This is a genomic window from Pseudofrancisella aestuarii (assembly GCF_003574475.2).
Taxonomy (GTDB): domain Bacteria; phylum Pseudomonadota; class Gammaproteobacteria; order Francisellales; family Francisellaceae; genus Francisella; species Francisella aestuarii.
The window spans coordinates 173,015-403,700 of record NZ_QLIS02000001.1; the positions used below are offsets into that span (position 1 = coordinate 173,015).

Genomic DNA, 230,686 nt, shown 5'->3' on the forward strand with positions numbered 1-230,686 from the left:
TCAGGACATAGATAACAACTAGAATCATATTCAGGGGAAATATTAGTATTTTCTTTTTCTGCCTGACCTTGCCAAGGCCTAGATAATCTATGTGGAGAAACAAGAACCCACTCTCCAGTTAAAGGATTTTTTCTACGATGTGAATAGTTAATTTGATTCTTTGAGTTAATTAATTTTGACATGTTTTTAAAGACAATAAATGTTCTATATCTAAAATAGTTAGTATATCATTGAATTACTTTGCTGTATAAATATTTGTCTTGCACGAGGAATCATATTATGACAAACGAAACACCAGAAAAAATTAATTTTATAACCATTAGGATAGCTTTTATAGCTGCACTTGCCGGATTATTATTTGGTATGGATATTGGTTATGTTAATGGCTCTTTAAAGTTTATTGCTCAGACTTTTAGTCTTAATATTGATCAACAAGGTCACGTTTCTGGAGTGTTGTTGGTAGGAGCTGCCATTGGCGCTCTTGTTAGTGGATTTTTATCTAAAAGGTTTGGTAGAAGGAAGGTTTTATTAATTGCAGCAGCTATATTTTCAGTATTTACAATAGTTGGGATATTTGCACCAAATTATGAAATTTTTATTTTTTCTAGGTTTGTACTTGGTAATGCAGTTGGTATAGCTTCTTTTATTGCACCATTATATTTATCTGAAATTTCACCTAAGAAATTCAGAGGTGCTTTAATAGCTATGTATCAATTAATGATTACAATAGGATTATTTCTAGTATTTTTAACTAATTCAGCACTTGAGCATACTCATTCATGGAGATTGATGTTAGTTGTATTAGCTGTACCATCTGTATTAATGTTTTTAGGATGTTTATCTCTTCCAAGAAGTCCAAGATGGCTTGTACTAAAGGGTAAAGATGAAGAGGCAGAGTTTGTTCTTAAAAAAATTAGATTATGTGAGGTAGCAGCTGCAAGAGAGCTTGAGGAAATTAAACAAACAACGCATAAGGGAGAAAAGGTTTTTTCTCTACTTAAGCATAAGTTTTTTATAAAAATAGTTCTTTTAGGAATTGCTTTACAGGCATTTCAACAATTTACTGGTATGAATGCATTTATGTATTACTCATCAGATATTTTTGGAATGGCAGGTTTTACTAACCCAGCTACGTCAACTATAGTAATTGGATTACTAAATATGTTGACTACTTTTATAGCTATTAGATATGTAGATAAATTTGGACGTAAGCCGATACTTTATTTTGGATTAACTCTTTTAATAACATCATGTTTAGTGGTGGGCGTGATTTTCAAAACACACTTTATGTATGGTGAACCAATGATGCTTTCTGAAAGTTTACAGTGGGTAGCTTTAATATTCTGCTTATTGTTCATTTTTGGATTTGCGATATCTATGGGGCCTGTCGTTTGGATTCTATGTGCTGAAATCCAACCTGTAGAAGGTCGTGATTTTGGTGTTACTGCTTCAACTATGGCTAACTGGATTTGTAATGCGATTATAGGAAACTTTGCATTAACTTGGTTAACTTTCTATCCAGCAAATACATTCTTTGGATTTGCTATATCTTGTTTAATTTGTGTGGTATTTGTTAAATTCTTTGTTCCAGAAACTAAAGATGTTTCTTTAGAGGAAATTGAGAATAATCTTAGAAGTGGAAAAAGACTAGCTCATATAGGACGTTAGACTAGTTTCTATTTGTATATATTTTATAAATAATGTATTCTTGCTTTGATAATTTGTAATTGTGTAATAAACAATAATGAGGAATAGTAGTATGAAAGCATCTGCAAGACACTTGTTAGTTCAGTCTGAAGAAGAATGTAAAAAAATCAAACAAGATATTATTGATGGTAAAGTTTCATTTGAAGAAGCTGCAAAAAAACACTCTTTATGCCCATCTGGAGCAAGAGGTGGTGATTTAGGTACTTTTTCTCAAGGTCAAATGGTTCCTGAATTTGATAAAGTTGTATTCAATGATGAACTTAATGTTGTTCATGGACCAGTTAAAACACAGTTTGGATATCATCTATTAGAAGTTACTTCTCGCGGATAATCAAATAAAACTTATCAAAGGTTTTATTTCTCACTTATATTTTTTAGGTTAAATAATAAATGGATTCTGAAATTAAAAAAGATTTTCAATCATTAGGATTGAATGAAGATATTATATCTACAGTTAAGTCATTGGGTTATGAAAACCCAACGCCAATTCAACAATATGCAATACCTTATGTTTTATCAGGTAGAGATGTATTGGGTCAGGCACAAACGGGTACGGGTAAGACAGCAGCTTTTGCATTACCTCTTATTAATAATATGGATTTAAGTTCAAATAGTAGATTGCCGCAAGTATTAGTACTAGCGCCTACTAGAGAATTAGCTATACAAGTAGCAGAGCAATTTGAAGCATTCTCAAAGAGAATTCCAAATTTAAAAGTTGTATCTATATATGGTGGTCAAGAGTATGGTGGCCAAATAAGAGCTTTAAAAGAAGGCGTGCAAGTAGTAGTTGGTACTGCTGGCAGAGTTATGGATCATATAAAGAAAGGAACACTTAAGCTAGATGGTTTAAAAACTCTAGTTTTAGATGAAGCTGATGAAATGTTAAGAATGGGCTTCATTGATGATGTTAAATGGGTATTAAGTCATATAGATGATAGTTGTCAAAGATTATTATTTTCAGCCACAATCCCATCTGATATTGCAAACATTATAAAAGAACACCTTAGAAATCCTTGTAAAATTCAAGTTAAGTCTAAGACAGAAACGGCTAATACAATTACGCAAAAATTTATAGTTATTAAAGGCTTTAAGAAGATAGATGCTCTTGATAGGATTCTTGAAACAGAAGAAACTGATGGAGTGATTATATTTGTTAAGACAAAAACAAGTACTATAGAAGTTGCGGATAATTTAAAAGCTTTAGGATATAAAGTTGCAGCTATAAATGGTGATATGCAACAAAATCAAAGAGAATATATTATCGATCAGTTTAAGAATGGTAATTCTAGTATATTAGTTGCTACAGATGTAGTTGCTAGAGGTATAGACTTAGAAAGAATTAGTCATGTAATAAACTATGATATGCCAAATGATACAGATTCATATGTTCATAGAATAGGTAGAACTGGTAGAGCAGGTCGTGATGGAGTGTCTATTGCGCTAGTTCCATTAAAAGAGATGGGCTTTTTAAGAGTAGTTGAAAGGGTAACCCGTTCAAAGCTTGAAGAAATATTTATGCCTACAGCTCAGGAACTTTCTGCTGGTAGAATAGAAAAATTTAAGGCTAGAATATTAGGTGCTGTCGAAAAAAATACTAGCTTAGAAAAATATAGAGATGCTATTTTAGAAATTAAAGAAGAAACTGGTTTAGAAACAGAGACTCTTTTAGCAGCATTGACTTTAATTGCTCAAGGTAATAAGACATTCTTCCCTAGGGAAATACAAGCTAAACAAGAGAAAGAAAGATCTCCAAGAGAAAGAAAACCAAGAGAAAGAGATAATAGAGGACAAAATACTTCTAGATTTGAGTCAAGACAAGATAGAAAACCTAGAAAATCTAGAGTTCCATCTGATATTAACTTGAGTACTTATAGAGTAGATGTTGGACGTGATAATGATATTGCACCTAGAAATATAGTTGGTGCAATAGCTAATGAAGGTGGTATAGATAGTAAATATATTTGTAATATATCTATTCAAAAAGACCATACATTAGTAGATTTACCAGCAAATTTGCCTCCTAAAGTTATAAATCACTTAAAGAAAATTTGGGTTGCGGGTAAAAAATTAAATATTTCACAAATAAGTTAATTAAATCTTAACAATTTTAGTATGCTATTTCTTGTTGTATGTATAGTAGGTCTAATTTTATTACCCATTATTAATGTATTATATGATGCTTTTTATGGAGGGTTAGACGATTATAATGATCTAAGTAAAAATAAGAAAAGCATAGGGCATTTCAGAAAGCAATATTACAGTAAATCTAAAAAAGAACTAAATGATTATAAATATTGGGCTATGTTTTTTATTGGTTCAATCCTATTCGTGATTCTGTTTATTATTTACTTTTTCTTTTCGATGAAATACTAGCTAATCTATTCTATTTAAAGCTTTAAGTATGTATAATTTATCGAACTAGCTATTTAATTATAATTTCTATAAATGAGTAACTATATCTTTATAGTTTCCGCACCATCTGGCGCTGGCAAAAGTTCCTTACTAAAAGCCTTTTTAGAAACAAAAATAGGTAAAAATGATTTTGTGGTTGCTACATCTCATACTACAAGAGAATCTCGTTTAGGCGAGACAAATGGTAAGGAATATTATTTTGTTACAGTTGCTGAGTTTGAACAAATGCTTAGGCAAAATGGTTTTATAGAATATGCCAAAGTTTTTAAAAATTATTATGGTACATCAAAATATGAGATAGACAGACTTTTATCTCAAGGAAAAAATATAATATTAGAAATAGACTGGCAGGGTGCTAGACAAGCTAGAGAAATTTATAGAGATCAATGTAAGAGCTTATTTATACTTCCTCCTTCTTTAGAAGAATTAAAAAATAGACTAGTTAAAAGAAATACAGACTCTAAAGATGTTATTAAGCATCGTATGGAACAAGCTGAAAATGAAATTTCACATGCTGATGAATATGATCAGAAAATAATAAATGATAATTTCGAAGAAGCTTTAGATAGTTTAACTAAGTATTTTATACAAAGTATAAAATCTTAATAAAACATCATAAAGGTGAGCTAAATGCTAAATCAAGATTTAATTTTAAGCAAAATAGAAGAAGCTAGAAAAAGCTTAAAAAATGAATTAATAAATGAAGAAGATAAAAGTTTATATATCCAAGAAATTAAAAATTTATTAAAGAAAAATAATGCTACTTTAGTTGCTCATTATTATGTAGATGCAGAAATTCAAAAACTTGCTGAAGAAACAGGTGGATTTGTTGGGGATTCATTAGCGATGGCTAAATTTGGTCTAGAAAGCCCTAGTGATACTTTAATAGTCGCTGGGGTGAGGTTTATGGGTGAATCAGCTAAAATCTTAAGCCCTAATAAAAAAGTGATTATGCCAATGCTAGAGGCTGAATGCTCTTTAGATCTAAGCTGTAGTAATGGGAAGTTTAAAGAATTTATTGATAAATATCCTGATAGAACTGTTGTGGTTTATGTAAATACATCAGCTGATATAAAGGCTTTAGCAGATTGGACTGTTACGTCTTCTAATGCTTTAGAAATATGTGGATATTTGCATAAACAAGGAAAGAAAATTCTTTGGGGACCTGATAAGTATCTTGGCGGTTGGATACAAGAGCAGACTGGAGCAGATATGATTCTCTATGATGGCAGTTGTATTGTTCATGAAGAATTCAAAGCACAAGCATTAGACAATCTTATATTAGACTATCCAGAAGCAGCCGTATTAGTGCATCCAGAATCTCCAGCTGAGGTTGTAAAAAGAGCTGATGTAGTTGGTTCTACGGCACAGTTAATAAAAGCTAGTCAAGAGTTAGAAAATGATAGATTTATCGTGGCTACAGATACTGGTGTATTTTATAAGATGAAACAACTATCACCCAAAAAAGAGTTTATTCCTGCGCCAACAGCAGGGAGAGGGGCAACTTGTCAGTCTTGTGCTAAATGTCCATGGATGAAACTAAATCAATTAAAAAACTTAAAAGCTTGCCTAATAGATCAAAAAAATGAAATTTTTGTAAATGAAGATATTCGTCAAAAGGCTCTAATTCCTTTAGATAGAATGGTCAATTTTTAATTCTTTAGTGAGGTATAGAAATGTCTCAAAATATTCTTAATAAAAACCAAGTTGAAAAAGTACCAGCAAACATCATAAAAGAAAGTGTAGAAATAGCTTTAAGAGAAGATATTGGTAGTGGAGATATTACAGCTGAATTAGTTGAGGATATAGATACTTCAGCTTTTTGTATAACTAGAAGTGATATGATTCTTTGTGGACAAGATTTTGTAAATGAAGTTTTAAAGCAAGTTGATTTAAATATTAAAATACATTGGCACTTTAAAGATGGTAGTAAAGTGGCTGCAGGCAGTAAGATTTTTGAACTATCTGGAAATGCTAGAAGTATATTAACTGCAGAAAGAAGTGCTTTAAATTTTTTACAAATGCTTTCAGCAACAGCTACGGAAACTTTTATATTACAAAGCTTAATTAGTAATTATAAAACAAAACTTTTAGATACTAGAAAAACTATCCCTGGATTCCGTATAGCTCAGAAATATGCAGTTAGATGTGGGGGAGGATATAACCATAGAATTGGTCTTTTTGATGCATATTTAATAAAAGAAAATCATATTAGATCTGCTGGTGGAATAGAAAAGGCTATAGCTAAAGCTCATAAACTACATAAATCTAAAATGGTTGAAATTGAAGTAACTAATTTTGAGGAGCTAGATCAAGCTATAGCTGCAAAAGCTGATATAGTTATGTTAGATAACTTTTCTTTAAAAGATATTGAAGAAGCCGTTGAATTAGCTAAAAACAATGTGTTATTAGAAGTTTCTGGTAATGTTGATGAGGAAACTATTGTTGATATAGCAAAAACTGGAGTTGATTTTATTTCAGTAGGGGCTATTACTAAAAATATAAAAGCAATAGATCTTTCTATGCAAATAGAACTTTAGCCATGATCACAAAAAAACACGACGTAGTGATCGTTGGTAGTGGGTTGGCTGGAATAGCGACAGCAACAGAATTATTATCTCAAGGTTTTGATGTTGCTTTATTATGTGATAAAGATATAGGGATATCTGCTAGTTTTTATGCTCAAGGTGGCATAGCTGCAGTAGTTTCAGAAAAAGACTCTGTAGATCTTCATACTAAAGATACTATGGTTGCTAGTGGAAATGCAGCAGAACTTGAGAGTGTGAAGTATGTAGTAGGAAATTCATTCAAAGCTATTAAGTGGTTAGAAAAAAAAGGTGTTGTTTTTGATAGAGAGGAAGGTAAATATAGCCTTCATTTAGAGGGTGGACATTCACTAGGTAGGGTTTTACATATAAAAGACTATACTGGAAAAGCTATACAAACCACTCTCCTTGAAAAAATAATTGGGCATGAAAAACTTACAGTTTATAAACAATCTTCTGCATTTAGGATTTTTAAAAAAGATAATGAATGTGCTGGGATATATGCTTATAACGGAAAGGATATACTAAAAATATTTTCAAAAAATATAGTTTTAGCTACTGGTGGAGCATCAGGAATTTATAAGTATTCAACTAATGCTTATGCTTTTATAGGCTCTGGGATGATAATGGCTCATGATGCTGGTTGTAAGTTAAAGAATTTAGAATTTACTCAGTTTCATCCTACATGTTTTTTTGATAAAAATGGTGAGCCACTTTTGATATCAGAAGCAATCAGAGGTAATGGTGCTAAACTAGAATTAGAAAGTGGCTATAGAATTATGCAATCTATACATAAACTAGAAGATTTGGCGCCGAGAGATATCGTGGCTAGACAGATTTATGTAAATATGCAAAAAGGTCACACTATTTATTTAAATGCTACACATATGAATAAAACTGAATGGGAAGATAGGTTTCCATTTATTTATCAAAGATTATTAGAAAATAATATAAATCCTGTAAAAGATAGAATCCCTATTGCACCAGCAGCACATTATAGTTGTGGAGGGATAGAAGTTAATGGCAAGTCACAAACAGCTATAGAGGGATTATATGCTATAGGAGAGTGTTCATACACTGGATTGCATGGGGCTAATAGATTAGCTAGTAATTCATTATTAGAATGTGTTGTTTATGCTTTAGCAGCTTCTAAAGATATTATAGATAAACCATTATCTTCAAATGATTCTAATTCTGATATAAATGAAGAGATAATGCTTTGTAACATGAATTTTGACACCTCTAAATATGTGCAGGAAATAAAACAAATCATGTGGGATAAAGTTGGTTTGGTTAGAAAAAAAGCAAAGCTTTTAGAAGCACAAGAAGAAATAAATGCTATATATAACGAAATAGAAAAAAAGATCTCCGTAACTAGTTTTGATAGCAAGCTAAATTTTCTATTTAAACTTGTATCAATTGCAAGATTAACAGTTGAAAGTGCTCTAAAAAGAGAGAGTAGTATTGGTAGTCATTATTTAGATTAATTTCTTCTAATAAACTGTTTTATCCGAACAGCTATAACCCCACATAACATCGAGTAAAAAATATTTATAATTAGTGGTACTAAATAACCAATAATCATAAAAAAAGTTGCATGAATAGTTAACAATGCTTTTTCTGGGGATTTATTAAGTTTTGTAGCAACCCATTGTATGAAATCCTCTCTAAAGAAAAGATCTGGAGCAACTTGTGTTTTAGTGGTGAACACAATATTTGAAAGTGCTGCCACGAAAATACCGGGATCTACTATTATTGAGTCATAATCAAGTCGACCTATTTTAAAGGTTTTATAGTAAACAACTTGTAAATGATTATATTCACAAATTATAAGCATAATAATAAATACAATTAGATATATTTTGAAATCAATTGGAGGAAGCTTATTAACTAAAACTAATTTAATAAATAAAGCTACGAATATTATAAAAATGACACCTATAACAAAAGAAATAGCATTTATATAAGCTAGGAAGACTATAATAAAAGAACAAAATATCATCCAGTTAAACAGTTTCCATACCTTTGGCTTAAGTATTGAAATATTTTCCTCAGGCTGCGTAATATCTTTATTTTCCATTTAAGTAACTCTACTATGTATTAGTATGATTTTAATCTTAAAGCTAAGTAGTAGCAAGAAAGAGACATTATGATATTACCAAAATCTTCTAGATGTACATTTGAGTTATTAGAAAATATTGATAGACATAAACAACTACTAGAAGATTTAGATACTAATCCTAAAAATAGAGAATTCTTTCCAGATGGTGCACTATCTAAAGAAGATATTCCGAAATTAATAGAAAGATTTACAAATAGTTATAAAAATTATAAAACTCCAGTTTTTATGATTTTTAATGAAAGTAAAGAATTTATTGGTAGAGCAGGATTTTCTTACTGTAAAGAAATTGAAGAAATAGAAGTTGGTTATGTTCTTGATTATAAGAGCTGGGGTAAGGGATATGCAACTGAAATTTTGGAAGCTTTATTAAGTTGGGCACATGTGAATTTAAGCAATAAGAAAATATATGCTTTTACAGGAGTTGATCATTTAGCATCAATTAAAGTAATGCAGAAGGTAGGAATGAAATTCGTTGAGAATAAAAATTTAAAAGGTATTGAGTGCGTATTATATGAATATGAAAACTAAAAAGATTACATTATTATCATTATTAATATTCTCTGTGACCGCAGTTAATGCAGATAATTTAGATACATATAGAGATCAAATAAATAATATTGATAGCCAGATAATAAAGTTAATTGCTGAAAGAAATGATATTTCTATTAAAGTTGGAGAATATAAGAAGCATCATAATTTACCTATATATGTGCCTGAAAGAGAAGCAAAACTAAAAAAAGCTCATACAAAGTTAGCAGAAGAGAATGGAGTTTCTCCAGATATGATTAATGAAATTTTTGATATAATAATAAATAATTCAAAACAATTACAAAAATAAAGAATCTTAAATAGAGGAGAGTTTATGAGTATTTATGATTTTAAATTAACAGCTAATGATGGATCAGAATTTGAATTACCAAAAGGTAAGGTTTTACTGATAGTAAATGTAGCTAGTAAATGTGGATTTACTAAACAGTATGAAGGCTTACAAGATCTGTATCAAAAGTATGAAGACTTAGAGATAATAGGTTTTCCTTGTAACTCTTTTGGTGGGCAAGAGCCAGGGTCTGATGAGGAAATAAAAAACTTCTGCTCGACTACTTATAATGTTACTTTTCCAATTATGAAGAAAACTAATGTAAATGGAAAAGATGCAGAACCAATTTATAAATTCCTAAAAGAAAATGCTAAAGGTATTTTAGGAACAGAAAAAATAAAGTGGAATTTTACTAAATTCTTAGTAAGTAGAGATGGTAATCAGATAGAAAGATTTGCACCACAAAAAACTCCAGGAGAGTTAATACCAACTATAGAAAAGCTATTAAAAAGTTCAGTTCTTTAAATCATCAATTGCTTTTAACAATTATATAATCTGCTCTTTTATATTATAATTATTTCTTTGTCAGAAGATTAAAATCAATATGATAAGTTCATCTTTAGGTTACATATCATCACTTTTATTAATTGCGAGCATCATTGTTTATATAGCAGCTAAATCAAGACGAAGATTCTTTGAATATGTTCCTGCAATAGTATTAATTTATTTTATTATCGTAATATTATCTATATGTGGATTATGGGATACAACATCTACAGAAATACAGCAAACAAAAGCAAGCTTACAGCATACTATATTACCTGTAATGTTATTTTTGATGTTAATTAATTGTGATATTAGAATAGTAGTTAAACTTGGTAGGAAATTGCTTATAGCATTCTTTGGAGCCTCATTAACTATAATTATTGGCTTTATAGTAATGTATCTATTAGTTGGGAAACATATAGCTCCAGATGCATGGAAAGGATTTGCTGCATTATCAGGAAGCTGGATGGGTGGTATGGGCAATATGGTTGCAGTTAAGCAAGCATTAAAGACACCAGATACACAAATGAGTTATATACTTTTAACAGACTCTATAAGCTATACAGTATGGTTTGCTTTCTTATTTGCATTGATTTCTAGATCTAAAGTTTTTGATAAATGGGTAAAGGCTTCTGATATTGAAGACCATGTTAATTCTATTTCTTTTAAAGAAAAAGAAAGCCATATTAATTTTGCAGGAATGTTTATATTAATTGGTGTAGCATTTACAGCTAGTTGTATATCTTATGAATTAGCAGATTATTTACCAGAGACAACATTAATCTCTACATCAACATGGGGAATATTAATAGTTACAGTATTTGGCTTTATAATGGCAATGACTCCATTAGCTAAGATTAGAGGAGATGATATATTAGCAAATATGTTTTTATACTCTTTAATTGCGCTAATCGCATCAGGTTCAAGCTTTAAGGGTTTTAGTGATGCTCCAACTTATATAGTATGTGGTTTCATAGTATTAGCAGTACATGGGATACTTATGTTAATCTTAGCTAAGCTATTTAGATTAAATTTATCAATATGTTCAATAGCTTCTTTAGCTAATATAGGTGGTATAGGTGGTTCAACTATATTGGCGAGTGCTTATGCGAAAAATCTCATATCAATAGCAATAATAATGTCATTATTAGGCTTTGCTATAGGAACAGAAGGTGGTTTAGTAGTTGCTAAAATACTATCAGGATTTTAATTATGAAAAAGATAATAGATATTAATTGCTCAGTAATAAGTATTCCATTAAATAGAACTTTTGTAACAGCTGTTAGAAGTACAAATGTTATAGATACTATCTTGGTTAAACTTACTTTAGATGATGGAACAGTTGGATATGGCGCAGCACCGGCTACAGTAGCTATTACGGGTGATACTCTTCACGGTATGAAGTTTATTATTTCAGAGTTATTTTCTCCAGTTATTCTAAATACAAACTTAGAAGATTATGAGGCTGTTTTAGGAAGGGCCTTTTCAAGAGCTATGTTTAATACTGGTGCAAAAATGGCTATTGATTTAGCATATCACGATTTATTAGCTAAGCAGAAGGGTATATCTGTACTAAAGTTCTTAGGTGGAAGTAATAATATTTTAGAAACGGATGTCTCAATAAGCTGTGGTACCGTCTCAGAAACTATAGAGAATATTACAAATGGAATAGAAAAAGGATTTTCTACTATAAAAGTAAAGGTTGGTGCTGATTTTAATAGAGATATAGAGTTATTAAAGTTCCTAGATAGTGAATTTTCTAAACAAATAAGATTTAGATTTGATGCAAATCAAGGTTGGACAGAAAAACAATCTAGACAATTTATAGAAGAACTAAACAAATATAGTATAAATGTTGAGTTAGTAGAGCAGCCGGTTAAATATCATAATTATAGGGCTATGAAAAATATTACAGAGTTTAGTAATATTCCTATTCTTGCAGATGAGTCTGTATTTAGTGAAGCTGATGCTATAAGACTAATAGAGGAGAGAGCTTGTAATATGCTAAATATTAAATTAGCTAAAACAGGAGGGATTTTAGAAGCTAAAAAAATTAAAAAAATAGCTAATGAGCATAATATTCCATGTATGATCGGTTGTATGATGGAATCACCCTTAGGGATAGTTGCTGCAGCTAGTTTTGCTTTAGCTGAAGATATTAGTATGGCTGATCTTGATGTTTTAGACTGGATTAATAAAGATTATTATAGTAATTTTGTGACTTTTGATGAGCCTAATATTATTGTTAAAGATAGTAAAGGCTATGGATTTAATATATAGCATATAAATAAATGAAAGAAGAAAAAATTATTGTTCTAGTGCACGGATTTATTAAAAATAGTAAGGATATGTTTACTATTGAGAGTTTTTTTAAGCAGCATTATGACTATATTATATCTGTTGATCTGCCTACCACTTTTGTAAGTATGGAGGCTGCAGTTACTAGGCTTTGCCAAATTATAGGAGATATTCCTAAGACAAAATCTATTACATTTATAGCTCATAGTATGGGTGGCATAATAGTTTGTAAGACTATACATAAATTACAACTTGAAAATATTGATAAATGTATATTTATAGCTACACCATTTAAAGGTTCAGGGATAGCAGACTTTGGAGATAGAATTCCTTTTTATTCTAGAATACTAAAACCAAATAAAGAGCTTAAGGTAACTGATAAGTATCTAGATATTTGTAATAGTGTAGCTGCTAAGTTTCCCGTAGGATTAATAGCAGGTAATAAGCATTCAAAACTTAATTTTTTGGCTAGGCTTTGTTTAAGTGAAGATAATGATGGTTTAGTTGATGTGGAGTCGGCTTTTGCTATAAATAGTGATGATAGAATTATCTTAAATAAAAGCCATGCGAAAATTCATCATGATACGGATACTTTAAATAAGATAGTTTCTTTTCTAGAAACAGGTAAGTTTGTATCTTAATTTTTTTAGTGTGCCAAGACTTTATATAAAAGCTTAGAAATTTATTTTATTATAGATCTATAGCAGTCTAAGTTTTATAGTTTTATGGATTTTCTTACAGAAAAACAAAATCGAGAAATAGAAGAATATGCAATTTCTAAAGGTATCAACCTTATAGATTATGCATCATCAAAGATAACAAAGTTTATCGTAAAAAAATTTCCTAAAAACTCAAAACTACTTTTTATAGTTGGGAATGGTAATAATGGTAGTGATGGGATTGCAGCTGCTATAAAGCTTCATAATGAAAACTATGATGTTGATGTCTATAGAATATTTTCAAAAGGTAATAAAGATAATCAAAACTATTATAAAAAGTTTTCCAAGCTCAAAAATACATTAAAAGAATTACCTAATATTTATGATTATGATGCTGTTATTGATGGGATATTTGGTATTGGACTAGATAGAGATTTACAAGGTGAAGTTTTAGAGTTGGTAAAGACTATAAATAAAACTGCCAAATATATTTTAGCTATAGATGTCCCAAGTGGCTTAGGGGCTTTTAATGCTAAAGTCTATGGTGAGGCAATACAAGCTAATGATACGATTACTTTCTTAGCTGATAAGCAAGGATTACATACTGCTGATGGTTTAGATTATGCAGGTAAAGTTACTGTTGCTAAGTTAATTAGTAATAAAGATATAAAGTTGTCGAAAGCTCCATATAAAGTTATCAGGAATACTATAGAAGATATAAATTTAGATAATATCCTTAGGAAGAAGAAAAATACTAATAAAGGCACTTATGGTAGCTTAGCAATAGTTGGTGGCAATATTGGTATGAATGGAGCACTACAACTGGCTGGTACAAGTGCTTTATATAGTGGTTGTGGAAAGGTCTCCTTAATTTCTTTAGATAAAAATTTCCGCCCTGATATGTCTATACCAGAGCTTATGACTAAATCACTAGAAAATATTCCCCAAAATATAAATACTTTTTCAGCTCTAGCTGTGGGAGTAGGATTTGGAACTTGTGAAGAATCTCAAAAGATTTTAAAAATATTAATTGAGAACTTAAATCAGCCATCCATCTTTGATGCTGATGCACTTAATATAATTGCTAGCAATGCTGAAGTAAAAGAGAGATTTATCTATTTAGAAAATAAAATAATAACCCCACATCCTGCAGAAGCAGCAAGATTACTTAATTGTAGTACTCAAGAAATTCAAAATGACAGATTTGAGGCTATAAGGAAGTTAGCTAGAGAATATAATGCAACGGTAATACTGAAAGGAGCGGGTAGTCTAATTTGTAAAAATAATGAAATATATATAAATAAAACGGGTAATCAAGGTATAGCAGTAGCAGGGCAGGGAGATGTATTATCTGGAATTGTTGGTTCATTTTTAGCTCAGGACTTAGATACTTTATCCGCGAGTAGATTAGCTGTGCATGTACATGGTTTGGCTGGAGATGAATTAGCTAAAAAGCTTGGAGGCTATATTGGGGTTTTACCTAGTAGGGTTGCTAAAGAGATTTGTAAAATTTTAAATAAAGAAGGAGAGCTATATGACTAATGTTAATAAAATAAAAAAAGCTACTCTTTATCGTATGGTTACAGATAAGCATATTTGTCCTTATGGTATAAAAGCAAAAGATCTTTTAAAGCGTAAAGGTTATGAAATTGAAGATATTCATCTAAAAACTAGAGAAGAGACAGATGTTTTTAAAGAAAAATATAAGGTAAAAACTACACCACAAACTTTTATAGATGGTAAAAGGATAGGTGGCTATGATGATTTGCAGGAATTTTTTGGTGTGGCAAAGCCGAAGAAAGAAAAGACTTATATTCCTGTTATAGTGGTTTTTGCTATTGCATTTTTAATGACTTTAGCAACGAGTTATGCATTATCTGAAACATTTATATTTATTATAAAAATGTTTATGGGATTTAGTATTTCTATTTTAGCAATGCTAAAACTTCAGGATATTGAGAAGTTCTTAAATCAATTTATAACTTATGATTTATTAGCTAGGAAATGGCTGCGTTATGCTTATATTTATCCTTTTGCAGAGGCTTTTGTAGGTATGGGTATAATAGCAACAATTTTAACTCCGCTAGTAGCTGTGATCGCTATAGTTATTGGTTCTATAGGCGCTATATCAGTATATGATGCTGTATATATTAAAAAGCGTGATTTAAAATGTGCATGCGTAGGTGGAAATAGTAATGTACCTTTGGGATTTATATCATTAACTGAAAATATAATGATGATATTAATGGGTATATGGATGTTTTTTATGTAAGGAAATAGAAGAGTTTATTTTTTATTTTTAATTATTTCTATAGGACCATGGTCATCGCAATGGTCACCATGAGGATGGTGTAATCTTCCATCTACTATATAGTCTACATGATCACCATGAGGAACTGTTTCATGTCCACAGTCTGGTCCATGTTTATGTTCTTCACAACATTCATCTTTAACTGGCTTACATTCATTTGGATTTTTTGCTGATACATCTATTTTATGTTCATCATAGTGTCCATTATGTTCATGATGCAAACAACCATTGTGTAAATAATCATAATGATCATTGTGTTTTACCTTAGTATGTCCACAACCATCTTTATGTGTATGCTCATGATTTCCATGATGTTTTTTACAATCGCTCATATTTATTACCTCAAAACTAAATATTATTACTTTGAATTTACCAATTATTGTTGAAAATAACAACTTTGTTAATGACAACAGAGATATCTATAAAGTATAAAAATAATTCAAAAATTCTATATAATGAAACGATAAATTTATTTTGTAGTTATAAACTGATGAAAAGAATATTAATCATAGCGATATTGTTGAATATTATTACATTTGGCTATGCATCTGATAAAGAATATAACTTTTTAGTTATTACAGATATCCATTTAGATATAAATAAAAAAACTCCGATGGTTATAGATCCTGCAAAGTTTAATCGTGAGAATGAATTAGATAAAAATACATTTAATAAAATGATAAATTTAATAAAAAGTGATATAGGTAAGTCAATTGCTAAACCAAATAGTATATTAATGCTTGGTGACATGGTTAGACACCCTGAGCCAGGAGAAAATAATCCAATTGGAACTGTGGTTGATAATGAGTTATATATCTATAGATCATTTGATGAGAAATTTGCGAATATTCCAGTTCTTTATACTTTTGGTAATAACGACAATATTATTCACTATGGAAATTTTAATATAAGAGGATTATCTCCATATACAATTTCTAAAAATAATAATTTTGATGGGTTTATATCACATACTAATTATTGTTTTTCAGATATTCCTAAACCTTGCTTGTTGGCTGAAAATACAATAGATGGATATTATATAGCTATGTTAGATGATAAGTTAGAGCTTATAAATCTTAATAGTATTTTATTTTCTAGAAAGTATGATGGAACAAGTGGTGAAGAAAAGTCAAAAGAAGAGCTAGAGTTTTTATCTAATCAATTAAAAAAAGCAAAAACCAAAGGTAATAGTGTGCTGATAGCAACACATATTCCAGTAGGTAATGATTCTTATGATAATAAAAATCTATGGACTAAAGAATATACAGAAGAGTTTATAAAAATTATTAAGGAATATAAGGATACTGTAATAGGTATAGTCAATGGTCATACACATGTTGATGAGGTTAGAATTTTACCTATTGATGAAAATACTAATATTGGCGAATATACAACAACTTCTCTTACAACAGTAATAACAAATGCTCCGGGTTTTAAGAGTTTTACATTAGCTGAAAATAGTGGAAAGTGGACTATAAAAGACTATTCAGCATATAGTTTTATTGAGCCCCAAATAAATGATTTAAAAATAAAAAAACTATATACATTTACAGATGAATATTGTGATAAAAATAGTTATAAAGAGAATATAAATAATTGTTTAAAAAATGTAACTTTGGATAAAATGAGTAAATTTACATTTATAGAAAATCCTAATGTAAAACCACGTAAATTAATAAATAACTCTCTTTATATCTCTTAAATTTTTATTTTTGCATGTTAATTTTTATTATGTTACTTTAGTTCTAAACTAAATTTTATATAAAAATAATAATTTACATATGGAACGTAATAAAGGTGCTTATGCGCCAGTATTTTATCCAGCGATTGTTTTAGCAATAATATTTTCTTTGTTGGGTATACTTTGCCCAACCTTATTCTCAAAGTATATGGAATTAATACAAAATATAATCTTAGAGAAATTTGGTTGGTTATACATATTAGCAATGAGTATATTTGTCTGCTTATGTGTTTTTTTAATGTTTAGTCGATTTGGAGACATTAAACTAGGTCAGGAACATGAGCTTCCTCAACATAGTAATTTATCTTGGTTTGCTATGTTATTTGCCGCAGGTATGGGAATAGGTTTAATGTTTTATGGAGTTGCAGAGCCATTACAGCATTTTTTAGCTCCACCGGATGCTACAGCTGATAAGTTTCAAGCAGCAAAGGAAGCTATGGATATCACCTTTTTCCACTGGGGAATTGAGGCTTGGTCTGTATATGCAGTAGTTGGATTATCTTTAGCATATTTTGCTTATCGCCATGATCTTCCATTACTACCTCGTTCTATATTATATCCAATATTAGGAAAACATATTTATGGTCCAATAGGTCATGCAGTAGATGTATTTGCTATACTAGGAACATTATTTGGAGTTGCAACGTCATTAGGCTTCGGTGCTATGCAAGTTAGTGCTGGAATAAGCTTTTTAATAGGAGCTCCAGACACAGTTCAGATGCAGATTATTTATATTATATTTATAGTTGCATTAGCTACTATCTCTGTTGGTCTTGGACTAGATAAGGGTATTAAGATCCTAAGTAATGTAAATATAGTATTAGCTCTTATATTATTAGGGTTTATCTTATTTTTTGGACATACTACAGATCTTGTAAAAGATTATTTTCAAAATATAGGTTATTACATAAGCACTATAGTCGATAAGACTTTTAATCTATATGCTTATAATAAGGATAGTCAAGGCTGGTTAAAAAGCTGGACTCTATTTTATTGGGGATGGTGGATAGCTTGGTCACCATTTGTAGGAATGTTTATTGCAAAAGTTTCAAGAGGTAGATCTATAAGAGAATTTGTAGTTGGAGTATTGTTTATTCCAGTTGGATTTACTTTTTTATGGATGACTGTTTTTGGAAACTCTTCTATAGATATAGCTATGACTAGTTCAGGAGAGAGTTTAGTAAGTGCTGCACAAAATAATGTGCCAGTTGCACTATTTGAGTTTTTAAGGTTTTTTCCTTTTTCTACTTTTGCATCTATATTAGCTGTTCTTTTAGTGGTTACATTTTTTGTTACTTCTGCAGATAGTGGTTCTTTAGTTATAGATATTTTAGCGACAGGAAATGCCAAAGAATCATTAGTGCTCCATCGTATTTCGTGGTCAATTTTAACTGGGTTATTAGCAATTTCATTACTTTTAACGGGTGGGTTAGATGCATTACAGTCTGCTACAATTATTAGTGCTTTTCCTTTATTATTTATACTTTTCTTAATGTGTATTTGTTTGATAAAGAGTTTAAGACTAGATTATTTAAGAATTAAAAGCATAGAAACACATTCAACAGTAGTGCAATATGTTAAAGCAAATACTTCTTGGCAAGATAGATTAAAAGCTATAATTGACAAGCCTTCTAAAGAAGAAGCAGAATTATTTTTACATGATGTAGTTCATAATGCTATATACGAAGTTTCTAACAAAATGAAACAAACTGGTTTAAATACAGAAGTTTTTGTAGATGAAGAGACTATTAGCTTAACAATATTTAATGAAAAAACTGATGATTTTATATATACAGTAATGCTTAGAATATATCAGTCAAAAGATGAAAGTGAATATAATAGAGTTGAAGTATTTCTTAGTCATGGTGGACAATATTACGACATTATGGGTTATTCAAAAGAGCAGGTTATAGCAGATGTTATTAACCAATATGACAAACATCTTCATTATTTACATTTAGCAGTCGCAGATAAAGATATTATTAGCTAATAAATTAATCTTTAAATCTATATAAAATGATTTGGTAAATTTATTTTACTAATAGTAGACTATTCTAAAGTATATAACTTTTGAGAGATAAGAGATGTTAAAGACAAAAAGTTTAACTCCATTTGAATATGAGGTAATAATTAATAAAGCAACAGAAAAGCCTTTTACAGGTAGATATAATGATACTGATATTGATATTGAAGGAACATATCTTTGCAGAAATTGTGGTTTACCTTTATTTAAAGCAAGTAGTAAATTTACATCCACATGCGGCTGGCCAAGTTATGATGAGCATATAGCTAATAATGTTAAAGAACTACCAGATGCTGATGGTCGTAGGACTGAAATTTTATGTAATGGTTGTGATGGACATTTAGGACATATTTTTCATGGTGAAGGATATACTAAATTAAATACACGTTATTGTGTAAATTCAGCATCTGTTGATTTTGTACCTTTTGAAAGCCTTTGTGAAACTGAAGAAATATTAGTAGCAGCAGGATGTTTCTGGGGAGTTGAATATTATCTAAAGAAATTAGATGGAGTTCTTTTAGCAGAGTCTGGTTATTGTGGAGGAGATGAACAATACCCAGATTATAAAAAAGTTTGTAATGGTGATACAGGATACTTAGAAGTAGTGAGAGTTATATTTCAAAAAAGTAAATTATCTCTGGAAGGCATTTTGAAATACTTCTTTGAAATACATGATTTTGAACAAACTAATGGGCAGGGACCTGATATTGGAGAACAATATAAATCAGCAATATTTTATTATAATGATGAGCAAAAGAGAGTTGCTGAAAAAGTTAAACAAGGTTTAACTAATATGGGTTATAAAGTTGCTACTGATATTAGAGAAGCAAAACCTTATTATGTTGCAGAAGATTATCATTTGGATTATTACAATAAAAAGGGAACTTTGCCTTATTGTCATATGCCAAGAAAAGTTTTTGAATAAAATCTTATCTTAATTTTTTTCTTATTAGCAAAAATATTATTAAAGCTGAAAATATAAATATAATTTGTTGTAAAGGAATTTCTGTCATTAGCTTTGAGCTTATATAGTGGCTTATCATAAAGCTAGCCATACCACCTAAAGAAAATTTAATTAAGTTGTTTATAGCATTACCTGAACCATATCCTTCTTTTAACTGATTTAAGGCTTTTGAAGTAGTAATTACATTTATTAAAGAAAAACCGGCAGTAGCTATTGTATTTACGAATACAAATAAATAAATATTTTGATAATGTTGAGCTATTATAAAATTTATAAGTAAAGCTAAGATAGCTAAACTATAACCAACAAAGATAAATTTATATTGATTATATAAAGTTATTTTTCTTTTAATATAATAATTTACAAAAATAATACCAACTATATTAAGAGCAAATAAAATACAGTATATAAAATATCCAAGTTTAAAATAATCAATAATTAAAACAGAGGATGAACTTATAAAACTAAAAAGGGCACTAAAACTTAGACCAGCAACTACAGAGCATAATACGAAAGGAATGTTTTTAATATGTTTAAAATAAATTCTAAGATTATGGAGTAAGCTAGATGTTTTTTTATGTTCTTTTAATGTTTCTGGTAAGAAGAATGATAAACCAAATAAGAATATTCCATATATTGTGAGAAAGTGAAATATATCTTGCCATTCTCCAGTAGTATATATAATAAGGCTTCCTATCATAGGTGAAATTATTGGGGCAATCATAAATACCATAGTTAGAGTAGCCATAGTAGTAATTAGTTTCTTCCCACGATAGCAGTCACGAATTATTGCCATTGCTATAATAGCACCAGATGAATCACCAAGTCCTTGAATAAACCTCATATAAAGAAGCATTTCATAAGTACTACTTAATGAGCAAAGAATAGAGCTCAACATATATATAAACATGCCTAATATAAGAGTTTTTTTTCGTCCTATACGATCTGATAAGGCTCCCCAAAAAAGCATGCCTAGAGCGAATCCAAAAAAATATGTTGATACAGATGTGGCTACCATACTTGGCTGAATATTAAAATATTCACCTATTTTTCCAAATGCTGGGATATAAGTATCTATTGCAAAAGGAGGTAGCGCCGCAAAAAAAACAGCAACAAATATTAAAAGTTTACTACCTTTTCGTATGGTCATTAATAATAGAAATTTTAGATATAAATAGGCTATTAATATTAACAGAGTTATATAATAACAAACAGAATTTTATATGATTAGACTAAAAGAAAAAGTAGAGAAATTAAGCTTGTACAGATGAGCCACTATTAGAAGTTTGTTCTGCTGATACTGCATCTGTTAATGCTGCATTAGTTGAAGCTGCTTCAGAAGACTCATTAGCATTAGCAACAGGAGTTGTTGTGGTTGCAGAATTGTCAGCTTGAGTTATAGGAGCTGCTGATTTATCTGTAGCTGAGCTATTATCATAAGTTGCTGCTGTTTGAGCTTGAGCTCCAGATGAAGCATCATCAATAGCACGTTGAATATTATCAGCATTTGTATATCCAGCTATAACTGTTGTATTAGACTCATTAGCATTATTGATAGGAGCTACTACAAGGTAAGGAGTACCCTGAATTCCTAAATTTTGACTGCCAATAGTTAATACATCTTTTAGATGTTCAGCAATCTTCGCTGATTTGATAGTAGCTTTTACTTTTGCAATATCAGCACCAGAATCTTTAGCTACTTTATCAATTGTAGAATCTTTTAATTTTCCTTCATCTTCACCAGTAGCAAATATTCCATCATGATACTTAACATAAGTAGCACCACCATAAAGTTTATAGATAGCAGAACCAACTTCAGCAGCGTACTCAGATGCTGGAGATCTTTCTCCAAAGATTGGGAATTCTACAAATACAAACTCTACATTTGGATTTTTATCCATAAGTTTTTCAAGTTCAGGATAAACCTTAGCACAATACATACATTGATAATCAAAGAATTCATAAACAGCTATTTTAGCGCCTTTATTATCAGTTTTTGGAGTTAGATCAGAACTAACTATGCTATCTCTATTCTCTAAGAAACTTGATACGCTTTGAGCATTCATTTTTTCAGTTACTGTTTCTCTTAATTGTTTTAAGTTGCTAGCTATAGCCTCTTCTGATACAGCAGGTTTTGTATTATTTAATGCATCATTGAAACCTTGTATAACTTTATCATTGTTAATATCAATACCATCAAGATTAGGGTCGTTAGCCATATTACTACCAATGCCATAACCTATAACATAGCTAGCATTGCTATTATTATTTGTTGTAGTGTTATTTGTAGTTACTTCTGATGCAGGAGCTGTAGGCTCATCAGAGGCCTTGTCTTCACCTTTACAAGCAGTAAGACCAATAGCTAAACTAGCAGCTGTTAGAGCTATTAAAAGTTTTTTCTTATTCATATAAGTTTTCTCCTATTCTTTTATTTAGCTTGTGTTTTATTTGCAGCAGCCATAGCTTGATTTTGTAGATCTATCATAGCTTTTCTCATATCATCTTGAGAAAGTTTAGCATCTTTACCTTTAATACCATCTGTAAGACCAGATACAAGCTCTTTATTATCAATAGAAATATTACTATCTTGTAATTGACCTTGTAAATTCTTACCCATAGAGTATCCAACAGAATAACTCATATCACTTGAATCATCAGCAAAAGCGCTAGTTGAAAGAGCTATTACTGCTAAAGGTGCTAAAATTAAAGTTTTTTTAAATTTCATTATGTATTCTCCTTTTATTGAGATTTTATTTAAATCATCGAAATTCATTCTAACAAATATGTAAATATAATAATATATTAATCTAGTAGTTGTTGAGCTATTGCCCAATTTATATGCTCAAGTACTAATTCATCTTTAGCAAAATCAAGTTTCTTTTTTTCTAAAGCTACTATATTTTCTTGAGTTCTTGGAGAGTTACCTATCGCTATAGTTATATTTCTAATCCATGCTCTATGACCAATTCTTCTAATAGCAGACCCTTCTGTATATTTTAAGAAATCTTTTTCTGTCCAGTTATAAAGTTCTAGTAATGGCCTATCTACAAGGAACTCTCTTTCTTTAAAATCAGGTTCTTTAGTTATAGGTGCATCATTATTGTATGGACAAACTAATTGACAATCATCACAACCATATATTCTAGTTCCAATAGCTTTTCTAAATTCTAGAGGTATGGCATTTTTATTTTCAATTGTTAGGTAAGAAATACATCTTCGAGAATCTATCATTTTATTTGGCATAATAGCGTTAGTCGGACATAGTTTTATACAAGCTTGGCATTTGCCACATAAATCTATATGTTTTGCTTCATCTGTAAGGTTAGATAAATTTAAATTGCTATATATTACTCCTATAAAAAAGAAAGAACCCTGTTCTTTATTCATCAGCATTGAGTTTTTTCCCATCCATCCTAAGCCAGCTTTTTCAGCTAAGGGTTTTTCTAATACTGGTGCGCTATCTGTAAATACTCTAAAACTATGTTCAGGACAAATTGAAGATATATATTCAGCTAAATTCTGTAATTTTTTTTTCATCACTTTATGATAGTCTCGTCCATGAGCATATACAGAAACTTTAGCTATATCATCAATTTGACGTATTTTTTTGACTTCATTTTTAATAGATATTGGTTTATTAATATAGTTTAAAGTAGTGACAATAACGCTATTTGTTCCAGGGACTAATTCATTTGGAGTATATCTTTTTGATCCATGTTTAACCATGTAGTCAAGATCTGCATGATAACCTTTTTCTATCCATGCATTATAGTAAGGAATATATTCAGATAGATTACAATCTGCTTTAGATATTGAGGATAACCTTAGATTATTTATGGCGTATTTTTTTACTTTAGACCATTGTTCTAAAGTTAGTTTGACTTGCATTTAATCTTTTCTTTTAATATCCCAAAGTTTTTCTAAAGCATAAAGGTTTCTAGTTTCTTCAAGCATAATATGAGCAACGATATCACCAGTATCTACAAGAACCCAGTCTGATTTTACTTCACCTTCTATACCTAAAATAGATATATTATTCTTTTTAAGTTCAGCTTCTAAATGTTTAGCCAAGGATTTAGCGTGTGTAGTTGAGGTTGCTGTACAGATAACTATGTTTTCCATCATATCTGTTAAATGTTCAACATTTATAGTTTGAATATTTTGTGCTTTTAAGTCATCTAATGCTTCTGTAACAATATTAAGTCTTTGTTCTGTTGTCATGTAATAATTAATTTTATAGTTTAAGTATTGTATTTGGGCTAGATTATAACATAATTATAAATGATATAATGGTATTATAAACCTTATAAATGATTTATAGGAGAAAGAATAATGTTTAATAAAAAAGTTATATTTTTCATTGTAAGTTTGATTGTTGCTCTGATAGCAGTACAAGTTCTTATTTATAAAATTTCTGTTTGGTATGAACAAGCATTAGGAAATGTATTTACCTATATAATATTAATTATATTTACTATATTTGTTTTATCTCCGTTTAAATATATAAAAGATAAGCGTAAAAGTATTAATTTTGCTAATTACATGAAGTATATGGGTTTAACTTTAATTGTAATTTCGAAATTTATATTAAATGTTCTAAAAGAAATAGTAACAACGCTTATGTATGTAGTCACACCATTTCTATTTAAAAATAAAAATGAACTAGGATCAAAAAAATCAGAATCTGATCTATGAATTATACAGCAGAACAGCAGCTGGTAATTAATCATAATATAAATCAACATGCATTAGTCTCAGCAGTTGCTGGAAGTGGAAAAACACAAACATTAATTGCAAGAATTCAATTTTTAATTTCTAAAGGTATTAATCCAAGCAAAATCCTTGTTCTGATGTATAACAAATCAGCACAGGAAGAGTTTGCAAATAGACTGTTTAAAGTTCTAGAGCAAACTATAGCTTCAAGAGTAAATGTAAGGACGATGCACTCTTTAGGAAACGGATTTTTGCAAGCATTTAGTAGAGCAGGTAAGTTAAATTATACATCTATTTTAAAAGAGTATGAGATAGATAATATTCTTATGCAAATTTTAAAAAAAGTTCATAAAGAGCATAAAATTACTAAAGAAATAAATAATGAAAGAATAGAAGAGTTTAAAGGTTATATATCTATTTTAAAATCCAGCATATCATCAAAGCATAAAAGTTTAAGTTTATTGTCTGCTAAAGATAAAAAAGTTTTAGATATGGTGTTTGATTTATTTAATGAGGAATGTGAAAGTAAAGGCGTAATTACTTATGATGATATGATATATATGACTTGTAAAACTTTTGAAAAGGAAGTTTCTTTTGTAAAGAAAGCTCAGCAAATTTACTCTCATATAATAATAGATGAATATCAAGATATAAATGAAGCACAGCAATACTTATTAAAATGCCTAGTAGGAAATGAAACTACAGTAATGGCGGTGGGAGATGTTGATCAGACGATATATCAATGGAGAGGTTCAACACCTTACTATATGCTTGAAGGATTTCAGAAAGATTTCAAAAATGTTAAATATTTTGAGCTTTCTTATACTTTTAGATATGGTGATTTAGTTTCGTTAATGGCAAATAACATTATATCTAATAATAAAAGTAGACATAAAAACTTATGTATTACTTATCCCAAATTAAAAAAAGTGACGGATGTTAGCATTTTAGATGATTCAGATAAAGTTGTAGCTAAGTTAAAGAAGTTAATAGAAGCTGGTGTTCAAGCCTCAGAAATTGTAGTTTTAGTAAGAAAATATAATTCTACAACTATCTTTGAGCTTAGTTGTTTATATAGTGATCTACCTTATTCTGTTGTGGCAGATAAAAATGTTTTCGATGAGAATTTATTTAGAGCTATTTATGGATATCTAATGTTAATCAATAGTGGAAAAGGTTTTTTAGAATATCAAGAAAATGAAAGAGTTGAATTTATAAAAGCAATGCTTGATTATCCTTCATTATATTTAAAAAAAGATCAAAAACAAAAAATAGCGGAAGAGATAGCTCATAATCTGATAACAGCGCCACAAATCCTAGAAGGATTATTGGTAAATGTTGAAGAGTCTTATAAAAAGAGAAATATTATTAATGTTGCAGATAATTGGAAGCAAATATTAAAAAAAATAAAAACAAAGAATGTTGAAAAAGCAATTACTAGTATTTTAGAGATACTAGATTTAAAAAAAATTATTCAAAAGAATCATTCAGAAACATACAAAAGCCAATCAAAGTTAAAGATTATTGATGGAATAGTAGCTTTTGCTAATAGTAAAAAAGTGAACATACAAGAATTTTTAGTGATCTTGAAAGATCTATATGAGAAATCTATTCAAAAAAGAAGTTTTGATGATAATAGTATTCAAATTATGTCTATTCATAGAGCAAAGGGTTTAGAGTGGAATTATGTGGTTTTATATGATGTTACAGAAGGTGGTTTTTTAGGAGATAAGATAAATAACATATCTGAATCTATTCTAGAGGAAGAAAGAAGGCTTTTTTATGTTGCAGCAACTAGAGTAAAGAAACATTTATTTATTGTAGCTGCTAATGATATAAAGAGATTAAATGCTTGGTATGAGGTTAAATCTAATAAATTTCCCAAAAATTTAAAATGCAGTAATTCTTTAAGATTTTTATATGAAGGTAACTTATTAGAATGTGAGGACTTTATTAAACAGTCAAGTTTTGAAAATAATAAAAGTATGTTTAAAAAATATTCTCAAAAGTTAGCTTTAGTAAATAATTAAAGCTCATCAGCATCTGACTCATCAGGATCAAATAGAGAACTTCCACTATCTGCTGTTTCATTATCTTCATCTGTTACTTTATTAGCTTCTTCTTTTGCTAATTCAGCATCTTTTTTATGAGCATCTTCAATATTGATTGGCTCATCTGAAAAATCCATTGAAGGAGATTTAATTAAATCATTCCCTTTTTCGCCGTGTAAGTGTCCATTAGCATCTGGTGAGCTGCCAAATTTATCTAGTAATGTACCATATTTAGCCCAGCAATCATCTGTACTAATAGGAGTCTGGCCATTTTCAACGATAATCTCTTCCCATGATTTTCCATTATCTTTAGATTCATTATATCTAATTAGACAATATCCTTTAGGCTGCTGAACAACAGTAGTTTCTTCTTGTACTTGAGGTTTCTCTTCAGGTGTTTGTACAGCATACTTACTATGATAATAATAAAATCCTGCACCCATTACTAATGCGACAATCGCAGTTCCAATTAATATTTTCTTCTTCATATATCTTCCTAATTTTTATAGGTCACAATTATATAAATGAGGTAATAATAACTCTATAGGATTTTCTTGTAAACACAGTATTAAGTAATATTTAATTTCTACTAAAAAATAGTTTATAATTGGTTTCTAAAATTTGATGGACTTAATATTACATTTCCAGTAATTTCAAGGGTTATTTTTTATGATTAGTACAAAAGAGTTAAGAAGCAAGTTTATAAGCTATTTTAAATCTAAAGGCCACTCACACCAGCCTAGCTCATCTCTGATACCATTTGGAGATGACACTTTACTTTTTACTAATGCCGGTATGGTTCAGTTTAAAGATGTTTTTCTAGGTATAGAAAAAAGAGATTATACAAGAGCTGTAACTGTCCAAAAATGTTTAAGAGCTGGTGGTAAACATAATGATTTAGATAACGTTGGTTATACAGCAAGACATCATACTTTTTTTGAAATGTTAGGAAATTTTAGCTTTGGAGATTATTTTAAAAAAGAAGCTATAAGTTTTGCATGGGAATTTCTTACGGAAGAAATTAAACTCCCAAAAGAAAGACTATGGGTTACTATATATGCTACAGATGAAGAAGCTTTTGATGTATGGCATAACCATATAGGACTTGATAAAGAAAGAATAATAAGAATAGACTCTAGCGATAATTTTTGGGAAATGGGAGATACAGGGCCTTGTGGACCATGTACTGAGATATTTTACGATCATGGTGAACACATACTAGGTGGATTACCAGGAACGCCTGATGAAGATGGCGATAGATATATAGAAATCTGGAATATTGTATTTATGCAATATAATCGTCAAATAGACGGATCTGTATTAGATCTTCCTAGGCCTTCAGTAGATACTGGTATGGGTTTAGAAAGAATAGCTGCAGTATTACAACATGTTGATAGTAACTATGAAATTGATTTATTCCAAGCTCTTATAAGAAAAGCTGCTCAAATAATAGGAAGCGAAAATCTAGATTCACCATCATTAAAAGTAATAGCAGATCATATTCGCTCATGTTCATTTTTAATAGCAGATGGAGTATTACCATCAAATGAAGGTAGAGGGTATGTTCTTCGTCGTATTATTCGTAGGGCTGTGAGACATGGAAATAAACTAGGAGCTAAAGAAGTTTTTTTCTATAAGTTAGTTGATGAACTCATATCTCAAATGGCAGAAGCTTATCCTGAGCTTGCTGATAAGAAAGTAATAATTAAAGAAGCTTTAAAAAAAGAAGAAGAGCTTTTTATAAATACAATTGAAAATGGAATTAAGATATTTGAGAATGAGATTCAAAATATAAATAGCGATATTATCTCTGGAGATGTAGCATTTAAATTATATGATACATATGGATTTCCAGTAGATTTAACAGCTGATATGGCTAGAGAAAAAGGTTTAAAAGTTGATCAGAAGGCTTTTGAGATAGCTATGCAAGAACAAAAGGCAAGATCTAAAAAAGCTAGCAAATTTTCAGTAGATTATAATGAAACTATAAAATCAAATCATAAAACATTATTTAATGGCTATTCAACATTAATAGATGACTCGAAAATATTAGAGATTTTTGAAGATGGTAAATCTGTAAATTCTGTATCTAATTTAGATAGTAATATTGTAATTGTTTTAGATAAAAGTCCTTTTTATGCAGAATCTGGTGGTCAAGTTGCAGATAGTGGAATTTTGGAATCTACAGGTACTATATTTAAAGTAACAAATGTTCAAAAATCTGGTGAGACTATTTTACATATAGGTAAACTTGAAAAAGGAAGATTAAGTACTTCAGATGAAGTTACTGCTAAAGTTGATGGTTTAACTCGTTTAGATACGGCTGCAAACCATAGTGCAACACATTTATTACATGCAGCATTAAAGCAAATAGTTGGTAAACATGCTGAGCAAAAAGGATCTCTAGTCAATAATAAAAGATTAAGGTTTGACTATTCACATGATAAACCATTGTCTAAAGAAGAGATGCGTCAAACAGAAAAATTAGTTAATACAGAAATTAGAGCTAATTATTTAGTTGAGACTTTAGAAACCACCCCTGAAAAAGCAAAAGCTATGGGAGCACAAGCTTTATTTGGTGAGAAATATGGTGATCTTGTGAGAGTTATTTGTATGGATGACTTTTCTATAGAACTTTGTGGTGGTACACATGTAAGACAAACTGGAGATATAGGATTATTTAAAATCATTTCGGATTCTGGGATAGCTTCAGGTATTCGTAGAATTGAAGCTATAACTGGTACTGAAGCTAATAAATATATACAAAATCTAGAGGACTTAGTTGATTCTATTAAACTTCATTTAAAAGCCACAGAATCAAATGTATTAGATAAATTAAACTCAATACAAGAGTTAGTTAAATTACAAGAAAAGCAAATAACTAAATTAAAAAAAGATTTATTATCTGGATCTTCTTCTAATATAGAAGAATTAGAGCAAAATGGTACAACTCTTGTGGCTGCTGTAATTGATGATAGCGATATAAAAACTCTAAGAGATAAAGTTGATGAATATAAATCAAAGAAAGAAAGAGCTATAGTTATTTTAGCTACTATTATTGATGATAAGGTTCAGTTTGTAATTGGAGTTAGTAAGGCTGTAACAAATCTTGTAAAAGCTGGAGATATAGCTAAAATTGTTTCGTCCATAATTGATGGTAAAGGTGGTGGGCGACCAGATATGGCTCAAGGTGGTGGAAATAATCCATCAAAAATACAAGAGGCAATATCTGAAGCAAAAAATTATGTCCTAAATATAATATAAATCAAGAGAAAAGATTTTGAAATTTTTGAAGGTATTATTTACATTTATTATAGTCCTAGTTTGCTCTAGTAAACTTGTATATGCCTTTAATACATCTGTTGATTATACTCAAGTAATTCAAAGGTCTATTGAACAATCTCCCCAATATAAATATATTGGATACCAGTTAAGCTCTAGGCAGATGGATCCAGCTATTAAACTAGGTTATTTATTACCTCGTATTGATGTTGGTGGAAATATATCTGAAGTCAATCTTATGACTTCTGGTGCTAAAAGTGATTATATAGTTAATACTGGTAAATTTAATTCTATACAAGGAATAGTAAGTTTAACACAGCCACTATATGATTATGGAGCATATAAAGATTTACAATCTGCTCAAGAGGGCGCAGAATTTGCCCAACAAGATTATAGAACTAATTACCAACAATTTTTATATGATGTAAGTTATGCGTATTTCAATCTAGCAAGAGCTGTTAAAAATGTTGAGTACACATCATTTAATAAAAAAGCAGCAGAAGCAAACTTAAAAGAGCTAAAAAATCAATATGAAGTAGGAGTCGCTGATACCGTTGATTATGAAACATCTAAATCTAACTATCATATAGCAGTAGCTGATTATGTGTCTGCTCAAAGAGATGAAAAAGTAGCAAGAGCTGAATTACATAAATTTACAGATAGAGATGATAATATTATTTTATACAATAATGATTTTGAAGTGAAAGATCCAAACCCAAAGTCAGAGGAGTACTGGGAGGAACTAGCAATGAGAAGTAATCCTGCCTATATTGGATCTATGCATAAAAAAGATAGTAAATATTATGATTATCAGTCTGCAACAAGCCCTTTTATGCCAAAAGTTAATTTTGAAATAAAATACTCTCCTGGCTTTAATGCAAGAAGTCCATTAGGTAATCCTGTATTAGATAATTATTTACGTCCTAGTGGAGATGTTAGTGGTTTTTATTTTGGCATATCTTTAGAATGGAATATTCTTTCTGGAGGAACAGATTATGCGGAACTCAAAAAAGCTGCTTATGATTATCAATCTTCTGAATTTGATATGATACAAACTGGAAGGGTCGCTAGAAATGATTCTATGTATGCATATAGATGGTTAGAATATAAAAAAGATGAAATAAATGCTTTAAGGAAATCAGCCGCAGCAGCAAAAATAGCATATGAAAAATATAAAGATAAATATGAGAGTGGAACTACAACTATTACTCAATATTTCATATTGATGAATCAATATTATCAATATTTAATCGATTTAAATAATGCTGAATCAGACTATGTATTAGGATTTTTAAGTCTATATAAAGCAGCAGGAATATTAACTACGCAAGTAGTAGAAGACTTTAATAATTGGATTTTATTTAATCAACCTGTGGAGTTGTAATATGGGAGTAATGAAAAAAATTGAATGCTTTCGTTTTGAAAAAAGTATACATACTTGTCCAATATTCTTAGTGAAAAAAAATAATTATAAAGAATGGTTAGAGAGACAAAACAAGTTTACGAAAAATTTTTTAATGACACTAAATTTTAATGAGCAACTTAAAAATATCCTTTTACCAAAGCAAGATGGAACCTTGTTGCAAGTTATATGCTTAGTGGAAGACGATATGTTTACTATAGCAGATCTATATTCGCAGTTGCCAGATGGAGAGTATCATATTGAATATAGTGATATTCCAGATTTAAGATTATACTACCTTGGTTTTGCTTTAGGCAGTTATAGTTTTGATAAGTATAAAAAAACAAAATCTGAAAAAGAGGTATATTTATTTTTACCAAAAGATTATAGAGAAATAATTTCAGAAGCCGAGGCTATATTCCTTGCTAGAGATATGATTTCCACTCCTGCCGAAGATATGGGACCAGCTGAAATATCTAATATTATAAAACAGTTGGCTATAGAGTTTAATGCTGATTTTGAGGAGATTGTAGGAGAAGATTTGGCTAAACAAGGTTATATGGGAATTTATACTGTAGGTAGAGGAAGTTACCGTGCACCAAGATTAGTTAAGTTAAATTGGAATAAAAATTCATATCCTAAAATTTCTTTAGTTGGTAAAGGAGTTGTTTTTGATACAGGTGGTGTAGATATAAAACCAGCATCAGGAATGCTTTTAATGCATAAAGATATGGGTGGTGCAGCAAATGCTATAGCTTTAGCATATCTAATTATGAAGAATAATTTACCAGTAGGCTTAAGTCTTTCAATACCAACTGTAGAAAATGCCGTAGATGCAAACTCCTATAGACCAAGTGATATTATAAAAATGAAAAATGGTACTACAGTGCAAGTAACAAATACTGACGCTGAAGGTAGACTTATATTGGCAGAGCCTCTATACGAAGAATCTTCTAGCAATCCTGCTATATTGATTGATTTTGCAACCCTAACCGGAGCAGCTAGAATTGCAGTAGGAACAGAAATCGCAGGTTTTTTTAGTAATAATAATGATTTTTCAGACAATTTATATAAACATGCAGAAAAGCAAAAAGATGATGTATGGAGATTACCTCTAGCAAAGAGATATATGAAAAATTTAAAAAATGATTTTGCTAATATTTCAAACTGTGGTCCTTCATCATTTGCAGGAGCAATAACAGCAGCATTATTTTTAGAGCATTTTCTAGCTAAAGATTATAGTAACTGGATTCATTTTGACATCATGGCTTGGAATAGCTCAGCAACTCCAGGAAAACCAGTAGGTGGTGAAGCTATGGGAATTAGAGCTGCTTATTCAATGTTAAAAGAGCAGTTTAAATTAAACTAATTTGAGCTATCATGCTATCAAAATAATTCAAACTTTTGCTTTTAAATTCTTATAATTATATTATCGTTAGTAAAACGAGTAAGATTTTATTTATTAGTATTTAAGACCTAATAAGTAGAGATTATAAATTTAGACTATTAGTAAATAGGGATGTATATGAAAGAATCTGTTTTAGAACAGTTAAGAAAAGTAACTAAAGTAGTTGCCGATACTGGCGATTTTGAATTAATAAAAAAATATAAGCCTATAGATGCAACAACAAACCCTAGTTTGATATTAAAAGCTGCTAAAGAAGATAAATATGCTCATATAGTTAAAGAATGTATAGAGAATGGAAAGTTAAAATCATCAGATTTTAGTTCTCAAGAAACTCTTGTTGAAGATATTTTAATGGATATTGTAGTTGCTTTTGGTGTTGAGATATTAAAAGTAATTGATGGTAAAGTTTCTAGTGAGGTTGATGCTAGAGAGTCTTTTAATTCAGCATCAACTATGGCATATGCTAGGAAAATAATAGAGAAATATTCTGAAAAAGGAATATCTAAAGATAGAGTATTAATCAAAATAGCAGCAACATGGGAAGGAATTAAAGCAGCAAAACTTTTAGAGAAAGAAGAAATTAATTGTAATTTGACATTAATATTTGATAAGGCTCAAGCCATAGCATGTGCTGAAGCAAAAGTTTATTTAATTTCCCCATTTGTTGGTAGAATTACTGATTGGCAGATGTCAAATAATAAGCTAGATAGTTTTCCAAAGCCTGAAGATGATGATGGCGTAAATTCTGTAAAAGAAATCTATAACTATTATAAAAATTATGGGTACGAAACAATAGTTATGGGAGCTAGCTTTAGAAATGCAGAACAAGTAAAAGCATTAGCTGGATGTGATGCATTAACAATTTCACCAGCTCTTTTAGAAGAATTAAGTCAGCATAATAGTGTTTTAGAAGTAAGCCTACATGATAGTGGTAAAGTAGAACAAAAGCCTAAGTATATGACTGAACAAGAATTTAGATGGTTACTAAATGAAAGTGCTTTAGCAACACAAAAATTAAGTGAAGGAATCAGGCAATTTGCAAAAGATACAGTTGAATTAGAAAATTTAATAAAAAAAGGATTAAATATTTTATAGGGAGTATAACTATGAAAAAAATATTATCAATCACTTTAGTATGTTTAAGTTTAGTGATACCAATTGCGAGTTTTGCAAAAACAAGTAATATTGAACAAGCAAATGAGCAACTTACAAGCAAGAATGAAAAAAGTGCTTACGTTAGTGCTACAGAATCACATAGTGTTGATACGATAAATGCAAATAGACATACTGCGGTTAACTATAAAAGGTATTAATATATGAAAAAAGCATTATTAATTATTTTGATTAATTTTATTTTATTTCCTGTTATTAGTTTTGCAGGTTCAATGGATACTGAAGAGGCTGCTGAACAGGTGAGTGATCAAAATTATTATGATACTGGTAGTGCGGGTGATGCTGTTTATGCACGTCATAAAGATAACTATATGTATGCTAGTGATGCACATAATGTAGACCAAATTAATAATAATTCATTAACAAATCATGATGCTATGAATAGGCATAGAATTAGTTAATTAGAGAATTAAAGGAAAACTAATGAAAAAGTTACTAACAATTATGCTTATAAGCGTTCTTCCTGCTTTAGGTTTTTCGGCTTCTGATATTGATCAACAAAGTCAAGCTTCTAGCAATAATATACAAAGACAATTACAGCAACGAGGAAATTTGATTCCACCACCAAATAGAGACAATTCTCAAGTTCAAAACTTTGGAAGGTTTAATAGTAATCAAAATCAAAGAGATAATACTGCTCCTGCAACTAATGAAAATAATTCTCAAACTCAAAATTCTCAAAGGAATGATCCTAGAATGCAAAGACAGCAAATGAGAAATCCTGGAATGAGACAAGGTTTTAATCCTAATGCTTCGGTAGTTACTCCAGAAGAAAGACTAAATGGACGGTCAGAAACTACAGATCAAGGAGCAAGAGCTAGTATAAGTAGACCTCAGCCTCAAGTTCATAAAGATGTTCCTATGAATAGCGAAACACAGTCTAAGAACTCTGTTAGAAAAATTCAAAGTAGAAATCAAGCAATGGCAACTAATGATAGAGCCGTAGATAATAATATTCAATCTCGTAGATAAACTATATATTTACTCTAATCTTACCAAGCAGATATGCTATGATTGGTAAGTCAAAATAGTTTCTATTTATTATTTAAGGGTTATTAAATATGAAAAAAAGTTTGATTTTAATGTTAATGTTATCATCAGTTTCATTTACTTCAGTTCTTGCAGAAGAGTGTCATCCAGAAGTTGATGAGACACATCATAATTATATGATTGGCTATGGAAGTCTTATGGATGATGAAACTAGAAAATTAACAACACCAAGTGCTATAGATGTGTATCCAATAATAGTTAATAATTTTAAAAGAACTTGGGGTATTAGTGGTGGAAATTATAAAACTATTTATCTACTTTCAGTTCCAGCAAAAGGCTATAAACTTAATGCTGTTTATTATCCTATAAGTGGTCAAGATATTAAAACCACAGATGATTGGGAACCAGGATATTGTAGATATAGAGTGCCAGAAACTGATATAAAAGCTGTGGGACTTGGAAAACTACCTGAAGGTGCTTACTGGATATATGCTAAGCAACCAGAAGATATACAAAAACCGACAAAAGATCATCCTATTTCACAATCATATGTTGATATTTTCTTAAGAGGGTGTTTACAGGTAGAAAATCGTTATCAGATAAAAGATTTTGCTAAACAATGTGTTGATACAACATATTTATGGGATCAAAATGCTTGGGTGAATGATAGACTCTATCCTCGTACTATACAGGTAACTAAAGATGGAGCTGTAGCAGAAAAAATAGATACATTGCTGTCAGAAAAATTTGATTATTATTTTAATCTTCCATTCTAGTAAATATGCTTATAATAATTTTAATCCTACTATTTTTAGTTTTTCTTATTTTTATTTATATAGCTTCAAATTTTTTAACGAATAAATACAAAAGATTAGATGATGAAACTATAAAAAATAATCAAGCCATAATCTTACTTGGTTCTGGATTAGTCAAGATTGATGGAAAAGTGCTTTTAAATAATAGAGCATATTCTAGAGTGCTAGAGGCTTGTAGAATATATTTCCTTGCGAAGCAATGTGGTATACATTATAAAATAATTGCTTCTGGTGGAGATATTCATAATTTTGGAATATCTGAGGCTGAGGCATATTCTGATATCATGTTAAATTTAGGGGTTGATAAACAAGATATTTTTTTAGAAAGAAATAGCTTAAATACTTTTGGTAATGCTAAGTTTACTAAAGAAATAGTCAAAGAATTAGCTTTTGATAAATATTTACTTGTAACATCATCTTTACATATGAAGAGAGCGGAGAGAATATTTACTAATATGGGAATAAAAATTATTCCTGCTATTTCTGATACACCTTCAAAAGATCCTATAGTAGTTACTCATGAAACACTAGGTATAGTTAGGAGTTATCTGTATAACTATAATTAAAATATGATGATAAAAATATTTTTAGATAATAACGTTTTTGATTTTCTCTTTGAAAAAAATATAGATATATCAAAAGAATTCCCAATAGATAAATTTATTATATGTATACCAAGAGAAATAAAATTTGAGAGTGAACATATTAAATTACAAGAAAAAAATGATTTTGTTAGGCAACTAATAGATAAAGAAATAGTCCAAATACATACTTACTTTGGTTATTATGATGATAGACATTTCGAAGATAAACAAAGAATTGGTGGCTATGATGAAGGTGAATATATGTGTGTTGAGGAGGGGATTTTCCTAAATGAATTAGTAGTAAGTTTTTTAGATGAAAGCTCTAAACACATAAAGCACAATTTATATAAACAAGAAGGTGATATTGCACTAGCTGTAAGAAGTGTAATGAATATAGTTATAAGTAATGATGTAAAAGAGGGAAAAAGTAAAAAGAAAGGCCCATTGAATCTAGCTTTTGATAAAGGTTACAGAGTCGTATTTTTAAATGGCTTTGTAGAAGGGATGAGCTTAAATAATTATATTAAAGAACAGTTGTTGTCTAGAGATTTACAGGCTTGGTAGTTAGTATCAAAAGTAAACTTTACATAAGCGCAGTAAATATTATAAAATCAACTAGCGTAGAAAAACATCTATGTTATAAAATTCAAAAAAGGTTTCTTTATGAGTAATTACCAGTATAAAAACTTTAAGATATTAGAGATAAGTGGTGTAGATACTAAAAAATTTCTACAAGGGCTTACAACAGCTGATTTAAATATATTATCTGAAAATAATGCTATTTTATTAACGGCTTTTGCTAACTTAAAGGGGCGTATAATTTCATTATGTTTTGTTAAGTATATTGCTGATGATAAATTATTACTTTCAGTTGAAGAAGGAGTATTAGAAACTTTACAAAATTGGCTTAAAAAATATGGAATGTTTTCTAAAGTTAGTTTTTCTATAAATGATGAATATGCTTTATTTTTTACAACGGAAGGATTCTTAAATCATAATATCTTAGCAAGAGATAGCTTTGAGTCAGATATTAGTTTTGAAGATGTTCAAAAACAAAATATTTTAAATAAATTAGCAATAATCAATAGTCAAAATATAGAGAATTTCTTACCAGCAGAATTAGAACTAGACAATGTTGAAAATGTAGTTTCTTATTCAAAAGGTTGCTATATGGGGCAAGAAGTGATTGCTAGAATGCATTATAAAGCTAAACTAAAAAAAGAGTTAGCTGTAGTGAAGTCTAATTCTGATATAGATACTTTAGATTTAAAAGATGAGCAAGGTAAGCCATTAGCAAATGTAGTAAATAAAATATTCGTAGAAAATCAAAGCTATATGCTAGTGGTCTTTCATAAAGAGGCATTAGAGTCAGAATATAAACTAGAAACTGGTGAAACTATTATCAAATGCTAGATGACTTAAATCCACAACAGCAAGAGGCTGTAAAGTATATAGGATCTCCATTACTTGTATTAGCAGGAGCTGGAAGTGGAAAGACTAGTGTTATTATTGAGAAGATATCTTATCTTATAGAGCAATTGCTATATCCCGCGAAAAGTATTTTAGCTGTTACATTTACAAATAAAGCAGCAAAAGAAATGCAGGAAAGAATAAAGGGTAGGCTTGATAAAGACTTGTGTAAAGGCTTAGTGATTTCAACATTTCATTCATTAGGATTATCAATCTTAAAAAAGCACTATGCTGAATTAGGATATAAAAAGAGCTTTACTCTTTTTGATAGTACAGATTCTCTTAATCTAATACATGATATTGCTTATGAAGAATTTCAACTACCTAAACAAAATTCAGGCATTATTCAATCTAAGATTTCATTTTGGAAATCTGCTCTTTTAGCACCTGAAGAGGTTGATGCTAGAGATGATTTAGAGGAACAAGCATTATTTATTTATAAAGAATATCAAAAGTATTTAAAGTCTTATAATTCTTTTGATTTTGATGATTTGATTTTTCAACCGATACAACTTTTCAAAAATAATGAAAATATCCAAAAATTTTGGACAGATAAATTTAGATATATTCTAATTGATGAATACCAAGATACAAATGAATCACAATATCAGTTATTAAAATATCTAACAAAAGGAAAAAACAAGTTTACAGTTGTTGGAGATGATGATCAGTCTATATATGCTTGGCGAGGATCAAAACCAGAAAACTTAAAGCATTTACAAGAGGATTTCTCTAACTTGAATGTTATTAAGTTAGAACAAAATTATCGTTCTACAGGTAGAATTCTAAATGTTGCAAATAAGCTTATATCCAATAATAGCCATATTTTTGAGAAGCAATTATGGTCAAATAAAGGCTATGGAGATCATGTAAAAATTATAAGTCTTATTAATGATGAAGATGAGGCTCAATACATAGCTAGTGATATCTTTTTTGATAGAGTAAAAAGTACTTCAAAGAATTCTGATTATGCAGTTCTTATCAGGAGTAATTATCAAGCATTCTTATTAGAAAGGTATATGCAAATGCATAAAATCCCATATACGATAAGTGGAGGATCCTCCTTTTTCTCTAAGAGTGAAATTAAAGATATTATTTCTTACTTAAGGCTTATAGTAAATCCAGATGATGATCGAGCTTTTCTAAGGGTTATTAATACTCCTAAAAGAGAGATCGGTAGCGCAACGATTCATAAATTAGGTGAATATGCGAGTGAACATCATTGTAGCTTTTTCCATACATTATATAATTTAGGTAATATAGATATTCGTGACTATACTAAGTCTAGTCTTATAAGATTTAAAGAGCTTATTACTTCTACTCAACAGAAAATTATCTCTAGTATTTCAATTTCTGAATTAAAGAAAATATTAAATAACTTTATAGATGAAATAGCATATAGACAATGGTTAATAGACTCTAGCTCATCAGAAAAGCAGTCTGAATTTAGATACACAAATGTAATTGAGCTTATCAGATGGGTGACTACACAGCTTGAAGATGAATCATATAATGGTTTAGATTCTCTAAATAGCGTACTTAATAAAATGCTTCTTATAGATATTTTGGATAGAGATACTGAAGATAAAAGTGATAATCAAGTTCAGATTATAACAATGCATGCATCTAAAGGACTAGAATTTAAAAAAGTTTATATAATGGGTATGGAAGAAGGGATACTTCCTCATCAGCAAAGTATAGAGGATGGTTCTATAGAGGATGAAAGACGATTAGCATATGTAGCTATTACTAGAGCAAAAGAAAAATTAACAATAACTCTTACTAAATATAGAAAAAAATTTGGTGAAAAAATCATAACACAGCCAAGTAGATTTCTAGAAGAGCTTCCTGATACAGACTTGCACTGGGTCGGTGGAGAAAAAGAATGTCCAGAAGCTAGAAAGCAAAATTCAAAGGAAACTATTTCTGCTCTTAAAAATATGTTTTCTTAAATAATTTACTATCAAAATATAAGTTAATAAGGGAGTGTAAGAATGAAAAGATCAGAAATAAATAGGGCGATTCAATACTCAAAAGAACTTTTAAAAAAATATAATATATATTTACCTCCATTTGGTTATTGGGATATGCAAGAATGGCATAGCAATAATAATTTAGGAAAGTTAAATACTATAAAAAAAGTTATGCTTGGCTGGGATATTACTGATTATGGCAAGGATAGTTTTGATAACTTAGGAGCAGTTCTTTTCACATTAAGAAATGGCTCTCATAGTGATGTAAAACTAGGGACTCCATATGCTGAAAAACTGATCGTTTTAAAAGATGGGCAGCGTTTACCTCTACATTATCATGCTGATAAAACAGAAGATATTATAAATAGAGCAGGCGGCTTATTAGGAATAAAACTATATAATTCAGATAGCAAAGGTGAGGTTGATTATCATAGCGATGTAGATATAGAAATGGATGGTGTTTTACACACTCTAAAAGCTGGTAAAGAAATACTTTTAAAAAATGGTGAAAGTATTACTCTAAGACCTTTTTGTTTTCATATCTTTTATGCAAAAGAGGGTACTGGTGATGTAGTTTGTGGAGAGGTATCTAGTATTAATGATGATAATATAGACAACTATAATGCTGAAGATGTAGCTAGATTCTCAACGGTTGTTGAGGATGAAGAAATTTTACATCCTTTATGTAATGAGTATTCTAAGCTTTTTGGTTAAACAAATATGTATGATTTGATAGCGGTAGGAGAGTTGCTGATAGATATTTATCAGCAACTTGATGGAAGCTTTATTTATAAAGCTGGTGGAGCTCCTTGTAATGCATTAGTAATGGCTACAAACATGGGCTGTAAGACAGCTTTTATAGGTAAAGTTGGTAATGATAGTTTTGGTAAATTCTTAATTAAAACAATAGGCTCTAAAGGAATCGATACAAAAGGTGTAATACTGTCTGATGATTATAATACAACTTTAGCATTTGTGACGTTAGATGAAAAAAATGATAGGTCTTTTATCTTTTATAGAACACAGACAGCTGATGTTATGTTAGAAAAAGCTGATATTGATTATTCAATTATCAATCAAACAAAGGTTTTATGTTTTGGATCTTTATCATTTACAACTGATCCCACTAAATCTACAACATTAGATATTCTAGAGACTGCAAAAAAACATAATAAATTAATTGCTTATGATGTTAACTATAGACCAACTTTATGGAAAGGTTCTGAAGAGAGTAATATAAAAGAATTAGAACTTGGTTTTAACTATGCCACTATACTTAAAATGTCTGAAGAAGAGGTTTATTTATTATTTAAATCAAATAACTATGAGCAAGTAGCTAAGAAAATTTTTAAAAAATATACTAATATAAAGCTAGTGCTTATAAGCCTGGGTGAGGAAGGGGCTTTTTTTGCAACTCAAGACTTTTGTGGCTATGTACCAGCTTTTGAAACTAAAGTAGTTGATACAACTGGAGCAGGCGATGCGTTTTTAGGTTGTTTGTTAGGACAGATAGTTTCTGAAAGTTTTGATAATATCTCTTTATATAAGCTTAGAGAAGTAATTTTAAAATCTAATGCGGCAGCTGCTTTAAATATTTCAAAAGTTGGGGCTATAGAATCAATGCCAACAAAAGAAGAAGTTAATCTTTTATATCAAAATCAAGTAAGTTAATATAAAAAAGTCAAAACTATAAAATTAGAAATAATGAATATATTTACTAGAAGAAATTTAGTCATAGGCTGGCTATTTTGGCTTATTGCGGCAATATTCTATGCTTTAGACTATTTTCAGCATACAGCTCCTAGTGTACTTATAAAACCAATATCTTTAGATATGGGGGTTGGAGTAGACCAAATCGCGTATGTAATGAGTATTTATTTTCCAATATATGCAATAAGCCAAGTACCAGCAGGTATGCTATTAGATAGGTTTGGAGCTAGAATCATGCTCTCTATATCCTGTTTAGTAATGAGTCTAGGTATTTTACTTTTTGTATATGAGCCAAACTTAAATACTATGGTTTTTGGAAGGATACTTATAGCTATTGGTTCAGCAGTTGCATTTATTGGCTGTTTAAAAGTTGCAGCAGATGTTTTACCAGAAAAATTTTTCCCTATAGCCGTTGGACTTACAAATACTTTAGGAGTACTTGGTGGTATCTTTGGACAATTATTTTTAAACTATCTTGTTTCATTAAGTGGTTGGAAAGATGCTTTAGCTTATATTGGTTATTTTGGGATAATTTGGGGAGTTATAATAATCTTACTTCTAACATATAAAAAAGAAAGTATAGACTCTTCTAATTTATCTGAATCAAAAACCTCTAAGTTTTTCCATAGTTTAATCTTACTTAAGAACAAAAAACTTTGGCTTTTAGCTATTTATTCCGGGCTTATGGTAGGTATAGTAGTTAACTCATTTTCTGAATTATATGATGTGATATTTTTAGAGCAAGCCTATCATGTTACGGAATCAGTAGCTGCGAAAATAAGTGTTATGATGTTTGTTGGTATAGCATTTGGAGGTCCATCTCACGGTATTATAGCGAGCTTATTTGGTGAAAAAAGAATATGGATGTTTATTTGTAATATATTTACGATAACTATTTTTTCTTCTATAGTTTTATTTGCGAGCATTATAAATCCTAATTTATTATTTGTTTTATTTTTCTTACTCGGATTTTTTGTTTCTAGTATGTTATTAGCCTTTTCTGTGGTTGAAGAAATCTTTCCTAAAGAAATAAAAGGAACAGCGTTAGCTATTGTTAATATGATAATAGGCTTATGTGGAGCATTATTTCAATTCTTAATAAGCTATATAAGTGTGTTATTAAATGGAGGTCCTATTCATATAAATATAAACAATAATGTTTTTAATAGAGCTTTTGTATTTTTACTTGTTCCATTGCTTATTAGTACAGTAATTATTTCTCATATGGCTCTTTTAAAGTATAGAGAAAATAGAAGAAAATCTAGACTTCTACAGTTATAACTTCTTTCATAGATCTGCAAAAGGTTTCTCTAATAAAAAATACACTTAGGATTATTCCTACTACTATAAATAATAAAGGTATACATAATGCTATTTCATATTCTGATATAGTTATTTTTCCTCCACCAGATAGACTTGATAAGATATAGCTGATGAAAGGGGAGCCTATAGATACAGAAAGCATTATTAAGAAATTATTAACACCTAGGCCCGCAGCTAAATAATATTTTTGGCATTGTTCAGCAATAATTGCAAATCCTATACTTTGACCACTAGCGCCAATGCCAAGGCAGATAAATGCTATAGATAGAATATAAATATTAATAGGTATAAAGATTATAACTGCTAATGCAAAGAAGGCGAGTATGGCACTAAATATCATTATTGGTTTTCTTCTTTTTATAGTATCAGAAATAAAACCTAAAGAAGGACAGCCAATACCATAACCAAGCCAAGCTAAGGTTATCATGTAAGAGGCTACTTTAGGGTCAAAACTATGCAACATTAGAAAAGGTTTAGCGGCATTTTCAGATAAAAATTCTATACTAAAGTATACCGATGCTGAAAAGAAAGCTATGAACCAAACTTGTCTAGTCGATATTAAACTTTTTATATTATCTAAAATAGATATTGGTTTATCAATAATTACAAATTTATCATCTGATTGTTTATTATTTTTAACTATGAGAACAGTTATTATAGCTAATATAACTCCAACTCCAGCAAGAATTATAAATACTTCTCTCCAGTCAATTCCACTTGTGTTTGATAAAGAGTCTAAAGGACCAGCAGCAACCATTGGTCCTAGTACCCCTATAAACTGTGATAAACCTATAAATAAACCAATATATTTATGAGGTAACCAGTCATATACTGCTACAAGTAAGCATAAAAAACCAAATGCGGAACCAAATCCCATAAGTACTCTATAGATTAAAGCAGCACTAAAACTATTAGATAGAGCAAACATTCCCACTCCTAGAGCACAAATGCCAACTGCCATAGTAAGAGTTTTCTTCAACCCTAACTTATCTGTTATAAAACCAACAGGAACCTGCATAATGCCATATATAAATTGATATGCAGTAGAACTTAAAATACTAAATGTAACTAATGTTAAATCTAAATCACTTATTATTTGATGCTCAAATGTGCCAAGAATAGTTCTAAGTAAGAACTCATACATAAAGAATATAGCACAAGTTATCCAAATAATAAGGGCTGTTAAGGATATTTTATTATTCATCTGTATTAAAATTTTCTTTTGCGATTTCTTCCCAATCTTCTAGTTTTGCTTCTGCTTTTTTATCATCATGAAACGATGCAACCTTAAAAACTTTATCTCCTTCCTTTATTAGTGGATTATTATTAATACCTAAAATTATTCCATCTATTGGAGAAGTTAAACTAACATTATCAGCGTTACCAAAAGGATCTGTTAGATGGCCTATTCTTTGGTTTTTTTTAACTCTTGTTCCTAATTCTATTTCTGTTCTTAATATTCCTGAGGTGTCTGATATTGTCCATTCAGCATCTTCTGAAAGAATTGGTTTTACAGTTTGTTCAAGCTCCTCATCTAGAAGATTTAGCTTTTTCATTACATTTCTGATGCCTTCCATACCTATATTTATAGATTCATTATCAAATCTTATAGCTTCACCAGCTTCATAACAAATAAAGGGTATATCTAAAGCTTGATGAATTTTTCTAATACTAGAGCTATTCACATTTACACCTGTTATAACAGGTGCTTGAAATGCTCTAGCAATTCTCATTGAATCTTCATCTTCAGGATTACAATAGACTTGCGGTAGAATTTCATGATTTACATTACCTGTTCTTATTTGAATAGAGTAATCAACTTTCTTAATTATTTGCTCTGTAAGATTATATGCATATCTTTCCATAAAAGAGCCATTCTCATCACCAGGAAAAGATTGTTCCAAGGACTTACCACTTTGCATTTTATTTGGATAATTAATTAGCCCGTATATGTTTAAAACTGGTATTGCAACAATAGTACCACTAAGTTTTTTTGGATCAATTTTTTCAATAAGGTTATTTATAATTTCAATGCCATTGTATTCATCACCATGCACCATTCCAAAGAGTAATAAACATGGTCCAGGCTTACTACCATTTACTATTTTAATTGGTAAATACATAGGAGCACATGAATATAAAACAGGAAGTGGCATAGCTAAAGTTGCTGTTTCACCAGATTGAAAGGTCTTGTCAAATAATATGAATTTCATAAGCTAGATAAATAGTTAAAAATTTTATGTTATATGTTTTATAAGTCTTGTGATTATAACAAAGGGGATAAGTAAAAACAAAAAAGGGATCTAAGCATATAAGCTTTTTAGAGTTTATTTAGCAGTAAAACTTCCTGTGACGCCACCATAAATATTTTTAGTGGTTACATCAGCAGAACATGACTCACCAACTTTATTAATAGCATCAGCGAATTCTTTATTATAATCTATAGGTGTATTAACAATACAGTAATTAGCAGTTACATTAGTTTCTGTTTTATCTAACACATCGATATTAGATAGCTGATATGTTCCATCTTTACAAGCGAGTTCTTTTTGTGCAACAGAAGTTAAATTACAAGTTCCTCTAACAATATCTGTTTGGTTATTACTATTTGTGTTGATAAGGCATGAAGTTAATAAAATGCAAAAAAATGATAATCCAACAATTTTTTTAATCATAATAGTTTCCTTATTACAAATAAATTTTATTTAAGTTTCCAATATTTAGTTTAAAGATTTTTACTTAAAATAGTAACAATTCTTTCTTACAAACAAAGTATTAATAATATAAAATAGGGAGATAATAATATCTTTGTATAATTTTCTAATGACAGATATACATAATCATAAAATACTTATCTTAGATTTTGGTTCTCAATACACTCAACTAATAGCTCGTAGAATAAGAGAGATAGGAGTTTTTTGTGAGATTTTTCCTCATGATATTGATGATGAATTTATCAAAAATTATGATGCTAAAGGGATCATCTTGTCAGGAGGCCCTGAGTCTGTATATGCTTCAGCAGCTAAAGCTCCGAAGATCGTATTTCATCTAAATATACCGGTGCTAGGAATTTGTTATGGAATGCAAACTATGATTGCTCAACATGGTGGGATTGTTGAGGGGTCTGAGCAAAGTGAATTTGGTAAAGCTGTAATTAATATTTTAAAGTCTAAAGATAATATTTTTACAGGCTTAGATAAAGATCAATTGGTATGGATGAGTCATAGTGATAAGGTTACTAACTTAGGTGATGAATTTGACTTGATAGCCTCTTCAGTTAATGCCCCTATAGCAGCAATACAGCATAAAGAAAAACCATTTTTTGGTGTTCAGTTTCATCCTGAAACTACACACTCAGAGCATGGTAGAGAGATGCTTGAAAACTTTGTATTAAATATATGTCAATGTGATGCTCTTTGGAATATAGAAAATATTATTGAAAGTGATATTGAAGAAATAAAAAAGAAAGTTGGTGAAGATAGAGTTATTTTAGGGCTATCTGGAGGAGTTGATTCATCTGTTGTTGCAGCTATTTTAAATAAAGCTATTGGAAAGCAACTTACCTGTATATTTGTTGATACTGGGTTACTTCGTTTAAATGAGGGTGATCAAGTAATGAAAATCTTCTCAGATAAGAGAGATATGAATGTTATTAGAGTTAATGCTAAAGATAGATTTTTAGATCAACTTGAAGGTGTTTCTGACCCTGAACAAAAAAGGAAGATTATCGGTAGACTTTTTATTGAGATTTTTGATGAAGAGGCTGCAAAGATAGAAAATGCTAAATGGTTAGCACAAGGCACAATTTATAGTGATGTAATTGAATCTGCGGGTAATAATAAAAGTAAAGCTCATGTTATAAAGTCACATCACAATGTTGGCGGTTTACCAGAGGATATGAAGCTTCAGCTTCTAGAACCTTTAAGAGAGCTATTTAAAGATGAGGTAAGAAAGCTTGGTTTAGGTCTAGGATTGCCTCATGATATGTTATATAGACATCCATTTCCTGGACCAGGGCTTGGCGTTAGAATTCTTGGTGAAGTTAAAAGAGAGTATGTTGAGATTTTACAAAAAGCAGACTCGATATTTATAGAAGAGCTTTATAATCAAGGTTTGTATCATGATATATCCCAAGCTTTTGGAGTATTTCTTCCTATTAAATCTGTTGGGGTTGTTGGAGATCAAAGACGATATGAATACGTTATTGCTTTAAGAGCTGTAGTTAGTATTGATTTTATGACAGCTACTTGGGCAAACCTACCTTATGACTTTTTATCGTTAGTTTCAAATAGAATAGTTAATGAGGTTAAAAAAGTTTCACGGGTTGTATATGATGTAACAGGTAAACCACCAGGAACTATAGAATGGGAATAAATTTATCTGAATACACACTTTAGTCTGGTATAAATAATGCAAAATAATTATAAAACTTTAGACAAACTAAACACGCCAGAAGACCTTAAGCTTGTTCCAGAAACTGAGCTTGTGCCTTTGTCTAGAGAGCTAAGGGAATTTTTAGTTGAGAAGCTAGATGTAAGTGGTGGTCACTTTGCTAGTAGTTTAGGGGCTTTAGAGCTTACAGTAGCTTTACATTATGTTTATGATACACCTAAAGATAGTATAGTTTGGGATGTTGGCCATCAAACATATATTCATAAAATTTTAACCGGAAGAAAAGATAAGCTAGTTACTATTAAAAAAGATGGTGGAATATCAGGTTTCCCTAAAAGAGCTGAAAGTGAATATGATGCTTTTGGAGTAGGGCACTCAAGTACTTCAATAAGTGCAGCTCTTGGTATGGCTGTAGCTAATAGAATTACAAAAAATGGGGCTAAGTCAGTAGCTGTAATTGGTGATGGTGCTATAACTGGTGGTATGGCTTTTGAAGCTTTAAATCATGCTGGTGGAATCAAAGAAGATTTATTAGTAGTTTTAAATGATAATGAAATGTCTATTTCTGATAATGTTGGCGGTTTAACTACACATTTTAGTAAAATAATTTCAGGTGGATTTTATAATTCATTAAGAGAAAAGGGTAAGGAAGTATTAAAAAATATTCCTCCAGTTTTTGATTTTGTAAAAAAAGTTGAAACTCAAACAAAAGGAATGTTTGTTCCAGCTAATTTTTTTGAAGATCTTGGTTTTTATTATGTTGGTCCTGTTGATGGTCATGATGTAAATGAACTAGTTAAAACATTAAAAATCTTAAAAGATCACAAAGGTCCTAAACTTTTGCATGTTATAACAAGAAAAGGTAAAGGTTATATAAAGGCAGAGAATGATCCAATTAAATTTCATCATGTAGCTCCAAGTTTTCATACAGGCGTTGAGAAGACTAAAAGTGTAAATATTCCTAAACTAACTTATTCTAATATATTTGGTCAATGGATATGTGATAAAGCAGCTAAAGATAAGAGATTAGTTGGTATAACTCCAGCAATGAAAGAAGGATCAGACCTTATAAGATTTGCTCAAGAGTACCCTTATAGATATTTTGATGTTGCAATTGCTGAGCAGCATGCAGTGACTTTTGCTGGTGGACTTGCCTGTCAGGGTATGAAGCCAGTAGTTGCTATATATTCTACTTTTCTTCAAAGAGCGTATGATCAAGTTATACATGATATAAGTATTCAGAATCTAGATGTTTTGTATGCAGTAGATAGAGCTGGATTAGTTGGTGCAGATGGATCAACACATGATGGCAGCTTTGATCTTAGTTTTATGAGATGTATTCCAAACAATATTATTATGACACCGAGTAATGAGAATGAGTGTTATCATATGTTAGAATTTGGCTATGATTATAATGGCCCAGCTATGGTTCGTTACCCAAGAGGAACAGGGCCAGGTGTTACTATTACTGATTCTTTAAATTTAGAACTAGGTAAAGCTAAGCTGCTTAGAAAAGGTAGTAATAAGATTGCTATTTTAAACTTTGGAACTTTATTACCATTAGCTGAAGAAGTATCTAAAAAATATGATATTACTATAATTGATATGCGTTTTGTAAAACCTTTAGATGAAAATATACTGTTAGATATAGTTAAAACACATAATGTTATATTTACTTTAGAAGAAAATGCTATAAAAGGTGGCGCAGGCTCTGCAGTTAATGAGTTTCTAATCAATAATAACCTTCATAGAAATATTTATATTAAAAACTTTGGATTAGAAGACAGATTTTTAACACATGGAACTAAAAAAATATTATTAGAAGATAGTAATATTTCTTCTGAAATTCTTATAAATGAAATAGAGAAAATTTTATCTAAGAAATAATAGTTATATTCAATATAGTTCTTAGAAAAAAATCAGTTTTAATGTTACTCTTTGAATAATTATAAAATATCTTAAATAACAATTATGGCTTGGGTTTTTCTTATTATTGCTGGAATATTTGAAGTTGTATGGGCTGTGGCACTAAAATATTCTAATGGATTTACAAATATAATAGCATCTATAATCGTAGTTATAGGTATGATAGTGAGTATTTATCTTTTAGCATTATCTATGAAAACTATACCAATATCATTAGCTTATCCTATCTGGACAGCAGTAGGTGCATTAGGTACAGCAATATTTGGAATGATGTTTGCAGGAGATACTGTTTCAACTTTAAAAATAGTTTGCTTATTTTTAATAATAGCAGGAGTTGTAGGATTGAAAATTAGCTCGTAATTTATAGGGTAAAATTAATTCATCACAACTTTAGAAATACTAGCAACGCCATCTTTTTGATGAGAAAGATAAACTTCTAACCCTAATTTTCTTTTAATATAACTAAGAGCAAAATATCCACGAATGAATGGGTTTCCATTCTCATCATCTTCATATATTAGTATTTGATGACGATTATCTTTTAAAAGAGTTTTAATAATATGACCTATTTTTGCATCTTCTAGCATATCATAGTGAATCATTCTAACTTTAGCTATATCAAGCTTTATTTCCTCAGCAGTTAAGTCTTTTATATTTGTTCCTGAGTCTTGAGCTAGTTTTTGTAAAGCTACACCTTCTAGGTAATGAAGATCTATGATGCCTGTAACACGATCTTCTGAATTGATAACTAGAATTACATCTTTGTTAGCTAATTTCATTTTTTTCTTTATATCAGATGCTACTGTATCTGAACTAGTTACTAAAGCAGCTGTAGTTTTATAGTCTCTAAATACTTCTATAGCAGGACTATCAAGGTATAAAAGTTTAGAAGCATCTTCATTTAAGTATTTAAATTTTTTAGTATCTGAAAATTTGATTGTTTCAATTGTTTTGAAATCTTTTAGATCCATTGAGTTTCTCCCAATTATGCTAAGAAATAAAATTATTTTGTCTAGGATAGATTTTAGACAAAAAAGTTACCTTTTTCAAAGCTTATTAGATACTATAGGAAATATATATTTAAATAATTTTACTTTAGGAGTTTTATGAAAAATTATTTAATTACAGGTGGCTCAAAAGGAATAGGTAAAGCAGTTATAGAGCTTTTATTAAAATCAAAAGAAAATTTCATTATCAACCTTGATATAGTTGCTCCTGATATAGAGAATAGTAATTTAAAATTTATCAAAACTAACTTAGAGAATAAAGACTCTATAATCCATGCGGTTGAAGAGTTAAAAGATGTACATTTTATTGGTCTATTTCTAAATGCTGGAATTCATATAAATGGTAGTTTATTTACTTCAAATCTAGATGATGTTCAGAAGGTTATTAATGTGAATGTAATGGCTAATATATATTTACTAAAATATCTTCGCCCTAATTTAGAGCATGGTTGTTCAATAGTTTTTAATGGATCTGATCAATGTTTTGTAGCTAAAATAAGTAGCTTTGCTTATGGACTAACCAAAGGAGCTGTAGCACAAATGACTAAATCATTAGCTTTAGATCTAGCTAAATATGATATTAGGGTGAATGCTATTTGTCCTGGTACAGTTGATACAGAGCTATATCGTCAAGCTATTAATAATTATGCTAAAAAAAATAATATTAGCATGGAAGAAATGGAGAAGTTAGAGGCTGAGGAATTTCCTATGAAAAGAATAGCAAAACCTGAGGAAATAGCTAATTTAGTTGAGTTTTTGCTTAGTAAAAAAAGCTCTTTTATGACAGGAAGCCTATTACCAATAGATGGTGGCTATACTGCTAAGTAGTATGGTATTATAAACTTTGAAATTAGATTATAAAATAAATAAAAATGATAGAAACAGATAGAATAATTTCTGCTAATGCTCCAAATCATAAAGAAGAAAGTATTGTTGATAGAGCAATTCGACCTAAAACATTACAAGAATATGAGGGTCAACCAGTTGTTCGGGAGCAGATGGAAATCTTTATTCAAGCTGCAAAAAATAGAAAAGATGCTCTAGATCATACTTTAATTTTTGGACCACCAGGATTAGGTAAAACTACATTATCAAATATAATAGCTAATGAAATGGGAGTTGAATTAAAACAAACTAGTGGGCCTGTTTTAGAAAAAGCAGGAGATTTAGCAGCATTATTAACTAATCTTGAAGAAAATGATGTTTTATTTATAGATGAGATCCACCGTTTAAGCCCTGTTATAGAAGAAATATTATATCCAGCAATGGAAGATTACCAATTAGATATAATGATAGGGGAAGGGCCATCAGCTAGATCTATTAAGATTGATCTACCTCCATTTACTTTAGTCGGAGCTACAACAAGAGCTGGACTTTTAACATCGCCTCTTCGAGATAGGTTTGGTATTGTTCAGCGATTAGAATTCTATTCTATAGAAGATTTGACTAAGATAGTCTATCGTTCAGCTAAGCTTTTAGAGTTGGTTATAACTATGGATGGTGCTAAAGAAATAGCAAAAAGGTCTAGAGGTACTCCTAGGATTGCTAATAGGCTTTTAAGAAGGGTTAGAGATTATGCTCAAGTTAAAGGTAATGGTGAAATAACCTTTGAAATAGCTGATAAAGCATTGAGTATGTTAAAAGTAGATCCTATTGGTTTTGATCATATGGACCATAAATATTTATTGACCTTAATAGAGAAGTTTTCTGGCGGTCCTGTAGGTTTAGATACTATAGCGGCAGCATTAAGTGAAGAAAAAGGTACTATAGAAGATGTAATAGAACCTTATTTAATACAGCAAGGTTATATCATGAGAACAGCTAGAGGTAGAGTAGCTACTCTAGCTGCTTATAATCATTTTAAATTAAAAATTCCTAAAAGCTTAAGTTCAGATCAGCAAGATTTATTGGTTTAGAAATAATTTTAGAAACAAGGTGTTCCTTGATGAAACTTAAGTAGCCATTTATTTCTTTTCAGAATCCATATTGAATTTCTATTAGCACGTAATTTTTCTTTTCCTACTTCACTTATATAAGTTACTTGTTTCACGCTATCACTAATATTATGTACTTTGAAGTTTTCTAATGGGATTTTAGCTAAAATTTCTTGATACTCATGAGATAATACTTCGCTTCTTGAATAAATCTTACCAGATCTCCCAAATTCAAAAAAATCAGGATCAAGAATATTATTCATGTATGTATGATCAAATCTCGTTGCCTCTATCCATAGAGACTCTTCAAGCTCTTTTAACTCTTTAAATATTCCCATTTAGTTTTATATTTTTACCAATTAATTTTCTTTTTAGGTACCCACTTATCTAATAGAGCTTTGTATTTTTTCTCTAATACTTCTTTTGGAGGTAGTTCAGGTAATTTTGAATATAAGTCAGCTTTTTGAAAAGCCTTAAGAAGAGGTAGTAATAACCAATCTTTTTCATTTGCAAGCTCTTGGTAAGCTAGACCGCCTGTTTGAGGTGTATGCCATGGATAGAATGAATGATATCTTAAAAGATATAGACCTTCATAAGGAATATCACTGCCTTGTTCAAAAACTTTATATATATATTCATCATGTCCAAAGCTCATTTCAACAGCATCAAAACCACAATTGTTTGGATAACTTCCATAATGTGTTTCATTAGTGTTTTTATATGTTTCATAGTCACTAGCTGTTTTATAAAAGCCTTTATCAAAAAACACATTTGCACTGGCGAATGGGCAAGCTACAGGATACGTATCACCAACAGTTGACCATTGTGGTAATGCTCCATATTCTGGTAAAGTCATAATTTTTCCTAAATCATGAATAAAGCCGACTAAAGGAAACCAAGACCAGTCTTTTATATGTGAATATAATTCTTTTAAAGTTTCTTTTTCTGTATAAAAATCTTTCCATTTTTTAGGTAAACTTTGCCACTCATGATCACGAAATAATGATTTAATTAATGCATTGTCACGTATTTCAGTAGCATTTTCTAAAAATTTATTTTGAACAGCTTCTGCTGTTTGATATGCATGTTCAATTTGAGGTAAGTCATTATCAGGATCACTTTCATCATGAACATTTTCTAGTAATTTAAATACTTCATAAACATCCATTTTTCCTAGAGACAATTTAAAGTATTTATCTTTCATTCTTTTTACATAATCAAGAGACTGATTAGTGTGCATTTCTCTATAAGTTCTCTCTACACGATCTTGAAATTTACTATCAGTATAGTTACGAAATTCACCAAAGCTATTATTTTCCAAGTTAGACATTTTCTTCTCCTCGATGAAAGTTAAATTCTACTATTTATTATACTCTTTAATGCCTAAATACCTAGTAGGAATTTGGCGATCTAAGTTTGCTTCTATGACCTCTAAAGAAACTCCTTTTGTTTCAGGAATAAAGAAATAAGTAACAATAAAGGCTAAAGTCGCGACACAGGCATATAAACCAAATGTGAAGGTTACACCTAGGCTAGTTAATATAGTTAAAAATGTAGCAGCTACAATAAAATTTGCTAGCCACTGTATAGAGGCTACAAAACTCATAGCAGTACCTCTAACATTTAGTGGAAATATCTCTGAAATTATTAACCAGAATAATGATCCAACACTAATACAATAACCAACAACATATATAAGTAAACAAGTTAAAGCAGAGTATGCAACTAATGTAGAAGAAGAGTTTTTAAGTAGATAGATCATACTAAATAAACTAATAGCTGCCATCGCTGAACCGATTAATAAGAATCTTCTTCTTCCTAGTTTATCAATAAACATTATTGTAATAATAGTCGCAATAAAATTAACAATCCCTAAAACTAGAGTCATTAACATACGCGTTTCATTTCCACTAAATCCAATACTTTCCATAATATGAGGTCCATAATACATAACAGTATTGATTCCAAAGAATTGCTGAAAAATACCTAGAGCTAAACCAATATATAAAACAGGTCTTACTTTTTTATCAAAAATTTGTAAAAAACCAACTTTACTAGGCTTTGCTAAGTTTTCCTGGATTGCTTTTAGTTCTAGTTTTACTACATTATTACAATCTCTTAATTTAGTTAAAGTTTCTTTAGCCTCTTCCTTTCTGCCTTTAGATACTAACCATTTAGGAGAATAGGGCATAAAGCACATTCCAATAAATAATAAAATTGCAGGAACGAGACCAGTTGCTATCATTAATCTCCAATCACCACTTGATGTAAGTAAATAATTAACGACAAATGCAATAACTTGTCCACCTGTTAAGAAAGCTCCATTCCATAATACTAAGCTACCTCTTTTAGAAGCAGGGGCTACTTCAGCAATAAATAAAGGTACAGCATAAGATGCTATTCCAATAGCAGAACCTAACATAAATCTACCAACCACTAAACAAGTAATATTAGGTGCAAACGTAGCAACAAGTGTTCCAACTATGAATAACAAGCTAGTTGCAATCATTACTCGTTTACGACCAAACCTATCTGTGAAGTAGCCACTTAGAAGAGCTCCAAAAAAGGCGCCAAGTACACAAAAGCTAACTACAATTTCAATCTGCCAATTGGAAGCAGTAAACTCATTTTGAATAAATGGGGTAGCTCCAGCTATTATTGAGGTATCAAAACCAAAAAGTAATCCACCTATAGCAGCTATAGCTACAATCATAGCAACATATAATGTTGTTGATCTATTTGTATCATCCATTAGTTAAGTTCTCCTGCTTTTATAGCTTATAAATTAAATATTTTTTTAGATTGTGTATATGTTAGATCATAAGCAACCTCTAATGCATCTGCTTTTGATAATCTTCCAATTTGCACCATTTCAGCAAGGTATGCAGCATCTACACGTCTTGCTATATCATGTCTAACAGGTATAGAAAGTAAAGCACGAGTATCATCAATAAAACCTGAGCAGTTATAAAAACCAGCTGTTTCTGTAACGGCATGTCTAAATCTTTTCATACCTTCAGCTGAATCGTTAAACCACCATGGTGGACCTAAGAAAACACTAGGATAATGTCCTGCTAATGGAGCAAGTTCCCTGGTATAAGTAGTTTCATCCATTGTAAATAAAACTATTCTAAAGTTTCTATTATTTCCTACTTTATCTAATAAAGGATGAAGGCCATTAACATAATCACACTTAACAGGAATATCGCAGCCTTTGTCATTACCAAATTTTCTTTGAATACGGCTATTATGATTTCTAAATACACCAGCATGTAATTGCATTACAAGGCCATCATCTGTTGCCATCTTGGCCATTTCAGTTATCATTTGACCACAGAAAATTCTTTTCTCTTTTGAGGAAGCTGTATTTGTTAGTACTTTCTTAAATAAATCTTTACACTCTGACTTTTCTAGATCGTAAGTTCTTGGTACAGTAACTCCATGATCAGAAGCTGTAGCGCCATTAGCTATAAAAAATTCTCTACGCTCTTTAAGCACTTTTAGAAACTTTTCATAAGAATTTATTTCTGTATCTAGTTGTTTTGCTAAAGACTTAATATGTTTATGAACTGGATGAAGCTCAGGATTAGTAACAGTGTCTGGCCTAAAAGTAGGAACAACCTTACATTTGAAATCAGAATTAGCAATATTTCTATGATGTTCTAAAGTATCTCCTACATTATCTGTAGTAGCTATAACTTCAATATTAAATCTTTTACAGATTTCTCTAGGTAGAAATTCTTTTTTCTTTAAACAGTTATCAATATGATCATATAACTCATCTGCTGTTTCTGGAGTAAAAGCTTTATTATATCCAAATACATTTTTTAATTGTGCATCGAACCATAGTCCAACTTGTGTTCCTCTAAATATATACCAGTTTTCTGCTACTTTATGCCAAATCTTCTTTGGATCAGTTTCGACTTCTTTTCCATCTTTTCTAGATATACCAAAATCTTCTAATCTCAGTCCTTGAGAGTAAAACATTCTAAAAATATAATGATCAGGTTTAATTAAAAGTTCTACAGGGTTTTCAAAAGGTTTGTTCTCATCAAACCAAGCAGGATCTGTATGTCCATGAGGGCTTACAATAGGTAAATCTTTAATATGATTGTAAATCTCTAGAGCAATATCCCTAGTTGATTTATCAATAGGCATTAGTACATTATCACTAAGCATAGTTTTCTCCTCTTTTGTGATTGACTATATTTTTATTACTATTTTGTTTTAATGGAATTGTTAATAATTCTTCAATAATTTGGCCATTTTTATCTACTTCTCCTAAAGATATTGCCACTATCTTTGCTTTAATAGGCCTTGCTCTAAATTCAGCTATAGCATTTGACATATCTTTAATAAAGTTTTGTTTTTGTTGCTCATCATCAAGACTTATAGCCATTATACTAAAGTGTGGTGTAAATTCAGAGAAGGTATTAGGACTACCATATTTTGTAAATGATTTATTTTTTTGAGGATAGTATTTTACCCATTCTGGTATGGGATATTCATTATTTCTATATTGGGATAATGAAGAAACTACTGTATCTGAAAATAACTTTAATTCATTACTATTCTCTACATCTAGCATTATAAAACCACTATTATTTACATTTATATTTGTTAGCTCAATATTAAATTCTGAAATATTTTGAGTAATATTTTTAATATTCTCTTCTATAAATGGTATTTTTTCTGGTGAGAATCCTGTTAAGTATAAAGTAATGTGAGCAGGGTGGTTTATAATAAAAGGAGTTATATTATATTTTTTTAATAACCCTTTACTATCTAAAAACTCATTAAAATCTTTAATATATAAAGTTACTTCTTTAGATGGTATAAGGTGAATGTCATATTCTTTAAATGAAGACGAGAAAGATACTGATATAAAAGATACTGTAATTAATAATATTACGATGACCTTTTTAAACATATATATTGAGAAGTCTTAAAAAAGTCTTTGTTAATTTGATTATAATATTTCTTTTTAAGAAAAGAAATCATATTAATGAAGAGCTTCCAATGGCTATTATATTTTTTTGAGCAAGGTATTCATCTTGATTTGATGAGTTTATTCCACCAGTTGCACAGAATATTACTTCTGGAAATACAGCTTGGTAATTTTTTAGAAGTTTAATTCCCCCCATAGCTTCTGCTGGGAAAAATTTTAAAATTTTAAAGCCAAAACTTAATATAGTCATAATTTCAAAAGGAGTTACTCCACCTGGAAGGTAAGGAAGCTTTTTCTTTTTTGCAAATTTTAACATTTTAATAGTAGCGCCAGGAGAAACTAAAAAGTCTACTTTTAGTTTGGAACACTCTTTTAATTGCTCTAGAGTACGAATTGTTCCTATGCCTATAATAAAATCATCGTTATTTTTAATAATTTCTTTTATTACCTCTAAGGCATTAGGAGTTCTAAGCGTAAATTCAACTATTTTAATATTTTTATTACGTAGTTTTTCTAAAGTAGATGTTGCCTCTTCTAGTGTGTTAACAGCGACTACAGGTATTAGAGGATTATCTTCTAAAATCTTTTTTAATGACATTTATAATTCCTTAAGAATTTTAAGATATTTATCTGTATGCTCTCTAGCTATGATTGCTCCATAGTGTTGTATTATTTCAGCAGCAAATTTTTGAGCAAAACTAACACAATCTGTAAGGTTATAATCTTTATTAAAAGCTGCTAAGAATGCAGCATTAAAACTATCGCCTGCAGCAGTGGTATCAACCGGTATATCAACTCTTTGAGGCATGATCTCTTCAACTTTACCTTGATTATATATTACAGTAGGGTTTGCGCCATGTTTTATAATAATAGTAGGTATATTAAAATTATTATATCTATCTAAGGTTTGTTGACTATTAATATCATCAAATAGCATTTGCTCATCGTCAAAAGTTGTAATAACCATAGTTACTAAAGGTAATATTTTTTCTAAATATTTTTTAGTTTGACTAATGTTTTTCCAACATTTAGGACGATAATTTAAGTCAAAAATAATTTGTTTATCTGGAGAACTTGCTTTAAAGACATTAATCCAGTCACAAAAGATATTCAACTGTGCTTCATCCCATCTAGATAAAGATATTCCAGAGAAATATATATATTGATAAGTTTTTGTATATTGGCTTAATTCTTGACTAGATATATTATTAAAAAGCTCTTTAATTGGTGCTTGTTCACGCCAATAATAAAAGCTTCTTTCTCCTAAATTATCTGTATTAATAGCATATAGACCTGGAACTTTATCAGCTAATCTTATGATGGTGGAAGTATCTATATTTTCATTTTTCCAAGAATTTATCATTTGAGAGGAGAAAGTATCATTACCTAAAGCAGTTAAGAAAGATGTGTTTCCACCTAAACGAGCATAATATAAAGCAGTGTTTAAAACATCACCGCCAAAACTTAACTTTACTTGCTGACCTAGTTGCATTTGACCACTAAGTTCAAGCATACATTCGCCAATAGCTAATAGTTTATTATCTATTTTCATTCTCTAACTCTTGTTTTACTGCATAAGCAACACCACGGATTTCAGCTAATCCTTTCATCCTACCTATACATGAGTACCCTGGATTAGTTTTCTTATCCAAATCACTAAGCATTTGTTGTCCATGATCTGGTCTCATATAGATAGGATGAGAAGATTTTTCTATTTTTAGGATTTCTTTAACTAAAGCATACATATTTGTATTTCCACATAAATGTTCTGCTTCATAGAAACTACGGCTATCCTTATCCAAAGCCACATTTCTTAAGTGAGTGAAATATATTCTTCTTCCAATCTTTTTAGCCATAAGAGGTAGGTCGTTATCCCATCTTGAACCTAATGAACCTGCGCAGAAAGTAATACCATTAGCCATTGATGGTACATTTTCAAATAACCAATCATAATCTTCAATAGTACTAATAATTCTTGGTAAACCAAATAGTTCAAAAGGAGGATCATCCGGATGTATTGCTAATTTAGCTCCAACTTCTTCAGCTACAGGAATAACTTTCTCTAGGAAATATATAAGATTTTCACGTAATTTTGCTTTATCAATCCCTTTATATTCATCTAGAGCTGCCTGGAATTGCTTTAAAGTAAAGCTTTCTTCAGCACCTGGAAGACCTGCAATTATATTATTAATAAGTATTTCTTTTTTATCATTAGACATAATTTTAAAGTACGTAGTAGCTTTTTTAATTATATCTTCTCTGTATGATTTTTCAGAACCTGGTCTTTTTAAAATATGAATATCAAAAGCAGCAAAAGCTATTTCATCAAAAGATAAAGTTTTTGCGCCTGTAAGAGTTTTCATAGCTAGATCAGTACGAGTCCAGTCAAGCACAGGCATAAAATTATAAATAATAAGATTAATTCCACATTTAGCAAGGTTTCTGATACTTTCACAGTAGTTAGCTATATACTCATCACGAGTTGCTTTACCTCTTTTGATATCCTCATGAACGGGAATACTTTCTACGACAGACCATGTAAGGTGTGTTTTACCTTGTTTTGGAGAGTTTTCTACTTCAGACTGTCTTTTCTTAATTTCTGCTACAGGCCAAACTTCACCATTAGGTATATGATGTAAAGCAGTTACTATATCCGTAACGCCTGTTTGCATAATATCTTCTATACATACAGGATCATTTGGTCCAAACCATCTCCAAGATTCAATCATTTCTTTTACCTCTATATATTTTTTATTACTTCAAGCACACCTTTTGAACGAATGGCTTCTATATATTTACTAATTATTTGTTTTAATTCAAAATTATCAGCAAACTCTTTTGAGAAAATTTCCTCAAGAGCCAAAAATCTATCTACTAATATTTTAGCATCATTTGTTTCATTCCAGATAGCTTTGTAATTGGCTTGTAATGGATCACTAATTTCAAGGGAATGATTATTCTGATCCTTACCAGAACAGAATAATATCCAGCCAGCTAATCCTATAGCTAGGATATTATAATTTTTCTTTTCTTTAATAAGAGATTTTAAAGAGCCAAGCCATCGTTGAGGAATTTTCTTAGAACCATCCATAGCTATCTGTTCTGTGCGGTGCTTCAAATATGGATTAGCAAAACGAGTTAGTAATTTATCAGCATAGATATTAGTTGAAACACTAGCTGGCAAACCTTTAACTAAAGGGGCTGCTATTTCTAACATATATTTTTTAATAAAGTTATAAAACTCTTTTGTAGAGATAACGTTATCTACAGTTTTAAGTCCAGCATAAGCTCCTAAATAAGCTATTAAACTATGACTACCATTAAGCATAGTAAGCTTTAATTTTTCAAAAGGTTCTATATCACTTACAAACTCAACACCAACCTTTTCAAGAGCAGGGCGACCATTTGCAAAATTATCCTCTATTACCCATTGAGCAAATTCTTCAGTTGCTACTGGAGAGCTATCATTTTGTCCAATAGCATTTTCTATATTTTTAATAGTTTCATCTGTCACAGCTGGAACTATTCTATCAACCATAGCAGAAGGGAAAGTACAATTCTCATTTATCCATTTAGCTAAGTTTTTATCTATTTTATTTGCAAATTCAATAACAGCTGCTTTAAGTATTTTTCCATTGTTTGGCATATTGTCACAACTAAGTAAAGTTAATGCTTCTTTATGGGTTTCATATCTTTTTTTAAGAGAGGCTACAGTTATGCCAATAGCTGTTTTTGGAGCACTGATGTTATTTAAATCTGCAATAATATCAGGGTGAGATATGTTTAATTTCTGAGTAGATAGATCTACATAGTATCCTTTTTCTGTAACTGTATAAGTAACTATAAGAATACTATGGTTAGAGATAGTATTTATTAGCCCTTGAGTTTGCCCATTACCTGCAAAATAAACATCTTTCAATGCTCCAATAATTCTATAGTTATATCCAGATTCATCATTAGTTGAAAGGGTATATAAACAATCATTACTCTTTAGATCATCAATTAGTTTAGAGTTGCTTCTAATAGTTCCACTTATATAGCCCCAGTTAAAAGCATCAGTATTATTAGAGTTTAATAGTTTATCTATATAATAAATTTGATGCGCTCTATGGAAAGCTCCTATACCAATATGTAAAATTCCTGTTTTTAACTTATTTCTATCATAGTTAGGAAGTTGACAGTTTTTTAATGTCTGTAGATTTAACATTATTTTAAATCTCCTGCATATTAATAGTATTTATATTAGTAACTTTAAACTCATCATCTCCTTGGTAATCCCACTTTATATTCAAGTCTGATTTGGAATTATCTAGAGTAATATTAACAAAGCCAAATTTACCTTTTAAGTAATCATTCGTTTTTCCATCATCTATATAAATAGAATGAGTAGTTGTAATAGATTTTAGAGGAGGAAATACTTTATAACTAATATCTATGTCAAATTTATTAAAGCCTGCACTAGCTGTATTTACAGGAATTACTGTATTTTCTCTGACAAATATAGGAATACTGGTTTCATCAACATCAATACATATCGTTTGACCACCTTGGTATATTTCACCAGTATAATAATCATACCAGCTAGAACCTTTTGGTAAATAAATTTGACGCTTTGTCTGTCCTTGCTCAAGTATATTAGCTATAAGCATTCTACCTAATAAAAATTCTTGATTATCTTTAAATGTATTTTGATCATTTTCAAAATCATAGAAGGTAGGTTTTATAATAGGTTTTGCCTGATTATGAGCTTCATAACAAAGTTGATAAATATAAGGTAAAACCTCATTTCTTAATGAAAACGCTTTTTGAATATTGTCAAATACACTTGGATACATCCAAGGAGTGTTTACAGTTTTATCTTCATTCCATGAATGTATTGTGAATCTTGGATAAAAAATACCATGCTGAATCCATCTTAGAAGCATTTCTGGAGTTGGAGCTGGACCTGAAAAGCCTCCTATATCATGTCCAAAATTATATATTCCTGATAATGACAATCCTTTAGCCATTTCTAAATTAAAAGGTAAAGTTTTCCAGTCAGTATTATTATCACCAGTCCAAGTTTGAGCATATCTTTGTAAGCCAGCACAACCTGACCTAGTTATTAAATAAGGCCTTTCATTAGGAGCAAAGTTAATTTGAGCCTCGTAACTAGCTTTAGTCATTAATAAACCTTGTACAGGTTTTACATGTTTAATTTTAATTTCTTCACCAAAGCCATTACAAACTGCTAAACCATTATAAATTTCATATTCATTATTATCATTCCATGTAGAGCTGATACCTTTCTTTAGAAGTTGTTCAGTAACGTTACTTTGCCACCAGTCTATAGTCTGAGGATTTGTAAAATCTAGATAATATCCAAGTTCATCCCAATATTGTACAAGCTCTGGTTTATTATATTCTTTGTTATTTATATAACCATTAAAAGCTTCTATTTCACTACGTTTTGGGTGATCTTGTAATAAACATGGTTTTATATTTGCACATAGCTTTATGCCATTGTCTTGGTATTTTTTTGTGAATTTTCCAACATCAGGAAACTTAGTATAATTCCAGTTAAAAACATATCTTTTATTACCAATAGACGTATATCCAGAGCTTAGTTGAAATGAGCCGCATTGAATATCATATTTCTTACAGTCATCAATAAAATTATTCATTTGTTCTTGAGCATCTGGCAAATCAGTATATGTCATTGTTGAACCAGAATAGTATAGGCTCCAATATGGAGGTAAGGCAGTTTTACCAGTTATTTGGCTAAATGTCTCAGTAATATCAGAGATTTTTTCTCCAGATATAAAGTAATAATCTAAATCACCAGCTTTCGCATCATAATGAATATATGGGCCATGATAGTTATCTATTTCTTTACCGAAGTTGAAAACACTATCACTTAAATTATCATAAAAAATACCAAAATTAGTTTTACTAATAGGATTATGGCTAATAAAAAAAGGAATATGCTTATATAGAGGATCAGAAGTCTCAGCATCATAACCCATTGGATCAGTAGATCTCATTCTAAATCTACGTTTATCTCTATTTAAAACTCCGGATTTTTCACCTAATCCAAAAAACATTGCATTAGGTTTTTTTGCAAGAGCATGGTATGCACCTCTATCTGACCAATAGTCAAAATTATAAGCTTGAGTATGTAAATCTTGAGCTATTTTTAACCATTTATTATTTTTTTTCTCAAACCAAGTTATATGAAAACCATCAAGTTTAATTTCAGCTAATAAATTTTCTGTGTATATAGAAATAATACCTTCCTCATCATCATTAACTGTAAAGTTAGGACATGTCCATTGGGAGATGTCTAGCTTATCTACTCCTTCAAATGGAATTTCAGAGTTTTTAGCAAAACTCCAAGTTTTAGGAGTTATAGTATTTAAACCTTTCGTTATTAAAATACGAAAAATATTTTCTTCTAAAATTAAAACTCTAGCATAAATATTTTTTTCTTCTAGTTTAAAAGTGACTGTTGTATTAGAGATTTCTTCTAGCTTGAATTTTCGAATGTCTAACATATGTATGTGTCCGTTAATTAATTTCTAAATTATTTTGGAACAACTGAGTTATTACCCCATGTTTTTTGATGTTCCCATCCTGTAAGTTCTTCAACTATTTTAACAGCATGAGGAGGAGCATCGTTTAGATTTCCTCCTGCACGAAGTCTTTCTAATTCTTCTATTAGTATTGAATGTTTTTTTGTATTTAGTCTAAATCTTGTAGAGGCAATAGCTCCGATAATACAAAAGAATATAGTTCCACCTATAAAGCATATATTTATTCCTACTAGAGCTGTTTCAGACTGAGCCACTGCACTAGGAACAAATTCAAATAGAGATAAAGTAAATCCTACTATAGCGAATGCTAATGCTTGTACTAATTTACGAGAAACAGTCATTGTACTAGCAAAAGTTCCTTCTCTGCGGTTTTTAGTTAAGGCTTCATCTACATCGGCCATAAAATTATATAAATTCCAAGGAGTGAAGTAGCAACCTGCTCGAGCAAAACCAAGAATGAAGATCATAAATATAAATAGAACTAAAGATAATACTCCATTAATTAAAGGTAAAATACCAAAAATAATCATACTTATAATTAATATTATAATAGCTACGCGATAGCTCATGACACTTCCAATTCTTATACAAAGGTATGCAAATATTGGTACAGATAATACTTGAATGATAGAGAAAGATGTATAAACCCAAGAAGCAGAGCTAACATCATAATCTAACATAAATTTAAAATAGTAAGCAAAGCTAGCACCAAAAACATCTAAGGCAACAAATGCTCCTATATACATTAATAAATTTAATCTAAAAGCACGAACTTTAAGGGTAGAGAGCATGTTTATAAATATGCGTAGCATCTCTTTAACAAAACCAACTTTAACTCTTTCTTCTACTTCAACATCTCTTTCCCAAGTCCAGTTATAGACAAAGAACCAAGGTAACATAAATAATACTGCGCAAATACTTCCCATTACTACAAAAGATACTTTTTCATCAGCAAAGAAATATAAAATTGCAGCAGGTAAAACTCCAGCAACAATATTAGAGCTTTGGGAGAATATCATTCTCACACCAGTCATTTTTGAACGTATTCCATAATCATCAGTCATTTCTGCAGCTAATGTTTCATATGGAACTTGAATCATAGTAAATATAAAGTTAAATGCTACATAAGTTACTAAGTAATACCAAAAAGGAAAATTAGGTAGCCAAAGTAATGCAAAAACTAGAACAAGAGGGGCACCAATAACAAAGAAAAATCTTCTCCTACCAAGAGGACCTCTCCAATTATCAGAAACATATCCCATAATTGGATCAGCAAATAAGTCTAAGCCTCGACCTATTGCAACAATCATGCCAGCTTCAGCTGCTGATAAGCCTGCTACTTGAGTATAAAAATACATTAACCATAAGCCAAGAATTGTGAATGCACCACCGCCAAAGAAATCACCAGAACCATAGGCGATCATATTAGATAACTTTACTTGCTTTTTTTCCATAGAATAAATAATTCATAACCTCTAGAATTACTATAAATTATTTCTAACTTATTTGGAATTAAAATAAATAAAAATTATAAATGGTAGGATTAAATAATTCTAAATAAAATAGAAATATTATATTCTTGAAAAAGATACATTATATTTTAGGGATATAGATGATTGCTTTGAGAAAGCAAAATTCTTTCTTTTTACTTTGTTTTTTTGAGTTTTTCGAAAGATTTGGTTATTACGGATTTAGTTATACAGCTATATTATTTTTTATGAGTAAATATGGTTTTAACTTTACAGAAAAAGATGCTGTATTACTATTTGGAGGCTTTGCTTCATTAACATATGTTTTTAATGCTATAGGTGGATATGTCGCTGATAAAGTTTTTGGTATTAAAAAAACAATGTTTTTGGGAGCCATTTTTTTATTAGTCGGATATTTTAGTCTAGCATTAAGTCCTTATTTTATAAGTATAGATAATTATGTATATGTAAGTTTAGCTTGTATTATAGTTGGTTCTTCTTTGTTTAAACCAGCACCTACAAATTTAATATCTAGAATATATACAGATAAAGGAAAGTTAGATTCTGTTTATACATATTTCTATATGTCTATAAATATGGGGTCATTATCTGCATCCCTTTTGATTCCTATTTTAGCTACAAAATACGGATATACAGCAGCTTATGGAGTATGTTCAGTTGGATTTGCAATTGGTATCTTAAATAGTTTAATAAGCTACTCCAGTATAAAAAATATTGATAATGAAGTAGGTTTAAGAGGAGTAAGTAAACTAAAAACAATCTCTATAATATTGATTTTTATTCTTGCAATTGTTGGTCTTAGCTTTATTTTACAAACTAACAATACTATTAACTATATTTTGTGGTTTGGTGCGGGACTTATTTTTGGAGTGTTTACATTTCAAATTTATGTAGAAAAAGACCCTAAATCAAGAAAGAAAATAGTAGCAGCTATTATTTTATTGGTTTATGCAGTGCTCTTTTTTGTTATTTATCAGCAAAAAGCAACATCATTCTTTTTGTTCAATGTCCATCACGTTAATCTAAACTTATTTGGATATAGTATTAACCCCCAGACAATACCAGGAGTTTTAAATACTGCTGGTATTATCATATTATCTCCAATATTAGCATTTGTTTATACTAGGTTAGGAGAAAAGGATTTAAAGTTACCATTCAAATTTGCACTAGGTATACTATTCTGCGGCTTTGCATATGGAAGCATGTTTTTAGCTTGTCTATTAAATGATCCAACTGCAAAAGTTAGTATACTTTGGGAAGTGCTAGCAATAACTATATTTTTCTCTTCTGGAGAGTTATTGATATCAGCTCTTGGCTTATCATTGATGGCAAAATTATTGCCTGAAAGAATTACTGGTTTTGCAATGGGGACATGGTTTATTACCTCAGCTATAGGTATCAAGATAGGAACTACAGTAGCACAGGTTGTTACAAGTGGTATTCAATATGATGAATCAAAAGGTTTTGATATTCAGATGACTATAGATAGTTTTCATAAATATCAGGAACTATTTGGTTATGTTTCTTTAGTAGCTATAGTTTTTGCAATAGTCGCTTTTTTAATAGGCAAAAAGTTAAATAGAATGATTCAAGATTAATCAAAAAACTCTTTCTAAGTAATCTGATAAATAGAACTCACTCCTTACATATGATACAATTTTTGCTATATAAATTTAGTGTAGAATTTAAATAGATTGATGGTATATCTTAATGATTTGGGTATTATTAATGCTTTAGGAGATGATAAAAACTCAGTTATTGGAGCATTATTTAAAAATCAAACGGGAGTTACTGAATCTAAAAATCTCATTTCAGGACGTAAAACTCTTGTCGGAAGCGTGAAATCAAATCTACCTCTAATACCTTCTAACTTATCTGAATATGATTGTCGAAATAATAGAATGTTATTGCATGCTTGTTTACAAATTCAACCAACTATAGAGCAAATAATTACTAAATACGGTCAGAATAGAGTAGGAATTGTTTTAGGAACAAGTACTTCAGGAATAGATAATGGAGAGAAAGCTTTTATTTATAATGAAGAGAATGGACACTTTCCAGAAGAATATAGTTACAAACAACAAGAGACTGGTGGTATAAGTAATTTTTTAAAAGCATATTTAGGCTTAAAAGGTGTTTCTTATACAATTTCAACAGCTTGTTCATCAAGTGGGAAAGCATTTGCGAGTGCAAAAAGATTAATAGAGCAAAATATATGTGATGCAGTAATTGTTGGGGGATGTGATACTTTATGTCAGCTGACCCTAAATGGTTTTGATTGCTTAGAATCTATATCTGAAAATGTATGTAAGCCATTTAGTATAGATAGAAATGGGATAAATATTGGTGAAGGTGCAGCATTATTTATACTATCAAAAGAACCTAGTGAAATTAGTTTGACGGGAGTTGGAGAATCCTCTGATGGTTATCATATTACAGCACCAGATCCGACAGGTAATGGAGCTCGATTAGCTATGCTACAAGCCCTAGAAATGGCGAAGCTGTCATCTAAAGATATCGGTTATTTAAATTTACATGGAACCGCAACTATTAAAAATGATGAAATGGAAAGAGAAGCTGTTTTAAATACTTTTAATAACTATTTATTACCTTGTTCTTCAACAAAAAACTTAACAGGGCATACTTTAGGTGCTGCTGGGGCTACAGAATTGGGATTGTGTTGGCTTTTGTTATCTACTAAATATAATCCTAATAGGATATTGCCAAAACAATATGATACAAAAGAAAATTTAATTCCTGATATGGAAATTATAATGAATAGTATTAGCTGGACTTCTCCATATTTTATGAGTAACTCTTTTGCTTTTGGAGGTAGTAATGTTAGCGTTATAATTGGGAGTAAGCAGTATGTATGATTTAGATATATTAATCCCTCAAAAACCTCCAATGAGAATGATTGATAAATGTTTAGATTTTAATAACAATATAATTCATTGTCAGGCTAAAATCACATCTAATCATTTATTTTTTTGTGATAAAAGAAAAAGTATTCCTCATTGGATAGCTGTTGAAATTATGGCTCAAACTTCAGCAACTTTTGCAAAGTTAGATGCCTTAGGAAAGACCTCTATAGCTAAAGAACCTCAAGTTGCGTTTTTAATGAGTATTAGACAATATAAAACTGAGGTTCTAGAATATTTTGAAAATGAATTATTAGATATTTATTCAGAATCTGTATTAATTGAAGATGGAGTTGGGGTTTTTAAATCTAAGATAGAAGTTAATGGTAAAGCTACAGCAAGCATAACTATTAGTGCATATCAGCCACAAAATAATATTGAAGTGGCTAAAATATTAACAAGGGATTAAATATGAAAAAGGTTTTAGTTACAGGAGCTAGCAAAGGTATAGGAAAAGCAATAGCTTTAAAGCTTGCGAATACTAATACCCATATAACTTTACATTATAACACTGATTATCATGGAGCTTTAGATACTCAAGAACAGATAAAGTCTTTAGGTGGACAGTCAGATATACTTCAGTTTGATATTTCAAATACCGAACAGTGTGAAAACGTATTAGAATCATATATTTCTCAGCATGGGGCTTTTTATGGTGTAGTAAATAATGCAGGTATATGTAAAGATGTTGCTTTTCCAGCAATGGAGGAAAATGATTGGAAAAATATTGTACATACAAATCTAGATGGATTTTATAACGTTTTAAAGCCTTGTGTAATGCCGATGGTTCAGTTACGTAAAGGAGGCAGAATCATAACTATTGCTTCTGTTTCAGGAATTATTGGAAATCGAGGTCAAGTTAATTATAGTGCAGCTAAAGCTGGAGTTATTGGAGCAACTAAAGCTTTAGCTTTAGAATTAGCTAAACGTAAAGTTACAGTCAACTGTATTGCTCCAGGCTTAATAGAAACAGATATGATCGAAGATTTAGAACATTATGATGAAATAATAAAACATATACCTATGAAAAGAGCAGGAAAAGTTGATGAAGTTGCAAGCTTAGTAGAATACTTAATGTCTGATTCAGCAGCGTATATAACACGTCAAGTTATTTCGATAAATGGAGGACTCATATAGTGCGTAGAGTAGTTGTTACAGGTATGGCTGGAGTAACAGCATTAGGAAATACAGCGGATGATATTTTTACAGCTATACAACAAGGTAAAACGGCTACCAGAAATATTGCTCAATGGCATAATATTAAAGGGTTAAATACTCAGCTTGGAGCTCCTATTGAGAATTTTAATATTCCAGAACATTATACAAGAAAGCAAACTCGAGGAATGGGTAGAGTAGCTAAATTTGCTACTGTGGCAACAGAGAATGCTTTAAAGGATGCTAACTTACTAGATCAAGAAGATTTACTAAATAGTGGTAACGTTGGGGTTGCTTATGGTTCATGCTCTGGTAGTACCAAACCATTAGCAGAGTTAACATCTATCCTTATTGATAATAGTGTAAATAATGTTAATGCAACTACATATATTAAAGGTATGAGTCATACTTGTGCGGTTAATATTGCTTTATTTTTTGGATTGACTGGCCGCTTAATTCCAACATCAAGTGCTTGTACATCAAGTAGTCAGGCTATAGGTTATGCTTATGAAGCTATTAAATATGGTTTACAAGATATTATGATAGCTGGTGGTGCTGAAGAGTTATGTCCAAGCCAGGTGGCTGTTTTTGATACATTATATGCTACTAGTCAAATGAATGAACATCCAGAACTCACACCTAGGCCTTTTGATAGAGATCGTGATGGACTAGTTTTAGGAGAGGGTGGTGTTACTTTAATATTAGAGTCTTTAGAGCATGCAAAACAACGAGGAGCTAATATTTATGCAGAGCTTGTTGGCTTTGGAACTAATTGTGATGCTGTACATGTTACACAACCAACAGCAGAGAAAATGCAAAAAGCTTTAGAGTTAGCTTTAAAAAATGCAAATCTAAATGCTGATGATATTGGTTATATTAATGCTCATGGTACAGCTACTGAACGAGGAGATATCGCTGAAAGTCAGGCAACAGCTAATATTTTTGGACCAAATACTCCTATTAGTTCTTTGAAGGGATATTTTGGGCATACCCTTGGAGCTTGCGGAGCTTTAGAGTCTTGGTTAAGTATAGAAATGATGAGAAAAGGTATGCTTTTATCAAATGCAAATCTTCAAAATATTGATCCAAAATGTTCACCTCTTAATTATCTACAATCATCTGTAAATTTAAATGTAGATTATATTATGTCAAATAACTTTGCTTTTGGTGGAGTAAATACTTCATTAATATTTAAAAAATGGAAATAATAGAGCTTTATTTTTATCACTTACCAAGCATAAATGTTGAAGAAGTAAAAAAGTATTTGATTCTAAATAAACTTTTTAATTCTAATGAAATAGAAAAGTTTTCAAGAACTAAATTATGCTCATTATGGTTCCGTTATGATAAATTATCATTAAAATTAAATATTTTTCCAAAAAATCTTGAGCTTGATTTTGAAGTATCTCAAAGACCAATATTAAAAAAGGGTAATTTAGACTTTAATATTAGCCATAGTGGCGATTGGTTGATTGGAGCTATATCTTCTTCACGAATAGGTGTAGATATTGAAAAAATAAATTTAAATCGAGATGTAAAAAGTATAGCAAAAAACTTTTATTCACTAGAAGAAAATAGCTTGTTAGAAAATAGCAGTAACTCATATATAGAAAATTTTTATAAGTTATGGACTATAAAAGAGGCCTCTGCTAAATATTTTGGCATTAGTATTCTTAAATATTTAAATAAAGAAAATCAAACAGAAAAAAAATTAAGCTTATTACAATATAAATTTCAAAATGAATATTTTATAACTATTTCAACTAGTTTAGAAAAAGAGGTTAAGTTAATAAATTTAAATAAAGAAATAAAACTAGATATTAAGAGAGTTAATTAAGAATTTTTAACTTTAGCCTCTTCAATGAGTAGTTTCCTTTGAATATCTTGGTTAAGAAGGATAACCCAATTATTATAATGCCTATCAATTTTATTTTCGACTTTATCATAATCCAAGCCTACAGAGTCTGCATATTCAATTGAGTAGCCTTTTTCTGAATATGGAATATCTACAGTCACAGAATATTTACCTTTGTATAAAAGTCTTCCAATAAGTTGATTTGGCTTATCACTTTGAATAATAATCCAACCACGATTCTTACCTCCATCAATAATAGCACTTTTCACTTGTTCTTGAGTAAAGTCAGCAGGTATGGGTTGATCATTCAAGTTACTTACAGTTTGAGCACAACTTATTAATAAAACTGAAAGTAATATAGTAGAGACAACACTAAATATAGATTTTAATTTCATTTTATCGTATCTCCTTAGATTTATTAAGAATGTCTAATCTGAGCAGCTTCTAATTGAAGTTGGTTTTGTATATCTTGATTTAAATATCCTACCCAACTATTGTAACTACGATCAATTTTATTCTCTACTTTATCATAGTCTAAACCTACAGAGTCTTTATATTGAATAGAGTATCCTTGCTCTGAATATGGAATATCAACTACAACAAAATCACCATTATATAATAATTTTCCTGTAAGCTCATCTGGTTTGTTACTATTACCTATTACCCATCCACGTTGTTTCCCAGCAGTTATAATAGCTTGTTTTATCTGATCTTTAGAGAGTTCAGTAGGTATTGGTTGATCATTTAAGTTATTTATTGTTTGAGCACAACTTATCAATAAAACTGAAAGTAATGCTGTACTTATGATAGTGAATATAGATTTGATTTTCATTTTAGTTATACCTCTTCAAAAGTTATTTAATTAAACTAAATCGATTATCACACAATTAAATCTTAAAATCACTAATTTAGTTGAGCTTATAAAGAGTTTGAAATAATTTTTATGACCTACTATAGGATAAATATATTAAGAATTTTTTTCTTTTAATTGAAGTTGAGTTTGAATATCTTTATTTAATATTTCAACCCATTTGTTGTAACTTCTATCGATTTTATTTTCTACTTTATCATAGCTTAAACCTACAGAATCTTTATATTGAATAGAGTAGCCTTGTTCTGAATATGGAATATTAACAACAACAAAGTGTCCTTTATACAATAGTTTACCAGTAAGCTCATCTGATTTATCGCCATTTCCAATAATCCAACCGCGTTGCTTTCCAGCAGCAATGATTGATTCTTTTATTTGTTCTTTATTAAGTTGGGCAGGTATTGGTTGATCATTTAAATTATGAACCGATTGAGCACAACTTACTAAAAAAATAGCTAAAATGATCGTACTTAAAGCTGTAAATATTGATTTTAATTTCATATTAAATTTCCTTATAAGTATATGTTTCTTAAAATAAAAATATCTATTCAATTATTACATATTTATTAATAAAAATCATTATGTTTTAAGGTTGTATAAAAGCTTATTTACTAGTTGATATGATTATTATATTCGTCATAATTAATTTAGATATGAAAAAATTTTTAAAAGTATGAAGGTTTGTTTGAATGGATGGAAAGCGGTTTCAAATAGTCTCAGTACTATTGATGATTGGAAAGAATGGGCGATATTATCAAAAAAACCTAAAGGAGATTTGATTTTAAATATTAATGAAATTCCTCCAATGCTTCGACGTCGTTGTAGTACAGCTAGTAAAATAGCTTTATCATTAGCTTTAGAGTTTATTGAGAGTAATAATATTGAAGCTGGTATTTTTTGTTCTCAACATGGAGAGTTACATAATACCGTAGATTTGTTTGAGCAAATTAAAAATAAAGAAGTACTTTCCCCAAATAAATTTTCACAATGTGTACATAATACTCCCTCAGGTTTATTGTCTATTCAAAAAAACTTAAATCTTCCTTTTAATTCTATTTCAGCAGGGTGCGAAACTTTCCAAATGGGATTAATAGATGCAATCGCTCAGTTGAAGGATAAAAAAAATGTTTTATTTATCATTTTTGATGAAAAAAATCCAGAAGTATATAGTAAACTTAACATTGACTATGATTTAGATTATGGTTTAGCGCTATATGTTAGTAGTGAATATAAAGAAACTAGTATTGTTTTAGATATTGAGTTTGATACAAATCATATTAGTAAAACTGTGATGCCACCAGCTTTAATTTTTATAGCTTGGTTACTTGGAGATAGAAAAGAAACATTAGTATTACCGATGCTTAAAATAAAGGAGTTAAGTTCTTGATTACTAAGATAAGTAAATTATGGCGAATATTTGGAACAGGATTTTGTATAGTGCTTTTTACTATAGGAGCATTTATCTTAAGTTATATATATTTACCTTTAATTTCTTTGATAATTAGAAACAAAGAAAAACAAAAGACAGTAGCTCAATATGCTGTTTATGTTACTTTTAGAATATTTATTTTTATAGTTCATAATTTAGGTGTTATACGTTTTAAATTTGAAAATATGAATTTATTAAAAGAAGATAAGGGTTGTTTATTTATAGCTAATCATCCAACTTTAATTGATTATGTAGCAATAGTTTCTAAGCTTCCTCGTTGTGATAATATGGTAAAAAAAGAGCTTTGGGAGAATTTTTTTTATAAAAATTTAATAGATGTTGCAGGATATATTCCAAATATTGATGCGGAACAAACATTTAATCAAATAAAAGAGACTTTTGCTAAAGGTAACAATTTACTAATGTTTCCAGAAGGAACTCGCACAGTTCCAGATCAACCAATCACATTTAAAAGAGGAGCTGCGCAAATAGCTTTAAGAGTTAAAGCTAAAATACGTTTAATTCATCTAGATTGTCAACCGGTGACTTTGACAAAACAAAAAAAATGGTATAGCCTTCCCGACAAACAGCCAAAGTTTAAGATAACTGTAGGAGAAAAAATAGACCCTGCAGATTTTCTGAACAAAGCTGATGATTTACCATCACTTGCAGCAAGGCAGCTTACTCGTTATTTACAGCAACAATTTATACAGGATAGTATTATGATGGAACAAGAAATTAAAGAGATGATAATAGAGGTATTAAATCTTGAAGATATTTCTCCTGAGGAAATAAAGTCTGATGAGCCTCTTTTTGGAGATGGTTTAGGATTAGATTCTATTGATGCATTAGAGCTAGGAGTTGCTATCAAAAAGCGATATAATATTACTTTAGATTCTAGTAACAATGAAATACGTAATCATTTTAGTTCAGTATCAGCTCTTGCTAAATTTATTGAATCTCAAAATAAATAGGAGAATATATGCAAATTTCTCATGAAGGTATTTTTCAAGAACTTCAACAAATGTTACATAAACTTTTTGAGTTAGATATAGATGATATTACTTTAGAGTCACGTTTATATGAAGATTTAGACCTTGATAGTATAGATGCTGTTGACTTAATAGTTCACTTACAATCAATAACTAAACATAAATTTAAACCGGAAGAATTCAAAGCTGTTAGAACAGTATCAGATGTTGTAGAAGTAATCTATCAAACACTTAAAAATCAGAAAAATTAAATAATTATTAGTATGAGATCACTAATAAAATCATTAGTTATAACTTTAATTATCATTTACCCATTCATAGTTTTTTTTAGTTTAAAGTGGTTTTCAATACGTTATCTTAGTTTATTAATTCTTTTTATATTCTGCTTACGTCTTTTAGTAATTAATCAAGTTAAGAAAAATAATCTGATATGGATAATACTAACCTTATTAGGAATATCTTTAGCTATTGTAGGTATGCTTAGTGATAGTATTATATTTATTCAGTTATACCCTATATTTGTAAGTTTAACTTTATTCTGTGTATTTTCTTTTTCTTTATTTCAGCCTTATAGTTTTATTACAAATATAGCCATAAAAATTAATAAAGGTCCTTTACCTAATTATGTTGTAGAGTATACAAGGAAAGTTACTATTGTCTGGTGTATTTTTTTTGCTTTTAATGCGATTATCGCTAGCTTAACTATTCTCAGTAAATCTATAAAATTATGGACTCTATATAATGGGCTTTTGAGCTATATACTAATAGGGGCGCTAATTTCTGGTGAATGGATTGTTCGAGGGTATGTAAGAAGAAATCATGAACAGAAGTAAAAACTTAACTTTTATTAGTCAACTTGAATATTTACATTTAAATCCAGACCAGATTATTTTTCTAGATGAAGAGAGAAGAATAGACTCTAAAACTTTTATAAGAAATATTACAACACTATCTTTAATGTGGACAGAGAAATTTCATAAGAAAGATAGCATAGCTTTAGTGATTAATAATTTTTACTCATTTATTTGTGCTTGGTTTGCTTGTCAGATACTTGGAAAGAAGATAGTTATATTACCTAACAATCAAGTTGGGACATTAGAATCATTATCAAATTATTATGATACAGTCATTTATGATGAAGATGTAGATTTCAATACTGAATCTATATATAAACCATTAGATATAAGCTTATGTACAGAAACAATATTTTTTACTTCTGGATCTAGTGGAGATTACAAAGCTTATTCTCGTACTATCAAAGAGCTTGAAAATGAAAGTACAGCTATAAATAAATGCTTAAATAATTATATTTCAACAGAAGCTGTAATTTATGCTACAGTATCTCATCAACATTTATATGGTTTTAGCTTTTATTTTTTATGGGCTTTTTTAAGTGGACATTTAATACAAACACAACGTTTAATTTCTCCGGAAGGTATACTTAATAGATTGGTTAAAAACAACGCTCTAATAGTCACTACTCCTATAATGATTTCACATTTGGATAAATCTAGTATGATAGGAGAAGATACTTTAGTGCTTTCTTCAGCAAGTGCTTTAAGTAGGGAAAATGCTTTATCTTTTTTTGAAAAATATAAAAAAGAAGTATTAGAAATATATGGTAGTACTGAAACTGGTGTGATTGCTTACAGAAGACAAATAGCGCAGTCAGATTGGAAATGTTTTTCTGGAGTAGAAATTAGCATAGATTCAAATTCACAATTAATAGTAAAATCTGATTTTTTTTCGAATAGTCAACAATGCATGGCTGATAAAGTTAAGATAAATGAAAATAATAATTTTACTTTACTAGGAAGAGTCGATCGTATAGTAAAGTTAGCAGGAAAAAGATTATCTTTATCAGCAATGGAAAATTATTTAAACTCTCATTTATGGATAAAAGATAATTGTTGTATTTTATGTAGCTCTTATCGTGAATATATAGGAGTCTTATTAGTTTTATCTGAAGAAGGAAAGATAGCTTTAAATAGTTTAGAAAAGCCTCTATTTACTCGACAATTAAAAAGCTACTTGTTAGACTATTATAGTTTAGAGACATTACCTAAAAAATGGCGAATTGTATCTAAAATCCCTGTGAATACACAAGGAAAGAGAGTATTGGTCGAAATTTTAAAAGAATTTGAGTAACAACTATGATAAAACATTATCCAGAGATAAAAAATGTTGAAAAACATAGTGTTGACGAGATTACATTAAATTTTATAGTATCCCCTGAATATGAAGGTTTTAATGGACATTTTCTTAATCAACCAATTTTTCCTGGAGTTGGACAAATAGATTTAGTAATTAAAAGTTCATGTGAACAATTTCAATTAGATCCATATCAGTTTTGTGATATTCCACAAATTAAATTTATGAAAATCATTCTTCCAAATGATAGCCTAAGTTTGCATTTAGTAAGAGAAAATAATGCTATAAGTTTTAGATTTCATATATGGGAACATATGATTTCTCAGGGGAAAATTAAATATGTATAAAAATAAATTATGTATAGTTATACCAGTATATAGACATGGTAAGCAGTTAGGTAAAACTTTAGAAAATCTTTCAGTATATAATTTAGATATTATATTAGTTGATGATGGAAATGATTCTGAAACAAAAAATATAATTGACAACCTACATCAAAAGTTTTCTCAAGTTATAGCTGTAGAGTCTTTAGAGACAAATCAAGGAAAAGGTATAGCTGTAACAGTAGGGGCAAAGAAAGCTCTAGAATTAGATTATACTCATATGCTACAAATAGATGCTGATGGACAGCATAATAGTAAAGATATTCCTAGATTTATTGATGAAATGAACAAATATCCTGAGGCTATGATTTCAGGACTGCCTCAATATGATGAAAGTATACCTAAAAGTCGTTTACATGGACGTAAAATTACTAATTTTTGGGTAGCAATAGAGACGTGGTCTTTAAATATTCCTGAAGCGATGTGTGGTTTTAGGATTTATCCTCTAAAATCATTTTTGAAATTATCAGAATTCAAAGTATTTGCTAGTCGTATGAGTTTTGATATAGATGTACTTGTTCGTTTATATTGGTTTGGAGTAGATATTCGCTTTATCCCGACTAAAGTTATTTATCCTAAAGATGGATATTCAAATTTTGCAATGTTTAAAGATAATGCAAGAATATCATTAACACATACTCGTTTATTTTTTGGAATGTTATTACGTATTCCTATGTTATTACTTAGGAAACTTAGGAAATGAATAAGCATTGGTCTCAGATAAAAGAAGCTGGTGGATTAATAGGACTAAAGTTTACTTTATGGAGTTATATAATTTTAGGTAGGCAAGTTACTTATTTTATAATGTATTTTGTGATGATCTATTATTTCTTAATCTTTTCTAATGCAAGAAATGCTTCTTTTGATTATATAAGACATCTTAAACCTAATATCTCTAAGCTTAATTTATGGCTATATAGTTTTCGTCATTTTCTTAGCTTTGGGAGAATGTTGATTGACAAATTCGCAGTTTGGAATAAAAAAATTACATCAGAAGATTTGGTTTTTACAAATAGCTCTAAAGAAAACTTAGAGCAAGCAATAAATAGAAAAAAGGGTGGCATTATTTTTACTGCCCATTTAGGAAATCTAGAGGTTGCAAGAGCTTTATCTAAGTATAACTCCAATATCAAAATTAATGCTTTAGTTTTTAGCAAAAATGCTCAGAAGTTAAATGAGTTATTAACTAAAGTAAATCCTGAATTTAAAATAGGAATGATATCTTTACAGCAGCCAATGCCAGATTTGGCTATTCAACTACATGATAAAATAGAAGCAGGTGAATTTATAGTAATTGCTGGAGATAGAACTTCAGTAACAAAACATGAAAGAAATTTAGAAGTAAATTTTCTTGGAGATAGTGCACCTTTCCCAGAGGGAGCTTTTGTTTTAGCAGGGTTATTAAAATGCCCATGCTATTTTATGATTTGTCCTAGGACTAATAAAAATAAATTTGATTTTATTTTTGAAAATTTTGCATTGGAAGGAATTAGTTTTGAACGCAAAGATAGAAAAAATCAATTAATTAAATATGCTCAGGAATACGCTGATAGATTAAGTCATTTTTGTAATATCTATCCGTTAGAATGGTTTAATTTTTTTGACTTTTGGAATAAGGAGAGAAAGAGTGTCTAAAGATACAGTTTATTTCTCTCATAGTACATTGATAGAAGTTCCTTTTTTTGATGTAGATAGCCTGCAAATTGTGTGGCATGGACATTATATTAAATATTTTGAGATAGCTCGTTGTGCGATGTTGAATAAATTAGAATATAATTATATTCATATGAAAAATGATGGTTATGCATGGCCAATAGTTGATTTACAATTAAAATATATTAAGCCAGCATATTTTGGTCAAAAAATAAGAGTATTTTGTGACTTGGTTGAATATGAAAATAGATTAAAGATAGTTTATTGTGTTAAAGATGAAAAAAGTAATGAGATTCTTACTAAGGGATATACTATACAGTTAGCTGTAGATTTAAATACACAAAGAGCTTGTTTTATTACTCCACAAAATTGGCAAAAAAAGATAAAGGAAATTTGTAATGTTTAGAATATTAATTACAATAGTAAGTTTTTTTATAGTAACTATTAGTATGGCTACACCAATAGCAGATCAACCAAACTTCTTAGCGGTTGAAAAACAATTAACTAAAAATTCTAATATTTCAGGAAATTTTGAGCAAACAAGACATATAGATGGATTGCAAACTCCTTTAACTTCATCAGGGACATTTAAACTATCACCAGAATCTGGGTTATACTGGAATCAAGATAAACCTTTTAAATCAATACTTAAAGTAACTAAAGATAGTCTTGAACAAACTGTTATGGATAATCCTCCTACAATTCTCACTAGAGATCAGCAACCTGTTGTTTTCACATTCACTCAAGTTTTTATGTCAATATTACAGGGAAATACAGATTCTATAGAACAATATTTTAATGCTTCATTTAAAGGAAATACTAAAGATTGGGAGATTACTCTAACTCCAAAAGCTAATATCATAAGTAAAGCTATAGAAAGTATTTATTTGAAAGGATCTAATACTATAGATTTTGTTAAAGTTATTGATACTGAAGGTAATATTGTAAATATCAAATTTAGTAATGTGGTTATTAAATAATGGATTATAAATTTAGGCTACGTTTTCTTGCGTGGCTAGCTATTATAATTAGCTCATCTATTGTATTTGGCACATTAATTTTTAAAGGATTCCCTCTTAATACAAATGTGCTTTCTCTTTTACCTGAAAAGCAAACAACCCCTGCTTTTTCTGCGGCATCAGAAACATTTTCATCACGTATGGGGAATAAAGTTATATTTTTGATTAGCGCACCAGATGAAGATCAAGCAATTAAAGCGACTGAAGAATTTAGTGATAAATTAAAGCAAAGTCAGCTATTTAAGCGTATATTTAAAGGAGTGAATGAGGCAGAACAACAATCTTGGGGAACTTTTTACTTTCCTTATAGATTACAGCTTTTAAAACCAAGTGATGAAAAATTATTAGTCAATAATAATGAAAATAAAATTGTTGAAAATGCTTTAGTATCTTTATATAGTCCAATGGGAATAGCTAATCGTAAATTATTAGATAATGATCCATTCTTTTTATATCAAAATTATTTATTAAGTTTACCACGACCATCATCAGCTTTAGATTTACATAAAGGCTATTTGACCACTAAATATGGTGAACGTTGGTATGTAATGTTACAAACCCAAATATCAGGTAATAGTTTCTCACTGACAACTCAAGAGACTATTATTAAAGCTATAGACAATGCAACAGCAGAAATATCCCAAAATGGGGTAAAAGTTTTAAGAACTGGAATGCTATTTTATGCTCAAAATGGCTCAGATACAGCCCAGCATGAAGTAAGTACTATAGGTGTTGGCTCTCTAGTAGGAATTATTTTACTTGTTTTATTTACATTTAGATCATTACGTCCTCTCGTATTTACTCTAGTATCAGTTGCTAGTGGTTTTATAGTGGCTTTTGTCGTTACTTATCTATGGTTTGGAAGTGTTTTTCTATTTACTCTAGTATTTGGAGCTAGTTTAATAGGTATCTCTGTAGATTATGCATTTTTCTATTACTCTGAAAGGTTATTGGGAGATGAAAAATGGACACCAGCATTAGGATTTAAACGAATATTTTGGGGTATTACGTTAGGTTTACTAAATGTAATTATTTCTTTCATAGTAATATCAATAGCACCATTTCCTGGGCTGCATCAGTTAGCAGTGTTTGCGATAACAGGCTTATCTATTTCTTATTTAACTGTTATATGTTTATTTCCATATGTAATACAAAAAACACCAACTCCTAATAAAAAGCCGATTTTATTAATTTGCTCAGATAAGTATCTAGAAATTTGGAAAAATATATCTAAAATATCAATTGTAATAATTTTAACAATAATAGCTCTTGTTATAATTGCAGGAAACTTTCAAGTTAAAGCAAATGATGATATCCATATTCTAGAGTCAACCTCTCAAGAACTCAAAAATACAGAAAATACCGTAAAGAAAATTACTGGTAGTAATATGGGAATGAGTTATTTAATAGTTTTAGCTGATAATAATGAGATTCTTTTACAGCGAGCTAATAATATTAGTGAAAAAATTTATACAGAATTTTCTAATATAAATAATCCTTTAATAAGTATTAGTGACTATATACCAACTGTTGATAAGCAGAAAAATAATTATGACTTAGTCAAAAAATTAATTTCTGCACAGCTTATTAATTATCTAGAAAAAATTGGCTATGATAATAGTCAAGCACAAAAAGTAAAAAAGAATCTTGATAATATAAGTTTTAAAGAATTGACTCTAGATTCTTGGCTTGATGCTCGCATATCTCAACAATTAAAATTTTTATGGCTTGGAGATCAAGAGGGGCAAAAAGCAATGGCTATAACTCTTTCTGAACGTATAAACTTAGATCAGCTAGAATCAATAGTAAAAGATCAAGAAGGAGTATACTTAGTTAATAAAGCTGATGAAATTAGTGATATTTTTGCGCATTATCGTGTAATGATAAATAACTTACTATTTTTAGTTGCAGCTTTACTATGGATATTATTATCTTTTCGTTATTCTTTTAAGAAAGCTTTTATTTATTTAATAACTCCAGTATTAGCATGTTCAGGAGCATTAGGAATATTAGGTTGGTTTGACATTCCTCTAACATTATTTAGTTTATTAGCATTAATCTTAGTTTTAGGAATATCTATGGATTACGTTATTTTCTTAGCTGAAAGTAAAAAACAGTATCAAAGTACTATGTTAGCTTTACTATTATCAGCTATCACAACCGTATTATCATTTGGCTTATTATCATTAAGCTCAACACCAGCTATTCATTATTTTGGATTAACTGTATTAGTCGGAATAGTTTTAGCATTTTTATTAGCTCCTTTAGCGTTAAGGCTAACAGAATATGAAAATTAAGAGTTTATTTTTAGTTTTATTTATTTCATTAAGCGGTTGTGCAATTTTTGAAAATAAAGAAAATACAGATACTAAAGTAGAATTTTTACCAAATACAATGGTTACATTACCAAAGCCTAATTCATTAGATTTAGATATGAATATTTCTCAAATTGTATCTGCTACTTATCATGTTAATGAAAAAACTTCTAACTTCAGTACTCAAGTTGAAATCATAGTAGATTCTAAGCATATAATGATGATAGCACTTTCTGGTTGGGGAGGCTCTTTATTTAAGCTAGATTACAATGGTAATAAAATTGAAAGTAGCAGTTTACCTATGCCAAATCAAAATATGGGCGTTAAAGAAAGTTTATTAGAATTTATTATTAGTTATGCACCTTCTCCAGTTGTTGAAAAAATGTTTACTGGGACTGGAATTGTTTTACAACAAGAATCAAAAGAACGTTGTTTAGTTAAAGATGATGAGAAAATAATGTGTATAGAATATAAATCAGAAAAACCTTGGTTAGGTTCAGTATTAATTCATAATTATCATTATAACTATACAGTAAAAATAGATACATTATCTTATAAACTTAATAAATAACTTTTATGCAAAATAATCTAAATATAAAGGCCTTTTTTGCACTATTAATATGTATATTTTTCTGGTCTTCTGCTTTTGTTTGTATCAGACATTTTATGACTCATAACTATAACTCAGGATCTTTATCACTAGTAAGATACCTTATTGCTTCTTTGGCAATGCTATTTATATTTATTCCTTTAAAGCAAAAGGTTAAACCTACAGTAAAAGATTTAGTTTATTTTGCAGTATTAGGTTTTTTAGGATTCTTTATATATAGTGTTTTTTTAAATGAAGGAGAAAAATTTGTTAGTGCGGGAGTTGCTAATTTTATTATTTTCCAAGTTCCTATAGTAGAAATAGTTTTAGCTATCTTATTTTTAAATGAGAGAATTAATAAATTTGGGGTGTTAGGCTTAACTATTTGTATGTTAGGGGCAGGAGCTATTTTAGTTGCTAGTAATAGTGAAATACGTTTTTTAGGAGTACTATACGTATATATAGCCGCATTTGCAGGAGCTATATATACAGCCTTTCAGAAGAAAATTTTAGTAAAATTTCATCCTATTGAAGCTGTAGCTTATTTTATATGGTTTGGAACATTATTCTTATTGATTTTTTCTAACCAAGCAATTAAAGACTTTTCTCATACCTCTTTATTAGATGTTAGTATGGTCATATATATGGGAATATTTCCTGGAGCTTTATCGTATCTTTTATGGGGATATGCTTTTAAACATCTAAAAGTCTCTATTGCTGCTAGCTCATTATATGTAATGCCTTTATTTACAATATTTTTAGGGTGGGTATTTTTAGATGAAGTACCAAAAGCTTTAAGTATTATCGGTGGAATTGTTGCAGTGTTCGGAGCCGTTGTTATTACAAGGTATGGAGTAAAAAAATAACTAGTTTTAAAAAACTCTTAAAAGGTCTATAATTATGACTTTATAATTATAATAAAACTATAAAATAGATATCTGCAAATTATAAATTGTAATAGGATTTTGTATGCAAATAGTCAATGAAATGAAAGACAAAGCTCTACATGAAGTTGTAGAGGCAAATGATAGAAAAATTTTAGAAGATATAAGAGTAAAATATTTAGGTAAAAAAGGCGAATTAACAGGCATGATGAAGTTAATAGCTACATTGCCAAATGAAGAAAAGCCAATGCTTGGACAAGCTGTTAATATAGCTAAACAAGCTCTACAAGATGCTTTAAATGAGAAATTATCTATTCTTGAGCAGAAAGAAATAAATGAAAAACTCACTAAAGAAAAAATAGATATTACTTTACCTGGAGTGGGTCAATCTCAAGGAAATCTTCATCCTATTACAAATACATTAAATAGAATCGAATCTTTTTTTAAACAAAATGGGTTTGATATTGAGTTTGGGCCTGAGATTGAAAGTGATTATTACAATTTTGAAACATTAAATATTCCATCTCATCATCCTGCTAGAGCAATGCATGATACTTTTTATGTTGATGGTACACATGTTCTAAGAACGCATACTTCAGGTGTACAGATTCGTACAATGGAGAAAAGAAATCCACCTATTAGAATCATTGCTCCAGGAAGAGTTTATCGTTGTGATTCTGATATTACTCACACACCTATGTTTCATCAAGTGGAAGGGTTATTAGTAGATAAAGAAGTTTCATTTGCAGATTTAAAAGGCTTGTTACACGCATTTTTAAGTTCATTCTTTGAGAAAGATTTAAAAGTAAGATTTAGACCATCATATTTTCCATTTACAGAACCTTCCGCTGAAGCAGATATTGAATGTGTGATGTGTAATGGTAAAGGCTGTAGAGTTTGTAAACAAACAGGTTGGCTAGAAGTACTTGGTTGTGGAATGGTACATCCTAAAGTTCTAAAAGCAGGAAATATAGATTCTGAAGAGTATCAAGGTTTCGCTTTTGGTATGGGAGTAGAAAGGTTATCTATGTTGAGACATGGAATAGATGATCTAAGAATGTTTTTTGAAAACGATTTAAGATTTTTAAAACAGTTTTAATATTTTGAGGTTATAGATGAAGTTTAGTCATAAATGGTTAAATGAATATTTAGCAGATATACAAAGTTCACAAGATTTAGCAGATACACTTACATTAGCTGGATTAGAAGTTGATGCAATAGAGCCAGTAGTTAAAGATAAAGTAACTAATGTTGTTGTTGGTCATATTAAAGCTATTGCTAAGCATCCTGATGCAGATAAGCTTAATGTTTGTACAGTTGATGTTGCAGAACCAGAGCTTTTAACAATTGTTTGTGGTGCGAGTAATATATATGAAGGTATGAAAGCTCCTGTTGCTAAGATAGGTGCAGTATTACCAGGTGATTTTAAAATTAAAAAATCTAAGTTAAGAGGGCAAGAATCATTTGGAATGATGTGCTCAGAAGAGGAGCTTGGTCTTTTAGAAAAAGCAGATGGTTTAATGGATTTACCTTCAGATGCTCCTATAGGCACAGATATAAATGAATATCTTGGTTTAAATGATAATACACTAGAAGTTGATTTAACTCCTAATAGAGCAGATTGTCTAAGTGTTTATGGTATTGCTCGTGAAGTTGCTGCTTTGAGAAATATCAAATTAAAGCCTTTACATATAAAAAATCCAGTTGTTGAAATAGCAGAGACTAAAGAAGTATCTATAACAGCTATAGATGCATGTAAAGCTTATTATGGCTGTATAATTAGAGATGTAGATAATTCTGTAGAAACTCCATTATGGATGGTAGAGAAGCTTAGAAGAAGTGGTATAGGGTCTATTTCATTCTTAGTTGATGTAACTAATTATGTGCTTCTTTTCACTGGTCAACCTATGCATGCTTTTGATTTAGACAAATTAGAAGGTGGAATTAATGTTCGATATGCTAAAGATAAAGAGAAATTAACTCTACTAGATGAAACAGAAGTTGAATTAGAGAGTGATACTCTAGTTATTGCAGATGAGAAAAAAGCTTTAGCTATGGCTGGTGTTATGGGAGGTCTTGACTCAGCAATTTCAGATTCAACTAAAAATATATTTTTAGAAAGCGCATTCTTTGTCCCAGAGAAAATAGCTGGAAAAGCTCGTAAATATAATTTACATACAGATTCTTCTCATAGATTTGAAAGAGGTGTTGATCCACAGCTAGCTCAACAAGCTATGAAATTAGCTATACAACTAATAGTTGAAATAGCAGGTGGAAAAGTAGCTCCTATACATGGTAGTGAGGATGCAGATTTTTTAAATTCTAAACGAACCATAAAACTTTCTGTAATTAAGTTAAATAAAGTTCTAGGAACTCAGTTTGATTCTGATTATATTGCTAATGTATTAAAGTCATTACATATGACAGTTAATAAAATAGATAATACAACTTTAGAAGTTATAGCGCCATCATATCGTTTTGATATGGAAATTCAGGAAGATTTAATAGAAGAAATAGCTAGAATTTATGGTTATAGTAAGCTTCCAGAGACTATGCCTCAATATAAAGCACAAAAAGTTAATATATCGGAAGAAAAAGAATCTCTTCAGTCATTAAAATCAAAGCTAGTTGATAGAGGTTATTATGAAACTATTAACTATAGCTTTATAGATCCTAAGCATGATGAGTATTTTTTTGATGAAAGAGGTATTTCTTTACAAAATCCTATTTCTCAAGATTTATCAGTGATGAGGCAATCACTTATTCCCGGACTTTTAAATACTTTTAAAGCTAATATTAATAGACAGCAAAATCGTGTAAGGATTTTTGAAGAAGGTGTTTGTTTCTTTAAAAATGCTGAGCAAAGAATTGAGAGTCCAAAATTTGCTGGTCTTATATTTGGAGATGTTAATCCAACAACATGGAGTAGTAATAGAGCTGTTGACTTTTTTGATGTTAAAAGTAATATAGAAGCATTATGTTCTCATATTAAGAATTTATCATTTAAAGTTTGTGATGATATACATTGGCTACATCCAGGACAATCTGCTTACATTTATTCCGATAATAAGAAAATAGGTATAGTAGGAGTTTTACATCCAACGGCTCTAAAAGCATTACAAATAAAGTCAAAACCTCCTATAGTTTTTGAATTAGACTTAGTAGAGCTAACTAAAAAAGAAATAGTTAAATTTGAAAAGTTTTCAAAATTCCCATCTGTTTCTAGAGATATCTCATTCTTAGTTGCTAATGGAACTAATATTTCTGATATTTTAGAGCCTATAAAGAATCTAAATATATTCTCTTTAAAAGAGATTAATATCTCTAGTATGTTTGCAGTTTCTGAAGCACTTAGTATTTCTGTAAGATTCTTATTTAGTGATTTAAATAAAACACTTGAAGATGAAGCTATTAATAAATTTATGAATAAAATAATTAATTGTTTAGATAGTAATAGTCAAGTAACAGTTAATGATGACGTTAAGAATGCATATAGATAAAATAACTGTCCAACTTAAGGAAACCTTATGTTTATAATTGTCGCTGGAGCTATATTGTTACTTTGTGTTTTAGCTGTAGCTTTTAGTGTAAAAGTAGTTCCACAAGCTAATGAATATATAGTAGAAAGGTTTGGAAAATATCAACAAACTTTACACCCTGGTTTAGCTTTCATAATTCCTTTTGTAGATAGAGTAGCAAGTAAAGTTTCTATGAAAGAAACTGTTCTTAACATTAGAAAACAAGAAATAATTAGTAAAGATAATGCTAGTGTTGAAGTTGATGGCGTTGCTTTTTTCCAAATAATGGACTCTAAAAAAGTTTCTTATGTAGTTAATAATTTAGAGTGGGCATTAGAAAATATTATTATGACTAATATAAGGACTGTTTTAGGTTCTAAGGATCTTGATGAAATGCTTTCTGAGAGAGAAGATATGAATAGAAAACTATTACAAGTTTTAGATGAAGCAACAGATCCTTGGGGTGTCAAAGTTATTCGTGTAGAGATTAAGGATATCACTCCTCCTAGAGATCTTTTAGACTCTATGGCTAAACAGATGAAAGCTGAAAGAGAAAAGAGAGCTAGAATCTTAGATGCACAAGGTAAAAGGGAAGCAGCTATTTTAGAGGCTAGTGGTAAAAAAGAAGCGGCTATTTTAGATGCTGAGGGTGAAAAACAAGCAGCTATTTTAGAGGCTGAAGCTCAAAGACAAAGGCAAATTGTAGAAGCGGAAGGCTATAAAGAAGCTCAATTTAGAGAAGCTGAAGCTAGAGAAAGATTAGCACAAGCTGAAGCATTTAAATTAGATGCTATTTCAAAAGCAATTGTAGAAGGGAAGCTAGAATCAGTACATTACTCTGTTGCTAAAGAATATATTGAATCTCTTGGTAAGCTTACTGCATCAGGTAATTCAAAAACCATAATGCTCCCAGTTGAAGCTACAAGTATGCTAGGTTCATTAAGTGGGGTTTCTGAAATCTTAAAAAATAAAGGTAGATAAATAATGGAAGAACACTTATATTGGCTATTAATAGCTATTATATGTTTTATTATTGAAGTTTTTTCATTTACTACATTTTTTCTTTTTATAGGCATAGCAACTTTAATTATGTCTATACTTCTTTATTTTATTCCTGATATGGATATTATGCTTCAAGCAGTAATATTTTTAATACTATCTTTATTAGTCGTTATCGTTTTCTATAAATTTGGAAAGAAACTAAAAGTTAGAAAAACAGGGCATTTAGATGTTAACGATAGAATGTCTATTTATGTAGGAAGAGTTGTAGAAGCATTATCAGATTCTGAAAATGGAATAGTTAAAGTCCAATTAGGAGATACTGTTTGGCGAGCTAAAGCTAATGATGTAAGCAAAGGTAGCAAATTAAAAATTATTGGATTTGAATCAACAACTTTTATCTGTGAGAAAGTTTAAAGTATTACATTAATGGTGTAAGTATTTTAATTATACTTTCTATAATCAAACGAGACTTTTTATTAGAAATATGGTCATTATCTTGAGATGATTGCAATAACATATTTTTAGCCCATTTATCTACTTTAGCAACAGAAGATTCACTATATACAAAAGTAGCTATTTCATAGTTCAAAAATAAGCTTCTATTATCTAAATTTACAGAGCCAAGCATTGCTAAATTCTTGTCTATAAGAATAGCTTTTGCATGCATCATTTTCTCTGTAAAATGAACCTCTATGTTATTAGCTAATAACTCTCTAAAATATGTAGTCCTGGCTCTGTCAATAAAGGTATGATTAGATTTTTTAGGTGTGATAATCTTTACATCAATACCTCTATGCTTAGCTAAAACTATAGCCTGTAATAAGTCTTGTGATGGAATAAGATATGGTGTTATTATCCATAATTTTTCTTTAGCTGAATTTATAGCTGTTATAAGCCCTGAATATAATTGATTTGCATCCATATCAGGACCAGAAGGCACTACTTGTATAAAGTTTTCTTTGCTATTATTTGTATTTGCACTATAACATGAGAAATTAGGATTTAGTTCTTTCTTTGTAGAAAAGCGCCAGTCTGACTGAAATATTGTTAAAAAATAATTTACAGATTCTCCCTCTATTTTAAATAGTAGATCTTCCCACATTCCTTCATGTTCCATAGGACTCATATATTCATCACCTATATTCATTCCACCACTAAATACGATTCTATTATCAATAAGATAAATTTTTCTATGATTTCTATAGTTTATATAGTTACGAAAAGGATTTGATAATACTGGCATAAAAAATACAACTTCAGCACCGAGAGCTCTAAGGTTTTTAAATATTCTTTTTTGGTGTCTATAAGTATAAAAAGATCCTAAAGAATCTATTAATATTTTAACTTCTAAACCTTCTGATGCTTTTTTTTCTAGAAGTCTTAATATTAGTTTAGAAGTTGTATCATGTTTAAAAACATAGGTTTGAACATAAATACTAGACTTAGCATTTTTTATAGCTTCATGGAAATGCTTATACGATTCAACTCCATCAGTATATATTTCAAAAGTATTACTAGAAGTTAATGTTGGAACCTTTAAGCTAGAAAATACATTTATAACATCTGTCGGTAGATTATTTTTTTCATACTTATTTATATCAATAGGGCATTTTTGATTTATACTCATAGAGTCTTTTTGCCAAGAGCTCTTTTCATTATCTTTTCTTCCAAAAATAAAAAAGAAAGGGATAGCTATATATGGGACAAACAATATTGCTAAAAGCCATGCAAGAATATTAGATGCAGATTTTTTATCAACTATAAGTTTTAAAACTACAAATATTGTAAAAACTTGGCAAACAAATAATATAATATTTGCTTCTAAAATATAGAGTAACTTTAATAAGAAATCTTCCATTTAACTTTTATATTCTTGACGAAAACTTTGTAAATTCTAACATATCAAAAATTTACTAGGTAGTTTACTTAGATTGTTTTACTTAATACATGTTATATTACACAAACAATAAAATTATTTATTTTTGAAATCTATATAACTCTTAGGTATTCAAAAAAATCTGTTAAAATGACACCATTAATTTATAAATAGAGTTTGGTATGAAAACAATAGATAAGGTCTTCAAGAGGAAAGTCCAAGAAGGGCAAAAACTTCTACCAAATATTAAGAATATAATTCTAGTAGCTTCTGGAAAAGGTGGTGTTGGGAAATCAACAGTAACTACTAATTTAGCATCCGCTTTCTCTAAGATGGGTGCTAAAGTAGGAATATTAGACGCAGATATTTATGGACCAAGTCAGCCAACATTATTAGGATTAAAAGATAATCCAAAAACTACAGATAAGAAAAAGATTATACCTTTAGAAAATTATGGAATAAAAATGATTTCTATAGGCAATCTTATAGATTCTGATTCAGCTATAATCTGGAGAGGACCAATTGTATCAAGAGCATTGATGCAATTGTTAAATGATACAGACTGGGGTGAGTTAGATTATTTGTTTTTAGATCTACCTCCTGGAACTGGAGATATTCAATTAACTATATCAAAGAATATTCCTGTTACTGGAGTTGTTATTGTTACTACTCCTCAAGATTTATCTTTAATCGATGCAAAAAGAGCTATAGCTATGTTTGATAAAGTTAATATCAAAACTTTAGGTATAGTTGAAAATATGAGTTACTATATTTGTCCAAAATGTGGAAATAGTGAGCATATTTTTGGTGAGGACGGGGCTTTCTCTTTATGCGGAAAATACAATGTGGAGTTTTTAGGTAGCTTACCACTTCATAAAGATATAAGGTTAAACTCTGACAATGGTAAACCATATATGACATTAGGCAAAGATGATACTATAAATGATAGTTATATTTCAGTTGCAGAGAATTTATTAAATGAAATAGATAAACTACCTAAAGCGAGTAGTTTAGATTCAATTGGTATTAAATTAGAAAATTAAATAAGGAAGATAAATGGCTATTAAATCTGATAAGTGGATAAAGAAAATGTCTCAAGAACATAAGATGATTGAGCCTTTTGAAGCAGGGCAAGTTAAAGTAGCAAACGGTGAAAAGATAGTTTCCTATGGAACATCTAGTTATGGATATGATGTTAGATGTGCTGATGAATTTAAAATATTTACTAATATTAACTCTTCTATAGTTGACCCGAAGCATTTTGATGATAAAAATTTTGTTGATTTCAAAGGAGATGTTTGTATTATTCCTCCAAATTCATTTGCCTTAGCTCGTACTGTCGAAAAATTTAAAATCCCAAGAGATACTTTAGTTGTTTGTCTTGGAAAATCTACTTATGCAAGATGTGGAATCATTGTAAATGTAACTCCTCTTGAGCCTGAATGGGAAGGTTATGTAACTCTAGAATTCTCAAATACTACACCTCTTCCAGCAAGGATATATGCAAATGAGGGAGTAGCACAAATGCTATTTTTCCAATCAGATGAAGAATGTGAAATTTCATATGCAGATAAAGGAGGAAAATACCAAGGTCAAGTTGGAGTAACACTTCCTAAATGTTAATAAAATATTATTTTATAATACAAAACTATATTCTTTTAATATAAAATTAAAAAACTTTTCTCTTATATAAAATATTTCATATAAAAAATGCAAAAAAATTATAAAGATTATTTTTCTCTTATATTTTTAGTAGTAATAGCTTTCTGCCTATATGGTTTACCGGCTTTATATGCTCCTGATGAAACAAGATATGCAGAAGTAGCTAGAGAAATGCTAGCTACTCATAACTATGTGGTTCCATATATTAATGGAGTAGTTTTTTTTCATAAACCAGCACTTATTTATTGGTTAACAGCTTTTTTTATGAAAATTTTTGGGGAGAATACTTGGGGAGCTCGCTTAGTTAATCCAATACTAGTAATGATTTGTTTATTATTTGTTTACTATACAGTAAAAAAGGTTTTAGAATCTAGAGCTTTAGCTTGGCTATCTGTGATAGTCAGTATTACTACAATTCTATTATTATTTGTAGGCAGATATTTAAATATAGATACTGGGATAGCAGTATTTCTTAACATGACTATGTTGTGTTATTGGGTCAGTTTAAAGTATGATGATAACTATTTTAAAAGTTCTCTTTGGCTATTTTTAGCATTTGTTTTTTCTGGCATAGCTTTTATGACAAAAGGACTTGTTGCTATAGTTTTTCCTATATGTATAGTTGGATTATATAGTTTAATAATGTTTGAGTGGAAAAGGCTTTTAGATATTCGCCTTTATTTGGGTCTTATAATTGTTGCTATTATCGGTACTCCTTGGATATTAGCTGTAAATAATAAATATCCTGATTTCGCTTATTATTATATAGTTGTTCAACAAATATTAAGGTACTCAACAAATGAGCAAAATAGACAAATATCAAAATTAGTATATATCCTTATTTTTATTGGTATCTTTTTTCCATGGTCTGCTTTTTTACCACAAGCCCTAAAAAACTTTTTTACTAAAGAGGGATTTAAGAACAGAAAACAAAACTCTTTTTTATGGTTTTTATTTATCTGGGGATCTTTTATTTTTATTTTTTTTGGAATTTCCAAATCATTTTTAATAGGTTATTTAGCTCCAGCTATAGTTCCTTTTTGTATACTTATAGCAGTATATCTGGAAAAACTTTTTAAAAAAGATTTTTCATTCATGGATAAAATAAGTATTGGATTGCCAATTTTTATTTTTCTATTGTTACCAATAGCAACTGTAATATTATTATATTTGTCTAAAGAAGTTTTTATACCTTTATTTTTTTTACTACTTCCTATATTCATAATATCTATATTCATATCATATGGAGCTATCAGAGCTTTTAGGAGAAAGGATCTTAAAAAAATTATAATCTATTTTTCTCTAATGATGTTTACATTAGGAAATTTTGGATATGCTGCAGGCGAATATTTAGATAAAAAAAATAATAAAGAATTTGTTGGTGATATTAATCTTATTTATAAAGAGTATCCAAATGCTAAAGTTTATACTAGTCATAGATTCTATAAGGTTCCTTTCTATACAAAAAAAGAAGTAGTAATAATAAATGATGAAAATGAATTATCTGATGTAGCATATATCCCAAATTCAGGGACAGATCAATATTTGATGAAATATTCAAAATTTATAAAAAATTGGAATAGTTCAGATGAGCTTAATATATTAATAGTAAGAAATAAACCTAACTTAAAACTTAAAAAAGATTACGTTTTTAGTAACTATGAAAAAGATATAAATCCAGATAAATTCTTTATTCTTGATAAAACAGATTATGCTACTTTAGTTGCTAGTAAAAATATAAGATTATAGCCAATCTTTAGGTTTTAAATATTCATATATTTTCTGTTCCTCAGAATTTTCCTCTGGATACCAATTATATTTCCAACTAGCTAATGGAGGCATGGATGAAAGAATTGATTCTGTACGCCCACCACTTTGTAGTCCAAATATAGTTCCTCTATCAAACACAAGATTAAATTCAACGTATCTGCCTCTTCTATATAGTTGAAATTCTTTATGTTTATCTAAATATTGGATATTTTTTCTTTTTTCTATGATAGGTATATAAGCTTTTATATAAGAGTTAGCACAATCCTTTACAAACTCAAAAGATTCATCAAAAGAAAACCTATTGAAATCATCAAAGAAAAGTCCTCCTACTCCTCGACATTCATCACGATGTTTTAAATAAAAATATTCATCACACCACTTTTTAAACTCTGGATAAAGATCTTTATTATGTCTATCACAAACATTCTTAGCTGTTTGATGCCAGTGGATTATATCTTCCTCATAAGGATAGTATGGAGTTAAATCAAAACCACCGCCAAACCACCATATCGGCTTATCTGTATCAGCGCCAGCTACAAATAGTCTAAAATTCGCATGAGAAGTAGGAACAAATGGATTTCTAGGATGAATAACAAGAGAAACTCCTGTAGCTATAAAAGATTTACCAGCCAAGTCTTTCCTTTTCTCTGTAGCAGATGGAGGTAGAGCATCTCCATATACCTTAGAGAATGCAACAACTCCTTTTTCTATAATATCTCCATTTTCTATAATCATAGAATTCCCATAGCCTTTTAATTTTTGCTCAGGAATATTTGGTTTTTCCCACTCATCATGGATAAATCTAGCAGAAGAAGTTTCTTGTGCATCTAAAGCATTTACAATATTTTGTTGTAATTCCTTTAAAAAGGATTCAACTAAATTTAGTTTATTTTTCATTTAAAGTTATTAAAATTCATTATTGCTATTTTATATTATTAATTATAACGATTTTTTTGTTATAATAACTTTCAGTTTTACAAAAAGGTATTATTAAAGTTGAAAAAGCTAAAGTCAGCTGGTTTTTCGCTAACTGAAATATTACTTATTGTTTCCGCTTTAATTGTCTTTGTCGGGATATTGTTGCCCGTATATCTAAATTATAGCCATAGAAGTAGATTCTCTGCTAAATTAATTGTTTTTCATATTGCTCAAGCTGAAGTAAGTACTGAATTAAGTTATGGTGATGCTAGCGTGATGAAAAAACGTGGAGATAATAATTTATACTCTTTAAAAGGGTTTACTAATAGCCAAGAAGAAACTAGAAAGATTTCTGGAACAGATATTCAAATAAACTATAATGGTGTTTTAAGTAAATCTTTTTCTGACTCTAGTCTAGGAGTCGGAGAAATAATACTAACTCCTTATTTAAAAACAAGAAAGCATCAAATACAAGATTATTATATAGTCTGGGATTGTAAGATTAAATCAAATGAAAGCTTTTCTGAATCTGCTATGCCTGGAGACTGTATTTTCCAAAAGATCAATTAATATTAATCCTTGCTTTAAACATATTTTATGCGTAGAATATCGTTTGCTCTTTGCTATGAGTATAACTATTTAATTCATAGCTTATCAGTGTGATAATTAATGATAAACCGTAAGGAGTTTATAAATGAAACATTATGAAGTTGTAATTATGATTCATCCAGATCAATCTGATCAATTAGAAGCTATGCTTACTAAATATCGTCAGATAATAGAAGAAAAGGGTGGAAAAATCCATAGATTAGAAGATTGGGGGCGTCGTCAATTAGCGTATCCTATAGAAAAGCTTCACAAAGCACACTATATTTTAATGAATATAGAATGTTCTGCTGATTCTTTAAATAAATTGCAAGAATCTTTAAGATATAACGATGCAATTCTTCGTCGCTTAGTTATTGCTACACCTGAAGCTATAACTGAGCCATCTATTATGATGGATGCTAATAAGAAAGAAGTAATCTAATTAGATAGGAGAAGAACATGAGTCGTCGTAAAGTTTGCCGTTTTAAAGTAGAAGGCGTAAAAGAAATTGATTACAAAGATATCAATACTCTAAAAGGGTATGTAACTGAAACAGGTAAAATTGTTCCAAGTCGTGTAACAGGAACATCTGCTAAATATCAAAGACAATTATCTACAGCTATTAAAAGAGCAAGATTTTTAGCTTTATTACCATATTGTGACCGTCACTTTAATTAATACTGGAGGTTAATACTATGAGAATTATTTTAAAAGAAAGAGTAGAGAACCTTGGTGTTTTAGGTGACATAGTTAATGTTAAACCAGGCTATGCTAGAAACTTCCTTATTCCTTTTGGAAAGGCTGTTCAAGCAACTGACTCAAATGTTGTTGCTTTTGAAAAACAAAAAGTTGAGTTAGAAAAAGCTGAACAAGCGAGATTTGAAGTAGCTCAAACTATTGCAGAAGCAATTAAAGAAAAGCAATATGACATAGCAGCTCAAGCTGGTGAAGGCGGTAAGCTTTTTGGATCAGTAGGTACAAAAGAAGTTGCTGATGCTATAGCTGCTGCAAGTGGACATGAAATAGAAAAGAGCCATGTTCGTATGCCAGAGGGTGTTATTAGAAGTATAGGTGAGTATGAGTTATCTATTCATTTATATACAGACTTAGATGTTGTTGTTAAGGTTAATGTTGTAGCTGCTGCTGAGTAGTTTATAATATAGAACTAACACATAGAATCTAAACAATTAAAACCATGTGTTAGCATGGTTTTTTTGTATTATAAATAAAGGTTTTCATAAAATGTCTGTTAATACTCAGTTTAAAGTAGCTGAAACAACTTATTCTTTAGATGCTGAAAGAGCAGTTCTTGGAAATATTCTTTTATATAATCAAAATATCGAGCATATAGTAGATACATTATTAATTGATGATTTTTTTGATAATAGACATAAACTTATTTATAAAAAAATATGCGAATTAAATGAGCAAAATACTCCTTTTGATATCGTTATTTTAAGTGAATATTTAGCTACAGAAGGTGAATTGAATAATGCTGGCGGTGAGTCTTATATTATTGATTTAATTGCTAATACTCCTTCAATATCTAATATAAGAGCCTATGCTGATATTATTAAAGATAAAGCTAAATTAAGAAGCTTACAGAATAGTGTTAATGATATTATTCAGAAAATTTATTCTGCAGATTCGAAAAACCCTGATGAAGTTATTGATTATGCAGAAAGCCGAATTTTAGATGTATCAAAAGAAAGAGATATTACTTCTAAAGGACCTACTTCAGTTAAAGAAGTTATACCTAGACTTGTAGATAGAATGAGTGCGATAGTTGACTCAGGTACTGGTCTTACTGGTGTTTCTACTGGTTTTATTGATTTGGATGAGAAAACCTCAGGGTTACAAAAAGCTAATTTATGTGTTATTGCTGGTAGACCATCAATGGGAAAAACAGTCTTGGGAATTAATATTGCTGAAAATGTTGCAAAGAGTTCAGATAAACCTGTATTAGTTTTTAGCTTAGAAATGCCCTCTGAAGATATTGTAACAAGAATTTTAGCATCTATGTCTCGAGTTGAAATGAATCTTCTTAGGGAATGTAATCGCTTAAATGATTCACACTGGATAAAAATTACATCTTCTATGAAAATGCTTAGTGAGATGAACCTATATATAGATGATACATCTACTTTGACGCCTGCTGAGATGCGTTCAAGAGCTAGAAGGCTTTATAATGAGCATGGAGGATTATCACTTATTCTTATTGATTATCTTCAACTAATGAAAATTCCTGGTTATGAAAGCAATAGAACTTTAGAAGTTTCAGAAATCTCAAGATCGTTAAAAGCATTAGCTAAAGAATTAAATGTTCCTGTAATTGCCTTATCACAACTTAATAGAGCAGTAGATGATAGAAAAGATAAAAGACCTATGATGTCAGATTTAAGAGAATCAGGAGCTATTGAACAAGATGCTGATGTAATTATGTTTATATATCGTGATGAAGTTTATAATAAAGAAAAAGAAGAAGTTAAAAATCTTGGTGAAATTATTATAGGTAAGCAGAGAAATGGACCTATAGGAACAGTTCATGTTAGATTTGATGGTCAATATGCAAGATTTGCAAATTTAACTAATGAAAATGATTATATTGTACCTGGAGATATTGGGTACAATGAATAAGGTGAATATATGTCACAAGATAAAGTAAATTTACTTGGTTTAAATCAAAAACAAATTGAAGAATTTTTTTTATCTATTGGTGAAAAAAAATTTCATGCTAGACAAGTTTTTAAATGGATACATAAAAAAGGAATCATAGATTTAGATTCCATGACAGATCTTGGAAAAAATTTAAGAACAAAATTAAAAGAAGTTTCAGAAATTACAATTCCTAAAGTTTTATTTAGTAAAGCCTCTAAAGATGGTACTCATAAGTGGCTTATTGATATTGGAGGAAGTGCTGTTGAAACAGTTTTTATACCCGAAGAAGGTCGAGGAACTTTATGCGTGTCTTCACAAGTTGGATGTACTTTAAACTGTAGCTTTTGTTCTACTGCAAAACAAGGGTTTTATAGAAATTTGACATCTGCAGAAGTGATTTCTCAACTTTGGATAGCTGCTAGAACTTTATCAAAAAATAATGGAGAACATGATTTTACAGTTACAAATATTGTAATGATGGGAATGGGTGAACCATTAATGAATTTTGACAATGTAGTTCCAGCAATGGATATTATGATGGATGATTTAGCTTATGGATTATCTAGAAGAAAAGTAACTTTAAGTACATCTGGAGTTGTTCCTAGAATATATGACTTATTAGAACAATCAGGAGTTTCTTTAGCGGTTTCTTTACATGCACCAATTGATGAGCTTAGAAATGAAATAGTGCCAATAAATAAGAAGTATAATATAGAATCCCTGCTTGAAGCTTGTAAACTTTATGCAGAAAAGGGTCCACATAAGCATATAACCTTTGAATATACTTTGATGGAAGGTATAAATGATGATCTTGACATGGCTAATAAGCTAGCAAGCTTATTAAAAGATAAAAATGTTCCTAGTAAAATAAATCTTATTCCTTTTAATCCTTATCCAGGAACTATTTATAAAAAGCCTAGTAATAATAGAATTCATAGATTTAAAGAGTTTTTACAAAAAGAAGGATTTGTTACTACTATTCGTAAAACAAGAGGTGATGATATTGATGCAGCATGTGGCCAACTTGCTGGTAATGTAATGGATAAAACCAAAAGAAAAGAAAGATATTTGAAAAAATTAGGAGAAAATAATGAGATATAAATTAGTTTTACTAATAATCTTTTTATCTACATTTTTTACTTGTTCTTATGCGGCTGATACAAATGCAAATGCAAACTCTAATGGACAATCTAAAAGTCCAAATCAAAGTCAAAACCAAACCTCATTTACTTTAAATAAAGGTAGTCTAAGAGATAATCTTAATTATAAAGAAGCTACTAAAATAAATGCTGAATTAGCTATTCTTTATACAAGCAATAATCTTTTAGATAGGGCGAAAGCTAAGTTGATTAAAGCTCAAGATTTAGCTAAAGAACATGGATATGATTTAGCTATAGTAGATTATGCTGCAGGATTTTATTATCAAGCTATAGGTTCAAATTCTAGAGCTGAAGATAAATATAAAGAAGCTATAAGTGACCATAAGAATGATTATGAGGCAATAAATTTTTATGCTCAATTTTTATGTGCTTCAAAAGATGAATATTCTAAAGCAATAAAATTATTTGAAGAATCTCTGACACTTCGAACAAATAATAATATGGCTCAGACATTATATCTATATGCTGAATGTTTAAATAAAGAAGGTAAAAAACAAGATGCAATTGAAAAAATGATTAGAGCAACTAAATTTAATCAAGATTATGGTATTGCTAAATTAAGATTAGCAGAATTGTATTTTGATGAAAAAGACTATAAAAACGCATACAAAACATTATATGCAATGAAAAATAATAAAGAGTTTTTTATTAATCGTAGAGTCTTACAATTAAGACTTAAATTAGCAGAAATAATGGATAATAAAAATGAGGCTGCTATTGTTAGATTAATTATTTCATCTAAGGATGATAATGATGATGACAATATGATAGATTTCTATTTACCATCATCTGCAGATATGGAGTTATAAGTGGTAAAAGATATGAATAAAAATAATGAAGAGCGCCTACAAAAAATATTAGCTAAATATGGACTTGGCTCTAGAAGAAAGGTTGAAGAATATATAGCAGAAGGGCGAGTTCGAGTTAATGGTAAAGTTGCTGCTCTAGGAGATAAAGCTTCTGATAATGATAAGATAAGTTTTGATGGTAAGGCTTTACATCTTTATGGAACACCTATGACACGACCTAGGGTTGTTTTATACCATAAAAGAGAAGGCGAAGTTTGCACGCGAAATGATGAAAAAGATAGGAAAACAGTTTTTGATTCATTGCCTAAACTTTCTAAATCTAACTGGATTATGATAGGAAGATTAGATATTAGTACCACAGGTCTTTTACTTTTTACTACTGATGGTGACTTAGCAAATAGATTGATGCATCCATCTTATGAAATTGAGAGAGAATATGCAGTAAGAGTTTTTGGAGAGCAACTTTCTCAAGAAAACTTGAATAAATTAAGAGCTGGTATCATGCTAGATGATGGTTTAGCTAAATTTAATAGTATAAGATTTTCTGGGGGAGAAGGTGCTAATATTTGGTATTATGTGACCTTATCAGAAGGTAGAAATAGAGAAGTAAGAAGAATGTTTGATGCTTTAGGTGTTACTGTAAGTAGACTTACACGAGTTAGGTTTGGTGACATTGTATTACCTAGGTTTTTATCTAGAGGAAAAACTTTAGAATTAGAGCCTGATGAAGTTAATAGATTAAGAAAATCTGTAAAACTTTCAGCATTTAAATATCCTAAAAATTTATTAGATAAGTTTAAAAGGTAATACTAGATGTCTTTTGATAAAGAATTTAGCGAAATTCTAGGACTAACTCTATGGGAATTGAAACCTAGCTTTAAAACAGCTGAAGAAAAATTACCTATAAAAAAAGTAGATATAAAACCTGATGAAATAAAGCTAATATTTTCTAATAGTTTAGAATCTAATAAAAATATTAATTTATTTATTTCTAATCAAGATCATTTAAGTTTTTTTAAATCTATTTCATTTAGTTTGTTCTTTAATTCAAAAGTAAATATCTATCATTATAATAGTGACTTAACTCAAAATACATTAGAAAATTCTATAAATATATATGATAAAGATATATTAAAAGATTTTTCAAATATTAATTCTTCTATAAATAAAAAATATATTTTTAGCAAACTTTATGAATCTTCAGACTTCACTTCTAAATGAAATTTATTATGAGAATACTCTTAATTTAATTAGAAAATCTAATCATGATTTTTCTTGGTCAGATAAACTAATATATGAAACTTTTAAAAATAAAAATAATATTATTTTTGGATTATTTAATGATAAAAATTTAATAGGAGTATCTCTTTACTTATTTACTTTAGATGAAGCAGAGCTCTTATATATAACCTTGAGTAAAGATTTTAGAAATAAGGGATTAGCTTACTATCTATTAGAAGATAATATAAAAATTTTGAGACAAAAAAGTATCAAATCTATATTTTTAGAAGTAGATATAACGAATTTATTTGCTATTAAATTATATGAAAAACTTAATTTTAAAAATATTTCTATAAGAAAAAACTACTACAAGTATCCTAATGGTAAAACTAGTGATGCCTTAATATATCAATTAAGAATTGAAGATTAATATATTAACCTATAATATTCTATATAGAAGACAGCGGGGGAGCTTTAGCTGAGATAGTTTTATGACTAGACCCTTTGTACCTGATCTAATTAATATTAGCGTAGGGAGTTTGTTTGATTTTAAATCTATCATTCAAAACTTTCTATTATTTATAAACTTAATAAATAGTAGGACCTCTTATGGAAACAATAGGAAATATAACTTTAAATATATCATTTATACTTTATTTAGTTCTTTTTTTACCACAGACTATTCATAATCAATTTAAACATACTACAACAGAAATAAGTTTATGGACTCATAGCTTAATGATAATAGCTAACTCTTTAGATTTAATTTATGCTGTTGGATTTAATATGCCATGGCAATATATAACAGTAAGTGTAGTTTTATTAACATTTTTAACAATTCAGCAACTTCAAATTCTAAATGATAAATTATCAAATAAAATCTTTTTACATAGCTTTTTTATATTTTCATTTTTATTAATTGCTATTTATTTTGCTCTTAATAATATTTTTACAGATAGTAATTTATTAATTTTTGGTTCATTAAGTAATATTATTTATAATGTATATTGGTTTCCTCAGATATGGAAAAACTTTAGAACAAAACAAGCAGAAGGCTTTAGTATAATTTATTTATATTTATCAATAATAACTTGCAGTTGCGATATAGTAAGTGGCTTAACTTTAAATTGGCCTATACCAACAATAATTGGAAGTTTGTTTCTACTTTTTTTAATTGGTATTCAAATTTTTCAATATTTATTTTATAAAAAAGAAAATTACAAAGTTCTCTTGGTATAAATTATGCTAGAATCAAAAAGTAATAATTTAAAAGAAAAAACTATAATGATATATTTTTTAGCTAAAAACCAAAATTGGGCAAAAGCTGCTCCATGGTTGGGAATAGTCTCACTTTTTTTATTATTTTTAAACTTTTCTGTTTCAGATCCTCATCTCTGGGCATTAATAAATATACCATTATACTTTTTTCATCAAACTGAAGAGCATTATATTCCTGGTGGTTTTAAATCCTTTATGAATGAAAAAGTTTTAAAATCTATTGATGGGAAAGAAACCTTAACAGATGTGAAGATTTTTTGGATTAATATAATAATGGTTTGGTTAGCATTTGCTATTTTTGGAACATTAAGCTTTATTAATCTCGGTTTTGGATTACTAATTATTATTTTTAGTATTATGAACTGCCTAACTCATATTCACGAGGGAATTAAATTAAAAGCTTGGAATCCTGGATTAGTTATGGCAAGTATACAGTTTGTGATATCTATTTTTGCAGCAATATATGTTTCTATGCATGGACTTGATAATGTACTAGCATGGTGGATAGGAACTATAATTTTTTCAATTTTAGCTCATGTTTTATTATTTAAACTAGTCATGAGTAAATAGTTAATATAAATATAGGAAACTTTAAGATGTCTAATCGTTATCAAATAACTAAAAAAGTAACTATAGTTGGTATGATAATAAATTGCCTTTTAGCTATGGTTAAAATGTTAATTGGTGCTATTGGAAAGTCTCCAGCATTATTTGCAGATGGTGTACATTCATTTTCAGATTTAATTAGTGACATTATGGTTCTTTTTGCTGCTAAATATGCAAATATTGGTGAAGATAAGAATCATCCATATGGCCATGAAAGAATTGAAACTTTAGCAACTTTAGCATTATCTGCAATTTTAATAACTGTAGGTTTTACTATTGTATATCATTCACTGTCTAATCTTATTATAGGAAACTATAGTACACCAGATAAGTTTACAGTTTTTGCAGCTATATTTTCAATTTTAGGAAATGAGTTTATTTATCAATATACGATGAAAGCTGCTAATGAAATTGATTCTGATTTACTTAGAGCTAACGCATGGCATAGTAGATCAGATATGTGGTCATCTGTTGTAGTATTAATTGGTCTTATTGGAGCATTTATCGGCTTTGTCTGGATGGATGCAATAGCTGCTCTAGTAGTTTGTTATATGATTGTTAAAATGGGTATAAAATGGGGATATTCAGCAGTCTCTGAGCTTATCGATGAAGGTGTTGATGAAGAAACTAGAGCTTCTATAAAAAAAATAATTAGAGATACTGAAGGTGTTCTTGATTTCCATTGTTTAAGATCAAGAAAAATGGCTGGCAAAATTATTATTGATGTTCATATTTTAGTTGATAAATATATAACTGCTTCTGAGGGTCACTATATTGCTGAAAAAGTTAGAAGCAATATTTATTATAATATTGAAAATATAAAAGATATAACTGTCCATGTTGATGTTACCGATCATTATGATGTATTTGTAAAATTAGATAAGATTGAACCATCTAGAAAAGAAATAATTGAACAACTAAAACATTACTGTTCTTCAACTTACTTAAATATTGATCTCCTTTTAGAAAAGAAAATGTTTTTATACTATTTAGAAAATCATATAGATATATATTTATTTTTAAAAGATGAAAAATTATTAGAAGAATATCAGCATAAATTGTCAAAATTTAAAATAAAAAATCATAATATAGAAATTACAGTATTCGCATATATTTAATCTATTTCTAATTAATTTCTAAAAATAGTATAATCTTAGTATCTAAATTTATTTTGATATCCTATGAAGATAAAAAAAGCTGTTTTTCCTGTAGCAGGTTGGGGAACTAGATTTCTACCGGCTACTAAGTCTTGCCCAAAAGAAATGTTAACAGTAGTAGATAAACCTCTTATACAATATGCTGTTGAAGAAGCTATAGAAGCTGGATGTAAAGAATTAATCTTTGTAACAAGCTCTAATAAAAAATCTTTAGAAGATCATTTTGATAGAAACTTTGAATTAGAATATTCATTAGAAAAAAAAGGTAAATTTGACCTTTTACAGACAGTTAGAAATATTATTCCTAAAGATGTAAGTTTTTTCTTTGTAAGACAGCCCGAAGCTTTAGGTTTGGGACATGCCGTGTTGTGTGCTAGACCTCTTGTAGGTATTGAAGATTTTGCTGTGCTCTTGCCTGATGATTTAATTTATAATATAGAAGGTAAAGGTGCTTTAGCTCAAATGGTGGAAAGAGTTGATGGCACAGATATAAGAGGATGTTTAGCAACGCAAACGATTCCTAAAGATAAAACAGAGTCTTATGGCATAGTTGCAAAAGATGAAGAAAATTTTATAAAAGCTATTGTAGAAAAACCATCTCCCTCAAAAGCTCCTTCAAATACTGCTGTAGTTGGTAGATACTTATTACCAAATAAAATATTTAGATGTCTTGAGTCTACTTCAGAAGGTGCTGGTGGAGAGATTCAGCTTACAGATGCTATTGCTAGACTTATTGATCTAGATGAAAAAGTTTTAGCCTATGATTTTCAAGGCACTCGATATGATTGTGGAAGTAAATTAGATTTTCTTATAGCTAATTATGAGCTAGCACACGTTCATCCTGAACTTGGAGAAAAATTTAAAGGATACTTAAAAGAAAGAAATAATAAATAATTATTTTAGATAATCAAAAACAACTTCTCCGAAACCTAGTGTTACATCAGCAATAAAATGTGAACCTTTAACGATTTCTTTTACTGGTAAATGATTAAGAGCTGCTTGTACATGATTAAAAACTTGTAAATCAACAGGGCCAGTCCAAGCTCCTTTTACAGTTACATCTTTTACATGATATTTAACTAGTTCACATATACTTACATCTTTACCGTTTACATGCGGAATTGTTTTAAGTAAAAAGTTTGGAGTTTCTTCTAAAGATTTTTTAATAATATCTTTATTGAGCTCTTCATATTTATAACCCATAGTACCAAAAGCTACATCTATACTATTATATTTAACTGTACCTAATAGAGTATCAGAATCTACAATTAGAGTAGGGTGAGCATATTTTTTTGGGAATCCCCAAATTTCACGACCTGCTGCAATAGATGGTAAATTATCTAATAGCATAATATGAGAATATAGACCTTTTTTACCCTCAAATTCAACCTCTATAAGTTGTCCAGCCTCATTAAAGCTACCAAAACCATTAGCATCATGCATTTTCATAAATTCAAATTTTACAATACCTGTTGGTTTAAGAGGCTCTGGAACATATTTTTTTAAAATTTCTAAATCAGCTTTATAGTCAATAATAAAGTATTCTCTATTTGTAAACTTATAAGCTATTCTATTTGCTGTAGGGGATACTAGAGGCATTGAAAAAACATTTTTTCTAACATCTTCTATTTTCATAAAATTTCTCCAATATTTTGAATAGTTCATTTTTATTATATAATTAAACTTAAATATAAAGTACTACCTCTTATAGAAAACGATTTATTTATGAATAAAACTCAACAGCGAATATTTGACTTCTTAGATGATCAAAAATATATAAGTGGTACAGAAATAGGTGAAAAGCTAGGTATTAGTAGAGCTGCTATTTCTAAAAATATTAAAAAATTAAAAGATATATATCAAATAAATATATTATCTAATCCTAGAGTTGGCTATCTTTTAGAAGAAAAATTAGATCTTATAGATAAAGATAAATTAAATAAAAAATTTAAAAATATTGAATACTTTTATACTATTGATTCTACTTCTAATTATGCGATAAGGGAGCAAAATAGTTTTCTTAATAATACAATTTTTATATCAGAGTATCAGACACAGGGTTTTGGAAGATTTAATAGGGAGTGGGTTTCTCCTTTTGGTAAAAATATATATTGTACTCTTCTTGAGTTTGTAGATTTGGATATATCTAAATTACCGGGTTTATCTTTAGTTATTTCTATAAGTATTTCTAAAACTTTAGAAAAAATAGGTTTAAATCCTAAATTAAAATGGCCTAATGATATTTTTATTAAAAATAAAAAAATAGCTGGTGTAATAATAAATGTTTCTGCTGAGGTTAATGATAAAGCTAAATTATTTATTGGTTTTGGCTTAAATGTTAATATGCAAAAAGATAATAAAATAAAAACAGAATGGACATCTTTGAAACTAGAATTACAAACTCATATAGATAGAACAAAATTATTATCAGAGATAATAAAAAATATACAAGATGATATAAAGATTTTTACTAATGAAGGTTTCTCTTATTTCAAAGAAGAATATGAAAAGATTAATTATTTAAAAGATAAATTATTTACATTAAAGCTAGGAAATAAAGAATTTAATAATTGCAAATATATAGGCTTATCAAATATAGGTGAAATAGTTATAGAGAGTGAAGAAAAAACTTACTCCTTCTCATCTGGTGAAATTAGTATTTTAGATAGTTCTATAAAGTCTAAATAATCACTATATCTTTTAATTTTAGCTAAACATTTCATTTTTGAAAAAGCTTCTATAGTCTCTATTTGTTCATCTATGTAAGCTACATTTTTATCACAATTTGCTACCCAGCCTAAACATTTAATATTATTATTTTCTAATTCATTTAAAGTTAGTAAAGTATGATTTATACAACCAACTTTAATACTTGAAACTAAGAGTATTGGGATATTTAATAGTTTTATTAAGTCTAACTGTGTAACAGTATTAGAATATGGAGTCAAAAGTCCACCAGCTCCTTCTATTAATAAAATATCATAATCTTTACTATAGTTAATTTTTATAAACTCCTCTAAAGATTCTAATTTGATATTTATCCTCATCTTTTTAGCTGCAATATGAGGTGCTACAGCCTTATCAAAAGAAATACAATTAATTTGTTCTGGAGAATATTTTTGGCTATACGCATTATAAATGCTTTCAACATCTTCAGCTAAGTCATAACCTTGATTTTTTCCAGAAGCAACAGGTTTAAGACATAAAGATTTTATATTTTGATGTTCATAAGCTTTTATTAAATTAGTTGATATGTATGTTTTACCAACTTCAGTGTCTGTACCTATTATAAAAACTTTCTTCATAGTCACTCCTTATAACAAATAAACAAACCAACATGATACGTTAATTTATAGCTATAATCTTTATTTAACAGATTTCTAATCTGCCTGAAATTAATCTCAGAAGATTCCCCAGTATATGTATGCACACCTGTTTTTCTTAAATGATCTATAAGAGAACTAAAATTATGAAATTCTAAAGTATAGTAAAAGACATCTGTATATAGAGACATTAAATTATGGTTATCAACGATTCTAAGCACACTATCTCTGGTGGGCATCTCATTAACTCTTAATATTTTTGAAATCTCATAAAAGTTATCTGATAACAAAGTAGTAAAAGAGAGTACTGATTTTTCATTTAATTTAGCTTCAAGATTTTTTATTAACTCATTTAAATCTTTACTCCATTGAAAAGACATATTGGAAAAAATTAAATCATATTTTGAGTTTAGTAAATGTAGCTCTTCATCAAAATTTAACTCAAAAAAATTAATATTTTGCTTTGAAAAATTTTCTGTTGTTATATTTGCTAAAGTTAAGTCTGCTATATCTAATTTTTTAGGATTAAATTTATTATATAACTCTAATGGTTCAGACATATTTCTAATACCTAGATTTAGGATATTACTTATTTTTATATTTTCAACTAACTTATAACTTATATCTAAAAGCTGCTCTTTGACATTATTTTGAACTATTGAATTTGTATTATAATCTTTAGTTGAGGAAAATTTGTGTTTAACCTTCTCGTATACATTATTCATTATGTTTACCTTTATTTAAAATACTTATAACCATATCTATCTCATTGAAAGAATTATTTGCATGTATAGAAAATCTTAATATTGGTTGATTTTTGGGAACTGTTGGATATCTAAAGCAGGAAACAGCTATATTATTTTTATCTAAAATATTCTTTAATTTTATAGCTAAATTATTATCATTAATTAGAATACTTTTAATTGGAGAAATATCTTTTGAAACTAAATTTAAATTATTTTTTTCACAAAGCTTATTAAAATACTTTATATTTTCTTTTAACTTATGCCTTTGTAGGTCAGCTTCTTTTAGATTTTCTAATTGAGTTATAGAAGCTTCTAAAATCAATGGTGGTAATGCTGTGGTATAAATATAATTTCTAGCAAACTGTAGTAAGTATTCAGCTATTTCATTAGTTGTACAAACTACAGCGCCTATACCACCAAAAGCTTTACCAAGAGGAAATATAGCTATAGTACAGTTCTCATAGTTTAAATTATAATAATTTATAGAGCCTGCTCCATTCTCCCCAAGAATACCAAAACTATGGGCTTCATCTACAATTAGCCTATTATTTTGTAAAGGAGCTAATTCAGTTAAATTTGTAATAGTACCTGTAGTGCTAAATATACCTTCTGTAACAATAAAACTATTTTTATCATAGATATTCTTTAGATGATCCAATTCTTGATGTTTATATCGTTTAAGTTTTGCTCCTGAAAGTTTAATCCCATCAATTGTAGAGGCATGAATATTTTTATCAGCAAATAAAGTATCTTCTTTTGTGAAAAGGGTAGAATATATAGCTAAATTAGCCATAAAACCTGAATTAAAGAATATAGCTTTAGGATAATTTACAAATTTAGCAAATCTCTCTTCAAACTCTTTAACACTACTATTATAGCCACATACTACAGATGAACCTTTACTTCCAAATCCAAATTTTCTAAACCCCTCTAAAATTGACTTCTCTAGATTTTCTAATGAAGAGATATTTAAATAATCACTAGTTGTAAAATCTATAGTCTTTTTAGAATCAAATGTATTAAGTTTCCTTAATAAGTAATGCTCTTTATATTCAAGATATTTCTGTTCTAAATGTTTCATAATTAAGCTACAGCATTGGAAGATAATCCAAGTTTTGATAGCAAATATTGATCTGAATTTATAGAAGCATTATTCTCGGTAAGAAGCTTATCACCATAAAAGATTGAATTTATCCCAGCAATAAAACAAAGAGTTTGTGTCTCTAATGACATATATTCCCTACCTGCTGAAAGTCTAAGTCTTGCTTTAGGAAATAAAATTCTTGTAGTTGCAATAAATCTAACTAGATCAAGATTATCAACTTGTGCTTTAGAATATTTATCACCTAAAGGTGTACCTTTTACCGGGATTAATGTATTAATAGGAATACTTTTAGGTTCTGCTGGTAAATTTAAAAGCTCCAATAATAAATTTAGTCTGTCGTTTAAGGACTCACCCATACCAAGAATACCTCCACAACAGACATTAATATTAGCATTAGCAACATTTCTAATAGTTTCTAATCTTTCATCAAATTTACGTGTGGAGATAATCTCTGGATAAAATTCTCTAGATGTATCTAAATTATGATTATAATAATCCAATCCGGCTTCTTTTAATGTCTGTGCTTCATCACTATTTATAGTACCTAGTGTTACGCATGTTTCTAAACCTAAACTTTTAACGTCAGAGATAATCTCAGCAACTTTATCTAAGTCTTTTTTAGGAATACTTCTCCAAGCAGCTCCCATACAAAACCTTTTAGAGCCATTATCTTTTGCTCTTTGAGCTTCTGCTAATATATTTTCTTTATCAAGTAGTCTATGCTTTTCTATATTAGTATTGTAATGTCCACTCTGTGGACAATATTTACAATCTTCTGGACATGCTCCTGTCTTTATACTTTTTAAAGAACATAACTCAATATCATTATCAAAATGTTTTTTATGTGTAGATAGTGCAAGGAAAACTAATTCAGTTAATGGTTTGTTATATATTTCTTTTACTTCTTCTAAAGTCATAATTGATTACAGTTAATTTTATTGTAAATAATCTTATCTCGTGTTTATAATTTATGTCAACCATATTTTATAGAAAAGGTTTACATAATGTACAATACAAATATTTGGCATCCATGTACACAAATGAAAGATTATGAAAAAATACCTCCCTTAAATGTTATCAAAACAGAAGGGCGATATATTTATACTAAAGATAATAGAAAGCTTTTTGATGTTACTTCTAGCTGGTGGTGTAAGTCTTTAGGGCATAGACATCCATATATAATTAATAGATTAAAAGAGCAACTTGATAAGTATGGACACACAATATTTGCTAATACAACTAATGACGAAATAGATAGGTTTAGTCAAAGAATTTGTGACTTAACAGGTATGAATAAAACTTTATATGCTGGCGATGGTTCTTCTGCTGTTGAAATAGCCCTTAAAATGACTATCCATCTTAGAAGTTTTCAACATAAAACTAAAAAAAACAAATTTGTCTGTTTAGAAAACTCATATCATGGTGAGACTTTAGCAACTATGAGTGTTAGTGATTGTGGTTTATATTCTAATCCATATAAATCTTTATTATTTGAGAGTTTTATACTTAAAAATATTCCTTATGTAACAGGTAAAAATGACCCTTTATGGTCAAATGCTGAAAACTATTGGCTAGACTCAAAAAAATACTTGGAACAACATAAGGATTCTATAAATGCTTTAATAGTTGAGCCAATATGCCAAGGTGCTGGAGGAATGCTACTTTATAGTAAAGATTACTTAAATAGACTTTGTAAATGGTGTAAAGAGAATAATATCTATATTATCTTTGATGAAATCATGACTGGAGTGGGGCGCTTAGATAAATTATTTGCTTATGAGTATCTAGATATAAAGCCAGACTTTTTATGTTTATCAAAAGGTTTAACATCTGGAATTATTCCTTTTAGTGTTGTTTTAACAAAAGATGAATATTATAAAATGTTTTATGCTGATGAGTTAAGTAAAGCTTTTCTACATTCACATACTCATAGTGGTAACGTGTTAGGTGCAGTTGTAGCAAATGCAGTATTAGATATATTTGAAAAAGAAGATATATTGGAAAATGTAAATCATTTAGAAAAACAATTCTTAGAAGCTTTTACTCAATTACAGAAAGAAATACCAATATTAACAAATATAAGAAATATTGGAGCAATGATAGCTGCTGACTTAGATATAAGTAAGCAAAGAGCTGGATTAGATGTTTATAGAGAATCTATAAAGCTAGGAGCTTTATTAAGACCTTTAGGAAATACTATCTATTGGTTACCACCTTTAAATTCAACATTTGAAGAAATAAATCAGCTAAAAGATATTACAAAACTATCTATCTTAAAAGCTTTATGACTTATTTCTATTCATAAAATAAACTTTATCTGCTATATAAATTGTTTTAGTTGCTTTTGCGTAGATATTGTTATCTAGATCTCTATATTCAACAGGAAGCTCTACAACAGCTTTATTTTTTACTTTTATCTTTTCTTTTATTTCATCAATATGTTCTAAAGTTAGTAAAAATTTAGCATATACATTTTTATCAATTGGTTTTAGATACTGAATATTAGCAGCTAAATCCCAAACACTATAATCATCCCCTAATATATGACATAGCTGAAGAGGGTATATAGGGTCTAATGATGAATATATAGCTCCACCAAAACCAGTACCATGATAATTCTTAGTAGTTTCTGTAAGATGAAATTCTAAATGTACTTCCAAAAAATCATCAGAAATAAATATAATTTCACCACCAGTAGCCATAAAAGCAGGAAATTTATTAAATGTATTTTTTAAAATTATTGCTTCTTTATTAGAATTTTTTTCAGTTGGAAAAATAGGTTTCATTATTCCTCCTATTAGAATTTTTATCTTTCATTAATAAATTTAATAGCTTTATCTAAAGCTATTTTAGGATTTTCAAAAGGAGCCATCCCTATCATACTTATAAAGCCGTGATACATCTCATTATCATAATGGGTTTCTACATATACGCCTTCATCTTTAAGTTTTTTCTCATAAGCATATATACCATCTATTAACATATCATGTGTTGCTGCAATGATTAAAGTATCTGGTTGTTTTGTATTTTTATAGAAAATTGGAGAACATGTTGGCTCTTTTAACTGTCTTTTATTTTCTAAATATGCATTTAAAAAAAGTTCACACCATTCTGATGTTAAATGATATTTGTGTTCACCAAATTTTTTAATACTTTCATATTGAGTATACATATCAGCTGCAGGGTAAACTAATATTTGGGCTTTTGGCATATTATCTTGTCTTTCATGACAAATGATTGTTGCAAGATTACCACCAGCACTATCTCCCATGACAAAAATATTTTCTTTCGCAAAGCTAAATTTTTTAGCATTTTCATATAGCCAATCATATGCATAAAGTGATTGATTTACGGCTGTTGGGTATTTATGCTCTGGAGCTAAACCGTATTCTAAAGAGAATATATCAAAATCACCATTATCACATAGATATCTACATATATGATCATATGTATCTATAGAGTTAAGAGCCCAACCGCCTCCATGAATAAAAAGTACGGCTTTATTACTAGGCTTTTTTGACTGATAATGTCTTAATATAGTGTCATTTTCTAATCTTATATCTTCTTCTTTAATATTTGGCTTTTTAAGATTTTCCATAGCTGCTAATGAAAGTTTCTTAAATTCTTCTCTTTGAATTCGTAAATCTAACTTTTTTAAATGACGCATTTCTGGGTTATCAAATAATTCAGCAAGAGCTGGATGATACGACATTACTACCACCAATAATTGAAAATATTTTTTATGAAATAATTATAACCTAAATTTTATGTACTCTGACTATATTTATTGATTGTTGCTCTAGTATGGCTGTAAGCTTTTTAGTTGCTTGATCTAAGTCCTCTATACTAGAGTCTTTAGGTAAATTTAAAATAGAAGGTTTTCTAGAGTGGCCAATCAAACTTTTAAACTTAATGATCTTTTGTATATCATTTATATTTTTTAAAAGTAATTGTGCAACTTCAGCTTTTTTACTAAAACCAAAACCAAGATCAAAATAAATATTTTCTTCTCTTACTCCAGCTCTAATTAAGCTTTGCTTTCTAACTAGAAAAAAATCAACAACTTCTTTAATTGCATTATCTTTATCTAAATATTTATCTCTATTTATAATTCCTAAATTATGAGTCATTACATAATTTTTATTATATTTAGCAATTAATTTTGCTTTTTCATCAATATCATTACATTCAACATCATTAATCATCGAAATAATATCATTATGCTTTTCTAGGATTTTTCTAATAACCTCTGTTTTTCTAGTATCTATACTAATTAGTGGACGATATTTTAGATTTTTGATGTTATTTTTTATAAGTCTTAAAAACTCATCTAATTTATTAAATTCATCATCAGTTTTTACTTCGGTAGCTTTTAACTTAGTAGACTCTGCACCTAAGTCAATAATCTCTGCACCATCATCAATTAATTGATAAAAATTTTCTAATCTTTGGCTATCTGTAAGGTGACCATCTGAGAATGATTGAGATGAGAGGTTACATATACCCATTCTCATAGTTCCAGATATTCTTTGTTTTAACTTTTCCAGCTTAGATAAAGTTAAAATATGCTTATCCAAATCTAAATTTAGATACTCTGGATGTTGCCAATCATTTTTAATTTCTAATAATGGTAATAAAGCAAAGCTTCTATTTAAAATTTCCTTATGAGGAATAGTGAGCTTATCAGTTTTTAAAACCAAATCCTCAGCTGCTAATATATCTAAATCTATAACTCTTGGTGACCATACTGGAGCATTTAGGTTTCTACCTATAATTTGCTCAACTTGCTTTAAATAATCTAATAACTCTAAGGGTTCTAAATCAGTTTCTATCTTTATTGCAGCATTTAAATACTTAATATCCCAATCTTCTGGAGCATCATCTTTTAATAGTGCATCACTACTATACAGGCTAGATTTTTTAAGTATCTTTATATTTTGAGATTGTTCTATGGTTTCTATGGCTGTACGAATATTTATAAGTGTGTCACCTATGTTTGCACCTATACCAATAATATATTGCATAGTAGCTTACTTCCTAATAACAAAAGATGCTGCAGCTATTTGTGAAACAGGAGGGCGCTTTATTAACTTTAGATATTCTACTTCTACATTAGGGTAGCTTTGAGCTACAAAATCATAAATTTGTTGAGCTAAATATTCTATAAGATCACATCTAAAACTATCACAAAATTCTTGGATTTTATTGCGAAGAGTATAGTAACAAATAGTGTCATGTAGATTATCATTACTAGAAGCTTTAAAAGCTTTTGGAAAAACTAGCTCAAGATCTAATTCAATTTTTTGTTTGAATGCTTTTTCTTCTTCTGAACAACCTAGTGATACATATATTTCTAAACCATTTAATAATAAAGATTTTTTCATTGTTATATAAAAGCAAATGTAAGTTTATGCCACTTAATATATCATATTAGCAAAATAGATAATATTTTAGTTAAATGCTTTCTGATATAGATACTTTCTTTAAGAAAATAGCTTCTCATCCCGAGGATAGAAAAATAACTTTTGAGAATCAAGAATATAGTTATAAAGAGATCTTAGATAGAGGTTATATATTAGCTAGTTGGATAAATGGTAAAGCTTATAAAAAAGTATTCTTTAATTTTAAAAATTCTCATAATACTATTTCTTTATATCTAGCTGGAATGATAGCTGATATTGAATACTTAGTCCCTATAAATCCTAGACTTGTTACTCATGAATTAGAAAGTATCTTGGAAAAGAGTTCTCTCTTTATAACAGATAAAATTGATAATGACTTAAAACTTTTCTGTAAGAAAAATAATATAGAAATTATTAATGCTGACTTTTTAAACAATCTATTAGATAGCAAATCAAATACTGATTATGCTGAAGTAAAAGGTAAAGCTATATTTAGTCATATAAGCTCTGGTACAACAGGGAAATATTGTCAGCATCCTCATAGGATTAAACAAATCATAGATTATGCCTATAAACGAGCTAATGACTTAGGTTTAGAAAACGGGGATAAAATTTTAATAGCTTTATCACTGAATCATGCCTTTGCTTTCTCATACCAACTTTTACCAGCCCTAGTAATGGGTTTAGATATAGTAATAATTAGAGAATTTAATCCTAAAGAAGTAGCCGAGAGGATGGTTAAAAATAAAGTTACAGCTATAGCACTACTTCCGACAATGTATTATTTCCTTTTTAAGGAAAATCTAGATGGACATATACTTAAGTACTTGGGTGTAGCAGGCGATCAGCCAAGTGAAGATTTATTTCTACAAGCAAAAAACATTTTAAAGCTTCCTTTTCTAAACGGTATAGGAATGACAGAAGTTTTTGGTTATGGTCAAAATATTAGCCAAGCTCAAAGCACAAACCAAATAAAAATCTTTGATGATACACAAGTAAAAATAGCTAAGTTTAAAAATAGTGACTATGGAAAAATCTTTATCAAAAACTCTATGATACCAATAAATAATAATTCTGAATGGCTAGATACTGGTGATATAGGTAGTTTTAACTCTAATATAAGAACTTTACATTTTTATGGCCGTGAGAAAGATATTATTATAAAAGGTGGATCAAATATTGCTCCTATAGAAATAGAAGAAGCTATCAAAAAATATCCTAAGATTACAGATGTTATAGTAGTAGGTAAAAAAGATGATATTTGGAGAGAACTAGTCTGTGCTTTTATAGTTAGTAAAAATGAAGTTACTTTAGAAGAGTTAAATACACATTTAGAGCACTATATAGCCCAATATAAAAAACTAGATGAAGTCATTAAAATAAAAGAAATTCCAATTACAAAAACTGGTAAAACAGATAGAGAAAAATTAAAAAAATTAGCTAACCAAGCACAAGTTTTTATTATCTAAAACTCCTAAATTTATTGTTGTAGGCTTTTTAATATATTATTATCTATGCATATAGATTGAAATTTTACACTCTTTTATGTCCACTCCATTAACTATATTAAGTAACTTCTTCTTATAAATACTAAAATGATAAACTTAATAATATTTATACTCATTAGTGTCAACTTAGCATTATCCTTAATGTTTAAAGATTCGCTAGCTAAAACATTTTCAGTTATAGTTGTTATATTTATGAATATTATACTTGTCCCTTTCTCATTACTTATGGCGGCCTTTGCAACAGATAGCCCTAGTTCAAGTATTAGCCAAGGAATATTAGTATTATTAATATTCTTGGGTATACCAAATTTAGTAGTTACTTTATTTTTTAGCCTATGCCTCTTTCTAAAGAAAAGACAAATAAGACAATAAAATAAATGGTTTCTTTCTATACTAGATTATTTTAACTATACTTATACTTAGAAAATATATTTTAACTAATTAAAATATTGAGAATTTCAGTTATAAAAAAACAGCTTGCTAAAGCTGAAACAGAACAAGATTTATTAGTAATAGCTCCTATGATAGAGTATGCCTTTAGAAAAACTAGTCTTAGAAGTATTTTAGAACGCTTTTTTGGCTGGCTTTTTATTATCACTCTGTTAATTGTTCTAGTAGGTATTCCGACTGTAATGTTTACAGGTATAGATCTAAATGATTCTAATTCGAAATATTTAAGAATTACTATCTTAACAGCATTTTTTGGAATGTTTCCTACTATAGCAATATTTTTACTAATTAATAATACTAGACGAAAAGTATTAGGGGCTATTGCAAAAAAAGTCGCTATATTAAAATACTCACTAAAGCCAACTAATTATTTAGATATCGAAACCTTAATTTATAATCTAAAGCTACCTAAAGGTTCAAAGAGAAAAATCATATACCAATATGAAACAGAATATTCATTTAAACACTTTATATTTAAGTACTTTTATCAAACTGTTGAAAAGAAAAGTAACAATGAAAGTAAAACCACAAATCACTTTTCATATGGAATGATTTTTAAAAATGAGAATAATATTCCTGAATTTACATTAAGCTCTAAGAGGGGAAGTTTTTCAGCATCTCCTACTTTTAATAAAAAATTCTCAGTAACATATATGAAAGACAGGTTTAAAACTAGAGCTTTTTTAGATCCTGGAATGATTTCTAAAATTATAAAAAATAAAGATCATTTACCATATGATTTTGATTTCATATTTTCTAATGAATATTGTGCTTTCACATCATATTATTCATTTGTAGATCTTGGTGATGACACTACAATAAATATAGATGTTAAAAATATAAATAATGATATTAAAAACCGTGTAGATAAAAATTATGAAAATATATTATCTCTTTTTAAAGATACATTTGAAGCTGTTAAGGAGCCCTAAAGATGACTACTTTTATTATTTTACTTATAATTGCTGCATATCTTACTTACCTATATAACTCTATTATCTCTGCTGATAATAGTGCTAAAAGAGCTTGGTCAGATTTGGTAGCATATAAAAGAAATTTACTGAAAATAATACCAAAATTAGAAGAAAGTATTAGTAGCTACCGTAACTATGAGTCTGAAACGCTACATTCTATAACAAAGCTTAGAACATCCATTGATTCATTAAGTACAAAAGAGATAGATACTAGCTCATTAAAAGAGACAGAAGAGCTATCAAAAGATGTTAGTACTGCCTTAAAGGTTAGCCTAGAAAATTACCCTGAGCTAAAAACAGATAATCTATATATAAAATTCATGAAAGAGTGGACAGATGCCCAAGAAAATATAACAGCTTCTATAAACTTTTTTAACCAAGCAGTTGAGAATTTTAATAATAAAATTATGCAATTCCCAACAAACTTAATAAATAAAGTGTTTTTTAGGAAGGATAAAATAGTTGAGTTTAATGATGCTCAAAGTATGCAAGATTTTTCATACAAACCAAACTTTAAATAATTATTTCTCAGATTTTTCTTTTTTACCTCTATTTTTTATAACTTTACCTGTTTGGACATCAATTATTAGAGTATGTTTATTTCTATCTTTATCAGTACATTTTATCTCTACAGCTTTACGCCCATTTTCAGCTTTAGTAATATTTTTACAACCATTTTCTTGAGCAATAGCAAGAGCTTTTAAAACACCTATATTATTTATTTTTATAGGCTTAGGAACTCGTCCTGTTTTAGCATCTATTACTAGCTTAGTCTTATCACCACTATTAGGATTAACAACTATAACATCATATTTTTTACCTTTACGTTCTATTTCATAGATATTTTTATAACCTGCTGAATCTAAATTATTTGCTACTGTTATAAGTGATACAGACTCTTCTTTTGGTTTCTCATCTGCAAAAGTGTAAGAAGTCACAAGTAATGACAATACTCCAAGTGATAATATAATTTTTTTCATGTAATTCTCCATTATGCTTTTTATAGCGAGTTTTCTAATTAACTAGTAACTATTAGTTATATACTAATATACCTAAATTAAGCTCAGTTCAAATAAAAAAATAGCAATATATTCAAATAAAATATAACACCTTTAAAGGTTTTTCTAGAAATTTAATCAGAATAAAAATATTATAATTGCTTTTAAAGATGTTACAAAATCTTGTAATAGAGGATTTTATTCAAAACTTATAAAGTTTTCTAAAGAGGCTAGGGCACTTGATGGTATAGCAGTAGCAAATATCCAGTCTAATTGGAAACATAACGTAACCTCAAGTACTGAGACATACGTTTGTGCTGATGGTTTAATAATGTCTGGAGTAGCATTACGGGCTGATATAGTAAAATAAGTGTTATTTTATATTTTTAACTAGCCTAAAATAAATTTTATAGGGTAGGATTTTTATTAGCTTAAGCACTAATGTAAATTTCTTTGTAAAATGAATTTCAAAGCTGGAACTTACTAAACCATTTAAAATCTTATCTGCAGCAAATTCTGGTGTCATTAAAGCTGGCATTTTAAAGTCATTCTTATCTGTTAGTCTTGTTTTTACAAAGCTAGGATTTATTAGCTTTATATTTAAGTTTTGATTTTCTGCTTTAAATGACTCTACTAAATTTATAACGGCTGCCTTAGATGCTGCATAAGGCTGAGATTTAGGTAAACCAATATACCCAGCCACACTAGCTGTGATTGCTAATTGACAATTTTTATCATTTTTTAGATATGGTAAAACAGCATCTATAAGATAAAAAACAGCATTAAGATTTGTATTTATAGTATTTTGGAAATTTTCTAAACTAATCTTCTCAACAATAGCAGGTTCATAATATGCTGGTAGATATATTATTCTATCTACAGATTTTCCTAATACCTCATTAGCAGCTGTTAAAAATTCATCATATTTTGATACATCAAAAGCTACAGTTTCAGCTTGTGTACTTAAGCTATGAGCTAAGGCATCTAACTTATCTTTTGATCTAGATGATAGAATAAGCTTAGCACCTAACTGATCTAGCTTTAAAGTAAGTGCTTTACCAATACCATCAGTAGCTCCAATTACCCAAACCCTTTGATTTTGGTAATGTTTCTTAAGCTTTTGCATTAGGATTATTCTCCTTTTTCATAAAGAGCGTTAATGAACCAACTTTTATTCCAAATTTCCTAAATGTATTTTTATTTATAAGAACACCATTATTCATCAGATACATCCAGTCATCAAAATTTATAGTAATCTCTTTACCATTTACCGGAACCTTCATCTGATATTGCCAATTCATAGCATTACCTTCAAGTGTTATATTCGCTTTGCCTATAACATCATGAGTAGTTGCTTCATAGTGATTATCATCTATTTTTGTGATTTTCCAAATCCTATGATCTTTGCTTCCATCATAATATGTCATATGCTCATCAAAGGTTCCTTCATTATCCTGCCAACTAGCATCTCCAGAAAACTCAAATTGCTTAACAACTTTACCTTTCCAGTCTTGGATAATGCCAGTTCCAGCAATATGTCCTTGTAAATACTCTTTTAGGTCTAGTTTAGGACCCATGTCTTTATACGATTGAATATTCGTTGAGCATCCAAATAAACTGATAGCCATAATAATTACTCCCAATTTTGTCATAAGTTTTTTCATAATCCTCTTAGCCTCCTAGAATGTTCTGGGCTAGATGTGTCATCACTTAGCCATATTTCAAAAAAGTAGGTAGATAACTTTTTATCTTTTATTTCTCCTAGTAATTCATTATTGCCTGAATAAATATATGCATAGCCTTCATCAGACATGTAACCATACAATATATCTCCTTTTTTCACATCTGGAATCATACCTGAAAATATCTTTTTATAATCTTGTTTCTCAGTCTTTGTAAGAGAAGGGTGTTGTAAGCTTATTTCTTTAATAGTTTGACTGACAATGCTCTGACCAGATAAGTTTCTAAGATATGATATTCTTAGTAAAAACGGTTTATCCCAATCAAATTTACCATCTGTTGTAAAAAGCTCAGCATCATAAACGTCAAAAAACCATTTTTGGTAATGAATTTTGCCTACGAGCTTATCGTTTTGTCTCTCTATGCTAGAAAGATCTGATGCCCATGAACATATAGGAAAGAGAGATATTAAAATTAATAATCTAGTTGCTAAGCTATTCATGTGTTATCTCCAGCTGTACAACATTAGTACGACCTTTTTCAAATGAAGCACTACAAGATAGTAAATAAAAATCCCACATTCTTTGGAATCTTTTATCAAAACCTAATTTTAAAAGCTCTTGCTCTTTATTTGAAAAAGTTGCCTGCCAGATATCTAAAGTTTTTGCATAATCTTTAGCAAAGAAATGTTTATTAGTACATTTTAAGCCAACTTTTTTTAACTCTTTTTCTATTTGCTCCATAGATGGTAGAAAACCACCGGGAAAGATATAGGTTCTTATCATATCAGTACCTGAAGCATATGATTTATAAAGTTTGTCATCAATCAATATACTTTGAATAATAATCTTACCATCTTGTTTAAGTAATTCTTTTAGCTTTGAAAAATACATTGACCAATATTCTCTACCTACAGCCTCTATCATTTCTATGGAGACAATATAGTCATACTTACCTTTTTGGATTCGATAATCTTCTATAACTATCTCAGCATTTTTACCATCTAGCCTTTGTTTTGCATATTTATGCTGCTCTTTTGATAGAGTTATTCCTTTTAATGAATAATCACCATAATTTAGAGCCTCTTCAGCAAAGCATCCCCAGCCACATCCAACTTCTATGATACTTCCTGATTTTTTATCAAATCTTTCTAAAATATTCTTATATTTGTTTGATTGAGCCTGTTCTAATGATTCATCTTGATCTTTGAATAACGCTGAAGAATATGTCATTGTCTTATCTAACCAAAGCTTATAAAACTCATTACCTAAGTCATAATGCTCACTAATATTCTTTTTGCTTTGTTTTATTGAATTTCTCTTAGTTAAATAGCTTAATTTTTGTAACCATTTATTTAACAGTGATGGCTCCATATAGCTATCAAAAGCTTCATAATTATCTAAAGAGAAAAGAACTAAGTTTTTAATATTTGAAGTTTCCCAATATCCATCTCTATAATCAGCAGCAAAACCTATATCTGCTTTAAATTTTAAATTTACTATAGTACGCCAGTCTTTAAGTAATATATCTGCTGACACGCCAGAATATTTACCTTTTTTATGTACCACTTCTCCTTCTGGAGTAGTTAAAAATATCTCACCATATTCAATATTATCTAAAATTTTAAAAGCTTGTTTTTTTACTAATTTCTCAAACATGGCTCTTACTCAAATTTAACTTGTTTGTTAACTATATAATACGATATGAAGATTACATGAATATTTCTAAAACATTAAATTTTGTTAATGTTCTTCGCTATAGAGATAGTAGATTCTTTTTGTTGAGGCTTTGGAATGTACTTAAGACCTTTTATAAATAACTTTAACGCTTGATAATGTATTAATGTTATAACTTTCAGTGTTAATAAAGGAACTTTAAAAAACTGCTTTATAACACTCATATTTGTAAATTCTTTTAATTTACCATCTATAGAAGTTGCTAACTCTAGTTGATCCTTATTATTAAAGTAATTAATAATTATTCTAACTTTTGAATTCGCCTGCAGATTAATGTCAAAGTTAAACTTATAGTAACCTTGTCTTTCAAAGAAAGGGGAAACATGAAACTCTTTATCAGCTTTAAACCAATTTTCTTTAGTTATATATGAGTCAATATCATAACAAACATAGCTATGTGTTTCTTTAAAAGTATTATTTACTTCCGCAATTATGCCAGTTATATGATTGTTATCTAAGGCTAACCAAAAACTAACAGGGTTAAATAAATAGCCTAGAACTCTAGGCATGGTTATTAAAGTAATGTCTGTATATTGTATTTTATTTTTATCAAAAATCTCTTTTGCCCATATGGTAGATTCTTGAGTATTCCTATAGCCATGATCTTTGTTATAGAAACTCAAAATATTAAATCTATCAATACTAAAAAATACCTTTTTGCACTTTTCTAAATTAGACATATTCAGAGCTGTATAGTAAGTTCTATATTTAAAATAGTTAGTTTTTGGAATAGTTCTTTTATGTGAAACTATAGCATCTAAAATATAGCTTTTTCCTAATCCCATGGTATTTCAACCTTTAGTTTTTTAGCAACATTAACAGCGCTTAATATTCCATCCTCATGAAAGCCATATCTTAGATATGCTCCACAATAATATGTATTTTGAATTCCTTGTATATTATCAAATTGTTTCTGTGCTGAAATTGCTTCTTTATCAAATACTGGATGCTCAAAAGTATGTTCATTTATGATCAATTTTTCATCAGGTCTTCTATCAGGATTTATTGTAACAAAATAGTTATTTGTGGTTTTTAAAGGTTGTAAATTATTCATCCAATAACTTAAAGATATAGCTTCTAGGCTATCTTTGGTTTCCTCATTGATATATACCCAGCTTGACCATGCTGATTTTTTCTTTGGCATAAATGATATATCTTTATGTAAAATAGCTTTGTTTTGCTGATACTTGATACTAGATATTAATTTCTCTTCTAATTCAGTAGGATTTTGTAAAATCTCTAATACTTGATTGGAATGACAAGCAAAAATAACTTTATCATACTTATCTAAATTTCCACTCTCATCGATAATTGATATTTCATTTTCTCTTATAACAGATATTGCCTTAGACCTAAATTTCACATTAGAAAGCTTTAGAGAATCTATTAGCTTTTTAACATACATCTTGCTACCACCATTCACTGTATACCACTGAATTGGCTTAGAAGTTCTTAGTAATCCATGATTATTAAAGAATCTAATAAATGTTAGGGCAGGAAAGTCATACATTTTTTTTACAGGAGTACTCCAAATAGCTGCGCCCATAGCAAGAAGATAATAGTGTCTAAACCAACTTCCTACATTTATAGTATCAAGATACTCGCCTAATGTAACATCTTCTTTTAAGGAATTATTTTCTAAATGATTTATAGATATTTTATTAAATTTTAAAATATCTATAAGCATTTTAATAAAGCTAGGTTTTAAAATATTTAACTTTTGTGAAAATATACTTTTAAAACTCTTAGACCCATATTCAAATTTTCCATTTTTTATAGATACTCCAAAAGACATATCACTTTTTTCTATGGATACATTTAGCTCAGAGAACAATCTAGTTAGATGATGATAAGTTTCATAATTAAAAACAATAAAACCTGTATCTACATCAGTATTATCATCAGTTGTTATTGTACGAGAATGTCCACCATAGTAATTTTCTTTTTCATACAAAGTGACATCATATTCATTTTTTAATAAATAGCTCACTGCTAAGCCTGATATACCACTTCCGATTACAGCAACTTTTTTCATAAAAAAACTAAAATAAATTTTATTACTATAAAGATTAAAAAAAATATTAAAAAAAGAATAGTTAAAAAAAGTTAATGTAATTATCTTATAGGAAGCTGAATTTTTATTATTAAACCTACCGGATTATTATTTTTAGCAGTAATTTTTCCACCATGTAGCTCTATGACTTTTTTTACAAGAACTAAACCTAATCCATTGCCTTTAGTAGATCTACTATTTTCTTCTCTAAAAAATCGATTAAATATATTTTCTAAATTTTCTTCTTTAACCCCAATACCTTCATCTATTATTTCTAATATATAAAAGTTATTTTTTTTATATGAATTAATTAAAATTGTTGTTCGTTTATCTGAATATTTTAATGAGTTATCTAGGATATTTATAATACTCTGAAATATAAGGCTTTTATCTATGCTAATTTCTATACTTTTTATATCTTTTATTAAAGCTATTTGCTTATCTTCCATCATGGGCTGATATAACTCTATAGCATCATCTATAACCTTTGCTATATCAAGCTTTTGTTTATCTAATTTTTGCCTACCATGCTCTAAATGATTTATTTTTAGAATGCTATTAAATATATCTAATATATGATTACAGTTGGCTAATGCATTATAAGTATTTTCTGAAGGATCTGTTTTATCTAAATCTTCAAGTTGATTTTTTAACCTTGTTAAGGGAGTTCTTAGATCATGTGCAACACTATCTGAAACATTTTTTATATCTATAAGTAATGTCTCGATATTTGCTAATAAAATATTTAAAACATGAGCTAAGTTACTCAAATCATCCCACTTTACATTTACCTCTATCCTACGACTTAGATCTTGAGTATTTACTATTGAAACAGCTGTATTAGCAATTTGGTTTATTTTTTTTACTACGAATACACTAATTAAAAAACTTATTATGACTACAGCAAAAGTACTTAATATAGCTATAGATAAAGGTATTATGTGTAAATATATTTCAGAGGAAGAAACATAAAGAATATAGCCCCAAGATGCTAAACTAAAACTTAAAAGGATTGTAAATAGCATAGCCATTTTAAAACTAGAGCTTATAACATATCTTCTTTGAATATTATTAGTCTCTATCTTTGATGACATACCCAAAACCTCTAACTGTTATAATCAAATCAGGCTTATCATTTATATTTAGCTTATTTCTAAGTCTAGATATATGAACTTCTACAACATTAGTTTGTGGATCAAAACTATAATCCCAAACCTCTTTTAAAAGCATGTTTCTACTAACAACTTCATTCTTATGCTTTAGCAATAAATGTAATATTTTATACTCTCTAGCTTGAAGAGGTATATCGATACCATCTCTAGTTACTTTATGGGCTATTTCATCAAGGACAAGGTCTTGACAGACTATTTTTGTAATTTGTTGAGTCGCCATAGACAGTCTTCTACAAATTGATTTTATTCTTACAATGAGTTCATCTATAGAAAATGGCTTAGTTATATAATCATCACTACCAGCTTCAAAACCTTCTATTTTATTACTTGTATCATCAAGAGCACTTAGAATTATCACAGGTGTTTGAATATCTTGCTTTCTAATAATCTTAAGTAAAGAAATACCATCTAAATATGGCATCATACAATCAAGAATTATTACATCATAGTTATTTGTGGTTATCAAAAATAAAGCTTCTTTACCATCATTGGCAATATCACTATCTATATTATGCCTACTTAAACTTTTATATATAAAGTCAGCTATTTGTTTATCATCGTCTGCAATTAAAATTTTTAATTTTTTACTCATTAAAAAATTTTATTTTCTTTCTACTATCTAAAGAAGATTATGCTACAAATAAATTTTAATTTCTTAATTATATTAAAATTATTATGCCAGTTTTAAATAGATATCTGATCAAAATCAGTATATTTAAATTCAAAACCCAATTCTGTCAACCTTTGAGGATATATATTATTAGAGCTCAAAAGCATTTCCTTACCCATTTGCCCAAATAATACTTTTACAAACCATGCTGGAAATTTAAACCTTATCTTTCTATCTAAACTTATAGCTATTTTTTCCATTATTTGTTTTTGGGTATTTGCACTTGCTGTAATATTGCAACATCCTTTAACATCGTTTTTAATAATAAAATCTATAGCATTACATAGATCTGTTATATGTACCCAAGTTATTAAATTATCACCTTTTCCAAAAGTTGCGCCTAAACCTTTCACTATGATAGGTTTTATCTTACCTAAAAAACCTCCATTTCCCATTACTACACCGAACCTAGTAATACACCAGTTCTTTAGATTTGAAGTTTTTATACAAGCTTCCCATTTATAAGTTATTTCTTGGCTAAATCCAGTATTTGAAGAATTTTTTGGAACTATATTATCCTCTGTTTGCTGCTCTTTTGAAAAAGGATAAAATCCTATAGCACTAGCATTTATTAGTTTAGTCTTTGAACTTTTTATAAATTTAACTAATTCTTCAGTTGGTATTATCCTACTATCTAGAATTTTCTTTCTAATTTTTTTTGACCATTTGTTATCAGATATGTTATAGCCACATAGGTTAATTACCACATCAAAATCATTATGACATTCATATAATTCATTCCAAATTATAACTTGATCATAATACTTAGGTTTTTTTAAGTTCTTATCTCTTGTTAATAGAAAAAGTTTGTATTCTTTTTTAGATAGTTGTTTTGCTAAAGCAGAACCTATAAAGCCAGAGCCACCAGCTATTAAAATTTTCATTTCTTCTCCTCATAAGATTTTAAGATTTAAATTAGCATATGTTTGTCTTTATTTTTATATTTTTATGAAGTCATAATCACTATAATATTTTTAGATAAATACTTAAACCCCTTATAAAGCAAGGAATATAGAATTTTATGCAAAAAATATTAATAGGAGTTAGTAGCTGTCTCTTAGGAAATAATGTACGTTACAATGCTGGTAACTGTCATAAAGCTTATATTACAAATAATTATGCTAAATATTTTGATTATAAAGTGGTTTGTCCTGAGGTTTCTGCTGGTTTAGGTGTTCCTAGAAAGACAATGTTTTTAGTAGAAAATTTAGAAAAAAATATCTTAGCTGTAAAAACAAATAAAGAGCATAAAGATGTTACAGATACATTACAAGAAAGCTGTAATAAATTAATTTGGGGCTTAGGGCAAGTATATGGTTTTATTCTAAAAGCAAAATCGCCTAGTTGTGGAGTAGATACAGCTAGAGTATTTGATGAAGACCATAAATATACGGGATTTAAAGCAGATGGCTTGTTTGTTAGAGCATTAAGAAAATATGATCTACTTTTACCAATAGAAGATGATGGAAGACTAAATGATAAAGGTATTAGAGAGCATTTTCTAAAAAGAGTATTTTGTTACTATGACTTGAAAACAAATTTTATGGCAACAAAAGATGTAAAAGAAATGACAGATTATCATTCTAAACATAAGATTCTACTTAGAATGCATAATAATATGATCAAAAAGCAGCTAGGTAATATGCTTTCTAGTACAGCTAGTAATAATGATTTAACTAAAGTAAAAGAAGAATATATAAAAATATTCATGCAAACAATTAGTAAGCCAGTAAATCGGGGTAATCATTATATGGCTTTACAAAATGTTCTTAGAGAAATAAATAAAAGAGTCTCTAAATCTCAAAGACAATATCTACAAGAAATACTTAATAAATATAAAAATTCTCAAGTAAATTGGGATGTCCCTGTTAGTATCATAAAAATGTATTTAGTTGATTTAGATCTACCATATTTAGAAAAACAAAGTTATCTTAATCCTTACCCAGAAGATTTAGAATATTTTAATTCTGAAGATACATAGGCTAGTTTTATAGAATAATTGAAAAAATTGTTTTATATGAGAAACTTAATAAGCATTTGAGAAAAATATAGATGATGATGAATAATAAATTTCCAGAATTCGCAATCTTTGAAAATTCTCTGACAAATAAAAATAGTTATTATTTTACAGACCCTGTAGAGGAAGTTATTGCTACAGATGAAACTTCACTAAACAATGCTTTTGATAAAATAGCAAATTTACAAAAACATGGCTTTTATTTAGCTGGTTATATTAGCTATGAAGCAAGTTACTATTTAAATAATAATTTTAAAAAGTTAAGAAGAAATAATGATGGAGTATTATTACATTTTGTAGCTTTTAAAAGCTTATCTCAAAATATTCCCTCTCAAGAAAGTTTTAATAGTATAGATGTATTATTAGATAGCATATCTTTTAAAGATTATGAAAAAGGTTTTTCTACAGTAATGAAAGCTTTAGAAGATGGTGAGAGTTATCAAGTAAATTATACAAAAATGCTAGATGGGCATACTAATTTAACTGGACTTGAATTGTATACAAAACTTAAAAAGCAGCAACCTGTTAAATATGGAGCTTATTTACCATTTGCTGAAAATGAAATTATTTCAATATCTCCAGAACTCTTCTTTAAAAAAAAGGATAAGAAATTAATAGTAAACCCCATGAAAGGCACTGCTAGATTAACGAATGATCCCGAAAAAAATATCCAAATTTATAATGAATTAGAAAATTCTGCTAAAGATAAATCTGAAAACCTTATTATTGTAGATCTTCTTAGAAATGATATGTCTGCTATCTGTGATAATCATACAGTTAAAGTTGATAAAGCATTTACTATAGAAAAATATAATAATCTTCTACAAATGACTTCTGAGATATCTGGAGATATTTGTAAAAATACGACATTAAAACAGATTCTAGATAAACTTTTTCCTTGCGGCTCAATTACAGGCGCACCTAAAAAACGCACTATGGAAATTATCAAAAGAGTAGAAAAAGAGAATAGGGGAGTTTATACAGGCTCTATTGGCTATATTTTACCCAATAATGATATGTGCTTTAATGTAGCAATTAGAACTCTCCAAAAACATGGAAAAAATATAAAAATAGGTGTTGGAGGAGGAATAACTGTTTACTCTGAATGCCAGTTAGAATGGCAAGAAATGCTTACTAAAATCAACTTTATTAAGCAAATCTATAAGCCTGATTTTAAACTTATAGAAAGTATGTATTTTTATAATAGTTTTACATATTTAGATATGCACCTAAATCGCTTAAAAGAAACAGCTGAGAGATTATTCTTTGATATCAATATCAATATAAATTATATTGTTCAGCAACTATTAGATTATGCTACTGAAAACCTAGAATCTGAAAAAGCATATAAAGTTAGATTAGAGTATGATTATTTAGGAAATTTACTACTTGAACATATTGAAATAGATAACTCTATACAAAAGCTAAATGCTCTTATAGTTTGTCCTGAAATTATTGATTCTAATAATAAACTCTTTAAGTATAAAACTACTCATCATTCAACTCGTGGTTTTTATACAAAAATGCATAACAAATATATTAATGATCTTCAAACTATAGAACTTCTTTTTATAAATGAAAAAGGAAATGTAACAGAAACAAGATTTCATAATATAGTTATAGAAATTAACGATAAAAAATATACTCCTAAATTAGCTGATGGAGTATTAGATGGGATATATAGAAAAAAACTTATTGAAAGTGGAGAAGTTTCTGCAAAAAGTATATCATTAGAGGAACTTAAAAAAGCTGATAAAATATATATCATAAATAGTGTTAGAGGTATGTCTTTAGCTTATTTAAAGGACTAAAATGATTCTCTATATTGACCATTATGACTCTTTTACAAATACTATTGTAGATTATATTAATTATTTAGGCTTTTCTGTAGATGTAAAAAAAACTGATGATAAAATTCCAAGCTTAGAAAAATATAGCCATATCATAATAGGGCCTGGTCCTGGCCATCCTGATGAAGTAACTAACCAATATCAAGTTATTAAATATTGTGAAGAACATAATGTATCTTTATTAGGCATATGCTTAGGGCATCAATTAATAGCTCAATACTATGGTGCTAATATAATAAAAGCAAAACATATTTTTCATGGTAGAAACTCTATAATAAATCAAACTAATGATAGTTACTTGTATAGAGGTTTACCAAATAGTTTTGAAGTTACCCGTTACCATTCATTAATAGTTGATGAACTCATTTTCCCTTTACAAATAACTTCTAAAACTAATGATAATGAGATAATGTCTTTTGAGCATGAAACCAAAAAAATGTATGGAGTTCAATATCATCCAGAAGCTTATTTAACAGAATATGGTTTAGAGATTTTAAAGAATTTTTTAGCTTAAAAAGGAACAGGGTACTCTCTTCTAACTTTTTCAATATCGTTTAATACTTCTTCAGACAAAGTTAGATTAATAGCATCTATATTATTTTTTAATTGCTCCATAGATGTAGCACCAATAATAGTAACTGGCATATAAGCTCTTCTGATAGTGAATGCTATAGCCATTTGACACATATCTAAATTATGTTTTTTAGCTACATCCATATATGCTTTTACAGCTGCATCTTTTGTAACTAATCTAAACATATAGCGATCCTCTTGACCAGCTAATATTTCAGGAGACATTCTAGTGCCTCTTGGTCTAGCTCCATTTAAGTATTTGCCAGTTAATATACCTTGCTCAAGTGGAGACCATGTTAAATATGTTACTTCCTCTAATCCACAAGTTTCCATAACATCTGTTTCATCTCTTCTTCTATTTAAGTTATATTCATTTTGAATACTTTGAATACGAGGAAGATTATGTTTCTCAGCTAGATCACACAAGTGTTTTATTCCCCAAGCAGAATCATCAGATAACCCAATATGTTTTATTTTTCCAGCTTTTACTAGCTCATCACAAGTTTCAAGCATTTCTATCATATTTTCAGTAATTTTTTCTTTCTGAATATCTCCAACTGCTGGCACAAAATCCCACCAATTACCGAAATGATAATGAGGTCTATTCGTTGGCCAATGAAATTGATAAAGATCAATATAATCAGTTTTTAAACGCTTTAGACTATTATCTACTGCTTCAATAATATTTTTTCTATTAGTAGTTGGATTTTCTTCATTTCTTGCCCAAGGCATCGCTGAAAATTTAGTAGCTAATATAACTTCTTGTCTCTTCTTAGTAGAGGCAAACCAATTACCTATTATTTCTTCAGTTTTTCCATAAGTTTCTGGAGTAGGGGGAATCGCATACATCTCAGCTGTATCCCAAAAATTAACACCTTTACTTAAAGCATAATCCATTTGCTCAAATCCTTCTGCTTGAGTATTTTGTCTACCCCAAGTCATAGTTCCTAAACAAATTCTACTTACTTTAATATTAGTTTTACCTAGTTTGACATATTTCATAATTATCTAAGCTTATATATAAATATAAAAGTCATTATATCAAAGAGATATATATAAACTAGTTATTGTATAAATTAGAAGAGCTAAAAATTAGCTATTTAAAACCTATAGTTTTGACAGAAATAGTTTTTTGAGTATCAAGAGCATCTTTGTTTGGATAAGCTTCAAACTCTTCACGTGTTGAATGCAATTTATCTATGTCAAAAGTTTCTATTAACATTTGTTCTTGATTAAATTTACCTTTTGCCATCTCTCCAACAGGAAAATCTTTTTGTTGAGGAGTTAAAAATAGCATTTGTGCAACACCATCGGCACCTTCTAGATTATTTTTATCTCTATTAGAAACCATACCAACAACTAAACCATAAGCATAATTTTGTATAGTTAACATTCTAATAGCTGCATGAACACGGTTTAAGCCATAAATATTATCTGTATATGAAGGAACTATAATAAGATCAGGTTCAACCTGCCCTAAAGCGTATGAAATATTAGCAAACTCACTAGTGTAACAAATTAATATAGCTATTCGACCATATTTTGTATTTATAACAAGGATGTCATTACCACTACCATCATAGCCAACTTTCACCTCACCTGGTGTTAGATAAATCTTATCATGCTCAATAACATAACCACTTGGTATACCTATTAATGCTGTATTGTATAGTTTACCGTCAGCTTTAACTTGTGCTGTTGTACCACCAATAATATAAACATCAAGCTTTCTAGATAAACTAGAAATAAAAGTTTTTAGATCATCATACTGTTTTGCTAATTCAAGAAGGCTATCTTTTTTCCAATGTTTATCATATACAAGGTTTAGCATATCATCCTCAGGAAAAACTATAATATTTGCACCTTGAGCTTTAGCATCTGTAGCATATTTCGTTATTGTGCTCTCTAACTCATCTAAAGATTGTTGCTTTGCAGTTAACTGTATAGCTGCTACTTTTACTTTTTCAGCAAAAACTGAATTAGCAAAAAATATAGCAACTGCGATAAATAAAATTTTTGTTATTTTTGACACTTTATACTCCTCATATTTATAGAATATATTTAATTATAGTATCCTATAGATTACTACTATTATCATAATTTTTTCTATCAATGAAATTTTTTAAAATATTTTCTTTAGCTTTATTAAGTATAGTTTTTGCTGAAGCTAATGTAGCTCAAGCTAATAATTCTATATGTCGTTGTACACCAGACCAAGCTTGTTGGCCAAACTTAAAAGAATGGCAAGAATTTAGTAAAAGCCTAACAGGAAAATTAGTAGTGCCAGAGTCTCCTATAGAAGCTTGTAAAAAAGATATTGATAGTGAAATTTGTAAGGCTGATTTAAATAAAGTTAAAAATCCATTTTATATGCAGAGTAAACCTGGTAACACAGAAAGCCAAGGTTGGTTAGGTGCATGGGATGCTAAACAAAGCACCTATGCTGTTGAAATAGCTAATACTCAAGACATAGTTAAAAGTATTAACTTTGCTCGTAATCATAATCTAAGAGTAGTTATAAAAGGGGCTGGACATGATTACCTAGGTAGATCAAATGCTCCAGATTCACTGCTAATATGGACTCATAACATGAGAGATACTAGCTATGATGAAAATTTTATTCCTGAAGGTTGTGATTCTAGTCAAGGTAATCCTGCTGTAACTGTTAGTGCTGGTACTCGTTGGTTAGAAGCATATACTGAAGCAACTACAAAGCATAACATGTATGTTCAAGGTGGTGGATGTACTACAGTTGGAGCAGCAGGAGGTTTCCCTCAAGGTGGGGGCTTTGGTAGCTGGTCAAAAGAATTTGGTACAGGTGCGGCAGGCATTCTACAAGCTACAGTTGTTACAGCTGATGGCAAGGTAGTTGTTGTAAATAAATGTCAAAATCCTGATTTATTCTATGCTATTCGTGGTGGTGGTGCAGGTACTTATGGTGTTGTAAGTAACTTAACTTTATTAGCTCACCCTTTACCAAAATATTTTGGAGTCCTTCAAGGAAAGATTACTGCAAAAGATGATAAATCATACCAAGCTTTAATAAAGCATTTCTTAGCTTTTTTTGAGAAAAATCTAAATAATCAGAACTGGGGTGAACAGTTTAAATTTATGCCGAATAACACTATTGAGATATTTATGACTTCTCAAGGTATAGATGAGAAGCAAGCTAAAGAAACATGGGAGCCTTTAGTTAAATGGATTGATGCGAATGAAGATTACAAGTTTGACTATAAGTATATAAATGTGCCACCTAAAGATATTTGGAATTATGATTATTGGGAGAAAAACCATCCAGAATTTGTGACAAAGAATGAAGGAGCAAATGCTCGTCCTGGAGAGTACTGGTGGTCAGGAAATACTGGAGAGGTATATAACTATTGGTACACATATCAATCCTGGTGGTTACCTGAGAAGGTATTTGAAAAAGATGATTTAGATAGCACTGCTAAAACAATCTATGACGCTTCTAGAATAACTACCGTAGCATTTCATATAAATAAAGGGCTAGCTGGAGCTTCTAAGGATGCTATAACAAGAGGAAAAGAAACCTCAACTAATCCTACAGTATATGATGCAGCTACTCTAGTTCTTATGAGTGCTGGTACAAATAATATTTTTGGTGATAGAAATACTCCAAAAGCCCAAAAACAGGTTCAAGATATTAATAAAGCTATGAGCATGATTAAGTCTCTTGCTCCAAATGCTGGGACTTATGTTAATGAAGCAGACTATTTTGAGCCTAATTGGCAACAAGCTTTTTGGGGAGATAACTATAGTAAACTATTTCAAATAAAACAGAAATATGATCCAAATGGATTATTCTATTGTCATCATTGTGTTGGTAGTGAGTCTTGGCAAGAAGGGGGTATGTGTAAAAAATAATTCTCTTTTTATCTCTCATTTTCCTTTGTTAGCATATCTTTAATATTAGATTTGCAAATATATGCAAGTGTAATATAATTTCACAAAATAATTTAATTTATTAATTTATGGAAAAAATATTTAAAGCTTTAGGCGATAGGACTAGACTTGATATCTTATTGCTTATTTCGCTAAATCCAGATATTTGTCTTTGTCATCTTGAAAATTGTTTTGAACTATCAAATTCTAATCTTTCTCGTCATTTAAAAGAGCTTGAACAGTCTGGACTTGTCACTTCATATAAGAAAACTAAATGGAAGCATTATCAATTAAGTGACATTGGTAATGAGTTAGCTGAACTTATAATAAAAATTGATGACAAAAACTCTCTATTAGAGCAAATAAAAAATAAAAGTAAATTAATAAATATTTGTCAGGAATAAATATGCGAACAGAATTAAAAAAATTAAATTTTTTAGATAGGTGCTTAACTCTATGGATATTTTTAGCAATGTTTATCGGTATAGCTATTAGCTATCTATTGCCTAATACAAAAAATATCATTAATGCTTTTGATGTAGACTCTGGAAATTGGCTAATAGGTATAGGATTAATTGTGATGATGTATCCACCACTTGCAAAAGTTAAATATAAAACTATGCCAGAAGTATTTAAAAATAGCAGAATATTAATTTTATCTCTAATCCAAAACTGGATAATAGGGCCTATATTAATGTTTATATTAGCTATAGTTTTCTTTCATAATCAACCAGACTTTATGATTGGACTCATTCTTATAGGACTAGCTAGATGTATCGCTATGGTTATTGTATGGAATGATTTAGCAAAAGGCTCTCGTGAATATTGTGCTGGTCTAGTTGCTTTTAATTCTATATTCCAGATAATCTTCTACGCTGCTTATGCTTATATATTTATAACTATCATTCCTAGATTTTTAGGCATGGAAAGTGCTGAAGTACATATTTCAATGTTAGAAATTGCTAAGAATGTTGGTATCTATTTAGGTATACCTTTTCTAGCTGGAATATTAACTCGTACAATACTAATACCTGCTAAGGGTGAGGAGTGGTATGTTAATGTTTTCACTCCTATCATCTCACCTTTAACACTAGTTGCACTTTTATTTACTATTGTTCTAATGTTCTCTACTAAAGGTGATCAAATTATTAGTTTACCTTTTCAGGTAGTAAAAGTAGCTATACCTCTTTTAATATACTTTTTAGCTATGTTTTTCATTTCTTTCTGGATGTCTTATAAACTTAAAGCCAATTATGAACAATCAGTTTCATTAAGCTTTACAGCAGCTTCAAATAACTTTGAACTAGCGATAGCAGTAGCAATATCGGTATTCGGAATAAATTCAGCTCAGGCCTTTGTCGGTGTTATTGGTCCATTAGTAGAAGTCCCTGTATTAATTGGACTAGTGAATGTAGCTCTATGGTTTCAATATAAATACTTTAAATAACTTATCTAAGTTTTATATCTATATATGCCTTTAGAAGACCAAACCATTCATGGACTATTCTCTGAGTAATATAAATATTATAAGAATTTGGTAAGAATTTTATATTTGTTGTTGGTAAAGAAGAAGCTAAAGGTATTACATCAATATTAAATTTTTCATAATATAAAATTGCTCGCTTTAAATGTAATCCATCTGTTACTAAACAATATTTATTATTTTCACTTTCTTGAAGAAGATCTTTTGTAAATTTTGCATTCTCATATGTATTAGTAGATTTATTTTCAATAATTATTTTGTCTTTAGGAATATTTAGACTATATAGCTCTTTGGCATAGATATCTGCTTCAGAGCCCTTACTATCTATTGTTCCTCCACTAATAATTATTAGTTGAGGATATTTAGCATATACTTGAGCTGTTTTAATAATCCTATCATATGCTGAGATACTTGGTAAATCGCCAGCAATTGTTTTAGTGCTTCCTGCTCCTAATAATATAATAGCTTTTGTATTACTACAGCTACTTATATTTATTTGATTTGTTACTATACCTTTAGCAAGAAGATTTCCTGCTATTCCAGAACCAATTAAATAATATATGATAGTAATTATGATTAGAGTTTTTTTTAACCATTTCTTTGTAAAAAAACAGCTTAAAATTAAAATACAAAAAAATATAAATCCTAAATCTAAAATTTGACTCATTGACTTAAAGCACCACCAGTCATTTTTGTTTCTGTAATAGAATCTTTATCATTTAAACCTCTAAATGAAACACAAGTATGCTTAGCTTTTATATTTATTGAAATATCCTCTGTCTTAAGTAAAAATTTTAAAGTTTCAAATATCTGAGCAGTTAATCTTTCTTGTATCTGCGGTCTACGAGAGAAAAAGTCACAAATCTGATTTAATTTAGACAAGCCGATTATTTTGTTATCTTTAGGAATAAAAGAGATCTCAGCGACTCCTTCAAAAGGTACAAAGTGATGCTCACAAAATGACATTATATTTATATTTTTTTGAGTTAATACTCCTTCATAGTGAAAATCATTTTCAAATAAAGAACAATCAGGAAAATTTTCATAGTCTAAACCATAGAATATTTCTTGAGTAAACATTCTAGCTACTCTATATGGCGTTTTATCAAATTCTGAAGTTGTTAAGCCTAAGGTTTTTAAAATATCACTATAAGCATTCGATATGATATCTAACTGCTCAGATTTGTTATGTGGCACTTTTCTAAATGACTCTAAACCTTTTGCTATTAAGTGATTTTGAATCTCTAAACCCAACTTTTTATTATAAGTTATACTCATTAATTTTAATTAATTAAATATTTCTAGAGAAAGATTATATTACTTAATAACGTATAAATAAATCTAACTAATATTTTAATAAATGCTAATATAGTATGACTAAACATTAAAAGGATAATAATGTCTAATAAATTCTTAGATTTAGGACTTTCATTAAAAATATGTAAAGCCTTAGAAACAAAAGGTTACACAGAGCCTACACCTATACAAGAAAAATCTATTCCTCTTATACTACAAAATAATGATTTAATGGCATCTGCTCAGACGGGTACAGGAAAAACTGCTGCATTTACATTGCCAATTATTGAAAAATTAATGAATCAACCAAAAGCAGGTTCTAACACAACTAAAGTACTTATTTTAACTCCAACAAGAGAGTTGGCAGCTCAGATAAAAGAACAAATAGATATATATGCTTCTAATACTCATATTAGATCAGCTGTAGTTTTTGGTGGAGTGAGCATAAACCCTCAGATGATGACTCTTAGAAAAGGAGTTGAGATCTTAATAGCTACACCAGGTAGATTAATAGATCTATATGAACAAAGAGCTGTTAAGTTCACTGAATTAAATACTTTAGTGCTTGATGAAGCTGATAGAATGCTTGATATGGGTTTCATACATTCTTTAAAAAGGATACATAAACTTTTACCAAAGAAAATACAAACATTAATGTTTTCAGCTACATTTTCTCCAGAAATAAAAGAATTAGCTCAAAGCTTTTTGCATCATCCAAAATCAGTTGCTGCAAACGTTGAAAATACAACTGTTAAAAAAATATCACAAAGTATTATAACTGTAGATAAAGCAAAGAAAATTAATGCTCTTATCTCTCTTATTAAGAAAGATAACTGGCATCAGGTTTTAGTTTTTTCTCGTACAAAACATGGTGCTAATAGAATTGCTGAAAAACTTAATCAAGCAGGTATTAATGCCAGTGCAATACATGGTAATAAAAGCCAAACAGCAAGAACTAAGGCATTAGCAGATTTTAAAGCCAATACAATAAGCGTATTAGTAGCAACAGATATTGCTGCAAGGGGTATAGATATCCAACAACTACCATACGTTATAAATCTTGATTTACCAAGTGTTGCTGAAGATTATGTGCATCGTATAGGTAGAACTGGTAGAGCAGGGCAAGAAGGTGTTGCAATATCTTTAGTAAGTGCAGATGAAGTTGAACTATTATCAAATATAGAGCATTTAATAGGACACTTATTACCGAGAGATGAGCTAGAGGGCTTTGCGACTCAGCATAATGTTCCTGAAACAAATATGCTTAGAAAGACTAAAGCTAAAAAAATTGACGAAGTTAAAATTATTGCAGCTAAAAGAGCTAATAAAGCAAAAAAATCCCCTCATGTTAAAAGTTTTTCTGATGTTATAAAGAAAAAAATTAATGAAAATAGTAAATTTAGAGGCAATAAAAAAGTTTAAAATTTCTCATCTTTATCTAAATAATATAAACTCAAATAAAGTTATTAAGATTCTAATAAATTAAAAGTGTATAGATTTTTATATTTAATCTTTATTTTTTTAATTATTCCTCTTTATATCTCTGCTAAAGATTCTTTTGATTTAGATTCTGATAATAAATATAAAGGACTTTCTAAGGGTGACATCAATACCCACAAATCATTAAATCAGCAATATATTGATGAACAACATGCTAGTTACGTTAAAAGGTCTAAGCCTAAAAATAAAAACTATAATATGAACATTTCTAATGAGCCAACTTTAAAATATGCTCCAGGTAGTGTTTATATTGAGCCTGTAGAAGATATTAAATTACATTTTGGATTTTCAGGTCCTGGTGCAGAGTTTAATTTTTAATGAATACGATATTCTTATTTTAGGTATTTCAAATTATTGATTAAAATTAGTTATATAGATATAATAAATTTGTATATTAGAATTTTCTAATATAATTTTAAGCATTATATGGAGTCGAATTATGATTTTTAGACAATTATTTGATAGAGAAACTTATACATATACTTATATATTAGGATGTGAAGAAACTAGAGAAACAATAATAATTGATCCTGTAAGATTCAATGTACAACAATACTTAAAACTTTTAAAAGAGTTAGATTTAAAATTAATTTACGCTATGGATACTCATGTTCATGCAGATCACGTAACAGCTGCTGGTATCCTTAGAAAGGAAACAGGGTGCGACATTGTCATTGGTGGTGAGAGTAAAGCAAACTGCGCAACTAAAAAAGTTTTTGATAATGACATCATTAAATTTGGTAAATATGAAATTAAAGCTATTTATACACCAGGCCATACAGATGACTCATATTCTTTCTTAATGAATGATAGAGTCTTTACTGGAGATACTTTATTAATTAGAGGTTCTGGCAGAACAGACTTCCAAAATGGTGATTCTTTTGCAGCTTATAATAGTATTACTAAAAAACTACTAGCATTACCTGATGAAACTATTATTTATCCAGGCCATGATTATAATGGTCTAACTAGTAGCACTATAGCTGAAGAGAAAAAGCATAATCCAAGACTAAAAGTTAAGTCTGCTGTAGAGTATAAAGAGTTAATGGATAGTCTTAAATTAGCTCCTCCAAATTATATGAATATTGCTGTTCCAGCAAACTTAAACTGCGGATTAAAGGATCCTGAGTAGTTTTATATTATGTTAGTTATATTATTTGGACTTTTATGTGGTATAGCCTTAGGGTTAACTGGTGGTGGTGGCTCTATACTAGCTGTACCAATGCTTATATATGGGTTAAAGTTACCATATGAAGAGGCAGTCACAATATCTTTGCTTGTAGTAGGATTAACTGCAATGCTTGGCTTTTTACCAAAGTTAAGAGATATAGAGTTTTCTGCTGTACTTATATTAGCAACAGTTGGAATGATTATTACGCCTATAGGTGCCATAATATCGGAACACCTCCCTAGAAATATACTATTACTAAGCTTTTCTGGACTGATGATATTTGTTGGTATCTGGACTATGATCAAGCCGATTATATTCAAAACAGCTAATAATCGTGAAACAGCCTGTAAATATACTGATGATGGTAAACTGCACTTAGCTTGGAAATGTAAATTAGTATTAGCAATAGCTGGAGTTATTACAGGTACATTGACAGGTTTATTTGGTGTTGGTGGAGGTTTTTTAATAATCGCAGCCTTAATATTTGCCGCTAAAATGCCTATGAAGAAAGCGATTGTTACATCTCTATTTATTGTATTTTTAATATCAACATCTGGATTTATATCACATTTCCAGCAGACTGAAATAAACTTCTATATTGCAGGGTTATTTATATTAGGTAGTTCTATAGGTATGTTTTCTGCAAATAAAATAAGAAGCTTAATGAATGATAAATATCTACAAACTACATTTGCAATTCTTTTAATAGTCTTAGGAATAATGACAATAATTTTCTAAAGGACTAAATAGCTCTTTCTCTAAACCATTTTGTAATAACGTATTTTTCACCTTTAATAATAGGCTTTGCCCAATGAAGGGTGTTTCGATTTACTACACCTTTTTCATCAAGACTATTCCAAATAACAGCTGTTCCTAATTTAGGCTTAACAGAGAGATCAAGATTTGGAAAATCAGTATGTCCACCTTCTTCAACATTATTTAGGTAAATCATAAATGTCCAAGTTCTCTGACCTTGTCTTGCCGCAAACTGTTTATATTCAGAAGTGTTTGGTTGAAAATAATCAGTATGCAATTTAAATTCATTACCAACTTGATAATACTGACCTTGTATCACTTCTGAACAACTAGGATCTATACCTAAATAGCCTGCAATTTTATGATCAATGTATTTAATAAAATCATCCGTATGAATACCTAAATCACAAGTTTTACTAGTACGAAAATACTTATCAGGCTCATTCGGATTAGTAATTAATGAAGGGCGGAGATTTTTCTTAATTCGTGCTATAACTTGCTCACATTCCTCTTTTGATAAAAAATCCGGTTGAATATAAGCCCTTGCTTTATTGCTTGGTACTTTCTGAGCAGTTTTGAATGTTTCTTCAGGAAGGTTATATAATTGTGGTTTATGATCTAAGTCTTCATTATTAATTAGACTTTTTAGATATTGGCTTAGTTCTTTTAGACCTAATGCTGCTTGAATTGTACTAGGAGTAAATTGGTGATCTAACATTATTTTAAACAACTCTTCTTTATTACAGCCTCGCTCAATATTTTCTTTTACCCAAGCTTGCCAAGATGCATCTAATTCTGTGATCATATTTACATTTTATTACTCTAAGATTATTTCTCTAATTTTAGTCAATCTATAGCTAATTAACAATTTTGTTTTAAAGCTAATAAGAATTTTTTAGATTATTTAATAATAAAAAATATAGCTATTTAACAGTTGTATTATTGTTTTGCAGATAAGACTTATCATCAAGGATTTTTTTGATAGATGCTAAGAAATTATGAGACTGTACTTTATCTCCTAAAATATTATATTTTATAGTAAATTTAGATGATGTATTTGTTACTTTATCAATATTTATATTAAATTTTCCTTTATAGTCTGAGGAATCTATCTTACCTAAAATTTGAATAGATTTTGAATAGTCTCCGCCAGCTCCACTAACTGAAACTACACTTGCACCTTCAGTGGAATTTATCTTATATATTGTTGCTTTATATACATCAATTAAATTGTAATCATAAGTCTGACTAACTTTAGCATTTTGCTGGATAGCATAAGGAGCCACAAATAAAAGACAGCTATTAAGGCTAATAGATGAAATTAATAGAATAAGAAACTTTATAAACCTCATCTTTTTCCCTGCCTTATTTACATATCAATACTCAAATTTTAGTTAACAACCACAGCAGTTCCATAGCAGAAAACCTCTGTACCACTAGTTCTACCACCAAGACTACTAGAGTCAAAACGAATGGCTATAATAGCATTTGCTCCTAGCTCTTGAGCTTGTCTTTTCATTTCTTCTTCAGCATGTTCACGAGCTTTCAAACAAACATTAGTATAAGAAACATTTTTACCGCCGATAATATCTTTTAAACCACCTAGTATGCCTTGCACAATGGTAGGGGTTCTAACAATAATACCAGTGACTAGGCCTTTATATTCTACTATCTCTTTATTAGGAACAGTATCTGCTGTAGTTAATATCATAAATATTTATTTCTTAATAATTTATAGGTTTTTACTAATTTTTTTATCTTCATTTAATTGTATAAGATCCCATAAGTTTCCGTATAGATCTTTAAATACAGTAACAGTACCATATTCTTGAACTGAAGGATCTCTGACAAACTCTATACCTAAATCTTTCATTCTATTATAGTCTGCCCAAAAATCATCAGTGTTAAGGAATAAAAAAACTCTGCCACCTGTCTGGTTACCAATAAAGCTTTTTTGCTCTTCTTTAGATGCTTTAGCTAATAATAAAGAAAATCCTTTTGAGTTTTTAGGAGCCACTAATACCCATCGTTTATCTTGCTCAGGTTGATATGTATCTTCTATCAAATCAAAATTTAATTTTTTTGTATAAAAATCAATCGCCTCATCATAATCTCTTACAACAATAGCTACATGAATTATTGATTGTTTAGTTGGCTTCATTTAATTTACACCATAGTCACAAGCTCTTCTGAGCTAGTAGGGTGGATAGCTATAGTATCATCAAAATCTTTCTTAGTTGCGCCCATATTTATAGCTACTGAGAAACCTTGAAGCATCTCATCTACATTTAGACCAATCATATGACAGCCAATTACTTTTTCATCTTTACCTTGAACTACTAGCTTCATTACTGTTGGCATTCTGAAACCAGAAATCGCAGAATATAAAGCCGTAAATCTACTCTTATAGACTTTAATATCATCTTTACCATATCTAGAAATAGCTTCTTCTTCAGATAGGCCTACTGTACCAATAGCAGGGTGAGAGAATATAACTGTAGGGATGTATTCTAACCTAGGCTTAAGACCAGTTTCACCATTAAAAAGTCTACGAGATAATCTACGACCACAAGCTATAGCCACAGGAGTTAATTGAGCATTTATAGTAGCATCACCAAGCGCATATACGCCTTTCACATTAGTTTCTTGCCATACGTTAATATCAATCGTACCTGTCTTTTGATTGTATTTTATATTCGTATTCTCAAGACCTAGATTATGAGTGTTTGGTGCACGCCCAGTAGCCCATATTAAAGTATCAATATCTTTCATAGATTCTGCATTATCAAACTCTATATTTAGATTAGCTCCAGCTTTTTCTACTTTAGTAATATTATTATTATTTAAGATCTTAAGACCTAATGTATTCATGGACTCAACTAGAGTGTCAACGATATCATTATCAAAGCCTCTAAGAGGTTTTTCTTTACGAATAACTATAGTCACATCAGTACCAAGAGCATTTAGAACTCCAGCAATTTCAACGGCAATATAACCACCACCAACTATTACAGCTTTCTTAGGAGTATCTTCTAACTCAAAAAAGCCATCTGATGTGATACCAAACTCAGCACCAGGAATATTATCAGGAACGATAGGGTAAGCACCTGGAGAGATATAGATATGATCTGCTGTTACAACTTCACCATTATCAAGCTCGATAGATTTGTTATCCTTAAATTTACCCCAATTATTAAAATGCGTGATATCCCACTTATCTAATAATCTGTCATAAAAGCCATGAATATTGCCTATATATGTAGCTCTTTTTTCTTTTAAAACTTTCCAGTCAAAGCCTTTATAGTCGATATCAAAACCATAGCCTTTAACATCATGTTTTAGTTGCTCAGCAAGCATACCACCATACCACATAGCTTTTTTAGGTACACAACCTCTGTTTACACATGTGCCACCTAACTCATACTTTTCTATAATAGCTACTTTTTTACCAAATTTAGCAGCTTGAACAGCAGCAGCAATTCCACCAGAACCACCACCAACACTTATTACATCAAAATGATTTTTACTCATTGTTATTCCTCATTTTTTAGTTTAATTAATTTCATTAACTTATCGAAAGAGTCTTTAATTTCAATATTAGCTGTATCAACTCTAATCACATCTTTATCAAACCAAGTTTCATAGTCTCTATCTAGCACAGATTGCCAAGAGGGGTACTTATTTATATTTCCTTTAAATCTAGATTCTATTCTACTTTTATGAATTTCTTTATTACTACATAAAACTTCGATATTTATTACCTTAATAGAATCAATAGATAGTTTATTCCATAATTCTCTAGACTCTTTAACTGGATTACAACAGTCTATAATAACATTCTTATCTAATTCTAAATTCTCTTTCGCTAAGTAGTAAGTTATTTCATAACCTTGTTTTGTTAATCCTTTTGAATATTCTTTTTTTAGATAATACTCCATAGTATCTATTCTATAGTAGACAGAATCTGGCACAGCTCGTGCCAATTGTTTAGCTAAAGTTGTTTTGCCTACTCCTGGTAGACCTGAAAATACATAAACGTTTGGCATAGCTCTAATTCTTTATATATCTACATTTTGGAAAATTGCTACAACCTAAGAATGTTTGTCCTTTTTTTTCACCTTTTTTAATAGTCCTTTCAACAAGCCCATTTGAACATTTTGGACAGATTTCATTAGAATTATATTTCTCTTTAAGGTTTTTAACATGATTATAGTTATTAACTATAGTATTTCTCTTTTTATTACTCTGAAGAATATTAGAATATTCATTTAGCTTTTCATGACTAAAATTGTTCCCTTCTTGATTCTTTAGAAATTTTCTTAGCTTAAATATAGTATAGATCCCTTCTGGCAATTGAGTTTTAAAGGTAGCACTACCAACAAAAGCTACAATATTATGAACATATTCATCATCTAGATCCAATATAGATTCAATAGTCTTCACATGTTTATAGTTTTGATGTAATGGATTCTGAAACTTAGATTTATGTTTATATATTTGTTGAGTCCAGTCTCTACTTTTAGCATCACCAAAGATCCAACCTTTCATATTTTTAGTTTCTATAACAAATATTCCTGATGGAAGTAGTAATACATGATCAACTTGAGTAGTGTCTTTCTCTGTAGGTAATAATAAATTATTTAATAAGATTCCATTTTTTTCTTTAACAATATTTTTAACTGATATTGTTAAAATTTTCTCTCCTATCCAACCTTTAAAAAATGGAGTTTTTATAAAAAGAAAAATTAGTGCTATAGCCCATAAATACCAATATTGTAAAGCTACTGAAAGCATAGGTAAAAAGATAGCTTTTATATCCATAAAATTTCCTTTAATAAATTATTTAAACCTTATAATCATAACTCATAGTCAAAGGTGCATGATCAGAAAACCAATTTTCTGTATAAATACACTCTGAACCTTTTACTACTTTATCTTTTAAGCCTGATGTAGTGATATGATAATCAATTCTCCAGCCTACATTTTTGGCTCTTGCTTGGCCTCTATTTGACCACCAAGTGTAGTTATTAGGCTCATGATTTATCACTCTAAAAGCATCTACCCAACCAATATCATCAAAGATATAATCTAACCATGCTTGCTCTTCTGGTAACACCCCAGAAGTCTTGCCATAGTTTGATTTCCAGTTTTTTATATCAATCTCTTTATGCACTATATTAAAGTCACCACAAACTATAAAGTCTCTACCTTGAGCTGCTTGCTCTTTGAGAATATCTTTATACTTTTCTAAAAACTGCATTTTAAACTCTTGACGCACATCACCACTAGAACCACTTGGTAAGTACAAACTAGCTATACTAAACTTATCATAATCAAACTGAATATATCTTCCCTCAGCATCAGCCCAATCTAAACCTATTTCTTTGACAACTTTTATAGGTTTTTTCTTAGCATATATAGCAACACCACTATAGCCTTTCTTTTCAGCATCTTTATAGTCATAAAAATATCCCTCTGGAAAGAAAGTAGGATCATTCTCAAGCTGGTGAAATTGAGCTTTTGTTTCCTGTATACATAGGAAGTCTACATCCTTTTTATCAAACCATTCCCAAAAGCCTTTTCTAGCAGCCGCTCTAATACCGTTAGCATTAAATGTTGTTACTTTTATCATATCTAATATAATTGTTCTGAAATACAGTCATTTTAACATTTAATTATACAACATAAGAAGTAGGGGATACATTAATATGGAACACAGTTATATTTCAAAAGAGAAAATAAAAGTCAGTCAAGCATCTAATGGGAATGACATTTTTATAGAGAAAATCACTATCACAGGCTCTGATAAAAATGCCCCTAGTGTTTATATGCAAGCAAGTATGCACGCATCTGAACTACAAGGTAATGCTGTAATGGTAGATCTTATTGATTACTTTAAAAAGCATCAACCAAAAGGAAATATCTACCTAATTCCTCAATGTAATCCTATAGGAATGGATGTTTTTCAAGGGGCAGGGCACCAAGGCAGATTTGATTCAGCGAGTGGTGATAACTGGAACAGATATTATTTTTTCAAAACTATCGACTATGCCGCTTTTGTTAAGGAACATTTAAACTCCAATACAGCAGAATATAAAAAAGCTTTTGAAAAAATATTAGCTAAACAATTAGATGAAGCTTTATCAGAAGAGTGGTTTTTATCTCGTGCTAAAAGACTAAACTATTCTGTCCAAAAGGAAGCTATAAAAGCTGATTATGTTTTAGATCTACATACAGATACAGATGCTATTACATATATTTACACTCCAGAGTTTGCTAAAAAAGCAGCTGAAAAGTTTGGCTATAGAGAAACTCTAGTTATTGGTAATGATTTTGGTGGCGCTCTAGATGAAGCTATATTCGTACCTTGGTGGAAACTACAAGAAGAGTTCAAAAAGCAAGGTAGAGATGAAGAAGTATTAAAGGAATGTTTTACTCTTGAGCTAGGATCAGAAGAGTATATAAATTTTGATGATGCTAAAATGCAAACTCAAGGTGTATTAAATTATCTAGCTTATAGAGGGATAATTGATTCACCATTTGAAACAAATAGATTAAGCACAAAAATCACTCATAATGATATTGCAAATTATAAAGCTATAAGAGCAGTAGAAGGTGGTCTTTATGAATGGTTTGTAAAAGCAGGTGATACTTTTAAGGCAAATGAAATAGTAGGGCAATATATCCAAACTTCTACTATGGAGAAAAAACCATTATGGTTTCCTTTTGGTGGAACTATCATAAGTCTTCATATCAAAGGTGCAGCTTGCCAAGGTAGTCAACTTATGAATTTGGCGATTTATAAATAATTATAGAAGAATATAAACCTTAAATTCATTACATGAAAATTTTTTATTATAAATTTTCTTTAGCTCTGTTTTATATTGGCTCAACTTTTTACCTTCCAAAACTTGATCTGGATTTAAATGAATATCCACAAATATAAAACGTCCTGATTGAGTAGCCTTTACTTGATTAATAGCTATAGAATATTTTTTGGCAATCTCTTCAGCAAAATGAAAAATCTTTATTTCTAATTCTTCTACTGGTGCTACATCAAGTAAATGAGAATAGGATTCCATAATTAGCTTAATAGGATTTTTCATTATAAAAATACCCATGCAGATAGCTATTATAGGGTCAACATATATTGCTAACTTATGATATCCCAAATACTCTAAAATAAAGCCTATGAAAATAGCTAAAGTTACTCCAATCCCAAGTAAACTATCAGCTTTCCATAGTTCAGCATCAGCTGCTAAAATTCTTGATCCTGTTACCTTAGATTTCTTATAGACAAATATGAACATAACTATACATAAAACTGTTCCTACAATTTCAGACAGTAAAGCAAAACCGTAATTAGGTTTTATTGCATGAGTTATCATATTTATAATTGAAATCAGAATTACACTTATTGCTATTAGAAGAACAAAACCTGATTCAAATAATATAAAAACAGGTTCTAACCTATAATAACCATAAGGGTATCTATCATTAGCAGGTTGATTAATCTTTTTTATTACATAAATTGAAAATGCATATATCAGTACTGTTACTATAGAATATCCAGTGTCTAAAAGAACTGTCAATGATTGTGCGAAGTAAACTATTACAATACTAAAAACAGCATAAATAACTGCTATGATAAAGTTTAGTTTTAAGGTTTTTTCTTCAAGTTGATTATCAGAAGACATATATTTGTTTTTTTAAAGATTTAGATAATATTTGTTTAAAGACTATTGAATAAGCATAAGAATATATTTAGCATTCTCCACGCCATTAGCCGCCGCTTTTTGATAATATTGAATAGCTTTTTCTTTATCATATTTTAAGCCATCATCATCTTCATCAAAATATATATTCGCCAATCTATAGTATGCTGGGCCATAATCTAATTTAGCTGCTTTTCTAAATTCTTCTATCGCTTCTGGGTATTCTTTCATATCATAGAAATACTCACCTAAATAATATATAGCTTCGGCTTTACCATTCTCAGCTTCTTTCTCTAATTTCGCTCTATCAACATAATTATCTTTTACAGCAGATTCTTTTAGAGCTTTCATTTTCTCTTCTGTTGTTAACTCTTTTTCTACTTTCTTAGTAGTTTCAGCTTCAGTAATTTTATTAGCTACTGGAGTAGATGGAACTGCTGCTGTAGGAGTGGCAACTGGAACAGCTATATCTTTTTGATCTTTTATTAAGCTAGTATTTTTAAATTGTCTTATTTTTAGAAACTTATTTATAAAACTAATTTTAGCAATATAGTAATCATTATTTTTATTAAAACTTTTATTTAAATCTATCAAGTTATCCCATGAAATTTTACTTGGAGTAGTAAATAAATTATGTATATATTTTGATGTGTTATTATCTTTAAAATAGTCAATACTTACTAAGCTTATCTTGGTACTATCTAATAACTGAATATCTTTTTTATCAACGCCTAAAGCTTTTGAAATAAACTCTCTAAAATATTCTTTATTAATATTTCTATAATAAAAATAAATTAGACCTTCATTAACTAGCGATCTATTATTAACATTATTACTTATATTATCAGCATTCTGTTTTCTAACTTGAGATTCATTTGTTATCTTCTCAGCAATTTGAGATTGTTTATAGTTTTGTACTTCCTCATTAAGCTTATCTGTAACTTTTGCTTCAGACAATTTATCAGTTATTAGAGTAACATTATCTTTAGCATTTTTTGCAACTTCAGGATCCTTGCTCTTTTCAAGCTCTTTCCATAAGTTTAAAGCTCTAGAATACTGGTTACTATTAGTAAATCTATTAGCCTGTTTGACTAAAGCCGGTTCATAACCTTGTACTGCTGCAGCTTTTAATAATGTATCAACTTCATCTTCGTTATCAGAAGGAAGCTCTCCATTTTCATATAATTCAAATATCTTATATAGTAAAACAGGATCTGTATTAAAAATAAGATCTGGATTTTCATCAAAAAGTTTAACTAATTGCTCTAAAGCTGGTTTATAACCTTTTTTATATGCATGAACTAAATACGCTCTGGCTTTAGCATTATCTTTATTTACACCATCGCCATTCATGTATAAGATAGCCAATTGATAAGCAGCTCTAGCAGATCCTTGACTCAAAGCTATATTATAGTTTTTATAGGCTTCTCTATAATTAACGCTAGTACCTAGACCAAATTGATAAATATAACCTAAATAATATCTATCTGAAGTAGTGGCTTTACCATTTTCATCTAATTCTTTTAAAATCTCAAAAGCCTCATTATAGCCATCACTTTTTCTCGCTTGAATATCATTTATAGCTTTAGCATAAGCCTCTAAATAAGCCTTATGTGTATGACTTAAATAAAGATTAATTCCCATACCACCAAGACCAAGAATTAAAATAGCTAACCCTACTATAATTGATTGTTTTTTAGTCAAGCTCTTTCTTGCTTTTTTCTCAACAGGATTTTTATCCTTTTTTCTTTTTATAATCATATTCCAGATTTACACTAAATAAATTGATACACAGCCACTACGACATTATATAATAGTAATTAGCTGCATTTAAGAATTATCACCACTTTTATTTTCAATAATATCTTCTAAGGCTTGTTTTTCATCTAAAACAGTAGCTGGATCTTCTAATGAAATCTTTCCAAAATGCCCATTTCTAAAATCATGTACAATATTTTTAGCTGCCTGCTCAATATTACTATTTGTCTTTAAACTTGCTATTTCTTTTAAAATATCTTGAGAATGTTTATTCTCAACAGTTATATTGTATCTATTAGTAAGCAGACTATTATTTTGAGAATTTAGAAAATTTATTAAGAAATCTGCTGTAGAAATATAATCCATTGCAGTATCACGAATAGAACCAACACATGCAATTCTATATCCTGACTGCTCGCTTTTAGGACTTGGAAACATAATTCCTGGCGTATCAAATATTATAAATCCTTTTTCAATATCTATTCTTTGTTGCATTTTTGTTACAGCAGGCTCATTTCCAGTTTTAGCAACTTTTCTACCTGCAAGTTTATTAATCATAGTTGATTTACCAACATTTGGAATACCAAATATAATTGCTCGAATAGGTTTTAAAACAGTTCCTCTATTTGGCAGTTGTTTTTTTGCTAAAGCTACTATTTTTTTTACAATATTTTTATCGGTAAGTGTGTCTACTGCTATAGCATTACCTTTATAGTAGTTTATCCATTCTTTAGTTATTTCTTTATCTGCAAGATCATTTTTTGAAAGTATCCTGATAATTGGCTTATCGCCAACTATATCTTCTAAGACATTATTACTGCTAGATTCAGGAATTCTTGCATCAACTATTTCTATAGCAATATCAATTTGAGGCATTTTTTTTCTAAATTCTTTAGTTGCTTTATGCATATGCCCTGGAAACCAATGTAACATGAGTAGATAAAAACCATAATTCTGATATATTTATTAATAAGATATTTTATATATAAGATTTATTTATGCAAAGTTATATCCTTAAAGGCGCAAAAGTATGCTTTGATACAGAAATAAAACATTCAGATATTTTAGTAAAAAATGGTGTTATCGAACTAGTTCAAGAAGATATAAAAAAAGATTTATATAACTTACCAGTTATTGAATTATCTAATGATGATTATGTTTTACCAGGATTTATAGATATTCATATTCATGGCTCTAATGGTGCTGATGTTATGGATGGATCTTTAGAATCTTTAGAAACTATTTCAAAATCAATATACAAGCATGGTGTCACAAGCTATTTAGCAACAACTATGACAGCATCATATGAAGATATTCTAAATTCTATGTTAGCTATCAAAAATTATAATCAAAAAATTATAAAAGATAGCGCTAAAATAGCAGGTATTCATTTAGAGGGTCCTTTTATTTCTCCAGGAAAAATAGGTGCTCAAAATCCAAATTACTTACAAGATGCAAATCTAGATAAGTTAAATACTTGGAATATTAATTCAGGAAATTTGGTTAAAAAAATAACCATTGCCCCAGAAATAAAAGGAACTAATGAAATAATAGATTTCTGTAATAAGCAAAAAATTATTACATCAATTGGACATACAGCCTGTACAGCTCATCAAGCTCTAGCTGCTATAGAAAGAGGGTGCTCTCATGCAACACATCTTTTTAATGCTATGAGTGGTGTTGATCATAGAAATCCAGGAGCAGCCACAGCAATTTTAATGTCTAAAAAAGTTTTAGCAGAATTAATAGTTGATGGTGTACATCTACATAAAGATACTGTCAAATTTGCTTATGAAATAAAAGGAACCAATAACATAGCTCTTATAACTGATGCTATGTCCGCTCAAGGGTGTGCTGATGGTTTATTTGAGTTAGGTGGTCAAAAAGTTATAGTTAAGCATGGAGAGGCAAGACTTGAAAATGGAGTGCTTGCTGGAAGTGTTTTAACTATGAATAAAGCTCTAGAAAATATGATCAAATTTACAGACTGTAGTTTACTCGATGCTGTCAAGATGACTAGTACAAACCAAGCAAAATCATTAAATTTAAAAAGTGGGCAAATAAAAGTAGGATATAATGCTGAATTTGTTATTTTAGATAAAAACTATCAAGTAAAACAAACTCTAAATTAAAGGTTATAAATGAAGTTTTTAGTTTTAGACACATCTAGTTCTTTTTGCTCTGTTTCACTAAGTGTAGAGAATAAAATCTTCTCACAAACAAGATTCATTCCAAGAGAACATAATAAGTATCTATTACCAATGATAGATGAAGTTATTAAAGAAGCTAATATAGATAAAAAAAGTATAGATTTTGTTGCTTATGGTGTTGGTCCAGGAAGTTTTGTTGGAGTGAGATTAGCTGCATCAGTTTGCCAAGCATTTGCAGTAAGTTTAGATATTCCAGTGATTGGTTTTTCAAGCATGTTTGCTATTGCTAAAAGTACTACCACTGATAATGATAAAGTAGCTGTAATCCTTGATGCTAAAATGGGGGATTTCTATCTAGGCTTTTATGATAAGAATAAAGATAAGATAGTTTCTGAACAAGTTTACAAATTAGATGAATATTCTCCAAATATGCTAGATGGTTATCAAACAGTTGGAGAAAAAATAGCTCAAATCAATTTTGAACCTGATATAGCGGAATTTAATTTAGATACTAAGTTTTTAATAGACTATATTATTAGTGAATACTATAAACAAAAAAAAGAAAATAGACTAACTCATGAAACTTATCCTGTCTATCTAAGAGGAACTTCACACTGGGTTAAAAAGGAGATTAAATAATGTGTCGCTGGTTAATGTATCATGGAAAATCTATAATAATGAGTGAGCTTCTAGTTGATCCAGAAAACTCATTAATTCATCAAAGTATTGCTTCACATGAAGGGGTTGTAAATGTAAATGGGGATGGTTTTGGATTAGGATGGTACACAAAGCTTAATAAAAAACCAGGAGTATATAAAGATCCTTTACCTGCTTGGAATAATAAAAATTTAGCTTCTATTGCCTCTCATATTAAAAGTAAAAACTTTCTTGCTCACGTAAGAGCTTCAACCGGTACTCCATCTACAACAACAAACTGCCATCCTTTTAGATATAAAAATCATCTTTTTATGCATAATGGAGCGATCTTTAATTTTAATGAAATTAGACACGATCTTGAATATCTGATAGATAAGAAGTATTTCAAACATAGATATGGTTGCACTGATACTGAAGCAATGTTTTTATTAGCATTAACTAATGGTCTTATAGAAGATCCTAAAACAGCGATAAATAAAACCGTTGAGCAAATATTCAAAATCCAACAACAAAATAATGTACCCCAAGCTATTAAAGCAAGCATAGCATATACTGATGGAAATACATCTTATGCTATAAAAACATCTACTATTAATCATCAACCATCATTATACTATGTAAATTATGAAGATATGCTCGATTCATTAGGCATGGAAAGGCAAGGTCAAAAATATAAAAATAGTTATGTTGTTTTATCTGAACCTTTACTAAAATCAGAATCTTACAAATATGTAGATAATCATACAATAATCAAGATTTCAGAAAATGAATTTACTATAGAGAAACTATAAGGTATATGAAATGGCTACTTTAAATAAGAAAATTCAAAATGTCACTCCATCATCAACAACAGCTATGGCGAAAGTTGCTAAAGATTTAGCTGAAAAAGGTCATGATGTTGTATCTTTAGCTATAGGTGAACCTGGGTTTTCAACGCCAGATGTTATAAAAAAAGCAGGTATAGAAGCAATAAATAATAACATCACAAAATATACAAATGTAGATGGTCTAAAAGAGCTAAGACAAGCTATAGTAGATAGATATAAAAGAAATTATGGAACTTCATTCTCTGCTGATCAAGTTTGTATTTCTTCTGGTGCCAAGCATAGCCTACATAATATTTTTAACTGTATATTAGAAGAGGGTGATGAAGCTATTTTCTTTGCCCCTTATTGGGTTTCTTATCCGGATATGATTAGTTTAACTGGAGCTAAACCAGTAGTTGTAAAAACAAAATTTGAAAATAATTTTGAAATTGATGTCGCAGAGCTAGAAACATATATTAATAAAAATACTAAAGCTATTATTATAAATAATCCTAATAATCCAACAGGACTTATTTACTCGAAAGAATGTATTGAAGCATTAGCTAACCTAATCAGAAAATATCCTAATATTTGGATTATAGGTGATGATATTTATGATGAATTATTCTTTGATAAAAGACCAACATTAATATCAGAAATTGCACCAGATTTAGCAGATAGATATGTTATAGCTAGTGGTGTTTCTAAAAATTACTCTATGACTGGTTGGAGAGTTGGTTTTTCAATAGCCCCAGAATTTTTAAATAATGCTATTAAGAAGTTTCAATCACAATCTACTACTTGTGCTTGCTCAATATCTCAATATGCCGCTATTACAGCTATGAATATCCCAGAGGCTGATTTAAAAGTATTTATAGATTCATATAAAGAAAAAACTGATTTTGTTGCTAAAGCTCTAAAAGAAATGCCTCATATTAATGTCAAAAAAGCTCATGGAACATTTTATTTATTCCCTAGTTTAAAAGAGCTTTTAGCAAATACTAAATTTACTACAGATGCAGAGTTTTGTAGTGCTCTTTTACAAGAAGAGTTTGTTGCTATGATGCCAGGATCATCTTTTGGTCTTGAAGACTGTGCTAGAATTAGCTGTGCAAATAAAATGTCAGAGCTTGAAGAAGCAATGAAAAGATTAAAAAGATTCATCATTAGACACACTAGCTAATCAGTGTTAAAATCTCTGTAAAATCATTCATCCTTAAGAATTCATTTCTAATGAAAAAATGTGGTTATATTTCCATTATTGGCCGACCAAATGTAGGTAAATCAACTTTACTAAATAATATATTAAAATATAAAGTTAGTATTACTTGTAGAAAGCCTCAAACTACTAGACATCAGATTACAGGTATTAAAACTATTGGAGATACTCAATTTATATATGTGGATACTCCTGGAATTCATAATAAAGAATCTAAAGCTATAAATAAGTTTATGAATAAAGCAGCTACGACAATGATAAAAGATGTTGATGTTATATTATTTGTAATTGAAATGGGTAAATGGACTGAGTTAGAGGATAATATTGTAGAGAAATTAAAAGATTCAAAAATTCCTATATTCTTAGTAGTAAATAAAGTAGATAAGAAAAAATCTATGGAAGCATCTATGTTTATAGAATCTGTAAAAAACAAATTAGATTTTTATGATGTTACTTATGTTTCTGCTAAACAAGGTCATAATATAAATGAGTTAGAAGCTAAAATAGAAGAGTTATTACCTGAAAGTGAATATTTTTTCTATGATGAGGATCAAGTTACAGACAGAAGTGTTAAATTTATGGTCTCTGAAATTATCCGTGAAAAAATTATGAGAACTATTGGAAGTGAGGTTCCCTATCAAATAGCAGTAGAAATTGATAGCTATAAGATAGATCAAGAAAGAGGTATTGTAGATATATATGCTAGTATCTTGGTTGAAAGAGATAGTCAAAAGGGAATAGTTATTGGAGCTAAAGGAGTTAAACTTAAAAAAATTGGTTCTGATTCTCGTATAGATATAGAACACCTTGTGGGAATGCAGGTAAATTTAAAGACTCATGTTAAAGTTAAATCAGGATGGTCTGATGATGATAGGGCGCTTAAGTCACTTGGATATGATTTAATCTAAGTCTCATTCTATGCCAGAATCTATTATTCATTTAAGGCAAGATAGGAATTATAGGATTATTTCTTATGGTTTTTGCTTAACATTAACTTCTTTTTTCTGTGTATATTATTTAAGCGGTATTATTTTATTAATTTCTATAATTATTATTTTAATATCTATTTTCTCAACCCTTAAAAAAGATAATACTCTAGATGCAATAGTGTTACCAATAGATGATAGCTATTATGAGCTAATAGAAAATAAAGTAAGAACTAGTTTTTGGCTAGTTAAAAAGAAAATAATAATAAATGGTTGGATTTATATATCTTTCATACAAGAAGGTTCAAATAAGAAAATTAAAATTTGGTTACATAAATCAAACTTTGTAGAGAAGAATGATATAAGAAAATTAGCTAAGAACTTACTATTATATAATTAGGTATTTATTTGGATTTCTTATTTTTAGTTCTAAAAATATTATCCCATAAAGGAAGAGTTACAGCGTAATTTGCTTTTTGATTATAATGATGAATAGCATGATATTTTTTATAGAAAAATAAGATAGAACCTTTTTTTGCTTTAATATGATGAGTAGCATGATGAATAAAGAAATATAATAAAGATCCAATTAAAAAACCACTAAATATTATACTTCCAAGTGCTAATCCAAATATAAAAAACAAAGGTAGAAACATACCAACTATATATATTGGTAAGGATATAAATGTTGGGTTACCAAAAAACTCCATTGGAGAGTCATGATGAATCCCATGCATTCTTTCTAAAAAAGGAAAACTATGAAATAAAAACCTATGAACTAAATACTCAACAAATGTCCAGATAAGTAATCCTATAAAAAAACATACTATTATGACAAAGAAATTTTTAACAGGCAGTTTTTCAATACCTAAAATTAAGAAACCTAATATAAAAATTGGATAGATATAAAAATCACTCCAATAGCCCATGCGGCCCAACTTTTCTAAGTTAATAAAACACCTATGAAGAGGGAATTAAAATCTAATCATACAGAATATCACAGGTAGCTTAACTCAACAATAGGAATATTAATTATTCATTATTTTTAATTACCATATCATAAAGATTGTGAAATGATGTAACATGTTGAAGTTATTGATAAAAATCAAGAAGACATAAAAAATAAAAAAATATTGAATGCAAATCTTGTAATTAGATTAAATCTTTACAGGTAATTGTCCTGTAAACTTTTTATTGTTAAAAATGTTTTCTAATGCAGCTCGAATATTAATTTTTAGTGATGTTTTTGTATAATTCGTTTGATCTATAGAAGTTGCTCCGTATATGCAGATATAATTTTTAACATTATCAATATAGTTGATATCATATGGAGCAAGAGCAGCTATGTTTATAGTTTTTTCTGATCTGATAGACGTTAGGTAACTATATTCATAACTATACTCACGCAGATTTGCTGAGATTAGCAAAATGACATCAGCATTTTTAATATTATTTTCAATATTTTCATTATCAATGTTTTCACAGATAATATTAGCATTTGAGTTATTCTTTAGTATTATCTTTTGTAATTCATTATTGAAGTCTGCTAAACGCTGATTATCTATATCTATAATTAAGATATTCTTTAGCTTATTAAGATTACATGGAATAATTCCTGAATTTTTTACTAAAGTTGTACTTTGTTTCGTTATATCTAAAGATATTTGTTGATGCCTAGCACAGCTAACAATTTGATTAGCAAGTTTCAACTGCTCACTTTCAGATAATTTAAATATTAAACTTTTATCAAGTTTATGTTTTTCTTTAAAACTAATGATACTGCTATAAGCTCTATCCACTGCAATCGCAAAAGTAGAGTTTTCTATATACTCTTTTTCTAGCTTAAAGAAAAGTTCTTCTAACTTATAGATATCATTTTCAGACCATACGCGAACAGGCATTAATAGAATATCTAGACCAGCTAAGATAGCTAATTTAGATGCCTCTATAGTTCCAAAATGTTTAGCTATAGCATGCATATCCATAGCATCTGACACCACTAGTCCATCAAATCCCATTTGTTGTTTAAGCAGTTTAGATATTATTTTGTAAGAGAGGGTTGTGGGGACATAGATATTTTCATTAGTTGATATGGATTTGTATTGTGTATCATCTAATTTAGGAACACTAATATGTGCAGTCATTACCATATCGCAATCACTAGCAAGCTTACTAAAAGGTAATAACTCTATGGATTCTAATTCATTTAAGGCTTTATCTAAGATTACATTACCTAAATGACTATCTGTTGCAGTGTCACCATGGCCAGGGAAGTGTTTTATACAGCTTATGATCTTAGCATCATGGTAACCATCTATAGCATTTTTAGCATAATTAGTAACTATTTCTGGATTATCAGAATATGATCTCACACCAATAATAGGATTATTTTTGTTAGAATTAACATCTACAGCTGGAGCAAAATTAATATTTATACCTAAAGAGTATAATTCGTCACCAATTAGTTTGCCCATGGTATAGGCATTGCTAGGATTATTTGTTGCAGCTAGAGCCATATTACCACATCCGCTAGTACCTTGTTGAAGACGATTTACTCGACCACCTTCTTGATCTGTTGCAAAAAATAGTGGTGTAATTGTATTAGCTTGAAGCTCTCTTAATAGAGAAATAGTTTGTTGATTATCTTGAATATTTTCTCTAAAAAGAATAAATCCACCCAAATTATAATCTTTAAAAACTTTATTGACCATATCATTAGTTTTTGTAAAAGGTAAAGGCTGATTATTTGAATCTTCTCCCCAATAGCGAAAGTCCAGCATTATAAGTTGACCAATTTTATTTCGTATAGAATTTGGCATTTTATTTAAAAATAAAGAAATAAATTATATTGATAATCTTAGCATAGAGAATTTTTTATGATACTAAATTTACATGCCCCAACCATGACTTACCAAAATTTTCTGGCCTGTTAGAGCATTTGTTTTGAATCCCGCTAAAAATATAGCAGTATCAGCAATATCTTGAACTGTGGTGAACTCACCATCAACAGTGCCTCCAAGCATAATATTTTTTACAACTTCTTCTTCAGAGATGTTTAGCTCTTTGGCTTGTTCTGGAATTTGCTTTTCTACTAAAGGAGTCATTACAAAACCTGGTCCAATCAAGTTCGATGAGATATTATGTTCAGCACCTTCTTTTGCTAGAGCTCTTACAAAACCAACTTGTGCATGTTTAGCTGCAACGTAAGCGGCTTTATTTTTTGAAGCAAGGACTGAATGTACAGAGCCTACAACTATGATTCTACCGCCAGTTTTTAGTTCAATCATATGTCTCATAGCTGCTTGAGTTACCAATAAAGTACCAGTCATATGAATATCAAATAATTTTTTCCAAGAAGATACACTAAAATCAACAATAGGTGAGATTATCTGAATACCTGCATTATTAATAACAGTATCGATGCGGCCAAATTTTTTAACAGTTTCATCGACTCCTTCTTTAACTTGAGCTTCATCAACAACATTCATTTGTACTGCTAAAGTTTCAACCTTATTCTCTTTAGCAATTTCTTCTGCTACCTGCTTAGACTTTTCTAAATCTAAATCAGCTATTACAACTTTGGCACCTTGTTTGGCAAACTCTTTAGCCATTCCTAAACCAAGACCAGAAGCAGCACCTGTAATCAAAACAACTTTATTCTTAACATTAGACATAACTCTTCCTTAAAAGTTAATAAAAGCTTCAACAAAATTATATATTATGACTAGATTAGTTAGAAGTAAGGTTTATCATATTAATATTCATAAAATAAAAAATGACATATTGTGATTAGAAAGCCTATATTTGTTTTAGAGGGAATTAAAATAACAACTTTTTGTATTATTAGTGCAGCAGTTTTTACTTTTCTAGGGTTAGACCATCATTCTTTATTAATATTATTTAATATGTCTGTTATGTTTACAGTTGCTACATTTTCACCTAGTAAAAAACCATTGTCACTACTTATTGAAGGAGCTGGAGTTATAATAGTTTCAACATTGGTTGGAGGAATAATAAGCTTTTACCTACCAGAGCTATCTGGTTTAATTACTATTTGTTATGGCACTTTAGCCTTCTTAATTCCTAGATTTAAAAATCAGTCTAATATATTTATTATTGGCGCATTAGTGTTTTCTATTTCTGTAGCATTCCCTTTTGATTTATATAAAGCTTCTATACTTGCTCTATGCTCTATCATATTAATTATTATATTTTTACTAACTTATTGGATATTTGATAAACACATTATTTATAGATCAAGAACTTACTATAAAAAAGTATATAACTCACAACGATATACTTTGTCATTAATATGCTTTAGCTCACTTGTAATAGCAACATTTATAACTTCTTACCTAAAACATTTTAATGAAGTAGGGCATTTGTATTGGATTAATATTACAATTTTAGCTATATTGCAAAGCTCTTCAGAAGGTATGATACGTAAAACTGCAATAACTAGAATAGTTGTTAATGCTATAGGTGCTTTTATTATTATTTTCTTAATGTCTTTTATAATGCCTGACATTTTTTGGATTAATTTCATATTTTTATCTTTACTTTTATTTGGAATATTTGCAATAGGGTATTCTTTCTCGACTAGGACTCTTTTAATTGAAATGTTTGTGTTATCACTTACGCACTTATTGGGTCAATATCACCATATATTATCTATAGATAGAATTTTATTAACTATGATAGGTGGAAGCTTAGTTATAATTACAGGATTTATTGTTACTAGGTTTACAAAGAATAATGATAAAGAAACGATAGAGCATCAAACTTTCTCAGTTTAAATCTTTTCACTCTCACTCATAGCTTTTTGAATACCTACAAATACTACATTAAATATAACTGGTCCTAAAAATATTCCAATAATTCCAAAAGCCTCTATACCCCCCATGATTCCTAGTAAAGATGCTACAAAGCTGAGCTTCATTTCTTTATTAATAATCTTAGGTGAAATAACATTATCTGTAATCATATTTAGAGTAAAACCTATCACTAGAAGTATTATAGCTTTTGTTAATCCAAATAATACAAATACACCGATGCTTAAGAAAACATAAACTATTGTCACCATGAAAGGTATCATAGCTCCTAAAGCTGTAATAAAAGCAAATAATATAGGACTTGGAATTCCTAAAGCAAAATAAACTATACCCATAATAATACCAGTTAATGAGGCTGTAGTTAAAACAGCTAAACTAACTCTTCTTGTTGTATTAACAGTAGTTTTTAAAAACTTATTCCCATCTTCAAAATCTTTTAAAACAACTTTATCAAAGAATTTTTCTAGAGCCGTACTACTTACTAAAAACTGATATACCAACAGTAGGGTAATAATAAAATTAGTTGCCAAACTTATTCCTGTTGATCCAACATATTTAACAGTTGGTAGAAGGGTGTCTAAGTGTGAGGCTATTTTAGCTTTATCTTTCTGAACAGAAGTAACAAATTTATGTAACTGATCTTTAGCATAATCGCCTATATAAGGAATTTTACTTAAATGCTCTTCTAAGCTATTAAAAAATTGAGATAATGACTCTATATTTTTCACATAAATAATAGCTTCACTTATTGCATAAGAAACTATTAGGAATAATGGAATAAATACACATAAAAGTATAGCCATAACTAGTAGAAAACTACTTTTTCCTTTTCCTATATGTTTTTCAAGCTTTTGTTGAATGGGAAAAAGCATTATTGCTAATAGTCCAGCAAATAAAAATGCATAGACAAATGGATATAAAATCCAAACAGCTAAAGAACCTACGGCAAGAATAATACCTAACTTTTTAATAGTGGAATAATCCATTTTTAAAATATATATTTTTTTATTAGTTTAAGGATATCAGTGTCTATTTAATTATTAAACCGTTTACACAGGTAGGGATATGTCTTTTACTATAGTAGAGAGGCTTATAACTACCACTTTTCTATATTACCCATAGCATCTAAAAATTTTCCAGAATCTTCAGATTTAAGTCTGTCTATAAGAGTTGCCATATTAGATATGCTATCATCTATTTCTAATGTTGCTTTCTCTCCACCCATTTGAGTTTTAACCCAACCAGGACGTAGGCTAATAGTAATAATCTCTGGGCACTCTGATGCAAATGTTTTCGTAAGCATATTCAAAGCAGCTTTAGATATACGATATGAATAACCAAATCCAGCTTTTGTTTGTTCAATAGATCCAGCTTGACTAGCCATATTTATAACTTTTGGATTTAAAGATTTTTGAAGACTTTCCTTAAAATAATGAATTAAATAAAAAGCTCCTAAGCAGTTAACTTTAAAAGCTTCTTCAATCCAATTTGGATCTGTTTTTGAGATACTAATTTTTTCATGATGTTCAGGATAAACTCCAGCATTATTTATTAGTATATCCAAAGTTATATCTTTATATTTATCATATAGCTTTTGTTGCTCGAGAGGATCAGAAACATCTAAACTTTCTATGAATAAGTTATTTTCATAATTGGATTTAAGTTTTTGTAAGTTATCAGCCTGTTTAGTATTTCTACAAGTAGCTATTACGTTATATCCCTTTCTTAAATAGTATTCAACAAATCCTAATCCTATACCTCTATTTGACCCTGTAACTAAAATATTTTTTTCTTTCTTATCCATCAGTATATCTTTTTCTTATATTTATAACGCAGCAACTATATCAGATGACAATACAAATATTAAATAAAATTGAAAACCAGCTAAAAGTGTCCTACAGTATTTTATATACATTTTTAAAAGGCTAAAAATGAGTAATTATAATTATGATAATTTTTCATCAGATAAATATAACTTTGAAATATCACAAGGCCTAAAAGTAGGAGATACAGCTATAGATGTAAAACTAGAGACTACTGATGGAGAGTATAGAAACCTTCTTGATTTTAATGGAGAATATTTAGTTCTCGAAATGGGAAGTATCACATGCCCATTATTTCAGGGAAGAAGGGACTCTATGTCAAAGATAGCTAATGATTTTAAAAATATATCTTTTGCAGTCTTGTATGTTAGAGAAGCACATCCTGGTTCAAATATCAAAAGCCATGAAAGTTATAATGATAAGAAAAAATGTGCTATTGAGCTTAGAAGTTCTGAAAAAGAACAAAGAATAATCTTTATAGATAATATAGAAGGCGATGCACATAAAATATATGGAAGTATGCCTAATGCTGTATTTATTCTTAATAAGAAAAGAGAAATTGTTTTTAAATTAGACTGGAATAATCCTATTTTAGTTAGGAAAGCTATAAAAGCTTTAATGAATAATAAAGAAATAAGCACAGAAGATTTCTTCTATCCAGTAAAGCCTACCGTCGTTAAAAGAGTATTAAAAAAAGCAGGTAAAGGCTCTGCGAAAGATTTTTTCTCAAGTTTACCTATTTTAATTTGGAAAAATTTAATTAAGAGAAATCTACGATCACTATTTCGTAGAAAGTAATTTTTATTACCAACCAGTAACTTCTTTAAGCTTTTTACCAATTTCAGCAGGTGATCTAGTATAAGCGATACCAGCAGCTTCAAAAGCAGCAAATTTTTCTTCAGCTGTACCTTTACCACCAGAGATAATAGCACCAGCATGACCCATACGCTTTCCTGGAGGAGCTGTAACACCAGCGATATAACCGATAACTGGCTTAGTAACATTGTGCTTGATATATTCAGCAGCTTCTTCTTCAGCAGTACCACCGATTTCACCAATTAGAATAATAGCTTCTGTTTGAGGATCATTTTGAAGAAGTTCTAAAGCTTCAATTTGATTCATACCAGGGATTGGATCTCCACCTATACCGATACAAGTAGATTGGCCAAAACCAAGCTTAGTTGTTTGAGCAACTGCTTCATAAGTTAAAGTACCAGAACGAGATATGATACCAACTTTACCAGGTTGGTGAATATGACCAGGCATAATACCAATCTTACATTGACCTGGAGTTATAACACCAGGGCAGTTTGGTCCAACAACTCTTACATCTTTACCTTTTAAGTATTCTTTAACTACTAGCATGTCTAGAGTTGGAACACCTTCAGTGATAATAACAACTAGCTTAACACCAGAGTCAATTGCTTCAATTGCAGAATCTTTTACAAATGGAGCTGGTACATATATAACAGATGCATCAGCACCAGTAGCTTTTACAGCTTCTTCCATTGTGTTAAAAACTGGTCTATCTAAATGTGTAGTACCACCTTTACCAGGAGTTACACCACCAACAACATTTGTTCCATAAGCAATAGCTTGCTCTGAATGGAAAGTACCATTTTTACCAGTAAAACCTTGTACTAAAACTTTTGTGTTTTTATCAATTAATACGCTCATTATTCAATATTCCTTTTAATTTTTTAATTTATTAAGCTAATGATTTTACAACTTTGTCAGCTGCATCAGCCAAACCATCAGCAGGAATTAATTTCAAGCCAGATTCAGATAGTATTTTAGAACCTAATTCAGCATTGTTTCCTTCTAAACGAACAACAACTGGTACAGTTACATTTACTTCTTTAACAGCTTCAATAATTGCTTCTGCAATCATGTCACAACGAACAATACCACCAAAAATATTAATCAAAACCGCTTTTACATTTTCATCATCTAAAATTAGTTTGAATGCTTCTATTACTCTAGCTTTAGTAGCACCACCACCAACATCTAGGAAGTTTGCAGGTTTTCCACCATAAAGCTGAATGATATCCATAGTAGCCATTGCAAGACCAGCACCATTTACCATACAACCAATATTGCCTTCAAGAGCAACATAGTTTAGCTCATGTTCAGAAGCTTTAAGCTCTTTAGCATTCTCTTGAGACTTGTCTCTTAAAGCTAATAATTTAGGATGTCTATAAAGAGCATTTGAATCAAGATTGATTTTTCCATCAACACAAACGATATCACCATTTTCTCTAACAGCAAGAGGGTTGATTTCAAATAAAGCAAAGTCACATTCTATAAATGCTTTATATGCACCTAACATAGTTTTTGTGAAGTCATTTATTTGTTTACCTTCCAAACCAAGTTTAAAAGCAACTTCACGTGCTTGGAATGGTTGAAGACCAACTAAAGGATCTACTTCTACTTTTAAAATCTTCTCAGGAGTATTATGTGCAACTTCTTCAATATCTACACCACCTTCAGATGAAGCCATGAATGTTACTTTACGGCTAGATCTATCAACAACTGCTCCTAAGTATAATTCACGAGAAACAGGATAAACATCTTCAAAAACACCTACTGAATTTACAGGTTGACCATCAGCATCTGTTTGGAATGTAACTAAATTTGTGCCAATAAGCTTCTCAGCAACTTCACGTGCTTCTTGAGATGATTTTACAACTTTAACACCACCAGCTTTACCACGTCCACCAGCATGCACTTGAGCTTTAACAACTGCAAATTTTCCGCCTATTTGGTCAAATGCTTGTGCAGCTTCGTTAGGATTATGAGCTACAATACCTTTTTGAACTTTTAGACCATAACTTTCTAAAAGATCCTTAGCTTGATATTCATGTAAATTCATTGATTTTCTTCCTTATTTGATCGTTTAACGAAAATTTTAATTTAAACAGTTAAGATAATAGCGTATTTGTTATAGTTTTTCTAATATAAATTAGCGGTTTTAGGTCGGTAGTTTTTGTTTATATATTTTTTATAAATGTTACTGTATGATTTAGAAGAGTAAATTTAATACTAGTAAAGGTTATTAATTATGATGAAAAAAATATATAACAAATTAATGTCAACTATCTTTAGTCAGACAACTCCTGCTCAATTGCTCTTAGTTTCTATATTGGGTTTTGTGTTTGGATTTATTCCTGGCTTTAGCTATGCACCACTATTATTTATTCTCACTATATTCTTAGTGTTGATCTTAAGAGTAAATATCGGAATATTTATAATAATTGCGCTAATAGCTAAGGCACTATCTTTTATGATAGAAGGACTTAGCTTTGGTGTAGGTACATTTTTAATAGATGGTTTTGCTCAACCATTATTTAAGAAAATAGTAAATACTCCTGTTTTAGCATATGCAGGATTTGACTATTATCTTGTGACTGGTGCTTTTGTCGTATCAATAATTTTAGGTGTTGTAGTAGGATTAATTCTTGCAAAAATTTATAAAGGCTTTGTTTCTAAAATGGCAAAGCTACAAGCAGAGAATGGATTGTATACTAAAATCACAAGTAAATTAAGTACTAAAATAGCTTCAAAAATACTTTTAGGAAAAAATATTTCTAAAGTAGACTGGCAAAAAATGGCAAAGAAAAGATTTTTGCAACCATTTAGAATTTTGGGAGTTACACTAGTAGCTATTATAGTTGCTTTAATATATATGTCCCCAAAACTATTAGAGACAACATTAGTTTCTAATATAATTAAACAACAGCTTTCTAAAGCTAATGGAGCAACTGTTGACTATAAATCAATAAACTTAGATTTTAGTGAGGCAAAATTAGAAATAGCTGGATTAGGTGCTGCAAACCCTAGTGATCTACATGAAGATAGATTCTATGCTGAATCTGTAAGTGCTAGCTTAAATATGACTGGAATTTTAACAAAACACCTAGTGTTAGATAACGTTAAATTAGATGGAGTTAAATTAAATAAAGAAAGAAGCTCGAAAGGTGAACTTTATGGTGAAAAAACTCAAGCTATAAATCCAGCTGTTGATGAGAATATCAATAATGTTAAAACAATATCAGGTGATGTGAATAAGTTACAACAGCTTAATTTAGATAATTATCTTAATAATGCAAAAACAGCAAGTAAAGTTGCAAAAGGTATAAAACAAGGTGCTGAAGTTTTAAGTAACTTTAAACCTTCACCAAAAACAACTGCTAAAGAACAACAAAATGTAGCAAAAGAAGAAGCTAAAACTTATGGATATGCTAACGTTAGAGCTGAAAGCTTAGAAACTAAAAAGCCGATGCTTACTATTTTAAATACATATATCAATAATTATGAAGATTTTGGTAATATCTTTAATGTTTATTTGGGGAATATATCAACTAACCCTACACTTCTAGGTGAGCCAACTACTATTAAAATTAATACTGCGAAGAATGATGACATAAATGCAAATGTTACAATTTCTAACAAAGCAGATACGGCTAATAATGTAGAGTTTAAATTCAAAAATCTTGGAAATAATCTTGTTAAAGGTTTAGATATTCAAAATTTAAAATTAAATGCTAAAAATGCAAGCATTAGTGGAAAAGGTAGTTGGAATTTTGAATCAGGTAAAAATATAAGCTTTAACATTCCTTTAGTTGTAAATTTAGATGGAGTAACTGCTGACTTTAATGGATTTGATCAAAAATTACAAAATTTACAATTAAATGCTTTGTTATCTGGAGATTTAAACAACACTAATTTTAGTATTGATAAGTCATCTATAGACAATATTTTAAAATCAGTAAATGTTCAAGATGTTGCTAATAATATTATTGAAAAAACTGGAGCTGATGAAAAAACTAAGCAACTTATAAAAAATACAAAAATAAATGGTAAATCTATATCAGAAATGAATGCTAATGATGCGCAACATTTATTAAATACTCAAGTAAATGGTAAGGCGGTAAAAGATTTAAATGCTAATGATGTTAAAAATATAGCATCTGGCTTTGGAATAAATATTTAACTAATTTTCTTTCTTAGTGTAAAATTCTCTCTTTAAGCTAAAATAATTTTTATTTAAGGTTTTTTCAATGATTGAATATAATCTTAATGTTATGGGTACATTTTTTGCAGCAGCTATAGTTTTAGGTGTTGGGAGAATTGTATATAATCACGTATATTTCTTAAGGAAATTTTTCATTCCTATTCCTGTAATAGGCGGGATTATTATATCAATTATTCTTAGCATATTAGAATCAAATCATATAATTAGATTTATAACAGATGGAGATGTCCAGCGCTTATTGATGGTTACATTCTTTGCAACAGTTGGATTTTCTTCAAGCCTTAAACTTCTCATACGAGGTGGAAAGCTTCTTTTTGTATTTGTTTTATGTACAGCTGTATTAGTTATATTGCAGAATATCTTAAGTATCTCTATCGCGATAGGATTTAACTTAAGCCCTCTTTTTGGTCTGGCTAACGGTTCTATACCTCTAGTAGGGGGACATGGAACATCAGCAGCATTCTCTGGAGTGCTTGAGCAGTTTGGCTTAGAACATGCAGCAACAATCACTACTGCGGCTGCAACCTTTGGTCTAGTGTGTGGGGGCTTGCTTGGAGGACCTATTGGCCACTTTATTATGAAAAGACATAATCTAAAGCCCAGAGTTTCAGAAGCAGAGCTTAACTCTATGAAAATAGAAACTGATGAAGATTCTAAATTACCTATTTCAGAGCATGGATTATTTAGGGCTATCATTCTTTTAACAGTAGTAATAACTTTAGGCGAGTTAGTGACATATGTTTTTAGATATATAGGACTTATCATGCCGGACTATATAGGTGCTATGCTTATAGCTGCGGTAGCTAGGAATATTTCTGATTTTTCTAAAAAATTGACTATTGAGCATAATGAGATACTAACTATTGGTAATATTTCACTTAGCTTATTTTTAGCAATAGTCTTAATGAATATACATTTTCAAGCTCTTATTAATATGGCTTTATCTATGTGTGTAATTCTTTTTGCACAAGTAATTCTTATGGCACTATTTTCATATTACATAACATTCAAAGCATTAGGTAAGGATTATGATGCTGCAGTTTTAGCAATAGGGCAGTGTGGTTTTGGGTTGGGGGCAACTCCTACAGCAATGGCAAATATGAAGGCTTTTACTTCTAAAAACTTCCCATCACCTGTAGCATTTTTTGTCACGCCATTAGTAGGTTCTTTATTTATTGATTTTTTTAATGCTGCAACTATTACAACATTCTTAAATTTCTTTAAATAGTAGAGTTAGCCTAATCTAATTAAAATTTGAGTAAAAAGCTGTTCTGATTTATACATGTAGTTTGAGGTTTTTACGTATTTTTTTTCTTCTTCTCTAATCCACTCAGGCAAAAGTCCTTGTTCATATGCTTCTAAAATTGATGGATGTAGGTAACTTTCTTTACAAATGTTTGGAGTATTCCCTAGTTCCTTAGCTGCATATTCTATAGCTTGTTTAAGTAGTTTACCTTCATTCTCTTTTTCATTTTGACGTATGTAATCAATAAAAGAAACATTGGCCCACCATGTTCTATAGTCTTTAGCACTAATATAGCTTCTAGCAACTCTTCTTAAGTAACGATTAATATTTGTAGATGTTATGTTAGTGAGCACATTTGTATTGCTATAGTAGCTAAATAGAAACTGTCCTTCCAAACCCTGACACTCTTGTAAAACTTCTGCTAACCTAGCATCTGTAAATCTTATTTTATGATCAACCTTACTCTTACCTTTGAAATGTAAATATATAGATATATCATCTATATCTACATTTTTTTTACTAAGTGTAGTAAGTCCTCGGCTTTTATTTTTTATTTGATATTGGATATTTCCAACTCTTATATGAGATTTATCTAATAATCTTATTGATGCTGCAATTACCTTTTTTTTACAAAGTCTTTTTCGTTTGAGATCATAATCTACTCTAGACCTAATGCGAGGCAAAACTTGAGAGAAAAGTAATAAATGTTCATATTTAAGAGCATGCTGTAATGCTACCCACTTGGGATGATAAATATACTGTTTTCGTCCTTGTTCATCATAGCCAGTAGCTTGAATATGACCGTTAGATTTTTTACATACCCAAACGTTTTCCCAAGCTGGCGGGATAGTGAGATCTTTTATTTTATTTTTTATTGAATCACTAGTTATCAGCTTCTTTTTTTCACAATAAAAAGCAAAGCCACTTCCCTTACGTACTCGTTTATAACCTGATTTAAACTTTTCAATGTATTCTAGATTTGCTTTCTTAGCTATCCTTTTATTATAGCGACTCATTTTCTACTCAAGGTTATTAAAAACTTTTAATGCATTAATAAATGTATCAACGTTAGCATCTTTTTTAGTAGCATTTTCACTTAAGTGTCTTCTAAATAGTTTAGCATTTGGTAAGCCGTTAAAAAGGTTTAGGGTATGCTTAGTCATATTATTTAACTTTACAGATGAATCATTACGCATTTGATCTTCAATATATTCTATAAATTGTTCAGCTACCTTGTATGGAGTTAACTCATTTTTTTTATCGTTATAGAAAACTTCATCAACACCTTTAAAAATCATTGGGTTATGATAAGCTTCTCTTCCAATCATTACACTATCAATATGCTTTAAATGATTGTTTATATCACCTAATGTTTTTATCCCACCATTAATTCCAATTTGGCTATTAGGGAAATCTCTTTTTACATTATAAACAATATCATAATTTAGTTCTGGAATAGTTCTATTTTCTTTAGGAGATAAACCGCTTAACCAACCTTTACGAGCATGAATACAAATATAGTCAATATCAGCCTCAATTTGCATTTGTAGAAAATTACATAACTCTGAATAACTATCATTGTTATCATAGCCAATGCGACATTTTATAGATATTGGAATATCTAAGTTGTCTTTCATTGCTTTTACACAATCAGCTACTGTTTCTGGTTCAGCCATTAAAGATAAACCAAAATTTCCTTTTTGTACTCTTTCGCTAGGGCAGCCTACATTTATATTTATTTCATCATACCCTAAGTCTTGAGCCAATTTGCCACAAGTGACAAAATCTTTCGCTACACAGCCACCTAATTGTAAAGTTACTGGATGTTCTATGTCAGAGTATTTTAGTAAGATATCTTTATTTCCATGCAAAATGGCATTTAGTGTGACCATCTCTGTATAAAGCATGGTTTTTTTAGTAATTAGTCGCATCATATAGCGATAATGCCTATCTGTCCAATCTAGCATAGGCGCGATACAAATTTTACGAGAAAAATTAGAGTTGATCATCATTGATGCCCATTCTTGAAATGATGCCATCTATTTGGTTTGTATATTTTCTAGTAGTGTCTGAATATCTTGCATATTGGGGGTGAGATCTATCATTCATCCAATTTGCCAAATCCCAATTATATGTTGTTGTAAAGCAAAGCTTTCCAAACTCTGTTAAGTTAAATTCTCCCTGAGTTTGCAAACAACCAGTTAAAAAAACATCCGCATATGATTGAAGTATAGGGAAATCTTTAGTAGGAAATTCAGCATCACTGAAACTTTTGACATACATCCAGTAATCTCCTTTAGGTAAACTTTTAATGCCTAAAGGAAGAATATCTTTTCTTGGTACTTTAACTCTACAGTATGAAGCTTCTCTTAAATCTGTAGCCTGTATATCTTCAGCTGATGACGGATAATAAATAGCATTCATTAAATAACCATCATTAGGAATAGCCAATAAATAAGTAGCGTTAGATTTAGTTCCTCTTGATGCCCATACTCTTTCAAAATTACTTACTAAAATTGGAGCAGCAAACTTAGCATCTGGAACTGTTATCATCCTTGAATCTTTATTCATTAAACTTCCATAACCGATAACATAATTATCTCTAGAGCTTTTGACTGCAGGTCTACAGTTTCGAGTTGTTTCAGGAGTTTTTGTTGTTTCATTAAATGCTACATCATTCTCAACTGCTATTTTCACTTCTTTCTTCTCACTTTCTTTACCTGCAAAAAAAGCCCCTGCAATTAAAGAGATAAAAAGTATTATGAATAATAACTTATGAGACTGTTTCAAAACCTAACCTTTAACACCATTAACCTATAAAATTACTACATTCTAGCATTTTAGATTAATTTTAATAAGGTCTTAAAATGACTTTTTATCATATCTAAAACAATTTGGTTTTATTTATGTTATAATTTCGCTAATTGTTTTTAGTTTATTCTTAAATAAGTTGGAGTTTCTTAATGTCTGAAAATAAAGCTTACGACTCGTCTAGTATTAAAGTATTAAAAGGGCTTGATGCCGTAAGAAAAAGACCAGGAATGTATATTGGTGATACAGATGATGGAAGCGGTCTTCACCATATGGTTTTTGAAGTTGTTGATAATGCAATCGATGAAGCATTGGCTGGTCATTGTGATGACATAAAAGTAATTATAAATACGGATGGTTCTGTTTCTGTAAGTGATAATGGTAGAGGGATACCAACAGACATTCATAAAGAAGAGGGAAGATCTGCTGCTGAAGTTATTATGACTGTATTGCATGCGGGCGGTAAGTTTGATGATAACTCATATAAAGTATCTGGCGGTTTACATGGTGTAGGCGTTTCTGTAGTAAATGCCCTATCAGAATGGCTTTCTTTAGATATTTGTCGTAACGGATATAGATATTATCAAGAATATGTACACGGAGTGCCTCAGTATCCTCTAAAACAAATGGAAGCCACTGACAAAACTGGTTCAACAATTAGATTCAAACCTAGTAAGGAAACATTCTCTTTTGTAGATTTTGATTATGACATCTTAATGAAAAGAATTAGAGAGTTATCTTTTTTAAACTCGGGTGTAAAAATAGAATTAATTGATAAGGTAAATGATAGATCAGAAATTTTTAAATATGATGGTGGAATAATTGCTTTTGTCAAGTATCTAAATAAAAGTAAGAAGCCACTTCATGAAAATGTTGTTGCAGTTGGTGGCGAAAAAGATAATATTCAAGTTGAACTAGCTTTACAATGGAATGACTCTTATAAGGAATCGATTTTTTGTTTTACCAACAATATACCTCAAAGAGATGGTGGTACTCACTTATCTGGGCTTAAAGCAGCAGTAACAAGAACTATGAACACTTATATTGAAGCTGAAGGCTTTAATAAAAAACTAAAAGTTACTATAACAGGTGAAGATACTCGAGAAGGCTTGGCTGCTGTATTATCTGTGAAAGTTCCTGATCCTAAATTTTCATCTCAAACAAAAGATAAGTTAGTATCTTCTGATGTTAAATCTGCAGTAGAGTCTTTGGTGAATGAAAAGCTTGGAGAGTTTTTACAAGAAAATCCTAAAGAAGCTAAAATAATCTGTGAAAAAATCTTAGATTCTGCAAAAGCTAGAGAAGCAGCACGTAAAGCTCGCGATATGACTCGTCGTAAAGGTGCTTTAGATATAGCTGGATTGCCTGGGAAACTTGCAGATTGCCAAGAAAAGGATCCAGCTTTTTCAGAATTGTATTTAGTTGAGGGAGATTCTGCGGGAGGCTCTGCCAAGCAAGCAAGGGATAGAAAAACACAAGCCATACTTCCTCTTAAAGGTAAAATATTAAACGTTGAAAAAGCTCGTTTTGATAAGATGCTTGCTTCACAAGAGGTTGGTACCTTGATAAAAGCTCTCGGATGTGGAATAGGCGCTGAAGATTATGATCCTGAAAAGACTAGATATCATAAAATAATATTGATGACGGATGCTGATGTCGATGGTTCTCATATTCGCACATTGCTTCTGACTTTTTTTTATAGACAAATGCCTGAGTTGGTAGAAAGAGGATATTTATATATAGCTCAACCCCCTTTGTTTAAAATAAAAAGAGGTAAACAAGAAACATATCTTAAAGATGAAGATGCATTGGCTATATATTTAGGAAATATTGGTTTAGAAGGAACTTTAATAGTTGCTGGCGAAACTACTATTTCAGGCGTTGCTTTATCTAATTATTATAACTTATATCAACAATATGAAAAAGTTATAAAAAAATATGCAAAAATTTATCCTGAGAAGCTTTTAAGAACATTTGCGTACAGTAGTAGATATACAGACGAAAATGCTTATGAATGGTGGCAAAATATAGTAGATAAATGTAATGAAAAAGCTTTAGCATATGAAAAGTTTAAATTCATAAAACAAACATATACTGATGATAATGAACAACAACATTTAGCCTATGGCATAAATCATTATCAAAACGGTCATAATACAGACTATATTGTTAAGCATGGGTTCTTCTCTACGAAAGATTATGAAAGTCTAGTTACTTATGGAGAGGTGATCGCAGATATCTCTTTTAAAGGTGCGCATGTGGAGAAGGGCGCTCGTAAGGAATATATTGATGATTTTGAATCCGCCATTGATTGGGTGCTGAAGGAAGCTAAAAAGGGACAGGATGTTCAAAGATATAAAGGTCTTGGTGAAATGAACCCTGAACAGCTTTGGGAGACTACAATGGATCCAGAGAATAGAGTTCTACTGCAAGTATCTGTATCAGATGCTGTAGAGGCTGATGCCTTATTTACAACTTTGATGGGAGATGAAGTAGAGCCAAGAAGAGACTTTATAGAATCTAATGCTCTAAATGTTGTAAACCTTGACGTATAATACTTAATTCTCCTTATTTCTGACATTTTGTACAGAAATAAGTATTTCTTTGACCTATAACTTCACTTTTAATCTCACTTTTACAAATGTAACAAGGTTGTTTAGCTCTACCATAAACATTTAATTTTTGAGAAAAATAACCAGGCTTGCCTTCTGTATTTTTATAATCTTTTAGAGTGGTTCCACCTTGCTCTATCGCTATTTTTAATATTTCTTTTATAGCGTGGACTAGTTTGGTTATTTCTTTTTTTGATAAAGTCTTAGATATTCTTGTTGGTAAAATATTGCTTTTAAATAAAGCCTCTGAGGCATATATGTTGCCTACACCAACTACAGTGCTATTATCCATAATAGCTTGTTTTATCTTTTTAGAACTATTTTTAAGTTTACGCGCTAAATATTCACTATTAAAATCTTCAGTTAATGGTTCAACGCCGTGGTTGACTAAGACTTTATGATTTAAAGGAGCTTTATTATTATTAATTAACCAATATCCAAATCTTCTCGTATCATTATATATCAAAATCTCTTCTTCAAATTCTATTAATATGTGATCATGTTTTTTAAAGCTATAGTTTTTTTTACTTTCTATTTTTATAACTCCAGACATTCCTAAATGCACTATTAGTTGTAAATCATCGTTTAAGAAGATAATTAAATGCTTTCCTCTGCGTTGAATTTCTCTAACTTTTAAATTAACAATCTCTGAAAACTTATCTTTATCAATAGCGTATCTTAGTTTATCTATATTTATTTTAATCGAAGATATTTTTTTATTTATAATATGACTTATTAGTCCATTTTTAACAGTCTCTACTTCTGGTAATTCTGGCATAAGTATTGAATTTATAAAAAATTAAGTTGTTATATGATAACATAATATCTTGTGGTTATAGTTAGGTATAAATAGGAGAACCAATGTTTTTTAATTCGCTTAAATCATCGATACATAAAGCTTTGAACCAAACTTATCTTTATCAATATAATGAGAATCTAAATTTAGATAGTTTAAAAAACGGTTCTATTTTAATATCTAATGATACGTCTATCATATCTATACTAGCTATAAAAGAAATTAAGAAAAATCTTAAAATTACTGTATTAGGAAGGATAAGTCCTAAAGTTAAAAGTTTAAGAAAAAAACTGATTGCTAATGGAATTAACTATACAGATCATGTTTCTTTTTGGAAAAAAGACAGCCTACTTTTAATAAATATTGAAGATATATCTCATGTTGAGCATAGCGAAAGTAGATACTTAATGTTTATTTGTGGTCCTGAGATGCCTAGCTTTTCAGATAGAAAAAATTTAAGAAAACAAATATTCTTCGACATAGAAAAATTAAATAGTCTAAAGACAGTTAAAGAAGAATTAGATGATCTATCTATTAAAACTTGGGATAAATACTTAGCTTGTTTAAAGCCACTTAATGAAATTTGGTTTAGGCAAATGTTAAATGCTGGTAAAAACAGAGTTATAACTGACACGTTGGGGACAACTCTTGATGGTAATAAATTTACTATAGCATCAATCCTTATGTCTCAAAAGTTAGAAAAATTGACAAAAGGTGAAGCTAATGTTGGTATTTGTTTACCTACTAGTAGTGGAGGATATTTAGCATTACTTTCTTTATTGATGAAAGCAAAGGGAATAGTAAATTTAAACTACACAGCTTCACCAGATGCACTTAGACATGCAATTAGTAATGCTGAAATAGAAACTATTATTACATCAAGAGCTTTTGTTGAAAAGCTAGCTAATAAAGGTTTTTTTGTTGAAGAAATATTCTCGACATGCAAGATTATTTATTTAGAGGATATTAAGGCATCAATCAAGAAAGCTGAAGCAATCAAGGTTCTTCTTGAAACTAAGCTTTTACCTGTAGATGTATTAGTCAAGAAACATGTTAAAGCAGCAAAGCTTGATGATTTGGCATTTATAATATTTAGCAGTGGAAGTGAAGGTGTTCCTAAAGGAATTGTTATAAAACATAAAAATGTTTTAGCTAATGTCTATCAAAGCACTTTAGTTATTGAATGTAGAGAGGGTGATTCAGTTGCTGGTATTTTACCAATATTTCATGGATTTGGTTTGACAATATCTTTAGTTTCTCTACTTCAAGGCGGTTTTATTGCTTGCCATCCAGATCCTACTGATGCTAAAGGTGTTGCTAACTTAATCAAAAAATATAAATCAACAGTGCTTTGTGCAACGCCTACTTTTTTAAGAATTTACACAAAAAATAAATCAGTTGTAAAAGAAGACTTGGCGAGTTTAAGGCTTATTATTACTGGCGCTGAAAAATTATCAACAGAAGTTAGAACTATGTTTGAAGCTAAATTTGATAAAGTAATTAATGAAGGTTATGGTACTACTGAACTTTCACCTGTGGCTGCAGTAAATAGGCCTCGAAAAGAAAAAAATAAAATAGGAACTGTAGGGCATACTGTTCCAGGTGGGCAGTTCAAAATAATTAACCCAGACACTCATGAGGAATTACCTTTAGGTGAAGAAGGTATGATCATATATAGAGGTGTCAACAAAATGGATTATTATCTTAATGATAAGTCTAAAACTGATGAGGTTATGATTGAAAAATATGGTTATACTTGGTATATAACCGGAGATAAGGGAAAAATAGATGGTGAGGGCTACCTTACTGTTGTAGACAGATATTCAAGATTTGCCAAAGTTGCTGGTGAAATGGTTAGTTTAGGCCTGTTAGAACAAAAAATATATGATGCATTAAGAGAAAAAGGTCATGATTCTCATGAAATAGATTTTGAAATACTTGCGGTAGCTACTAATGATGCAAAGAGGGGAGAAATTATAAATTTATTATATACATTAGATATAGATGAAGCTGAATTAAAAGATATTGTTAGACATTCTGGTATAGAAAATCTTTATAAACCAACAAACTATTTTAAAGTTGATTCAATACCTAAGTTAGGTTCTGGTAAGACAGATTTTTCAAAAGCTAAAAAATTAGCTAATGAATTAGTTCATGGAGAGTAATTAGATAATGCATTTTTCTGTACTCTTAAAAGAGTCTATTGAGAACTTAGATATCAAAAAAAATGGTATATATATTGATGCCACTTTTGGAAGAGGAGGGCATTCTAAAGCAATCTTAGATAAACTTTCAAATACAGGGAAATTAATTGTTTTCGATAAAGATATCGAAGCGATAAATTATGCAAAAGTTAACTTTTCTCAATATCCAAACTTTGAAATTATACATTCTAGCTTTACTAAAATTTATAATTATTGCCTAGAAGAAAACCTTTTGGGAAAGGTTGATGGAATAATTATGGATCTTGGGGTTTCGTCACCTCAATTAGATATTGCTGAGAGAGGGTTTAGTTTTATGAATGATGGTCCTCTTGATATGAGAATGGATAATACAAAAGGAATAACAGCATCTGAGACTTTAGAACAGCTCGACATTAAAGAATTATCTTATATTTTTAAAGTTTATGGTGAAGAAAAATTTTCTTATAAAATAGCTGTAAAAATAAAAGAATATTTAGAGCAACACGGTAAAATAGCTAATACCTTAACTCTAGCTAATTTGATTAGAGATACTATCGGAAAGAAAGAAAAGAAGAATCCTGCTACAAGATGTTTTCAGGCTTTAAGAATATATGTAAATAATGAGCTTGGTGACTTAGAACAGCTTATGAGTAATATCATGAAAATTTTGAAGGTTAATGGTAGAGTTGCAGCTATTTCTTTTCATTCTCTAGAAGATAGAATAATAAAACAAAAATTTACAGACTTATCTAAGCCTAAAACTATCAATAATAGAATATCCAAACTTCTACCAGAGGATGCTAATTCTATAGAAGCTAAATGGATAATTAAAAAATGTAGAGCTCAATTAGAAGAGCTTGAACAAAATGCTCGATCAAGAAGCGCTATACTAAGAATAATAGAAAAACTATGATATTAAATAACAGACAGATTAGAATTAGATTATTTGAATCACTAAGAAATAGCTTTTATAAAAAAGGAGTTATTCTTTCCTTTATATTATTATTTATCCTTTTGTTATCAGCTTTTTCATTAATTTATATTCGCTTTGAATACAAATTACAGCTTACTCAAGAAAAAGACTTGATCGTGGAAGATACCAAGCTTGATGAACAATGGAGTCAAATTGTTTTAGAATACAGTTCTCTTGCTACTCCAACAGCAGTAGAGGGGTTTGCGAAAGATGAAGGTATGATGCTGCCAACTAAAAAAGACATTTTATTTATTGATGATGGGAAGAATACTGATGAAGCATTATAACCCGAAATTAAGGCACTTTATAATTACAATATTAATTATAGTTAGTTTTGTCATACTAGCCCTTAAACTAGTTTATATGGATACTATACAGCACGATAAATTAAAGCAAGAAGGCGATAATAGAAGTGATAGAAGCATAGATATAAAAGCATATAGAGGAATTATTCTTGATAGAAATAGTAATCCTTTAGCAATAAGTACACCAGTAGATACTATATGGGTTGATCCATTCTATATTTCTGCAGACTCTGAAAAGCTACAAAAAGTTATGACTATATTAGGTTTGTCGGAAGAAAACCAGGAAAAAATAAAACGACAGGTAAAATCGAGAGAAGGTAGAAGCGGTTTTGTATATATAAAAAGAAAGGTTCAGCCATACTTATCTCAAGATATAAAAGATTTAGATATTCTCGGTGTACATGTAATTAGAGAATTTAAAAGATATTATCCAACTGCGGAAGTTTCTTCTCATATAATTGGGTTTACGAATGTTGATGGAAAGGGTCAAGAAGGATTAGAGCTTGAATTTAATAACTTTTTAACTGGGAAAAATGGTTATTTTGAGTATAAAAAAGATTTAAAAGGTGGCGTAGCATCAAAAGATGAGGCGAGTTATGTAGAACCTCAAAATGGTCACAACCTAATGTTAAGTATAGACTCAAGACTTCAGTACATAGCATATAAATATTTAAAAAAAGGCATAATAGAATTTAATGCAGATGCAGGATCTATAATTATTGAAGATATTCATACAGGCGAGATATTAGCTATGGTTAATTATCCATCTTATAATCCGAATGATATGGCAGATGCTTATCCAGATAAGAGAAGAAATAGAGCTGTAACTGATGTATATGAGCTAGGGTCAGTAATGAAGGTTTTTTCTGCTGCAACAGCTCTTACATATGGAGAAGATGTGACTCCTGATACAGAAATCAATACATCTCCCGGGTATTATAGAATAGGAAAAAATACTGTTAGAGACTTTAGGGATTATGGTTTACTAGATCTTAGGCATATACTTATGAAATCTAGTAACGTTGGGATATCTAAGCTTATACTAGAAATAGAAGATCAATCTATTTTAGGTACTTCATTATATAATTATGGATTTGGTATGAAAACTGGTATAGAACTACCAGGAGAAAGAAGTGGTTTCGTTCCTGTTAAAGATAAATGGGGGGAGTTCCAGCTGGCAACACTATCATTTGGTTATGGTATGAATGCTACAGATATGCAATTAGTATCAGCTGTTGCAGCTATAGCTAATGATGGAAACTATATTAAGCCTACAATTCTTAAAAAAAATCCTAATGAAGAAATAGATTCAAGACCTATAGCATCAAAAAAGGTTTCTGAAGAAATGATTAGCATGATGCAGTCTGTAGTAGAAGACTCCGGAGGAACCGGTTCGTTAGCTAAAACAGAACTTTACCATGTGGCTGGTAAAACTGGAACGGCTCGTAAATTATCAGCAGGTGGAGGATATGGAGCTAGTTATTTAGCTAGTTTTGTTGGCGTGGCTCCAGCAACTAATCCTCAAATAGCCATTGCTGTAACGATTGATAACCCAAAAGGCGAGAAATATGGTGGTGGTGCAGTTGCAGCACCTGTTTTTTCAAATGTGGCAGCTAATGCTTTACAAATTATGGGAATAACCCCTGACAAGCTAAACAAATAATTCTTTGTGTTTTATTTATAATAGGCTAAAATATATGCGTTAGGCTGTTCCTTTGTGCGGTCTAAATAAAAATTAATAACAAATGGAGTAAAATTAAAATGTTAAATACAGAAAATAAACAACAAATAATTAAAGATTATCAATTAGCTGAAGGTGATACAGGTTCACCAGAGGTTCAAGTAGCATTATTAACAGCTAGAATCAATGATTTACAAGGACACTTTGCTACACATAAAAAAGATAATCACTCAAGAAGAGGCCTTTTAAGATTAGTTAGTCAACGTCGTAAATTATTAGACTACCTTCATGATAAAGATGTAGAAAGATATCGTTCTCTAATAAAAAGACTAGAATTACGTAAATAATTAAATAATAAACTATCTTAAAATTTTTAGTTTCAAATACACTCAATAAGGTTATAAACTGTGAGAATATTCAAAGAAGTCTTCGAACTAGGTAATGATAAAGTTATTCTAGAAACTGGTGGATTAGCTCGCCAAGCTGATGGCTCTGTCACTGTTAAATGTGGTAATACTGTAATACTTGTAACTACTGTTGTGAAAAAAGAAGTAGCACCAGGAGCTGATTTTTTTCCACTTTCTGTTCACTATTTAGAAAAATCATATGCTGCAGGTAAAATTCCTGGAGGATTTACAAGAAGAGAAGCAAGACCATCTGATGAGCAGATTTTAATATCTAGATTAATAGATAGATCTATAAGACCTACTTTTCCTGATGGTTTTTTCAATGAGATTCAAATAGTTGCAACAGTTTTATCATATGATAATAAAACTTGTCCTGATATTTTGGCATTAATTGGAGCTTCAGCTTCTTTAGCTATATCTGGTGCTCCTTATAATGATATTATTGCGGGTGTTAAAGTAGGCTATATAAATGGTAAGTATACTTTAAATCCTTGTAAAGATGATCTTAAAGAGTCAAATTTAGATCTTGTTGTATCAGGTACTGATGATGCTATATTAATGGTTGAGTCTGAAGCAAAAAGCTTGCCTGAGAGTGTAATGCTTGGAGCAGTTTTATATGGACATAAGCATGTTAAAACTATAATTGCTGCTATCAATAGGTTAGCTAAATTTGCTGCTAAAGATAGATTTAATTACTCAGTTTATGAAATTAATAAAATTTTAAAATCACAAATTAAGTCTCAATTTTATAGTGAAATAGAGGCTATTTATATGACTCCTTCTAAACAAGAAAGAAATGTTCAATTATCTCAATTAAGAAAAAATGTTCTTGAGTTTATTTTTTCTAGTGATACAGATGAAAATGAGTATCAAGAAAAAGAAATTCTAGAAGCTTTTCATGATATAGAAAAAGATATTGTAAGATCTAATATATTGAATGGTAAGCCTAGGATAGATGGTAGATGTACAGAAACTATAAGACCTATTAATGTTAAGATAGGAGTGCTTCCTAATGTCCATGGTTCAGCCTTATTTACTAGAGGGGAAACACAAGCTCTAGTAGTAACTACACTAGGCAGTGATAGAGATGCTCAATTAGTAGAAAGTCTAGATGGTATTAATAAAGCTAGATATATGCTACATTATAACTTTCCTCCATATTCAGTTGGTGAAGCAGGGGCCGTTGGCTTAGCGCCTAAAAGAAGAGAGGTTGGGCATGCTAATTTAGCAAAAAGAGCAACAAATGCTGTTTTTCCTAATGAGGATGTATACCCATATGTTGTAAGAATAGTTTCTGAAATATTAGAGTCAAATGGTTCTAGCTCTATGGCAACAGTTTGCGGATCATCATTATCTATGATGGATGCGGGAGTGCCTATAGCTGAACCTGTTGCAGGTATTGCAATGGGTCTAATAAAAGATGGAAATAAATATGCAGTACTTTCAGACATATTAGGAGATGAAGATCATCTTGGAGATATGGACTTCAAAGTGGCTGGAACTAGGTATGGTGTTACAGCTTTACAAATGGATATAAAAATAAAAGGTATATCCAGAGATATTATGGAGCAAGCTTTAGAACAAGCTAGAAAAGGTAGACTTCATATTTTAGGAATTATGAATGAAGTCATAAAAGAGCATAAAGAAAATGTTTCTGATGTGGCTCCTCAAATACATATTATGAACATTGCTCCTGAAAAAATTAAAGATGTTGTAGGTCGTGGAGGATCTGTAATAAAAGCGATAGTTGAAAAATCAGGCGCTCAGATAGATACTTCAGACTCTGGAGAAATAAAGGTTTTTGCAAAAGATAAAAAAGCCTTAGATATTGCTGTTGCAGAGATTACAACTATAACAGCAGAGTGTGAAGAAGGTGAGATTTATAAAGGCAAAATAGTCAAACTTTTAGATTCTGGAGCTTTTGTAAATGTGTTAGGAAGTAAAGATGGCTTCTTACCTTTTGCAGACCTTGAACAAAATAATATAAAACCGAATAGTTTAAGTGAAGGGCAAGTTCTTGAAGTTATTGTGCAAAATATAGATAGAACTGGCAGAATTAAACTAGCTTTGGTAAAGAGGTAATATATGAGTGAAGTAGTTGGAAGTGTTGATCCAATTAATTTTACAGAAGCAGCTTCTTTAAAAGTTAAAGAACTTATAGAAGAAGAAGGTGATAACTCTTTAAGCCTTAGAGTTTACATAACAGGTGGTGGCTGTTCAGGTTTTCAGTACGCTTTTGCATTTGATAATGAAATAAAAGAAGATGATATTATTGTAACTAAAAATGGAGTCAGGCTATTGATTGACTCTATGAGTTTTCAATATTTAGTTGGTGCTGACGTTGATTATAAAGATGATATCGAAGGAGCTTATTTTGTAATAAGAAATCCTAATGCAAAAACAACTTGTGGTTGTGGGTCATCTTTTTCAGTATAAAGTTTAATACATTTTCTAAGATATTAGAAAAAGTTTGAAGGAATAAGTGATTTATGAAAATAGCAAACTTTGAAATTGGAAAAAATAAACCTTTATTTTTATTGGCTGGTCCTTGTGTTATTGAGTCAGAACAAATGGCTATGGATACAGCAGGGTATCTTAAGGAAATTACTCAAGAATTAAATATAAATTTTGTTTATAAGTCATCTTTTGATAAAGCTAACCGTTCTTCAATTGATAGTTTTAGAGGTTTAGGTATAGATAAGGGCTTAGATATTTTATCTAAAGTAAAAAAAACTTATTCTTTACCTATAGTGACAGACGTTCATGAAGATACTCCTTTTGCTGAAGTAGCTGAAGTGGCTGATATATTACAAACTCCAGCTTTTCTATGTCGTCAAACAAATTTTATTACAGAGGTTTGTAAACAGAATAGACCAGTAAATATTAAAAAAGGTCAGTTTTTAGCACCATGGGATATGCAGCAAGTTGTTAATAAAGCCAAAGCTACTGGTAATGAGCAAATTATGGTTTGTGAAAGAGGAGTTAGTTTTGGTTATAATAATTTAGTTTCTGACATGAGATCTTTGGAAATAATGAAATCTACAGGCTGTCCGGTAGTTTTTGATGCTACTCATTCAGTTCAGCTACCAGGTGGTCAAGGCACTACTTCTGGTGGACAAAGAGAGTTTGTTCCTGTCTTAGCTAAGGCTGCTACGGCTGTTGGTATAGATGGCCTATTTATGGAAACCCATCCTAATCCAAATGAAGCAAAAAGTGATGGACCAAATTCTTTTCCAATGTATAAAATTAAAGAATTCTTAAAATTAATAAAAGAGCTTGATAGTTTTATTAAATCTCAGCCTAAGATTGATATATAGGAGTTATAAGTGTCTAACAAAGTCTTTATAATGGGAATTGTAGGAGGCTCAGGATCTGGTAAAACTTTATTTTCTAATGCTGTTGTTGAAAAATTAGAATCCCATCATTTAGATAGAGTTGCTGTAATATCTGAGGATAGATATTATAAAGACTGGGGAAATCTTATTGGTCAAGAAGAAGCAGCAAAAGTTAACTATGATCATCCAGATGCTTTTGACCATGATCTTTTAAAAAAAGATTTAGTTAAACTTATTAAGGGTGAAGATATATATGTGCCTTATTATGATTATAAAACTCACTCAAGAGTATCTTCACTCGCCCAAAAAGTTCCTAATGGAGTAAATGTAATAATATTAGAAGGAATAATGTTATTTAATGATGCGGAACTACTCAATATGATGGATTTTAAAGTTTATATGGATACTCCATCAGATCTATGTTTTATAAGAAGATTGCTACGCGATCAAAATGAAAGAGGAAGAACCGTAGATAGTATTGTTAATCAATATTTAGAAACTGTTAGACCGATGCATATAAAATTTATTGAGCCATCAAAGAGAAAAGCTGATATTATTATTCCAGATGGAGCACAAAATAAAACAGTTATTGATATTATTTATAATAAAGTAAAACAATTATTAAAATAGGAGCATAAAGTAGTATGGCTAGAGTAACGATAGAAGATTGTTTAGATAAAGTAGAAACAAGATTTGATTTGGTAGTATTAGCTTCTATGAGAGCTAACTCTATATTAAAAAATGGATATTCTGATGAAGACTATGGAAAAAAGGAAAAAGCTACAGTTTTAGCTCTTAGAGAAATAGCAGAGTCTAGAATAACCCCTCAACAAATATTAAAAAATGAAGTTTAATCATATTGACTTTATCTAAATTAAATATATAATTTACCCATTATTCGGGTGCTTAGCTCAGCTGGGAGAGCATCGCCCTTACAAGGCGAGGGTCGGGGGTTCGAACCCCTCAGCACCCACCACGAATAATATTCCTTTAAATTCCATTTTTAATTTGTATTAATAAATTTTATTAAATAAAATAACTCAAAAATCAAAATATACATTTAACTTCATGCGAAGAAGTAGAAGAAACAAATTAAAAGAAGGTATATTTGAAGCTAATATAGTTTCTTTAAGTCATGATGGTCGCGGTATAGCTAAGATAGATGGCAAAACGACTTTTATTCCATTTACATTACCTGGTGAAACAGTAAAGTTTGAATATACTTTTTCGAAAGCAAAATTTGATGAGGGTAAAGCTTTAGAAATAATAAAAGCTAGTGAAAGTAGAATATCTCCTAAATGCGACTTTTTTGAACTGTGTGGTGGGTGTAGTCTTCAACATATGTCATCTGAAGCACAGATTACTCATAAACAAGAAACTCTATTGAACCAACTGAAATACTTAGGTAATAATGTAGTTCCTCTAAATATATTAGAACCTTTAAGAACTAATCAAACTGAAGGTTATAGAGGGAAAGCACGTCTCGGTGTAAGATATGTTAATAAAAAAGAAAAAGTGCTTGTTGGCTTTAGAGAGCGAAACGGTAAATATTTAGCTGATATTGATAAGTGTATTATTCTAGATAAAAGTATTGGAGAAAATATAGAGTCAATTGCTAATTTTATATCTAGTTTATCTATATATAATCAGGTAGCTCAGTTGGAAGTAGCAAGAGATGATTTTCGAACTGCACTTATTATTCGACATCTTGAACCATTTACTAATGAAGATATAAAAAAAATAAAAACATTTGCTCAAGAACAAGGTTACTGGATTTACTTACAATCTAAAGGGCCTGATACGATATTTAGATTATATCCAGAAGAAAATGTTGATCCTATTAAATTAGAGTATTCCCCTATTGAAGGTATAAATATAAGTTTTGAACCAAATGACTTTACTCAAGTCAATATAGACATAAATCAAAAAATGATAAAAAAAGCTATTGAGCTTTTAGATATAAATAAGAATGACTCTATCATTGATTTATTTTGTGGCTTAGGAAACTTTACTTTACCTATATCCAAATATGCTAAATCGGTTATTGGAGTGGAGGGTGAACAAACTATGGTAAATAGGGCTATTGAAACTGCACAAAATAATAATATAAAAAATGTTAAATTTTATGCTGCCAACTTATTTGAAAGCTTCGAAGATAAGGAGTGGTTTAATAATTTTGAATATAACAAAATGTTATTAGATCCTCCAAGAGCTGGAGCTGAAGAAGTCTGTAGAAATATAGAAAAATTTAATGTTGATAAAATTGTTTATGTGTCTTGTAGTACAGCAACTTTAGCTAGAGATGCTGGAATATTAGTGAATGAAAAAGGTTATAAACTTATTAGTGCTGGAGTGATGGATATGTTTCCACATACTATGCACGTTGAATCAATAGCAGTTTTTGAAAAGTAGGGAGTCATAGTATGTATATAGGTGTAGATATTGGCGGTAGTAATATGACTGCTGGATTATTTGATAGTAATAAAAAATTAATCTCCACAGCAAAAGTAAAATCAAAAGCAAAAGAAGATACACAAATAGTTATTGATCAATTATTTAAAGTAATAGACAAGCTTAAGGATGATGTTAGTAATGATTCTACGCTTTTATCTATTGGTATAGGTGTTGCTGGACTTGTCGATACAAAAACTGGCTTGATCAAACATTCTGCTAATATAAATATTGTAAATATTAATCTTAAAAAAATTGTAGAAGATAAATATAAAGTTCCAACATTTATAGAAAATGATGTAAATGTTGGTATTGTTGGCGAATGGAAATATGGTGCAGGTATTGGTTATAATGATATAGTAGGCGTTTTTGTAGGTACTGGAATAGGTGGTGGATTAATTATAAATGGTCAACTTTACTCTGGAGCTAATGGATTAGGTGCAGAAATAGGGCATACAACTATTGCTAGTAATGGCCCATATTGCGAAGGGTGCGGCTCTCAAGGTTGCGTAGAAGTATATTCTGCAAAAGTTGGAATAGAAAAAAGGATTAAAGCTCTCCATAAAAAGGGAATAAAAAGTACACTAATTTCATCTGTAGTAGAAAATGAAGGAAAACTAAAAAGTAGTTTTATTAAGAAAGCACTTCAATCTAAAGACAAGATTGCTATAGAAATTATAGAAGATGCTATGAAGGCATTAGGAGTTGGTGTAGCTAATTACTTGAATGTTTTAAATCCTTCTTTGGTAATATTCGGTGGTGGTGTTATGGAAGCAGTGGGAGAAAGATATATCCCAGTAATCAAAAACTCATGTTCTAAATATGCGCTTAATCCAATTTTGGAAAATTGTGAATTTAAGCTAGCAACTTTAGGAGATAATGCAGGAATTTTTGGTGCTATGGATATAGCTAGTCATATTAAATAAGGAAAAATATGCAGTCTATTATTTCAAAGTTTTTCTCACAAATTTTTAATTATTTCAGAAGTCTAAAGAAAATAAAATTTAAAGATATTTTTAAAGATTGGAATATTTATGAAATAGCTTGGTTATTTCTATCTACCACTATATTAGCATGTATTAGTCTTATGACAGCAGATAAGTATCTAATTTTAACACTTGTAGCTACAATAACGGGTATGTTAAATTTAGTATTAATAGCTAAAGGAAAAATCTTAAACTATTTCTTTGCATTTGTGTATAACCTAACTTATGCATATTTTTGCTTATTAGAAGGAGTCTATGGACAGGCTATCTTATTCGTTTTTTTCTTTTTTCCAATGCAGTTTTATGGGTTATATTGTTGGACTAAGCCAGAAAGTACAGATACAAACTCTACTATAGTTACAAAATCTTTAAATATTAAACAACAAATCATATTATTAATCAGTGTCATAATATCTGCTTTTTTATATGGAATATTTATCTTAAAAGCTTTTTTCCATCAAGAAATTGGTTTAGTAGCAGATTCACTAACAGGCGTTATTTCTGTTATAGCTATATTTTTAATGGTAAAAGCCTATGTTGAACAATGGGTTCTATGGATTATTATAAATGTTCTTTCTACAATAATTTGGATACAACAGTATTATTCGGGTACAGATTCTGGAGGAATAGCATTCTTTGCTATGTGGTTAATCTACTTATTAAATTCAATTTATGGATATATAAACTGGATTAAACTACAAAAAAATCAAAATTAACTTTTTAGAATTCTATAAAAAATAAAGCTTATAAAGGCTGTTATTAAACCTAAAATAAACATCCATAAAATTATGTCAGGTGTAGAGGCATCTCCTATAAAGAGGCTAAAAGAGTTTAAAACCATATATATTGAAAAAAACAATAACAATCCAGATTTAAATTTAGAATCTTTAAATAAAACTATTAATGAATAAATAAATATAGATAATTGGAAGATACCTATTTGAAAAATAGCTGGTGAATAAATCCATCCTTGAAATTTGCTGATGTCATCTCCATATACTAAATAAGCTAAACTATTTATAAAAGTATAATAGCTTACATTAAACACTATAAAATAATTAGCATAGAGCGAGGCTTTATGTTTATTAAAAATAATAGCAGAGTGTGCAAAAGCCAATACAAAGGGGCTTATTAGTAAGCATAGTGTGATTGTTATAGCTACCATATATTAATAACTTAAAATATCAATGTATGCAGAAGTGTACAATAAAAGTATTTTATTGTCATATATTATGGGACAAACCTGTAGACAATCTACACTAGTACAGTTAAAATTTGCTATTAGAAAATTGTTAAATAGAAAATTAAAATAGGAAATAAGTAATGCAAGTAACAGTTGAAAAGAAAGAAGGTATTAATTGTTCTTTATTAATAGAAGTCCCTGCAAATGAAATTGATTCGGCGGTTTCAAAAAGAATTAACCAAACAGCTAAAACTATTAAAATGGATGGTTTTAGACCAGGCAAAGTTCCAGCAAATCTTGTTAAGAAAAAATATGGTGAGCAAATTCGCTTTGAAATAATTTCTGATCTTATCCCTAAAAAATATACAAAAGCTATCCAAGATGAAAAATTAGAAGTAGCTGGGATAGAGGTTGATTTAAAAGAAAATAAAGAAGGTGAACCTTTAAAATTTGTTGCTAATATAGAATTATTCCCAGAATTTGAAGTAACTGGATTTGACAAAATTAAGATTGAAAAACCAGTTGTCGATTTAGGTGATGCTGAGGTTGAGAAAATGGTTGAAAATCTTAGAAAACAATTTGCTACTTGGAATGAAGTTGATAGAGAAGTTCAAAAAGATGACAGAGTAACTATTGATTTCGTTGGTAAAGTAGATGGTGAAGTTTTCGAAGGTGGATCTGCTGATGCTTCTCAAGTAGTTATTGGCTCAAACCAAATGATCCCAGGATTTGAAGATGGTATTATTGGTATGAGAAAAGATGAGGAAAGGACTATAACTGTAACTTTCCCAACAGAATATCAAAATAAAGAATTAGCGGGTAAAGAATCTCAATTTGATATAGTAGTTAAAAAGATAGAAGAAGGTGAGCTTCCTGCTGTTGATGAAGAGTTTGTTGCTAAATTTGGAGTTAAAGGTGGTGTAGATACTTTTTCATCTGAAATTAAAGAGAATATGGAAAGAGAACTTAAGTTTATAATTCAGAAAAAAGTTAAAGAACAACTTTTTGAAGGCTTAAGAGAAATAACTGAGTTTGATGTACCAAATGCTCTTATAAAAAGAGAAATTGATGCTGCTAAGCAAAACCTTATTAAGAGCATGGGTGGAGAAAAAAGTGGATTTAACGTAGATCAGCTGCCAGATAATTTATTTGAAAAAAATGCTAAACAACGTGTAGAAACTAGTCTAATTCTAGATAATTTGCTTAAGGTTCATAGTTTTGAAGCAGATGACGAATCTGTAGATGCTTTACTGTCTGAAATGGTTAAAGCTTATGAAGAGCCTGAAAAAACAAAAACAGAAATTAAAAAGAATCCACGAGAAATAAATAATCTAAAAGCTCTTGTGGTTGAAAATAAATTAACTGACTGGGTTTTAGAACAAGCACAAATTACAGAGAAAAAAGAAGACTTTTTTGAGATTATAAGAGCCAATATGCAAGCTTCTCAAATGGGACAATTTTAATATCTGATAGAAATTTCTAAAATCACTATAAAAAATAATAGTGAAAACCTTAAAGAATCACTTTTAAATTGAGGCTTATAATGATTAATAATAATTTAGTACCTATGGTTATAGAAAAAAGTGCAGCAGGCGAAAGATCCTATGACATTTATTCTAGACTATTAAAAGAGAGAATAGTTTTTCTAAATGGCGAAGTTAATGATCAATCTGCAAATTTAGTTATAGCTCAACTTTTATTTTTAGAATCTGAAGATCCTGATAAGGACATATATTTCTATATAAATTCACCCGGCGGTGCAGTAACTGCTGGTATGGGCGTATATGATACTATGCAATTTATAAAGCCTGATGTATCTACTATATGTATAGGTCTTGCTGCTAGTATGGGATCTTTGTTGTTAACAGCTGGAGCTAAAGGTAAAAGATATAGTCTTCCAAGTTCACAAATAATGATTCATCAACCCTTAGGTGGTTTCAAAGGACAAGCATCTGATATAGAAATTCATGCTAATAATATTATTAGAATTAAAGAAAGGCTAAATAAAGTATTAGCTAAACATACTGGTCAAGATTATGAAACTATAGTTAAAGATACTGATAGAGATAAGTTTATGATGGCTGAAGAAGCTCAAGCTTATGGCCTAATTGACCATGTTATAGAATCTAGAGACTCTATAATCGTTTAATATAAGTTTTAAATAAGGTTTTTTGAAGATATTATGTCAAAAATTTTATATTGTTCCTTTTGTGGAAAGAGTCAGCATGAAGTAAAAAATATCATTGCTGGTAAAGATGGAAATATTTGTAATGAATGTGTTGAAAAATGTTCAACTAAAATTAATAGCGGATCACTTAATTCAAGTGATTTAGCAAGTGATATTTCTTTTGAAAATCTACCAAAACCTGTAGAAATAAAAAAATATCTTGATGATTATATTATTGGTCAAGAGAATGCTAAAAAGATTTTGGCAGTGGCTGTTTATAATCATTATAAGAGAATAACAAATAAACCTACTGATGAAGATGATACGGAGCTTAAAAAAAGTAATGTTCTTTTAATGGGACCTACTGGATCTGGTAAAACCTTATTTGCTCAAACTTTAGCTAAATTGTTAAATGTTCCATTTGCTATTGCAGATGCAACTACTCTTACAGAAGCAGGGTATGTTGGAGAAGATGTAGAAAATGTAATTGTTAAACTTTTACAAAATGCTGATTTTGATGTAGAAAAAGCACAGAAGGGTATTATATATATTGATGAAATAGATAAAATAGCTAGAAAATCTGAAAGTTCTTCAATAACTAGAGATGTATCGGGAGAAGGGGTTCAACAAGCTCTTTTAAAGCTTATAGAAGGTACTGTTTCATCAGTTCCACCTAAAGGTGGTAGAAAGCATCCTAATCAAGATATGGTTCAGGTTGATACATCTAATATATTGTTTATTTGTGGCGGTGCTTTTGCGGGTATAGAAAAAGTTATTAAGCATAGAATGGATAAAGTCAGCATAGGTTTTAATGCAGATATTGTTCAACAAAAAACTAATCTTGATACAGATAGACTTCTTCAAAAGATTGAGAGTGAGGATTTAACTAAGTTTGGACTTATTCCTGAGCTTATAGGCAGATTACCAATCATTAGCGTTTTGAATGAACTTAAAGAAGAAGATCTGATAAGAATTTTAACTGAACCTAAAAACGCTTTGATAAAGCAATATACTAAACTTTTTAAATTAGACAATATTGATATAGAGTTTTCCCATGAAGCATTAGTTGAAATAGCTAAAAAAGCATTAGTAAGGAAAACTGGAGCTAGAGGTCTTAGAACAATATTGGAAAATGTTTTACTAGAAATTATGTTCCATACTCCTTCTACAAAAAATATTAAAAAAGTCATAATTACTGAAAATACTATAAAAGAAATAAGCGAGCCAGAATTAGTTACTACTGATGGCGAAACAAAAAAATTTAAAGATGTAATCTAATTTATATAGGAGTATTATAATAACCTATGTCAGACACATTAAACGTCGTACCTGTCATCCCTCTGAGAGATGTAGTCATCTATCCAACGATGACTATTCCTTTAAATGTTGGAAGAAAAAAATCAATTCAAGCAGTTAAAGAATCTACTAATAAATATGAAAATTATATTTTATTAGCAACCCAAAAAGAGGGTTCTCGATCTGGAGATTCAATTGACAATCTTTATGATATTGCAACTTTGGCTAAAATTATACAAATAATGAAATTACCAGATGGTAGTTTAAAAATTATAGTTGAAGGAACTACAAAAAAACTAGTTGCAAAATATGTAGATGATAATGATTGTATTTATGCAAATTTAGATACTATAGATATAAGTGAAAATTTTCCTGTTAGTGGATTAGATAAGGAATTAAAAGCAATTTTATTGTCTATATCAGAATCACTAAAAGTATTTGTAGACTTAGGAAATAAAGTTTCTAAAGAAACTTTAGCTACTTTAATATCTACAGAAAATCCTGATAAATTTGTTTATGAAATAGCTTCAATACTAAATTCAGACATAGTTAAAAAGCAGAAAATTTTAGAAGCTAGTGATATAAAAAATAAAGCTTTAATACTATTAACTTGTTTAGAAGAAGAAATTGAAATACTTGAACTAGAAGCTAAAATTAAAGATCGAGTTAAATTGCAGGTTGATAAGAATCAGCGTGAATACTATTTAAATGAACAAGTAAAAGCTATATATAAAGAGCTAGGCGAAGTTGATGAAGAATCTGAAACTTCTGCCCTTAAAAAAAGAATAGAGAAAACAAAAATGTCTGAAGAGGCAAAAGAAAAATGCTTGAAAGAGCTTAAGAAGCTTAAAGCAATGCCACCTTCATCTTCAGAGTCTGCTGTTTCAAGAAACTATATTGAAACTATCTTATCTTTACCTTGGAATAAAAGAACAAAAGTTAAGAAAGATATTGAGCTAGCAGAGAAAATATTAGATCAAGATCATTACGGTATTAAGAAAGTTAAAGAAAGAATTCTTGAGCATTTAGCAGTACAAATTAAAAGAGATAGCAATACTAAGTCTCCAATTCTTTGCTTAGTAGGTCCTCCAGGGGTTGGTAAAACTTCTATAGGACAATCTATAGCTAGAGCTACAGGTAGAGAGTATGTAAGAATGGCTCTTGGTGGTGTTAGAGATGAATCAGAAATAAGAGGGCATAGAAGAACTTATATTGGTTCTATGCCTGGTCAAATTATACAAAAAATTATAAAAGCAAAAACAGAGAATCCTTTATTTCTACTAGATGAAATAGATAAAATTTCTTCTGATTTTAGAGGAGATCCATCTGCGGCATTATTAGAGGTGTTAGATCCTGAACAAAATAACTCTTTCAGCGATCACTATTTAGAAATTGATTATGATTTATCAAAAGTAATGTTTGTTGCTACAGCAAACTCATTAAATATAGACCCTGCGTTAAAAGATAGGATGGAGATAATAAACCTTTCTGGATATACAGAGCTTGAGAAAAGTGCCATTGCAAAACAATACTTAGTTCCAAGAGCTTTAGAAAATAATGGGCTAAATAAAAAAGAGTTTAATATAACCTCGACAGCAATTTTAGATATTATTAGATATTACACAAGAGAGGCTGGTGTTAGGAATCTTCAGCAAAAGATCAATACTCTTTGTAGGAAAGTAGTTAAAGATATTTTAAAAGAAAAAGACGCCAAAAAAATTTCTATTAGTAATAAAAATATTGAAGAATATCTAGGTGTTAAACCTTATGATTATGGAGTTAAAAATGAAAAACCTCGAGTTGGACAAGTTACAGGATTAGCTTGGACACAAGTTGGAGGAGATCTTTTAACAATAGAAGCCTTAGCAGTTCCTGGTAAAGGAAAATTAAAATATACAGGTATGTTAGGTGATGTCATGAAGGAGTCTATAGAGGCTGCTATGAGTGTTGTTCGTTCATTAGCTCAAGATTATGATCTCCCTGAAGATTTCTATGAGAAAAAAGACTTACATATCCATGTTCCTGAAGGAGCAACTCCTAAAGATGGTCCTAGTGCAGGTATTGCTATGACTACAGCAATATTATCTGCTTTTACAAATAAACCTGTAAGAAATGATATTGCTATGACAGGAGAGGTAACGTTAAGGGGAGAAGTTTTTGCTATCGGTGGATTAAAAGAAAAGCTTTTAGCTGCATTAAGAGGCGGAATAAAAGAAGTATTAATACCAAAACAGAATGTTAAAGATCTTTCTGAGATCGATAAGCAAATCACTGAAAATTTAGAGATAATACCTGTGAAACATATAAAAGATGTATTAAATAGAGTTTTTTAGCTGCTAACTTGTTGAAACTATATTTTTTTAGTGCTATAAATGTAAAGGACACTCGTGTCAAAATTTAAATTATATAAAAGGAGTTTAAAATGAATAAAACTGAATTAGTAAGTGCAATAGCTAAAGAAGCTGATGTGACTAAAGAAGTTGCTGGTAAAGTTTTAGATGCGACAATCGCTTCTATTTCAAAAGCGTTAAAAAAAGAAGATAACGTTACTTTAGTTGGCTTTGGTACTTTTCAGGTTAAAGAAAGAAGTGCAAGAGAAGGTAGAAATCCTAAAACTGGTGAAACTATTAAAATTCCTGCGTCTAAAGTTCCTAGCTTCAAAGCTGGTAAAGGTCTTAAAGATAGCGTAAATAAATAAATTTGATACGATACAGATAATAATATAAATAATTTTATTTTATTAATAATACTTAAAGGCATGTTTCTAGCATGCCTTTTTTATATTAGGATTAAGTGATGTTACAGTCTTTTAATGATAAGTTTAAAGGTCCTTTTACTTGGATTGTTGTTATTTCTATTAGTATAATCTTTGTATTGACAGGAATGAGTTTTCTTTTTAGTGGCTTTGGTAATAAAAACTCTACAATAGCTGAAGTTGGTGATAATAAAATTACATTAACTGAATATGAGAAATATATACAGCCAGATACTCCAAAAGAACAAAAAGAAATAATTCTTAATTCAATTATTAACCAATACCTAATTTTATCAGCTACTCAAAATCAAGATATTCAAATATCAAGAATAACATTGCAATCTTATATTTTTACAAATCCTATATTTAAAGGTGATAATGGCCAATTTTCTAATGAGAAACTTCAAACTATAGCAAAATATTTTGGTGGAATATCTAATTTAGAACAAATGATTATTCAAAATATACAAGCAACTATTATTCCTAAAAATATAAATGAAACTTCATTTATTACAGATTATGAAACAAATGAATTAGCAAAGATATATTCTCAAGTTAAGACAATTAAGTATATTAAAATTGATTCAAAGGATTTGGCAAAAGATATTAAAGTATCATATTCAGAGTTGCAAAATTACTTTGAAGATAATAAAGCTAACTATATAATTCCACAAAAAGCAGATGTTGATTATTATTTAATTTCAAAAGATAATTTTATTCAAGCTGAGCCTTCAGAAAAAGAAATTAAAACATATTATAATAGTAATCCTACCTTATTTAGCTCATATAATAATGATACAAAAAATAGTATCAAAAAGATCCTTCAAAATAGAGAGGCTCTAAATAAATATAATTCTATTATAGAAGGTATTGATGCTAAAAAGTTTAATGATTTAAGTTCTCAACTTGGAAGACCTAAATCAACTACTATTATAGATGATAGTAAACCTACTTTAGAAGGAGTTCCAGGCTCGGAATTTTTTGTAAATGGTCCAAGTAAGTATGGAGCTTTACCAGTATCAGATTCTCAAAGTATTGTTTACTATATAAAAAATGTCATCCCTTCAAAGCAGCAAGACTTTAAAGAAGTTAAAGAAAGTATCGAGAAGATGTATAAAAAAGAATCATCTCAAAAGCTAGCTAAAGAAAAAGCTATTTCTATAATTGATAATCTAGAAAAGTCCAACGATTCAAAATACGATTTTAAAATAACAACAACTGAAACAAAAAATAATATTTCATCAAAATTTAAACGGTATATTATAGATAATGATAATTCTAATTATCATTTATTTAATTCTGATGATGAGTCTTACTTTGTCTACAAAGTAACTAAAGTAGCAGTAAATAGTTCAAAGAAAACAGCTCCTGTTAATGTAATCAATAGCTATAACGAAGCTGAACAAAATTATTACCTTGATATTTTAAGAAATGACATTCCTATAAAAATAAATTATAAATACTTAAATGAGTAATTTAATCTATGGAATAGCTGGTCCTACAGCTTCTGGAAAAACTTCTTTATCAATATCTATCGCAAAAAAAATAAATGCTGAAATTATAAGCGTTGATTCTTCTTTAGTTTATAAAAGAATGGACATTGGCACTGCAAAACCATCTTTGGACGAGAGAGAAGGAGTAAAGCATCATCTAATAGATATTATTGAACCTTGGCAAAACTTTTCTGTTGCAGATTTCATATCAAATGTAAATTTACTTAAAAATGATATTCATAGTAGAGATAAAAATGTTCTATTAGTTGGTGGGACTATGTTATATTTTAAGGGTCTTATTGAAGGTTTATCAATCTTGCCAGAAAGTGACGTAACCATAAGAAAATCATTAGAAGAATATAAAAATAAATATGGGCTTAGCTATTTATATAAAGAATTAGAGATAAAAGATTCTGAGGCAGCAAGAAAAATAAATCCCAATGATCAGCAAAGAATATTTAGAGCATTAGAAGTCATTAATCTTTCAGGATCGAAATATTCAGAACTTATAAAAAATAGTAGAGAAGGAGCTTTAGAAGAAGAGCTAAGGTTATGTGCTATAATACCTAAAGATAGGGCAATACTTCATAGGAATATTGAAGAAAGATTTAGCAATATGTTAAGCTCTAATTTTCTAGATGAAGTGAGAAGTTTAAAAACAAATCCTCTATTAACTAATGAGAATACAGCTATTAGGAGTGTTGGTTATAGACAAGCATGGGATTATTTAGACAACAAAGTAACATATGAAGAGTTTATTAATAAAGGCATAGCTGCTACTAGGCAATTAGCGAAAAGACAGTTGACGTGGCTTAGAAACTGGAAAGATAATATTTTTTTTGTGAATATGGAAGATGAGGATAAGGAACTAAAAATACTTAATTTTTTTAACTCCCCTTAGTATTATATAGAGGACTCAAGATGTTATTAAAGAAAATAATAAATATTATCATTCTTTTTTTGATTATTATTCCTAATATTTACGCACTAGATTTAACAAATGCCACAGGAATACAATGGTATCATAATCCCAGTGATTCTAGAACGATAACTATGAATGACTATACAATAGCTGATGAAAGAAATATGCATGAATCAGCTTCTGATTATACATTAGCGGATCATGGTGGAATAAAAAAAGAAGTTTCAAAACAATCATTATAAGAAGAAAATAAAATGGCAAAGTTATATTTCAGATATTCATCTATGGATGCTGGTAAAACACTAGACTTATTAAAAGTAGCTTACAATTATGAAGATAGAGGGAGGCATCCTTTAATCTTAACCTCTGCTATAGATAAAAGAGCAGGAAAAAATAAAGTAAAGTCTAGAATAGGCATTGATCAAGATGCATATTCATTAACTGACCAAGATAATATATTTAATTTTGTGAAAGAATATAATCAAGCTAGAAATATAGATTGTATTCTAATTGATGAAATTCATTTCTTTACACCTAAGCAGGTTTGGGAGCTCTCAGATATTGTAGACTATCTTAATATTCCAGTAATCTGTTATGGCTTAAGAACTAACTATATAGGACAGCCATTTGAAACAGCTTCTTTGTTATTAGCCATAGCTGATACATTAGAAGAAGTGAAAACTATTTGTCATTGTGGCAGAAAAGCTAGTTTTAATATGATGATAAAAGGAAAAGAAGTTATAAAATCAGGAAATGCTATAGTTGTTGATGATGATTCCTTAAAAGAAGTAAATATAAGATATATATCTGTTTGTCGGAAACATTGGAAAGAAGGTATATTTGAATAGATTAGAAATTATTAAGTTCAACCAAATTAAAAGAATTGAAATAAAAACTTATTAACTACTTAGATCTTCTAGCTTTAACAGCATTAGAAAGCATTTGTAACATTTCTAATGTTTCATCAAAATTTACACACGCATCTGTCACACTTTTTCCGTATTCTAAAGGTTTCTTATTAATGTCTTGGTTACCAGCAACTAAGTTACTTTCTATCATAATACCAAAAACATCTTTACCATTCTCAATTTGCTTACAAATATCAGTTAAAACATCTTTCTGTTTTTTATGATCTTTTCTACTATTTCCATGACTACAGTCAATCATGATTTTAGTATCTATATCAGCTTTCTTTAGTTTAGCAACACATTCATCAACATATTCTTTACTAAAGTTAGGTCCTGTAGCACCTCCACGAAGGATTATATGTCCATTCTGGTTACCTTTTGTTTCAAATATAGCAGTTGAGCCAGACTTTGTGGTACTTAAGAAGTGATGAGGGTAGGTAGCAGACTTAACTGCATCTACAGCTACTTGAATATCTCCATTAGTAGCATTTTTAAAACCTATAGGAGCAGATAAGCCTGAAGCAAGTTCTCTATGAACTTGACTTTCTACCGTTCTAGCACCAATAGCACCCCAAGAAATTAATTCAGCAAAATATTGAGGAGTAATTACATCTAAAAATTCTGTAGCACAAGGTAGTCCCATACTAGTAATTTCAGAAAGAAGGGCGCGAGCAAGACGTAATCCTTTATTTATATTATATGAATTATTAAGATCTGGATCATTTACAAATCCTTTCCAGCCAATTGTTGTACGAGGTTTTTCAAAATATACTCTCATAACAATCACAATTTCTTTATGGAATTTTTTCACTTCTTTTTTTAATTTAGTTGCATACTCAATAGCTGCTTCTGTATCATGAATGGAACAAGGTCCAACTACAACTACGATTCGATCATCTTTGCCATGAATAACTTCAGCTATTTCTTTACGAGATTTTCTAACTGTTTCAAAAGAAGTTTTTAATAGAGGTATTTCTTGAATTAGAACTTCTGCAGGAATCAATACTTTTTCCTTTTTTATATTTATATTCGAAACTTTATCAAAATTTTTATCACCTATCATTGATTCTGATATTCCTATAGTTATTACTTATTTTCTACCAAACAAACCAGGCATATTACCCATACCTTGCATAGCAGACATGCGTTTCATCATATTTGCCATTCCGCCTTTTTTACCTATAACACTCTTCATCATTTTTTTCATTTGAGAGTGCTGTTTAAGAAGTTTATTCAAATCTTGAACAGTAGTTCCTGAACCTGCTACGATTCTTTGTTTTCTGCTATTCTTAATAAGATCTGGATTTTTCCTCTCATATGGTGTCATAGAGTCTATCATAGCTTCAATTTTTTTAAACATCTCATCGCCAATATTACCTGGTAAGTTAGGCATATTTGGTAGTTTAGCCATTATAGAGCCAACACCACCCATATTTTTCATTTGAGATATTTGATTTTTAAAATCTTCAAGGTCAAAATTTTTGCCACTTTTTAATTTTTTAGTTAATTTTTGAGCAGCTTCTTTTTCAGTCTTCTCTTCTATACTTTCTATAAGGCTTAATACATCACCCATTCCAAGAATTCTAGAAGCGACTCTTTCTGGGTGGAAAGGTTCTAAAGCTTCAGTTTTTTCACCAGTTCCTAAAAATTTTATAGGTTTACCCGTTATTTCTCTAATAGATAATGCTGCACCACCCCTAGCATCACCATCAGTCTTCGTCAAAATAACACCAGTAAGTTCTAGAGCATCATTAAATGCTTTTGCTGTCACAGCAGCATCTTGACCAGTCATACTATCTACAGTGAAAAGTGTTTCTATTGGATTGGCAATTTTATGAAGTTGCTTAATCTCATCCATCATATTTTCATCAATATGTAATCGACCAGCAGTATCAACAATAAGTATATCTATTAATTTACTCTTTGCTGACTTTATAGCTTCTGTAACAATATATTCAGGTTTTTGAGTCACATTAGAATCAAAAAAATCTATATCTAAATCTTTAGCTAAAGTTCTTAATTGGTCAATAGCGGCAGGGCGATAAATATCTGCACTGACAACCATCACCTTTTTCTTTTCTTTGTCTCTTAAATATTTAGCTAATTTTGCTGTTGATGTGGTTTTACCAGCACCTTGCAAACCAGCCATAAGAATAACTGCTGGAGGTTGCGTTTTTAAATTTAATGGGGATGATTCTTCACCTAAAGCTCTTTCAATTTCTTTTTTTACAAAAGAAATAAATGTTTGGTCAGGAGTTAAGCTTTTTCTAACTTCCTCACCAATGGCTTTTTCCTTAAGACTTTCTATGAATTTCTTTACTACAGGTAAAGCAACATCCGCCTCTAAAAGAGACATTCTAATATCTCTTAAAGCTGAGCTAATATTTTCTTCTGTTAATGAAGTTTGGCCTTTTATTTTTTTAAAAGAGTCTTGTAATCGTTCTGATAAGCTTGTAAACATAGTCTATATGAACCTTTTTATTAGATCATTAAACAATAATTAATGAAAAAGATATTAACATTTTTAGATAGAATATTCTATCTAACATACGATACTTGCTACAACAATAGCAAATAATAATAAACAAATAATAATATATTCATAATTCTTATTTTTAATAAAAAAAATGAATTCTAAAACAACTCTAGTAATAGGCATTACTAATAATAATAAAATTCCTAATTCTATTATATGAGTAGAGAATAAATTTTCAGCAAAAATATAGTTATAGTTTCCGTTATGGATAATTTCTATTGAAAGTCCTATAAAACCAATAAAACAAATGATTAAAGCTAACCAAAGATTTAACTTTAATATAAATATTACAACTTTATTTTTATCCATACTCATTAAAAACTCTTATATAACATCTGTATAGCTGCAGAAATTACAACTAAAAAGAATATAAACCTTAAAATTCTAACAGGAACTAAACTCATTGATTTAGATCCTATAGTAGCTCCTATCAAAGTTCCTAAAGCTATTGGCATAGCTATAATAGGATCTATATAGCCTGCAAAGTAATATGCACTAGCACCAGCAAAGGCTGTTAATCCCATAATAAAACTACTTGTGGAAGCGCTGACTTTAAATGGTATCTTCATGATTTTATCCATACCAATAACTTTAAAGGCCCCAGCACCTATTCCTAAAAGACCCGATAAAAAACCTGCCCCCACCATGCTTATAAAACCAGGGCCTATATTATAGACTTTGTAGTCATATTTTTTATTTAGGATGGTAACACTGTCAACAAGTTGAAGTTTATAAGCTAATTTTGATGTTGGTTTTGAGTAATCTCCTAAATCTGATTTATTTCTAGATAGGCTTAATATGGCCATTGTTATTAATATAAGTGCATATATTAAAGAAAGACTTTCTACATTTATCATGATAGAAACTTTTGCTCCAAATATTGCTCCTACTGAAGTTGCCAAAGCTAAAAAAATACCTAATTTTTCTTTAGTTAAACCATGACTTTTCATTGAAACAATTGAGCTTGCTGTTGATGTACATATTATAGATAGTAAAGCCGCACCCATTGCATGATGCACATTAACACCCATAAATACTACTAGAAAAGGTGTAATTATAGCAGCTCCACCAAGTCCGACCATAGACCCTAAGAGGCCTCCTATAATTGAGACTATAAATATTAAAAAATCAAATACAAAAATATTTGTCAAAGGCTTTACTCATCTTTAAATCACCTAATTCTTTAGTATAAATTAAAAGCAAATTTCTTTAAAGGTTTAAGTTTTAGTATAAATAGTTTAGAATATGCTTGTTTAAATTATATTTGTTTAATGTTTCAGGAGTATCATATAAAAATATGGCAAAAGAAGATTGCATAGAAATGGAAGGAGTTGTTTTAGAAGCTCTTCCAAATACAATGTTTAGAGTAGAGTTAGAAAATGGACATGTTGTAACAGCTCATATCTCTGGCAAGATGAGAAAAAATTATATCCGTATATTAACAGGTGACAAAGTAGTTGTAGAAATAACTCCTTATGATCTAACAAAAGGCCGTATCAAATTCCGTAGCAAATAGTTTATTATCTTATTTTTTCTCTTTTAAAGAAGCATATTTTCTAATACTAAAAGTGTTGGAGTTATTAGTGCCATTATCAAACCAACAGATATCGCCAAAGGAACTATTTGCATACCATAAGTATCTTTTATTACAGGTAAAGAAAAGTCCATAGCAGTATTTGCTGAGTATCCAACCATCTCAACAGAAAAATATTTTTTAACTATAGGGATTAAAGCAATTGCAATAACTTCTCTAAGAAAATCTATTAGAAAAGTTGCTATCCCATAATATTCCCCAAGAAAATTTGAGTTAAGTACTCCTGATAGTGAATACCAACCAAGTCCTGAGCTTATCATTATGCTTTCTTTGATAGGAATAGGTAAGAATATAGAAATAAACAATGCAGGTAAAATTGACGTTAAGACTACTACTATCGATATGATAAAAGCATCTTTATTTTTTATAATTCTAGAAAGAGGAATTTCTTCTAGTTTTAGTTGAGCTCCTATAGTAAACATCAAAGAGATTAATATAATGAATACTAAATTATCTAAATAGTCAGTTATTTTTATATTAAGTATTTCACCTAAAATATATCCTGATAATAAATATAAAATATATTTTGAAGACTTAATTATTAATAAAAATCTATTAGTTGATATAGATTTATTATTTACATTACTTTCTATATATTTTTGCTTAAGATTTCTATTTATTAAATTACATAGAATAAATAAGGCAATTATATTTGTTAAAAATATAATAATTGTATAAATCAAACTTAAGTTTATGACTTCAATAATAACATCATTATTTTTTGCGAAAATACTAAAGTTATAACCCATAATGGTTATTATAAGAATAACTTGTATGTCTATAAGCTTATTTACTAAAACAATATATTTATTTTTTAAAGGAATAAAAAAGTAACCAATAAGTAAAGCTATAAATATTAATAAAGATTCCAACATTATAAGTTTCCTTTATTAATAGAGAATGAAGAGACTTTAACACAGATTATTATTTTTTTTAACAGCTTTAATTCTATAGTAATGAAAAAATAAGACTGGCAATATTGTTATAGTTAAACAAGCTAATAATTTAGGAACAAACTCTGTTGCGGAAGCATACATATTATCTGGTGGAACAAAGCCTACTATCACACATATTGTTGTACCTAATATACCTAAAATACATATAGTAGACATACCTATTTTACCACCAGGTATTTTAAAGTTTGCATCAATAATTTCGTTATCTGATTGTAGCTTCAATTTCATTGCCGCAAAAAACATAAGCATATACATCATAGAATATATCTGTGTACTAATAACAGTAAGTAAAAAATAATATGCTTGTACTGATGGGACAAGAGTTATGGCAGAACATACGACAGTCATAATTATTGCTTGTAATATTAAAATATTACTTGGTACATCATGTTTGTTTTTTTTATCTAACCATTCTGGCAAAAAGTGATCATCTGCTGCTTGTAGAAGACCTCTTGCTGGAGAAATTATCCAGTTAATCATAGACCCTAAAGAGCCTATGAAAATCATAACGACTAAAATATAGAAGAAATTGCTTAAGCCAAAAGTATCTAAAAAGATACTAAATGATTTTACCGCTCCATTTACCACATCTATTTGATCTAAAGGAAAAATCATAGATACAGCTAGCGCTCCTAAAATCATAGTAAGAACCATAAATACAGATGCTATTAAAAGAGCTAAGGGAAAAGTTCTTCTAGCGTTTCTGACTTTTCTTATATGTACGGTTGCTAACTCAAGTCCTAGAAATGATGCAATAATTCCAGTTAGACCCATCCAAGATTCTGAAGATGTAAGACTTGGAATTAATGTCCCATGTTCAAAATGTATATATATAGGTTTTCCAAGTATCAACCATGCAAGAGCAAACAACACTATCAAAACCATTGGTAAAATCATTCCAAAAAAGGTGCAGGCACTAGCAAATATTGCAGATACTTTTAAACCTTTTAAGTTGATTATTGTCAGTACCCAAAATGTGATTGTTATGAAAACAGCAGTATATTTCATATTTTGAGCTAATGAAGGATTGATTAATAAAGCTACAGTTCCAGCAATAAAAGTTAATATACTTGGAAACCATATTAATGTATTTATCCATTGAAACCATATTGCAACCATTGCTACGTTAGGACCAAAAGCTTTTTTTACCCAACCATATACTCCTTCCTCTCCTTTACCAGTATATGTAGCGGTCATTTCAGCAGATACTAAAGCTACGGGTAGTAGAAATAAAAGTATAGCAATTCCAAAAAAGAAGAATATATATGTTCCCGAAGTCGCTGTAAGAGGTAAGTTTCTGATATTATCAATAGCTCCTGTCATGAGGAGAACTAAGAGGATAAGGCCGATAGTTTCTTTATTTGAATTTAGTTTTGAAGACATCTGTGCCTACTAAAAATAAAACCTTACATAAATCAATAATACTTTATGTCTAAAACCTTATCAATTAAATAATATTCTTAAGCGATATATAATGGCATAACCTGAAATAATCTTTCTAATGAATTAAAGGCTTGTGAGCTTCTAGCCTCCACCAAGACTCTATCTTCATTTTGTAATATAACATTCTCAGGACTAAACACAGGAATATTATCTCTCATAATAGCTAAGACTTCTAAGTCATCTCCAAATCTTATTTCAGAGATTTTTTTCCCTATGATTGGTGAAAGATTTTCTTCTCCATGAACTTTAACTTCTAAAATATAGTTTTCTAAATCATTTATCTCATACATTCTTAATATATCAGCTTGTGTCATAAAGGCTTTTATAGTTGTATATGAAAAATTATGAGGAGAAATAGATAAATCTATAAGCTTTAAGTCTCTAGTTATAGAATGGTATTCTGCGTTATTAACTGTTGCTATAGATCTTTTTGCTCCAAGTTTTTTTGCTAAGATAGATGACATAACATTTATCTCATCAGAGTTTGTTAAGGCAAAAAACATATCTGCCTCATCGATTCCTTCTGTAAGAAGTAAATTATTATTTACAGGATTATATTGTAATATTGTCGATTTGCTAAGTTCACTTAAAGCATACTTACATTTCTCTGCACTTGGATCAATAATTTTAACAACATAGCCTTTTGTTTCTAATGATTTTGCTAATGTAACACTGGCATGGTTTGCTCCAGCAATAAATATTTTCTTCACATTAGTTTTTTGTGGTTGGAAAATAGCTAATATTTGTGAAGCATAAGCTTTTTCAGAGATATATAATACTCTATCATTTGCCTCAATATAGGTTTCCTTATCTTTTAAGTCTAATTTTTCATCATTCCTATATATAGAAATAATATTAACTCTAACATCATCCATGCCAAGATATATATCTCTTAGAGCGTAGCCTATTAAAGGAGATTTATCAGAAACCTCAACTCCTATAACTTGAATTCGTTTATCAAAAAAACTAGAGATAAAATAAGCACCAGATAAAAATATTAATTGCTCTAACTGTTTAGTTGTTTCAAAAAAGGATTTTATTACTAAATCAACATTATTTAATAATTTAGGAAAACGTGTATATTCTGTATCTCGTATTCTTGCTATTTTATAAGGAGTTTTATACATCTTATGAGCCATATCACAAATAGCAACGTTAGTTGAATCATTAGATGTGACAGCAATAATCATATCGGTATCTTTTAAATTAGCTTCCATCATTATATTAGGCTTTGTAACATCGCCACAGACTGTTTGCACATCAAATGCTGATGCTATAAATCCTAATTTTTCTTCATCTAAATCAACTATACATACATCATGCTCATGTGAAAGTCTTTGTGTAAGATATACACCAAGTTGACCGGCTCCTAAAATAGCTACTCTCATAAAACTAACTGATTAATCTTTAGATTAAAGATATTGAATAAGAACATACTAATGTAACATCAGTTATTAATCAATTTTTTAATTTACATTACTTAGCTAAGATACTATCATATCCGTATAAAGATACTAAAACGGTATAGTTTGCTGGAAGCATGTTAAAAATTAGTAAATTACTAGATTATGCACTCCTTGTTGTGGTAACTATAGCAAAAAATAGTGATGCCCCATATAGTGCTTCAAAAATTTCAGAAGTTACGGGCCTTAATTTACCGACTGTTAGGAAATTGCTAAATTTACTTAATATAGGTGGAATTATTATATCAAAACGTGGAATAGAAGGTGGTTATGCTTTAGCAAGAAATGCTGATCAAATTAGCATGTTAGATATCGTGAAATCTATTGAAACAGATGTTAATATTACAGAATGTTGCGATACGTTTAAAAATTCATGTCTTATGAAAAAATGTAGCTTGCATAGTTACTGGAAAATAGTAAACCATAAAATTTTAGATATGTTCGCAAATACATCAATTGATGAAATCTTAACTATTGAAAAAAGTAACAAATTTTAATAATAATTTATGAGTAAAAATTTAGATAAAATAATAGATCAAGACTATGAACATGGTTTTTTTACTAATATTGAGCAGGAAACCATAGAACCAGGTCTTAACGAAGATGTTATTAGGCTTATTTCTGCTAGAAAGAATGAGCCTGAATTTATGCTTGAATGGCGTCTTAAAGCTTATGCTAGATGGAAAGAAATGGTTGAGCCTGAATGGGCAAATCTTAATTATCCAAAAATTGATTTTCAATCTATAAGCTATTATTCAAGTCCTAAGTCTTTAAAAGATCATCCGAAGAGCCTTGATGAAGTAGATCCAGAGATAATCGAAACATATAATAAGCTTGGTATTCCATTGCATGAGCAGGAGATGTTGGCAGGAGTTAAGAATATAGCGGTAGATGCTGTGTTTGATTCAGTTTCTGTTGTTACAACATTTAAAGAAAAATTATCAGAAGCTGGAGTTATATTCTGTCCAATATCAGAAGCTTTACAAAAGTATCCTGAGTTAGTACAGAAATATTTAGGCTCTGTAGTCCCTCAAGGTGATAACTTTTTTGCAGCTTTAAATGCAGCAGTATTTAGTGATGGTTCATTTGTTTACATACCTAAAGGTGTGCACTGTCCAATGGAGCTTTCTACATACTTTAGAATTAATGCTATGAATACTGGGCAATTTGAGAGAACTTTGATTGTAGCAGATGAAGATAGTTATGTAAGTTATCTAGAGGGTTGTACAGCTCCAATGAGAGATGAAAACCAGCTTCATGCAGCTGTAGTTGAATTGGTTGCAATGAAAGGCGCAGAAATTAAATACTCAACGGTACAAAACTGGTATCCAGGTGATAAAAATGGAAAAGGTGGTATTTATAATTTTGTGACTAAAAGAGGGGTATGTAAAGGAGATAACTCAAAGATATCTTGGACACAGGTTGAAACTGGCTCAGCGATTACTTGGAAATATCCTTCTGTAGTCTTAAGAGGAGATAATTCTATTGGGGAATTTTATTCAGTAGCTCTTACTAGACATGCTCAAAAAGCAGATACTGGAACAAAAATGATCCATTTAGGAAAAAATACTAAAAGTACTATAATTTCAAAAGGGATATCGGCTGGTAAAGCACAAAATGCTTACCGTGGACTAGTTAGAATATCTCCTAATGCAGATAATGCTCGTAATTTCTCACAGTGTGATTCATTACTGATAGGACATAATTGTGGTGCTCATACTTATCCATATATTGAAAACAAAAGTAATAGCTCACAAATAGAACATGAGGCAACAACATCAAAAATCTCTGATGATCAACTTTTTTATTGCCAACAAAGAGGTATGTCAACAGAGGATGCAATTGCGATGATTGTAAACGGTTTTTGTAAAGAGGTTTTCAAAAAACTGCCTCTTGAGTTTGCAGTTGAAGCACAAAAGCTTATGGAAGTAAGCTTAGAAGGTGCAGTTGGTTAAATTATATATTCAAATATTAAAAGGCAAAAAATGTTATTAGAAATAAAAGATTTACATGTAAATGTAGCAGGTAAAGAAATTCTAAAGGGTCTTAACTTAAAAGTTAATAAAGGCGAAGTCCATGCAATCATGGGACCAAATGGTGCTGGAAAAAGTACTTTAGGGAATGTGTTAGCTGGAAAAGAAGGATATGAGATAACAAAAGGCTCTATTAAGTTTAATAACAAAGATATAAAAGATCTTGGTATATCTGAAAGAGCTGCGGCAGGTATATTTTTGAGTTTACAATATCCAATTGAAATACCTGGGGTTAGTAATGTTCAATTTTTAAAGACTGCTCTTAATAGTATAAAAAAAGCTAATGGTGAAGGTGAAATTGATGCTATTTCTTTTATGAAAAAATTAAAAGAAAACATGAAAACTTTAGAAATAGACCAAAAGTATATGAGTAGAGGAGTTAATGAAGGGTTTTCTGGTGGAGAGAAAAAAAGAAATGAAATGCTTCAGCTTATGATGCTTGAGCCTAAATTAGCTATTCTTGATGAAACAGATTCTGGACTTGATATTGATGCTTTACAAATAGTTTCTAAAGGTGCTAATAGTATGAGGTCTCCAGATAGAAGCTTTCTAGTTATCACACATTACCAAAGACTTTTAAATCACATTCAGCCTGATTTTGTACATGTCTTGGCCGATGGAAAAATTGTAAAAACAGCTGATAAAAGCTTAGCTCTAGAATTAGAAGAGAAGGGTTATTCTTGGTTAAATAGCTAAAAGGTTAAAAAATGCTAATAGATAAAAATATGTTACCAACTACAAAACAAGAGAGTTGGAAATATACAAATATTGCTAGTATCTATCAAAAGAATAATATAGATGAACTTTTGATAGAGTCTGAAGCGACTAAAGATTATCTTAAAAACTTTAAATTTGATACTAATGAAAATGTGGTTATTATTTTAGATGGTGTTTTAGCTATAGATTATAATAATAAACTTAACCATATCTCTAAATTAGAATTTAATGAAGATAATAGAGATATGTCTAAAATAGCAAAAGATAATGCAAAGTCTTTTTGTATAAATATACCTAAGGATACAAAAGAAGACCTTAGCCTAATTTTTATAAATACTGAATATGCAAAAAATAAGTTAACTAATGTTGCTTTAAAGTTAGATGTTGAAATGTTTTCTCACGTAAATTTAGATATAGACTATGTGAACTTAACAAAAAGCTCAGCCTTAAATCTGTTTTTAGATATAGATATAGCAGACTCAGCTAAAGTAACATATACAAATAATTCAGATAATGCTAATAACAAAGATTTTATTATTACATCTAATTACCTAATTAACTTTGGTGAAAATGCTGAATTTAATGGTTTCTGTATACTTAATAAAGATCATCTTTTGAGAAAAGATATTGTTGTTAACCTAAATGAGTCTCACTCAAGATTTGATTTACGTGGACTTTATTTACTATCAGATGTTGCTTGTGCTGATGTGTGTTGTTTAGTTAATCATAAAGCTTCTGATACTTATAGTAACGTTAATTTTCGTGGAGTTGTAAATGGCTCTTCAAAAGCTTGGTTTAATGCAAAAGCGGTAGTACATGAAAAAATTAAAGGAATACAAGCTTATCAAAATAACAAAAATGTACAGTTAAGTAAAAAAGCAGAAATTAATACAAAGCCAGAATTAGAGATTCTTTCTGATGATGTGATATGTACCCATGGAGCTACTATTGGTGAGTTGGATAAAAATGCTTTGTTTTATCTACAATCACGAGGACTATCTTTGATAGAAGCTCAACATATACTTCTTGAAAGTTTTATAAAATCACAAATAACATCAGAAGATCTTTTATTAGAGGATAGTCAAAAAGCAGACTTTCTAAGCTCTTTAGAAGATATTCTCAAGTCTATTCTCTAATATTTTCTTTCTTTACCTTATTAGAATCGCCATAATTAATTAAATAGATACATAGAGCTCATAGAAATGAAGTTTAGGAAAATAATTACCGTAGTATTTATGGGAGCAGCTATAGTTAGCTGCTCAAATATAGAAGATAATTTTTTCTCTCCAAATAATACGACAACTTTTGATAAAAGTTATGAAAGTCAGATTAATGAACTTTTAGATTCTATGACGCTTGATGAAAAATTAGGGCAGTTAAATCTACTAGATTCCGGTGATATTACTACTGGTGAAGGCGCAAACTCTAATGTTGCAAAACTTATTGAGCAAGGAAAAGTTGGAGGAATATTAAATCTCACTTCAGCTGAAAAAATCAATAAAGCTCAAAAAATTGCAGTTGAGCAAAGTAGGCTCCATATACCATTATTAATTGGTTTAGATGTAATACATGGATATAAGACGACATTCCCTATTCCACTTGGTTTATCTTCAACATGGAATATCGATTTGATTGAAAAAACTGCAAGAATTGCAGCTACAGAAGCAAGTGCTGATGGTATTAATTGGGTATATTCTCCAATGGTTGATATATCTAGAGATCCTAGATGGGGTAGGGTAGCAGAAGGAAGTGGAGAAGATCCTTATTTAGGTAGTCTCATTGCTAAAGCTATGATTAGAGGATATCAAGGCAATGATCTTAGTCTAAACAATACAGTAATGGCTTGCTTTAAACATTTTGCTTTATATGGCGCTGTGGAGGCTGGTAGAGATTATAATACAGTAGATATGAGTAAAGTTCGTATGTATAACGAATATTTCCCTCCTTATAAAGCAGCTATAGAAGCAGGAGCTGGCTCAGTAATGGCAGCATTTAATGATATAAATGGTATTCCTGCGACAGAGGATAAATGGCTGCTAACAGATGTATTAAGAAAGGAGTGGGGCTTTAATGGTTTCGTTGTGACAGACTATACAGCTATTCCTGAAATGGTAAATCATGGTGTTGGAACTGATTTACAAGAAGTTTCTGCTTTAGCATTAAAAGCTGGTGTAGATATGGATATGGTAGGAGAAGGTTTTATAAAAACCCTTAAAAAATCTTTAAAAGAGGAAAAAATTTCTATTGATGATATCAACTTAGCTGTCAAAAGAATATTACAAGCAAAATTTGAATTAGGCTTGTTTAAGGATCCATATAAGTATAGTAATGATACGAATAGAGCAGAAAAAGAAATCTTTACAAAAGATAATCGTACTTTTGCAAGGCAAGTTGGTTCTGAATCAGCAGTTTTATTAAAAAATCAAAATAATCTTCTTCCTTTAGAAAAAAAAGGAACTATTGCCATAATAGGGCCTTTAGGAAATAACTCTGTAAATATGGCTGGAACATGGAGTGTTTCTACAGATCAATATAAATCTATTTCACTATTGGATGGTGTTCGAGAGGTTATTGGTGATAAAGCCAAGATTCTCTATTCAAAAGGAAGTAATCTATCCTATGATGAAGAGTTTGAAAAAAATGTAACTATGTTTAACAAGCCTATCCCTAGAGATAATAGAACGAATAAACAATTGCTTGATGAAGCGATAAAAATTGCTGAGAAATCTGATGTTATTATTGCAGCTTTAGGAGAATCTGCTGAAATGTCTGGTGAAAGCACTAGTAGGGTGCATATTGAAATCCCTAAAGCTCAAAAAGATTTATTAAAAGCTTTATTGCAGACAGGTAAACCTGTTGTATTAGTTTTATTTACTGGTAGACCTTTAGTTTTAGTTGATGAGAATACTACTGTTCCCGCTACTTTAAATGTTTGGTTCCCTGGAAGTGAGGCAGGACTATCTATAGCAGATGTATTATTTGGTGATGTAAACCCATCTGGTAAATTAACAATGTCATGGCCAAGAGATGTTGGTCAAATACCTGTCTACTACAATCATAAAAATACTGGTAGACCTTTAAGCAAAGATGATGGCAAGTTTGAAAAGTTCCATTCTAATTATTTAGATGTACCCAATGATCCACTTTATCCATTTGGTTATGGTTTGAGTTATACAACTTTTAAAATTGGTAAACCAGAACTTAGTAAAAACAGTATTGGACCTAATGATAAACTAGTTATAACCACTGAGGTCACTAATACTGGAAACTATAGTGGTGCTGAAGTAATACAACTATATATACACCAAAAAGTTCGTTCGATAACACCACCTGTGAAAGAACTAAAAGGATTTAAGAAAATATTTTTGAAAAAGGGTGAAACTAAAACAGTAAAATTTGTAATTTCTCCAGAAGATCTAAAATTTTATAATAATGATTTAGAATTTGTGTATGAACCAGGAGAATTTGAATTATTTGTTTCTGATAGTTCTAATCATAAATTTACAAATACATTTTTTCTAACGAAAGAAGAAGATAACTAGATCTTTATTATTATCTATATTCATATAAACTTATCTCTATTATTTTTATTTAAAAATAAATACTTTATATGAAAGATTCAAAATATTTTTTATACTCAACTACTGCTACATCTGAACATATAGATCCAAACAAACATATAAATAACATTATATACTTACAATGGATGCAAGATGCAGCTGTGGAGCATGTAAAACATAATGGAACTTTTGATCTAATACAATCATTAGGCTTAACATGGTTTGCAAAAACACATCATATAGAATATATGTCACAAGGCTTTTTGGATGATGAAATTATAGTAGTGACATGGGTAGAGAATTTAACAAAAATTTCGACTTTAAGAAAATATTCTATATATAGAAAAAGCGACAAAAAACTTCTCTGTAAAGGAGAGACTCTTTGGATAATGATAAATATAGAGAAAAGTAGACCAACTAAAATTCCTCAAAATATTATAGATGTATTTCATAATATAGATGATGCTAATATAGATGATCTTAATAGCCTAATATAAAAAGAGCTATGTCTTATTTATAGAGGAGTATCGCCAACCCATTCAAGACTTAACTCTTCAATTTCTGGAACATATTTATAAAGCATAATACCATCACCATTTGCTTGCGCCATTACTAAGCGATGAGTTTCTACCGATGTATCAAAAAGAATATTATATCCTCCAGTTATAGGATAAGCTTCATTATCATTTTGATAATTTCCAAACATAGTGTCTAGAGGTGCTTTAACTAAAGGTAAGTATTTGTCTGAATAGAAAACTAATTTTTTCTGTCCCCAATTAAATCTATTCGGAGAAAATATAGTTGCTAAAAGGTAAGGCTGATTAACTCCTTTAAGAGTAGCTATAATTTTATCATTATCAATAAATTTAAAGTTTGTTAGTCCTTTAAAGAAAGAAGTTTTCTTACTACCGTCTAGCATATATGAAACATTCTCAACACTTTTTGGATAATAAAATCCTTTATCTGAAACTTCTCCTGTTACTAGATTATATTTTATTCCTGAGTATTGTTGATCAACCGCATATACGTGTTTACCAGTTGGATCGACATCTTTCATTGTTTGACCAATATTTTCAACTATTGTAACTTGATGTTTTGCGCTATCTTCTTTTAAGATTTCATTTATATCAAATATCCAAAGTTCACCACCACTTGTCGTTACTATTACTTTATCCTGAGCAGGTGTAAATATCGGAACATAAGGACTATAAATGGTTTGATCTTTACCACCATAAGTATATTTTATTGGATCTTTTTCTTTTACTTGTTGAATAACGATATTTCCCTGATCATTTGAGCCAACGTATATTGATAAATCCGTACTTATATTATTTGGTCCCTGTGTCTTAAAACCAGTATTAAATTTTTTAATAAGCTTTTGAGTTTTGGCATCAACAATATAAACAATACCATCTATATCTTGATAAATAAAATCATCACTTTTATCTATAAAGTTAGCACTATAAGGATTAGCTCTCCTAGTATTTACTTTTTTAGCAGTTTTACTCTCCAAATCATACAAGTAAACATTTTTATCATCATTTGAACTAACAGCATATTTACCATCATTTGATATAGCCAAAGAAATCGGTTTGGCATTAGATATATTGAAAACAATAAACCCTAAGAGCAAAAAAAATATTTTTTTTATATTTGACACGTTATTTTATTTATTTCACTAATCTTTTTAAAATTATAAAGTATTAAAAAGTCAAAATTAATTTAAATTTTAAAAGTAAACAATAAATATGTAAAATTTAATTTAAATTATAAATTTATAAAATTTAATTTAGTGAAAAAAATCATACCGTCTTACTTTTATACTCTATTAACAATCTTCTTTATCTTTAGTATTCCTCAAGTCTCTAATGCACTTGAAAACATCAACAAAGGCTATGTTACTGATGATGCAAATCTTTTTTCAACTGGTCAATTTTCAATACTTAGCTCTTCATTAAAAAGTTATTATCAAAAAAAGAATATAAGTATAAAAATAGTTACAAAAAAAGACTTAAAGATAGCAAATAAATATGAGCTTGATGAATATTTAAATGATCTATACAAACAGAAGTTTTCTAATACTGAAAAAGGTATATTAATTCTTTTTGCAGGTTCTTTTTTTATAAAAGCTAATAATGATGTTCTTTCAAGGAGTGATATTGTTTGGACAACTATGGCTTTTTATACAGAGTATAACCAAAGTAAAAACCTTATTTATAAAAGTATGGTTGATGCTTTGAATAAATTAGGCAATATATTAACTAACTCATTAGTAGTTTCTAATAAAAGTAATCCAACTTCAGATTTTTATCCGTATGGAATAACTGAAAAAGATCTTCCTGATATGACTTTTGAGGTTATTTCAGATAATGCTTATATTTTTAATAGTCAACAACGAGATATTCTAAAGAGGATATTAAGTCATAATAGCTTTCAAAAAAATGAATCCTTTAAAATACTTACTATAGATACTTTGCCAGCTAATCTTTCTCTAGAAGAATATTCTAATATGGTTTTCAAAAAGAGCCGTATCAAGAAGAGAGACACAATTATGATAGTAATTGTTAAAGATTCGAATTTGGCTAGCATCACATTAAGCCCTCTCTTAGCAGGATGGTTGCCTCAATCTTTAACAAATAAAATTGTCTCTACAATTATTGAACCAAGTCTTAAGAGAAATGAAGGAGCTCAAGGAATTGTTGATGCCATAGATGAGATGGCTCTAAAACTAGATGGTTCAAAATTAATTTTTACAAATAGTAGTAGCTATAGTTCTTATGATCCATTTTCTAGAGATTATTTAGATATTAATGATATTTTTTATAAAATTCCAACTATAGAACATTTTGTCACAGATAATGGAGGTTTCTTTAATACTCTACAAATAGACTCTTTAGCAAAAGCTTTAGAAGATTATGAAAAGAAAACTACTAACCAAATAGTTATTTATACTATAAAAAAACTACCTTCTAATATCTCTCTCGAAGTTTATGCAAATAAACTATTTAATAAAAATAAAATAGGGGTTGAAGGCCATGATAATGGAGTTTTACTACTATTAGTAAAAGATAATAGAAAAGTAAGATTAGAGATAGGTACAAAATTAGAGCCATATCTAACTGATGCACTATCTAGTCGCATTATTTATGATGTTATAACTCCGAATTTTAGAGATGGATATTATTATGAAGGAACTTTAGAGGCTATTGGTAAAATCAAAAGCATTTTAGATGGCAATAATGTTAGTTTTGCTCCTAAACTTTTCCAATATAGAGCTGGCTATTATGTATTGTTAATACTACTCTTTTTAATACTTTTATCTATAAGCTTTTATTTCTATCAAAAATTCCTAAGTAAAGTAGCTGGAATATATGGTAAATATACTGGTTCTGAATATGAAGGAAAATTACAATACCTATTATCTCTTGCTGCTGTAGCTGCTTGTATACTTATTATAAATCTCGCTATATTTAAAGTTTTCAATAATAACATTATTAATACTATATTTGATGTTATTTTCTCTGTGGCTGCGGGTTTCATTTTTCTTCTTTTAATGGCAAAAGCAAAAAAAGATGTTTATGACATGAACTCGTTAATGTCACCTATTGAATTTGGAAATGCTTTTGGAAGGTTAAAAATAGTAAGCAACCTTATTGTAAAGAATATATATAGACTAAAAAATAAAAAACATTTTTCTGAGCTTTGGTATCAATATGCAAGCACATTAAATGCCGCATTAGAGCAATTTAAAGATATTACTCTTACTTATGATGAAGCTGCTGAAATGATAAATAAAAATTATGCTAAATATGATAAAACAAAGCTTAATACATTTAACTTTCTTATTGAATTTACTCAGGCTGACGATCAAATATCATTTAGATTTATAGTTATCGATATTTTTGCTAATAATAACTATCCTCTTGTATCTGAATATAATGTAAATATTGCTAAAGAGGATATAAAAAATAGCCAAAATTGGAAAATTGAAAAAATCTCAACAATAACTAGTAATGATAAGTTTAGAAAGATTATTACTATCAACTCAACAGATACTGCTCTTTTAGCTAGGCTTGATTTTGGCAAAAATGGTCAGAGCAGCTCATCATATCGTAGTGGTGGTGGCGGTGGCTCTTCTTATAGTGGTGGTAGCTCAAGTAGCAGTGGCGGCAGTTTCCGAGGAGGAGGGGGCTCATCTAGAGGTGGTGGAGCTAGTGGTAGTTGGTAATAGACCTCTCTACATTGTAAAAGATACTACGATGCTCTATTATTTAATAATTACTAGTTGGTTCAAAAACTTATTATGACACCTGGATCTTTTTTATCAATTATCATTTTTTCACTAATTATAATCATATTTGGTGTAATACTTTTACTTATTATAAAAGCTTTTATTTCAATGTATAACCAGCTTGTTAATAGCAAACAAATAGGTTTACAAACTTGGGCAGACATAGAATCAAGCCTACAGAAAAGACTAGATATAATTCCAAATCTTGTAGAAACTGTAAAAGGTTATGCCTCACATGAGAAAAGTACCTTAACAGAAGTTCAAGAGCTTAGGAGCCAATCATACGCTACAAAGGTTTCAAGTCCTGAACAAATAAAAGACTTTTTGAATAATCAAAATCAGCTTAGCTCAGCTTTAGCAAAACTTATGGCTGTTACTGAAAACTATCCAAATCTTAAAGCGGATCAAAATTTCCTAAGCTTACAGCAAGAACTCTCAGGAATTGAGTCAGAAATCTCTATAAAAAGAGATCGTTATAATAGCGCTATTCAAAGCTTTAATAGCCTTTTACTTAGTTTCTTCGGCAAAATAGTAAATGCTATTATGTTAAAATATCAAGAAATGCCATATTTCCAAGCAGATAAACAAGCAATTCAGCCGCCTAAGGTTTCTTTTAGTTAAAAGGTAAATTTACAAAATGAATAATAAAATACAAAAAGAAGCTTCTATATCACTTTCAACACTTTTTATTGGGCTACTAGCTTTCTTTGGCGTTATCATTTTGTTGATTAGTATAGTAACTATTGTAAACTACAACGGCTTAGTTAATAGTAAACAAGCTGTAATGAGAGAAATGGGAAATATTGAGTCGGCTATACAAAGAAGGGCAGATTTAATACCAAATTTAGTTAAAATAGTAAATCAGTATGCTAAACATGAAAAAGAAACTTTAGCTAATATCAAACAGCAGGGGAAGTCTAAAGAATATTCTACCTTACCAGTAGGTCATGATAATATTAATTATTTAGCAGAAAAACAACAGCATGTAAATAATACAATAAATGAATTATTAGCTGTTAGCGATAGATATCCAAATTTAAAATCTAGTGATAATTTTATTACTTTACAGTCTCAACTAGAGGGTAGTGAGAATAGAATAAACATCTCAAGAATCTATTATAATGAAGCTGTTGCAGACTATAATTCTAAACTTTATGGCTTTTTTGGTTCTATGATAAATGAGTCTTTTTTACATTATAAGCCAGCTAGTTACTATAAAGCTAATGAGAAGGCTAATAATTATAATGGAGTTAATTTTGATTAATAAGCTAAAGATAAAATTTTAAATCAATATTTCACCAAAGTTGAATTTATAATCTTTAGCATGCTTACAAAAATTAGATCTTGATGAGCTAAAAAACATACTTAACTTATTAGTTCCACAAAGATAAGCATAATTCTCCCATTTTTTTACCTCAGTTTTAGTTCCAAATAAACACATGCTCGGACTAGAACCAGGAGTAGCGCCGATACATGATTGAATCTCTTTACTATGAATAAATTTTAAGCCACCTCCACCAAATAATGGTTCTATACTTACAGCTCCTTGTGCATTTTGCAACTGTAAATCATCTGTCTCATCAAAACTTGTAGTATATTTCATATTTTCTATATAGTCTGGAGATGTATAGATATCTAGAAAACTTGTAGATATATAAAATTCTTGATTATCATGATCACCATAAACTATAGTATATGAACCTGCAAAGTAAGTAGCTTGTCCATTTTCACCTAAAATATAATATTCTGGTGAAGTTACTAAACCACTCAAATGATCAACTTCCACAAATACAAAATCACTTTTTTCAGGAGTATCCCATGGAAAACCATCACCAATCGTAACTTTAGCTAACTTATTAAAATCACCCTTATAATAATTAAAAATATTTACATAGTAGGTTTTATCATTTATTGAAATTATTAGATAAATGAATTTTTTATTATTCCTAAAAGCAGATATTTCAACTTTTTTACCATTTGTGTCACTACAAACTATATTTTTAACATAAAATGGAAAACTATTATCTTGGCCATAGATTTCGTTAAGTTTAGCAACTTTTCTTATTATTTCAGAATTTAACTTATTACTACATTGCTCAAAGATTTTAGGGTGCTTATTTTCATCAGAAGATTCTGCAATAGCTAAATTAGTAAAACATAGAGCTAAAGCTAAAATATATAGTATTTTTTTGACCATTTTGATTATATTTCCTTCTAATTTAATAATAAAGCCCATTCTTTAGTTTTTTCTAAGTCTTCTGTAAAAACACTCGAATATGTATATGAATAATCTTTTGACTGCTTTGTGGTAATTTCAATTCCCTCAATTTCTCCATTATTTGAAGTAAGGAGGGCGATAGGAGGTAAATCTTTTATATATTTTGAAGAAATTAGTTTTACAGTACTTAAGTTACCAGTAAAGTATATTTTTTTAAGTTCATCATAGGAAAGTTTTGTTGTGATTTCATGCATATTTCTAGTATTTACTGTATTAATAGTTATTACAGTTGGAACACCTGAAGATATATTATGTTTATAACAAAAATTATTTTTATCACATATATATAGACTATAAATATCTACTTTGAATCCATCAAATCCATTATCTGTTTTTTTATCATCATAATAGATATGACTTATATTATTAAAAAAATCTTTTCTTAGAACTTTTTTTTGCTGCATATTATTAAGTGATGCAAAGCTGACCTGTTGAAATAATATTAAAATTAAAAAAAGTTTTATAATTTGTTTCATAAACAAAAAAGAGCATAGTATATTAGGTAGACTTTAACATAGATAAGTATATAAAACCAACGTAATGGCAATTATATCCCAGTCACATCTGTGTTCGCATAATATATATTATGTTAAATTATGTGTTTAATAATTTAAACATTCTAGCCCTATTTCTGAATACTAATTATCTTATTATCTGTTTGTTTAATTTTATTAACTTTTCTATGACACTTTTACTTGCTGGCAAAATATTATATTTATTTAAATCATAAATATTTACTAATTTTAACTTTTGTCCTTCTTTAGCTTTAGGCAGACTTTCATATTTTGTTATAAGATAAAACTCTAAGAAAATATGCATATCATGTTTATTTATATAATCTTTTTTTTCTAGAAGTTCTAATTCTTGAGCTATTATCCCTACTTCTTCAAAAACCTCTCTTTTAATACATTCTTCATAGCTTTCATTTTTTTCTACTTTACCTCCTGGAAACTCCCAGAATCCAGAATATGTCTGATGTGCCTGTCTTAAACTTAGATAGACTTTAGAGCGTTCTTCATTTAGAATAATTCCTATACTTGCTTTAATCATAATAAAGCTTTTTTAAAATTAAATTGTGGGGTTCATTATAGCATGTTTAGTAATCACAAAAGTGAAGTTTTAGTTGCTACGCCTCTTATTAAAAATGATCTAGTTTTTTCTGAATCTGTTATATATTTATGTCAAAATGACAAATACGGAGCTATGGGTCTTATAGTAAATAAACCTTTGCCTGAATGTTTGAGAGATGTTTTTAAAGAGCTTAAGATTGACTATTCTAATACCTTTGAAGAAGTTTTAGAACAACCTGTTTATATGGGTGGACCTATTAGTCCAAATAAAATTCTTATCTTACACTCAGTTCATAATACACATCAATATGATTCCACTATCAAACTATCTGATGGATTAGCGATTACGGCCTCTGTAGATATATTAGAAGATCTTGCAAATAATATTTTGCCTGAATATTTTCTACCAGTTTTAGGTTATTCATGTTGGACATCAGAACAACTAAGTGATGAAATCAAAGCTAATGATTGGCTTATTACCAATAAAATAAATAAAAAAGTAATGTTTCATTTTGAAAATACTGACAAATGGGAAAATCATGTTGAAGCATCTGGTTTAAGCTTAGCTAATTTTGATAAAATATTTAATCACATAGGTCATGGATAAAAAATGTTCAATACCCTTTTAGCTATAGATTATGGTAAATCAAGAATAGGAATAGCTAGTGGGCAAATGATAACTCGCACAGCATCCCCTGTTGGCACTGTTCCTGCTTATGATGGAACTCCAGATTGGTATGAACTTGATAAAGTTATAAAAAAATGGAATCCAAGTGATATTATTATAGGTCTTCCATTAGATGCTTATGGTTTTGAAACAGATATAACTAGAGAAGCAAAACTTTTTTCTAGAACTGTTCAAGAAAGATATGCTGATAAAAAGATACATTTAATAAATGAAGCATACTCAACTCGTGAAGCAAGATCTCGATTAGAAGCCGTAAAAAATAAAAAAGTTAATCATATTAAAGTTGATGCTATTGCGGCATGTGTCATTTTAGAAACATGGATGTCTGAAAACTAGATATTTTATTCATTTTGGCTTAGAATTAAGCCAATTATTTTTTATAAAATTTTCAATTATAGGTTCTTATATTTCCGATGAATGAATATAACTTTAATCAAATAGAAAAAGCAGCTCAAAAATATTGGCAAGAAAATAAAAGTTTTGAAGCAAAAGAAAACCCTAATAAAGAAAAATTCTATTGCTTATCTATGCTACCCTACCCTAGTGGTACATTACATATGGGACATGTCAGAAACTATACAATTGGTGATGTGATAGCAAGATATCAAACTATGCAAGGCAAAAATGTTCTTCATCCTATGGGCTGGGATGCTTTTGGGTTGCCAGCAGAAAACGCTGCAATAAAACATAAAAAATCTCCTTATGAATGGACAAAAAGCAATATTTCTCATATGAAAGAGCAGCTTTCTTCTTTAGGATTTAGCTTTGATTGGTCTAGAGAGATAGCTACTTGTGATGAAGATTACTATAAATGGGAACAATGGTTCTTTATACAACTTTATAAAAAAGGGTTAGCGTATCGTAAAAACTCTGTTGTTAACTGGGATCCTGTTGATCAAACAGTCTTAGCGAATGAGCAAGTTGTTGATGGTCGTGGTTGGAGATCTAGTGCTTTAATTGAGAAAAAAGAGATTCCTCAATGGTTTCTAAAAATTACAGATTATGCAGATGAATTATTGAATGATATTCAAAAGCTTGAAGGCTGGCCTGAAGCTGTAAAAACTATGCAAACAAATTGGATTGGCAAGTCTAAAGGTTTAACTGTCAAATTTAATCTAAAACATTCTAATGAGATTTTAGAAGTATTTACTACAAGGCCAGATACTTTAATGGGAGTTAGCTATTTAGCAATTGCTCCTGAGCACCCTCTTGCTTTAGAGCTGGCAAAGATAAATTCAGAAATAAATAATTTTATAGAAGAGTGCAGACATACTTCTACTATGGAAGCTGATCTTTCCACTCAAGAGAAAAAAGGTATTAAAACCTCTTTAAAAGTTATTCACCCCATTTCTAATGAAGAAGTTGATGTTTGGATAGCAAACTTTGTACTTATGGGATATGGTACTGGTGCTGTTATGTCTGTACCAGCTCATGATCAGAGAGATTGGGAATTTGCTCAAAAGTATAATATCCATTTAAAGCAAGTTATTGAATCAGAAAATAAAAATATAAAGGTAGACTTAACAAAAGAAGCTTTTATAGAAAAAGGTGTTCTTATCAATTCTGATGAGTTTAATGGTCTAAACTTTAAAAAAGCTTACCAAGCTATTAAAAAATATTTATTTGATAATAATAAAGGATATGAAACGACTAACTTTAGAATCCATGATTGGGGCATTTCTCGTCAGAGATATTGGGGTTGTCCTATTCCTATGGTTCATTGTGATAGCTGTGGAATTGTCCCTGAAAAAGAAGAAAATTTACCTGTTAAGCTACCTACTAATGTAACCTTGACAGAAGCTGGTTCCCCACTTAAAACTATGTCAGAATTTCTAGAAACTTCATGTCCAAAATGTGGAAGCAAAGCTACTCGAGAAACAGATACTTTTGATACTTTTTTTGAATCATCTTGGTACTATGCCCGATATACCTGCCCTACTGCTAATAAAATGCTAGATAATGAGGCAAATTATTGGCTACCTGTAGATAAATATATAGGTGGAATTGAACATGCTATTATGCACCTTTTATATGCTAGGTTTTTCCATAAATTAATGCGTGATGAAGGATTAGTAACTAGTAGTGAGCCATTTACAAATCTTCTAACACAAGGTATGGTCCTAAAAGATGGTGCAAAAATGTCTAAATCGAAAGGCAATACTGTAGACCCTCAAGAGCTTATAGATAAGTATGGTGCAGATACAGTTAGATTATTTAGTATGTTTGCTGCCCCTCCAGAACAATCTTTAGAATGGTCTGATACAGGGGTTGAGGGAGCTAATAAATTTTTAAGAAAAGTTTGGAATTATGCTCAAGCAAATAAAAACATACTACCTTCAAGCATAAGCTTAAACAACTTATCAAAAACTGATAAAAAAGCTCGTTATGAAATATATTCAAACTTAAAGCAAGCGATCTTTGATTTTGATAAAAGTCAATTTAATACTGTAGTTTCTGCATGTATGAAAATATTAAATACCTTAAATGATTATGATGATACTTTATCTGGGAATGTTAAAGCGGAAGGTTTATCTATACTTTTAAGAATTATGTCTCCATTCACGCCTCATATTTCTCATCAACTATGGCAAAAATTAGATTTTGGTGAAAATATATTAATTTCAGAATTTCCTAAGATTGATGAGAATGCTTTAGATAAAGATGATTTCTTACTTGTAGTACAAATAAATGGTAAAGTAAAAGCTAAATTTGAATTAGCATCATCATTATCTAAAGAAGAAATAGAAAAAGAAGTTTTAGCTCAAGATTCGATAAAAAACTCAATAAATGATAAACAAATTGTTAAAATTATTTATGTTCCTCAAAAATTGATGAATATTGTAATTAAGTAAAGGATAAATAAAAATAATATGACAAAAAATTATCTTAAAAATCTTATAGCTGTTTTTATTATGTCAATCATACTTATTAGTTGTGGTTTTCATCCAAGAGGTACAGGCTCTGGAGGTACAAAAATAAAAGGAGTAAAATTTTATATTAATTCAAATGACTTTGATCAATATGCAAATAGCCTAACTCGGTATCTCATAAGAACTAAGGCTATAATTGTAAATGATCCTAAAGATGCAGAATATGTTATAAATTTACAAAATGTTAAAAAAACTAGTCAACTTACAGGCGTTGTTGGAGGAGCTTCAAGTAATACTTATTTGTTGAAATTAACTGTTATATACAATCTTGTCAAACCAATAATAAATGATGATACTGAACAAAGTAATACTGAACAAAGTAATACTGAACAAGGTAATACTGAACAAGGTAATACTGAACAAAGTAATACTGAACAAAGTAATACTGAACAAGGTAATACTGAACAAGGTAATACTGAACAAGGTAATATTGAACAAGATGATAATAAAAAGTTAAAAGTTATAGAAATTGTTCCAAATAAATCTATAAGTGCACAACAATATTGGCAGAGTAACTCTGGTATGCAGTTAGCTCAAAATGCTGAAGCTACACGAGTCTATAATAACTTACAAGATACATTAAGCTATTCTATGATGACTCAAATAGCTACTTTTTTACCAGCTCGTAATAATTATGATAATTCATATAAAAATGATCAACGATAAATGTATATAGAAGTTATAACAACTAATATTTTAGATTCTCAAAAAGCTGAAAAATTAAATATTGATAGAATAGAGCTAGTAGAGAATTTAAAAGTTGGTGGATTAACTCCAAATATAGATATAATTTTATCAGTTTGCAACTCAGTTAACATTCCTGTAAATGTAATGCTTAGATCTCATGCCAATAGTTTTACTTATAGCAATGATGATATGTCAACCATGTTAAAAGATTTAGAAAAAATAAAAAAAACTAAAGCTAATGGTATTGTATTTGGATGTTTGGATAAGAATGGTTATATTGATGAAGAAAAATTAAAAATAATAATAGATAAAAAAGAACATCTTGATCTAACCTTCCATAGGGCTATAGATGAAACAAAAGACTATTTTAAAGCCTTAAATATATTAACTAAATATGATATAAAAACTATCCTTACATCAGGACATCATCAATCTGCTTTAGAAGGGATTAATAATTTAATAAAAGCAAAAGATATTTTAGAGGATTCTAAAATTCAACTTCTTGCTGGAGCTGGGTTTAAAGAATCAAATATATTCAAATTTATTGAGAAGACTAAAATTTTTGACTTACATCTTGGATCTGGGGCTAGATTAAATAATGTTTTTGAGAATGACTTTAATAAAGATTTTCTAAAAAAACTAAAATCTTAAACTATTCATACTAACATCCCTTAACTTATATAGTAGGTTTCTATATAATTTAGATATTATGCAAGCTTGCATCATATAAAAATGAAAAAAACTTTACTTCTAATACTAACGCCAATAATAGCAATGTGCGTTCTTTCGTTTGGAAATGGCTTTTTCACGACATTCTCTACAATAGAGCTTAATAGCATGGGACACTCTCACATAGCTATAGGTATAATATCAGCTGCATATTTTTTAGGCTTAACAGCAGGACCTTATTTTTCTCAATATACTATTGTAAGAGTCGGATATATTAGAGCATTTTCTTTATTTGCATCAACAATGGCTATAAGTACTTTGTTGCTAGGTATTTTTAAAGGGATGTTAGTATGGATGATTTTAAGATTTATATGCGGCTATTCACTAGCTGCTTTATTTGTAATTGTTGAAAGCTGGTGTTTATTATCTACAGATAAGAAAAGTAGAGGCACTATTTTTTCAATATATTTATTTATATATTATGGAACTCAAGCTTTTAGCCAATTAATGCTAAATTTCCATTTTAGTGATTTATTATTAGCATATTGCTTTGTTTCTACATTATGTAGTGTAGCAATTGTTTTTATGTGTTTTACAAAAACAGTTGCACCAGCACCAGCTTCTGAAGAAGTAAACTCCCCTATGAAAATTATAAAGGCTGTACCTTTAGGAATGGTTGCTGGATTTACTGGAGGAGTCCTTTTAGGCTCTGTTTATTCAATGTTGCCTTTATTTTTAATAAATATATCAAATGATCATAATACAGTATCAATAATTATGATGACTACTCTACTCGGAGGAATGTTACTTCAGATACCTATTGGTAAAATCTCTGATATGATTGATAGAAGGGTTGTGATGTTAATTGTTAGCATAGGTCTAGTTATAGCTTCGCTGCTTGTATGTATTTTCTATCATGTATTACCTATATTCATAGTAATTATGTTTTTGTTTGGCGGAGGAGCATTTGTTATATATCCATTAGCAATAAGTCATTCTAGTGACTTTTTAGATGAGGATCAGATATTAAGTGCAATTGGTTTAATTACAATATTTTATGGATTAGGATCAATATTTGGTCCAATTATTATTTCTATATTTACAGATATTATAGGAAGTATAGGATTTTTTATTACAGTAGGATCTGCTTCTACACTATTATCTTTGTATATTATTTATAGATTACGTGTTAGATCAAAATCCTCACAAGAAGAGACTTCTCAATTCACTTTGGTTACTCCAGAAAGTGCGACTTTTAGTGAAGCTCAGGAAATTGTTTCTGATAGATTAGTAGAATCTTAAAGAATTAAATATCTAGCTCTTATTCCTTCAATAGCACCTTTATAAGCAGCTTTCATTTCTTCTCTTGAACCAATACCTTGGCTAATTTGATGAAGTTTGCCATCTTTAATACCATAAATAGCAGAATGGATAGTAAAATTAAGACCCTTTCTCCAAGCAGTTTTAACAACAGTTGTTTTACATAAGTTAATAGCTTGGTGTAAAGCATTTAGCTCACACATAATATCAACCATCGCCGATTCATAACGAGCTTTATCATGCTTTAAATGTTCTAAAGTCTCTTCTATAAGCTCTATATTCTGCTCTTTAATTTCCTGAATTGATGTTAGCCAGTTATCTATAAGTCCAAATTGCTTGCATTTAACAATAGTTTCTACACCACCACAAGAATAATGTCCACAGACAATAATTTTCTTAACTTTCAACACTTCTACCGCATACTGAAGAACCGATAAACAATTTAAATCAGTTAATGAAACTATGTTTGCAACATTACGATGAACAAAAACATCTCCAGGTATTAAACCACATATTTGGTTTGCAGGGACTCTACTATCAGAACACCCTATCCATAAATATTCTGGTGCTTGACCTTTTGATAAAGTGTTAAAAAATTCAGGGTCAACTTCTTTTATATTTTTTGCCCATTTTCTATTACCTTCTAATAACTCTTTAATATCACTCATCAATTATCTCCTCTTTTCAAAGCTTATAAAAAAATCCATACTATTTTAGTATAGTTTTTAAAAAAAGCAAATTTTTAAATACCTTTTGGAATAGTAACTTCTCCTTGCAAACTTATATTAAAAGCTTCTTTTATTTCTTTTTGAGTAATATTTTTTTGAGTAAGTAGATAAAAAAGTTTTCCAAGAGCTGCCTCATCTGTCATATCATATCCAGAAACAACACCAGCATCAACTAATCCGTTTGAGGTTTTATACGCATTCATTTTCACACTTCCGTACATACATTGAGTACAATTAACAATAACAATCCCTCTATCATTAGCCTTAGCTAGTATTTTATGAACACTAGGATCATTAGCCATATTTCCAGCACCATAAGTCTTTAAAATAAGACCTTGTAACGGCGGTTCTAAAATTGTTTCTAAAATATCATACTCCATACCTGGAAAAATACTTAACATAGCTATTTTAGGAATTTCTATGTTCCTTTCCAAAGACGCTATAGTAGAATCTGGTTGACGAGTCCATAATCTTTTTTCTTTAAGATTTAGATCTATTCCAACATATGCTAATGATGGATAGTTTGGGGAAAGAAAAGCATCAAAACCAGTGGCATCTGCTTTTGTTGTTCTATTCCCTCTTCTTAGCTTATGATTAAAATAAACACATACTTCTTTAATTTTATCACTACAAGCAAAAATTAGACTATTTAATATATTAAATGTTGCGTCAGATCTAATTTGTGAAATAGGTATTTGCGATCCGGTTACTATAACTGGCTTTTGTATTTCACCTAACATAAAAGATAATACAGATGCAGTATAAGATAATGTATCTGTACCATGCAAAATAACAAATCCATCATAGTCATTATAATATTTAATAATATCAGATACTAAAGTAATCCAATTCTTAGGTTTGATATTTGATGAATCTATAAGAACTGGGTATTCTTTAATAACAAATTGAGGCATATTATAGTCATAAAAATTACGAATCCCATCAATTGTCTTAGTTAAATATCCTTCTTCAACATCATAACCCCTATCAGTACTAACCATACCAATAGTTCCACCTGTATATAATACTAATATTTTTTTATGACTATAATTTTCCATTTAAAACCTTTGTTATTTTATTAATTTATTTATTGCTTCATTAGCTAAAGCATCAGCTCTTTCATTTCCTGCATCCCCACTATGTCCCTTAACCCAAGACCATTTCACATTATGTGATTTGACTAGGTTATTTAGTTCTTCCCATAGATCTTTATTTTTTACAGGTTTATTAGCTTTAGTTTTCCAATTATTTTTTATCCAATTAGGCATCCAGTCTAAAATACCATTTTGTAAATATTTTGAATCTGTATATATTGTTATATCACATTTTCTTTTTAATGTTTTTAAGGTATTAATAGCCGCAAGAAGCTCCATTCTATTATTAGTAGTGTCTTTTTCTGCACCACATAATTCTTTTATATTACCTTTATATATAAGTAAAGCTCCCCAACCCCCAACTCCAGGATTTCCTTTGCATGCTCCATCAGTATAAGCTATAACTCTATTTTCATTCATAATATGTATTCTCTTAAACTTTTACAGCTACAGCAACTTTTGAAGATAGTACGGCAGAATCCAAATCAAAATGCCTACTTTTTTTGAAAAATGCTATGAATTCTCGAGTCGCTAATTTTTTTATATTATTTAAAATTCTATTTTCACTACTACTAATTGGAGTCAATTTATCATTAATAAATCCACTTGATATGGCTTTAGGTAATAATTCAGCAGCAAAACATCCTTTTGTACTAACAATTACAAGATCTCCATCATCTGCTAAACAAAAATGCACTTGTTCAAGAATGTCTTTGAGTTGCTTTTTATATGTAAAAATAATGTCATCTAATATTATTAAATCAAAATATTTTAAAGAAAAAGGCCAGGCATCTAAGTCAAATATGCAACCTCTTGGCTCTTCAATTAGAAAGCCTGAAACAGAAGCTTTATTTAATGCTTTAAGCTTATCAAAATAGGTTTCCTGTTTTGCTGAAATAACAAGTATTCTTTTATACCATCTATTTTGTAAAGTTCTTAAAATTACTCGTTGCTTTGCCATAATATTTTATAAAACTAGCCTATTAACTCTCTCATCCTTTCAAAATAATCTGGACAAGTTTTTGATACTGCTTCTGATTTATCTATAATTACACCATCCTGTTTTAAGCCTAATAAAGCTAAAGACATTGCTATTCTATGATCATTATGACTATAAACCTCTGCTGATTTTAATTTACTTCTAGATGGAGAAATTAATATAGTGTCTTTAGTAGTTTCAACATAAATCCCCAATTTTTTAAGCCCTTCTTCTATTGCGGCAACCCTATCTGACTCTTGTCCTCTTGTGTGAGTTAAACCAGATATATGAGTATCAGAATCAGCAAAACAAGCTATAATTGCTAAAGTCATAAAGGTATCTGAAAAGTTTCTCATATCAATATTTATGCCTTTTAAAGTATTTGTGCCAATTACTTCTATTCCATCACTTTCATAATTAACTTTACAGCCCATTTTTTCTAATGCTTCTACAAATTTAATATCCCCTTGTTTGGAATTTTTAGAAACATTCATTACTTTAACTTTAGAATTTGTTATAGCAGCAACTGCCCAAAAATAAGATGCTGTTGAAACATCAGGTTCTATCACATATTCATTTTGTGCTATAAAGTTTGATTTTTCTACTTTATAAACATTTCTATCTATAGCAACCTTTACTCCAAACTCTGCCATTACTTTTGCTGTCATTTCTAAATATGGTTGCTTATGGTCAGATAATGACTCTAACTGTAATCCTTTGTCCATATATGCTCCAGCCATTAATAGCCCCGAAGCGAACTGACTACTTTTAGCACCATCAATCTTAATGTTACCCCCAAGTAGTCCATTAGCATGGATAGTCATTGGTAAAGACAATTCATGATGTTCATAACTGACCTTCATTCCAAGTTCTACTAGAGCACTTAACTGATCAGACATGGGTCTTTCCATCATTCTTTTTGTTGCAAAAATATAATAATTACCAAACTTCTGTACTGCGCACATAGGGGTAATAAACCTAGTCAAAGTACCAGATTCATTACAAAATATTTTTGCATCTTTATTTTGAAAACTTCCGGCTAAGCCTTCTATCTTTAAAGTTTTTCTTTCTTGAGAATGTTCAACATTAAATCCAAGCTCTTTTAGAGCATTTACACATGCTAGAACATCAGCACTATTAGGGAGATTTTTTATCTGTGAAACTCCATTAGCCATAGCTGCAATAATTAATACTCTATTTGAAATACTCTTTGAACCATCTAAATATACTTTTTTATTTATATTACTATTTGATATAGGTATAAAATTTTTCATTTTAATATTAGTATTAAAAGTTATATGAGTATATTAGCATAATTAGTTTTGGATTAGTCTATATAATTAAGTCCGATTTTTGATAGCTTTTTTTAGTTTTATTAAGGCTTCCTCTTCTATTTGCCTAACCCTTTCTGCTGAAATATTATATTTTTTTGCTAAATCTTGTAACGTTGCTTTTTTCTCAATAAGGTATCTAGATAGAATAATATCTTTAGTTCGGCTATCAAACCCGCCAAGAACATCTTTAATCACAGTTTTGAAATTATCATAATAATCTTGCTGTACAATCTGATGCTCAACATTTGATGATTTATCTTCTAGATATAAACTTTCTTGATTATTTTCTTGTCCATCATCATTTTGGTATGGTAAATCTAGGCTAGTATCACCTTGACACATTCTTTTTTCCATCTCAATAACTGTTTCTTCTTTCACTCCAAGTTCTTCAGCTATTTCTTTCACATCTTGATTATTTAGCCAACCTATTTTATCTTTACTACTTCTTAAATTAAAAAAAAGTTTTCTTTGCGACTTGGTTGTTGCAACTTTGACTATTTTCCAATTTTTAAGTACATAATCATGCATTTCAGCTTTTATCCAATGAACTGCAAATGAGACGAGCCTAACTCCTTGATCTGGATCAAATTTACTCACCGCCTTCATTAATCCAATATTTCCTTCTTGAATTAGATCCGCTATAGATAGTCCATAACCTGAAAAGCTCCTAGCAATTTTAGCAACAAATCTTAAATGAGCTAAAACTAGTTTTTGTGCTGCATCAATATCTTTTTCATGTCTATATTTTTGGGCTAATTCATATTCTTCTT

General features: G+C 29.5%; 239 protein-coding genes, 1 tRNA gene and 1 riboswitch (2 of these 241 cut by a window edge). Of the genes, 148 read left to right on the forward strand and 92 right to left on the reverse strand.

Annotation, left to right across the window (positions count from 1 at the left end; all coding sequences use genetic code 11):
• A protein-coding gene (locus tag DNK87_RS00865) for a UDP-glucose--hexose-1-phosphate uridylyltransferase (RefSeq protein WP_119330664.1) crosses the window boundary here: on the reverse strand, positions 1-182 show its start. The gene continues 856 nt to the left of window position 1, outside the view; the window shows 182 of its 1,038 coding nt (coding positions 1-182); the start codon lies at positions 180-182; its stop codon lies off the left edge, out of view.
• A 97-nt stretch (positions 183-279) separates the two neighbouring features.
• Between DNK87_RS00865 and DNK87_RS00870 the strand changes: the two genes are divergently transcribed.
• From DNK87_RS00870 to nadB, 8 genes are all read left to right on the forward strand, one after another.
• Positions 280-1,668: a sugar porter family MFS transporter gene (locus DNK87_RS00870; RefSeq protein WP_119330663.1), complete on the forward strand. Its 1,389-nt coding sequence runs from the start codon at positions 280-282 to the stop codon at positions 1,666-1,668.
• 91 nt (positions 1,669-1,759) lie between these two features.
• A complete protein-coding gene (locus DNK87_RS00875; RefSeq protein ID WP_071664327.1) occupies positions 1,760-2,038 on the forward strand; it encodes a peptidylprolyl isomerase in 279 nt (92 codons plus the stop codon).
• Positions 2,039-2,097: 59 nt separating this feature from the next.
• Positions 2,098-3,798 carry a DEAD/DEAH box helicase gene (locus DNK87_RS00880; protein WP_119330662.1) on the forward strand — a complete coding sequence of 567 codons (1,701 nt, stop codon included), beginning with the start codon at positions 2,098-2,100 and terminating at the stop codon, positions 3,796-3,798.
• 21 nt (positions 3,799-3,819) lie between these two features.
• Positions 3,820-4,080 (forward strand): hypothetical protein, encoded by a 261-nt coding sequence (locus tag DNK87_RS00885; protein WP_119330661.1) that lies wholly within the window; start codon positions 3,820-3,822, stop codon positions 4,078-4,080.
• 72 nt (positions 4,081-4,152) lie between these two features.
• A complete protein-coding gene (gene gmk, locus DNK87_RS00890) occupies positions 4,153-4,725 on the forward strand; it encodes a guanylate kinase (protein WP_119330660.1) in 573 nt (190 codons plus the stop codon).
• A gap of 24 nt (positions 4,726-4,749) precedes the next feature.
• Positions 4,750-5,775 carry a quinolinate synthase NadA gene (nadA, locus tag DNK87_RS00895; protein ID WP_119330659.1) on the forward strand — a complete coding sequence of 342 codons (1,026 nt, stop codon included), beginning with the start codon at positions 4,750-4,752 and terminating at the stop codon, positions 5,773-5,775.
• 20 nt (positions 5,776-5,795) lie between these two features.
• Positions 5,796-6,659, forward strand: a complete 864-nt coding sequence (gene nadC / locus DNK87_RS00900; protein WP_119330658.1) for a carboxylating nicotinate-nucleotide diphosphorylase — start codon at positions 5,796-5,798, stop codon at positions 6,657-6,659.
• A 2-nt stretch (positions 6,660-6,661) separates the two neighbouring features.
• Positions 6,662-8,152, forward strand: coding sequence for an L-aspartate oxidase (nadB, locus tag DNK87_RS00905; protein WP_119330657.1), 1,491 nt, complete (start codon positions 6,662-6,664; stop codon positions 8,150-8,152).
• On the opposite strand, the gene DNK87_RS00910 is transcribed toward nadB, so the two are convergent.
• Positions 8,149-8,745: a hypothetical protein gene (locus DNK87_RS00910; protein ID WP_119330656.1), complete on the reverse strand. Its 597-nt coding sequence runs from the start codon at positions 8,743-8,745 to the stop codon at positions 8,149-8,151. The two genes, nadB and DNK87_RS00910, sit on opposite strands and share 4 nt — an antisense overlap.
• A 69-nt stretch (positions 8,746-8,814) precedes the next feature.
• Between DNK87_RS00910 and DNK87_RS00915 the strand changes: the two genes are divergently transcribed.
• The 8 genes from DNK87_RS00915 (at position 8,815) to DNK87_RS00950 (ending at position 15,379) form a co-directional block, all read left to right on the forward strand.
• Positions 8,815-9,315: a GNAT family N-acetyltransferase gene (locus DNK87_RS00915; protein WP_119330655.1), complete on the forward strand. Its 501-nt coding sequence runs from the start codon at positions 8,815-8,817 to the stop codon at positions 9,313-9,315.
• Entirely contained in the window at positions 9,305-9,625 is a 321-nt protein-coding gene (locus DNK87_RS00920; RefSeq protein WP_159240177.1) for a chorismate mutase, read from the forward strand. The genes DNK87_RS00915 and DNK87_RS00920 overlap by 11 nt, the downstream gene beginning before the upstream one ends.
• A gap of 24 nt (positions 9,626-9,649) precedes the next feature.
• Positions 9,650-10,129, forward strand: coding sequence for a glutathione peroxidase (locus tag DNK87_RS00925; RefSeq protein ID WP_119330653.1), 480 nt, complete (start codon positions 9,650-9,652; stop codon positions 10,127-10,129).
• A gap of 79 nt (positions 10,130-10,208) precedes the next feature.
• A complete protein-coding gene (locus tag DNK87_RS00930) occupies positions 10,209-11,360 on the forward strand; it encodes a DUF819 family protein (RefSeq protein ID WP_119330652.1) in 1,152 nt (383 codons plus the stop codon).
• A 2-nt stretch (positions 11,361-11,362) separates the two neighbouring features.
• The gene (locus tag DNK87_RS00935; RefSeq protein WP_119330651.1) at positions 11,363-12,430 is read left to right on the forward strand and encodes a dipeptide epimerase; all 1,068 of its coding nucleotides are present in this window, start codon (positions 11,363-11,365) and stop codon (positions 12,428-12,430) included.
• An 11-nt stretch (positions 12,431-12,441) separates the two neighbouring features.
• Entirely contained in the window at positions 12,442-13,089 is a 648-nt protein-coding gene (locus DNK87_RS00940; RefSeq protein ID WP_119330650.1) for an alpha/beta hydrolase, read from the forward strand.
• 84 nt (positions 13,090-13,173) lie between these two features.
• Positions 13,174-14,649: an NAD(P)H-hydrate dehydratase gene (locus DNK87_RS00945; protein WP_119330649.1), complete on the forward strand. Its 1,476-nt coding sequence runs from the start codon at positions 13,174-13,176 to the stop codon at positions 14,647-14,649.
• Positions 14,642-15,379: a MauE/DoxX family redox-associated membrane protein gene (locus tag DNK87_RS00950; protein WP_119330648.1), complete on the forward strand. Its 738-nt coding sequence runs from the start codon at positions 14,642-14,644 to the stop codon at positions 15,377-15,379. The genes DNK87_RS00945 and DNK87_RS00950 overlap by 8 nt, the downstream gene beginning before the upstream one ends.
• A gap of 14 nt (positions 15,380-15,393) precedes the next feature.
• On the opposite strand, the gene DNK87_RS00955 is transcribed toward DNK87_RS00950, so the two are convergent.
• Positions 15,394-15,750 carry a hypothetical protein gene (locus tag DNK87_RS00955; RefSeq protein WP_119330647.1) on the reverse strand — a complete coding sequence of 119 codons (357 nt, stop codon included), beginning with the start codon at positions 15,748-15,750 and terminating at the stop codon, positions 15,394-15,396.
• A gap of 158 nt (positions 15,751-15,908) precedes the next feature.
• Here DNK87_RS00955 and DNK87_RS00960 point away from each other — a divergent pair, with 158 nt between their 5' ends.
• The 3 genes from DNK87_RS00960 to DNK87_RS00970 all read left to right on the forward strand — a co-directional run bounded on the left by DNK87_RS00960 (position 15,909) and on the right by DNK87_RS00970 (position 20,107).
• A complete protein-coding gene (locus DNK87_RS00960; protein WP_159240179.1) occupies positions 15,909-17,120 on the forward strand; it encodes a metallophosphoesterase in 1,212 nt (403 codons plus the stop codon).
• Between the two features lie 79 nt (positions 17,121-17,199).
• Entirely contained in the window at positions 17,200-19,149 is a 1,950-nt protein-coding gene (locus DNK87_RS00965) for a BCCT family transporter (RefSeq protein ID WP_119330645.1), read from the forward strand.
• A gap of 94 nt (positions 19,150-19,243) precedes the next feature.
• Positions 19,244-20,107 carry a bifunctional methionine sulfoxide reductase B/A protein gene (locus tag DNK87_RS00970; protein WP_119330644.1) on the forward strand — a complete coding sequence of 288 codons (864 nt, stop codon included), beginning with the start codon at positions 19,244-19,246 and terminating at the stop codon, positions 20,105-20,107.
• A gap of 4 nt (positions 20,108-20,111) precedes the next feature.
• On the opposite strand, the gene DNK87_RS00975 is transcribed toward DNK87_RS00970, so the two are convergent.
• From DNK87_RS00975 to rsfS, 5 genes are all read right to left on the reverse strand, one after another.
• A complete protein-coding gene (locus tag DNK87_RS00975) occupies positions 20,112-21,296 on the reverse strand; it encodes a multidrug effflux MFS transporter (RefSeq protein WP_119330643.1) in 1,185 nt (394 codons plus the stop codon).
• Positions 21,297-21,399: 103 nt separating this feature from the next.
• Positions 21,400-22,554, reverse strand: coding sequence for a thioredoxin domain-containing protein (locus DNK87_RS00980; RefSeq protein WP_119330642.1), 1,155 nt, complete (start codon positions 22,552-22,554; stop codon positions 21,400-21,402).
• Positions 22,555-22,574: 20 nt separating this feature from the next.
• On the reverse strand, positions 22,575-22,871 hold the full coding sequence (locus DNK87_RS00985; RefSeq protein WP_119330641.1) for an FKBP-type peptidyl-prolyl cis-trans isomerase N-terminal domain-containing protein: 297 nt from the start codon (positions 22,869-22,871) through the stop codon (positions 22,575-22,577).
• Positions 22,872-22,948: 77 nt separating this feature from the next.
• The gene (gene queG / locus DNK87_RS00990) at positions 22,949-24,034 is read right to left on the reverse strand and encodes a tRNA epoxyqueuosine(34) reductase QueG (RefSeq protein ID WP_119330640.1); all 1,086 of its coding nucleotides are present in this window, start codon (positions 24,032-24,034) and stop codon (positions 22,949-22,951) included.
• Positions 24,035-24,367, reverse strand: a complete 333-nt coding sequence (rsfS, locus tag DNK87_RS00995) for a ribosome silencing factor (protein ID WP_119330639.1) — start codon at positions 24,365-24,367, stop codon at positions 24,035-24,037. It lies immediately after the preceding gene.
• A gap of 111 nt (positions 24,368-24,478) precedes the next feature.
• Here rsfS and DNK87_RS01000 point away from each other — a divergent pair, with 111 nt between their 5' ends.
• On the forward strand, positions 24,479-24,841 hold the full coding sequence (locus DNK87_RS01000) for a hypothetical protein (RefSeq protein ID WP_244614583.1): 363 nt from the start codon (positions 24,479-24,481) through the stop codon (positions 24,839-24,841).
• Complete coding sequence (locus DNK87_RS01005; RefSeq protein ID WP_119330638.1) at positions 24,838-26,889, forward strand: ATP-dependent helicase; 2,052 nt, start codon at positions 24,838-24,840, stop codon at positions 26,887-26,889. Before DNK87_RS01000 ends, DNK87_RS01005 begins: the two co-directional genes overlap by 4 nt.
• Here the strand turns inward: DNK87_RS01005 and DNK87_RS01010 are convergent.
• The gene (locus DNK87_RS01010; protein ID WP_119330637.1) at positions 26,886-27,398 is read right to left on the reverse strand and encodes a hypothetical protein; all 513 of its coding nucleotides are present in this window, start codon (positions 27,396-27,398) and stop codon (positions 26,886-26,888) included. The genes DNK87_RS01005 and DNK87_RS01010 overlap by 4 nt on opposite strands.
• A gap of 181 nt (positions 27,399-27,579) precedes the next feature.
• Between DNK87_RS01010 and alaS the strand changes: the two genes are divergently transcribed.
• The 15 genes from alaS to DNK87_RS01085 all read left to right on the forward strand — a co-directional run bounded on the left by alaS (position 27,580) and on the right by DNK87_RS01085 (position 42,998).
• A complete protein-coding gene (gene alaS, locus DNK87_RS01015; protein ID WP_119330636.1) occupies positions 27,580-30,174 on the forward strand; it encodes an alanine--tRNA ligase in 2,595 nt (864 codons plus the stop codon).
• A 25-nt stretch (positions 30,175-30,199) separates the two neighbouring features.
• The gene (locus tag DNK87_RS01020) at positions 30,200-31,576 is read left to right on the forward strand and encodes a TolC family protein (RefSeq protein WP_119330635.1); all 1,377 of its coding nucleotides are present in this window, start codon (positions 30,200-30,202) and stop codon (positions 31,574-31,576) included.
• A 1-nt stretch (position 31,577) separates the two neighbouring features.
• The gene (locus tag DNK87_RS01025; protein ID WP_119330634.1) at positions 31,578-32,963 is read left to right on the forward strand and encodes a leucyl aminopeptidase family protein; all 1,386 of its coding nucleotides are present in this window, start codon (positions 31,578-31,580) and stop codon (positions 32,961-32,963) included.
• A 156-nt stretch (positions 32,964-33,119) separates the two neighbouring features.
• The gene (gene tal / locus DNK87_RS01030) at positions 33,120-34,097 is read left to right on the forward strand and encodes a transaldolase (protein ID WP_119330633.1); all 978 of its coding nucleotides are present in this window, start codon (positions 33,120-33,122) and stop codon (positions 34,095-34,097) included.
• 11 nt (positions 34,098-34,108) lie between these two features.
• Positions 34,109-34,315, forward strand: a complete 207-nt coding sequence (locus tag DNK87_RS01035) for a hypothetical protein (RefSeq protein ID WP_119330632.1) — start codon at positions 34,109-34,111, stop codon at positions 34,313-34,315.
• A 3-nt stretch (positions 34,316-34,318) separates the two neighbouring features.
• Entirely contained in the window at positions 34,319-34,576 is a 258-nt protein-coding gene (locus tag DNK87_RS01040) for a hypothetical protein (protein WP_119330631.1), read from the forward strand.
• A gap of 22 nt (positions 34,577-34,598) precedes the next feature.
• Positions 34,599-35,147, forward strand: a complete 549-nt coding sequence (locus DNK87_RS01045) for a hypothetical protein (RefSeq protein WP_119330630.1) — start codon at positions 34,599-34,601, stop codon at positions 35,145-35,147.
• A gap of 89 nt (positions 35,148-35,236) precedes the next feature.
• Positions 35,237-35,941 (forward strand): gamma-glutamylcyclotransferase family protein, encoded by a 705-nt coding sequence (locus tag DNK87_RS01050; protein WP_119330629.1) that lies wholly within the window; start codon positions 35,237-35,239, stop codon positions 35,939-35,941.
• Positions 35,942-35,946: 5 nt separating this feature from the next.
• Positions 35,947-36,546 carry a YdcF family protein gene (locus DNK87_RS01055; protein ID WP_119330628.1) on the forward strand — a complete coding sequence of 200 codons (600 nt, stop codon included), beginning with the start codon at positions 35,947-35,949 and terminating at the stop codon, positions 36,544-36,546.
• A 6-nt stretch (positions 36,547-36,552) separates the two neighbouring features.
• Positions 36,553-37,128, forward strand: a complete 576-nt coding sequence (locus tag DNK87_RS01060; protein WP_159240181.1) for a hypothetical protein — start codon at positions 36,553-36,555, stop codon at positions 37,126-37,128.
• Positions 37,129-37,227: 99 nt separating this feature from the next.
• The gene (gene ygfZ / locus DNK87_RS01065) at positions 37,228-37,977 is read left to right on the forward strand and encodes a CAF17-like 4Fe-4S cluster assembly/insertion protein YgfZ (protein WP_119330626.1); all 750 of its coding nucleotides are present in this window, start codon (positions 37,228-37,230) and stop codon (positions 37,975-37,977) included.
• Complete coding sequence (locus DNK87_RS01070; protein ID WP_119330625.1) at positions 37,971-39,986, forward strand: UvrD-helicase domain-containing protein; 2,016 nt, start codon at positions 37,971-37,973, stop codon at positions 39,984-39,986. Before ygfZ ends, DNK87_RS01070 begins: the two co-directional genes overlap by 7 nt.
• 42 nt (positions 39,987-40,028) lie before the next feature.
• Positions 40,029-40,721 (forward strand): D-lyxose/D-mannose family sugar isomerase, encoded by a 693-nt coding sequence (locus DNK87_RS01075; protein ID WP_119330624.1) that lies wholly within the window; start codon positions 40,029-40,031, stop codon positions 40,719-40,721.
• Between the two features lie 6 nt (positions 40,722-40,727).
• Positions 40,728-41,678, forward strand: a complete 951-nt coding sequence (locus tag DNK87_RS01080; RefSeq protein WP_119330623.1) for a carbohydrate kinase family protein — start codon at positions 40,728-40,730, stop codon at positions 41,676-41,678.
• 33 nt (positions 41,679-41,711) lie between these two features.
• Positions 41,712-42,998, forward strand: coding sequence for an MFS transporter (locus DNK87_RS01085; protein ID WP_119330622.1), 1,287 nt, complete (start codon positions 41,712-41,714; stop codon positions 42,996-42,998).
• Here DNK87_RS01085 and DNK87_RS01090 read toward each other — a convergent pair.
• From DNK87_RS01090 to DNK87_RS01100, 3 genes are all read right to left on the reverse strand, one after another.
• Entirely contained in the window at positions 42,979-44,244 is a 1,266-nt protein-coding gene (locus tag DNK87_RS01090) for an MFS transporter (RefSeq protein WP_119330621.1), read from the reverse strand. The two genes, DNK87_RS01085 and DNK87_RS01090, sit on opposite strands and share 20 nt — an antisense overlap.
• Positions 44,237-45,253, reverse strand: coding sequence for a succinylglutamate desuccinylase/aspartoacylase family protein (locus DNK87_RS01095; RefSeq protein WP_119330620.1), 1,017 nt, complete (start codon positions 45,251-45,253; stop codon positions 44,237-44,239). The genes DNK87_RS01090 and DNK87_RS01095 overlap by 8 nt, the downstream gene beginning before the upstream one ends.
• A 114-nt stretch (positions 45,254-45,367) precedes the next feature.
• Complete coding sequence (locus tag DNK87_RS01100; protein ID WP_119330619.1) at positions 45,368-45,715, reverse strand: hypothetical protein; 348 nt, start codon at positions 45,713-45,715, stop codon at positions 45,368-45,370.
• Between the two features lie 148 nt (positions 45,716-45,863).
• Here DNK87_RS01100 and guaA point away from each other — a divergent pair, with 148 nt between their 5' ends.
• The 3 genes from guaA (at position 45,864) to DNK87_RS01115 (ending at position 49,718) form a co-directional block, all read left to right on the forward strand.
• A complete protein-coding gene (gene guaA / locus DNK87_RS01105; RefSeq protein WP_119330618.1) occupies positions 45,864-47,414 on the forward strand; it encodes a glutamine-hydrolyzing GMP synthase in 1,551 nt (516 codons plus the stop codon).
• Between the two features lie 36 nt (positions 47,415-47,450).
• A complete protein-coding gene (dxs, locus tag DNK87_RS01110) occupies positions 47,451-49,319 on the forward strand; it encodes a 1-deoxy-D-xylulose-5-phosphate synthase (RefSeq protein WP_119330617.1) in 1,869 nt (622 codons plus the stop codon).
• A gap of 84 nt (positions 49,320-49,403) precedes the next feature.
• Complete coding sequence (locus DNK87_RS01115) at positions 49,404-49,718, forward strand: DMT family transporter (protein ID WP_119330616.1); 315 nt, start codon at positions 49,404-49,406, stop codon at positions 49,716-49,718.
• A 14-nt stretch (positions 49,719-49,732) separates the two neighbouring features.
• On the opposite strand, the gene DNK87_RS01120 is transcribed toward DNK87_RS01115, so the two are convergent.
• Positions 49,733-50,329: a CBS domain-containing protein gene (locus tag DNK87_RS01120; protein WP_119330615.1), complete on the reverse strand. Its 597-nt coding sequence runs from the start codon at positions 50,327-50,329 to the stop codon at positions 49,733-49,735.
• Positions 50,330-50,464: 135 nt separating this feature from the next.
• Between DNK87_RS01120 and DNK87_RS01125 the strand changes: the two genes are divergently transcribed.
• The gene (locus DNK87_RS01125; protein ID WP_119330614.1) at positions 50,465-51,193 is read left to right on the forward strand and encodes an SDR family NAD(P)-dependent oxidoreductase; all 729 of its coding nucleotides are present in this window, start codon (positions 50,465-50,467) and stop codon (positions 51,191-51,193) included.
• A gap of 44 nt (positions 51,194-51,237) precedes the next feature.
• A complete protein-coding gene (gene ruvB / locus DNK87_RS01130) occupies positions 51,238-52,281 on the forward strand; it encodes a Holliday junction branch migration DNA helicase RuvB (protein WP_119330613.1) in 1,044 nt (347 codons plus the stop codon).
• 8 nt (positions 52,282-52,289) lie between these two features.
• On the opposite strand, the gene DNK87_RS01135 is transcribed toward ruvB, so the two are convergent.
• From DNK87_RS01135 to DNK87_RS01185, 11 genes are all read right to left on the reverse strand, one after another.
• The gene (locus tag DNK87_RS01135) at positions 52,290-52,637 is read right to left on the reverse strand and encodes a nuclear transport factor 2 family protein (protein WP_119330612.1); all 348 of its coding nucleotides are present in this window, start codon (positions 52,635-52,637) and stop codon (positions 52,290-52,292) included.
• A gap of 14 nt (positions 52,638-52,651) precedes the next feature.
• Positions 52,652-53,629, reverse strand: a complete 978-nt coding sequence (locus DNK87_RS01140) for an inositol oxygenase family protein (protein WP_119330611.1) — start codon at positions 53,627-53,629, stop codon at positions 52,652-52,654.
• A 30-nt stretch (positions 53,630-53,659) separates the two neighbouring features.
• The gene (locus tag DNK87_RS01145) at positions 53,660-55,051 is read right to left on the reverse strand and encodes a sugar porter family MFS transporter (RefSeq protein WP_119330610.1); all 1,392 of its coding nucleotides are present in this window, start codon (positions 55,049-55,051) and stop codon (positions 53,660-53,662) included.
• Positions 55,052-55,077: 26 nt separating this feature from the next.
• Positions 55,078-56,478, reverse strand: a complete 1,401-nt coding sequence (uxaC, locus tag DNK87_RS01150; protein WP_119330609.1) for a glucuronate isomerase — start codon at positions 56,476-56,478, stop codon at positions 55,078-55,080.
• Positions 56,471-57,229: a 2'-5' RNA ligase family protein gene (locus DNK87_RS01155; protein WP_119330608.1), complete on the reverse strand. Its 759-nt coding sequence runs from the start codon at positions 57,227-57,229 to the stop codon at positions 56,471-56,473. Before DNK87_RS01155 ends, uxaC begins: the two co-directional genes overlap by 8 nt.
• A 67-nt stretch (positions 57,230-57,296) precedes the next feature.
• The gene (locus tag DNK87_RS01160; RefSeq protein ID WP_119330607.1) at positions 57,297-57,845 is read right to left on the reverse strand and encodes a bifunctional 4-hydroxy-2-oxoglutarate aldolase/2-dehydro-3-deoxy-phosphogluconate aldolase; all 549 of its coding nucleotides are present in this window, start codon (positions 57,843-57,845) and stop codon (positions 57,297-57,299) included.
• Complete coding sequence (locus tag DNK87_RS01165; RefSeq protein WP_119330606.1) at positions 57,846-58,799, reverse strand: sugar kinase; 954 nt, start codon at positions 58,797-58,799, stop codon at positions 57,846-57,848. It lies immediately after the preceding gene.
• The gene (uxuA, locus tag DNK87_RS01170; RefSeq protein WP_119330605.1) at positions 58,786-59,976 is read right to left on the reverse strand and encodes a mannonate dehydratase; all 1,191 of its coding nucleotides are present in this window, start codon (positions 59,974-59,976) and stop codon (positions 58,786-58,788) included. Before uxuA ends, DNK87_RS01165 begins: the two co-directional genes overlap by 14 nt.
• An 11-nt stretch (positions 59,977-59,987) precedes the next feature.
• Positions 59,988-61,454 carry a mannitol dehydrogenase family protein gene (locus tag DNK87_RS01175; RefSeq protein ID WP_119330604.1) on the reverse strand — a complete coding sequence of 489 codons (1,467 nt, stop codon included), beginning with the start codon at positions 61,452-61,454 and terminating at the stop codon, positions 59,988-59,990.
• A 4-nt stretch (positions 61,455-61,458) separates the two neighbouring features.
• Positions 61,459-63,780, reverse strand: a complete 2,322-nt coding sequence (locus DNK87_RS01180) for a glycoside hydrolase family 31 protein (protein ID WP_119330603.1) — start codon at positions 63,778-63,780, stop codon at positions 61,459-61,461.
• A 29-nt stretch (positions 63,781-63,809) separates the two neighbouring features.
• The gene (locus DNK87_RS01185; protein ID WP_119330602.1) at positions 63,810-65,273 is read right to left on the reverse strand and encodes an MFS transporter; all 1,464 of its coding nucleotides are present in this window, start codon (positions 65,271-65,273) and stop codon (positions 63,810-63,812) included.
• 158 nt (positions 65,274-65,431) lie between these two features.
• Here DNK87_RS01185 and DNK87_RS01190 point away from each other — a divergent pair, with 158 nt between their 5' ends.
• The 6 genes from DNK87_RS01190 to DNK87_RS01215 all read left to right on the forward strand — a co-directional run bounded on the left by DNK87_RS01190 (position 65,432) and on the right by DNK87_RS01215 (position 71,222).
• Positions 65,432-66,907, forward strand: coding sequence for a peptide MFS transporter (locus DNK87_RS01190; protein ID WP_119330601.1), 1,476 nt, complete (start codon positions 65,432-65,434; stop codon positions 66,905-66,907).
• A 99-nt stretch (positions 66,908-67,006) separates the two neighbouring features.
• The gene (locus DNK87_RS01195) at positions 67,007-68,185 is read left to right on the forward strand and encodes a beta-ketoacyl-[acyl-carrier-protein] synthase family protein (RefSeq protein WP_119330600.1); all 1,179 of its coding nucleotides are present in this window, start codon (positions 67,007-67,009) and stop codon (positions 68,183-68,185) included.
• Positions 68,178-68,639 carry a hotdog family protein gene (locus DNK87_RS01200; protein ID WP_119330599.1) on the forward strand — a complete coding sequence of 154 codons (462 nt, stop codon included), beginning with the start codon at positions 68,178-68,180 and terminating at the stop codon, positions 68,637-68,639. The genes DNK87_RS01195 and DNK87_RS01200 overlap by 8 nt, the downstream gene beginning before the upstream one ends.
• Positions 68,640-68,641: 2 nt before the next feature.
• Positions 68,642-69,367: a 3-oxoacyl-ACP reductase FabG gene (gene fabG / locus DNK87_RS01205; protein WP_119330598.1), complete on the forward strand. Its 726-nt coding sequence runs from the start codon at positions 68,642-68,644 to the stop codon at positions 69,365-69,367.
• Positions 69,367-70,593 (forward strand): beta-ketoacyl-ACP synthase, encoded by a 1,227-nt coding sequence (locus tag DNK87_RS01210; RefSeq protein ID WP_119330597.1) that lies wholly within the window; start codon positions 69,367-69,369, stop codon positions 70,591-70,593. Before fabG ends, DNK87_RS01210 begins: the two co-directional genes overlap by 1 nt.
• The gene (locus DNK87_RS01215) at positions 70,584-71,222 is read left to right on the forward strand and encodes a 4'-phosphopantetheinyl transferase family protein (RefSeq protein WP_119330596.1); all 639 of its coding nucleotides are present in this window, start codon (positions 70,584-70,586) and stop codon (positions 71,220-71,222) included. Before DNK87_RS01210 ends, DNK87_RS01215 begins: the two co-directional genes overlap by 10 nt.
• Here the strand turns inward: DNK87_RS01215 and DNK87_RS01220 are convergent.
• From DNK87_RS01220 to DNK87_RS01230, 3 genes are all read right to left on the reverse strand, one after another.
• Positions 71,219-71,635 carry a hypothetical protein gene (locus tag DNK87_RS01220; protein ID WP_119330595.1) on the reverse strand — a complete coding sequence of 139 codons (417 nt, stop codon included), beginning with the start codon at positions 71,633-71,635 and terminating at the stop codon, positions 71,219-71,221. The genes DNK87_RS01215 and DNK87_RS01220 overlap by 4 nt on opposite strands.
• A gap of 23 nt (positions 71,636-71,658) precedes the next feature.
• A complete protein-coding gene (locus DNK87_RS01225; protein WP_119330594.1) occupies positions 71,659-72,072 on the reverse strand; it encodes a hypothetical protein in 414 nt (137 codons plus the stop codon).
• Between the two features lie 135 nt (positions 72,073-72,207).
• Positions 72,208-72,612 carry a hypothetical protein gene (locus tag DNK87_RS01230; RefSeq protein WP_119330593.1) on the reverse strand — a complete coding sequence of 135 codons (405 nt, stop codon included), beginning with the start codon at positions 72,610-72,612 and terminating at the stop codon, positions 72,208-72,210.
• A gap of 172 nt (positions 72,613-72,784) precedes the next feature.
• On the opposite strand from DNK87_RS01230, the gene DNK87_RS01235 reads away from it, so the two are divergent.
• From DNK87_RS01235 to DNK87_RS01315, 17 genes are all read left to right on the forward strand, one after another.
• A complete protein-coding gene (locus DNK87_RS01235) occupies positions 72,785-73,498 on the forward strand; it encodes a beta-ketoacyl synthase chain length factor (RefSeq protein WP_119330592.1) in 714 nt (237 codons plus the stop codon).
• Entirely contained in the window at positions 73,495-74,514 is a 1,020-nt protein-coding gene (locus DNK87_RS09065; RefSeq protein ID WP_119330591.1) for a phosphopantetheine-binding protein, read from the forward strand. The genes DNK87_RS01235 and DNK87_RS09065 overlap by 4 nt, the downstream gene beginning before the upstream one ends.
• Positions 74,515-74,522: 8 nt before the next feature.
• Positions 74,523-74,783 carry an acyl carrier protein gene (locus DNK87_RS01245; RefSeq protein WP_119330590.1) on the forward strand — a complete coding sequence of 87 codons (261 nt, stop codon included), beginning with the start codon at positions 74,523-74,525 and terminating at the stop codon, positions 74,781-74,783.
• Between the two features lie 12 nt (positions 74,784-74,795).
• Complete coding sequence (locus DNK87_RS01250) at positions 74,796-75,365, forward strand: COG4648 family protein (protein WP_119330589.1); 570 nt, start codon at positions 74,796-74,798, stop codon at positions 75,363-75,365.
• Positions 75,352-76,680 (forward strand): AMP-binding protein, encoded by a 1,329-nt coding sequence (locus DNK87_RS01255; RefSeq protein ID WP_119330588.1) that lies wholly within the window; start codon positions 75,352-75,354, stop codon positions 76,678-76,680. The genes DNK87_RS01250 and DNK87_RS01255 overlap by 14 nt, the downstream gene beginning before the upstream one ends.
• 5 nt (positions 76,681-76,685) lie before the next feature.
• On the forward strand, positions 76,686-77,030 hold the full coding sequence (locus tag DNK87_RS01260) for an ApeI family dehydratase (protein ID WP_119330587.1): 345 nt from the start codon (positions 76,686-76,688) through the stop codon (positions 77,028-77,030).
• The gene (locus DNK87_RS01265; protein ID WP_119330586.1) at positions 77,023-77,769 is read left to right on the forward strand and encodes a glycosyltransferase family 2 protein; all 747 of its coding nucleotides are present in this window, start codon (positions 77,023-77,025) and stop codon (positions 77,767-77,769) included. The genes DNK87_RS01260 and DNK87_RS01265 overlap by 8 nt, the downstream gene beginning before the upstream one ends.
• Positions 77,766-78,701 carry a lysophospholipid acyltransferase family protein gene (locus tag DNK87_RS01270; RefSeq protein WP_119330585.1) on the forward strand — a complete coding sequence of 312 codons (936 nt, stop codon included), beginning with the start codon at positions 77,766-77,768 and terminating at the stop codon, positions 78,699-78,701. The genes DNK87_RS01265 and DNK87_RS01270 overlap by 4 nt, the downstream gene beginning before the upstream one ends.
• Positions 78,694-79,125 (forward strand): acyl-CoA thioesterase, encoded by a 432-nt coding sequence (locus DNK87_RS01275; RefSeq protein ID WP_119330584.1) that lies wholly within the window; start codon positions 78,694-78,696, stop codon positions 79,123-79,125. Before DNK87_RS01270 ends, DNK87_RS01275 begins: the two co-directional genes overlap by 8 nt.
• A complete protein-coding gene (locus DNK87_RS01280; protein ID WP_119330583.1) occupies positions 79,118-79,699 on the forward strand; it encodes an outer membrane lipoprotein carrier protein LolA in 582 nt (193 codons plus the stop codon). The genes DNK87_RS01275 and DNK87_RS01280 overlap by 8 nt, the downstream gene beginning before the upstream one ends.
• Positions 79,699-82,035, forward strand: coding sequence for an MMPL family transporter (locus tag DNK87_RS01285; RefSeq protein ID WP_119330582.1), 2,337 nt, complete (start codon positions 79,699-79,701; stop codon positions 82,033-82,035). Before DNK87_RS01280 ends, DNK87_RS01285 begins: the two co-directional genes overlap by 1 nt.
• Positions 82,025-82,624: a DUF3261 domain-containing protein gene (locus tag DNK87_RS01290; RefSeq protein ID WP_119330581.1), complete on the forward strand. Its 600-nt coding sequence runs from the start codon at positions 82,025-82,027 to the stop codon at positions 82,622-82,624. Before DNK87_RS01285 ends, DNK87_RS01290 begins: the two co-directional genes overlap by 11 nt.
• A gap of 5 nt (positions 82,625-82,629) precedes the next feature.
• Positions 82,630-83,508: a DMT family transporter gene (locus tag DNK87_RS01295; protein ID WP_119330580.1), complete on the forward strand. Its 879-nt coding sequence runs from the start codon at positions 82,630-82,632 to the stop codon at positions 83,506-83,508.
• Between the two features lie 103 nt (positions 83,509-83,611).
• Positions 83,612-84,625, forward strand: a complete 1,014-nt coding sequence (pheS, locus tag DNK87_RS01300) for a phenylalanine--tRNA ligase subunit alpha (RefSeq protein WP_119330579.1) — start codon at positions 83,612-83,614, stop codon at positions 84,623-84,625.
• A gap of 16 nt (positions 84,626-84,641) precedes the next feature.
• Positions 84,642-87,026, forward strand: coding sequence for a phenylalanine--tRNA ligase subunit beta (pheT, locus tag DNK87_RS01305; RefSeq protein ID WP_119330578.1), 2,385 nt, complete (start codon positions 84,642-84,644; stop codon positions 87,024-87,026).
• 27 nt (positions 87,027-87,053) lie between these two features.
• Positions 87,054-88,025, forward strand: coding sequence for an SPFH domain-containing protein (locus tag DNK87_RS01310; protein WP_119330577.1), 972 nt, complete (start codon positions 87,054-87,056; stop codon positions 88,023-88,025).
• Positions 88,026-88,028: 3 nt separating this feature from the next.
• On the forward strand, positions 88,029-88,460 hold the full coding sequence (locus DNK87_RS01315; protein WP_119330576.1) for an NfeD family protein: 432 nt from the start codon (positions 88,029-88,031) through the stop codon (positions 88,458-88,460).
• A gap of 4 nt (positions 88,461-88,464) precedes the next feature.
• On the opposite strand, the gene cls is transcribed toward DNK87_RS01315, so the two are convergent.
• Positions 88,465-89,904, reverse strand: a complete 1,440-nt coding sequence (gene cls, locus DNK87_RS01320) for a cardiolipin synthase (protein WP_119330575.1) — start codon at positions 89,902-89,904, stop codon at positions 88,465-88,467.
• A gap of 200 nt (positions 89,905-90,104) precedes the next feature.
• On the opposite strand from cls, the gene DNK87_RS01325 reads away from it, so the two are divergent.
• The 3 genes from DNK87_RS01325 to DNK87_RS01335 all read left to right on the forward strand — a co-directional run bounded on the left by DNK87_RS01325 (position 90,105) and on the right by DNK87_RS01335 (position 93,333).
• Positions 90,105-90,965: an Mrp/NBP35 family ATP-binding protein gene (locus DNK87_RS01325; RefSeq protein ID WP_119330574.1), complete on the forward strand. Its 861-nt coding sequence runs from the start codon at positions 90,105-90,107 to the stop codon at positions 90,963-90,965.
• Positions 90,966-90,978: 13 nt separating this feature from the next.
• Positions 90,979-91,545 carry a dCTP deaminase gene (gene dcd / locus DNK87_RS01330; protein ID WP_119330573.1) on the forward strand — a complete coding sequence of 189 codons (567 nt, stop codon included), beginning with the start codon at positions 90,979-90,981 and terminating at the stop codon, positions 91,543-91,545.
• An 87-nt stretch (positions 91,546-91,632) separates the two neighbouring features.
• Positions 91,633-93,333 carry a phospholipid carrier-dependent glycosyltransferase gene (locus DNK87_RS01335; protein ID WP_119330572.1) on the forward strand — a complete coding sequence of 567 codons (1,701 nt, stop codon included), beginning with the start codon at positions 91,633-91,635 and terminating at the stop codon, positions 93,331-93,333.
• Here DNK87_RS01335 and hemF read toward each other — a convergent pair.
• Positions 93,328-94,251, reverse strand: coding sequence for an oxygen-dependent coproporphyrinogen oxidase (gene hemF / locus DNK87_RS01340; protein ID WP_119330571.1), 924 nt, complete (start codon positions 94,249-94,251; stop codon positions 93,328-93,330). The genes DNK87_RS01335 and hemF overlap by 6 nt on opposite strands.
• A gap of 99 nt (positions 94,252-94,350) precedes the next feature.
• On the opposite strand from hemF, the gene DNK87_RS01345 reads away from it, so the two are divergent.
• The 14 genes from DNK87_RS01345 to galU all read left to right on the forward strand — a co-directional run bounded on the left by DNK87_RS01345 (position 94,351) and on the right by galU (position 104,643).
• Positions 94,351-94,842, forward strand: a complete 492-nt coding sequence (locus DNK87_RS01345) for a hypothetical protein (RefSeq protein ID WP_119330570.1) — start codon at positions 94,351-94,353, stop codon at positions 94,840-94,842.
• A 124-nt stretch (positions 94,843-94,966) separates the two neighbouring features.
• Positions 94,967-95,302, forward strand: coding sequence for a 30S ribosomal protein S6 (gene rpsF, locus DNK87_RS01350; protein ID WP_119330569.1), 336 nt, complete (start codon positions 94,967-94,969; stop codon positions 95,300-95,302).
• 17 nt (positions 95,303-95,319) lie between these two features.
• Entirely contained in the window at positions 95,320-95,538 is a 219-nt protein-coding gene (rpsR, locus tag DNK87_RS01355) for a 30S ribosomal protein S18 (RefSeq protein WP_119330568.1), read from the forward strand.
• A gap of 17 nt (positions 95,539-95,555) precedes the next feature.
• Positions 95,556-96,011: a 50S ribosomal protein L9 gene (gene rplI / locus DNK87_RS01360; RefSeq protein WP_119330567.1), complete on the forward strand. Its 456-nt coding sequence runs from the start codon at positions 95,556-95,558 to the stop codon at positions 96,009-96,011.
• 91 nt (positions 96,012-96,102) lie between these two features.
• Positions 96,103-97,497, forward strand: a complete 1,395-nt coding sequence (gene dnaB, locus DNK87_RS01365; RefSeq protein ID WP_119330566.1) for a replicative DNA helicase — start codon at positions 96,103-96,105, stop codon at positions 97,495-97,497.
• Between the two features lie 9 nt (positions 97,498-97,506).
• Positions 97,507-98,619, forward strand: a complete 1,113-nt coding sequence (gene rlmN, locus DNK87_RS01370) for a dual-specificity RNA methyltransferase RlmN (RefSeq protein ID WP_119330565.1) — start codon at positions 97,507-97,509, stop codon at positions 98,617-98,619.
• Positions 98,609-99,487: a pilus assembly protein PilF gene (locus DNK87_RS01375; protein WP_119330564.1), complete on the forward strand. Its 879-nt coding sequence runs from the start codon at positions 98,609-98,611 to the stop codon at positions 99,485-99,487. Before rlmN ends, DNK87_RS01375 begins: the two co-directional genes overlap by 11 nt.
• Positions 99,488-99,499: 12 nt before the next feature.
• Positions 99,500-100,294: a 23S rRNA pseudouridine(2605) synthase RluB gene (gene rluB / locus DNK87_RS01380; RefSeq protein WP_119330841.1), complete on the forward strand. Its 795-nt coding sequence runs from the start codon at positions 99,500-99,502 to the stop codon at positions 100,292-100,294.
• Positions 100,295-100,300: 6 nt separating this feature from the next.
• On the forward strand, positions 100,301-100,708 hold the full coding sequence (locus DNK87_RS01385; protein WP_119330563.1) for a chloroquine resistance protein: 408 nt from the start codon (positions 100,301-100,303) through the stop codon (positions 100,706-100,708).
• Positions 100,680-101,138: a GNAT family N-acetyltransferase gene (locus DNK87_RS01390; RefSeq protein ID WP_119330562.1), complete on the forward strand. Its 459-nt coding sequence runs from the start codon at positions 100,680-100,682 to the stop codon at positions 101,136-101,138. Before DNK87_RS01385 ends, DNK87_RS01390 begins: the two co-directional genes overlap by 29 nt.
• A 25-nt stretch (positions 101,139-101,163) precedes the next feature.
• A riboswitch (TPP riboswitch) is annotated at positions 101,164-101,263 on the forward strand.
• A gap of 54 nt (positions 101,264-101,317) precedes the next feature.
• Positions 101,318-101,947: a PQ-loop repeat-containing protein gene (locus tag DNK87_RS01395; RefSeq protein ID WP_119330561.1), complete on the forward strand. Its 630-nt coding sequence runs from the start codon at positions 101,318-101,320 to the stop codon at positions 101,945-101,947.
• 42 nt (positions 101,948-101,989) lie between these two features.
• Complete coding sequence (locus DNK87_RS01400) at positions 101,990-102,556, forward strand: HXXEE domain-containing protein (protein WP_211360942.1); 567 nt, start codon at positions 101,990-101,992, stop codon at positions 102,554-102,556.
• Positions 102,557-102,582: 26 nt separating this feature from the next.
• Positions 102,583-103,710, forward strand: a complete 1,128-nt coding sequence (locus DNK87_RS01405) for a cation diffusion facilitator family transporter (protein WP_119330560.1) — start codon at positions 102,583-102,585, stop codon at positions 103,708-103,710.
• 63 nt (positions 103,711-103,773) lie between these two features.
• A complete protein-coding gene (galU, locus tag DNK87_RS01410; protein WP_119330559.1) occupies positions 103,774-104,643 on the forward strand; it encodes a UTP--glucose-1-phosphate uridylyltransferase GalU in 870 nt (289 codons plus the stop codon).
• On the opposite strand, the gene DNK87_RS01415 is transcribed toward galU, so the two are convergent.
• Positions 104,644-105,384, reverse strand: coding sequence for an acetoacetate decarboxylase (locus DNK87_RS01415; protein ID WP_119330558.1), 741 nt, complete (start codon positions 105,382-105,384; stop codon positions 104,644-104,646).
• Positions 105,385-105,474: 90 nt separating this feature from the next.
• On the opposite strand from DNK87_RS01415, the gene DNK87_RS01420 reads away from it, so the two are divergent.
• The gene (locus DNK87_RS01420; RefSeq protein WP_119330557.1) at positions 105,475-106,437 is read left to right on the forward strand and encodes a biotin--[acetyl-CoA-carboxylase] ligase; all 963 of its coding nucleotides are present in this window, start codon (positions 105,475-105,477) and stop codon (positions 106,435-106,437) included.
• On the opposite strand, the gene bioD is transcribed toward DNK87_RS01420, so the two are convergent.
• From bioD to bioB, 4 genes are read right to left on the reverse strand one after another with little or no spacing between them, the layout of a single operon-like run.
• Positions 106,380-107,054, reverse strand: a complete 675-nt coding sequence (gene bioD, locus DNK87_RS01425; protein ID WP_119330556.1) for a dethiobiotin synthase — start codon at positions 107,052-107,054, stop codon at positions 106,380-106,382. The two genes, DNK87_RS01420 and bioD, sit on opposite strands and share 58 nt — an antisense overlap.
• 2 nt (positions 107,055-107,056) lie before the next feature.
• Positions 107,057-107,797, reverse strand: coding sequence for a methyltransferase domain-containing protein (locus tag DNK87_RS01430; RefSeq protein WP_119330555.1), 741 nt, complete (start codon positions 107,795-107,797; stop codon positions 107,057-107,059).
• A complete protein-coding gene (locus DNK87_RS01435; RefSeq protein ID WP_119330554.1) occupies positions 107,790-108,899 on the reverse strand; it encodes an aminotransferase class I/II-fold pyridoxal phosphate-dependent enzyme in 1,110 nt (369 codons plus the stop codon). Before DNK87_RS01435 ends, DNK87_RS01430 begins: the two co-directional genes overlap by 8 nt.
• 2 nt (positions 108,900-108,901) lie before the next feature.
• A complete protein-coding gene (bioB, locus tag DNK87_RS01440) occupies positions 108,902-109,840 on the reverse strand; it encodes a biotin synthase BioB (protein WP_119330553.1) in 939 nt (312 codons plus the stop codon).
• Positions 109,841-109,927: 87 nt separating this feature from the next.
• On the opposite strand from bioB, the gene bioA reads away from it, so the two are divergent.
• Entirely contained in the window at positions 109,928-111,211 is a 1,284-nt protein-coding gene (bioA, locus tag DNK87_RS01445; protein WP_119330552.1) for an adenosylmethionine--8-amino-7-oxononanoate transaminase, read from the forward strand.
• Here the strand turns inward: bioA and DNK87_RS01450 are convergent.
• The 4 genes from DNK87_RS01450 to DNK87_RS01465 are packed head-to-tail and all read right to left on the reverse strand — an operon-like array spanning position 111,206 to position 114,307.
• Entirely contained in the window at positions 111,206-111,709 is a 504-nt protein-coding gene (locus DNK87_RS01450) for a PaaI family thioesterase (protein ID WP_119330551.1), read from the reverse strand. The two genes, bioA and DNK87_RS01450, sit on opposite strands and share 6 nt — an antisense overlap.
• Positions 111,710-111,729: 20 nt before the next feature.
• Positions 111,730-112,635 carry an alpha/beta hydrolase gene (gene bioJ, locus DNK87_RS01455; RefSeq protein WP_119330550.1) on the reverse strand — a complete coding sequence of 302 codons (906 nt, stop codon included), beginning with the start codon at positions 112,633-112,635 and terminating at the stop codon, positions 111,730-111,732.
• A gap of 46 nt (positions 112,636-112,681) precedes the next feature.
• Positions 112,682-113,947 carry a dihydropteroate synthase gene (gene folP, locus DNK87_RS01460; protein WP_119330549.1) on the reverse strand — a complete coding sequence of 422 codons (1,266 nt, stop codon included), beginning with the start codon at positions 113,945-113,947 and terminating at the stop codon, positions 112,682-112,684.
• A 6-nt stretch (positions 113,948-113,953) separates the two neighbouring features.
• Positions 113,954-114,307: a dihydroneopterin aldolase gene (locus DNK87_RS01465; protein ID WP_119330548.1), complete on the reverse strand. Its 354-nt coding sequence runs from the start codon at positions 114,305-114,307 to the stop codon at positions 113,954-113,956.
• Positions 114,308-114,381: 74 nt separating this feature from the next.
• Between DNK87_RS01465 and DNK87_RS01470 the strand changes: the two genes are divergently transcribed.
• The 4 genes from DNK87_RS01470 to DNK87_RS01485 all read left to right on the forward strand — a co-directional run bounded on the left by DNK87_RS01470 (position 114,382) and on the right by DNK87_RS01485 (position 117,778).
• Entirely contained in the window at positions 114,382-115,794 is a 1,413-nt protein-coding gene (locus tag DNK87_RS01470) for a class I adenylate-forming enzyme family protein (RefSeq protein WP_119330547.1), read from the forward strand.
• Between the two features lie 180 nt (positions 115,795-115,974).
• Complete coding sequence (locus tag DNK87_RS01475) at positions 115,975-116,205, forward strand: hypothetical protein (protein ID WP_119330546.1); 231 nt, start codon at positions 115,975-115,977, stop codon at positions 116,203-116,205.
• Positions 116,206-116,282: 77 nt separating this feature from the next.
• A complete protein-coding gene (locus DNK87_RS01480) occupies positions 116,283-117,215 on the forward strand; it encodes a hypothetical protein (RefSeq protein WP_119330545.1) in 933 nt (310 codons plus the stop codon).
• 2 nt (positions 117,216-117,217) lie between these two features.
• A complete protein-coding gene (locus DNK87_RS01485) occupies positions 117,218-117,778 on the forward strand; it encodes a LemA family protein (RefSeq protein ID WP_119330544.1) in 561 nt (186 codons plus the stop codon).
• On the opposite strand, the gene DNK87_RS01490 is transcribed toward DNK87_RS01485, so the two are convergent.
• The 10 genes from DNK87_RS01490 to DNK87_RS01535 form a co-directional block, all read right to left on the reverse strand.
• Positions 117,779-118,237: a PepSY domain-containing protein gene (locus tag DNK87_RS01490; RefSeq protein ID WP_159240183.1), complete on the reverse strand. Its 459-nt coding sequence runs from the start codon at positions 118,235-118,237 to the stop codon at positions 117,779-117,781.
• A 391-nt stretch (positions 118,238-118,628) separates the two neighbouring features.
• Positions 118,629-119,381, reverse strand: a complete 753-nt coding sequence (locus DNK87_RS01495; protein WP_119330542.1) for an SDR family NAD(P)-dependent oxidoreductase — start codon at positions 119,379-119,381, stop codon at positions 118,629-118,631.
• Positions 119,368-119,919: a DUF3833 domain-containing protein gene (locus DNK87_RS01500; RefSeq protein ID WP_119330541.1), complete on the reverse strand. Its 552-nt coding sequence runs from the start codon at positions 119,917-119,919 to the stop codon at positions 119,368-119,370. Before DNK87_RS01500 ends, DNK87_RS01495 begins: the two co-directional genes overlap by 14 nt.
• Positions 119,916-120,437 (reverse strand): chalcone isomerase family protein, encoded by a 522-nt coding sequence (locus tag DNK87_RS01505; RefSeq protein WP_119330540.1) that lies wholly within the window; start codon positions 120,435-120,437, stop codon positions 119,916-119,918. Before DNK87_RS01505 ends, DNK87_RS01500 begins: the two co-directional genes overlap by 4 nt.
• Complete coding sequence (locus tag DNK87_RS01510; protein WP_119330539.1) at positions 120,430-121,593, reverse strand: SAM-dependent methyltransferase; 1,164 nt, start codon at positions 121,591-121,593, stop codon at positions 120,430-120,432. Before DNK87_RS01510 ends, DNK87_RS01505 begins: the two co-directional genes overlap by 8 nt.
• 74 nt (positions 121,594-121,667) lie before the next feature.
• Positions 121,668-122,456: a DUF1365 domain-containing protein gene (locus tag DNK87_RS01515; RefSeq protein WP_119330538.1), complete on the reverse strand. Its 789-nt coding sequence runs from the start codon at positions 122,454-122,456 to the stop codon at positions 121,668-121,670.
• Positions 122,447-123,706, reverse strand: coding sequence for an NAD(P)/FAD-dependent oxidoreductase (locus DNK87_RS01520; RefSeq protein WP_119330537.1), 1,260 nt, complete (start codon positions 123,704-123,706; stop codon positions 122,447-122,449). The genes DNK87_RS01515 and DNK87_RS01520 overlap by 10 nt, the downstream gene beginning before the upstream one ends.
• Positions 123,707-123,786: 80 nt before the next feature.
• Positions 123,787-124,818, reverse strand: a complete 1,032-nt coding sequence (locus tag DNK87_RS01525; protein ID WP_119330536.1) for a sensor histidine kinase — start codon at positions 124,816-124,818, stop codon at positions 123,787-123,789.
• Entirely contained in the window at positions 124,796-125,488 is a 693-nt protein-coding gene (locus DNK87_RS01530) for a response regulator transcription factor (protein ID WP_119330535.1), read from the reverse strand. The genes DNK87_RS01525 and DNK87_RS01530 overlap by 23 nt, the downstream gene beginning before the upstream one ends.
• Before the next feature lie 92 nt (positions 125,489-125,580).
• Entirely contained in the window at positions 125,581-126,450 is an 870-nt protein-coding gene (locus DNK87_RS01535; protein ID WP_119330534.1) for a TIGR01777 family oxidoreductase, read from the reverse strand.
• Between the two features lie 137 nt (positions 126,451-126,587).
• On the opposite strand from DNK87_RS01535, the gene DNK87_RS01540 reads away from it, so the two are divergent.
• The 3 genes from DNK87_RS01540 to DNK87_RS01550 all read left to right on the forward strand — a co-directional run bounded on the left by DNK87_RS01540 (position 126,588) and on the right by DNK87_RS01550 (position 129,947).
• Entirely contained in the window at positions 126,588-127,547 is a 960-nt protein-coding gene (locus tag DNK87_RS01540; protein WP_119330533.1) for a YbgA family protein, read from the forward strand.
• Positions 127,548-127,621: 74 nt separating this feature from the next.
• Entirely contained in the window at positions 127,622-129,394 is a 1,773-nt protein-coding gene (locus DNK87_RS01545; RefSeq protein ID WP_119330839.1) for a chorismate-binding protein, read from the forward strand.
• A 1-nt stretch (position 129,395) separates the two neighbouring features.
• Positions 129,396-129,947 (forward strand): anthranilate synthase component II, encoded by a 552-nt coding sequence (locus DNK87_RS01550; RefSeq protein ID WP_119330532.1) that lies wholly within the window; start codon positions 129,396-129,398, stop codon positions 129,945-129,947.
• On the opposite strand, the gene DNK87_RS01555 is transcribed toward DNK87_RS01550, so the two are convergent.
• Together DNK87_RS01555 and DNK87_RS01560 are read right to left on the reverse strand one after the other, a co-directional pair.
• The gene (locus tag DNK87_RS01555; protein WP_119330531.1) at positions 129,944-131,008 is read right to left on the reverse strand and encodes an aldo/keto reductase; all 1,065 of its coding nucleotides are present in this window, start codon (positions 131,006-131,008) and stop codon (positions 129,944-129,946) included. The genes DNK87_RS01550 and DNK87_RS01555 overlap by 4 nt on opposite strands.
• A 94-nt stretch (positions 131,009-131,102) precedes the next feature.
• Positions 131,103-132,038 carry a nitrilase-related carbon-nitrogen hydrolase gene (locus tag DNK87_RS01560; RefSeq protein ID WP_159240185.1) on the reverse strand — a complete coding sequence of 312 codons (936 nt, stop codon included), beginning with the start codon at positions 132,036-132,038 and terminating at the stop codon, positions 131,103-131,105.
• A gap of 80 nt (positions 132,039-132,118) precedes the next feature.
• Here DNK87_RS01560 and DNK87_RS01565 point away from each other — a divergent pair, with 80 nt between their 5' ends.
• The 3 genes from DNK87_RS01565 to arsB all read left to right on the forward strand — a co-directional run bounded on the left by DNK87_RS01565 (position 132,119) and on the right by arsB (position 135,356).
• The gene (locus tag DNK87_RS01565) at positions 132,119-133,891 is read left to right on the forward strand and encodes an FAD-binding protein (RefSeq protein ID WP_119330529.1); all 1,773 of its coding nucleotides are present in this window, start codon (positions 132,119-132,121) and stop codon (positions 133,889-133,891) included.
• 107 nt (positions 133,892-133,998) lie between these two features.
• Positions 133,999-134,313 carry an ArsR/SmtB family transcription factor gene (locus tag DNK87_RS01570; RefSeq protein WP_119330528.1) on the forward strand — a complete coding sequence of 105 codons (315 nt, stop codon included), beginning with the start codon at positions 133,999-134,001 and terminating at the stop codon, positions 134,311-134,313.
• Positions 134,314-134,315: 2 nt separating this feature from the next.
• Entirely contained in the window at positions 134,316-135,356 is a 1,041-nt protein-coding gene (gene arsB / locus DNK87_RS01575; RefSeq protein ID WP_119330527.1) for an ACR3 family arsenite efflux transporter, read from the forward strand.
• A 1-nt stretch (position 135,357) separates the two neighbouring features.
• On the opposite strand, the gene DNK87_RS01580 is transcribed toward arsB, so the two are convergent.
• Entirely contained in the window at positions 135,358-136,059 is a 702-nt protein-coding gene (locus DNK87_RS01580; protein ID WP_119330526.1) for a YdcF family protein, read from the reverse strand.
• Positions 136,056-136,670 (reverse strand): GTP cyclohydrolase I FolE, encoded by a 615-nt coding sequence (gene folE / locus DNK87_RS01585; protein WP_119330525.1) that lies wholly within the window; start codon positions 136,668-136,670, stop codon positions 136,056-136,058. Before folE ends, DNK87_RS01580 begins: the two co-directional genes overlap by 4 nt.
• 120 nt (positions 136,671-136,790) lie before the next feature.
• Between folE and DNK87_RS01590 the strand changes: the two genes are divergently transcribed.
• The 4 genes from DNK87_RS01590 to DNK87_RS01605 all read left to right on the forward strand — a co-directional run bounded on the left by DNK87_RS01590 (position 136,791) and on the right by DNK87_RS01605 (position 140,097).
• A complete protein-coding gene (locus DNK87_RS01590) occupies positions 136,791-138,110 on the forward strand; it encodes a DEAD/DEAH box helicase (RefSeq protein ID WP_119330524.1) in 1,320 nt (439 codons plus the stop codon).
• A gap of 66 nt (positions 138,111-138,176) precedes the next feature.
• Entirely contained in the window at positions 138,177-138,506 is a 330-nt protein-coding gene (locus DNK87_RS01595) for a hypothetical protein (protein WP_119330523.1), read from the forward strand.
• A gap of 121 nt (positions 138,507-138,627) precedes the next feature.
• On the forward strand, positions 138,628-139,320 hold the full coding sequence (locus DNK87_RS01600) for an MBL fold metallo-hydrolase (protein ID WP_119330522.1): 693 nt from the start codon (positions 138,628-138,630) through the stop codon (positions 139,318-139,320).
• A 9-nt stretch (positions 139,321-139,329) separates the two neighbouring features.
• Positions 139,330-140,097, forward strand: coding sequence for a sulfite exporter TauE/SafE family protein (locus DNK87_RS01605; RefSeq protein ID WP_119330521.1), 768 nt, complete (start codon positions 139,330-139,332; stop codon positions 140,095-140,097).
• A gap of 4 nt (positions 140,098-140,101) precedes the next feature.
• Here DNK87_RS01605 and DNK87_RS01610 read toward each other — a convergent pair whose 3' ends face one another.
• From DNK87_RS01610 to DNK87_RS01645, 8 genes are all read right to left on the reverse strand, one after another.
• On the reverse strand, positions 140,102-140,920 hold the full coding sequence (locus DNK87_RS01610) for a prolyl hydroxylase family protein (RefSeq protein WP_119330520.1): 819 nt from the start codon (positions 140,918-140,920) through the stop codon (positions 140,102-140,104).
• Positions 140,921-141,038: 118 nt separating this feature from the next.
• Positions 141,039-141,467 carry a DUF3568 family protein gene (locus DNK87_RS01615; RefSeq protein ID WP_119330519.1) on the reverse strand — a complete coding sequence of 143 codons (429 nt, stop codon included), beginning with the start codon at positions 141,465-141,467 and terminating at the stop codon, positions 141,039-141,041.
• Between the two features lie 38 nt (positions 141,468-141,505).
• Entirely contained in the window at positions 141,506-141,826 is a 321-nt protein-coding gene (locus DNK87_RS01620; RefSeq protein ID WP_119330518.1) for a YbjQ family protein, read from the reverse strand.
• A 21-nt stretch (positions 141,827-141,847) separates the two neighbouring features.
• The gene (locus tag DNK87_RS01625) at positions 141,848-142,276 is read right to left on the reverse strand and encodes a VOC family protein (protein ID WP_119330517.1); all 429 of its coding nucleotides are present in this window, start codon (positions 142,274-142,276) and stop codon (positions 141,848-141,850) included.
• Positions 142,277-142,281: 5 nt separating this feature from the next.
• Positions 142,282-143,646, reverse strand: a complete 1,365-nt coding sequence (gene gorA, locus DNK87_RS01630; protein ID WP_119330516.1) for a glutathione-disulfide reductase — start codon at positions 143,644-143,646, stop codon at positions 142,282-142,284.
• 2 nt (positions 143,647-143,648) lie between these two features.
• Complete coding sequence (locus DNK87_RS01635; protein WP_119330515.1) at positions 143,649-144,161, reverse strand: P-loop nucleotide/nucleoside kinase family protein; 513 nt, start codon at positions 144,159-144,161, stop codon at positions 143,649-143,651.
• Between the two features lie 4 nt (positions 144,162-144,165).
• Positions 144,166-144,936, reverse strand: a complete 771-nt coding sequence (locus tag DNK87_RS01640; protein WP_119330514.1) for an NERD domain-containing protein — start codon at positions 144,934-144,936, stop codon at positions 144,166-144,168.
• Positions 144,937-144,958: 22 nt separating this feature from the next.
• Entirely contained in the window at positions 144,959-145,747 is a 789-nt protein-coding gene (locus DNK87_RS01645) for an exodeoxyribonuclease III (protein WP_119330513.1), read from the reverse strand.
• Between the two features lie 76 nt (positions 145,748-145,823).
• On the opposite strand from DNK87_RS01645, the gene DNK87_RS01650 reads away from it, so the two are divergent.
• Positions 145,824-146,924, forward strand: coding sequence for a succinylglutamate desuccinylase/aspartoacylase family protein (locus DNK87_RS01650; protein WP_119330512.1), 1,101 nt, complete (start codon positions 145,824-145,826; stop codon positions 146,922-146,924).
• On the opposite strand, the gene DNK87_RS01655 is transcribed toward DNK87_RS01650, so the two are convergent.
• The 3 genes from DNK87_RS01655 to ylqF form a co-directional block, all read right to left on the reverse strand.
• Positions 146,925-147,812: a cation diffusion facilitator family transporter gene (locus DNK87_RS01655; RefSeq protein ID WP_119330511.1), complete on the reverse strand. Its 888-nt coding sequence runs from the start codon at positions 147,810-147,812 to the stop codon at positions 146,925-146,927.
• Between the two features lie 42 nt (positions 147,813-147,854).
• Positions 147,855-149,591, reverse strand: a complete 1,737-nt coding sequence (locus DNK87_RS01660; RefSeq protein WP_119330510.1) for a tetratricopeptide repeat protein — start codon at positions 149,589-149,591, stop codon at positions 147,855-147,857.
• A gap of 69 nt (positions 149,592-149,660) precedes the next feature.
• Entirely contained in the window at positions 149,661-150,521 is an 861-nt protein-coding gene (ylqF, locus tag DNK87_RS01665) for a ribosome biogenesis GTPase YlqF (RefSeq protein WP_119330509.1), read from the reverse strand.
• 65 nt (positions 150,522-150,586) lie between these two features.
• On the opposite strand from ylqF, the gene nagA reads away from it, so the two are divergent.
• The 6 genes from nagA to DNK87_RS01695 are packed head-to-tail and all read left to right on the forward strand — an operon-like array spanning position 150,587 to position 155,746.
• On the forward strand, positions 150,587-151,720 hold the full coding sequence (gene nagA / locus DNK87_RS01670) for an N-acetylglucosamine-6-phosphate deacetylase (protein ID WP_119330508.1): 1,134 nt from the start codon (positions 150,587-150,589) through the stop codon (positions 151,718-151,720).
• 9 nt (positions 151,721-151,729) lie between these two features.
• On the forward strand, positions 151,730-152,377 hold the full coding sequence (tsaB, locus tag DNK87_RS01675; protein ID WP_119330507.1) for a tRNA (adenosine(37)-N6)-threonylcarbamoyltransferase complex dimerization subunit type 1 TsaB: 648 nt from the start codon (positions 151,730-151,732) through the stop codon (positions 152,375-152,377).
• Positions 152,377-153,186, forward strand: a complete 810-nt coding sequence (locus DNK87_RS01680; protein ID WP_119330506.1) for a class II glutamine amidotransferase — start codon at positions 152,377-152,379, stop codon at positions 153,184-153,186. The genes tsaB and DNK87_RS01680 overlap by 1 nt, the downstream gene beginning before the upstream one ends.
• A gap of 10 nt (positions 153,187-153,196) precedes the next feature.
• Positions 153,197-154,384, forward strand: a complete 1,188-nt coding sequence (locus DNK87_RS01685; protein WP_119330505.1) for a pyridoxal phosphate-dependent aminotransferase — start codon at positions 153,197-153,199, stop codon at positions 154,382-154,384.
• Positions 154,385-154,434: 50 nt separating this feature from the next.
• Positions 154,435-155,328, forward strand: a complete 894-nt coding sequence (gene era, locus DNK87_RS01690) for a GTPase Era (RefSeq protein WP_119330504.1) — start codon at positions 154,435-154,437, stop codon at positions 155,326-155,328.
• Positions 155,329-155,338: 10 nt separating this feature from the next.
• On the forward strand, positions 155,339-155,746 hold the full coding sequence (locus tag DNK87_RS01695) for a hypothetical protein (protein WP_119330503.1): 408 nt from the start codon (positions 155,339-155,341) through the stop codon (positions 155,744-155,746).
• A 4-nt stretch (positions 155,747-155,750) separates the two neighbouring features.
• Here the strand turns inward: DNK87_RS01695 and DNK87_RS01700 are convergent, their stop codons facing one another.
• The 3 genes from DNK87_RS01700 to DNK87_RS01710 form a co-directional block, all read right to left on the reverse strand.
• Positions 155,751-156,275: a sterol desaturase family protein gene (locus tag DNK87_RS01700; RefSeq protein ID WP_244614585.1), complete on the reverse strand. Its 525-nt coding sequence runs from the start codon at positions 156,273-156,275 to the stop codon at positions 155,751-155,753.
• 228 nt (positions 156,276-156,503) lie between these two features.
• Positions 156,504-158,165 (reverse strand): glycoside hydrolase family 3 protein, encoded by a 1,662-nt coding sequence (locus tag DNK87_RS01705; protein WP_119330501.1) that lies wholly within the window; start codon positions 158,163-158,165, stop codon positions 156,504-156,506.
• A gap of 69 nt (positions 158,166-158,234) precedes the next feature.
• Positions 158,235-159,020, reverse strand: coding sequence for a 3-hydroxybutyrate dehydrogenase (locus tag DNK87_RS01710; RefSeq protein ID WP_119330500.1), 786 nt, complete (start codon positions 159,018-159,020; stop codon positions 158,235-158,237).
• A 111-nt stretch (positions 159,021-159,131) separates the two neighbouring features.
• Here DNK87_RS01710 and DNK87_RS01715 point away from each other — a divergent pair, with 111 nt between their 5' ends.
• The gene (locus DNK87_RS01715) at positions 159,132-160,142 is read left to right on the forward strand and encodes an FUSC family protein (protein ID WP_119330499.1); all 1,011 of its coding nucleotides are present in this window, start codon (positions 159,132-159,134) and stop codon (positions 160,140-160,142) included.
• Here the strand turns inward: DNK87_RS01715 and DNK87_RS01720 are convergent.
• Entirely contained in the window at positions 160,139-161,179 is a 1,041-nt protein-coding gene (locus DNK87_RS01720; RefSeq protein WP_211360943.1) for an AI-2E family transporter, read from the reverse strand. The genes DNK87_RS01715 and DNK87_RS01720 overlap by 4 nt on opposite strands.
• Before the next feature lie 95 nt (positions 161,180-161,274).
• Entirely contained in the window at positions 161,275-161,982 is a 708-nt protein-coding gene (locus DNK87_RS01725; RefSeq protein ID WP_119330497.1) for an SDR family oxidoreductase, read from the reverse strand.
• Positions 161,983-162,109: 127 nt separating this feature from the next.
• Between DNK87_RS01725 and DNK87_RS01730 the strand changes: the two genes are divergently transcribed.
• Positions 162,110-162,799 (forward strand): deiodinase-like protein, encoded by a 690-nt coding sequence (locus DNK87_RS01730; RefSeq protein ID WP_119330496.1) that lies wholly within the window; start codon positions 162,110-162,112, stop codon positions 162,797-162,799.
• Positions 162,800-162,805: 6 nt separating this feature from the next.
• Here DNK87_RS01730 and sucD read toward each other — a convergent pair whose 3' ends face one another.
• Both sucD and sucC read right to left on the reverse strand, forming a co-directional pair.
• On the reverse strand, positions 162,806-163,678 hold the full coding sequence (gene sucD / locus DNK87_RS01735; RefSeq protein WP_119330495.1) for a succinate--CoA ligase subunit alpha: 873 nt from the start codon (positions 163,676-163,678) through the stop codon (positions 162,806-162,808).
• Positions 163,679-163,709: 31 nt separating this feature from the next.
• Entirely contained in the window at positions 163,710-164,873 is a 1,164-nt protein-coding gene (gene sucC, locus DNK87_RS01740) for an ADP-forming succinate--CoA ligase subunit beta (RefSeq protein WP_071664064.1), read from the reverse strand.
• A gap of 189 nt (positions 164,874-165,062) precedes the next feature.
• Here sucC and DNK87_RS01745 point away from each other — a divergent pair, with 189 nt between their 5' ends.
• A complete protein-coding gene (locus DNK87_RS01745) occupies positions 165,063-166,994 on the forward strand; it encodes a TIGR03546 family protein (RefSeq protein ID WP_119330494.1) in 1,932 nt (643 codons plus the stop codon).
• A 67-nt stretch (positions 166,995-167,061) separates the two neighbouring features.
• The gene (gene gltS, locus DNK87_RS01750) at positions 167,062-168,264 is read left to right on the forward strand and encodes a sodium/glutamate symporter (RefSeq protein ID WP_119330493.1); all 1,203 of its coding nucleotides are present in this window, start codon (positions 167,062-167,064) and stop codon (positions 168,262-168,264) included.
• 5 nt (positions 168,265-168,269) lie between these two features.
• Here the strand turns inward: gltS and DNK87_RS01755 are convergent, their stop codons facing one another.
• From DNK87_RS01755 to chaC, 3 genes are read right to left on the reverse strand one after another with little or no spacing between them, the layout of a single operon-like run.
• Complete coding sequence (locus DNK87_RS01755; RefSeq protein WP_119330492.1) at positions 168,270-169,298, reverse strand: DNA topoisomerase IB; 1,029 nt, start codon at positions 169,296-169,298, stop codon at positions 168,270-168,272.
• Between the two features lie 3 nt (positions 169,299-169,301).
• Positions 169,302-170,321, reverse strand: coding sequence for a tRNA dihydrouridine(20/20a) synthase DusA (gene dusA, locus DNK87_RS01760; protein ID WP_377654303.1), 1,020 nt, complete (start codon positions 170,319-170,321; stop codon positions 169,302-169,304).
• Positions 170,278-171,072, reverse strand: coding sequence for a gamma-glutamylcyclotransferase ChaC (chaC, locus tag DNK87_RS01765; RefSeq protein WP_119330490.1), 795 nt, complete (start codon positions 171,070-171,072; stop codon positions 170,278-170,280). Before chaC ends, dusA begins: the two co-directional genes overlap by 44 nt.
• A 173-nt stretch (positions 171,073-171,245) precedes the next feature.
• On the opposite strand from chaC, the gene gyrB reads away from it, so the two are divergent.
• The gene (gene gyrB / locus DNK87_RS01770; protein WP_119330489.1) at positions 171,246-173,648 is read left to right on the forward strand and encodes a DNA topoisomerase (ATP-hydrolyzing) subunit B; all 2,403 of its coding nucleotides are present in this window, start codon (positions 171,246-171,248) and stop codon (positions 173,646-173,648) included.
• 13 nt (positions 173,649-173,661) lie between these two features.
• Here the strand turns inward: gyrB and mutM are convergent, their stop codons facing one another.
• Entirely contained in the window at positions 173,662-174,483 is an 822-nt protein-coding gene (mutM, locus tag DNK87_RS01775; protein WP_119330488.1) for a bifunctional DNA-formamidopyrimidine glycosylase/DNA-(apurinic or apyrimidinic site) lyase, read from the reverse strand.
• An 83-nt stretch (positions 174,484-174,566) separates the two neighbouring features.
• On the opposite strand from mutM, the gene migR reads away from it, so the two are divergent.
• The 14 genes from migR (at position 174,567) to pnuC (ending at position 187,538) form a co-directional block, all read left to right on the forward strand.
• Positions 174,567-176,666, forward strand: coding sequence for an iglABCD operon regulator MigR (migR, locus tag DNK87_RS01780; protein ID WP_119330487.1), 2,100 nt, complete (start codon positions 174,567-174,569; stop codon positions 176,664-176,666).
• A gap of 7 nt (positions 176,667-176,673) precedes the next feature.
• Positions 176,674-177,597 (forward strand): 16S rRNA (cytosine(1402)-N(4))-methyltransferase RsmH, encoded by a 924-nt coding sequence (rsmH, locus tag DNK87_RS01785; RefSeq protein WP_119330486.1) that lies wholly within the window; start codon positions 176,674-176,676, stop codon positions 177,595-177,597.
• Positions 177,594-177,944, forward strand: a complete 351-nt coding sequence (ftsL, locus tag DNK87_RS01790) for a cell division protein FtsL (RefSeq protein WP_119330485.1) — start codon at positions 177,594-177,596, stop codon at positions 177,942-177,944. Before rsmH ends, ftsL begins: the two co-directional genes overlap by 4 nt.
• Positions 177,931-179,625 (forward strand): peptidoglycan D,D-transpeptidase FtsI family protein, encoded by a 1,695-nt coding sequence (locus tag DNK87_RS01795; protein ID WP_119330484.1) that lies wholly within the window; start codon positions 177,931-177,933, stop codon positions 179,623-179,625. Before ftsL ends, DNK87_RS01795 begins: the two co-directional genes overlap by 14 nt.
• A 98-nt stretch (positions 179,626-179,723) precedes the next feature.
• Entirely contained in the window at positions 179,724-179,990 is a 267-nt protein-coding gene (gene rpsO / locus DNK87_RS01800) for a 30S ribosomal protein S15 (RefSeq protein WP_119330483.1), read from the forward strand.
• Positions 179,991-180,050: 60 nt separating this feature from the next.
• On the forward strand, positions 180,051-182,132 hold the full coding sequence (gene pnp, locus DNK87_RS01805) for a polyribonucleotide nucleotidyltransferase (RefSeq protein ID WP_119330482.1): 2,082 nt from the start codon (positions 180,051-180,053) through the stop codon (positions 182,130-182,132).
• Positions 182,133-182,135: 3 nt separating this feature from the next.
• Positions 182,136-182,486: an iron-sulfur cluster insertion protein ErpA gene (gene erpA / locus DNK87_RS01810; protein WP_119330481.1), complete on the forward strand. Its 351-nt coding sequence runs from the start codon at positions 182,136-182,138 to the stop codon at positions 182,484-182,486.
• 53 nt (positions 182,487-182,539) lie between these two features.
• Entirely contained in the window at positions 182,540-183,367 is an 828-nt protein-coding gene (kdsA, locus tag DNK87_RS01815; protein WP_119330480.1) for a 3-deoxy-8-phosphooctulonate synthase, read from the forward strand.
• Positions 183,368-183,376: 9 nt separating this feature from the next.
• A complete protein-coding gene (udk, locus tag DNK87_RS01820; protein WP_119330479.1) occupies positions 183,377-184,015 on the forward strand; it encodes a uridine kinase in 639 nt (212 codons plus the stop codon).
• 14 nt (positions 184,016-184,029) lie between these two features.
• Positions 184,030-184,239 carry a DNA-directed RNA polymerase subunit omega gene (gene rpoZ / locus DNK87_RS01825; RefSeq protein ID WP_071664176.1) on the forward strand — a complete coding sequence of 70 codons (210 nt, stop codon included), beginning with the start codon at positions 184,030-184,032 and terminating at the stop codon, positions 184,237-184,239.
• 46 nt (positions 184,240-184,285) lie between these two features.
• A tRNA-Val gene (locus DNK87_RS01830) sits at positions 184,286-184,361 on the forward strand.
• A gap of 92 nt (positions 184,362-184,453) precedes the next feature.
• Entirely contained in the window at positions 184,454-185,797 is a 1,344-nt protein-coding gene (gene rlmD, locus DNK87_RS01835) for a 23S rRNA (uracil(1939)-C(5))-methyltransferase RlmD (protein ID WP_119330478.1), read from the forward strand.
• Between the two features lie 11 nt (positions 185,798-185,808).
• Positions 185,809-186,762 (forward strand): ROK family protein, encoded by a 954-nt coding sequence (locus DNK87_RS01840; protein ID WP_119330477.1) that lies wholly within the window; start codon positions 185,809-185,811, stop codon positions 186,760-186,762.
• Between the two features lie 8 nt (positions 186,763-186,770).
• Positions 186,771-187,538 (forward strand): nicotinamide riboside transporter PnuC, encoded by a 768-nt coding sequence (gene pnuC, locus DNK87_RS01845; RefSeq protein WP_119330476.1) that lies wholly within the window; start codon positions 186,771-186,773, stop codon positions 187,536-187,538.
• Here pnuC and DNK87_RS01850 read toward each other — a convergent pair.
• Positions 187,535-187,987 (reverse strand): DUF6790 family protein, encoded by a 453-nt coding sequence (locus DNK87_RS01850; protein ID WP_119330475.1) that lies wholly within the window; start codon positions 187,985-187,987, stop codon positions 187,535-187,537. The genes pnuC and DNK87_RS01850 overlap by 4 nt on opposite strands.
• A 158-nt stretch (positions 187,988-188,145) precedes the next feature.
• On the opposite strand from DNK87_RS01850, the gene tig reads away from it, so the two are divergent.
• The 9 genes from tig (at position 188,146) to DNK87_RS01895 (ending at position 197,486) form a co-directional block, all read left to right on the forward strand.
• A complete protein-coding gene (gene tig / locus DNK87_RS01855) occupies positions 188,146-189,468 on the forward strand; it encodes a trigger factor (protein ID WP_119330474.1) in 1,323 nt (440 codons plus the stop codon).
• A gap of 80 nt (positions 189,469-189,548) precedes the next feature.
• Entirely contained in the window at positions 189,549-190,154 is a 606-nt protein-coding gene (gene clpP / locus DNK87_RS01860; protein WP_119330473.1) for an ATP-dependent Clp endopeptidase proteolytic subunit ClpP, read from the forward strand.
• Positions 190,155-190,187: 33 nt separating this feature from the next.
• Positions 190,188-191,450, forward strand: coding sequence for an ATP-dependent Clp protease ATP-binding subunit ClpX (gene clpX / locus DNK87_RS01865; RefSeq protein ID WP_119330472.1), 1,263 nt, complete (start codon positions 190,188-190,190; stop codon positions 191,448-191,450).
• Between the two features lie 26 nt (positions 191,451-191,476).
• Positions 191,477-193,801, forward strand: a complete 2,325-nt coding sequence (gene lon / locus DNK87_RS01870) for an endopeptidase La (protein ID WP_119330471.1) — start codon at positions 191,477-191,479, stop codon at positions 193,799-193,801.
• 89 nt (positions 193,802-193,890) lie between these two features.
• Complete coding sequence (locus tag DNK87_RS01875; protein WP_071664167.1) at positions 193,891-194,166, forward strand: HU family DNA-binding protein; 276 nt, start codon at positions 193,891-193,893, stop codon at positions 194,164-194,166.
• Between the two features lie 98 nt (positions 194,167-194,264).
• Positions 194,265-195,698 carry a peptidylprolyl isomerase gene (locus DNK87_RS01880; RefSeq protein ID WP_119330470.1) on the forward strand — a complete coding sequence of 478 codons (1,434 nt, stop codon included), beginning with the start codon at positions 194,265-194,267 and terminating at the stop codon, positions 195,696-195,698.
• Positions 195,691-196,617: a tRNA (adenosine(37)-N6)-dimethylallyltransferase MiaA gene (gene miaA, locus DNK87_RS01885; RefSeq protein WP_119330469.1), complete on the forward strand. Its 927-nt coding sequence runs from the start codon at positions 195,691-195,693 to the stop codon at positions 196,615-196,617. The genes DNK87_RS01880 and miaA overlap by 8 nt, the downstream gene beginning before the upstream one ends.
• Positions 196,618-196,637: 20 nt before the next feature.
• A complete protein-coding gene (locus tag DNK87_RS01890; protein ID WP_119330468.1) occupies positions 196,638-196,880 on the forward strand; it encodes a hypothetical protein in 243 nt (80 codons plus the stop codon).
• 12 nt (positions 196,881-196,892) lie between these two features.
• A complete protein-coding gene (locus tag DNK87_RS01895) occupies positions 196,893-197,486 on the forward strand; it encodes a thymidine kinase (protein ID WP_119330467.1) in 594 nt (197 codons plus the stop codon).
• Between the two features lie 55 nt (positions 197,487-197,541).
• Here the strand turns inward: DNK87_RS01895 and DNK87_RS01900 are convergent, their stop codons facing one another.
• From DNK87_RS01900 to DNK87_RS01915, 4 genes are all read right to left on the reverse strand, one after another.
• Complete coding sequence (locus DNK87_RS01900) at positions 197,542-198,609, reverse strand: 3-deoxy-7-phosphoheptulonate synthase (protein ID WP_119330466.1); 1,068 nt, start codon at positions 198,607-198,609, stop codon at positions 197,542-197,544.
• A gap of 27 nt (positions 198,610-198,636) precedes the next feature.
• Positions 198,637-200,007 (reverse strand): signal recognition particle protein, encoded by a 1,371-nt coding sequence (ffh, locus tag DNK87_RS01905; protein ID WP_119330465.1) that lies wholly within the window; start codon positions 200,005-200,007, stop codon positions 198,637-198,639.
• A gap of 81 nt (positions 200,008-200,088) precedes the next feature.
• Positions 200,089-200,391 carry a DUF1634 domain-containing protein gene (locus tag DNK87_RS01910; RefSeq protein WP_159240187.1) on the reverse strand — a complete coding sequence of 101 codons (303 nt, stop codon included), beginning with the start codon at positions 200,389-200,391 and terminating at the stop codon, positions 200,089-200,091.
• A 5-nt stretch (positions 200,392-200,396) separates the two neighbouring features.
• On the reverse strand, positions 200,397-201,233 hold the full coding sequence (locus DNK87_RS01915) for a sulfite exporter TauE/SafE family protein (RefSeq protein ID WP_119330463.1): 837 nt from the start codon (positions 201,231-201,233) through the stop codon (positions 200,397-200,399).
• A 146-nt stretch (positions 201,234-201,379) separates the two neighbouring features.
• Between DNK87_RS01915 and infA the strand changes: the two genes are divergently transcribed.
• Entirely contained in the window at positions 201,380-201,598 is a 219-nt protein-coding gene (gene infA / locus DNK87_RS01920) for a translation initiation factor IF-1 (RefSeq protein ID WP_004287780.1), read from the forward strand.
• A gap of 23 nt (positions 201,599-201,621) precedes the next feature.
• Here the strand turns inward: infA and DNK87_RS01925 are convergent, their stop codons facing one another.
• From DNK87_RS01925 to trkA, 3 genes are all read right to left on the reverse strand, one after another.
• Positions 201,622-202,551, reverse strand: coding sequence for a LysO family transporter (locus tag DNK87_RS01925; RefSeq protein ID WP_119330462.1), 930 nt, complete (start codon positions 202,549-202,551; stop codon positions 201,622-201,624).
• A gap of 36 nt (positions 202,552-202,587) precedes the next feature.
• Positions 202,588-204,015 carry an APC family permease gene (locus tag DNK87_RS01930; RefSeq protein ID WP_119330461.1) on the reverse strand — a complete coding sequence of 476 codons (1,428 nt, stop codon included), beginning with the start codon at positions 204,013-204,015 and terminating at the stop codon, positions 202,588-202,590.
• Between the two features lie 77 nt (positions 204,016-204,092).
• Complete coding sequence (trkA, locus tag DNK87_RS01935; RefSeq protein WP_119330460.1) at positions 204,093-205,463, reverse strand: Trk system potassium transporter TrkA; 1,371 nt, start codon at positions 205,461-205,463, stop codon at positions 204,093-204,095.
• 152 nt (positions 205,464-205,615) lie between these two features.
• Between trkA and DNK87_RS01940 the strand changes: the two genes are divergently transcribed.
• From DNK87_RS01940 to DNK87_RS01965, 6 genes are all read left to right on the forward strand, one after another.
• A complete protein-coding gene (locus DNK87_RS01940; protein ID WP_119330459.1) occupies positions 205,616-206,035 on the forward strand; it encodes an SUF system Fe-S cluster assembly regulator in 420 nt (139 codons plus the stop codon).
• A 9-nt stretch (positions 206,036-206,044) separates the two neighbouring features.
• The gene (gene sufB / locus DNK87_RS01945) at positions 206,045-207,493 is read left to right on the forward strand and encodes a Fe-S cluster assembly protein SufB (RefSeq protein WP_119330458.1); all 1,449 of its coding nucleotides are present in this window, start codon (positions 206,045-206,047) and stop codon (positions 207,491-207,493) included.
• Positions 207,494-207,523: 30 nt separating this feature from the next.
• Complete coding sequence (sufC, locus tag DNK87_RS01950; protein ID WP_119330457.1) at positions 207,524-208,267, forward strand: Fe-S cluster assembly ATPase SufC; 744 nt, start codon at positions 207,524-207,526, stop codon at positions 208,265-208,267.
• 11 nt (positions 208,268-208,278) lie between these two features.
• A complete protein-coding gene (locus DNK87_RS01955; RefSeq protein ID WP_119330456.1) occupies positions 208,279-209,424 on the forward strand; it encodes a SufD family Fe-S cluster assembly protein in 1,146 nt (381 codons plus the stop codon).
• Between the two features lie 66 nt (positions 209,425-209,490).
• Positions 209,491-211,830 carry a beta-glucosidase BglX gene (bglX, locus tag DNK87_RS01960; RefSeq protein WP_244614587.1) on the forward strand — a complete coding sequence of 780 codons (2,340 nt, stop codon included), beginning with the start codon at positions 209,491-209,493 and terminating at the stop codon, positions 211,828-211,830.
• 68 nt (positions 211,831-211,898) lie between these two features.
• Positions 211,899-212,345, forward strand: a complete 447-nt coding sequence (locus tag DNK87_RS01965) for an acyl-CoA thioesterase (protein WP_119330454.1) — start codon at positions 211,899-211,901, stop codon at positions 212,343-212,345.
• Positions 212,346-212,362: 17 nt separating this feature from the next.
• Here DNK87_RS01965 and DNK87_RS01970 read toward each other — a convergent pair whose 3' ends face one another.
• The gene (locus DNK87_RS01970; protein ID WP_119330453.1) at positions 212,363-213,508 is read right to left on the reverse strand and encodes a WD40 repeat domain-containing protein; all 1,146 of its coding nucleotides are present in this window, start codon (positions 213,506-213,508) and stop codon (positions 212,363-212,365) included.
• Positions 213,509-213,640: 132 nt separating this feature from the next.
• Between DNK87_RS01970 and DNK87_RS01975 the strand changes: the two genes are divergently transcribed.
• From DNK87_RS01975 to DNK87_RS01985, 3 genes are all read left to right on the forward strand, one after another.
• Complete coding sequence (locus DNK87_RS01975) at positions 213,641-216,076, forward strand: TPM domain-containing protein (protein WP_119330452.1); 2,436 nt, start codon at positions 213,641-213,643, stop codon at positions 216,074-216,076.
• Between the two features lie 75 nt (positions 216,077-216,151).
• Positions 216,152-216,760: a LemA family protein gene (locus DNK87_RS01980; RefSeq protein WP_119330451.1), complete on the forward strand. Its 609-nt coding sequence runs from the start codon at positions 216,152-216,154 to the stop codon at positions 216,758-216,760.
• 16 nt (positions 216,761-216,776) lie between these two features.
• Positions 216,777-217,403: a LemA family protein gene (locus tag DNK87_RS01985; RefSeq protein ID WP_119330450.1), complete on the forward strand. Its 627-nt coding sequence runs from the start codon at positions 216,777-216,779 to the stop codon at positions 217,401-217,403.
• Positions 217,404-217,421: 18 nt separating this feature from the next.
• Here DNK87_RS01985 and DNK87_RS01990 read toward each other — a convergent pair whose 3' ends face one another.
• From DNK87_RS01990 to mutT, 3 genes are all read right to left on the reverse strand, one after another.
• The gene (locus DNK87_RS01990; protein ID WP_154401841.1) at positions 217,422-218,336 is read right to left on the reverse strand and encodes a hypothetical protein; all 915 of its coding nucleotides are present in this window, start codon (positions 218,334-218,336) and stop codon (positions 217,422-217,424) included.
• A gap of 17 nt (positions 218,337-218,353) precedes the next feature.
• Complete coding sequence (locus tag DNK87_RS01995) at positions 218,354-218,821, reverse strand: hypothetical protein (RefSeq protein ID WP_159240189.1); 468 nt, start codon at positions 218,819-218,821, stop codon at positions 218,354-218,356.
• Positions 218,822-219,059: 238 nt separating this feature from the next.
• A complete protein-coding gene (mutT, locus tag DNK87_RS02000) occupies positions 219,060-219,467 on the reverse strand; it encodes an 8-oxo-dGTP diphosphatase MutT (RefSeq protein ID WP_119330447.1) in 408 nt (135 codons plus the stop codon).
• A 42-nt stretch (positions 219,468-219,509) separates the two neighbouring features.
• Here mutT and DNK87_RS02005 point away from each other — a divergent pair, with 42 nt between their 5' ends.
• From DNK87_RS02005 to DNK87_RS02030, 6 genes are all read left to right on the forward strand, one after another.
• Positions 219,510-220,094, forward strand: a complete 585-nt coding sequence (locus tag DNK87_RS02005) for a YqgE/AlgH family protein (protein WP_071664141.1) — start codon at positions 219,510-219,512, stop codon at positions 220,092-220,094.
• Between the two features lie 3 nt (positions 220,095-220,097).
• The gene (gene ruvX, locus DNK87_RS02010; RefSeq protein ID WP_119330446.1) at positions 220,098-220,511 is read left to right on the forward strand and encodes a Holliday junction resolvase RuvX; all 414 of its coding nucleotides are present in this window, start codon (positions 220,098-220,100) and stop codon (positions 220,509-220,511) included.
• Between the two features lie 77 nt (positions 220,512-220,588).
• Entirely contained in the window at positions 220,589-223,027 is a 2,439-nt protein-coding gene (gene leuS / locus DNK87_RS02015) for a leucine--tRNA ligase (protein WP_119330445.1), read from the forward strand.
• An 18-nt stretch (positions 223,028-223,045) separates the two neighbouring features.
• A complete protein-coding gene (locus DNK87_RS02020; RefSeq protein ID WP_119330444.1) occupies positions 223,046-223,771 on the forward strand; it encodes an LPS-assembly lipoprotein LptE in 726 nt (241 codons plus the stop codon).
• Entirely contained in the window at positions 223,772-224,443 is a 672-nt protein-coding gene (locus DNK87_RS02025) for a copper homeostasis protein CutC (protein ID WP_119330443.1), read from the forward strand. It begins immediately after the preceding gene.
• An 81-nt stretch (positions 224,444-224,524) separates the two neighbouring features.
• Positions 224,525-225,763 carry an MFS transporter gene (locus DNK87_RS02030; protein WP_119330442.1) on the forward strand — a complete coding sequence of 413 codons (1,239 nt, stop codon included), beginning with the start codon at positions 224,525-224,527 and terminating at the stop codon, positions 225,761-225,763.
• Here the strand turns inward: DNK87_RS02030 and DNK87_RS02035 are convergent.
• The 6 genes from DNK87_RS02035 to rpoH all read right to left on the reverse strand — a co-directional run.
• The gene (locus DNK87_RS02035; RefSeq protein ID WP_119330441.1) at positions 225,760-226,449 is read right to left on the reverse strand and encodes a carbonic anhydrase; all 690 of its coding nucleotides are present in this window, start codon (positions 226,447-226,449) and stop codon (positions 225,760-225,762) included. The genes DNK87_RS02030 and DNK87_RS02035 overlap by 4 nt on opposite strands.
• A 74-nt stretch (positions 226,450-226,523) precedes the next feature.
• Positions 226,524-227,567 carry an asparaginase gene (gene ansA, locus DNK87_RS02040; protein ID WP_119330440.1) on the reverse strand — a complete coding sequence of 348 codons (1,044 nt, stop codon included), beginning with the start codon at positions 227,565-227,567 and terminating at the stop codon, positions 226,524-226,526.
• A 12-nt stretch (positions 227,568-227,579) separates the two neighbouring features.
• Positions 227,580-228,023 (reverse strand): ribonuclease HI, encoded by a 444-nt coding sequence (gene rnhA, locus DNK87_RS02045; RefSeq protein ID WP_119330439.1) that lies wholly within the window; start codon positions 228,021-228,023, stop codon positions 227,580-227,582.
• 13 nt (positions 228,024-228,036) lie between these two features.
• Complete coding sequence (locus tag DNK87_RS02050) at positions 228,037-228,564, reverse strand: class I SAM-dependent methyltransferase (RefSeq protein WP_119330438.1); 528 nt, start codon at positions 228,562-228,564, stop codon at positions 228,037-228,039.
• A 14-nt stretch (positions 228,565-228,578) separates the two neighbouring features.
• A complete protein-coding gene (gene aroA, locus DNK87_RS02055; RefSeq protein ID WP_119330437.1) occupies positions 228,579-229,856 on the reverse strand; it encodes a 3-phosphoshikimate 1-carboxyvinyltransferase in 1,278 nt (425 codons plus the stop codon).
• A 66-nt stretch (positions 229,857-229,922) separates the two neighbouring features.
• Positions 229,923-230,686, reverse strand: partial view of an RNA polymerase sigma factor RpoH gene (gene rpoH / locus DNK87_RS02060; protein ID WP_119330436.1) — the 3' portion only. It continues 115 nt past the right edge of the window; the window shows 764 of its 879 coding nt (coding positions 116-879); its start codon lies off the right edge, out of view; its stop codon occupies positions 229,923-229,925.

What these genes read in the sequence shown, in the direction of transcription:
- miaA (WP_119330469.1), top strand. Translation starts at nt 195,691, where the DNA reads ATGAGTAATTTAATCTATGGAATAGCTGGTCCTACAGCTTCTGGAAAA.
- DNK87_RS00880 (WP_119330662.1), top strand. Translation starts at nt 2,098, where the DNA reads ATGGATTCTGAAATTAAAAAAGATTTTCAATCATTAGGATTGAATGAA.
- DNK87_RS01155 (WP_119330608.1), bottom strand. Translation starts at nt 57,229, where the DNA reads ATGTTTAAAAAGGTCATCGTAATATTATTAATTACAGTATCTTTTATA.
- folE (WP_119330525.1), bottom strand. Translation starts at nt 136,670, where the DNA reads ATGAGTATAACTTATAATAAAAAGTTGGGTTTAGAGATTCAAAATCAC.
- DNK87_RS01925 (WP_119330462.1), bottom strand. Translation starts at nt 202,551, where the DNA reads ATGTTGGAATCTTTATTAATATTTATAGCTTTACTTATTGGTTACTTT.
- DNK87_RS00950 (WP_119330648.1), top strand. Translation starts at nt 14,642, where the DNA reads ATGACTAATGTTAATAAAATAAAAAAAGCTACTCTTTATCGTATGGTT.
- DNK87_RS01705 (WP_119330501.1), bottom strand. Translation starts at nt 158,165, where the DNA reads ATGCCAAATTCTATACGAAATAAAATTGGTCAACTTATAATGCTGGAC.
- DNK87_RS00915 (WP_119330655.1), top strand. Translation starts at nt 8,815, where the DNA reads ATGATATTACCAAAATCTTCTAGATGTACATTTGAGTTATTAGAAAAT.
- DNK87_RS01270 (WP_119330585.1), top strand. Translation starts at nt 77,766, where the DNA reads ATGAATAAGCATTGGTCTCAGATAAAAGAAGCTGGTGGATTAATAGGA.
- DNK87_RS00975 (WP_119330643.1), bottom strand. Translation starts at nt 21,296, where the DNA reads ATGACCATACGAAAAGGTAGTAAACTTTTAATATTTGTTGCTGTTTTT.
- lon (WP_119330471.1), top strand. Translation starts at nt 191,477, where the DNA reads ATGTCAGACACATTAAACGTCGTACCTGTCATCCCTCTGAGAGATGTA.
- DNK87_RS02025 (WP_119330443.1), top strand. Translation starts at nt 223,772, where the DNA reads ATGTATATAGAAGTTATAACAACTAATATTTTAGATTCTCAAAAAGCT.
- DNK87_RS00955 (WP_119330647.1), bottom strand. Translation starts at nt 15,750, where the DNA reads ATGAGCGATTGTAAAAAACATCATGGAAATCATGAGCATACACATAAA.
- clpX (WP_119330472.1), top strand. Translation starts at nt 190,188, where the DNA reads ATGTCAAAAATTTTATATTGTTCCTTTTGTGGAAAGAGTCAGCATGAA.
- DNK87_RS01540 (WP_119330533.1), top strand. Translation starts at nt 126,588, where the DNA reads ATGCAAAAAATATTAATAGGAGTTAGTAGCTGTCTCTTAGGAAATAAT.
- gorA (WP_119330516.1), bottom strand. Translation starts at nt 143,646, where the DNA reads ATGAGTAAAAATCATTTTGATGTAATAAGTGTTGGTGGTGGTTCTGGT.
- DNK87_RS01685 (WP_119330505.1), top strand. Translation starts at nt 153,197, where the DNA reads ATGGCTACTTTAAATAAGAAAATTCAAAATGTCACTCCATCATCAACA.
- DNK87_RS01010 (WP_119330637.1), bottom strand. Translation starts at nt 27,398, where the DNA reads ATGAAGAAGAAAATATTAATTGGAACTGCGATTGTCGCATTAGTAATG.
- galU (WP_119330559.1), top strand. Translation starts at nt 103,774, where the DNA reads ATGAAGATAAAAAAAGCTGTTTTTCCTGTAGCAGGTTGGGGAACTAGA.
- DNK87_RS01085 (WP_119330622.1), top strand. Translation starts at nt 41,712, where the DNA reads ATGAATATATTTACTAGAAGAAATTTAGTCATAGGCTGGCTATTTTGG.
- DNK87_RS01215 (WP_119330596.1), top strand. Translation starts at nt 70,584, where the DNA reads ATGGAAATAATAGAGCTTTATTTTTATCACTTACCAAGCATAAATGTT.
- DNK87_RS01565 (WP_119330529.1), top strand. Translation starts at nt 132,119, where the DNA reads ATGAAATTTTTTAAAATATTTTCTTTAGCTTTATTAAGTATAGTTTTT.
- DNK87_RS00945 (WP_119330649.1), top strand. Translation starts at nt 13,174, where the DNA reads ATGGATTTTCTTACAGAAAAACAAAATCGAGAAATAGAAGAATATGCA.
- DNK87_RS01045 (WP_119330630.1), top strand. Translation starts at nt 34,599, where the DNA reads ATGAAAAAGTTACTAACAATTATGCTTATAAGCGTTCTTCCTGCTTTA.
- DNK87_RS01485 (WP_119330544.1), top strand. Translation starts at nt 117,218, where the DNA reads ATGACTACTTTTATTATTTTACTTATAATTGCTGCATATCTTACTTAC.
- DNK87_RS01650 (WP_119330512.1), top strand. Translation starts at nt 145,824, where the DNA reads ATGGAACACAGTTATATTTCAAAAGAGAAAATAAAAGTCAGTCAAGCA.
- DNK87_RS01415 (WP_119330558.1), bottom strand. Translation starts at nt 105,384, where the DNA reads ATGAAAATAGAAGATGTTAGAAAAAATGTTTTTTCAATGCCTCTAGTA.
- DNK87_RS01755 (WP_119330492.1), bottom strand. Translation starts at nt 169,298, where the DNA reads ATGAGTCGCTATAATAAAAGGATAGCTAAGAAAGCAAATCTAGAATAC.
- mutM (WP_119330488.1), bottom strand. Translation starts at nt 174,483, where the DNA reads ATGCCAGAATTACCAGAAGTAGAGACTGTTAAAAATGGACTAATAAGT.
- guaA (WP_119330618.1), top strand. Translation starts at nt 45,864, where the DNA reads ATGACAGATATACATAATCATAAAATACTTATCTTAGATTTTGGTTCT.
- dnaB (WP_119330566.1), top strand. Translation starts at nt 96,103, where the DNA reads ATGTCTGTTAATACTCAGTTTAAAGTAGCTGAAACAACTTATTCTTTA.
- rplI (WP_119330567.1), top strand. Translation starts at nt 95,556, where the DNA reads ATGAGAATTATTTTAAAAGAAAGAGTAGAGAACCTTGGTGTTTTAGGT.
- DNK87_RS00930 (WP_119330652.1), top strand. Translation starts at nt 10,209, where the DNA reads ATGATAAGTTCATCTTTAGGTTACATATCATCACTTTTATTAATTGCG.
- DNK87_RS01250 (WP_119330589.1), top strand. Translation starts at nt 74,796, where the DNA reads ATGAGATCACTAATAAAATCATTAGTTATAACTTTAATTATCATTTAC.
- DNK87_RS01335 (WP_119330572.1), top strand. Translation starts at nt 91,633, where the DNA reads ATGCAAAAAAATTATAAAGATTATTTTTCTCTTATATTTTTAGTAGTA.
- DNK87_RS02020 (WP_119330444.1), top strand. Translation starts at nt 223,046, where the DNA reads ATGACAAAAAATTATCTTAAAAATCTTATAGCTGTTTTTATTATGTCA.
- era (WP_119330504.1), top strand. Translation starts at nt 154,435, where the DNA reads ATGAAAAAATGTGGTTATATTTCCATTATTGGCCGACCAAATGTAGGT.
- DNK87_RS01430 (WP_119330555.1), bottom strand. Translation starts at nt 107,797, where the DNA reads ATGAATAATGTATACGAGAAGGTTAAACACAAATTTTCCTCAACTAAA.
- rlmN (WP_119330565.1), top strand. Translation starts at nt 97,507, where the DNA reads ATGTCACAAGATAAAGTAAATTTACTTGGTTTAAATCAAAAACAAATT.
- DNK87_RS01900 (WP_119330466.1), bottom strand. Translation starts at nt 198,609, where the DNA reads ATGATAGGTGATAAAAATTTTGATAAAGTTTCGAATATAAATATAAAA.
- DNK87_RS01005 (WP_119330638.1), top strand. Translation starts at nt 24,838, where the DNA reads ATGAATTATACAGCAGAACAGCAGCTGGTAATTAATCATAATATAAAT.
- tal (WP_119330633.1), top strand. Translation starts at nt 33,120, where the DNA reads ATGAAAGAATCTGTTTTAGAACAGTTAAGAAAAGTAACTAAAGTAGTT.
- DNK87_RS00965 (WP_119330645.1), top strand. Translation starts at nt 17,200, where the DNA reads ATGGAACGTAATAAAGGTGCTTATGCGCCAGTATTTTATCCAGCGATT.
- DNK87_RS01590 (WP_119330524.1), top strand. Translation starts at nt 136,791, where the DNA reads ATGTCTAATAAATTCTTAGATTTAGGACTTTCATTAAAAATATGTAAA.
- DNK87_RS01055 (WP_119330628.1), top strand. Translation starts at nt 35,947, where the DNA reads ATGCTTATAATAATTTTAATCCTACTATTTTTAGTTTTTCTTATTTTT.
- DNK87_RS01325 (WP_119330574.1), top strand. Translation starts at nt 90,105, where the DNA reads ATGAAAACAATAGATAAGGTCTTCAAGAGGAAAGTCCAAGAAGGGCAA.
- DNK87_RS01985 (WP_119330450.1), top strand. Translation starts at nt 216,777, where the DNA reads ATGAATAATAAAATACAAAAAGAAGCTTCTATATCACTTTCAACACTT.
- rsfS (WP_119330639.1), bottom strand. Translation starts at nt 24,367, where the DNA reads ATGACAACAGAACAAAGACTTAATATTGTTACAGAAGCATTAGATGAC.
- leuS (WP_119330445.1), top strand. Translation starts at nt 220,589, where the DNA reads ATGAATGAATATAACTTTAATCAAATAGAAAAAGCAGCTCAAAAATAT.
- ygfZ (WP_119330626.1), top strand. Translation starts at nt 37,228, where the DNA reads ATGAGTAATTACCAGTATAAAAACTTTAAGATATTAGAGATAAGTGGT.
- uxaC (WP_119330609.1), bottom strand. Translation starts at nt 56,478, where the DNA reads ATGCTTAGTGATAATGTACTAATGCCTATTGATAAATCAACTAGGGAT.
- ylqF (WP_119330509.1), bottom strand. Translation starts at nt 150,521, where the DNA reads ATGTTACATTGGTTTCCAGGGCATATGCATAAAGCAACTAAAGAATTT.
- rlmD (WP_119330478.1), top strand. Translation starts at nt 184,454, where the DNA reads ATGCGAAGAAGTAGAAGAAACAAATTAAAAGAAGGTATATTTGAAGCT.
- sucC (WP_071664064.1), bottom strand. Translation starts at nt 164,873, where the DNA reads ATGAATTTACATGAATATCAAGCTAAGGATCTTTTAGAAAGTTATGGT.
- DNK87_RS01385 (WP_119330563.1), top strand. Translation starts at nt 100,301, where the DNA reads ATGTCTTTTGATAAAGAATTTAGCGAAATTCTAGGACTAACTCTATGG.
- DNK87_RS01910 (WP_159240187.1), bottom strand. Translation starts at nt 200,391, where the DNA reads ATGGATAAAAATAAAGTTGTAATATTTATATTAAAGTTAAATCTTTGG.
- DNK87_RS01230 (WP_119330593.1), bottom strand. Translation starts at nt 72,612, where the DNA reads ATGAAATTAAAATCAATATTTACAGCTTTAAGTACGATCATTTTAGCT.
- DNK87_RS00885 (WP_119330661.1), top strand. Translation starts at nt 3,820, where the DNA reads ATGCTATTTCTTGTTGTATGTATAGTAGGTCTAATTTTATTACCCATT.
- DNK87_RS01930 (WP_119330461.1), bottom strand. Translation starts at nt 204,015, where the DNA reads ATGTCTTCAAAACTAAATTCAAATAAAGAAACTATCGGCCTTATCCTC.
- DNK87_RS01965 (WP_119330454.1), top strand. Translation starts at nt 211,899, where the DNA reads ATGAAAGATTCAAAATATTTTTTATACTCAACTACTGCTACATCTGAA.
- DNK87_RS00970 (WP_119330644.1), top strand. Translation starts at nt 19,244, where the DNA reads ATGTTAAAGACAAAAAGTTTAACTCCATTTGAATATGAGGTAATAATT.
- DNK87_RS01000 (WP_244614583.1), top strand. Translation starts at nt 24,479, where the DNA reads ATGTTTAATAAAAAAGTTATATTTTTCATTGTAAGTTTGATTGTTGCT.
- DNK87_RS01710 (WP_119330500.1), bottom strand. Translation starts at nt 159,020, where the DNA reads ATGTCTAATGTTAAGAATAAAGTTGTTTTGATTACAGGTGCTGCTTCT.
- DNK87_RS01615 (WP_119330519.1), bottom strand. Translation starts at nt 141,467, where the DNA reads ATGAGGTTTATAAAGTTTCTTATTCTATTAATTTCATCTATTAGCCTT.
- DNK87_RS02030 (WP_119330442.1), top strand. Translation starts at nt 224,525, where the DNA reads ATGAAAAAAACTTTACTTCTAATACTAACGCCAATAATAGCAATGTGC.
- ftsL (WP_119330485.1), top strand. Translation starts at nt 177,594, where the DNA reads ATGATATTAAATAACAGACAGATTAGAATTAGATTATTTGAATCACTA.
- mutT (WP_119330447.1), bottom strand. Translation starts at nt 219,467, where the DNA reads ATGATTAAAGCAAGTATAGGAATTATTCTAAATGAAGAACGCTCTAAA.
- nadB (WP_119330657.1), top strand. Translation starts at nt 6,662, where the DNA reads ATGATCACAAAAAAACACGACGTAGTGATCGTTGGTAGTGGGTTGGCT.
- rpsR (WP_119330568.1), top strand. Translation starts at nt 95,320, where the DNA reads ATGAGTCGTCGTAAAGTTTGCCGTTTTAAAGTAGAAGGCGTAAAAGAA.
- DNK87_RS01645 (WP_119330513.1), bottom strand. Translation starts at nt 145,747, where the DNA reads ATGATAAAAGTAACAACATTTAATGCTAACGGTATTAGAGCGGCTGCT.
- alaS (WP_119330636.1), top strand. Translation starts at nt 27,580, where the DNA reads ATGATTAGTACAAAAGAGTTAAGAAGCAAGTTTATAAGCTATTTTAAA.
- cls (WP_119330575.1), bottom strand. Translation starts at nt 89,904, where the DNA reads ATGGAAGATTTCTTATTAAAGTTACTCTATATTTTAGAAGCAAATATT.
- DNK87_RS01550 (WP_119330532.1), top strand. Translation starts at nt 129,396, where the DNA reads ATGATTCTCTATATTGACCATTATGACTCTTTTACAAATACTATTGTA.
- DNK87_RS01255 (WP_119330588.1), top strand. Translation starts at nt 75,352, where the DNA reads ATGAACAGAAGTAAAAACTTAACTTTTATTAGTCAACTTGAATATTTA.
- DNK87_RS01235 (WP_119330592.1), top strand. Translation starts at nt 72,785, where the DNA reads ATGAAGGTTTGTTTGAATGGATGGAAAGCGGTTTCAAATAGTCTCAGT.
- DNK87_RS01680 (WP_119330506.1), top strand. Translation starts at nt 152,377, where the DNA reads ATGTGTCGCTGGTTAATGTATCATGGAAAATCTATAATAATGAGTGAG.
- folP (WP_119330549.1), bottom strand. Translation starts at nt 113,947, where the DNA reads ATGCAATATATTATTGGTATAGGTGCAAACATAGGTGACACACTTATA.
- rnhA (WP_119330439.1), bottom strand. Translation starts at nt 228,023, where the DNA reads ATGAATGAAAATAGAGTTATAGCTTATACTGATGGAGCATGCAAAGGA.
- DNK87_RS01955 (WP_119330456.1), top strand. Translation starts at nt 208,279, where the DNA reads ATGCTAATAGATAAAAATATGTTACCAACTACAAAACAAGAGAGTTGG.
- DNK87_RS01655 (WP_119330511.1), bottom strand. Translation starts at nt 147,812, where the DNA reads ATGTCTTCTGATAATCAACTTGAAGAAAAAACCTTAAAACTAAACTTT.
- erpA (WP_119330481.1), top strand. Translation starts at nt 182,136, where the DNA reads ATGAGTGAAGTAGTTGGAAGTGTTGATCCAATTAATTTTACAGAAGCA.
- kdsA (WP_119330480.1), top strand. Translation starts at nt 182,540, where the DNA reads ATGAAAATAGCAAACTTTGAAATTGGAAAAAATAAACCTTTATTTTTA.
- bioB (WP_119330553.1), bottom strand. Translation starts at nt 109,840, where the DNA reads ATGACTTTAGAAGAAGTAAAAGAAATATATAACAAACCATTAACTGAA.
- DNK87_RS01260 (WP_119330587.1), top strand. Translation starts at nt 76,686, where the DNA reads ATGATAAAACATTATCCAGAGATAAAAAATGTTGAAAAACATAGTGTT.
- DNK87_RS01730 (WP_119330496.1), top strand. Translation starts at nt 162,110, where the DNA reads ATGAGTAATTATAATTATGATAATTTTTCATCAGATAAATATAACTTT.
- DNK87_RS01890 (WP_119330468.1), top strand. Translation starts at nt 196,638, where the DNA reads ATGTTATTAAAGAAAATAATAAATATTATCATTCTTTTTTTGATTATT.
- rsmH (WP_119330486.1), top strand. Translation starts at nt 176,674, where the DNA reads ATGCATTTTTCTGTACTCTTAAAAGAGTCTATTGAGAACTTAGATATC.
- gyrB (WP_119330489.1), top strand. Translation starts at nt 171,246, where the DNA reads ATGTCTGAAAATAAAGCTTACGACTCGTCTAGTATTAAAGTATTAAAA.
- DNK87_RS01095 (WP_119330620.1), bottom strand. Translation starts at nt 45,253, where the DNA reads ATGAAATTCATATTATTTGACAAGACCTTTCAATCTGGTGAAACAGCA.
- pnuC (WP_119330476.1), top strand. Translation starts at nt 186,771, where the DNA reads ATGCAGTCTATTATTTCAAAGTTTTTCTCACAAATTTTTAATTATTTC.
- DNK87_RS01840 (WP_119330477.1), top strand. Translation starts at nt 185,809, where the DNA reads ATGTATATAGGTGTAGATATTGGCGGTAGTAATATGACTGCTGGATTA.
- DNK87_RS01535 (WP_119330534.1), bottom strand. Translation starts at nt 126,450, where the DNA reads ATGAAAATTTTAATAGCTGGTGGCTCTGGCTTTATAGGTTCTGCTTTA.
- DNK87_RS01520 (WP_119330537.1), bottom strand. Translation starts at nt 123,706, where the DNA reads ATGAAAAAAGTTGCTGTAATCGGAAGTGGTATATCAGGCTTAGCAGTG.
- DNK87_RS01290 (WP_119330581.1), top strand. Translation starts at nt 82,025, where the DNA reads ATGAAAATTAAGAGTTTATTTTTAGTTTTATTTATTTCATTAAGCGGT.
- rpsO (WP_119330483.1), top strand. Translation starts at nt 179,724, where the DNA reads ATGTTAAATACAGAAAATAAACAACAAATAATTAAAGATTATCAATTA.
- DNK87_RS02035 (WP_119330441.1), bottom strand. Translation starts at nt 226,449, where the DNA reads ATGAGTGATATTAAAGAGTTATTAGAAGGTAATAGAAAATGGGCAAAA.
- DNK87_RS01880 (WP_119330470.1), top strand. Translation starts at nt 194,265, where the DNA reads ATGTTACAGTCTTTTAATGATAAGTTTAAAGGTCCTTTTACTTGGATT.
- pheS (WP_119330579.1), top strand. Translation starts at nt 83,612, where the DNA reads ATGCAAATAGTCAATGAAATGAAAGACAAAGCTCTACATGAAGTTGTA.
- DNK87_RS00910 (WP_119330656.1), bottom strand. Translation starts at nt 8,745, where the DNA reads ATGGAAAATAAAGATATTACGCAGCCTGAGGAAAATATTTCAATACTT.
- DNK87_RS01695 (WP_119330503.1), top strand. Translation starts at nt 155,339, where the DNA reads ATGCCAGAATCTATTATTCATTTAAGGCAAGATAGGAATTATAGGATT.
- DNK87_RS01660 (WP_119330510.1), bottom strand. Translation starts at nt 149,591, where the DNA reads ATGATTATAAAAAGAAAAAAGGATAAAAATCCTGTTGAGAAAAAAGCA.
- gltS (WP_119330493.1), top strand. Translation starts at nt 167,062, where the DNA reads ATGATTGAATATAATCTTAATGTTATGGGTACATTTTTTGCAGCAGCT.
- DNK87_RS01580 (WP_119330526.1), bottom strand. Translation starts at nt 136,059, where the DNA reads ATGAGTCAAATTTTAGATTTAGGATTTATATTTTTTTGTATTTTAATT.
- DNK87_RS01070 (WP_119330625.1), top strand. Translation starts at nt 37,971, where the DNA reads ATGCTAGATGACTTAAATCCACAACAGCAAGAGGCTGTAAAGTATATA.
- sufC (WP_119330457.1), top strand. Translation starts at nt 207,524, where the DNA reads ATGTTATTAGAAATAAAAGATTTACATGTAAATGTAGCAGGTAAAGAA.
- DNK87_RS01510 (WP_119330539.1), bottom strand. Translation starts at nt 121,593, where the DNA reads ATGTTTGAGAAATTAGTAAAAAAACAAGCTTTTAAAATTTTAGATAAT.
- DNK87_RS01285 (WP_119330582.1), top strand. Translation starts at nt 79,699, where the DNA reads ATGGATTATAAATTTAGGCTACGTTTTCTTGCGTGGCTAGCTATTATA.
- DNK87_RS01035 (WP_119330632.1), top strand. Translation starts at nt 34,109, where the DNA reads ATGAAAAAAATATTATCAATCACTTTAGTATGTTTAAGTTTAGTGATA.
- bglX (WP_244614587.1), top strand. Translation starts at nt 209,491, where the DNA reads ATGAAGTTTAGGAAAATAATTACCGTAGTATTTATGGGAGCAGCTATA.
- DNK87_RS00980 (WP_119330642.1), bottom strand. Translation starts at nt 22,554, where the DNA reads ATGAATAAGAAAAAACTTTTAATAGCTCTAACAGCTGCTAGTTTAGCT.
- DNK87_RS01050 (WP_119330629.1), top strand. Translation starts at nt 35,237, where the DNA reads ATGAAAAAAAGTTTGATTTTAATGTTAATGTTATCATCAGTTTCATTT.
- DNK87_RS01025 (WP_119330634.1), top strand. Translation starts at nt 31,578, where the DNA reads ATGGGAGTAATGAAAAAAATTGAATGCTTTCGTTTTGAAAAAAGTATA.
- nadC (WP_119330658.1), top strand. Translation starts at nt 5,796, where the DNA reads ATGTCTCAAAATATTCTTAATAAAAACCAAGTTGAAAAAGTACCAGCA.
- arsB (WP_119330527.1), top strand. Translation starts at nt 134,316, where the DNA reads ATGCGAACAGAATTAAAAAAATTAAATTTTTTAGATAGGTGCTTAACT.
- DNK87_RS01140 (WP_119330611.1), bottom strand. Translation starts at nt 53,629, where the DNA reads ATGTCTAACTTGGAAAATAATAGCTTTGGTGAATTTCGTAACTATACT.
- DNK87_RS01990 (WP_154401841.1), bottom strand. Translation starts at nt 218,336, where the DNA reads ATGGTCAAAAAAATACTATATATTTTAGCTTTAGCTCTATGTTTTACT.
- gmk (WP_119330660.1), top strand. Translation starts at nt 4,153, where the DNA reads ATGAGTAACTATATCTTTATAGTTTCCGCACCATCTGGCGCTGGCAAA.
- DNK87_RS01795 (WP_119330484.1), top strand. Translation starts at nt 177,931, where the DNA reads ATGAAGCATTATAACCCGAAATTAAGGCACTTTATAATTACAATATTA.
- ruvB (WP_119330613.1), top strand. Translation starts at nt 51,238, where the DNA reads ATGATAGAAACAGATAGAATAATTTCTGCTAATGCTCCAAATCATAAA.
- DNK87_RS01160 (WP_119330607.1), bottom strand. Translation starts at nt 57,845, where the DNA reads ATGTCATTAAAAAAGATTTTAGAAGATAATCCTCTAATACCTGTAGTC.
- DNK87_RS01450 (WP_119330551.1), bottom strand. Translation starts at nt 111,709, where the DNA reads ATGAAACCTATTTTTCCAACTGAAAAAAATTCTAATAAAGAAGCAATA.
- DNK87_RS01495 (WP_119330542.1), bottom strand. Translation starts at nt 119,381, where the DNA reads ATGCAAAAGCTTAAGAAACATTACCAAAATCAAAGGGTTTGGGTAATT.
- DNK87_RS01420 (WP_119330557.1), top strand. Translation starts at nt 105,475, where the DNA reads ATGAATAAAACTCAACAGCGAATATTTGACTTCTTAGATGATCAAAAA.
- DNK87_RS00935 (WP_119330651.1), top strand. Translation starts at nt 11,363, where the DNA reads ATGAAAAAGATAATAGATATTAATTGCTCAGTAATAAGTATTCCATTA.
- DNK87_RS01435 (WP_119330554.1), bottom strand. Translation starts at nt 108,899, where the DNA reads ATGAAACATTTAGAACAGAAATATCTTGAATATAAAGAGCATTACTTA.
- DNK87_RS01100 (WP_119330619.1), bottom strand. Translation starts at nt 45,715, where the DNA reads ATGATTAAAAAAATTGTTGGATTATCATTTTTTTGCATTTTATTAACT.
- sucD (WP_119330495.1), bottom strand. Translation starts at nt 163,678, where the DNA reads ATGAGCGTATTAATTGATAAAAACACAAAAGTTTTAGTACAAGGTTTT.
- DNK87_RS01040 (WP_119330631.1), top strand. Translation starts at nt 34,319, where the DNA reads ATGAAAAAAGCATTATTAATTATTTTGATTAATTTTATTTTATTTCCT.
- DNK87_RS01390 (WP_119330562.1), top strand. Translation starts at nt 100,680, where the DNA reads ATGAATCTTCAGACTTCACTTCTAAATGAAATTTATTATGAGAATACT.
- DNK87_RS00875 (WP_071664327.1), top strand. Translation starts at nt 1,760, where the DNA reads ATGAAAGCATCTGCAAGACACTTGTTAGTTCAGTCTGAAGAAGAATGT.
- pheT (WP_119330578.1), top strand. Translation starts at nt 84,642, where the DNA reads ATGAAGTTTAGTCATAAATGGTTAAATGAATATTTAGCAGATATACAA.
- bioA (WP_119330552.1), top strand. Translation starts at nt 109,928, where the DNA reads ATGTACAATACAAATATTTGGCATCCATGTACACAAATGAAAGATTAT.
- DNK87_RS01470 (WP_119330547.1), top strand. Translation starts at nt 114,382, where the DNA reads ATGCTTTCTGATATAGATACTTTCTTTAAGAAAATAGCTTCTCATCCC.
- DNK87_RS01265 (WP_119330586.1), top strand. Translation starts at nt 77,023, where the DNA reads ATGTATAAAAATAAATTATGTATAGTTATACCAGTATATAGACATGGT.
- hemF (WP_119330571.1), bottom strand. Translation starts at nt 94,251, where the DNA reads ATGAAAAATAAACTAAATTTAGTTGAATCCTTTTTAAAGGAATTACAA.
- DNK87_RS01725 (WP_119330497.1), bottom strand. Translation starts at nt 161,982, where the DNA reads ATGGATAAGAAAGAAAAAAATATTTTAGTTACAGGGTCAAATAGAGGT.
- DNK87_RS01080 (WP_119330623.1), top strand. Translation starts at nt 40,728, where the DNA reads ATGTATGATTTGATAGCGGTAGGAGAGTTGCTGATAGATATTTATCAG.
- migR (WP_119330487.1), top strand. Translation starts at nt 174,567, where the DNA reads ATGTTTTTTAATTCGCTTAAATCATCGATACATAAAGCTTTGAACCAA.
- nagA (WP_119330508.1), top strand. Translation starts at nt 150,587, where the DNA reads ATGCAAAGTTATATCCTTAAAGGCGCAAAAGTATGCTTTGATACAGAA.
- DNK87_RS01530 (WP_119330535.1), bottom strand. Translation starts at nt 125,488, where the DNA reads ATGAGTAAAAAATTAAAAATTTTAATTGCAGACGATGATAAACAAATA.
- DNK87_RS01135 (WP_119330612.1), bottom strand. Translation starts at nt 52,637, where the DNA reads ATGGGAATATTTAAAGAGTTAAAAGAGCTTGAAGAGTCTCTATGGATA.
- DNK87_RS01090 (WP_119330621.1), bottom strand. Translation starts at nt 44,244, where the DNA reads ATGAATAATAAAATATCCTTAACAGCCCTTATTATTTGGATAACTTGT.
- DNK87_RS01525 (WP_119330536.1), bottom strand. Translation starts at nt 124,818, where the DNA reads ATGTCATCAAAGATAGAGACTAATAATATTCAAAGAAGATATGTTATA.
- DNK87_RS01600 (WP_119330522.1), top strand. Translation starts at nt 138,628, where the DNA reads ATGATTTTTAGACAATTATTTGATAGAGAAACTTATACATATACTTAT.
- DNK87_RS01175 (WP_119330604.1), bottom strand. Translation starts at nt 61,454, where the DNA reads ATGTTAAATCTACAGACATTAAAAAACTGTCAACTTCCTAACTATGAT.
- DNK87_RS00940 (WP_119330650.1), top strand. Translation starts at nt 12,442, where the DNA reads ATGAAAGAAGAAAAAATTATTGTTCTAGTGCACGGATTTATTAAAAAT.
- rpoZ (WP_071664176.1), top strand. Translation starts at nt 184,030, where the DNA reads ATGGCTAGAGTAACGATAGAAGATTGTTTAGATAAAGTAGAAACAAGA.
- DNK87_RS01605 (WP_119330521.1), top strand. Translation starts at nt 139,330, where the DNA reads ATGTTAGTTATATTATTTGGACTTTTATGTGGTATAGCCTTAGGGTTA.
- DNK87_RS01280 (WP_119330583.1), top strand. Translation starts at nt 79,118, where the DNA reads ATGTTTAGAATATTAATTACAATAGTAAGTTTTTTTATAGTAACTATT.
- DNK87_RS01185 (WP_119330602.1), bottom strand. Translation starts at nt 65,273, where the DNA reads ATGGAAAAAAAGCAAGTAAAGTTATCTAATATGATCGCCTATGGTTCT.
- DNK87_RS01620 (WP_119330518.1), bottom strand. Translation starts at nt 141,826, where the DNA reads ATGATATTAACTACAGCAGATACTGTTCCTAATAAAGAGATAGTAGAA.
- DNK87_RS01545 (WP_119330839.1), top strand. Translation starts at nt 127,622, where the DNA reads ATGATGAATAATAAATTTCCAGAATTCGCAATCTTTGAAAATTCTCTG.
- DNK87_RS01570 (WP_119330528.1), top strand. Translation starts at nt 133,999, where the DNA reads ATGGAAAAAATATTTAAAGCTTTAGGCGATAGGACTAGACTTGATATC.
- dusA (WP_377654303.1), bottom strand. Translation starts at nt 170,321, where the DNA reads ATGGCATCATTTCAAGAATGGGCATCAATGATGATCAACTCTAATTTT.
- DNK87_RS01475 (WP_119330546.1), top strand. Translation starts at nt 115,975, where the DNA reads ATGTTTAAAGATTCGCTAGCTAAAACATTTTCAGTTATAGTTGTTATA.
- tsaB (WP_119330507.1), top strand. Translation starts at nt 151,730, where the DNA reads ATGAAGTTTTTAGTTTTAGACACATCTAGTTCTTTTTGCTCTGTTTCA.
- DNK87_RS01610 (WP_119330520.1), bottom strand. Translation starts at nt 140,920, where the DNA reads ATGATCACAGAATTAGATGCATCTTGGCAAGCTTGGGTAAAAGAAAAT.
- sufB (WP_119330458.1), top strand. Translation starts at nt 206,045, where the DNA reads ATGAGTAAAAATTTAGATAAAATAATAGATCAAGACTATGAACATGGT.
- tig (WP_119330474.1), top strand. Translation starts at nt 188,146, where the DNA reads ATGCAAGTAACAGTTGAAAAGAAAGAAGGTATTAATTGTTCTTTATTA.
- DNK87_RS01895 (WP_119330467.1), top strand. Translation starts at nt 196,893, where the DNA reads ATGGCAAAGTTATATTTCAGATATTCATCTATGGATGCTGGTAAAACA.
- nadA (WP_119330659.1), top strand. Translation starts at nt 4,750, where the DNA reads ATGCTAAATCAAGATTTAATTTTAAGCAAAATAGAAGAAGCTAGAAAA.
- DNK87_RS00960 (WP_159240179.1), top strand. Translation starts at nt 15,909, where the DNA reads ATGAAAAGAATATTAATCATAGCGATATTGTTGAATATTATTACATTT.
- DNK87_RS01490 (WP_159240183.1), bottom strand. Translation starts at nt 118,237, where the DNA reads ATGAAAAAAATTATATTATCACTTGGAGTATTGTCATTACTTGTGACT.
- dxs (WP_119330617.1), top strand. Translation starts at nt 47,451, where the DNA reads ATGCAAAATAATTATAAAACTTTAGACAAACTAAACACGCCAGAAGAC.
- DNK87_RS01375 (WP_119330564.1), top strand. Translation starts at nt 98,609, where the DNA reads ATGAGATATAAATTAGTTTTACTAATAATCTTTTTATCTACATTTTTT.
- DNK87_RS01395 (WP_119330561.1), top strand. Translation starts at nt 101,318, where the DNA reads ATGGAAACAATAGGAAATATAACTTTAAATATATCATTTATACTTTAT.
- DNK87_RS01220 (WP_119330595.1), bottom strand. Translation starts at nt 71,635, where the DNA reads ATGAAATTAAAATCTATATTTAGTGTTGTCTCTACTATATTACTTTCA.
- ansA (WP_119330440.1), bottom strand. Translation starts at nt 227,567, where the DNA reads ATGGAAAATTATAGTCATAAAAAAATATTAGTATTATATACAGGTGGA.
- rpsF (WP_119330569.1), top strand. Translation starts at nt 94,967, where the DNA reads ATGAAACATTATGAAGTTGTAATTATGATTCATCCAGATCAATCTGAT.
- DNK87_RS01625 (WP_119330517.1), bottom strand. Translation starts at nt 142,276, where the DNA reads ATGAAGCCAACTAAACAATCAATAATTCATGTAGCTATTGTTGTAAGA.
- DNK87_RS01125 (WP_119330614.1), top strand. Translation starts at nt 50,465, where the DNA reads ATGAAAAATTATTTAATTACAGGTGGCTCAAAAGGAATAGGTAAAGCA.
- DNK87_RS01245 (WP_119330590.1), top strand. Translation starts at nt 74,523, where the DNA reads ATGCAAATTTCTCATGAAGGTATTTTTCAAGAACTTCAACAAATGTTA.
- DNK87_RS01640 (WP_119330514.1), bottom strand. Translation starts at nt 144,936, where the DNA reads ATGGATATAAAAGCTATCTTTTTACCTATGCTTTCAGTAGCTTTACAA.
- DNK87_RS01145 (WP_119330610.1), bottom strand. Translation starts at nt 55,051, where the DNA reads ATGGATGATACAAATAGATCAACAACATTATATGTTGCTATGATTGTA.
- DNK87_RS01940 (WP_119330459.1), top strand. Translation starts at nt 205,616, where the DNA reads ATGTTAAAAATTAGTAAATTACTAGATTATGCACTCCTTGTTGTGGTA.
- DNK87_RS01295 (WP_119330580.1), top strand. Translation starts at nt 82,630, where the DNA reads ATGCAAAATAATCTAAATATAAAGGCCTTTTTTGCACTATTAATATGT.
- DNK87_RS01515 (WP_119330538.1), bottom strand. Translation starts at nt 122,456, where the DNA reads ATGGGATTAGGAAAAAGCTATATTTTAGATGCTATAGTTTCACATAAA.
- DNK87_RS01500 (WP_119330541.1), bottom strand. Translation starts at nt 119,919, where the DNA reads ATGAAAAAACTTATGACAAAATTGGGAGTAATTATTATGGCTATCAGT.
- DNK87_RS01700 (WP_244614585.1), bottom strand. Translation starts at nt 156,275, where the DNA reads ATGGGCTATTGGAGTGATTTTTATATCTATCCAATTTTTATATTAGGT.
- DNK87_RS00925 (WP_119330653.1), top strand. Translation starts at nt 9,650, where the DNA reads ATGAGTATTTATGATTTTAAATTAACAGCTAATGATGGATCAGAATTT.
- DNK87_RS01555 (WP_119330531.1), bottom strand. Translation starts at nt 131,008, where the DNA reads ATGAAATATGTCAAACTAGGTAAAACTAATATTAAAGTAAGTAGAATT.
- fabG (WP_119330598.1), top strand. Translation starts at nt 68,642, where the DNA reads ATGAAAAAGGTTTTAGTTACAGGAGCTAGCAAAGGTATAGGAAAAGCA.
- DNK87_RS01465 (WP_119330548.1), bottom strand. Translation starts at nt 114,307, where the DNA reads ATGAAAAAATCTTTATTATTAAATGGTTTAGAAATATATGTATCACTA.
- clpP (WP_119330473.1), top strand. Translation starts at nt 189,549, where the DNA reads ATGATTAATAATAATTTAGTACCTATGGTTATAGAAAAAAGTGCAGCA.
- DNK87_RS00920 (WP_159240177.1), top strand. Translation starts at nt 9,305, where the DNA reads ATGAAAACTAAAAAGATTACATTATTATCATTATTAATATTCTCTGTG.
- DNK87_RS01180 (WP_119330603.1), bottom strand. Translation starts at nt 63,780, where the DNA reads ATGTTAGACATTCGAAAATTCAAGCTAGAAGAAATCTCTAATACAACA.
- DNK87_RS01115 (WP_119330616.1), top strand. Translation starts at nt 49,404, where the DNA reads ATGGCTTGGGTTTTTCTTATTATTGCTGGAATATTTGAAGTTGTATGG.
- aroA (WP_119330437.1), bottom strand. Translation starts at nt 229,856, where the DNA reads ATGAAAAATTTTATACCTATATCAAATAGTAATATAAATAAAAAAGTA.
- DNK87_RS01850 (WP_119330475.1), bottom strand. Translation starts at nt 187,987, where the DNA reads ATGGTAGCTATAACAATCACACTATGCTTACTAATAAGCCCCTTTGTA.
- DNK87_RS01060 (WP_159240181.1), top strand. Translation starts at nt 36,553, where the DNA reads ATGATAAAAATATTTTTAGATAATAACGTTTTTGATTTTCTCTTTGAA.
- DNK87_RS01980 (WP_119330451.1), top strand. Translation starts at nt 216,152, where the DNA reads ATGACACCTGGATCTTTTTTATCAATTATCATTTTTTCACTAATTATA.
- DNK87_RS01310 (WP_119330577.1), top strand. Translation starts at nt 87,054, where the DNA reads ATGTTTATAATTGTCGCTGGAGCTATATTGTTACTTTGTGTTTTAGCT.
- DNK87_RS01875 (WP_071664167.1), top strand. Translation starts at nt 193,891, where the DNA reads ATGAATAAAACTGAATTAGTAAGTGCAATAGCTAAAGAAGCTGATGTG.
- DNK87_RS01225 (WP_119330594.1), bottom strand. Translation starts at nt 72,072, where the DNA reads ATGAAAATCAAATCTATATTCACTATCATAAGTACAGCATTACTTTCA.
- ffh (WP_119330465.1), bottom strand. Translation starts at nt 200,007, where the DNA reads ATGTTTACAAGCTTATCAGAACGATTACAAGACTCTTTTAAAAAAATA.
- ruvX (WP_119330446.1), top strand. Translation starts at nt 220,098, where the DNA reads ATGTTCAATACCCTTTTAGCTATAGATTATGGTAAATCAAGAATAGGA.
- DNK87_RS00870 (WP_119330663.1), top strand. Translation starts at nt 280, where the DNA reads ATGACAAACGAAACACCAGAAAAAATTAATTTTATAACCATTAGGATA.
- dcd (WP_119330573.1), top strand. Translation starts at nt 90,979, where the DNA reads ATGGCTATTAAATCTGATAAGTGGATAAAGAAAATGTCTCAAGAACAT.
- DNK87_RS01745 (WP_119330494.1), top strand. Translation starts at nt 165,063, where the DNA reads ATGATGAAAAAAATATATAACAAATTAATGTCAACTATCTTTAGTCAG.
- DNK87_RS01165 (WP_119330606.1), bottom strand. Translation starts at nt 58,799, where the DNA reads ATGAAAATAGATAATAAACTATTAGCTATTGGCGAATGTATGCTTGAA.
- DNK87_RS00985 (WP_119330641.1), bottom strand. Translation starts at nt 22,871, where the DNA reads ATGAAATTTAAAAAAACTTTAATTTTAGCACCTTTAGCAGTAATAGCT.
- rluB (WP_119330841.1), top strand. Translation starts at nt 99,500, where the DNA reads ATGAATAAAAATAATGAAGAGCGCCTACAAAAAATATTAGCTAAATAT.
- DNK87_RS01200 (WP_119330599.1), top strand. Translation starts at nt 68,178, where the DNA reads ATGTATGATTTAGATATATTAATCCCTCAAAAACCTCCAATGAGAATG.
- DNK87_RS01190 (WP_119330601.1), top strand. Translation starts at nt 65,432, where the DNA reads ATGATTGCTTTGAGAAAGCAAAATTCTTTCTTTTTACTTTGTTTTTTT.
- bioD (WP_119330556.1), bottom strand. Translation starts at nt 107,054, where the DNA reads ATGAAGAAAGTTTTTATAATAGGTACAGACACTGAAGTTGGTAAAACA.
- DNK87_RS01995 (WP_159240189.1), bottom strand. Translation starts at nt 218,821, where the DNA reads ATGCAGCAAAAAAAAGTTCTAAGAAAAGATTTTTTTAATAATATAAGT.
- DNK87_RS01075 (WP_119330624.1), top strand. Translation starts at nt 40,029, where the DNA reads ATGAAAAGATCAGAAATAAATAGGGCGATTCAATACTCAAAAGAACTT.
- DNK87_RS01195 (WP_119330600.1), top strand. Translation starts at nt 67,007, where the DNA reads ATGGTATATCTTAATGATTTGGGTATTATTAATGCTTTAGGAGATGAT.
- DNK87_RS02005 (WP_071664141.1), top strand. Translation starts at nt 219,510, where the DNA reads ATGTTTAGTAATCACAAAAGTGAAGTTTTAGTTGCTACGCCTCTTATT.
- DNK87_RS02050 (WP_119330438.1), bottom strand. Translation starts at nt 228,564, where the DNA reads ATGGCAAAGCAACGAGTAATTTTAAGAACTTTACAAAATAGATGGTAT.
- bioJ (WP_119330550.1), bottom strand. Translation starts at nt 112,635, where the DNA reads ATGTCGTATCATCCAGCTCTTGCTGAATTATTTGATAACCCAGAAATG.
- queG (WP_119330640.1), bottom strand. Translation starts at nt 24,034, where the DNA reads ATGCAAGTCAAACTAACTTTAGAACAATGGTCTAAAGTAAAAAAATAC.
- trkA (WP_119330460.1), bottom strand. Translation starts at nt 205,463, where the DNA reads ATGAGAGTAGCTATTTTAGGAGCCGGTCAACTTGGTGTATATCTTACA.
- DNK87_RS01635 (WP_119330515.1), bottom strand. Translation starts at nt 144,161, where the DNA reads ATGCCAAACGTTTATGTATTTTCAGGTCTACCAGGAGTAGGCAAAACA.
- uxuA (WP_119330605.1), bottom strand. Translation starts at nt 59,976, where the DNA reads ATGATTGAATCTTGGAGATGGTTTGGACCAAATGATCCTGTATGTATA.
- DNK87_RS01505 (WP_119330540.1), bottom strand. Translation starts at nt 120,437, where the DNA reads ATGAATAGCTTAGCAACTAGATTATTAATTTTAATATCTCTCTTTCCT.
- DNK87_RS01405 (WP_119330560.1), top strand. Translation starts at nt 102,583, where the DNA reads ATGTCTAATCGTTATCAAATAACTAAAAAAGTAACTATAGTTGGTATG.
- DNK87_RS01315 (WP_119330576.1), top strand. Translation starts at nt 88,029, where the DNA reads ATGGAAGAACACTTATATTGGCTATTAATAGCTATTATATGTTTTATT.
- infA (WP_004287780.1), top strand. Translation starts at nt 201,380, where the DNA reads ATGGCAAAAGAAGATTGCATAGAAATGGAAGGAGTTGTTTTAGAAGCT.
- DNK87_RS01120 (WP_119330615.1), bottom strand. Translation starts at nt 50,329, where the DNA reads ATGGATCTAAAAGATTTCAAAACAATTGAAACAATCAAATTTTCAGAT.